Origin of the sequence: Paenibacillus lentimorbus NRRL B-30488, from assembly GCF_000411595.1 — a bacterium.
GTDB classification, from domain to species: domain Bacteria; phylum Bacillota; class Bacilli; order Bacillales; family Bacillaceae; genus Bacillus; species Bacillus velezensis.
The window spans coordinates 1-230686 of the sequence record NZ_ANAT01000006.1 but is presented as its reverse complement, the minus strand read 5'-3'; the positions used below and the strand labels follow the sequence as shown (position 1 = coordinate 230686).

The window sequence follows — 230686 nt, the reverse complement described above, 5'->3', positions numbered from 1 at the left end:
CATCATTTTAGAAGAATACATTCAGCCTGAACAAAAAGCGCCTGCACCTGAGAACGATGCAGCAAAACTCATCCCGCTGTCAGCAAGAAATAAAGACAGGCTTCTGGCCTATGCGGAAAAACTAGCCCGATCGCTTTCAGAAAAGACGGTGCTGTCTGAACTGGCTTATACACTTCAGACAGGACGTGAAGCAATGGAGGAGAGAGCTGTCTTCCTTGTAAATGACACCCGCGACTTGAAAGAAAAGCTGAATGATTTCGTAAAAGGAAACGAAAACATCCCCGGTCTTTGGCGCGGACAAGCCGAGCTGCCGGAACTGAGCGAAACCGCTCCTGAGACGGATGATCCAATACGGCTTGCCGAGTTATGGGCAGAAGGGAAAATAATAGATTGGAATAGGCTGTACGCTTCGGGTAAACCGCGTAAAACAAGCGTTCCGACGTATCCGTTTGCAAAAGAACGCTATTGGATTCCGCAGCAGAAAAAACAGGAGAAAAGCCCGTCAGGCACAGTGCTGCATCCGCTTTTACAAGAAAATACGTCAGATTTTTCGCAGCAGCGCTTCACGTCTCTTTTTACTGGAGATGAATTTTTCCTATCTGACCATGTCGTCAACGGGCAAAAAATACTGCCGGGTGTCGCCTATTTGGAAATGGCCAGAGAGGCGGTCAAAAAGGCTGCTGCCGTGACGGAAAAAGGCTATAGCGTCACACTCAGGCAGGTTGTTTGGGTCCGGCCGGTCATGATTGAAGACAAACCGAAGGAAATACATATTGCCCTTTACCCAGAAGATAATGGTGAGATTACCTATGAAATATACAGTGAGGCAGAAAACGGCGAAGATCCGGTTATTCACAGCCAGGGTGAAGCGGTCATTACCGAACTGGGAAGCGCCCAGATTGATATCGAGTCTGTCAAAGCTTCCTGCAATTCAGGGACCGTGACCGCGGAAGAATGTTACGGTGCTTTTGAGAAGATCGGTCTGGATTACGGAGAGGCATACAGAGGCGTACAGCAATTGCTGATCGGAGAAGACCGATTATTGGCCCGTATTTCACTCCCGGCTGCCGTACATGACAATAAAGAACAGTATACGCTTCACCCGAGTATGATGGACGCCGCTTTTCACGCCTCAGTCGGTCTGCTTGTCCGCTCAATACATGACGATGCAGACAGCCACGAGCTTTCTCTGCCGTTTGCAATGCAGGAAGTGGAAGTGTTCGGGCCGTGTCCTGAACATATCTGGTCATATATCCGGTACACAGAAGGCAGCAAAGCAGATGACAACGTAAGAAAATTTGACATTGATATGTGCGATGATGCCGGTACGGTTTATGTCCGGATGAAAGGCGCGTCCGTCCGGGCGCTTGACACAGGCCAAACAGCAGGTGGTGAAACCCCGGAGGCGCCTGTCGGCCATACGATGCTGATTCCGGCTTGGGAGCCCGTTGCACTTAAAAAAACGAAGAAAGCAAAAACGGCGGAAAAGCAGACTGCGGTTTTCGGTGAAACTGACAGAATGCATACGCGCATAAAAGAACATCTGCCGAACGCTTCCTATTATCCGATCAGAGGTACGGATGATAGCACATCTCTTACGCACATGCTTGAAGGACAAAAAGAACTGGAGCAAATCATTTGGCTTGCTCCGCAGGCTGAGAGTGCTTGCAGCCTCAAGGAACAGGAAAGAAACGTTCTTCATGTGTTCAAGCTGATGAAAGCATTACTTGCCTTGGGGTACGGAGAAAAACATTTGGACTGGTGCATCGTCACAGCAAATGCCCAGCCGTTTTCCGATCAAGACAGCGCCGACCCGTCACAGGCCGCAGTCAGCGGACTTGCCGGAACAATGGCGAAAGAATATCCGCATTGGAATATCCGCATGATTGACACGGAAACGGACGGCAGCTGGCCGATCAAAGAGGCGCTCAGTCTTTCTGCCGGAAAAAACGGTCAAATTTGGGCGTACCGCAATCAGCAGCTGTTTGAGCGGCAGCTGATACCGCTTGTCAATATGCCGAAAAACGGCACGCTGTACCAAACAGGCGGGGTTTATGCCGTGATCGGAGGCGCCGGATATCTTGGCGAGGCATGGAGTGAATACATGATCCGCCGCTACAAAGCACGCATCATTTGGATCGGAAGAAGCACACTGAATGATTCCATACAGGCGAAACTCGACCGGCTCAGCGCATTCGGCCCGGCGCCTGAATATGTTTCCGCCGATGCCGCTGACAGTGCTTCCTTAGAGCGGGCTTATCAGTTTATAAAAGAGCGTCACACAAAAATGAACGGAATCATCCACTCGGCAATGGATCTGTCTGAGCAAAGCTTAAATAATATGAAGACAGAAGAGTTCAAATCGGTGCTGCGGGCAAAAGCCGATGTCAGTGTGTCCATGGCGGAGGTATTTGGACGGGAGCCGCTTGACTTTGCGCTCTTCTTCTCCTCGCTTGTGGCATTTATCCATAACGTGAAACAAAGCCACTATGCCGCAGGATGCGCTTTCAGTGACGCATTTGCGAAAGAACTTGATCAGACGTGGAATTGTCCGGTCAAAGTCATGAATTGGGGCTATTGGGGCAACAGCGAAGCGGCTGAAGACGGAGATTTTATTCAGCTGATGGATCAGATCGGATTGGGATTGATCGAACCGGACGCTGCGATGGAGGCGCTTGAAACCCTTATGACGCTGCCGGTTGATCAAGCGGCTTTCATTCATACGACAAAACCGGTCGCAGTCGAAGGGATGAGTGAAACAGAAAAAATTTCCGTTTATCCGTCTCAGCCGCTTGTCTCTTCACAACAGCTGAAGGCCGCTCCGCCCGGCGCACGTCTTGTAAAAGAGGCTGAACATCAAAAGCTCGATGATTTTCTGTATCAGCTTTTGATCGCCCAGCTTAAAGAAGCAGACTTGCTGACGCCGCAAAGCCTTAAAGCGTATGAGCCCGAACACGAATATTTTAAAAAATGGCTCAATCAAACGATCGCTTTCCTTCTGGAACATGGTTATCTGGAAGGGAATGCGGATTCATATAATTTGTCGGCGCGAGCCGAAGACACAACCGCCTCGCTATGGCAAAAATGGGAGCAGGAAAAAGAGGAATGGCTCAATAACGCCGATACAAAAGCGATGACTGTTTTAGCCGAGACGATGCTTAAAGCACTGCCGGACATTCTGCGCGAAGACGTGCCGGCGACTGACATCATGTTCCCGCACTCTTCAATGGAACTTGTTGAAGGAATTTATAAGCACAATCAAGTCGCGGATTACTTTAACAGCGCTCTGTCAGATACATTAACGGCTTATGTGAAAGAAAACATCAGCAAACATTCAAAAGCCGAGATCCGCATACTGGAAATCGGAGCGGGCACAGGCGGCACAAGCGCAGGCATATTTGAAAAGCTTAGGCCGTATCAAAACCATATAAAAGAATACTGTTACACCGATGTATCGAAAGCTTTTCTCGTGCATGCGGAGACGGAATACGGCAAACGGAATCCTTATCTGACGTATAAGCTTTTTAACGCAGAAGCGCCGCTTGCCGGCCAGGACATAGAGCCGGGCGCATACGATATCGTCGTTGCCGCCAATGTGCTCCACGCGACGAAAGACATCCGCCAGACGCTGAGAAACGCCAAAGCCGTTTTAAAAGACAACGGTTTGCTGCTCTTAAATGAAATGGCGGGAAACAGCCTGTTCCCGCATATTACTTTCGGACTGCTTGAAGGCTGGTGGCTGCATGAAGATTCAGCCCTTCGTATTCCGGGGTGCCCGGGCTTGTATCCGGAAAGCTGGAAGCGCGTGTTAGAAAGTGAAGGCTGGCATTCTGTCTTCTTCCCGGCAGAAGCGGCACATGAATTAAGCCATCAGATTATAGCGGCAAAAAGCAACGGCGTTGTTCGCCAAAAAACGCTTACATCAGGGGCCGGAAAACGGACCGCTCCGCCAAAAGCAGCATATACGCCGGAACTTCAGGCGCAAACAACGGTGCAAAAAGGCGACACGTCTTTAACAGAAAAAAGCACCGAGTACTTGAAAACGTTAATCGGAGAAACATTAAAAATTCCGCCGGCTCAAATTGATCCGAAAGCGCCGCTTGAAAAATACGGAATTGATTCTATCGTCGTCGTACAGCTGACAAACGCGTTACGAAATGTATTGGACCAAGTCAGCAGCACTTTATTTTTTGAATATCAGACGATCGAGGCGCTCGTCGCTCACTTAATCAAAACGAAAAAAGACGCGATGATCAAACTGACGGGACAAACGCCTGTTCAGGAAGAACGGAAGGCATCACCAGAACCGCAGGCTGTACAGCCGGCTAAGCCGCTTCGCACTGACTGGCGGCGGAGGGAAAAGCGGGCAGCCAAAGAGCCCGTCCGGCAAAGTTCGGTTCGCGACGTGGCCATCATCGGTGTTTCAGGACGCTACCCGCAGGCAAAAACAGCGGCTGAGCTTTGGGATAATATTAAAAAGGAAAAAACTGCATAGAAGAAATTCCCCGGGAACGCTGGAACTGGCAGGATTACTACGATGAAGAGAAAGGTAAAGAAGGCTCTATTTATACGAAATGGGGCGGCTTCATTGAGGATATGGACAAGTTTGATCCGCTGTTCTTTCAGATTTCTCCTTTGGAAGCGGAGCGAATGGACCCGCAGGAGCGATTATTTTTAGAAACGGCGTATGCGAGTATCGAGGATGCTGGCTATACGCCTGACAATCTGTGCCAAAGCAGAAAAATCGGTGTTTTTGCCGGCGCGATGAACAAAAACTACCCGACAGGCTACGGCTACTGGTCCATTGCCAACAGGGTATCTTACCTTTTTGATTTCCAAGGGCCGAGCATTGCCGTTGATACAGCCTGCTCCTCTTCTTTGACGGCCATTCATCTGGCGCTTGAGAGCATATACAGCGGTTCAAGCGAATGCGCGATTGCCGGGGGCGTAAACATAGTGACCGACCCGATCCATTATATGAATCTGTCAGTCATGAACATGCTTTCCGCAAGCGACACGTGCAAATCATTCGGAGACCGCGCGGACGGTTTTGTAGACGGAGAAGGGGTGGGCGCGGTCGTATTAAAGCCGTTGGAGCAAGCGATTGCCGACAACGATCACATTTACGGTGTGATTAAAGGTAGCGCCATTAACAGCGGAGGCAAAACGAACGGATACACCGTTCCGAATCCGAATGCGCAGGCCGCCTTAATAAAAGAAGCTTTCGAAAGGGCAAATGTCCCGGCGCGCACCGTCAGTTATATTGAAGCCCACGGCACGGGGACCGCATTAGGGGATCCGATTGAAATCGCCGGATTAACGAAAGCATTTGAAGAGGATACAACAGACAAACAGTTTTGCGCCATCGGCTCAGCAAAATCAAATATCGGCCATTGTGAAAGCGCCGCGGGCATTGCGGGTCTGACAAAAATATTATTCCAGCTCAAAGACCGCCAAATTGCGCCGTCCCTGCACGCGGAACAGCTGAATCCAAATATTGATTTCGCGTATACGCCGTTTGCCGTTCAGCAGGAGCTCGGTGAGTGGAAACGTCCCGTCATCGGCGGCAAAGAGCTTCCGAGAAGGGCGGGGTTAAGCAGCTTCGGCGCGGGAGGAGCAAACGCCCACCTCATCATAGAAGAATATACGGCAGACAAAGTGCCTGATGAGACGCCGGCAGATCAGCCCGCCATCATCGTCCTGTCCGCAAAAAACAGCGAACGGCTCACTGAAAAAGCAAAACAGCTCAGAGACGCCATCCGTGAAAAAAGATACAGCGGCCGCGATCTTATGAGCATAGCCTTTACTCTCCAGACTGGCCGGGTGCCGATGGAAGAGCGTCTCGGTTTTATCGTCCATTCACTTCATGAACTTGAAGAAAAACTGAATGGATTTATCGCCGGACAAAACAGCGCCGGACAAAACAGCGCCGGACTGCACCGTGACGGCACGGAAGAAAACAAACGGATGCTTGCCGTATTTTCGGCGGATGATGATATGGAAACCATCATAGACGCTTGGATCAGCAAAAGAAAATATTCTAAGCTGCTTGAGCTTTGGGTAAAAGGATTGGACATCAATTGGGCGAAATTATACGGAGACCGTCCTCCGGCCCGCATCAGCCTGCCTGCTTATCCGTTTGCGAAAGAACGCTTCTGGCATCAGCAGCCTGTACAAAGCAAGGCTGCGCCCGTTAAGGCGCCGGCTGATGAAACTGATCCGGCGGAGCAGTTTGAAGTAATGGCTTTTAGAGAAGTTCTTAAAGAACAGGCTCTGCCGGCTGCCGGAGAAAAGCAAGTCAAAACGGTGATTTCTTTCTTAACTGATCAGAAGAAGCAGCAGGAAGCCGTCTCTGTGATCAAATCGTATGACAGTGACATTGACGTTATTTTTATCGCTCAGGGAGACCGGTATGAGGCCTTGTCCGCCGGCCGCTGCCAAGTGGTGCGGGAAGATCCGCAATCATATGTGAACGCTTTTGCGGATATTCAAAAAGAGTACGGTGAAGCTTCTGCCATTTTGTATTTATGGGCGCTTGAAGATAAAAGCTGCATCGAAGATTATTCATGTATTGTCCATATTCTCAAAGCAATGGCTGAGACCGGTCTGCAGCCGGAAAGGCTGTTATTGGCGGGGGAATATGCATCCGGTCTGGAAAGGTGCTACTTGGAATCATGGATCGGCTTTGAGCGTTCGCTCGGCATTGTTCTTCCGAAAACAAGTGTTACCGGCCACTTCAGAAAAGCCGGTGCGGCCATAACGGACTGGATGAGAACCATTTGGGATGAGCTGAAAGCTGAAACAGACCATACCGTTTTCTTGGAAGAGGGAAAACGATATGTCTATCACACCGAACCAACCGGACTAACGAAAGAAAACGGCAGGATCAGAACCGGCGGAACATATCTCATTACAGGCGGATTAGGAGGGCTCGGCTACTTATTTGCCCGCCATCTCGCCCGGAACTACCAGGCAAATGTCATTCTCACGGGGCGGTCGCCGATCAATGAAGAAAAGAAAGAAAAAATGAAAGGCCTGGAAAATCTCGGCGCGGGTGTTCTTTACGCCGAAGCCGATGTTTGTGATCCGATCGGAATGGGCGACTGCATCAAGCGCGCGAAAGAACGATTCGGAGCCATTCACGGCGTCATTCATGCGGCGGGCATCGAAAGCAGAACATCCGTCTTTGAAAATGAAATCGGGAATTTCCGCAGTACGCTTGAACCGAAAATAAACGGAAGCCTGCTTCTTGACGAGTGGCTGAAAAACGAAACGCCTGATTTCATCTGCTACTTTTCATCCACATCGGCTGTTTTAGGAGATTTCGGCTGCTGTGATTACGCGGTCGCGAACAGGTTCCAAATGGCGTATGCCCGCTATAAAAACGAACAATCCGAAAGCGGAAACGCTTTTGTCATAAACTGGCCGGTCTGGAAAAACGGCGGAATGGCCGTCGGCGGTGAAGAGACGACGGGCATGTACCTGAAATCAAGCGGCCAGCGCCTGTTAGAAACAGATGAAGGCATTGAGCTGTTTGAGCGCATCATTTCTCAAGACAACACCCAGTGCCTTGTCATTGCCGGCAAAAGAAGCCGTGCCGAACGATTTTTAGGCATACGGCGGGACGATTCATCAAAACCGGATGCGCTTTTGGAAACCGTGAGCCGCCGCATCCCGGAAGAAAGCACGGAAAAACGGCTCGAAGCGGATTTGAAAGAGCTGATACACAGTCTGCTGAAAATATCTAAAGATAAACTCGTCCTGCATAAAAACTGGGCGGAATTCGGATTTGATTCCATCTATTTAGCCAAATTTGCCGCTCTTTTGTCGAGTCATTACGGCATTGAAGTTACTCCGGCGTTATTTTACAGCTATGCCACGCTCGGAGACGTCATCAGCTATTACCTGACAGAACACAAAGAAACGATCGAAACGTTTTACCGAACGGAAGAAACCGAAACAGAAGCCGCCGCTCCGGATAACAAGGAGTATACGGATCAGGAGATCATCGCCATGATGAAACAGGTCTCTGAGGGGACATTAGATTTTAAAAGAGTGCAAGACATCATAGAAGGGAGTAAGACCTATGAATCATAAAGAACTTCTCGATGCCTACAGATCAGGAACGCTCACCATCGCTGAAGTAGAACAAAAGCTTCAGGCTTTCAAGCGGACAACTGCAAAACGTCCGCTTTCTGAAGGCCAGAAAGGTTTGTGGATGCTTCAGAAAATGTTTCCGGAGATGAGCGCATATAACATTCCGTTATGCTTTCGTTTTCAAAAGCTGGATATCGAGACATTCAAAAACGCCCTTTTGTCCGTGCAGCGCCAGCACCCTATTTTGACCAGTGTGATAAAAGAGGAAAACGGCCTTCCGTATCAGATAGAAGATACGGATCGGCATTTTCCGATTGAAGAAATGGATCTTTCTGAATTAAGCGGGCGTGACGTTCTTTCGTTTATTAAAGAAAAAGCAAAAGAACCGTTCGCGCTTGAAACCGGGCCGCTCCTGCGTGTTCATGTATTCCGGCGGGCGAAGCGGGAGCCGATTGTGTTAATCACCATTCACCATATCATTTTTGACGGCGTCTCTCTTATGACGTTTATGTCGGCGCTGCTGGACGCTTATGTGAAAGCAAGTGAAGGCAAAGAACCTGCCATGGTTCAGCAGGCCGCAGATTATCATGATTTTGTGAAATGGGAAAAAGAGCTGCTGGAAAGCGAAGCGGGAAAAACGCATCTCTCTTATTGGAAAAAGCAGCTGGAAGGACCGCTGCCGGTGCTTGAGCTTCCGTCGGATTATCCGAGATCATCGGTTCAAACTTGCAAAGGGCAGGCGTATCAGCGCTTGCTTCCTGATGAACTGAACCGGCAGATTAAAGTGTGCGCCCAAAAACATAATGTCAATGAATCCGTTGTGTATCTCGCTATTTTCAAAGGGCTGCTCTATCAATATACGAATCAGGAAGATGTCATCGTCGGCATGCCGACGATGGGGCGCTCTGAGGCTCAATTTGAGTCTGTCATCGGATACTTTATTAATATGATCGTGGTCAGAAGCAGGGAGACGGGCGCCAAATCCTTTACGGCGTTTTTGAAGGAGCTGCAGCTGACACTGGCAGAAGGGCTGGACCATGCCGCGTATCCGTTTCCCGCGCTTGTCAAAGAATTGAAGACGGAACGCTCGCCTGCGGTTTCGCCTGTTTTTCAAACCGCGTTTTTCTATCAAAACTTCTTCCGGACAGAAGGAGCGGAAAAGCTGGCGGAACTATATCAATCACTCGGCATCGAAATGATAGAAGACATTCATCAGGAAGGCGAATTTGAGCTTGCGCTTGAAGTCTATAAAAAGAAACAGGAACCGTCCTGCAATTTCTGTACAACCCGGATGTCTACAGCCCTTCTTTCATCGAACGGATGGCGGAGCATTATATGAAACTGGCAGAAAAGGTGCTTTCTGATCCGGAGATCACTTTTGAAGCCTGTTCCGGCCTGCTCAATCAAAAACGTGAAGCAAGCCGTTCATCCCATCAGCCGAATGAGCGCTGCATTCATGAAGTGTTTGCAGAAAAAGCCGGACGCCACCCTGACAGAGAAGCCGTCACATTCGGTAAAAACAGTCTTACATATCGCGAATTAGATGAACGAAGCACGGCGCTCGCTGTGCACCTGCAAGAAAAGGGCGTCACACCGGAATGCCCGGTCGGCATTTGTACGGAGCGTTCTTTTGAGATGGTCATCGGCATCCTCGCCATTTTAAAAGCGGGAGGCGCGTATGTGCCGCTGGACCCGGCTTTTCCAAACGAACGGATGGCGCACGTGTTGACTGACAGCGGCGTTTCAATCGTATTAACGCAAGCAAAGACGCGCGGCATGATTGAACAGTTGGCCGTCGGCGGTGTGAGCACGGTGGAAATTGAAAACAGCGGACGTTCTGTCAGCGGGGCAAAACTGACGCCGCGTTCAAAACCGCATCATCTCGCTTATATTCTATATACGTCCGGAAGCACGGGAAAACCGAAAGGCGTCATGGTTGAGCACAGGGCCATCATGAATACGCTGCATTTTTTGGAAGCTGAGTATCCGGTCGCACAAGAGGATGCCTATTTGTTAAAAACGAATTACGTATTTGACGTTTCGATTTCTGAATTATTCGGCTGGTTTATCGGAAACGGACGGGTTGTCATTTTGCCGCCTGGTGCAGAAAAAAATCCGCAGCTTTGCATGGAATACATCCAAACCCACCAGGTCACGCATCTGAATTTTGCTCCCGCCGTGTTTAATGTATTTCTGGAAACGGTAAAGCGGCATACGGCATTTACAGAAGACGGCCCTGTGAAATATGTGATGGTGGCCGGTGAGGCGTTTCCGAAAGATTTAGTCAAAAAGTCAGTTTCCATCTTCAAACATGCCAGAATTGAAAACATATACGGCCCGACGGAAACATCTATTTATGCCGCTTACTACAGCTGCGGCCAAAAGGAAATCACAAGCAGGAATACGCCGATCGGGAAACCGATTCACAATACACGGCTTTATATCGTCGATGAAAAGCTCAGCCCCGTCCCTGACGGTGTGGCCGGGGAGCTTTGCGTGGCCGGCGCCGGTCTGGCCAGAGGCTATTACAATCAGCCTGAGCTGACGGCGGCATCATTTATTGATAATCCGTTTAGTGAAGGAGAAAAACTTTACAAGACAGGTGATTTGGCCAGATGGCTGCCTGACGGAAATATAGAATATGCCGGCCGGATTGACAGTCAGGTGAAAATTCGCGGCTTCCGCATCGAATTGGGAGCGATTGAAACGAAATTGAACGAACATCCGGACATTCTTGATCAGGCGGTTGTTGTTCAGGAAAAGAACGGACATAAAAAGCTGATTGCTTATTATACGGCCCGCTCCGGTCATACGGCTGATGAAAAAGCGCTCCGCAACCATCTTTTATCGAGTCTGCCGGATTATATGGCGCCTGCTCATTTTATCCGTCTGGATGCGCTGCCGTTAACACCGAGCGGAAAAGTGAACCGCAAAGACCTAAAACAGCGCAAGGTAATCGTTCACAGGTCTGAAAAGACGGGCAGACTGCCGTTATCAGAAGCGGAAGCGAAAGTGACCGCAATATGGGAAGACCTGCTGAATACGGCGGGCATCAAAACCGAAGACGGCTTTTTCGATGTGGGAGGCGACTCGCTTTTGGCTGTTGCGGCGGCAGAACGCATTAAACAGGAGCTGGAATGCGATTTTACCGTCACGGATTTATTCGAACACTCTACCATTCAGGCGATCAGCCGATTTATTGTTGAAACAAAACAGGCGGCTGAATCAGAGGCGCCCGGCCAAGATGAGAGAGAAAGAGAACAAACCCCGCAAAACGGGGTGCCGTCTTACTTTGATGACAGTGTGGCGATTGTGGGGATTTCCTGCCAGTTCCCCGGCGCGAAAAATCATCATGAGTTTTGGAAGCAGTTAAGAGAAGGAAAGGAAAGCGTCCGGTTCTACTCGGAAGAAGAACTTCGGGAAGCCGGCGTGCCTGAAGATTTGATCGAAAATCCCGACTATGTGCCGGCATTATCGACGATAGAAGGAAAAGATCTCTTTGACCCTGAGTTCTTTCACATTTCTCCGAAAGACGCAGAATTTATGGATCCTCAGCTTCGGCTTCTGCTGCTTCATTCTTGGAAAGCCGTCGAGGACGCCGGATATGTATCCAAAGAGATTCCGAAGACAAGCGTATATATGTCGGCAAGCAATAATTCGTATCGGTCGCTTTTACCGGAAAAACGACAGAAGGCCATGAATCTCCCGATGGCTATGTCTCATGGGTGTTAGCGCAAAGCGGCACGATTCCGACGATGGTTTCCCATAAGCTCGGATTAAAAGGGCCAAGCTATTTCGTTCATTCCAATTGCTCATCATCATTAGTCGGTCTTTATTCAGCCTATAAAAGTATAACGAGCGGAGAATCGGAATACGCGCTCGTCGGCGGAGCAACTCTGCATGCAGCGACAAGCATCGGCTATGTGCATCAAAACGGATTGAATTTTTCAAGCGACGGGCATGTCAAGGCATTTGACGCTTCAGCCGACGGTATGGCGGGCGGAGAAGGAGCGGCCGTCATTCTGCTGAAAAAGGCGTCGCAAGCCGTTCAGGACGGAGATCACATATACGCCATGCTCAGAGGCATCGGTCTGAACAATGACGGAGCGGATAAAGTCGGTTTTTACGCACCGAGTGTAAAAGGTCAGACTGACGTCATCCAGCATGTTTTAGACAGCACGAATATTCACCCGGAGACGATTTCCTATATCGAAGCGCACGGCACTGGAACGACATTGGGTGATCCGATTGAAATGTCCGCGCTGCAGCAAGTGTATAAACGTTACACGGACCGGGAGCAGTATTGCGGGATCGGCTCCGTAAAAACGAATATCGGACATTTGGATACAGCAGCAGGTCTGGCCGGGTGCATCAAAGTCGCCATGAGTTTATATCATCGGGAGCTGGCGCCTACCATTAATTACACGTCACCGAATCCGAATATCAAATTCAGCGGTTCGCCGTTTTATGTGGCGGATAAGAGAAAATCGCTTCCGGAGAGAGAGACGCCGCACCGGGCAGCGTTAAGCTCATTCGGACTCGGAGGAACAAACGCACACGCCATTTTTGAACAGTATGAAAACAAAACGATCAGCGGATTAAATGACGGACAGCCGCCTTATATCGTTCCGCTGTCAGCGAGAAATAAGCAGCGTCTTACTGCCTATGCATCTTGTTTATCCGGCTTTCTGGATGAAGCCGAAAACGATGTTTCCTTGCATGATCTGGCATTTACGTATCAGACCGGACGTGAAGCGATGGAAGAGAGAGCCGTTTTTATCAGTCATGATCATCACGATTTGAAGCGTCAGCTGCAGGATTTTATCAACGGCAATGACCAAAACATCTTACGGGGCGAAAAAGTGAGAAGCAGAGAAGTGTCGGCTCAGGAGATGGAAGAGCTTGCGGCATGTCAGACACGTGATGAAAAGCTGAAAGCATTTGCGGCGCTCTGGATTGAAGGAGCGCGTGTTGATTGGGGCTTATTGTATCAGGATTCCGCGCCGCGAAGAATCAGTGCGCCGACCTACCCGTTCGCAGAGGAGCGCTTCTGGCCGGAAGAAACTGTGAAGCAAACAGATGCGAAGTTTTTGCATCCGCTGGTACATCAAAATACATCCGTCTTGCAGGAGCAGCGGTTCAGTTCGGAATTCACGGGAAAAGAGTATTTTATTGCCGAGCATATCATTAAAGGAATGGCGATCGTGCCGGCTGCCGTCACCCTTGAGATGGCACGGGCCGCGGCGGAGAAAAGCATCGGCGGGGCAACAGAGGATTCTCTCGGCCTGCGCTTAAAGAATATCGTATGGGTACGCCCGGTGATAGCCGATCAGGACGCTGTCCGTGTCCATATCGGACTTTATGAAGAAGAGGACGGACAGATTCAATACAGAATGTACGGCGGTAACGATTCTATCGGTGAAGAAGCTCCTCTTTATAATCAGGGCATCGCTGAAATCATCCGGAAGGAACCGGAGGAAGCGGCGGATATTGAGCAGCTGAAGCGCCGGTGCACGCAGGGAACAATCGAATCTCAAGCGTTTTACAAAGGAATGATCGGAGCTGATTACGGGCCGGGCTACAAAGGTGTACAGCTTGTATACAAAGGCGAAGACCGTCTGCTTGCTAAATTGAAGCTTCCTGAATCCGTCTCCCATACGAAAGCTGATTATATCCTTCATCCGAGTATGATGGACGGTGCGCTTCAGGCCGCCGAATATTTACAAAACGTGACGAGAGCGCTGCTGGCAGAAAGCGGGGAACCATTCAAAGCCGCATTGCCGTTTGCTTTAGAGGAGCTGGACGTTCTGAATCCGTGCGCTGATGATATGTGGGTGCACGTCACATTCAGCGCGAACAATAAAGCCGGCGATCCTATCCAAAAAGCAGATATTGATTTATATGACAATAACGGCGGGCTTTGTGTGCGGATGAGAGGTTTCTCAACGCGGATCATGGAAGAAAATGCGGGTGCCGGCGTTCCCATCAGCCGTACGGACACATTGCTCGCTGAACCGGTCTGGAAAGAGCAGCCGGAACCGGCCGATCATGCGCCTTCGTATGAACAGCATATCATTTCCTTTGTGAGTTCGATGAAGCCGTTAAACAAGCTGTCGAAGCAAAGCTTGAACATGCAAGCGTCATTATCTTGGACGATCGTCCTGCATCTATTGCAGAGCGGTATCATTCTTATGCGGGTCAGCTGTTTGGCCATATCAAAACCATAATGAAAAGCAAGTCGAAGGGCCGCGTGCTTTTTCAGGCTGTTACGCGGTCAGCAGGCTTACAGCAGGTGTTCTCAGGCATTACCGGCCTCTTCAAAACCGCATGCCTTGAACATTCCAAGCTGATCTGTCAAATGATCGAAGCCGAGGAGAAAGAAAGTGCTGAAGGCATCGCGGAAAAAGCGTCCGAAAACCGTATGCATGCCGAAAGCGTCCATGTGAAATATGAAGACGGCAAGCGCTTTGCCGCTGATTGGGAAGAGATGGATATTCCCCAGGCGGAGTCGGACATTCCGTGGAAAGACGAAGGTGTTTATCTCATTACAGGAGGTGCCGGAGGTTTAGGTCTGATTTTTGCAAAAGAGATCGCAAACCGTACAAAAGCCGCCGTCATCATACTAACCGGCCGGTCCGCTCTCAGAGAAAAGCAGAAAGACATGCTGGAAACTGTACGTGCTGCCGGCGCCTCTGTTTTCTACGAGCAGACCGATGTCACGGACGAAGCAGAAGTATACCGATTGATCCGCAATATCCGCAAACGGCACGGCAAGCTGGACGGGATTGTTCACAGTGCCGGCATTATAAAAGACAACTACATGGTGAAGAAGACGGCAGAGGAATTCCAACACGTTCTCGCTCCGAAAGTGAAGGGCCTTGTGTATCTTGATGAAGCGTCACAACATGAGAAATTAGATGTCTTTATTGTCTTCTCATCCTTATCAGGTGTGCTTGGAAGCGTCGGCCAGGCTGATTATGCGTCTGCAAATGTCTTTATGGAGATGTATGCCGAGTACCGCCGTTCTTTACAAGCCGCAGGACAAAGATACGGAAAGACGCTTTCTGTCAGCTGGCCGTTATGGAAAGAAGGCGGAATGCAGGCAGGAAAGCAGACGGAAGATATGCTGATGCAGCAGGCGGGAATCGCACCGCTCGGCACAGATGCCGGCATCAAGGCTTTATATCAAGGCTTGATGAGCGGGTCAGCCCGGATGACAGTTCTTGAAGGAGATGTGAAAAACATGAAAGCAAAACTGTTCCGCAAAGAGAATGATCATCCGGAAGCAGAGACCGGCGTACGTCATGACATTGATGCTGACAGCCTGCTTGAAAAAGTGAAGCATCTGTTAAAACAGCAGACGGCCTCACTGTTAAAAGTAAACATTGACAAAATTGATCCTCACGAAGAAATGACAAAATACGGGCTGGATTCTATCTCGATGACTGAGTTTACGAACCAGTTAAACAAAACGTACCGGCTTACGTTAACGCCGACGATTTTCTTTGATCATCCGACAATCCATGAATTTGCCGTTCATTTAATCAGTGAATACGAAGAGGAATTTGCCGGACGGTTTGCGGTAAATACAAAAACGGTTCAATCGGCAAGACCGGTAAAAGAGACTCAAATCACGCGCCCGGCCGTTAAGCGGCGCCGCACTCTGCCTGAGACACTTCCCCAGACAGTGCAGCGGGACCAAGGGCCGGAACCGATCGCAATCGTAGGCATCAGCGGGATTTTCCCGATGGCAGAAGACATTGAAGCTTTCTGGCAGAACCTGAAAGAAGGCAAAGACTGCATGACCGAGATTCCGAAAGACCGCTGGGACTGGCGGGACTATTACGGGGATCCCGCAAAAGAAGCCAATAAAACAAACGTCAACCAAGGCGGGTTTATTGACGGAATTGCTGAATTTGATCCGTTGTTTTTCGGGATTTCACCGCGGGAAGCGGAGCAAATGGACCCTCAGCAGCGCCTCTTGCTGACGTATGCGTGGAAAGCGATTGAAGATGCCGGATATGCGTCAAAGAGTCTCTCAGGCACAAAGACAGGTGTGTTTATCGGGACCGGAAATACCGGCTACGGTTCTCTTTTAGCCAATGCCGATGCGGCGATTGAAGGGTCATCCGTGGCGAATACAAGTCCGTCTGTCGGACCGAACCGTGTCAGCTATACGCTCAATCTGCACGGGCCGAGCGAACCGATTGATACCGCCTGCTCAAGCTCGCTCGTTGCCATACACCATGCCGTTTCTTCAATTGAAGAAGGGACGTGCGACATGGCTTTGGCGGGAGGAATCAATACGATTGTTCTTCCGGATGTGTATATCAGCTTTGACAAAGCGGGCGCGCTGAGTAAAGAAGGAAGATGCAAGACGTTCTCCGATCAGGCTGACGGTTTTGCCCATGGTGAAGGAGCCGGGCTCTTTTTCCTCAAAAAGCTGAAAGCCGCTGAGGCGGATGGGGACCATATTTACGGCGTCATTAAAGGAAGCGCGGTGAATCACGGCGGCCGTGCGGCATCTTTAACAACGCCTAACCCGAAACAACAGGCGGAAGTCATTAAAACCGCATACAAAAAAGCGGGCATTGATCCGAAAACAGTCTCTTATATCGAAGCGCACGGCACCGGAACAGAATTGGGGGATCCCGTTGAAATTAACGGCCTGAAACAAGCGTTCAGCTCGTTTGCAGACGGAAAAGAGAAAGCGGCCGGCTATTGCGGCTTAGGGTCGGTCAAAACGAATATCGGCCATTTGTCCCTTGCCGCGGGAGCAGCGGGCATTATTAAAATTTTGCTGCAGATGAAGCATCGGACATTAGTCAAAAGTCTCCACTGTGAGACGGTAAATCCGTACATTCAGCTTGAAGACAGCCCGTTTTATCTGGTGCGGGAGACGATGGAATGGAAGACACAGACGGACGAACGCGGAAACGAACAGCCGCGCCGCGCGGGCATCAGCTCATTCGGCATCGGAGGCGTAAATGCCCACGTCGTCATCGAAGAATACATTCCAGAAGACAGAGAGGAAGCAGATGATTCTCATATCGACCCATGTCTTTTCGTTCTGTCCGCCAAAAATGAAAAACGCCTGAAAGAGCAGGCAAAACAGCTGAAACGTGCGCTTACTGAAAAACGATACGATCATTCCAGCCTCGTTTCTATGGCATATACTCTCCAAATCGGAAGGGACGCCATGGAAGAACGCCTGGCGGTTATTGCCGGATCCGCAGAAGAACTGCAGGAAAAACTGTCACAGTTTATCACTGGAGATAAGCATGCGGATTTGTACAGAGGAAGAATAGACAAAGGCACGCTGCAAATGCTGACGGAAGATGAAGAAATTCAAGAAGCCGTTGAAAAATGGATGGCACGCGGCAAATACGCGAAGCTGCTTGAATTATGGGTCAAAGGGCTGAACGTCGATTGGGCGAAGCTGTATGGAGACCGGCCGCCTAAACGCATGAGCCTGCCGTCGTATCCTTTTGCAAAAGACCGCTATTGGGCGGCGAAACACACCGGAAAACACGAAAAAACAAGCACAGTATCTGCCGGAAAACAAGACGCGCTTCATCCGCTTCTGCACAGAAATACTTCAAACCTTGCAGAACAGCGGTTCAGCTCAATCTATACAGGAGAAGAATTTTACCTTGCGGATCATGTTGTAAAAGGCGTGCCGGTTTTACCGGGTGTGGCACATCTTGAAATGGCGCGCGCAGCAATGGAACAGGCATCTGAAGTACCGGCCGGACAAGGAAGCGTTAAGCTTAAGAATACGGTTTGGGTGCGGCCGATCACCATTGAAGACGAGCCGGTCCATGTCAACATCCGTCTCATTCCTGAAACGGCAAATGACGTTCAATTCGACATTTACAGCGGCCGGGAAACAGATCAGCCGTCCGTTTACAGCCAAGGGGCAGTATCAGTCCGCCCTGACGCAAAGGCTCCGGTCATTGATCTGCAAAAACTGAGATCACAATCCGCCGAGACACCGTTTTCTGCAGATGAAGTGTACGATATGTACCGCAAAATCGGTTTTGATTACGGCCCGGCTTTCCGGGGTGTCAAAGCGATTTATACAGGTGATGATTTCGTATTGGGCAGACTGTCTCTTGATGCGGCTTGTGCGGACACGGTACAGGAGTATGTCATGCATCCGGGCTTAATGGACTCTGCATTGCAGGCATCAAGCATATTAACCGGAACAAATGATGAAAAACTGATGCTTCCGTTTGCGGTTCAGGAGCTTGAAGTATTCAGCGCATGCGCTGCCGAGATGTGGGTATACGCCAGACTTTCTGAAGACCACAAAGCCGGCCAGGTTGAAAAACGCGATCTTGATATTTGTGATGAAAACGGCAAGGTGTGCGTAAGGCTGAAAGGTTTGTCATTCAGAACGGCTGAAAAAGAACCTGAGAAAAAAGAAAAAGCTCCGGAAACGCTCATGCTTGAGCCGGTATGGACCCAAAGCGATGAAACTGCTGCTCAAACGGAACCGGTTTTTGCCCGGCATATCGTAATGCTTTGTGACACAGACGCCGGATTAAAACAAGCCGTTGAAGCCGCGGGAGCTGAATGTATTGAAATGACCTCCCCGCACGGGAAAGCGGCGGCGCGCTTCCGTGATTATACAGGACGGATATTGGAGACGCTGCAAAAACTGCTGAAGGAAGAGACGGAAGGAGACGTCCTTATCCAGACGGTTCTCGCTAAAACAGATAAGCATCAGCTGCTCTCAGGGATTTCAGCTCTGCTAAAAACAGCCGGCCTGGAAAATAAAAAACTGAAAACCCAGCTGATTGAAATAGAACCGGCGGAAAACGGCAGAATCACAGACATCATCAGAGAAAATAAAACAAGGGCTGATGACAGCCATATCAAATATGAAAACGGCATCCGATATAGCGCAGATGTCAAAGAAACGGCCGTGTCCGGCGGAAAAATACGCATTCCGTGGAACGACGGAGGCATTTATCTCATTACCGGAGGAGCCGGGGGCTTAGGATTTATTTTCGCGAAAGAAATTGCCCGGAAAGTCAAAGAGCCGACACTGGTTTTGACAGGCCGTTCCGCATTAAGCGAGAATCAGCGGATGCAGCTGCAATCGCTTGAATCACTCGGAGCAAAAGCGGAATACAAACAGGCTGACGTAACAAACGCTCTAACTGCGGCAGACCTGGTCAAAACAATTGAAACGGAATATGGCGGCCTTCACGGCATCATTCATAGCGCGGGTGTGATGAAAGATCAATATATCGCAAAGAAAACAACCGAAGAGTTTTACAGTGTATTGGCTCCTAAAACGGACGGATTTGTCAACCTTGATGAAGCAACCGAGCATTTAGCGCTGGACTTTTTCATCGTTTTCTCATCCATTTCCGGTGTCACCGGGAATGCGGGACAGGCGGATTATGCGGCGGCAAACGCATTTATGGACAGCTATGCGGCATACCGCAACGCGCTGGTTACGGCAATGTACCGCCACGGTCACACATTGTCAATCAATTGGCCGCTTTGGAAAGACGGCGGAATGCAAGTCAATGAAGAAATGGCGAAGCTCACCGAAAAAAGAACCGGCGTAACACCGATGCGCACTGAAACCGGAATAGAAGCTCTTTACAAAGCATGGAGCACGGGGAAAACAAGCGTGCTCGTCATGGAAGGAAACCGCGCCGTAATGCGGGAAAAACTGCTTCAAAAGACTCCCGCAGCCGCTTTTGCACCGGTTAAGAAAACGGAGGAAACGCCTGCGCCGAAAGACCTGACGGCCAAACTTCAGGAACTGCTGGCAAAAGAAGTTTCCGGGCTTCTGAAAATAAACATTGAAGAAATCGATATCGAATTGGAGTTCAATCAATACGGATTTGATTCCATTACGCTGACGGAATTCGCCAACAAGCTGAATGACACTTATCAGCTTGATCTGACACCGACCGTATTTTTTGAATATGCGACGATTCAAGCCTTGGCGCATCATTTAGCAGAAGACTATCAAACGCAATTTGCCGGCAGCACACAGCCGAAAGAAGAAAAGCAAAGCGGTGTAACAGATGATGGCGGCATCAGACTGGCAGGGAACAAACGATTTGCAAAAACAGCCGTACAGCCTGTTCAGACTGCGGCTGAAGATAAACCGGAACCGATCGCCATTGTCGGCATGAGCGGAGTGTTTCCGAAGGCCGCAAATATTGATGAGTATTGGCGCAATTTAGAAGAGGGAAAAGATTGTATAACAGAGGTGCCGGCGGATCGCTGGGACTGGCGGGAGTATTACGGTGACCCGCTTAATGAAGCCAACAAAACAAATGTAAAGTGGGGCGGATTTATTGACGGAGTTGCGGAATTTGATCCGCTGTTCTTCGGAATTTCACCGCTGGAAGCCGAACAGATGGATCCCCAGCAGCGCTTGTTAATGATGTATGCGTGGAAGGCGATAGAAGATGCGGGATATTCCGCTAAAAGCCTTTCCGGCACGAAAACAGGCCTGTATATCGGCACGGGGAATACCGGATACGGCTCACTGTTTTCCGACCTGGATATCGGCGGTGCGTCAGCCGCAAATATGAGTCCGTCAGCAGGGCCGAACCGCGTCAGCTATATGCTCAATCTGCACGGGCCGAGTGAACCGATCGACACGGCTTGTTCCAGCTCGCTGGTCGCGATTCATCACGCCGTATGCGCCATTGAAAACGGGAACTGCGAGATGGCGATCGCCGGCGGCGTGAATACCGTCGTCACACCGCAAGGCCACATCGCTTATGACAAAGCGGGTGCGCTGAGCAAAGAAGGGAAATGCAAAACGTTCTCCGACAGGGCGGACGGATTTGCCGTCAGTGAAGGTGCCGGAATTCTGTTTTTGAAAAAGCTGTCAGAAGCGGAAAAAGCGGGCGATCATATTTACGGCATCATTAAAGGCAGCGCGGTCAACCACGGCGGACGCGCGAACTCCTTGACGACACCGAACCCGAAAGCCCAGGCGGAAGTCGTCAGAACGGCTTATGACAAAGCAGGCATTGATCCGAGAACCGTCACTTATATAGAAGCGCACGGAACCGGAACGGAGCTTGGCGATCCGGTCGAAATCAACGGCCTGAAATCCGCCTTTCAAAAGCTGTACGAAAAAACAGGCGATCCCGCCGTTTACGCGAGTCACTGCGGTTTGGGATCGGCCAAAACCAATATCGGCCACCTGTCACTGGCAGCCGGTGTCGCGGGTGTGATCAAAGTGCTGATGCAGATGAAGCATAAAACACTTGCAAAAAGCCTCCACAGCGAGGTCATCAACCCGTATATCAAGCTGAAAGACAGTCCGTTTTACATCGTACAGGAAAAAAGAGAATGGACGGCATTGAAAGACGAAAACGGCAATCATCTGCCGCGCCGTGCGGGAATCAGTTCTTTCGGCATCGGCGGCGTAAATGCCCATGTCGTCATTGAAGAATATATCCCGAGGGAAGAAAGAAAAACAGCTGTTTTCACACACCCTCAAATCTTTGTGCTGTCGGCCAAAGAAGAAGAACGTCTGCAGGAACAAGCGCAGCAGCTGGCGCAAGCTTCTTTTACGGATGCTGATCTTGCCGATGTTGCTTACACGCTTCAGCAGGGACGTGATGCGATGGAAGAAAGAGCGGCCATCATCGCTTCCACGGCCGAAGAACTGCGGGACAAGCTAAAAAGCTGTGCGAAAGGACGTTATGATATAGCGGGCATTTATAAAGGAAAAGCGGGTAAAATCCCGCTGAAATCCATTCTGGCAGGCGCAAACGGCGAAGCGGATATCGAAGAGCTGATAAGCCGCCGGGAGAATGACAAGCTTGCGGAATTATGGGTGCAGGGCGCGGATATCAAATGGGACGGCTTATATTCTGATATCAAGCCCCAACGGATGAGTCTTCCTGCTTACCCGTTTGCGAAAGAGCGGTACTGGATCACGGACAACCGGCCGAAAGCAGAAAAACCGCAAGCTGTGCCGACGGCGCGGGTGCTGCACCCGCTGCTTCACGAAAATGTATCGGATTTAACAGAGCAGCGGTACCGATCCGAATTTACGGGACAAGAGACGATTTTCACCGATCATCTTATTAAAGGCAAGCCGGTCATGCCGGGCGTTGCCTACTTGGAAATGGCTAGGGCGGCGGTTGCTCAGGCAGTCAAAGGGCAAAAGGAACGTCCTTCTGTCACCCGCCTGAAAAACATCGTTTGGGTTCGGCCGATCGAAGCGGGAAACCGCCCGATTGAAGCGCAAATCAGCCTGAACCCGAGGGAAAACGGTGAAATCGTGTATGACATTTACACCGATTCACAAACAGAAGCAAGCGGCAGGCAGATACACTGTCAGGGGGCTGCCGGCATTCTCAGCGCCGGTGAGGCTCCGCACCGTGATATAGGCGCACTGAAAGCTCAATGCGGCCGCAGCATGCTGACTTCTGAGCAGTGTTACGGTTTATTCAGCAAAATCGGCATTGACTACGGTCCCGGACAACAAGGAATTCAGCACATTCATATCGGAAGCAATCAAGCATTAGCTGAGCTCCGTCTGCCTTCCTTCCTCGAAGAAACGGCAGATCAATACGTTCTTCACCCGTGTATGCTTGATTCAGCTTTGCAAGCGACAATCGGACTGAAGCTGCATGCAGATGATAACCAGCTGTCACTGCCGTTCGCCCTTGAGGAACTGGACATTTTCAGCCCATGCACGACAAGCATGTGGGCGTATGTCAGCTCCCGGGGAACGGATGAAAAAATACAGCGGCTGGACATTGACTTATGCGATGAGACAGGCCGCGTCTGTGTCAGGATTAAAGGGATTTCTTCCAGAATGATGGAAGGCCCGGCGCCGGAAACATCATTAAATGGAGCAAACCTTCTGGCTCCGGTATGGGATCTTGCGGAATTCCGTGACCAAAGCCCGGCATATAAGACGGAAGAGGTTGTCTTTATCGCAGGGGATGAGGAAAGCGCGGCTTTTCAATTGCATCATCCTTCTGCGAAACGGCTTCATATCAACCCGGAGGATGAAATAGAGGCTGTTGCGGCTGAACTGAAAGCAAGAGGGTCTTTCGGGCATATCGTATGGATCGCTCCTTTTCACAGCGATGATGACATGGTGAAAGCTCAAGATGCGGGCGTCATCCAGATGTACAGAGTGATTAAGGCGATGCTTGCTTTAGGATACGGAGGCAAGCGAATCAGCTTGACTGCAGTCACAATAAAAACACAGTCCGTACAGCCGGCGGACATCATTGATCCGGCTCATGCAGGCATTCACGGTTTGATCGGTTCGCTCGCAAAAGAGTATCCGAACTGGCAAACACGGCTGATTGATGCCGGATGTCCGGAAGATGTTTCAAAGGCGGAGCTGTTCTCAGCGCCGTTTGATGAACAAGGAAATACATGGGCGTACCGCAACAATCACTGGTACAAACAGCGCCTTATTCCTGTACAGCAGCCGGTGTCAAGCCGGACCTCTTACCAAAAAGGCGGCGTTTATGTCGTCATCGGCGGCGCGGGGGGCATCGGCGAGGCATGGAGCGAATATGCCGTGAAAACGTATCAGGCGCGAGTCGTTTGGATCGGCAGACGAAAACATAACAGCGCCATCCAGGAAAAAATCGACAGACTCAGCCAATTCGGGCCGGCGCCGATTTATATTGAAGCTGACGCGGCAAACCCGGATGAGCTCACACGGGCGTATGAAACGATTAAACGCACGCACCCGCAAATTAACGGAATCATCCATTCCGCAATTGTTTTAGAGGATCAGAGCCTGGCGAATATGCCGGAAAGCCGTTTGAAAAGCGTGCTCGCTGCAAAAGTCAATGTCAGCGTGAATATGGCCCGCGTGTTCCAAAATGAGCCGCTGGACTTTGCTTTGTTCTTCTCATCCGTTCAATCATTTGCACGAGCGGCCGGACAAAGCAATTATGCTGCCGGGTGCAGTTTCAAAGATGCCTTTGCCGCTCATTTAGCTCAAGTCCGGCCGTATTCGGCGGCAGTGATGAATTGGAGCTATTGGGGCAGTGTCGGAATCGTATCATCTGCCGAATATCAAGAACGGATGAAACAGGCGGGAGTCGGATCAATTGAAGCGCCCGAAGCAATGGCGGCGCTTGAACGATTGCTCGGCGGCCCATTGAATCAGTTCGTCATGATGAAACAGGCGGAAGAGTCGGAGGAAAAACCGGAAGAAATGATAGAAGTATACCCTGAACATCACGGCTCGGCGATGCAAAAACTGCGAAGCTATCAGCCTAAAGTAACAAGACATGTACAACAATTGAGTTAAGGAGGGGACGGCTTTGCAAAACACTGAAGATCTTCTTTACAAACTATTGGCAGGCCAGCTGAAATCTGTCGGATTTTTTACGGAAAACGAAACGCAGCCTGTCATGCAGGGGTTTTACGGCAGGTGGCTGGAAGAAAGCATCTCCATCTTGGTGCAAAAAGGCTTTTTGAAACAGTCTGGCAGTACGTATGTGTTAACGGGTCCGATAGAGGGTGCGGACGTTCTGTGGCAAGAATGGGATGAAAAGAAAGCTCCTTTACTCAAGGACAGCAGCAAACAGGCGATGATCACCTTAGTGGAGACCGCTCTCAGAGCTTTGCCGGATATTTTATCCGGCAGAGTTTCTGCCACTGATGTTCTGTTTCCTGATTCATCAATGGAATTGGTTGAAGGAATCTATAAAAACAATGAAACGGCAGACTACTTTAATGAGGTGCTCGCTGACACATTGACGGCTTTCATTGAAGAACGACTGAAAGAAGACCCGAACGCGGAAATCCGGATATTAGAGATCGGAGCGGGGACGGGCGGGACGAGCGCGGCAGTTTTCAAAAGATTAAAAGAGGTCAAACATCATGTGAAAGAATATTGCTACACCGATCTGTCAAAGGCCTTTTTCATGCATGCTGAAAAAGAATACGGTCCCGACAATCCGTATTTGACTTATAAGCGGTTTAATGTGGAAGAGCCCCCGGCTTTGCAGGGTATAGAGGCGGGTGCATATGACGCGGTCATTGCGGCAAATGTGCTTCACGCGACAAAAAATATTCGGCGGACACTTCGCAATGCCAAAGCGGTGCTTAAAAAGAATGGGATTTTGCTATTAAATGAGATCAGCAGCCATTCGGTTTATTCTCATCTGACATTCGGTCTTTTGGAAGGCTGGTGGCTGTATGAAGACGCCAAACTGCGCATTCCCGGATGCCCTGGGCTGTATCCTGAAGCGTGGCAGTCTGCGCTGGAAAGCGAGGGATATCGGTACGTTACATTTATGGCGGAATCGTCACATCACCTCGGCCAGCAGATCGTGGCGGCAGAAAGCGACGGCGTCATCAGGCAAAAGCAGCCGGACGCGCAGGCGGTTGAAGAAATTGCGGCTTCCAAAGAGCCGGCTGATTTCACAGAACCGTCTTTCTCAGTCACAGACCGGACGGTGCAATTCATAAAAGAAACGTTAGCCAAGTCCATAAAGCTTGCTCCCGAGCGCATTCAGCCGGAAACCAGCTTTGAAAAATACGGCATCGACTCCATTTTGCAGGTGAATTTTATCCGTGAACTGGAAACATTGACGGGCGAGCTGCCGAAAACGGTCTTATTTGAACACACGAATACGAAAGAACTTGCCGAGTATTTGCTGGAAACTTACCCGGATAAGCTGCAACAGGCATTCGGAGCCGATCAAGCGCCTCCTGAAACGGAGCATCCGGAACCTGCAATGAATGAACCGGTGCCGCTTGTCACGGAAACGCGGCGATTTATCACTGAACAAAAAGAGCCAAAAGCGCTAAAGCCGGAAACAGAAACCGTCACCGATCATCGCTCAGATCGTGACGACATTGCCATTATCGGCATCAGCGGCCGCTATCCCGAGTCTGAAACCCTCGATGAGCTGTGGGAGCATTTAAAAGCCGGAGACAGCTGTATTACGGAAGCTCCGGAAAACAGATGGAAGTCCGGTCTTCTGAAAACGATGGCAAAAGAAACACGAAAAGAAGAACACAAAACACGGTGCGGCGGATTTCTGCAGCATATTGACGCTTTTGACCATCACTTGTTTGACATCCGGGAAGACCATGTGATGGAGATGACGCCTGAGCTCCGTCTAAGCCTTGAAACCGTATGGGAAACATTTGAAAACGGCGGCTACTCGTTAGAAAGAGTAAACGAATGGCAGGAATCAGACAGCGGGATCGGTGTATTTATGGGCAGTATGTACAATCAATATTTCTGGAATATCCCTTCATTGGAAAAAGCTGCGCTCAGCTCTAACGGAGGGGATTGGCATATCGCCAACCGCATTTCCCACTTTTTCAATTTAACGGGTCCGAGCATGGGCGTTACGACCGCATGCTCCAGCTCACTGAGCGCCATTCATCTCGCCTGTGAAAGCCTGAAGCTTAACAGCTGTTCCATGGCGATTGCCGGAGGGGTCAATCTCACGCTTGAACCGTCTAAATATGATGCGCTCGAACGGGCGAATTTGCTTGAACAGGGAAGTGAAAGCAAAAGCTTCGGAACCGGCACGGGCCTGATGCCGGGAGAGGGAGTCGGGGCAGTGCTCTTGAAGCCGCTCTCCAAAGCGGTTGCCGACAAAGACCATATTTACGGGATCATTAAAAGCAGCGCGTTGTGCCATAGCGGCGGAAGGCAGATGTACACAGCTCCGGATCCGAAACAGCAGGCGAAGCTCATGGCGGCTTCCATTGACAAGGCCGGGATCAATCCGGAAACAATCAGTTATGTTGAATCAGCGGCAAACGGCTCTGTATTGGGAGATCCGATTGAGGTCATTGCCCTGACAAACGCGTTCTCGCAATATACCGATAAAAAACGATTTTGCGCGCTTGGATCCGTCAAGTCAAATCTCGGCCATTTAGAGGCGGCCTCCGGGATGTCCCAGCTCGCGAAAGTGCTGCTGCAAATGGAGCGGGAAACATTAGTTCCAACCATTAATGCAAAACCGCAAAATCCGAATATCGCGCTTGAACAAACGGCCTTCTACCTGCAGGAGAAAACCGAGTATTGGGAGCGTCTGAAGGATGCCGAGACGGGAGACATCATACCGCGGAGAAGCATGATCAATTCCTTCGGGGCAGGCGGGGCATATGCAAATCTCATCGTAGAAGAATATATCAATCCGAATTCTAATCATGCCCGTCACGGCAATGAGGAATATATTTTCCCTGTGTCAGCGAAAACAAAATGGAGTTTTGAAGCCTATCTTGAGAGACTGGCGGCCTTTTTAGAAAAGACGCCATCTCTTCATCCGGCCGCCATCGCATCCGCGCTGCAAAAAAGAACGCATCATCCGGAGTATCGGGCGGCATTTACGGCTGCTTCCGTTCAGGAACTGTCGGAAAAACTGGCCGCTTACCGCATGGATCAGCGGAATCTCAATTTCTCCGATTCTGAAATCGGCCGGCGTGCGCGGCAATGGGAAAAAGGAGAGAATATCACGTTTGATCAGTTGCAGCAAGAGCACGCCGTTCATCTGCCGGCCTACGCTTTTGACCACGGGACTTCTTTTCATTTCGGTGAATCAGAAAACGCTGCCGGCGTTCAGGCGGTATACAGTGATGACGACCCATACGTGAAAGGGCATCAATTCAGCGGAGAACCGGTACTCGTCGGCGCTACATATAACAGTCTGGCAGTCGATCATTTTTGTGATCTTTTTCCTGAAGCAGAGGGAGGACATATTAAAAAACTGAATTACGTCAGCCCCATTACCGTAAAAAAGGCGATCGCATCGAGCTGAAAACAGAATCGAAACAAAACGGGGATGGATTTGAACTGAGCATAATGCACCGCAGCCGCACGTCTCCTGATTGGAGCATAGCGGCGTATGCCGAGTGCAGCCCGTATCCGTTTCAAAAGCAGCACGCGGATCTGGCGGCCATTCAGCGCTCATACCGGGAAGTGGGCCGGATAGATGAGTTATACGGAGACGGAACGGGAACCGTCGTGTGGGGAGAAGAATTTAAAACGATCACCCGCCTGTACAAAGGCACTGATGCCGTTTTAGCGAAAGTGAACCTGAACAATAGCGACTCACAACAAGCGCATCATTATGCCATAAATCCATTAATCGCCAACAGTGCTTACTTGGCCTCGCTTTCTTTATTGGACCAAACAGAGGCGAAAAGCTATCTGCCGTTCGGCATTAATTCCGTCACCTTCAGCAGCCCGGAAAATCTTACCGATTGCTGGCTGCACATCAAGCTGGCCAAACAAACGGGGGAAATGATTCTGATTAACGCAGATGTCATCAGCAGCCGATCGGAAGTGGTGATGCGTTTTGAAGGCTATGCCCTGAAACGGTTCCGCCCGAAAACCGAACAGATGAATCAGCCGGCCCGAACGGCTGTTAAGAATGCGGGAGCACCGATTTCTGCCGACAGTCTGACAGATGATATCCGCAGCTACGTCCTTGGCAAGCTCGCCAAGATGATGGATGAACCCGCGTCCTCTCTTCGTTCTGACGCGAATATCATGGAATTGGGACTTGATTCAGCGAGTCTGATCGGGCTGACAAAAGAGATCGGCCAAGAGGCGGACATCGATGTGAATCCAACATTGTTTTTCGAGTATCCGACGGCGGAGGAGCTGACCCGCCACTTCGCGTCAGCATATGAGAGCAAGTTTTCTCAATTGTTTGCCGATCATAAGCATTCAGAAGAGGCCGGGGTCACGGAAACAGAAGAGCGCACTTTACCGAAGAAACAGCATACGCCTTGTGATAACGCCGATGTCAAGCAAGGAATCGCGATTATCGGTATGTCAGCTCAGTTTCCGCAATCCCCGGATATCCAGTCTTTTTGGGGGCACATCGTAAACGGGGATCACTGTATTACCGAAATTCCGGCGGACCGCTGGGACTGGCGCCGTTACGCCGGCGATGAGAATGACACGAGTCTCAGATGGGGCGGTTTTATTGACGGTGTCGGCGAATTTGACCCGCTCTTTTTCGGAATTTCTCCTAAAGAGGCATCACAAATGGGGCCGGAGCAGTTTCTGCTTTTGATGCATACATGGAAGGCAATGGAGGATGCGGGCCTGACAAATAAGGCATTATCAAGCAGGACGACAGGCGTTTTCGTTGCCGCGGGCAACAGCGATCCGAACAATGGAACAGCCATTCCGTCCATCATTCCGAACAGGATATCATATGCCTTGAATTTACAAGGACCGAGTGAATATTACGAGGCTGCCTGCACGTCAACGCTGGTGGCATTGCACAGGGCGGTTCAATCAATCCGTCATAACGAATGTGAGCAGGCTGTCGTGGGCGCCGCCAATATTCTGCAATCGCCGAAAGGTTTTATCGGTTTTGACTCAATGGGATATTTAAGCAAAAACGGCCGGGCGAAATCGTTCCAAAAAGATGCCGATGGCTTTGTCAGAAGCGAAGGGGCGGGCGTGATCATCATCAAACCGCTTGAGGCGGCAATTGAAGACGGCGATCATATTCACATGGTCATTAAAGGAACAGGAGTGTCTCACGGCGGTAAAGGCATGTCGCTTCACGCACCGAATCCGGCGGGAATGAAGGCCGCGATGAAAAAAGCGTACGAAGACACCGATGTTGATCCGCAAACCGTCACTTATATTGAAGCGCACGGCATTGCCTCCGAAATGGCAGATGCGCTGGAGTTTAATGCAATCAAAGCGGGTTACGGCGAGTCTGCAAATCAAGAGGAAAGCGCGCCTTGTTATATCAGCACCGTGAAACCTTGCATCGGGCACGGCGAACTCGCTTCCGGACTGGCCGCCCTTATAAAAGTAGCGATGGCCATGAAGCATCATACCATCCCGGGCATTCCCGGATTTACAGCTGCAAATGAGCAAATGGTTATTCAAAAAAGCCGCTTCCGTTTCACCGAAGACAATCAGGAATGGACACAGCTCACCGACCATACGGGCAGACCGATCCCGCGCCGGGCCGCAATTAACAGCTATGGCTTCGGCGGCATGAATGCGCATGTCGTCTTGGAACAGTACAGCCCGAGCCATAAAGACAAAGAATCTGAGCATGACCCGCAGCTTATCGTGATTTCTGCTAAGAGCGAAGGGCGTCTTAAGGCGGCCGCAGGTCAGCTGGCTGATTTTGTGCAAACTGGAGATACTCCGTCATTGCGGGATATTGCTTATACGCTTCAGACCGGCCGTGAGGCGATGAACTGCCGCTTGGCACTCGTTGCCCGCAATCAAGATGAATTGCTGGAAAAACTGAAAGAGTACAGAGCATTTTCCGAAGAAAGCAATGGAATGAAAAGCTTCTTTACAGGCAGTCAGCAGACTGGATCAGGAGATATCGGCGTTTTACTGGAAGGGACTCTCGGTACAGTCGTCACGGAGACGCTGTTGGCTGAAAACAATCTGGAAAAGCTTGCATTTTGCTGGGTGAAAGGAGCGGATATACCGTGGGACAGACTCCACCAAGGCAAATCTGTTCAAAGAGTGCCGCTTCCGACATATCCTTTTGAACACCACAAGTATTGGAACGGCGGTCAGCCAGAAGAGATCAGCCTTGCACCGGTTTCCCAGGACCCTCAGTTCCGCCGCGAGAGCGCAGCTGACATTGTGGCTGACATTTTGGGGATGAAGACAGCGGAAATTGATCAAAATAAGCCGCTGACTGAATACGGATTCGATTCAATCTCCTGTATTCAGCTGCTGAAAAAACTTGAGGACGGAGACAGCCGCATCAGTCTGGAAGCTCTTCAGAAATGCAGCACTCTTCAGGAGATCGGCATGCTGTTAAAAACGAACCAACCGCATGAGGCGGGCCGGAATTTTCCCGAACTCGTCAAGTTGAATGAAAGAGAAAAAGGCCGTCCTGTTTTTTGGTTTCACGGCGGAACAGGAGGCGTTGAAGCATACCAGCCATTCGCCAAAAAGAGTCAGCGTCCTTTTTACGGCATCCAGGCAAGAGGTTTGACAGGGAAAGAGCCGCTGCAAGGAATCGAAGAGACGGCCGCTTCTTATATGAGAATCATCCAAGCGGTACAGCCGAAAGGCCCTTATGACCTCGGCGGATATTCCTTGGGCGGAATGCTTGCATATGAAACCGCGCGCCTCTTGCAGGAGGAAGGTCATACAGTAAAAAGCGCCGTCATGATCGACACCCCGTACAGTGAAAAATGGAAAGAAAGAAAACCATCTGTTAAGTCAGTCATGCTGCAAACGATCAATACGATGCTTACGGCATATCTTAAGCCTGAAAACCTTGAAGAGGCATTAATCAGCAGAGAAGACATTACCGTCCAGGCTGAGGAAGAAGAAGTATTGAAAGAATTGATCGGCCTTGCCAAAAAGCGCGGTCTGCCAAAATCCGAAGAAGCGATCCGGATGCAGCTGGAGCAAATGATGAAGACGCAGCTCGCTTACGGAATGGAAGAGTATGACATGAAGCCGCTGCCTCATCCGGAAGCGCTGCAATGCTACTACTTCCGTAATAAAAGCGGTTTGTTTCTCGGGGATCTTGAACGTTATCTGACAGCAGAGGAAGAACAAATTCCGTTAGACCATGATGCGTATTGGAAAGAATGGGAACACCAGATGAAACACTTTCACCTGCTGGACGTCCACTCTTCCAATCATGTCACAATGCTGTCGGAACCAAAGCCGCAAAATGCCATTAAGGCATTCTGCGAAAAACTGTACGCAAACAAAGGAACGATAAGCGCAAATTTCCTTAAATCTTTCAAAAAAAAGCTGGACGAAACAAATGAGTTGGTAAAACGGTAATAGAGAACGGCCGGAGCAATCCGGCCGTTTTTTTATTAATATAGAACTAAATTCATTATGTACTAAATATTCACTATTATATTGATTTCCTGTTTATAAGACATTAAAAAAACCCCCGATAAACAGGGGGCGATATTAAAATCTGACAGGCAATGTTTCAAGCCCTCTCAAAAACACATTTTTTCTCCATGTTACATCCTCGGGCGCGCCTTTCAGCTCTATATTCGGGAACCGTTTTAAAAGCGAAGTAAAGGCAATGGATGCTTCCATCCGGGCGAGCGGAGCCCCGAGACAAAAATGAATGCCGAATCCAAAAGAGATATGACGGTTCGGTGTTCTCGCTATATTTAATGTATCAGGATCATCGAAATATTCCGGATCCCGATTGGCTGAACCGATGCCGATGAATATCATATCGCCTTTTTTAATAGAAACATCTTTATAGGTGAAATCTTCAATCGCCCATCGATTCGCCATCATGATGACGGGAGAGGTGTAACGCAAAAGCTCTTCGACCGCCGTCTGGATATTTTCGGGCTGCCGCTTTATCTTCTCCATCTGGTCTTTGTGCAGAAGAAGCGTCAGGGTGCCGGAGCCGAGAAGGTTAACCGTTGTTTCAAGCCCGGCAACGACTAACAAAAACAGCATGGAATACAGCTCTGATTCACTCAGCTTTTGGCCGTCCTCTTCAGCGTAAATAAGCTTGGTTGTCAGATCTTCAGCCGGATGTTTCTTTTTCTTCGATCAGTGTTTTCATATATTGTTTAAATTCTTTGAGAGCCTGATTGGTCGCATCTTGTCCGCTTTCTGACGTGTCAACCATTGCGTTTGTCCACACTTGAAATTTGGCGCGGTCCTCTTTCGGAATTCCGAGCAGCTCGGAAATGACGATAAACGGAAGCGGTGCCGCGAAATCTCTCATGATATCAGGGTCTGCTTTTTTTTCCATTTCATCCAGCAGCTCTTCTGTGATCTGCTCTATCCCGGTGCGAAGCTGCTCAATCATCCGGGGAGTGAACCCCTGATGCACCAAAGATCGAAGACGTGAATGATCCGGAGGGTCTTTTGCCAGCATATGCTCTGAGACAAAATCGATATCTTCGCTGACATTCAGCTTCGCGATCAGCTCCTTCGGCATGACCCGTTTTACATCTCGCGTAATTCTGCCGTCTTTTAAAAACGCCATACAATCATCATAACGCGTGATGAGCCATGCCGGAAAGGTGCCTCCGAAACGCTGCAGTTCGAATTTATGTATGGGGTCCTGCTCTCTGAATCTGCTTAAAACCGCAAAAGGGTCTTCGTGAAACTCGGGTGAGTGTGGGTGAAACATTGTTTTTTCCATCTGGATTTCCCCGCCTTCATGTTTTTGAAAAGACATAACCAACAGCCGGTGCCTGCCGACCGGACGGCATTCCTCCTTTTATCTGCCGAAGACACTGATCACAACGGCTCATAAGTATGTCTAAAATATATAAGGAAACAGAAGCCGGTTCAATAGATAAATCGTAAAGCCGCCATTTTCGTTAATTATCAACAAAACAGCAAACTTTTTTTGCCAATTCATCATGTGTGTTAAATCCGGCTAATATACATATTTACGCTTCATATCAACTTCTTAAGGAGGATGTGAATGAATGCGTTTATGAAATGGGCGGCAAGTCTGCTTTTGGTGATCTCTCTTCAGTTCGGCCTTACGGGCGCCGGCATCCATTCGGACAGTGCTGCTCGTGCCGCATCCCGATACGATCAGGTGCTGTATTTCCCGCTGTCAAAATATCCAGAGACGGGAAATCATATAAAAGACGCCATTTCGGCAGGTCATTCTGAGATTTGTACAATTGATCGGGGCGGAGCGGAGAATAGAAGGAAAGAATCATTGAAAGGAATTCCGACAAAGCCCGGGTTTGACCGTGATGAATGGCCCATGGCAGTCTGCACAGAAGGCGGGGCGGGGGCTGATATCAGATATGTAACCCCGTCGGATAACCGCGGGGCCGGTTCATGGGTTGGAAATCAAATGAGCGGCTATTCCGACGGCACGAGAGTATTATTTATCGTTCAGTAACTTCTCCGGTTCGCCGGAGTTTTTTTTATGCTTTGTAAAAGCGGCGCGCCGGCTGGACATATGAAATGGTGAAGAGTAAACTTATATGTTGGAATCAGCATGAGAAAGGATTGGATCACATTGACAGTGACTACATACCGAAATATTGCACTTTTACTTCTTTGTTTAACAGCGGGAATTGTGGATGTGATCGGTTATTTAAGCCTGGGACATATCTTTACCGCCAATATGACGGGGAATATCGTTCTGTTCGGCCTGGCGATCGGCAACTCATGGCACCTTGCCGTACTCAAATCGTTAACCTCGTTAATCGGATTTATTGCCGGCGTTATTGCCGCGGCCTTGCTTGTGGGCAATAAAAGAAATCATTCTGGCCCCCTGCGGTAACTGCCGCTTTAGCTATTGAAGGAGCTGTTTTGCTGCTGTTTGCTTTGTTCTCTTGCTTTTTTGCAGATGCCATTTCTGTTTATGTGCTGATTATGCTGCTCAGCTTCGCAATGGGAATGCAGACGACAGCCGCGAGAAAACTTGGTGTAGCGGGGATTTCCACGACCGTATTAACGGGAACGCTCGCTAATTTTTTTGAAGATCTCACCGCAAGGTTTTACAAAGCGGACAAGCGGAAGCAGTTTACGAGAGATGCTGTATTGCGCGCGCTTGCCTTGGTTCTGTATTGCTTTGGGGCGGTCATAGGCGCTTTTGCCGAACCGGATTATAAGTTTGCCGTGATCTGGCTCCCGATTATCATTATTTTAGGCATTATGCTTTGCGCATTCACGATGTTCCACGGATATTCTGAAGAAAAAAACCAATAAAAAAACGCCGCTGATTCAGGGCGTTTTTTCTTTTTATTGCTCTTTCCGGGTCCCGATTGTATACACGGCCCGATCTGTATGTACCTTTAATCCGTCTTGCTCCTTTTGGATGGTAATGTCGCCGAGCAGAGGAATTTCATACGCATCTTGGGGAAGCGGGACATTTCCTTCCTCCGTATAGGTTGTGCCGTGCCCTTTTAAGACGAGTTCTTCATCCGCTACATAGTCATCGGGATGGTTTGTCCGGCGGACGAGAACATCATCAAGGTGAAGCATGATCTGATCCATATCAGAAATCTCGTTTCGGCTGTCTGTCAGCTCTCCTTTTCTGATATCAAGCGTTTGTCCGATCTGTTTTTGCAGCCATTCAGACAATTCGGTGTTTGTAAGTGCCATTGTGATTCCTCCTTTTATCTACACCATACTTATTCCCTATTTTTTTAGAAATACACTGCCTTGCATTGATCTTTTTTTCTGACAGCCGGTTCTGAACTGTTCCGAGTTCCTTCATTATAAATGTTTCATCTATTCACCTGAAAAACGGAGTCATCTGCCGGTGCAGACGACCCCGTTCTCATGATAAAAAGGTTACTCTTTCGGCACGGCATTTTCAGCGTTCACTGCGCCCGCTCCGTAAATGTTCGGATCTTCATTTGTCCACTGATCCGGACTTTGTTTGATCAGTGTTTTCACTTCGTCAGGCGAAAGCTGCGGGTTTTGCTGAAGGATTAAGGCGGCGATGCCCGCACAGATCGGAGTGGCCATGGACGTACCCGACAGACTGAAATACAAGGAGCCTACTCGGTTTGATTTCTGTAATTTGTCAAGATATGAACGCGGAGAACGGAGAGATACGATATCGACCCCGGGCGCAAGAATGTCAGGCTTCTCTTTTCCGTACACCGTCGGGCCGCGGCTTGAGAAAGAAGCGACCGTATCGTCCTCATTGCTGGCTGTATCATTGTCATCATAGGCGCCTACCGTGATGACCTTCTCGCTGACACCGGGGCTTGAAATCGTTTGAGCTTCCGGACCGGAGTTGCCCGCGGCGACGCAGACGACGATTCCTTCATTCCATGCCTCTTCAACGGCCTTGACGAGCGGGTCGTCCGTTTCTTTATCATATCTGAGCGCATCTCCGCCCAGTGACATGCTGATGATTCTGATCGGATTCTTTGTGTGTTCTTTATTATATTGTATGCACCATTCCACACCTTCAATGATATCAGCCAAGGTTCCTGATCCTGATTTGTTTAAAACCTTGACTCCGATCAGATCGGCTTCCGGCGCCGGCCCCTGATATTTACCCGAAGATGAAGCGCCGCTGCTTGCGATATCACCGGCGCAATGGGTGCCGTGCCCGTTGTCATCATACGGTTCTGTCTTTTGGTTGACAAAGTCCGCAAATCCGATAATCCTGCCTTCTAAATCGGGATGCTGGTAGATTCCGGTATCAATAACGGCGACGGTTATGCCTTTTCCTGTTAATACGGTGCCGTTACGGGTCACTTCTTTTGCATGAGACGATTCAGCTGCCGTATCAAGGAGAGCTTTTACTTCACGGTTTAAATAGATTTTACGGATATCCCGGCATTGCGAAAGAAGCATGTGAAGGGCGGACGGAGTGACTTCGGCGCTGCAGCAGTTGATTGTTTGAAACTGCTTTTTTATGGTGCAGCGTTTTTCTTTTGATAAGACCTGTCCTGTGCTGTGAAAACCGGATTCATGGCAGCCCTCTTCAAATTCAATGATGACTGACATTTTCTTTCTGTTTTTCACCTTTTTTTCGAAAAAATTGTGCAAAAAGCAAGGTGTCCATTTGAAAGGTTTATATAACTGTAATACGTTTTCTCTGAGCGGCCAGTCCAGCTTATGAGCATTTGACCGCACCATTTGTACCATTGAGTAACCAAACATATATACTTTTCCTCCCATTCTGGCGATTCTCTCTATACCATATGAACAGGCCGTATGTTCGGTCAGTTTGTTTGTCCTTCAGGAGAGCTGGTTACTTGCGGCTTTTTCAGGAGAAGAAATCGAGTTGGATCGGAACGTTTGTTCGTTTATGATGAATCCGGCGGAAGGAGGTATACACATGAACATCATATTGAGACATTCCTTGGAAAAACAGCTTCCGATTGATATTATATATATGAAAAAAGACGGCTCTATTTCAAAACGGACCATTATGATAAAAAAAGGGGATGAGCGGGCTGTAACGGCATTTTGCTGTACAAAAAGGCAGATGAGAACTTTTTTGACGGGCTCCATTCTGTCCTGCGCATTTGCTTCGGGAGGCGGATATTCATTTTTAAAAGCGTATTATTGATGCCTTCCGTTTCCGGCCGTGAATCTCCCGCCCCTGAAAATTCGGGCGTTCCTCCCTTTTTTTTTGCCCTCTCTCAACCTTTTTTCACTGATGCCCGGCATTTGAGCGCTTGAACCGTGACAATCCATTGATTTTTCGAAACCGGGAAGTTTTTCACTGATGATAATGTTAATAGAATGTTAAGATAAGACCTATTGACAAAAATCCATATAATGAATATTTCATTTTTCAGAAAGGAGCAAAGAAGGAGAGCTGATGAAAAGAATTTTACTTAATGTCATCATTATCGTAGCAATGGTCTTACTAATAAGATGTGCTCATTATGCGTCAGACCCTGATCCCTCGAATTCTTCTGATACATACACAGATTTTAAAGATCTGGCTGAACATGAAGACCCCGATGATTATCATATATCGTACAATAAGCGAAAGGGGAGCCCCGTATTGATCATGTCGCCGCACGGAGGGAGAATTGAGGGCGGGGTGAGCGAGATCGTCCGCTCTTTCAGGGATGATTATTCAACCTACCTGTTTGAGGGATTAAAAGCGCATGATAACCAGACTCTTCATATTACGAGCACCAAGTTCGATGAGCCTTCAGCAGTCGAAAGCATTAAGCAGCACCATTATGTTATCGCAGTTCACGGTTATAAAGGCGACGAGAAAAATACTCTTGTCGGAGGAAGCGACCGGAAGCGGGCGAAAAAATTGGTGAGAGCTCTCAAACGAAACGGATTTCCTGCAGAATTGGCAACCTCAAAAACCGGTCTGGCCGGGGTTGACACCGAAAATATCAATAACCAGGCGCAAACCGGGCTTAGTATACAGCTTGAGATCAGCAGAGAACAGCGGGAAGCGTTTTTTGATAATTTTGATTACCGCGAAAGGGAATTCACAAAAACGGAGGAATTTTACCGGTTTGTCCGTACGATAAAAAGAGTGATCAATCAAGAGTATTCGTGAGCTTAAAAAAAGACAAACCAGTGAAAGGTGAGTAAACTGAAAAAAAGGAGGTTTGTCCCTTGGCAAAACATCACTTTTATTTAAAAGCAAATTGGCCCGGAAATCGCAATGACGTCGGCGATATTAAAAGCGGCCGGCTGGAAACGGCTGTGTCCATTCCTAAGGAAATGGACGGACCCGGAGAAGGCACAAATCCTGATGAAATGCTGCTTGGAGCGGCCGCGACCTGTTATATTATAACGCTTGCGGCGATGATGGAAAGAAGCGGTCTGGATAAAGAAGATCTACATATGGAATCTGAAGGAATTGTAGACGTCACGAACGGTGTGTTCACGTACCAGAAAATCATTCACCGCCCGTTTATATTATTAAAGCCGGATGCAGCCGAAACGGACTTTACGCTCGCCAGGAAGTTAGCGCAAAAAGCGGAGTCCTCCTGTATGATTTCACGAGCGATCCAAGGAAACGTGGAGATGGAGCTTGAGGTTGAAGTAAAAGCTGCCCGCGCTTGACGAGTTCAAACGGTCAGCTCCGGGCCGTTTGATTTTTTTAGCTTTTTGAGACTTGGAACGGTTCAGCAGGATGACGCCTGTGATGACAAAAATAAGCCCGATCATCATTTTGGCTGTCATGGCTTCCTTAAAAACAAAAAAGCCGACAATTGCCGTTAAAGCCGTGCCGACACCTGACCATGTCGCGTATGCGGCGGATAAATCAAGGCTTTTCAAAGAGAAGCTCAAAAACATAAAAGAGGCTCCGATTCCGGCAATGACGCCGAGAGCGGGCCATAAGTGCGTAAAACCGTCCGACAGCTTCAGCATCGTGCTTCCGAACACTTCTGATACAATGGCTAATGCCAGGCAGAGTAATCCTTTCATATCATGCTTCTCCTTTCTACCAATTCATCAGAATGACACCGGCTAATAAGAATACAAGTCCGATGACGGCCTGCTTGTCCAGTTTTTCATGAAACCATTTCGCTCCGATAATGGATGCGAGCACCGTTCCGGCTCCGCTCCATGTTGCATAGGATAAGCTGAGCGGAATGAGATTCAGTGTCAGTGAAAGCATATAAAAGGCCAATGAATAGCCTGCCACTACAAGCGCGCTCGGCAAAAACCGCGTAAATCCGCGGGAGACCTTCAGCATGGCCGCGCCGATTGACTCTGATAAAATAGCAATTGTGAGGAAGATATAACCCAGAATCATATCAAATCCCCCTCTCATCATAATCCTTATGCCTTTTGTTTAAGGCAGTAAAATAAAATAATATCCGAACTTTGCCCGCCAAGTCAAGACATTAGGCCTATATAAAAAGGCCCCTGAAAGGAGCCCTTTTTGATTGTCTTAGTAGTAATACGGATAGTAAGGGTAGCCGTAACCTCCGTACAAATACGGATTGAACAAAGCGCTTCCGACAAGCCCCCCGACAAGCCCTCCGACAAACGGTCCGCCGTAAAAACCAAACGGCCGTCCGAACCCGCCAAACCAAGGGCGGCCAAACCAAGGCCGGCCAAAACCAAAACCCGGCCGCCCGAAGCCGAATCCGAATCCGGGACGCCCGAACCCGAAGCCCGGCCGTCCAAACCCAAATCCGGGCCGTCCAAACTGTCTCATATCACTATCTGCTTCGTATGTGTATTCTTCATTCATAATTTAGGTACCTCCAAGAATAAATTTGAGATGATAACAGAGTATTCAGCCCACCAATTTTTGATTGGGCGTTTATCAAAAATAAAGGAGTGAGCTTTTGTGGGCCTGTATCAGTCCGATTGGTCAAAAAAACCTCCGCACACACACGCATACCGGGCTGTTACGGATGTAGTGCAGGGGCATTACCATGTGATCGAAGGCTTTTCACAGCCGGAGAACGGCAGCAATACAGATGAGCATACACATTTCTATACGGGCATCACCTCGTTTGAAAACGGCCATTTTCATAGGTATTACGGCATTTCCGGCCCTGCCATCCCGAGGGTTGACGGAACACATTACCATGAGCTTTCAGAGACCACCTTTGCCGCCTACAATGAGCCGATTCAGATCCAGCACGGCGGCGTCGTTTACGATCCGCGGGAGAAAGGACGGAAAACGCACCGCCATACGCTCAAAGGAAAAACGAGAGAGGTTGTCGGAAACGAGCCGATCGGGTGGTAGCGGATGTTTAGCGCTCAGGAAAAAGGGCAAAATGGATAGGTGCCTGAAGAAATGAATGCTATAATTAGGGGGAGATTTATAAAAGAGAGTGATACATATTGAAAAATAAAAACAGCCTGTCGTCATACTCGTCGGACCGACGGCAGTCGGAAAAACAAAACTAAGCATCGGACTCGCGAAAATGCTGAATGCGGAAATCATCAGCGGAGATTCCATGCAGGTATATAAAGGGATGGACATCGGAACGGCCAAAGTCACCGAAGAAGAGACAGAAGGCGTGCCGCATCACCTGATTGATATTTTGGAGCCGTCCGACACTTTTTCAACGGCGGATTATCAGAAAATGGTAAGGGGGAAAATCACCGAGATTGCCGGTAGAGGAAAGCTGCCGATGATTGTCGGGGGGACGGGTCTGTACATTCAGTCCGTGCTGTATGACTATACGTTCACGGAAAACTCCGGCGACCCTGTATTCCGGGAGCGCATGGAGAAACTGGCGGCTGAAGAAGGGGCGGAAGCGCTTCATGCCAAGCTTGCGGCAGCCGACCCGGAAGCGGCGGCAGCCATTCATCAAAACAATACGCGAAGAGTCATCCGCGCGCTCGAAATCCTGCATGTATCGGGAAAAACAATGTCAGAGCATCTTAAAACCCAAAAACGGGAGCTGCTTTACAATGCGGTTCTTATCGGTCTTACAATGGACAGAGAAGTGCTGTACGGCCGGATTAACGAGCGCGTTGACCTGATGCTGGAAACCGGCCTTCTTGACGAAGTAAAGCGGCTGTATGATATGAATATCCGGGATAGCCAATCGATTCAGGCGATCGGCTATAAAGAGCTGTATGAATATCTTGATGGAAAAGTGCCGCTCCCTCAGGCTGTGGAGCAATTAAAACAAAATTCAAGGCGATATGCGAAACGCCAGCTGACCTGGTTTCGCAATAAAATGCCCGTTTCATGGACAGATATGACGCCGCCTGTTGATATTGAGCAGAAAAAAGGAAATTTTCGAGTGCATAGCAGGAAAACTGGAAATTTAATCGAAACAGTATTGTATTGAGAACCAAGGAGGACGAAACATGAAACCGATTAATATTCAAGATCAGTTTTTGAATCAAATCCGAAAAGACAATACGTTCGTCACGGTGTTTTTACTCAACGGCTTTCAGCTTCGCGGCCAGGTAAAAGGCTTTGACAACTTTACCGTTTTGCTCGAAACGGAGGGGAAGCAGCAGCTTATTTATAAACATGCCATCTCCACGTTCGCCCCGCAAAAAAACGTCCAGCTTGAGCTTGAATAGACTTTTTGACAAAGACCATGAACAATGGTCTTTTTCTATGCGCGTCTGTATATTGCAGGCCGTATATCGGAAAGATAAAAGGGGGTTCGGAAAATCGTGTTCGAAAGTGAAAATGAACTGAGAAGAATCAGGATTACGCTCGTTTGGATCGCTGTTTTTTTGCTGTTTGGAGCTTGCAGCAATCACGAGACGGTGGTGACGGATGATGACGGCGGCTTGGCGGATGCCGAACCGCAGACAGAAGGCGTGGTGCAGCTGGAACATAATCGTTTCGGCATTGTCGAGGACGGTTACTTAAAAATATACCGCTATGATGAAAAAACGGATAAAATCGAACTGAAAAAAGAAACGGCGCTGGATGAGCTTGAATAAATTTCACAAGCGTTCGAATTTACAAAGCGGGCCGCACAAGCTACACTAAGTACTGACATTGATCATGCAGAGGGTGAGACGATTGAAACACAAGGTGATAATCAACCATTGGGAAGAAACTTGTGAAGATGATTCCTGCTATGAATATGGAACCAGCATCATCGTTGACGGCAAAGAACTGATCAGAGAGGCTTCCATCACAAGCGCTCTGAAAGCCGTACTGAAAGAAATCGGTGCTGATGTGGAGATTGAAGAAACCGTTGAAAGCGAAAAAAAATGTGATTCTTACAAAAAATAAGAATAAAAGTCTAGACTACTAAGCAGTTTTTTTTCATGTTATGATAGACATCGGCTTACACATGACACCTTGAGTAGGATGAGAGATGATTCTCGTTCTGCTCTCTTTTTTGGGCGTTAATCGGGCCGGAGCCAAAGTCCGCTCTTTCAAAAATATGAATTTTTTATAAATCGACCTCAATATGTTGTGTTTTTCTGAGAGGTTAGTATACTATATATAGTGTTAAGAGATTCATTATTTTTGATAGGTCGTGATAAGGATGGTTCAAATCATATTTGATTCAAAGACAGGGAATGTTCAGCGTTTTGTGAATAAAACAGACTTTCAGCTGATCCGCAAGGTGGACGAAACGGACCACGTGGACACTCCGTTTGTTTTGGTCACCTACACGACAAACTTCGGTCAGGTACCGGCATCAACACAATCATTTCTCGAAAAATACGCCCATCTCTTATTAGGAGTCGCTGCGAGCGGCAACAAAGTATGGGGCGATAACTTTGCAAAAAGCGCCGATACCATCTCTAGACAATATCAGGTGCCGATCTTGCACAAATTTGAACTCAGCGGCACATCTAAAGACGTTGAATTGTTTACTCAGGAGGTAGAAAGAGTTGTCACAAAATCAAGTGCCAAAATGGATCCAGTTAAATAACGAAATCATGATCCAACAAGATGGAAAATTCCAGTTTGATAAAGATAAAGAGGCTGTACATAGCTATTTTGTAGACTATATCAATCAAAACACAGTTTTCTTTCACGATTTAAAAGAGAAGCTGGATTATTTGATTGAAAACCAATACTACGAAGAGGAATTCTTAAGCCTTTATTCTTTTGAAGACATTAAAGAAGTGTTTAAGACAGCTTACGCTAAGAAGTTTCGTTTTCCTTCCTTCATGAGTGCGTTTAAATTCTATAATGACTATGCTTTGAAAACGAATGACAAGAAAAAAATCCTCGAGCGTTATGAGGACCGGATCTCAATTGTTGCGCTGTTCTTCGCAAACGGCGACACTGAGAAAGCAAAAGAATATGTAAATCTGATGATCAATCAGGAATATCAGCCGAGCACACCGACATTTTTGAATGCCGGCAGAAAACGCCGCGGAGAACTTGTGAGCTGTTTCTTGCTCGAAGTCAATGATTCCTTAAACGACATTTCAAGAGCGATCGATATTTCCATGCAGCTGTCTAAACTGGGCGGCGGGGTTTCTCTTAATCTGTCCAAGCTTCGCGCGAAAGGTGAAGCGATTAAAGATGTTGAAAACGCCACAAAAGGTGTTGTAGGCGTCATGAAGCTTCTTGATAACGCGTTCCGTTATGCTGACCAAATGGGGCAAAGACAAGGCTCTGGCGCGGCGTACTTAAACATTTTCCACCGCGATATCAATGACTTTCTTGATACGAAAAAGATTTCTGCGGATGAAGATGTGCGTGTCAAAACGCTTTCTATCGGTGTCGTCATTCCGGATAAGTTCGTTGAGCTTGCACGTGAGGACAAAGCGGCTTATGTATTCTATCCGCACACGATTTATAAAGAATACGGCCAGCATATGGATGAGATGGACATGACGGCGATGTATGAGGAGCTTGTCGACAACCCGCGTGTCAAAAAAGAAAAAGTGAATGCGCGCAAATTGCTTGAAAAGCTTGCCGTTCTCCGTTCTGAGTCAGGTTATCCGTACATTATGTTCCAGGATAACGTAAACAAAGAGCATGCGAATAACCACGTATCAAAAGTGAAATTCTCGAACCTTTGCTCTGAAGTGCTTCAGGCGTCACAGGTTTCGGCTTACACAGATTATGACGAGGAAGACGAAATCGGCCTGGACATTTCCTGCAACCTTGGTTCATTAAATATTTTGAATGTCATGAAACATAAATCGATTGAGCGCACGGTGAAACTCGCGACGGATTCCCTGACTCATGTATCTGAGACGACGGATATCCGCAACGCGCCGGCAGTCAGACGCGCGAACAAAGCGATGAAGTCGATCGGTTTAGGCGCCATGAACCTTCACGGCTACCTGGCCCAAAACGGCATCGCTTATGAAAGCCCGGAAGCAAGAGATTTCGCCAATACGTTCTTTATGATGGTGAACTTTTATTCCATCCAGCGTTCAGCTGAGCTTGCGAAAGAAAAAGGCGAAACGTTTGAGCATTATGAAGGCTCCACTTATGCAACGGGAGAATATTTCAATAAATACATCGAAAAAGAGTTCTCACCGGCATACGAAAAAATCGCTGCGCTCTTTGAAGGCATGCACATCCCGACAATCGAAGACTGGAAAGAGCTGAAGGCGTTTGTCGCCGAAAACGGCATGTACCACAGCTACAGACTGTGCATCGCGCCGACAGGCTCCATTTCCTATGTCCAATCCAGCACGGCGTCCGTTATGCCGATCATGGAACGGATCGAAGAAAGAACATACGGAAATTCAAAAACGTATTACCCGATGCCGGGGTTAGCGTCTAATAACTGGTTCTTCTACAAAGAAGCTTATGATATGGACATGTTCAAAGTGGTGGATATGATCGCGACAATCCAGCAGCATATCGATCAGGGAATCAGCTTTACCCTGTTTTTGAAAGATACGATGACAACTCGTGATCTGAACCGTATTGATCTGTATGCCCACCATAGAGGCATCAAAACCATTTACTATGCAAGAACGAAAGATACCGGGCAGGACAGCTGTCTTTCTTGTGTCGTTTGATTAAAGGAGAGTTAACAGTGACAAAAATTTATGACGCAGCAAACTGGTCAAAGCATGAAGATGATTTCACCCAAATGTTTTACAACCAAAACGTAAAGCAGTTTTGGCTTCCGGAAGAGATCGCATTAAACGGCGATCTTCTTACTTGGAAGTATTTGGGTAAAAATGAGCAGGATACGTACATGAAGGTGCTCGCCGGCCTGACACTGCTTGATACAGAGCAGGGGAACACAGGCATGCCGATTGTGGCCGAGCACGTCGAGGGCCATCAGCGAAAAGCGGTTCTTAATTTCATGGCGATGATGGAAAACGCGGTGCACGCAAAATCATATTCAAATATTTTTATGACGCTTGCTCCGACTGAAACGATCAACGAAGTATTTGAATGGGTTAAACAAAATAAATATTTGCAGAAAAAAGCGCAAATGATTGTCGGGCTTTACAAAGCCATTCAAAAAGATGATGAAATTTCACTGTTCAAAGCGATGGTTGCTTCCGTCTATCTGGAAAGCTTCCTTTTCTACAGCGGTTTCTATTATCCGTTATATTTCTACGGACAAGGAAAACTGATGCAAAGCGGTGAGATCATCAACCTGATCCTTCGTGACGAAGCGATCCACGGTGTATACGTCGGACTGCTGGCACAGGAAATATACAATAAACAAACAGAAGCGAAAAAAGCGGAACTTCGCGAATTTGCGGTTGAGCTTTTAGAAGAGCTTTATCACAATGAGCTTGAATATACAGAGGATCTCTACGACCAAGTCGGGCTGTCTCATGACGTAAAGAAATTCATCCGCTATAACGCCAATAAAGCTTTGATGAACTTAGGGTTCGATCCTTACTTTGAAGAAGAGGATATTAATCCGATCGTATTAAACGGATTAAACACCAAAACAAAATCACATGATTTCTTCTCCATGAAAGGGAACGGCTACAAAAAGGCGACGGTAGAACCGATTAAGGACGAAGATTTTTATTTTGGCCAAGATGAAGAGCAGATATAATATCTGCTCTTTTGGCTTGAGTGGAGAGGTAAGACAGGAGGAACGGGCATGAACAAAATGGATGAAATCATCTTGGCTGCACCGCGGAGTGACGTCTTTCAAAACGAAATGCTGACATTTCAGGGAGTCAACAGCGAGGATGAACGTATCATAAAAATTATGGCTCAAATTGAGGCGCATTTTTTTGAAATCAGAAGAGGCGACGCGGAAGAGGACCCGCGATTTAAACAGCCGATTCCGTATGTCGTCATCCGCCGTGATGATGAGGTGTTTGTGTATGAGCGGCTCGCGGGCGGAGGGGAATCGCGCCTCCATAATAAGCTTTCTCTCGGCTTCGGCGGACACATGAACCCTATGGAAGGGGCGGCTTCATTTTCGGAAGTGCTGAAACAGAACACCGACCGGGAGCTGGCGGAAGAACTGTACATTCGCGAGGAGGACAAACAAAACATTGTCACACTCGGCCTGATCAATGATGATGAAAACGATGTAGGGAAGGTGCATATCGGCATCCTTTCTGCGCTCCAGTTAGCGTCTGCAACACAAGTCGAAGTGAAAGAAAAAGATCAAATCGCCGGGTGCTGGATGAAACTGAGCGAACTGAAAGAGGAAAATGTGTATCAGCGTCTTGAAGCTTGGTCTCAGTTTGTCGCCGATATACTTCAATAACAAAAACCCCCGTTCGTCCCAAAAAGGGAGAGCAGGGGTTTTTTTCATTTAGTCTTGCACAATGAAGGCATCAAATCCGGCTTTTTCGGCCCGCGCTGCCAACGCTTCAGCATAATCTCTGGAAGAGAATGCGCCGATCTGCACTTTGAATAAGCCGCCTTTTGGAAGCACAATCGCGTCAAAACCTTTAGACACCGCATCGGCGGCAAGCGCATCAGCATTTGCTTTCACTTTGAATGCGCCGATTTGCACTTTATATAAGTCAGCCTTTTTTTTAGACCGAAAGCTTGCTCCAAGCCCTTGGCATGTCCTCTTGCAAGGCTTTCAATAAAACTGGCTGTTTTTAGTTTGTTTGCATCAGCTGACGTATCAACAAAACCATTCTCCGTCAAAATCGCCGGCATCCTTGTCTCCCGCAGCACATGGAAGTTGGCTGTTTTTTTCCGCGGTCATTAAAACCCGATGCTTGAATTACTTGCGTGTGGACGGCTGATTGGTAAGTCGAGGTCGGCGCTCCGACACCGGGGTAAATATAGCTTTCGAATCCGGTTCCGCCTCCTGAGTTAATATGAATGGATAAAAAATAATCTGCGCCCCAGCTGTTGGCGGCATCCGTTCTTTCCGTCAGGCTGACCGTCTTATCGCTTGTCCTGCTCATCGTGATAGAAACTCCTTCATACTCATTCGTCAGAATCGTGCGCAAAGCCAGCGCGATCTCCAGCGTGACCGCTTTTTCCTGAAGTCCGCTTCCGGTTGCACCTGAATCAGTTCCGCCATGACCGGGGTCTATAAAAATTTTAACCATTCTCCATCACCTCATTACAGCATATGATGATATTCAAATGGTGCTTGTACGGCTGTCATTCATGAAAAAAATGAGAAATATACCCAACATTTCCCGGAAAATAAAAATAAATGGTTTGTCCTCCCGTTTCTGCTGAATACAATAAGAAATGAAAAATATTTCTCGGGAAAGCGCAGGATTCAACATCATTCCCGAAGAGAACGGAAAAAGTGACAGATAAAGAGGAAAACGGGCCTCATGATGATAGGCGGATGTCACGGAACCGCTTCATCATGAGTAAGATAAAGAGAGAACAGAGAGGTGAGCATGTTGGAGCGCGCTGTAACCTATAAAAATAACGGACAAATTAACATCATTCTTAATGGCCAAAAGCAAGTGCTGACAAACTCGGAAGCTGAGGCGGAATATCAGGCCGCCCTGCAAAAAAATGAAGCCAAGCACAGCATTCTGAAAGAAATTGAAAAAGAAATGAACACATTAGTGGGTATGGAAGAAATGAAACGCAACATTAAAGAAATTTACGCGTGGATATTCGTCAACCAAAAACGGGCCGAACAAGGGCTGAAAGTCGGAAAACAAGCTCTTCATATGATGTTCAAAGGGAACCCCGGCACCGGGAAAACCACCGTCGCGAGACTGATCGGCAAGCTTTTCTTCGAAATGAACGTGCTTTCCAAAGGACATCTGATCGAAGCGGAACGTGCCGATCTGGTCGGTGAATACATCGGACACACGGCGCAAAAAACGAGAGATCTGATTAAAAAATCGCTCGGGGGCATTTTATTCATTGATGAAGCATACTCACTTGCAAGGGGCGGAGAAAAGGATTTCGGTAAAGAGGCGATTGATACGCTTGTCAAGCATATGGAAGACAAACAGCATGAATTTATTCTGATCCTGGCAGGGTACTCGAGAGAAATGACGCATTTCCTGTCATTAAATCCCGGCCTGCAATCGCGTTTCCCTATCAGCATTGATTTTCCGGATTACTCTGTCACTCAGCTGATGGACATCGCAAAGCGCATGATAGCAGAGCGGGAGTATCAATTAAGCCAGGAAGCCGAGTGGAAGTTAAAAGATTACTTAATGACAGTGAAAAGCACGACAAGCCCCATTAAATTCAGCAACGGGCGCTTTGTCAGAAACGTGATTGAAAAATCAATCCGCGCTCAGGCCATGAGACTTTTAATGGGAGACCAATACTTAAAAAACGATTTAATGACGATCAAGAGCCAGGATTTACTTATAAAAGATGAGGCGGCAGCTCACGAATAGACCTCTCAGCCGGTTTGAGGGGTCTCTTTTTTATTTCTCTCTTTAAAACCCGCCGGATGTGTGGTATACGCCCTGCGGGTTTGGTATGATAGTACTACTGCCCAATACGACACAGAAAGGAACATCCATTTGAACGAACAGGAAGGAAAAAAAGAAACGGTCATTTTGGTCGGCTGCCAGCTTCCGCACATGACAGATGAGCACTTTGAACATTCCATGGAAGAGCTTGCTTCATTGACAAAAACGGCTGACGGAACGGTGCTGACCCGGATTACGCAAAAACGGAACAGAGCGGATGCCGCTACATATATAGGCAAGGGGAAAGTAGACGAGCTGAAGGCGCTGTGTGAAGAGCTTGAAGCGGATCTGATCATTTTTAATGATGAACTGTCACCGAGCCAGCTTAAATCACTCGCCACTGCAATTGAAGCGAAGATCATCGACCGCACGCAGCTTATTTTGGATATTTTCGCAAAAAGAGCGAAGACGAGAGAAGGAAAGCTTCAGATCGAATTGGCCCAGCTTCAATACGCGCTGCCCCGTCTAAGCGGACAAGGAATCAATCTCTCAAGACAAGGCGGCGGAATCGGGACGAGAGGGCCCGGTGAGACAAAGCTTGAAACAGACCGGCGCCACATTAGAAACCGCATACACGAAATTAACGTGCAGCTTTCAACGGTTATCCGCCACAGAAGCCGTTATCGGGAGAGACGTAAAAAGAACGGCGTGCTTCAGGCTGCACTCGTCGGTTATACCAACGCCGGAAAATCAACATGGTTCAATCAATTAACAAGCTCAGACAGCTATGAAGAAGATCTGCTGTTTGCAACACTTGATCCGATGACGAGAAAGATGGCGCTCCCAAGCGGCTACAGCGTCCTTTTGTCTGATACGGTCGGCTTCATTCAGGACCTGCCGACGACGCTGATTGCGGCTTTCCGCTCAACGCTTGAGGAAGTGAAGGAAGCAGACTTGATCATTCATGTCATTGATTCATCCAATGAAGATTATGCCGGGCATGAACAGACGGTCCTCGGTCTGTTAAAAGAGCTTGAGGCAGATGATATTCCGGTGCTGACCGCCTATAACAAACGTGATGAGACACTTCCTGACTTCATCCCGACAGCGGGAGAAGGCCACATCATGATCAGCGCCAGAATCGCCGGGGATGAAGCAAAACTAAAAGCGGAAATCGAAGCTTATTTGCGCCGGGAGCTGCTGACGCCGTATGAAGTTCATGTGCCTGCCGCCGAAGGCAAATTGATGTCACGCATCAAATCAGAGACCATGATCGACAGCCTTTATTTTAATGAAGAAAATGAACGCTACGAAGTCTCAGGTTATGTACAGGAAGAACAAAGCATACTCGGAGAATTGAAGAAATTCATGTAAGGAAGGTATACACAACATGTTTGACACACTGACCCATGGCGCTCTTTTACAAAAAACCGCCGAAGAAACAGAAGCGGAAATCTCCGCCGTTCATAAAAGAATAGAAGAAATCAGTGAACGGAATGAATGGAGAGTCCTGCAAAGCTACAGAAAACATAAAGTAAGCGATACGCATTTTACGCCTTCAACCGGATACGGTTATGATGATATCGGACGAGATACACTGGAGAAGATCTATGCTGATGTGTTCGGAGGAGAGGCGGGACTCGTGCGGCCGCAAATCATTTCCGGAACGCATGCGATTTCAATCGCGCTCTTCGGTGTGCTGAGACCCGGGGACGAATTGCTTTATATAACAGGCAAGCCTTACGATACACTCGAGGAAATCGTCGGAGTAAGAGGCGGGGAGTATTCAGGCTCGCTAAAGGAATTTCAAATCGGATATAATGCAGTCGATTTAACATCAGAAGGCAGAGTGGACTTTGAAGCGGTCCGGGCTGCAATCCGGCCGAATACAAAAGTGATCGGCATCCAGCGTTCAAAAGGATATGCGAATCGTCCGTCTTTCAGAATAAATGAAATTGAAGAGATGATTCGTTTCGTAAAGGAAATCAAAGAAGATGTCATTGTTTTTGTGGACAATTGCTACGGAGAATTTGCAGAAGAGCGGGAACCCTGCCACGTCGGAGCGGATCTTATGGCCGGCTCCCTGATTAAAAACCCGGGCGGCGGCCTTGCTAAAACGGGCGGCTATCTTGTAGGGAAAGCCAAGTGGATTGAGGCCTGCTCTTACCGGATGACCTCCCCGGGAATCGGAAGTGAAGCCGGGGCTTCGCTTTATTCACTGCAGGAAATGTATCAAGGTTTCTTTCTCGCTCCGCATGTAGTGGCGCAAAGCTTGAAGGGCGCGGTATTTACCGCCCGTTTTCTTGAAAAGCTCGGCTTTACGTCAAACCCTGCATGGAATGCGCCGAGAACGGATCTGATTCAATCAGTTGAGTTTCAGGACCCTGATAAGATGATCGCTTTTTGCCAGGCGATACAATATGCTTCACCGATTAATGCGCATGTGACGCCTTATCCGAGCTATATGCCGGGATATGAAGACGATGTCATTATGGCAGCGGGCACTTTCGTACAGGGAGCAAGCATTGAATTATCAGCAGATGGACCTATCAGACCGCCTTATGTCGCGTATGTCCAAGGAGGATTAACCTACGCGCACGTGAAAAATGCGATTTGCAGCGCCGTAAATGCTTTAATGGAAAAAGAGCTGATTTAGGCCGGTTGCAATTTTCAAAGAAATTGATGTTAAGATTCCTCACATTGTGTTGACACAAAATATAACATCACCTATAATGAGACTAAGATAAGAAAAGGAGGAAATTGAGATGAGTGATAACATTCGCCGCTCAATGCCTTTATTTCCAATTGGGATTGTCATGCAGTTAACAGAACTTTCTGCCCGGCAAATTCGATATTATGAGGAAAATGGATTGATATTTCCAGCGAGAAGCGAAGGAAATAGACGATTATTTTCATTCCATGATGTAGATAAACTGTTAGAAATCAAAAATCTGATTGAACAAGGCGTCAATATGGCGGGGATCAAACAAATTCTGGATAAGGCATCTGCCGAACCGGAAGAAAAATCCGAAAAAACAGCCAAACCGATGAAGCACAATCTGTCTGATGACGAACTCAGAAAGCTTCTGAAAAACGAACTGATGCAGGCAGGCCGTTTCCAGCGGGGAAATACTTTCCGCCAAGGTGACATGTCCCGATTCTTTCATTAATCCGTTAGCAACTGTTTTGCTATATACATTTACCTTTTAGAGGAGGAGTTTTACGAAATGGCAAAGTACACAAGAGAAGACATCGTAAAATTAGTAAATGAGGAAAACGTAAAGTATATCCGCCTTCAATTCACAGACATTCTCGGAACGATTAAAAACGTGGAAATTCCTGTGAGCCAGCTTGAAAAAGCACTTGATAATAAATGCATGTTCGACGGTTCTTCCATCGAAGGTTTCGTCCGTATCGAAGAGTCTGATATGTACTTATATCCTGATCTGAACACATTTGTAATCTTCCCATGGACGGCTGAAAAAGGTAAAGTAGCACGCTTCATCTGTGACATTTACAATCCGGACGGCACGCCGTTCGAAGGTGACCCGCGTAACAACCTCAAACGGATTCTGAAAGAAATGAAAGAACTCGGTTTCAGCGATTTCAATCTTGGACCTGAGCCTGAATTCTTCCTGTTTAAATTAGATGAAAAAGGCGAACCGACGCTTGAATTGAACGATAAAGGCGGATACTTCGATCTGGCTCCGACTGACTTGGGAGAAAACTGCCGCCGCGATATCGTGCTTGAGCTTGAAGAAATGGGCTTTGAAATCGAAGCATCTCACCATGAAGTTGCTCCGGGTCAGCACGAAATCGATTTTAAATATGCCGGTGCCATCCGTTCTTGTGACGACATCCAAACTTTCAAACTGGTTGTCAAAACGATCGCCCGCAAACACGGTCTGCATGCGACATTCATGCCAAAACCGCTGTTCGGCGTAAACGGTTCCGGTATGCACTGCAACCTATCACTCTTTAAAGATAACGTTAACGCATTCTTTGATAAAGACGCTGATCTTCAGCTGAGTGAAACAGCAAAACATTTCATTGCCGGTATCGTAAAACACGCGACAAGCTTTACGGCTGTCACAAACCCGACAGTGAACTCTTACAAACGCCTTGTTCCGGGCTATGAAGCACCTTGCTACGTGGCATGGAGCGCGCAAAACAGAAGCCCGCTGATCCGTATCCCGGCTTCCCGCGGCATCAGCACGCGTGTTGAAGTCCGCAGCGTAGACCCGGCGGCAAACCCGTACTTGGCGTTAAGCGTATTGCTTGCAGCAGGCCTTGACGGAATCAAAAACAAACTTGAAGCACCGGCTCCGATTGACCGCAACATCTACGTCATGAGCAAAGAAGAGCGCATGGAAAACGGCATCGTAGATCTTCCGGCGACACTGGCGGAAGCTCTCGACGAATTCAAATCAAACGAAGTCATGGTTGCAGCGCTCGGCGAGCACCTGTTCGAACACTTCATCGAAGCAAAAGAAATCGAATGGGATATGTTCCGCACGCAAGTTCACCCTTGGGAGCGCGAACAATACATGTCTCAGTATTAATCTCTCAATCCCTTGGCACTATTGGTGTCAGGGGATTTTTTGATTTTGTCATAAGATTAAGAGGTCGATATTTTGGTCCTTGACCAAAATATGACCAAAAAAATTGAAGTTATGAATCTAACTCCATAATTGAGGCCACGTATTAATTGTAATCCCTTATTCGGTTTAGGATGAAGGCTACATGAAGCCAATTATGCTCTAAAATGAACCGGCCATTTTTATTTTCAAAAAGCAGGAGCAGGAAATTCATCAATTTTGATACGGAGTAAACTATAAGGTTTCTGTCGTAAGTCCTTTCCATAATGAAATCTAGCCTGCCGATGTAATTGGTTCACGATGACATATAAGTATTCATCCGGACCAATCGAAAAAGTATCCGGCCATAAAATTCTCGGATCATGTGCGATGGTTTCCATTGTGCCATTCGGCAGCATCTTTCGAATACTATTGTTCTCATAATCTCCGGCATAAACGGCTCCTTTTGCATCTGTAATCATTCCATCAGACGCGCCTTTTTCTCCCCAATACGCCACATGATAAAGTAAATCCATGTCCGATATATTTCTATCTCTCAGGGCTTCTGTTGAGATCGAGAACAGATGACGACTGGTCAGTGGACAAAAAAATAATACCTTTCCGTCAGGAGAAATCGCAATACCGTCGGATGCCAGCCTAAATGGGGAAGTTGAACCATCCCTGTTACGATTCATCAAAATTTTACCTTCTACTTTCGGTATAAAAGAGGAATCCGGTGAAGTTGGATTTGCTCCATTTAACCGTCTAAATGCGTTTCCGGTTTCTAAATTAACGACGATAATAGCTCCTGGTCCTTTGGAAGAAGAATCCGTTATATAGGCATAACCTGCAGTTCCGACACGAAAATCAAATCGGACATCATTCAGGTAAGTTGTTGGAAGGACAACATCTTCTGTAAAGGTATAAACTCTTCTGATTGTATTGGTTTTTAAATCAACAGCGACTAATTTTGCCCCGCCTTTAATTGGTTCAGAAAAATTGGGCGCCGCTGTATCTAGTATCCAAAGCGTTCCTCTTCCATCAGTAACTACACTTTGGACACTGATGAAAGTCATTTTGATATTCTCAGGGTTAACCGAATTGGTTTGTAAATCAGGATAAGGCTGCAATTTATCCCCAATTATTTCTGCCACCGTAAATTTAACATCGTCTCCCCATTTCGGAAAACAAATGAATATACGACCGGTTTCTGAGACAGTAACACCGGTAGGCATAGCTCCATAAAATGCATAAACCAGTTCTAAATCACCAAAATATTTTTCAAAAGGCAGCATAGGTTTCATAATATCCTCCTCAACCAATTAAACGGGATATCACTTATATATGATTCGCATTTTTTCAAGTGCATGTTTCTTAATAAGTTTTTCTAAACAAAAGATGATGGAAGTGCTTATCATTTAATAAATCAGTCAGGTGACACATGGGGTTTTTACGTAACGTCTGTCGAAGCAGCCGGCAATTACAACATGGTATGTTCTTTGGTCGGTTTTAAATTCTCTGAAAAAAGAGTTGAAAAAGCAGAAAAGATTTTATAATATGAAATCAAGTTAGTTTGTCCGATCAACAAACTAATAAAACCACTTTAATTGCCCATCATGTAAAGGTCTTAAATGGGAGGGGGATAAGAGGCTCGATTTAATTGGAGGTATATAAATTTTATTCTGTTCACTACGATGAAAATGCTCTGTGAAAGTAAACTGCTATCATTTTTTGAAAGCGCTTTTATAAAGACCTCACCGGCCGATAAAATTGAAGAAATGTTATACCATTTCATAATGTTCCTTATGTAAAGGATCGAAAAGGGGAGGAAATCATGCTCAGTGAAAATGTAAAGAAGATCAGCATGGTTGAAAAAGTTGGATATGCGTCTGGAGATTTTGCATGTAATTTAATTTATGCAACAGTGTCTACTTATCTTTTGTTCTTCTATACAGATATATTTGGTTTACCGGCAGCAACAGCCGGTACGATGTTTTTAGTGGTTAGAATCATCGACGCTCTCGCTGATCCTTTTATCGGAACGATAGTAGACAGAACAAATAGCAGGTTTGGGCGCTTCAGACCGTATCTTTTATTCGGAGCTTTTCCATTTGTCATACTGGCAATACTCTGTTTTACAACCCCGGATTTTTCGGATATGGGGAAATTAATATATGCCTATATCACCTATGTCGGCTTGTCGCTTACATACACAATGATAAACGTGCCATATGGCGCGTTAACATCTGCAATGACCAGAAATAATCAAGAAGTTGTTAGTATAACGTCTGTCCGTATGTTATTTGCGAATCTTGGGGGACTTGTCGTTGCATTTTTTGTTCCCTTGCTGGCTGCTTATTTAAGCGATACTTCCGGCAGCGAATCTCTTGGCTGGCAGCTAACCATGGGTATTATGGGAGTTATAGGCGGGTGCCTTTTAATCTTTTGTTTTAAAAGCACAAAAGAGCGTGTCACGCTTCAAAAATCTGAAGAAAAATTAAATTATCGGATATATTTGAGCAATTTCGTGTTAATCGGCCTCTAGTTGTATTAAGTATTTTCTTTATTATTATTTTTGGAGTGAATTCAATCAGTAATTCGGTTGGCATCTATTACGTAACGTATCATTTAGAAAGAGCGGATTTAGTGAAGTGGTACGGTTTGTTGGGAAGTTTGCCTGCTTTGGTCATTTTACCGTTTATACCAAAGCTTCATCAATTATTAGGGAAGAAGAAATTACTAAATTATGCATTATTACTGAATATGATCGGCCTCTTAGCTTTACTGTTCGTTCCGTCAAGTAATATATTCCTGATCCTTTCCTTTCGATTGCTGGCTGCTGCCGGAAGTCTCACTGCCGGGGGCTATATGTGGGCGCTTATACCTGAAACAATCGAATATGGAGAGTATAAGACCGGGAAAAGAATGGGCGGTCTCATATACGCTATTATCGGATTTTTCTTTAAATTCGGCATGGCCTTGGGAGGGGTTGTACCGGGTTTGGTTTTAGATCAGTTTGGATATGTGGCAAATCAGGTGCAAACGCCGGAGGCATTGACGGGAATTTTAATTACAGCAACCATTATTCCCGTGTTCTTACTGGTTCTGGCGATGATTGATATTAATTTCTATAACTTAGATGAGAAAAAATATAAAAACATGGTGCGAGAATTAGAGAATAGAGACAAAGTTTATTTGGATCATATTGACGATTTCAAAGCTTAAAACATGATGAGTCAACAGAAAATAGCTGAGGAGGCGTTCTGCATGAAGATTATCAATCCAGTACTTAAAGGATTCAACCCCGATCCGAGTATTTGCAGGGTTGGAGAGGATTATTATATCGCTGTATCTACATTTGAGTGGTTTCCGGGAGTCCAGATACACCACTCAAAAGATTTAGTCAATTGGCACTTAGTTGCACATCCATTACAGAGAGTTTCGCAATTAGACATGAAAGGAAATCCTAATTCAGGCGGGGTCTGGGCGCCATGTTTAAGTTACAGCGACGGAAAGTTTTGGCTGATCTATACGGATGTTAAGGTCGTAGATGGCGCCTGGAAAGATTGCCACAATTATTTAGTGACTTGTGACACGATTGATGGTGATTGGGGGGAGCCGATCACATTAAACAGCTCGGGTTTTGATGCTTCTTTATTCCATGATACGGATGGGAAAAAATATTTATTAAATATGTTATGGGATCAGCGTATTGATCGGCACTCCTTTGGAGGCATTGTCATGCAGGAATATTCTGATAAGGAGCAAAAACTGATCGGTAAACCGAAAGTGATATTTAAAGGAACTGAAAGAAAGCTGACGGAAGCGCCGCATCTTTATCATATCGGGAACTATTATTATTTATTAACCGCAGAAGGAGGAACGCGGTTCGAACATGCTGCTACAATTGCCCGTTCTGCAAATATTGAGGGGCCATATGAAGTTCATCCTGATAACCCAATCTTAACGTCATGGCATGATCCAGGAAACCCATTGCAAAAATGCGGGCATGCATCTATTGTTCACACACATACAGATGAGTGGTATTTAGCTCATTTAACGGGACGTCCCATTCATCCGGACGATGATTCAATTTTTCAGCAGAGAGGATATTGTCCTTTGGGCAGAGAAACAGCTATTCAAAAGCTCTATTGGAAAGATGGCTGGCCTTATGTAGAAGGCGGAAAAGAAGGGAGCTTGGAAGTGGTTGCGCCTTCTATACCTGAAACAATGTTTGAAGACACGTATCCGGAAGTTGATGAATTTGAGGATGCAACATTAAATATTAATTTTCAAACGTTAAGAATCCCGTTTACGGAGAAATTAGGTTCATTAACTCAAGCGCCAAATCATTTACGATTATACGGCCATGAATCCTTAACTTCGACATTTACTCAGGCATTTGTAGCCAGACGCTGGCAAAGTCTCCATTTTGAAGCGGAAACGGCTGTTGCGTTTTATCCGGAAAATTTTCAGCAAGCCGCTGGTTTGGTGAACTATTACAATACAGAGAACTGGACGGCTCTTCAAGTCACGCATGATGAAGAACTTGGCCGTATTCTTGATTTAACGATATGTGATAACTTTTCTTTTTCACAACCGTTAAAAAATAAAATTGTAATTCCCCGTGAAGTCAAGTACGTCTATTTAAAAGTGAATATTGAAAACGAAAAATATTATTATTTCTATTCATTTAACAAAGAAGATTGGCACAAAATCGATATTGCATTGGAATCGAAAAAATTATCAGATGATTATATCCGAGGCGGGGGATTCTTTACAGGAGCTTTTGTAGGGATGCAATGCCAAGATACAAGCGGTCAACATATTCCGGCCGACTTCAGGTATTTTCGTTATAAAGAAAAATGAATGTCCGCATGAAAAAGGAGCTTTCTATTTTGGAACTCCTTTTTCATATTAGAAAGTGCCTGTGTGGAAAAACACGTCAGAAATGCTCCCATTCAGGATGAAAATAACAAAACAAAAAACCCATCTTTAAAGATGAGCGTAAAACATAGAAGTTTATACATTTCAGTTATGAACCATGTCGAGAAAATGATCAATAACAATAGAGGACATTCCTAAAGCGGGTGCATTTTTTCCTAAGAAAGATGGTAATAATTCATAACTATTGTCCAATTGGGAATAAACCCTGGACGACACTTCACTTTTAATTGAATGTAAAACCATAGGATGCGATTCGATTATGCTGTTTCTTAAAATGATGGCTTGCGGATTGAATGTATTTAAAATATTGGTCAGGCCTATTCCTAAATAGAAACCAAAATTCTGTAATGCATGTAAAGTTCCAATATCTTTCAGATGGGCGAGGTCTATGATATCTTGAGTGGACACTTTTTTCTCCTTAGTTTGAAGAGATTTTATTAAAGCCTTTTCTGAAGCATACAATTCCCAGCAGCCTCGGTTTCCGCAGCTGCATTTCGGGCCATTAAAGTCTATTGTCATATGTCCCATTTCTCCAGAGAATCCGCCAACCCCTCTGTATAAATCATTGTTTATAATAACGCCGATTCCTATCCCTGTACCGATACTTGCATAAATCATGTTATCGTGATTTCTGGCAGCACCAAATACTTTTTCTCCATATGCGCCGGCATTTGCTTCATTTTCAATAAAAACGGGCACATTGAACTTCTTTTGGATGAAAGATTTTAAGTCAATATCTCTCCAGTTGGAGTTCGGAGCGAAAACAATTTTTTGATTTTTATCAATTAACCCGGGAACGCATATGCCTATACCAATAAGCCCGTACGGAGATTGCGGCATATTTGCAATAAAGTAATGAATCATCTCAATTAAAATATCTTTAGTGATTTCTGGAGAATTGCATTCCAAATGGTGGTGTTGGTCAAGGACGATCGTCCCTTCAAGATCTGTTAAAATGCCATTAATATAATCCACGCCAACATCTATTCCTACGGAGTATCCTGCTTTTTTATTAAAAACAAGCATGACTGGTCTTCTGCCGCCGCTTGATTGTCCCTGACCTATTTCAAATACGAGGTTTTCTTTCATTAATGTGTTTACCTGTGACGAAACAGTTGATTTATTTAATCCGGTCATTTCAGATAATTTTGCTCTTGAAATAGGAGAATTCTTAAGTATTTCGTTTAGTAATAACTTTTGGTTAACTTTTTTGACAAAGGCTTGATCAGCGATATCCACTTCATCCACTCCATTTGTATAATCTTTAAATTAAGTTGAACGTTCTGTGTTATCGTGCGAAACGCAGTACATAGCGAATGCAACCTTTATTATATCTAATGTGTTCGTAAAAACTAAAAAAATATTGAAAATACTGATGAGGTTATATAAGATGAAAATAAGTTAGTTTGTTTAGGCAACAAACTAATATATAACATGACATAAAAGCATCTGTATTTGAATGATCATGTTTAGAATTTATTTTTAAGGGGGAAATCACACATGGCTCACTCTCATTCTGGTTCAGTCGGCTATTTTGAAAGCGTAAACAAAGTGATTTACGAAGGGAAAGATTCCACTAATCCTTTAGCATTTAAATATTATAATCCTCAAGAAGTAATCGGCGAAAAGACAATGAAAGAGCATCTGCGATTTTCTATTGCCTATTGGCATACATTTACCGCTGACGGCACAGACATGTTTGGCGCAGCTACGATGCAGAGACCGTGGGATCACTATAAAGGCATGGATCTGGCGAGAGCGAGGGTAGATGCAGCGTTTGAGATGTTTGAAAAACTGGATGCGCCATTTTTTGCTTTTCATGACCGGGATATCGCACCGGAAGGAAGTACGTTAAAAGAGACGAATCAAAATCTGGATATAATCGTGGACATGATAAAAGAGTACATGAGAACAAGCAGCGTTAAGCTATTATGGAATACTGCAAATATGTTCACGAATCCCCGTTTCGTCCATGGTGCCGCGACTTCTTGTAATGCAGATGTATTTGCGTATGCCGCAGCCCAAGTAAAAAAGGATTAGAAACAGCAAAAGAGCTTGGCGCTGAGAACTATGTATTTTGGGGCGGACGTGAAGGGTACGAAACTTTGTTAAATACCGATTTAAAATTTGAGCTTGATAATATGGCCAGATTTATGCATATGGCAGTGGATTATGCGAAGGAAATCGGGTATACAGGGCAGTTTTTGATTGAACCAAAACCAAAAGAGCCGACCACCCATCAATATGATACGGACGCAGCAACAACCATTGCCTTTTAAAGCAATACGGCTTAGACAATCATTTTAAATTAAATCTCGAAGCCAACCATGCCACATTAGCCGGGCATACATTCGAACATGAATTACGCATGGCGAGAGTGCATGGCCTTCTTGGCTCTGTTGACGCGAATCAGGGTGATCCGCTTTTAGGCTGGGACACAGATGAATTTCCGACAGATTTATATTCTGCGACATTAGCAATGTACGAAATCCTGCAAAATGGCGGTCTTGGAAGCGGAGGATTAAACTTTGACGCAAAGGTCAGGAGATCTTCTTTTGAGCCTGATGATTTACTATATGCCCATGTTGCAGGGATGGATACATTTGCAAGAGGATTGAAAGTCGCACACAAGTTAATCGAAGATCGTGTGTTTGAAGATGTGATTCAACACCGTTACCGCAGCTTTACTGAAGGGATTGGTCTTGAAATTGCAGAAGGAAGAGCTGATTTTAAGACGCTTGAGCAATATGCGCTGAACAATCAGCCAATTAAAAACGAATCAGGGAGACAGGAACGGTTAAAAGCGATATTAAACCAATACATTTTACAGGTATAACAAATGAAAAAAGAAGTTCCAGATCCCGCTGTAAAAAGATGCAGGCAGCCAAGTTCCCAATTGCCCGTCATGAAGTTACTGTTATGGCGGGTCATTTCAATGGGGATCTATTTAGAGAGGAAGGAGTGAAAAAATGAAGTATGTCATTGGAATAGACCTTGGAACGAGTGCCGTTAAAACCATTTTAATCAATCAAAACGGCAAGGTTTGTGCAGAAGCGTCCAAAAGTTATCCGCTCATCCAAGAGAAGGCGGGATATAGTGAGCAAAATCCTGAAGACTGGGTGCAGCAAACAATTGAAGCATTGGCTGAATTGATTTCGATATCCAACGTTCAAGCCGGAGATATTGACGGGATTAGCTATTCAGGACAAATGCATGGGTTAGTACTGCTTGATCAAGATCGGCAGGTGCTGCGTCATGCGATTCTTTGGAATGATACTAGAACGACGCCTCAATGCAGCAGGATAACCGAGACATTTGGCGATCATCTGCTTGATATCACAAAAAATCGTGTCCTTGAAGGGTTTACATTACCTAAAATGTTATGGGTGAAGGAACATGAGCCTGAACTTTTTAACAAAACCGCTGTTTTTCTGCTTCCGAAAGACTATGTGAGATTCCGCATGACCGGCGCCGTTCACACCGAATACTCCGATGCGGCAGGAACGTTACTTTTACATATGACCCGCAAAGAGTGGAGCGATGAGATTTGCAATCAATTTGGTATTTCAGCAGAAATTTGTCCTCCGCTGGTTGAATCCCATGACTGTGTAGGATCGCTGCTTCCGAGCGTTGCGGCGAAGACAGGGCTGCTCGAAAAAACAAAAGTATACGCTGGGGGAGCAGATAATGCTTGCGGTGCTGTCGGAGCCGGTATTCTTTCTTCGGGAAAAACATTATGCAGTATCGGGACGTCAGGAGTCATACTTTCCTGTGAAGAAGACAAAGAAAGGGACTTTAAAGGGAAAGTGCACTTTTTTAATCATGGAAAGAAGGATTCTTTTTATACGATGGGTGTCACGCTTGCTGCAGGGTACAGCTTGGACTGGTTTAAAAGAACGTTTGCGCCGAACGAATCGTTTGAACAATTATTGCAGGGCGTGGAATCTGTTCCGATAGGAGCAAACGGACTGCTGTACACTCCTTACTTGGTCGGTGAAAGAACGCCGCATGCTGATTCATCTATTCGGGGAAGCTTGATCGGAATGGACGGAGCCCATAAAAGAGAGCACTTTTTGAGGGCGATAATGGAAGGCATCACATTCTCTTTATATGAATCAATTGAGCTATTCCGCGAAGCGGGAAAATCAGTTGATACGGTTGTCTCTATTGGCGGGGGAGCTAAAAATGAAACGTGGCTTCAAATGCAGGCTGATATTTTCAATACGAGGGTGGTTAAGTTAGAAAATGAACAAGGTCCGGCCATGGGGGCTGCGATGTTAGCTGCCTTCGGAAGCGGGTGGTTTGACTCTCTTGAAGAATGTGCAGAGCAGTTCATTCATGAAGCAGCTGCATTTTATCCAAAAGAACAAAATGTTCAAAAATATAAAACACTATTCGAGTTGTATAAGAACATTTACGTTCACACAAAAGATCTCAATACAGCTTTAAAGAGCTTTCGACAAACCTAATTTTCAGGAGGTCAGTTGAGGGATATCAAAGCAACGGCAGCGCTAATGTAATTTCAAATGTGTTAGCTATTGAAGGAAACTGATAAGCATTCTTGTAAGTTGTGACTGCATCAGTCTAAACTCATATGACGATGAATTGAGAAGTATACACACAAAACATCCCCTCACATTGCGTGAGTGGGATGTTTTTTATTATTGAGATTTTCCTGTTTCTTGAATCCGTGGAGATAGCCTTTCTGCAATGGATTCGCAGGTATCACTCAACTTCAGGAGTTCCTTAGAAAATGAAGAAAGAACCTCGCCAAATTGGCCAGGTTCTTTTTATATTGCACAAAAACAGACACGGTGATATAATCAGAACACGCGCGCTTTTTGTGTGAAAGTTCATAGTTATCCATCTTATATTATGATTATATCATGCTGAAAAGCTCTTGTCAAATTTTTTTGAAGGGGAGATATAGAATGAGTTCTTTGGTTCTCGGCATTCACGAAATTGAAAAAACACAGCCTTTGCTCGTTGGAGGAAAAGGGTTACATATAGGGGAATTATCAAAAATTCAAGGAATACAAGTACCGGAAGGATTTTGTGTCACAACCGCAGGATATCAAAAAGCCATTGAACAAAACGAAACGTTACAAGCGCTGTTGGATCAACTGACCATGCTGAAAGCGGAGAATCGCGATCAAATTGGTGAAGTCAGCAAAAAAATCCGGCAAACCATTATGGAAGCAGAAATTCCTTCAGATGTAGTCAAAGCAGTCGCTTGCCATCTCTCCCGGTTCGGTGAAGAACATGCCTATGCCGTACGTTCCAGTGCGACAGCTGAGGATTTACCGCATGCCTCTTTCGCCGGTCAACAAGACACCTATTTAAATATTACCGGCGTCGATGCGATCTTGCAGCATATCAGTAAATGTTGGGCGTCCCTATTTACGGATCGCGCGGTCATTTACCGTATGCAAAATGGATTTGATCACAGCCAAGTTTATTTATCCGTTATCATCCAAAGGATGGTGTTCCCTCAGGCTTCGGGGATTTTATTTACCGCTGATCCGATGACCGAAAACCGAAAGCTGCTATCCATTGATGCCGGTTTTGGACTTGGTGAAGCACTTGTCTCCGGCTTAGTCTCTGCCGATTGTTATAAAGTACAGGACGGGCAAATCGTCGATAAGAGAATAGAAACTAAAAAATTGGCTATCTATGGACGAAAAGAAGGCGGAACAGAAACACAGGAGATCGCTCTTGATCAGCAAAAGATTCAAACACTGACTGATGAACAAATTTTACAGCTGGCACGTATCGGGAGACAGATCGAAGCTCATTTCGGCCAGCCGCAAGATATCGAATGGTGTTTGGACCGCGATACTTTTTATATTGTCCAAAGTCGTCCGATCACAACGTTATACCCCGTTCCTGAAGCGCACGATCAAGAAAATCACGTCTATATCTCTGTCGGTCATCAGCAAATGATGACGGATCCCATAAAACCCCTTGGATTGTCTTTTTTTCTGTTAACGACTGCTGCACCTATGCGTAAAGCCGGCGGAAGGCTATTCGTTGATGTCACACATCAACTGGCATCCCCTAATGTCAGAGAAGTTTTCTTAAAAGGCATGGGGCAGCACGATCCGCTCTTAAAAGATGCACTTATGACCATAATAGAGCGGCATGATTTCATTAAGCCGATACATGATAAAACGGCGCCGATTCCCGGCAAAGGCAATGCAGATATGCCGGATCAAGCTGAAAACGATCCGGCAATTGTTTCTGATTTGATTAAGAGCAGTCAGGCATCGATAGAAGAGCTAAAACAAAACATCCAGACGAAATCAGGATCTGATTTATTTCGTTTTATTTTGGAAGATATCCAGGAATTAAAGAATATTTTATTTAATCCAAAAAGTTCGGTATTGATTCGAACTGCAATGGATGCTTCATCATGGATTAACGAAAAAATGAACGAGTGGTTAGGTGAAAAAAACGCAGCAGATACGCTTTCTCAATCTGTACCTCATAATATTACTTCAGAAATGGGGCTTGCGCTATTGGACGTCGCCGATGTGATCCGTCCTTATCCAGAAGTAATTGCCTATTTAGAGAATGTAAAAGATGATCACTTTTTGGATGGGCTGGTGAAGTTTGAAGGCGGGCAGGAAACCCATGACGCTATCTATGCTTATCTCAACAAGTACGGAATGCGATGTGCCGGAGAAATTGATATCACAAGAACTCGATGGAGCGAAAAACCAATTGCACTTGTCCCTATGATTCTTAATAATCTCAAAAACTTTGAGTCAAATGCCAGCCAGCGGAAATTTGAGCAAGGGCGGCAGGAGGCGTTGAAGAAAGAACAAGAGTTATTAGACCGATTGAAGCAATTACCGGATGGTGAACAAAAGCCAAAGAAACTAAACGAATGATCCAAATCATCCGGAACTTCAGCGGGTTCAGAGAATATCCAAAATACGGCATGGTCAGCCGCTACTTCGTTTATAAGCAGGCTTTACTGAAAGAAGCCGAACAACTCGCAAAAGCGGGGGTTATTCATGAAAAAGAAGACATATACTATCTCACTTTTGAAGAACTTCAGGAAGTCGTACGCACAAATAAATTGGATTACCAAATCATCAGCACACGAAAAGGCGAGTACAAAGTATATGAAAAACTATCTCCGCCGCGTGTTATCACGTCTGACGGTGAAATCGTTACAGGCGAGTACAAACGAGAAAATCTCCCGGCCGGAGCGATTGCCGGGCTGCCCGTTTCCTCGGGAGTCATAGAGGGCCGGGCACGGGTTATTTTAAACATGGAAGATGCCGATTTGGAAGATGGAGATATATTAGTTACCTCCTACACTGATCCCAGCTGGACACCATTGTTTGTATCCATAAAAGGCCTGGTCACTGAAGTTGGCGGACTGATGACCCATGGAGCGGTTATCGCGCGTGAATACGGCTTACCTGCAGTTGTTGGAGTTGAAAATGCAACCCAATTGATAAAAGATGGTCAGCGAATCCGCGTTCATGGAACAGAAGGCTCTATTGAAATATTATAATAGCGGGTGTGTGCAGAACGTCACCGTATATTTTCCTGCATTTTAACTGACAAAGACCGAACAATAAGAAAAGCCGGAACCTCTTAGAAGAGGAATCCGGTTTTTTTATGTGAAAATGATTTAATGTGTGAACACCGTATTTTGTGGGCGGACCCTTACAAAAAAGATTCAGTGACTAAATCTAACGAATGACAACTTTATAAAGGTGAGTAATATCCTTTTTAAGTCCACAACATCTGTAATTCTGATGAATTAAAAACGCCTTAGTTTTTTAACAACTATTTAGGGATTGTTCGCTTTATTCTTCATAGTGGCAATATTGGCGCAGGCAGGGGAGGAAACTCTCCCGCTTACCAGAGTAAAAATAAAAAATGTTTATCTTAGATGATTTTTTTAAAAAGTAAAAACGCCATAAAACTTCTTATGGCGTCTGTCCGAACTAAGGGATGCAATGTTTGGGAGACGAATATAAATCGTCAATGTGCTAGAAAAGGAATGCAGCACCTACAATGATTAACAAAATGAACAGCACAACGATCAATACGAAAGAACTTCCACCGTAATTTCCACCGTAGTTCCCCATATTATTGCCACCTCCTGTTGTTAGGATAGTACATAATATGCCGGATGATAAATTTCGACATAGATTTAAGTCTAAATAAGAAAAAATGGATATTAAGTCTAAAATGAAGAGCTTCTAAGAATATGAAATAATGGGAAGTTAACTGAAAGAGAGAAATGGATGGGACGGTTGCTGTTTAAAGAGGGGATATGGCTCAACATGCAATAAAACTGTGTATGAAAGTGGTGAGCCATGACGTTACTTCATCATGCAGAGCCACATACGAAGAGGTACAGGGAAATCATAGTTAACGAAAATATTCATCATTTCCCGGGCAAGCGCAGTATACGACAAATCAAAACAAATCACAAAGGGACGCAAGGTACGATACAAGGAGGCTGCTTGAGGGTTTGTGATGCCGATAAAGTTCCGTTTCAAAACGGTCATATGTTTATTCGACACTTTACCTTTATTCCTGCAGAATGATTGTAAAAGAAAGTCCGGCAAAACTGCCGACTTTCCTAACGGAATTTAGATCTCAACAGATCTAAAGAAACCATCGACACTATCACCGGTGCCGCTATCATATTTCAGGATGTATTCTCCTTTTTGGTTAACGCTGAATTCTTGAATGAACGTTTTCCCCGCATTTAATGTCGTAGAGGATATAAGGAAGAAGCTGCCTGATTGAGTGAGGTATAACGATGACCAGGGCGGCTGCGGATCAACTGAAACGAAGTATATTCCCAGGCAAGGAGTATTTCTTTAACGTGAAACTTTTATAAAGCATTAACGTATTACTTTATAAAGGTAAATAAGGAGGCTTCTGAATGGGATTAAAAAATTTCTTTAATACTGAGTTAAAATGCTCTATCTGCGGAAAAACATTAAAATCAGGGGATGAGATAACAGCTTATCTTACACTTCCGAGTGAGAAGAAGATGCCTGTGGGTAGAATGGACAAAGTGTTAAGCAAACACTCTGATAAGGTCTGCTGTAAAAAGTGCAGTGAGTAGGTTTTTAGTGTTATGAGGAACCTCTGGTGGGTTTCCTCATAACAGCTACGCTTCGGCAATGAATGACCTGGAATTATATTGGTATCAGGGTTAGTCCAGGCAGTACTTGCAAAATGTATGTCCGCCGAATGGTCTGTAAAGTTTCTTTTCTGAACTAAATGACAAAGTCTTATTCAGTCTGGGTGGGGCGCTGAGCAAGAATAGAGATTAAAGGCTGCCGTATCATTCCCGGCAGCCTTAATGATTAGGAAGTAAAATCGATAACCATGCGGCCGGTCACTTTACCTTGCTCCATTTCTTCAAAAATATCATTCACATCTTCGATCGGGCGTTTTGTCACTTTAGGTACAACTTTACCGTCCGCAGCAAATTGAAAAGCTTCCTTCAGGTCTTCTCTGGTACCTACTAATGAACCTACTACCTGAATTCCATCTAACACAAGACGTGGAATATCTAAATCCATTTTGTCCACCGGTAAACCGACTGCGACTACACGGGCTCCTGCTTTTACAACATCAATCGCTTGATTGAAAGGGGTTTTAGAGACAGCCGTGATGACCACAGCATCAAGCCCTAAATCGTTAGTCACTTCTTTTGCCTTAGCGACGGGGTCTTCGTTTAAACTGTTTACAACCGCATCAGCGCCTAAGCTCTTAGCAAAATTCAATTTTTCATCGCTAATGTCGAAAGCAATCACTTTAGCGTTAAAGACGTTTTTTGCATATTGAACAGCCAAGTTGCCTAAACCGCCGACTCCAAATACACCGATCCATTGACCTGGTTTAATTTCACTGACTTTAACCGCTTTATAAGTTGTTACACCTGCACAAGTAATGCTGCTTGCTGCTGCAGGATCTAAATTTTCCGGCACCTTTATTGCATAATCAACCGCTACGATTGCTTCTTCAGCCATTGCGCCGTCAACTGTATATCCGGCATTTTTTACATCCCGGCACAAAGTTTCCCGGCCAGTTAAGCAATATTCACAGCAGCCGCAGCTTTCAAACATCCAGGCAATAGAGACGCGGTCACCTTTTTTCAGGCTTGTTACGCCTTCACCAATCTCAGTCACAATGCCTATTCCCTCATGACCTAAAGTGACGCCGGTAACATCCCCGAAATCAGCATTTTTAACATGCAAGTCAGTATGACATACACCGCAGTATTCCATCTTAACTTTGGCTTCACCATGTCGCAAAGGACGTAATTCTTTTTGTACGATCGCTATACTTTTGTCTTTTGTTGCTACTACAGCTTTCAAATCATACACCCCTTTCAAATATTAGCAGAAAATTTTTACTTATCTTACAATTTAGCATACTGCTCTTATTTTGAAAACCCTTACATTTTTGCAGGCAAGTGTCTCTACAAAAATTGAGGGAGCTATGAAGGGAGGATTCTACGGATGATTTGTCATCCGAATGGTGTTTAAATGGGGGTTTGTCTCCAAATGCACAGAATGCTTTGCTTTTGTGGTCATAATCTTTCTATAGATATTTGACTTGCACTGCAGAGAATTACACTGGCAGGATATGATTTTACCTTTAGTGAAAAGAATTTCACGGGTAATCATTTGAACTTGAGATCGGCTGATAAGGTGATGCAATCAGAAATCATTACTTATTGATCACAAAAGAAGCAGGCTGCGGAGATGTGTGGATTAAAGGCTTTTACGGATTCGAACACGATGAGCCGGATGCAGATTGGTGAGCGATACACAGTCAAGGTATTTCCTTGACCTTTTTTATGGGTATACTGATAATTAAAAGTAATCATAGTATACTAAAGTTACAATAAAAGTAACGAAATACAAACTTTAAGGAGTTGCATAAAATCATTCTTTTAAAGAGAAGGGGATCAGGTTGGATCAGTTAATAAATCCTACGAAACATTCTTTTTATTTTAGGCTAAGTAAACATGACTGTTATAAAGTTAGAACAGGAAAGTGCTCCTTAGATTTAACTGATAAGGAATTTAATGCTTTAGAAGGCGAAGAGCATGAATATGCATTAAAATGCAGAAGATTGGCTGCGCACTACATAAAACCGGACATGCATAAAAACATTCAGGAATATATGCAAGCGTAAATGCTTGCGGTCATATTTCGTTTAGTGATGGTCAGCACAGGATGTGTATCTGCAAAAGGTCAGGTGTCGATAAATTACTTATTCATTTATCAAACAACGGAGATTATATATGTCATATATGCCAGGACAAAAACAAAAATTAACAGTTAAAGAAAATTGAAGCAAAGGTTTTTTAAAAAGGATTCGAATAAACTTGCAAGAGAAAATGATTTTATTGATGATGAGTTTTTTGATTAAACCAATCTTTTATTTCAAATGGAGGGGTACATTTGGGTATACTCAACTTTTTCAAGAACAAAGTTAAAAATGAACAAAATGAGAATAAAAATAATAATATGAACACTGTTGGCGTTAATAACGAAACAGAGTTGGTATCGAAAAAAGAAAATTTCCCAATCTTGATTCAAGAGACAGGCTTCTCAAGGAAATATGAAGAAAAGTCTGCATTTTTCGAGTATATAGACTTTAAGGTTGCAGGAACATCACACTATCAAAAAGATATTAAGAAAGCCATCAAGACTGAGGATGAAGACAGCTTTTTCTTCGATGAAAAATATGATGGTATGACAAATAAAGAGATTCTAGAATCAACTTTTGATGAGCCGATATTTATTTATCATAATTCCCTTTTCTCAAATTGTGAATTGCGGTTAGAAGAGAACAACAAGTACGATCCGGAAGCTATAGCTGTCTATGTAAATGATTGCAAAGTAGGACATGTTCCTCGAAAGAATTTTCAAGAAGGCAAGAAATACATTTACGATCAGTTAAAGAGTGGTATAAGGCACCCGATATCAGCAAGTTTGTATGGAGGGAAATATAAAGTTAACCGCGATGATACAAAGATTGAAACAGGAGAAACAGATTATAAAATTGAATGTCAAATAGTGATTAAAACAGACAAATAGACAATAAAACTACGATAATTGTAAGTGCGAAGTAAATGAACGGGGCGGTGACTTGAAGCTGAATTCAACAAGATTAAAGAGCTATACCTACACGTTGGCTTTTTCAAGTTTGTCGTATGGTTTGATTTTCGGGCTATATATGTTTGTATACTCGAGTTTTGTGCCAATTGCATTGGTTACTGTAGTTATCATTGCTTTTTACGCATTCATTACTTACTTTTTGTTTGCTGTTCCTGTGCAACTATGGTTAAGAAAGCAGCCTAAAAAGTTTAGTTTGGTGCATCTTTTCATTTATACAGCAGTCGCTTTTTTAGCTGTGTTCTTGTTCTGGCACATAGATAATCCGTCAATTGATTTCACAGTTTTGGGAATTTTCATTTATTACATAATGAGCGTTGCTGCTGCGTTCATATATTGATTCTGGGACTCTATATTTCTGAGAAATTACAATGTTCACCGGAAGTAAAGCTGATGTTCCCAAAAGAAAGCGGGTGAGGAAAAATGGAATACATTGAGTTGACTAGGGACAATATTGATGACAATCATATTTGCTGTGCATTAGGTACGAAGCAATATGAGGATGCGGTAAATGAAAAGAAGAGCTGGCTCAAAGATCGGATGAGTGATGGCTTGGTGTTCTACCGTCTAAACGAACGGGCCAAAGTTTTTATTGAATATTTACCTGCAGAAGAAGCGTGGGTCCCGGTAAGCGCACCTAATTTTATGTTTATTAATTGTCTTTGGGTCTCAGGTAAATATAAGAATAACGGACATGCGAAACACTTGTTAGAAAAATGTGTGTCAGATGCAAAATCCCGCGGTATGGATGGGATAGTTCATATAGTAGGGAAGAAAAACTCCCTTATTTAAGTGATAAGCATTTCTTCGAGCATATGGGATTTGCTGTGCAAGATGAAGCAGAACCCTATTTTCAGTTGATGTCACTGACGTGGAATGAACATGCACATCCTCCTGTATTTAAAAAACAGGTGAAAAGTAATTCCGTTAATGATGAGGGAGAGGGAATCACAATATTTTATACAGCTCAATGCCCATTTGCAGTCGGAGTGTTAAAGGATTTAAAGGAACAGACTGAAAAGAAAGGACTTCATTTTCAGGCCCTGAGAATAACGTCAAAAGATATGGCGCAAAAATCCCCGGCAGTTTGGACGACTTTCAGCATGTTTTATAAGGGGACATTTCTCACTCATGAGATGATGAGCGTAAATAAGTTTGAAAAAATACTCAATAAGCTTTTAATGGCTTAACTTTGTTTTATTACTATTGCTCGTTTCTATATTGATACTGAGGGTTTTTCACGAAAATTATTCAGTACTTTACATTGCGGGCGGCAAATGAATGATTATTGTTTTTGACAAAGATGATAACACCCATCATTATAGTAAAAATAGATTGTGATAAGTTCTTCAACAAACGAAGAAGTTCTTTTCAAAGGTCGATAACAATGAAACAGGAGACTGCGAATGCAAAAAATTGAAACCCATCGCTTAATTTTAAGAAATTTTACCGAGAAAGATGCGCAAGGTCTGTTGGAATATTCGGCACATCCGAGAGTGAATTGCTTTCTTGATGACAGAATATCTACGTTAGAAGAAGCTGCCGTAAACGTTCAAAAAAGAAGCCGAGATGACTCTTATATTGCAGTTTGTTTAAAAGACAGTAATGATCTAGTCGGAGAACTATTTTATTTAAAAGAAGAGCCAGATACCTATTCCGTTTGTTGGAATTTTAATGCCCGTTTTGAAGGGATGGGATACGCAAGTGAAAGTGCGAAGGCTTTCTTTGAGTATCTCTTTATGCAAAAAGAAGCAAGAAGGCTTTATGCATATGTTGAAGATGATAACTGCAGGTCACAAAAACTATGTGAGAGATTAGGAATGCGTAAAGAAGGTTATTTTCTTGAATTTATTTCATTTACTGCACACGAGGATGGAACACCTAAATATGAAAACACATACCAATACGCATTGCTAAAGAAAGAATGGTTAAAACAAAAACATAGTTAATAGAATTTGTGGGGAAATAACCTCTCCTTTACTGAAAAAACCCTGCTGAAAGCAGGTTTTTTTGTATTTAGGTTACCTAGTAACGATCAAAAAGATTCAGCTTGAAGGTTGGGAAAAACATGAAAATCATTATAGCAATGTTGTAAAATTATAGAGAGGATGATTGTGATGGACATTTTGCAGTTTAGCGACAGAAGGTGCAGGAAGTAATTCGAATCAGCAATGTTCAATTCATTTTGATGCATTTAAAGAAGCGCTTGAGAATGGAAAAGTGGTTGATACTCAAAATGTGAAAAGCAGGTCAGAGTCAAGACCTATTTTACGGTGAGACCGGAAATATTCTCTTCATCTTCTGATGTTGTTCAAAGCTGACACCTCTTGATGCTTATGTATAAGAAAATAATACCATTTAAATATATGTAACATCAATGAATAAGGTTGGAAACGGAGCGGTTCAAAGTTGGTGCGATCTTGTGTAAAAGAAAGGATCAGGATGAATGTGACCAGCATCCACCCTGATCAATGGGGTTCACAGTGTTCTATTTCATTGTATTCCAATCGGAATAATATTACAAGGGTGAAAAAGAAATAAGCGGAATGTTTTCGGCTTCTTCTGTCTCTGGAGCGGGAAACGGAAAGTGAGATGTTTGAATGAAAATAAATGATTATCTGAAGGAAAGGTTTCCGACTTTAAAATTAGTGTCCGGCATTTATCATCAATGGGACGTGGGAATTCATTTTTCTCTCGGCGGCAATATGTATCAATTTAATGAAAGCGGTGCTTTGAATATTGAGTATTTTCAGCTTGTTCATCATCAAACCGCCGCACTTTTCAATGAGCTGTTTGAACATAGTGATGACATGTTCCTTGTTGCCAACGTATATAAGCATAAAACTCAAGGTAATCACGCGAGAAAATTAAAGGTTTATCAGCCGTTTCTGAAGTGTAAGGATGATTTATATCGGATTAAGGTGAAGACCTGCCCCTGTCCGTTTGAAGAAGATGATGCAGAAGAATATGAAATGCAGCAGTTTTCTTTATTATGTAAACGGAAAGATCTGCGTATTCCTCAATTACTTAAGGCAGCCGTCCACGAAGATTTTCCGCTGAAGCCAAGGTTCGGGGGCTGTTCCGTTGGGTATCCCGATGTTTTCTTTGTGAATATGACAAAAGATATTATTTTCTTTCTATATGATGACAGAGGGTGTGAAGTCATTGCTCTTGATGCCGGAAGAATAGGAAAGCTTTATGATCAATATCACGATTGGATTGAATTGGACTGAAAACGAACACATGAATTCGAAGCCGCTTGTGCCGGCTTTGTTCTTGCCTAGTCCGGCTGCATGAGTATAATGGGCAGAATGAAGGGCGCCGGAAACTTTTTTTCCTCTTATACCGGCCTTCTGCATGTTAAGCTTCTGTATTTATTTTGAATGAATTCCTATTTATAAAACGGCTGAATAGAATAACATAAAAGCTTTTTTACACAGTGCAGGAGGAGAGAAATGTGAGGGCTGAACACCGTGATTGTATGGAAATTGGAATTTATTCATTTGCAGAATTATACCCCGATCCTCTGACAGGGAAAACAGTCAGCGCAAAGCAGCGGATAGATGAATTGATGAAGCTGGCGAAACTGGCTGACGACGCTGAGCTTGATGTATTCGGTGTAGGCGAGCATCATCGTCTTGATTATGCGGTATCTTCACCGCCGGCCATTTTATCAGCGATTTCACAGATCACTGAAAATATTAAGCTGACCAGTGCCACGACTGTATTATCCACCGCAGATCCCGTCCGTTTATTTGAGGATTTTGCAACGCTTGATTTGATTTCAGACGGCCGGGCGGAAATCATTGCGGGACGGGGCGCATTTTTTAGACTCGTTTCCTCTTTTCGGTTATGACGTAGGCCATTATAAAGAACTGTTTGAAGAACACATTAACCTTTTTTAAAACTAAATTCCGGGGAAAAATCGGTTACCTGGAAAGGACGTTACCGGCCGCCGCTGCGCGAGGCAGAAATTTCTCCTCGGCCTTTTCGCGGAAGCATTCCGCTATGGTTAGGTGTTTCGGGGACTCCGGAAAGCGCAGAACGAGCCGGGCGTGCAGGTGCGGGTTTGGCATTAGCTGTACTGAGCGGTGATCCGATGTCATCTAAGCCGCTTGTTGACAAATACCGAGAAGCGGCTTTTAAAGCCGGTCATCCTCCGGAAAATGTGAAGGTTGCCGTAACCGGACATATGTTCATTTCAAAAACGAATGAACAGGCAATACAAGAATTTTACCCGTATCATTCAAATTACTGGTCTCACGTTCATTCATATCACGGGATCGATGAGCCTTTAACGAAGGAAGATTTTGAGCGGGCGTCCGGAAAAGAAACAGCTTTATTTGTGGGAAGTTCACAGCAGATCATTGAAAAAATCATGCATCAATATGAGTTGTTCGGGCATCAGCGATTTCTCGCGCAAATCGATATAGGAGGTATGCCGTTTAAAAAAGCCGCGGAAAACATCGAACGATTAGCAGCGGAAGTAGCACCGGTTATCCGAAAAGAAACCGGCAAATCCAGCGAATGAAGTTCTGAGCAAAAGGGGCGGGCCGGTTTTTGGCAATCGCGGATTCGACAACAGAATCGGCCCGGCTTTTTCTTTATGATTATAAAAAACAAAGGGGAAAGCGCGAACCTCATTGCTTTTTCCTATCAAGAAAAGGAAGGTCATTTCATCCTCTATCGTGAAGTGTATATACCGAAAGGTTTTTATTAACAAAAGAGGGAGGATGATGCAGTAATGAAGGGTTTAGTCAAAGCTGCAGTTTTAACTGTTACTCTTGGGATTGGAGGCGCTTTCTATTCAAGTGATGCATCTGCGCACGGGTATATAAAAGAGCCCGTCAGCAGAGCGTACATGGGAGCTTTAGAGAAACAAACATTGGGCTGGACGGCCGCTGCGCAGAAATATGGCTCCGTCATTGATAATCCTCAGTCTGTAGAAGGGCCGAAAGGATTTCCGGCTGCAGGTCCGCCGGATGGAAGAATTGCGTCTGCAAATGGGGGATCGGGACAAATTGACTTCGGTTTAGACAAGCAGACTGCAGATTATTGGGTAAAACAAAACATCCGCGGCGGTTTTAACACCTTTACTTGGTACTACACGGCTCCTCATGCGACATCAAAGTGGCACTATTATATCACCAAGAAAAACTGGAATCCGAATAAACCTTTGTCAAGAGATGAATTTGAATTAATCGGAACGGTAAACCACGACGGTTCCAAGGCAGATACGAATCTGACTCATAAGATTTTTGTGCCGACTGATCGAAGCGGGTATCATGTCATTTTGGGGGTATGGGACGTTGCGGATACTTCCAATGCCTTCTATAACGTCATCGATGTAAATCTTACACAATAATCTATGAATTACTGATCGGCTGCATGTTGATTCATCGGCCGATCTTTTTAGTTTTAATGTGTGAATGAAAAGGGGAAAATAGCAGAGCGCCATAAACATTTCATTTATGGCGCCGTACGACCATGGAGGTGCTGCTGACATGGATGCGGAGGTAAGAGGATTCTTAATAACCGCCGAGGAAAGAAGCCCCAACGATGATTAATAAAATGAATAGCACCACGATTAACGCAAAGGAGCTACCATAACCACCTGAGAATCCCATATAATCTCACCTCCTAAAGAGGATTAATACATACTATGCCGAAATGAAAAGTTTGATAGGGATGCTAGTTTACTTTTTGAAAAAAGGTTTTTTAGTCTATATTTCCTTTACATGGCCATCCGTTAAAATGAGTAAAAGGAGGAATTGTACTGCTTCCTGTAATAGAAACGGATAGGCTCATACATTGAGAATTTGCGAAGAGGATGCGCAGTTGGCTTGTTTTTAAAAAATGAAAATGTAACACGCTATTAGGATTGGACCCTTTTGATTCAACGGAACAGGCTGAAGAAATGATTGGTTGGTTTCAAGAGCAGTAGCATGAAAAGAGGGAATGTGATGAGGAATAGAGAAAAAAGATGCGAAGGGCGGAACCATGTATCAAAACGGACTGCCTGATGATATACGCGTATACTCCATTCAGAATGGGAACGTTAACGATCTAAATAGAAGAACTTCAAGTGTTCTGCGGTAAATAAAAAAGCCGATGAAGGCTTAAAATTGATTAGACGCTGTAAAGCATTCTTTTTGCTGTGCTTTCTGCAGACGGAGTTTGATTGTAAGAAACGATTCCGATCATCACTAACAAGATGATGAACACCAATATGCTCCACAACATTATTTTTAAAGACTTTGACATGGCATACCCTCACTTTGAAAGACTTACCGGGGCTGCGATCGGAGCCCGCACTTCAAGTATAGTCGTTATAACGGTGAAAAATGTGCAGTATCCCGTTATTAAAATAAAAACTTGCGGGCGCTGCCGCAAGTTTTCTCTGTATTAAGGTCTGTGGAATTCAATATGCTGATTATCACGATCGAACCATCCTCTGAATGCCCAATTGATCCAGCCCCCGTCTCCTTTGTTATCAAAGGAACCGTCTTCGAAGACCCAGATTCCGTAAGTAATGCCGTCATAAACGGCTGATCCGTAAAATTGAACGCCGTTAAAGCGGTCTTCATATTCTTGATTTAAATTGAACACCATGACGTTGTACTTCTGTCCTGATGCGTAAAATGTTGTTTCCATGACATTTTTTACCCAGCCGGTTCGGTTTTGATCTGACTTAACCGCTTCAGCAATGCGATCTGAAATTCCGAGAACATCTACGTTTACGTTCAGCCCGGCATCAACACCTGCTGCTTTTACGTTTTGGCCTGCTGTTTGGGGTAATTTACTTTCTAACGGATTTGCAACGGGTGAAACGTGAGGCGCGTTTGCGTGTTCAGACTGACTGGCTGCTGAGGCACTGGCTGTGAAAGGAATTGTTAGAGATAAAGCTAAGCATGATCCGACTATTGTTCTGGCGATTTTCATGTCTATGACCTCCTGAGGAAATTTTTAAAAATTGTTGCAAATTCATGGTATCGCAGAGAAATTGACCAAGCAAAGAGTAGATTTTCTCAAAAGTCATGTCATTCTATTTGTGTTGTTTTCTGTAAATGAAATACTTTTAATTAGGCGAAAAGGGAAGAAAATAATAGAGTCTTTTTATGTATTGTGATAGGATGACCGGATTTTGGGTGAAAAAGCCCGGAGAAACGCCATAATAAGAAAAACACCCGGGGTTTACCGGGTGTAAAAAGTGTTGATATGTCAAGTCAGCAGCATTTTTTACATTTTTTGCATTTTCTTTTATAAACAACGATGTAATCATAATCAAGATGCTTTTTATCTTGTTTCTTCTTTTGTTTAGGCTGCTTTGGCTGGTGATCATAATGTCCGTTCATACCCATATCCATACTCATATTCCTCCTTTTTTCATCTGACGGTAGTATTCTATGACAGAAAGCATGGATGGCTTGGACAAATGAAACGGTATGCTGAAAAAGAGGCATCTCATTCGGTATAAAAAACAGGATCATACCCGCCGGATAGAAAAGAGAGGAGATGATCCTGATATTGAGACCCTATTTGATAACCGTAATTGCAATGCCGTACCCTTTTTCAGCACTGTATAAGGCCGTCAGTTTCAATACCTTCCAGCCTTCCGCGGCTTTAGTCCCGATTCCGTTATGAGCCGTGATATAATCTCCCGGGCTGACCGTACTGTCGACCCGTACGTAATGCCGGCCGTTGAGTCCGACAATATGCCATTCGTCTCTGGCCGCGCGTGCTTCATAGTCAGCTTCAAGAGCCGGACTGCAGTCCGGGTTTTGTTTCGGGACGCGTACCGTTTCTCCTGTTTCTTCGTCAGTCACATTTTCGTATATGAAACCGCCGAACTCATTTTTCAAAAAGCGGCTTTGCCATCCGAAGCTTGCGGCTCCTGAGATAAAAGCGGCTGTTTCTGAAATGACGCCGAGCATATAATCTCCGACGTGAGCCGGTTCAATTTTTCGCCTTTCACTGTGACGATCGTCCCGGTGGGAATCGTCTGGCCGGTTACACTTTCAAAATATTCTCCGTACCCTGACAGGGAAGAGGTGACAGCTCCGGCGAACGTACCGTGGCCGCCCGCTGAATCCAGTTTCCATTTGATGGACTGATGCCCTCCGGCAACCGTGTATGGTTCTTCCAATGTAATGCTTTCTGATGACAGAATCGTTCTGGAGACTTTGCCGCCCGTAATATGGACATTGTTTGAAGCGGCGATAAATGCCCTTGAACCTTCAGAACTTGAACCTCCGGAAGAGCTGATGATCGCATTTCTGTCACCTCTGGCCGTAATATCGCCTGTTCCCGCAATAACGGCGCTTGTCGGGTTGAATGCAAAACCGGAGCTGGTCGCGAGCTGTGCGCCTCCCTTTAAATTGACGGGGATCTGCTCATAAGTCTGTCCTTTTATAGATGCGGCCGCGCTGTAACCTTCCGCTTGCACCCCGAGAATGACAGCCTGACTGTTAGGGGACGTAATTCCGACGGAACCGCCGTCTCCGATCATCGTGCCGTTCATAATATTTACGTTATATTGTCCTCCGCCGATTGAGATGCCTTTAGGAGAAGACTTGTATATATCAAAATTTAAAATTTTAACATAATCGGTTTTATTAGATCCGCCGGATATATTGATGTCAACCCCGGCTTGTGTAAAGCCGCGTATTTTAATGCCGTTGATCGTAATATTTTGACTGCGGTATTGAAGAGCCACGACTGGATTCCCGCCATAGTCGTATGAGGGATCACCAATAGCTGTGAATCCGTTTACATTAACGTTTTTATAGGCAGAGATGACCAGCGCCCTCGGGGTCACACCGTCATAGAGAGCATTGAATACCGGTTCAATCGCGGTGCAATCGGTTAAAGTAACATCATAAGCCGTCGTGCTTTCGGGGTCTGAGGCCTGATGATGGCCGATATGACGAATATCAAATGAACGTACATCACGATACGAAACATGACCGATAATATGAACATTTTGAGAAGCCGGCCACAGGCTGTGCGCCTTTACCTCAATCCCGCGGATATTTCCGCTCGTATAGTTATTTAAAAGCCACACATGTTTAGAGCCGTCGTCAATTTCAATGCCGTTCGAGTTTGCGCTGCCCTCAGCATGCTCTGTGCCGCGGGGGTTTCCGGAATGGCAGTTGGAAATGAAAATATATTCGCTGTAATGGGTGGTTATGCCGTCGTCTCCGGCGCCGTATGCCACACAGTTATCAATCCATATATAACGGCAGCCATCTTTCGTCCATTCTGTTTCAGGCAAATGATCGTAAGTCGGAGATGTAATATCTATACCATGAAGACCCGCGTTAACCGTTTCAACATTCTTAATCCAGCCGTATTGCACATTAGCAAACGTTAAACAGCTGGAAAACTGTCCTCCGGGGTTCCTGACTCCGCATTGACGATCAGGATTCCAGTCTAAAGTCATGTTCTGGACAAAAATATTACGGTTTCCATTTTCGTAATCATCGTTAGTAATGACCCATTCGTATGCGGGAGTGTCCTCATGAAGCTTAAGCACGGTAATCCCTTGTCCCTCACCGGAAATGGTAGTCCAGGAGGGGAGTTTTATCCCTTGAACCAAAAATTCTCCTGCGGGAACATTTACTTTGACCCGGCCGTTCCCGATCGCTCTCCGAAAGGCTTCCGTATTGTCCCGGCCGTCAGGGACCGCTCCGTAATCCTCCACATTCACTTCCCGGGTGATTTTATTCATAAGCATTTCGTATTCTGTATCAAGCCGTTCTTTTAAAAGTGAGGTGACCATTCCTTCCGCCGTCACCCGGGCATCTGCGACCTCAAGATTATCATCCGTTGCGGAATGCTTAATAAAATTCTGCATCCTTGCTTTGAGATGCTCCAATTCAGAGGGATGTGCAGGGCGAGACTGCAATGGGGCGTTTAAAGACGGATCAGGAAAGTTTTTAAATTGAACCATTCTAAAGACACCTCTTTCTTTTGATATAAGCGCCTGAGGCAGGGGACAGAAAAATCGCGCGCCCTTTAAGCGCTTATTCTTCAAATTCTTTATTCAGAACGAAATTCCTTTTGAAACCGAGGCGAAATTTAAAAAAGCTCTGTTGAAAGAACGGATATAAAGCTTTACATTATTGTAATTGAAACTGTCATGTGAAAATGGAGGAAAAAACTGATAGGAGGGGTCCTCATTTTAGGTTTATTCTCATTGTCTTCGCCGTGCTACCTCTTCGGCTGCATATACACCAAAATCAACATTCTTATCAGTTAAATGGTATAATGGGGCACGGATTGGTCATCAATACGACTGAAATAGGGAAGCAAAAGGAGCAGCGAACATGACTTTACAAATCAAAATTAAATATTCAGATGATACGCAAACGAGAATCAGTAAAATTGAACAGGGCGATTGGATTGACCTGCGGGCAGCTGAAGATATAACAATCAAAAAAGGTGAATTCAAACTTATCCCGCTTGGAGTTGCGATGGAACTGCCGGAAGGATACGAGGCGCATGTCGTTCCGCGTTCAAGTACATATAAGCATTTCGGTATCATTCAGACAAATTCAATGGGAGTCATTGATGAATCATATAAAGGCGACAATGACTTCTGGTTTTTTCCTGCATTCGCTCTTCGGGATACCGACATTTCCAAGGGGGAGCGGATCTGTCAATTCAGAATCATGAAGAAAATGCCTGAAGTGGAGCTGATCGAAGTAGACAAGCTCGGGAACAATGACCGGGGCGGACTGGGATCAACAGGCACGAAATAAAACGGAAAAAAGACTGCTTAACAGCAGTCTTTTTTTATGGAAACAACAGTTACATTCAATTTGTTTCGAGGATTCTTAAATTGGGAAATCAAACAAAACTAAGGAGAAGGGTTTCATTTTTATCATTTAAGCTTTCCGTCTCTTTGAACAGAAAGACTTTCTTAGGTTAAAGGATAGAGGTTGTTTTGATGTTTTTATTCTTCAAGATGAACGGAGGTTTTGTCCAACGTATATAATATTGTGACAAAAGTGTAAACAAAAGAAAGGATGATGTTATGGAAAAAGGGTTAGAAGAGTAGACCGTAAAGCAGCTGGCAAAGAGGCAGAGCAGAAGAAACCGTCCAAAGTCACCCTGTTCTGCCGTTCGCTTCAAAGGCTGAAGCATTTGTATTGTAACATAAACATACAAATGCCATCAATAACCAAAAAAGGAATTTTAGTTTTAATTTTACCGTTTTTGCTTCTGCCGTTCTTTCGGGCTGATGCCGCTTCAGATATTTACGGCAGTTTCGAGGAATTAAAGCTGAATGAAGATCCTTCCGATTTTTCCATTTCAACGCGGGAGCATGACCCTTCTGTCCTCATATTAGCTATACACGGCGGAGGCATAGAGCCGGGGACCAGTGAGTTAGCCAGAGAAATTGCCGAAAACCGGAGTTTATATTTATTTGAAGGGTTAAAATCAGCCGGTAATGCGGCTCTGCATTTGACAAGTTCGCATTTCGATGAACCTAAGGCCGTGCAAATGGTGAAAGAGCACTCTAATGTCATTTCATTGCACGGTTACGGCAGTGATGATAAAAAGATAAAAATCGGCGGTACAGACAGAGAACGGGCCGAACTTTTGACCGATGTGCTGAAACGGCACGGGTATCCAGCCGTTCTTCTTGGCACAAATGATAAATATGCAGGCGTCAGTCCGAACAACCTTGCCAATCAATCTTCATCCGGATTGAGTATCCAAATCGAAATGAGCACCGGCTTCAGAACATCACTATTTGACACTTTTACGCTGAAAAGCAGAGCATCCACACAAAATAAGACCTTTTATCAATTCACAAAAACGATTTCTGATTTTATCAGTGACAATTATTAATAAGCACGCCTATTTTGTCGGCGGGGCTTTTTCTTTTGAAATTTATGAAACTTTAAGTTCTTAAGATCGTATACATAATTGACAGGATGAAAGAAAAGAGGTGGGCAAATGAAAGTGATGATCGGGTCTATCATTCTTCTTGTCATCATCGGATTCGGTTTATGGCTGATGCTTAGTCCAATCTTTAAACAAGTGGGAAGCGGAGTCAAAAAATTAAAAAAGTCATGGGAGGAAGAAGATCAGCATGAGCGAAAATAAGCGCGGAAACACAAAAAAAATTCTCGGCGGTGTGATTATAGGTGCAGCCCTTTTAATTGCGGGCGTCACAGCGTCACTATTCATTGAAAAAATACCGAACGGTTATGTCGGGGTTGTATACTCACCGAATGGCGGGGTAAAATCCGACACATTGGACCAAGGCTGGCACTTAGTCGGATTATTTAATAAAGTAACGGAATACCCGGTGCGTATGCAGACAGTGAATAATGAAAATATAAAAGTGGCAACCTCTGACGGTAAAAATATTGAAATGGATATCGCTTACAACTATGTCGTGCAGCCTGATAAAGTAGTCGATCTGTTTAACAAATTCGGGGCGGTAGATGTGGAAACGATCGAAAATACATATTTAAAAACAAGGCTGTGGGATGCGGCGCGAAAATCAATCAGCAAATACTCGGTTATTGACACATACGGGCAAAAATCTGCAGAAGCCGCTGCCGATGTTCAAAAGAGATTTGCTGATGATATGAAGAGTCTTGGATTTTTAATTGATGATCTGACGCTTGGCGTACCAAAGCCGGATAAAGCCACACAGGAAGCCATCGATGCAAGGGTGAAGTCTTCACAGGAACTTGAACGGACACAAACTGAAATTAAAATAGCCGAAGCCGAAGCGAAAAAGAAAAAATTGAAGCGGAAGGGATCGCTGACTATAACGAAATCATTAAGAAATCAATGTCCGATGAAATGATCAAATATAAATGGATTGAAAAATGGGACGGAAAAACGCCGAAAGCGACAGGCACAGACTCACTGCTGCAGCTGCCGCTGGACGATCAGAAGCAAAATAAAAGAGAAGGAGGCGATTGCCTCCTTTTTATGTTTTTCCTGAGGGTCTTTTTCCGGCACTAATTCTTCAGACGCCTCGGTTTGATAGCTCCATAGCGTGTTATCCGTCTCTGTTGTGTCCTGGTAATCTTCGGGAAGTACATATTGCTGCAAATACCGGTGAAAAAATGCCTCAAAAACAGAAATGCAAAGTGCAGAGATAACCGATGCCGCGGCAGGAGAGACATTAAACCCGCCAATGTTCATCAGGAATATCCATAATATAATGAATGAAATTCCGAAATCAGCTGCAACGGCTGTGAAATTGCTTGTTCTCGGCAGAATCATGCAATCACCCGCAAAATAAGTGATTAAACTTAAGATCACTGTAATAAACAGAACGTTTAAAAAGGTTACTTGGTACATAAGATCCAGAACAATGTACAGTAAAGCAAGTGTGAGCGCCGTTTTAGAAGCGAAAGCAATTACGTGTTTCATTTGAACCACCTTCGTTATTTCGTTTAGTCTTCATTGTAAGCAATCCGCAAATTTTTAAACTGGTATATAGTGGTTATAAAGTAAAATGTGAATAGACATCACAGGATTCACAAGTTAAAATATGTAAAAAGGGGGATGCAAATGAAAAAATATTGGATATGTATTGCTGTTTTTTATTATGTTTTAGCGGAATACACTCAGCTAAAGCGGCTACCACTGAATTCGGATCAAAAACAAGCTTCACTTTGGAGGGAAACGCAAAAGAGTTTCATATTGAAAATCCGGGGGCTGTAGCTGCCGACGATTATTTTTAGGCTATAAGTTCACCATAATGAACAACTCTTCGTGCGGTTTAAGCATGAAACTCCAGCGGATGGCGCTGAACGGAGATTTTTATACATTAAGTTCTAAAAACTACAGCGGCAGCTGGCTAAACCTCAGTGCCCAGGATAAAAAATCAATTGATCCGTATCACAAATACAGGATTCTGGTTGAAAGTTCTTCAAACGTCTGTGGTCCCGTCTATATTAAAGGGTTTTACGGTGTAGAATATTATCATTTTGATTGAAAATAGATACTCGCTAAAGGCAGCGGGTTTTTTTATATTTATATTTAACTTATTGCACTATGTACTAAATATTCATAGTTGAATTTTTGACGTACCCGCCCAAAGAAAAGATAAAAAAGCAAATTCATCACGCACAAATATATAAAAAGTTGAAAAATGGATGAAAAGTTTCTTGAGGGAAACATTATTAGTTGACTTCAAAAGTGTGATGCCGGATAATAAGAATGTAAGTTTTTCCTCCTTAGCAGGTTCGTTTCTTAAGCCAGGGCGAATCTGCTTTTTTTATGCAAAAAAACCCCTCTGTAAGGGGTTTTTTACGATAAATGAAGTTTAATAGAATTAATGGACGGCTCTGAATACGCCGATCACTTTCCCCAAAATGCTTACATTTTGCAGGATAATCGGCTCCATCGTCGGATTTTCCGGCTGCAGCCGCACATAATTGTCTTCTTTATAGAAGCGCTTAACCGTCGCTTCATCATCTTCGGTCATTGCTACGACGATTTCTCCGTTATTGGCCGTGTTCTGCTGTTTGACAATGACGTAATCTTTGTCAAAAATGCCGGCGTCAATCATACTTTCTCCCATGATTTCTAACATAAAGACATGTTCGCCCGGAGGAACCATCCGGTCAGGAAGCGGAAAATACTCGTCGATATTTTCAACAGCCGTAATCGGAATACCCGCCGTCACTTTCCCGATGACCGGAACGTTTACGACCTGGCTTTTCGGAATATGGACTTCTTCTTCATCCAATACCTCAATCGCCCTCGGTTTAGTAGGGTCCCGTCTGATCAGGCCTTTTGTCTCCAGCCGCGCCAAATGGCCGTGCACGGTTGAACTGGAAGCCAGTCCTACTGCTTCTCCTATCTCTCTTACAGAAGGCGGATATCCTTTCGTTTTTACCTCTTCTTTAATAAAACGCAGGATATCAAGCTGCCTTTTTGATAGCTTCGTCATATTTCGCACCTCAAAACGTCGATTTTAAGTAGATTATAGCATGATTTTCCTGACAGTACAAACATAGGTTCGAAAAAAACGATTGACAGAAACATTTGTTCGTATATACTGAAAGATATAAAAAGCGAACAAACATTCTTATCGGAGGTTATTTACATGGCGAAAGAATCTATCACATTTGTCGGGCTGTTTACTGCGATTTTAAGTGCCGCTATTTTACTTGTCTCATGTGCGGGAAATGATCAGTCCCTCAGCCAATATGTTAAAATAAAGGTTCAGGACGGCGATACACTCTGGTCACTTGCGGATCATGTAGCAGAAAAGAAACACATTAATAAAGAAGATTTCATTGAGTGGGTGACGGAGAATAATCATCTCCAAACTGCTGATATAAAGCCCGGAGACGAACTTATTCTTCCGGTTAAGAAGAAGCATCCGGCCGTATATCAGCTGGCCATTGTCAATTAGAGAGGAAAGAGAGAAATGAAGGCGCTCATTTATGCCCGCGTAAGCACAAACAAAGAACAGCAGCAAACGTCATTAAAAAGACAGGAAGAAGAGCTCAGTGAGATCGCTGCTGCAAACGGCATGGAAGTCGTGAAAGTCATTTCTGAGAAAGCCAGCGGTTATGAAATGGACCGCGACGGAGTATTTGAAATGCTTGATGAAATTAAAAAATCACATATTGACGCGATATTGGTGCAGGACGAAACGAGATTGGGAAGAGGAAACGCCAAGATTGCGCTTTTGCATTGTATTTACAGGGAGAACGTAAAGATATATACGACGGCTCATAAAGGTGAACTGGAGCTTTCCGAAGCTGATTCGATGGTACTTGAAATCGTCAGTATTGTTGAGGAATATCAAAGGAAAATTCACAATATGAAAATCCGGCGGGGAATGAAAAGAGCCGTGAAAAACGGCTACAAACCTGAACGGAATCTGAAAAACAGACATGAAAACAGCGGAAAAGAAAAAAAGAGGTTCCGGTTTCGGAAATTATCAGGCTGAGAGCCAACAAGCTTACCTTTGCAGAAATCGCAGCGACCCTAAGAGGATTCGGCTATGACGTGTCCAAAGCCACGGTTCACCGGCGGTTTCAGGAATATACCGCAGACACAGAAGGCAGCTGACGCGCATCAGTTGTAAAAAAGACTGCGTTTTAGTAGTATATAATCAACACGCACCAAAGGAGCTTATTATGATTTCTAAAGAAAAAATCGCAAGAATTAACGAATTGGCTCAAAAAGCTAAATCAAACACGATAACGGATGAGGAAAAAGCTGAACAGCAAAAGCTTCGCCAGGAGTATTTGAAAGGATTCCGCTCCTCAATGAAAAATACGTTAAAGAGCGTAAAAGTAATTGATCCGGAAGGCAACGATGTCACCCCTGAAAAATTAAAAAGAGAACAACAGAAAAATAATCTTCATTAAACAGAAAGAATACGGCAATACGTATTCTTTTTTCGTATATACTAATATCAGGATGTGCTTTACGACAATTTTCAACAAGTTTATCTCAAATTTAAGCTGAAAGAGTTGAGAAAAAGTCAGCATCGCTTTATGATGAAAAGGTACAACAATAAGGAAGGGGATTATAATGGATACAATTGAAAAGAAATCAGTTGCCACCATTCGTACACTATCTATAGACGCAATTGAAAAAGCGAATTCCGGACATCCGGGCATGCCGATGGGAGCCGCTCCGATGGCATACACGCTGTGGACGAAATTTATGAATGTAAATCCGCAGAATCCGGGCTGGTTTAACCGCGACCGCTTTGTTTTATCAGCAGGCCACGGTTCAATGCTTTTATACAGCATGCTGCATTTAAGCGGATATGACCTCAGCATTGAAGACTTGAAACAGTTCCGTCAATGGGGAAGCAAAACACCGGGACATCCGGAGTTCGGGCATACAGCCGGAGTAGACGCAACGACCGGGCCGCTTGGACAGGGGATTGCAATGGCAGTGGGAATGGCAATTGCAGAACGCCATCTGGCTGAGACATATAACCGTGATTCATTCAACGTAGTTGATCATTATACATACAGTATTTGCGGAGACGGCGATTTAATGGAAGGCATTTCTTCCGAAGCCGCTTCTCTTGCAGGCCATCTTGAATTAGGCCGCCTGATCGTATTATACGATTCTAATGACATTTCCTTAGACGGCGATTTAGACCGCTCTTTCTCTGAAAATGTAAAGCAGCGTTTTGAAGCAATGAACTGGGAAGTTCTTTATGTTGAGGACGGAAACAACATCGCTGAATTGACGGCTGCCATTGAAAAAGCGCGCCAGAATGATAAAAAACCGACTTTGATTGAAGTGAAAACCACGATCGGTTTCGGTTCTCCAAACCGCGCGGGCACATCCGGCGTTCACGGCGCTCCGTTAGGACTAGAAGAGAGCAAGCTGACAAAAGAAGCGTATGCTTGGACGTTTGAAGAAGATTTTTATGTTCCGGAAGAAGTATACGGGCATTTCAATCAAGCTGTAAAAGAAGCCGGCTCGAAAAAAGAACAGGAATGGAATGAACTGTTCGCGGCTTATAAAGAAAAATATCCTGAGCTTGCTGAACAGCTGTCACTCGGCATGAAAGGCGAGCTTCCTAAAGACTGGGATCAGGAAGTTCCCGTTTATGAAAAAGGCAGCAGCCTTGCTTCCCGCGCATCTTCAGGTGAGGTGCTGAACGGGATCGCCAAGAAAATTCCTTTCTTTGTCGGGGGATCTGCTGACCTTGCGGGTTCAAATAAAACGACAATCAAAAATGGAGGAGACTTCACGGCCAAAGACTATGCCGGGAAAAACTTCTGGTTCGGTGTCCGTGAATTTGCGATGGGCGCTGCATTAAACGGAATGGCGCTTCACGGCGGCCTCCGCGTATTCGGCGGCACATTCTTTGTATTCTCTGATTATTTAAGACCTGCCATTCGTCTGGCATCATTGATGGGACTCCCTGTCACTTATGTATTCACGCATGACAGTATTGCCGTAGGGGAAGACGGGCCGACTCACGAACCGATTGAGCAGCTTGCTTCTTTACGCGCACTTCCTAACCTTTCTGTGATCAGACCTGCTGACGGAAATGAAACCGCAGCTGCATGGAAGGTTGCCGTTCAAAGCCAAGATCATCCGACAGCTCTTGTATTGACACGCCAAAACCTGCCGACGATTGATCAGCAGGCTGAAGAAGCGTATGCAGGCGTGGAAAAAGGGGCTTATATCGTTTCCAAAGCCCAAACGGAATCACCGGCCGCTCTTCTTTTAGCGACAGGTTCTGAAGTCGGACTTGCGATCGAAGCTCAAGCGAAACTGGCTGAAGAAAACATTCACGTATCTGTAGTCAGCATGCCGAGCTGGGACCGCTTTGAAAAACAATCGGCCGAGTACAAAAACAGCGTGCTTCCTCCGAATGTGACGAAACGTCTTGCGATCGAAATGGGTTCAAGCTTCGGATGGGGCAAATTTACCGGTCTTGAAGGAGACGTTCTTGCAATTGACCGTTTCGGTGCTTCAGCTCCGGGAGAAACAATTATGAAAGAATACGGGTTTACTGCAGAAAACGTGGTTGACCGCGTGAAAAAACTTCTAAACAAATAACGAGACAAAAGAGGATGAGTCAAATCATCCTCTTTTTCCTGTTTATGCGACAAAAATAGAAGGGGCGGCGTAACAGTAATAGACAATTCTTTCTTTTCTCCTTTTGTATAATAGAAAGCAATAACGAAGCGCTGTAAAAGGGGATGAGGAAATGGAACGTCATTACTATACGCACCTGATAAAGGATGAGTTTGCGAACCACTACTTCGGGCGGGAAACGGCTATGTTTGAGTTGTTTCGAGACTATCATTGGACCGATCTGACACCCCAGGAATATCAAATGACAGAAAAGCAAGTTCAATATATAACGGAACCGATTCCGGTGATACATATGCATCAGCATCTCCAGCTGCATTTAAACCGAATGAGTTACAGCCGTTTGGATTCCATTTACCGGCTTACACTGCCCGGAGAAAAGGGCCGCGCCACCTTCATAATGAAAGACAGTTTAATTGAGATTGCGGCTTCGGGAGATTATGAGGCGGAAACGATTTTCTTTGAGATTCTGCGTAAAATCAGCCCCTGTTTTCTTGCAATGGATTTCAAGACACGGCGCTACGGGTGGTTAAATCCGGTCAGAGAAAGAAATTTTGTCTAAAAACGAGGAAAAAGAGATGTAAATGTTGTATAATAGCCTTTGGTTTAGTACACTTTAAACTAGACAACATGAAGGAGGAAATAAAATGACTTTATGGGTTGGCATCCTAGTGGGCGTTGTCGCATTGCTCATAGGTGTTGCACTCGGGTTTTTTATTGCTCGTAAATATATGATGAGCTATTTGAAAAAGAATCCGCCTATTAATGAACAAATGTTACGCATGATGATGATGCAAATGGGAATGAAACCTTCTCAAAAGAAAATTAATCAAATGATGAAAGCCATGAATAATCAAGCGAAATAATACGTACAGATTATGATATAGAGATACATGGTTATAAAAATAAAAACCCGGAGAGGGTTTTTTATTTTGGCGTCATGTTTCACCCCAACTGCCGGTGTGCAGTTCTTTTTGGTATTGTATGAGAAGGTGGTCAAGCTCCTGGCTGAGTTCTATCGTAATGTTTGATGTCATTCCGTTTGTCATGACGATTTTAAGCAGCTCTGCCCGTTTTTTTTCAATTTCATTTAATAGATGCTCTCTAATCACAGGGATATATCCTTTCATACATAAATCTTTCACCTGAGTCGCTATTATTATATCCACATTTATACTGTTTTTCAAATAAGAAGGAGTATAATATCTCGATGTCAAATTAAATTATATAAGCTTTTTCTATAAAAAGTAATCCTTCTCGGGAAAGTGTTAAAAAAATGAAATGATTTTGTCATAACTCGAAGGGAGTGTGTCATCGTGAGTTTTAATTACTTTCTGACGTTTGGGGCCGGATTTCTGTCTTTCATTTCTCCATGCTGTCTGCCGTTGTACCCCGCCTTTTTATCTTACATAACTGGTGTCAGTATGGACGAGGTGAAAACAGAAAAGGTGATGCTGCAAAAGCGTGGCCTCGTGCATACACTTTGTTTTTGCTTGGTTTCTCCGTGATTTTTATCGCATTGGGATATGGAACTTCGTTTATCGGCAGTTTTTTACCCAATATCATGAAGCGATCCGCCAGTTTGGCGCTATCATGCTGATCCTTTTCGGGCTGATTACTGCTGGCGTGTTTCAGCCGAAATTCATGATGAAAGAGCGGCGCATTCACTTTAAGCGCCGTCCGGAGGGGTTTATCGGTTCGGTTCTGATCGGTCTTGCGTTTGCAGCCGGATGGTCGCCGTGCAGCGGGCCTATTTTAGGAGCCGTGTTTTCGCTGGCAAATACAAATCCTTCTTCAGCAGTGCCGTATATGTTTTTATATGTTCTCGGTTTTGCGATTCCTTTTCTTGTTCTTTCATTTTTTATTACCAGAATGAATTGGATTCGCAAGCATCAGCTGCTTATCATGAAAATCGGCGGCATTCTTATGATTCTGATCGGAGTTATGCTGTTTTTTAACTGGATGAGCTACATTCTGATCGTTCTGTCAAATCTTTTCGGAGGATTTACGGGTCTGTAACGGATTAATAACTTTTGAACTATTATATACCCTTTCGTTTTTGGTACAATAAGACTAGTTAATGTTAAATATGTGGAGGGGAATATGACACGAGTTTTAGTTGTAGATGACGCCAAGTTCATGAGGGTGAAAATCAGAGAGATTCTGGAATCGGCAAATTACACAGTGGCCGGGGAAGCGGCTGACGGCGAGGAAGCCCTGGCAGTATATCAAAAAATCCGTCCCGACCTGGTGACAATGGATATTACCATGCCGGTCAAAAACGGTATACAGGCGCTGCAGGATATTTTAGCTTTTGACCCGAAAGCCCGGATCATCATGTGCACCGCCATGCGGCAGCAGCGGATCGTTCTGGAAGCGATTGAATTAGGCGCTAAAGACTTTATCGTTAAACCGTTTGAAGCATCTAAAGTGCTGGAGGCCGTAGGCCGGGTAGCGGGAACGTAAACGTGTTCTCTTTTCAAATTGGTTTTTTTATGTTTTTGGAGTATAGTATATAGTATCAAACTCCGTGCAAGCAAAGGAATGATAAAGATGATGATTATAATTTCATCCGTTATTGCAGCGGCCATGGCAATTTCCGTGATGATCGTCAGGATTAAAGCCTCCGACAAGCCCGCTTCACCTAAAAAATAATTCTCCCGCCGATTTTCATGAGTACGGGAGCGCTTATGTTCCTTTTTCCGATTTTCAGAGTGACGGGCGAAGAATTTTTGGAGGCCATTACGCTGGGCGTGATCTTCTCTATTTTTCTGATTAAAACATCTAAATTTGAGATTAAAAATAATGAAATCTATTTAAAACGGTCAAAAGCGTTTGTGTTTATCCTGATTGGTTTGCTGGTTATCAGAATCGCTATGAAATCTATTTTGAGCACGACGATTGATTACGGAGCTTTAAGCGGAATGTTTTGGATTCTGGCTTTCGGAATGATTGTCCCGTGGCGCATCGCGATGTTTATGTCTTACCGCAAACTTTCTAATGAACTGAAGACCGCTGATATTCAGATGAATTAAAACCTTTCCGTCCGCCGGAAAGGTTTTTTATTTGAGCAGGGCTTGATAAGGAGTAAGATCAATCTGTTTTTCGCGGAGATGCTTTTTTAAAAATTGATGATCACGCTTAGGAGTGGCGAGTATGTAACCCCTGATGATTAAATCACGGTTTATTTGTTCAGCTTCCTCCGCTAAGGAAAGTTCACCGATTTTTCCGGCGATTTTCGCTTTGGCTACATCCCGAAAGAGCTCCGGCACGGGAGCGACCAATTCATCCAAAAACGCCTTGTCACCCGCATTCCATAAGTGCCTGCTTTTTTCAATATAATAGTCCTGCCAATCCAGTTCTGACCAGCCGTCTTCTTTCGGTAAGCGTTTTAAAAATTTTCGAAACATAAAAAACCCGCCGATAGACAGCAATCCGATCATCACGATGACCCAAAATAAAATAAACCACATAAACCAGCCTTCTAGCATTGTTCTATCTCCTCCTTACTTTAACCATATTGTAAACGAAGACAGAATAGAAGAACACATGAAAAAAAGAATAGAAAAAATGATAGATGTCCAGTCATTCCGGTTGCTAGAACATATTCTATCGTATAGTGATTCTGCTATTTGGCCATGGGAGATTCACTTTTAGGGTATATGACTGATATGACCGGACAAAAAAGCCGCTTCCATTGAGGGATGAAAGCGGCTTTTTTATGTTATAGAGGAAATTGAAAGGAAAAAGAGGCAGGAGTCTCATTTGGCTCCTTGTTCATGGAGACGGTCAGAATATGGTTGGTGAAATCAGTGAAAATATGTTTGTCATTCAGATAAAAAGGAAGCACCATTTGTTTGTTTAACGTCCGTTCAAGCGTTTTAACAGAGAGCATAAACTCATTTCCCGAAAGAGTGACGGTGATCGCCTGCACCTGCTTCAGCGCCGTCAGGTCGGCTTCAATGATATATTGACGGCTTGTTTCATATAGATCGATCGGCAGCGTCTCGTCATACCAAGCATACGGGTCCTCGTAAAACTGCCGCAGCCATTCTTCCGTATCATCAAATTCTTCAGCGTTTTTTGAGTGATTCATGGAAGCATTCCTCCATATTAAAAAGCCTTGCTATAACGTATGCAGAAGCTTTAAATGGGTGAATGGCACAAAAAAACAGACACCGGGGTCTGTTTTACATATCGTGGCTTGTATTATGTTTTTGTCTTGTATGGTTGCGGTTTTTTACTTTTTTGCTTCCGCTCAGCGGTTCAGGCTGGCCGGGGTTATGGCCCTTCGGAGCATTTTTATGCATATCTTTACTTGTATTTTTATTTGTCATGTTAAAGCCTCCTTTTTAAGGTGTTCCGGCTATTGGTTTGTTTTCTTTTTTATTGTTCTGCCGTTCTTCTTCCGTCAGGACGAGCTGGTCATTTTCTATATAACCCGCGCCTTTGCCTTGGCTTTTCGCATCATTCATGCCGTTAATTACATGATTGGCTTTCCGTTTTACCATGATCATCACCTCACCATTAATATGGCTCTTTACAGCCCGTTGTATGAGGCGGAAAATCGGACAAAATTTACCGAAAATCATACTGATAAGACGATCTTATTGTATTTAATAAAAACATTGATATTTACTTATGTATGATTTTATACTAAGATGAAATTGTGAGAAAATTGTGATGGAATGTGAACATTCATCTAAAGAACGATCTTGATCATTGAAGGGGGATTTTGGAGAATGACAAATCAGCAAAAAGTCGCAACACAAGACGTTTTCCAAGCAAGAAAAACATTTTCTTCAAATGGGAAAACATACAACTACTATTCATTAAAAGCATTGGAAGACGCAGGGGTCGGCAATGTTTCAAAACTTCCTTATTCTATTAAGGTTCTTTTGGAATCCGTTTTGCGTCAGGTAGACGGACGCGTCATTACAAAAGAACATGTTGAAAATTTAGCAAGATGGGGTACTGCTGAATTAAAAGATATCGATGTGCCGTTTAAACCGTCACGGGTTATTCTACAGGACTTTACCGGCGTTCCGGCCGTAGTTGACCTGGCATCTTTAAGAAAAGCCATGGCCTCTGTCGGCGGAGACCCTGATAAAATCAATCCTGAAATTCCGGTTGACCTGGTCATTGACCACTCCGTACAAGTTGACAAAGCCGGTACGGAAGATGCGTTAGCCATTAATATGGACTTAGAATTCGAAAGAAATGCAGAACGTTATAAATTTTTAAGCTGGGCAAAGAAAGCGTTTAACAATTATCAGGCCGTTCCGCCTGCAACAGGTATCGTTCACCAGGTAAACCTTGAGTTTTTGGCAAGTGTTGTCCATACGAAAGAGGAAGACGGAGAACTTGTGACCTATCCTGATACTTTGGTGGGAACTGATTCCCATACAACAATGATTAACGGAATCGGCGTTCTCGGCTGGGGTGTCGGCGGTATTGAGGCGGAAGCGGGAATGCTCGGCCAGCCTTCATATTTCCCTGTTCCTGAGGTCATCGGCGCGAAACTTGTCGGGAAATTGCCTAACGGAACGACGGCGACTGACTTGGCGCTGAAAGTCACTCAAGTGCTGCGTGAAAAAGGCGTAGTCAATAAATTTGTTGAATTCTTCGGTCCTGGTGTTGCTGAGCTTCCGCTTGCGGATCGGGCGACTATTGCCAATATGGCGCCGGAATACGGAGCGACTTGCGGATTCTTCCCGGTTGACGAGGAAGCACTTTCTTACTTGCGTCTGACCGGCCGTGAAGAAGAGCAGATCGATATTGTGGAAGCATACTGCCGCAACAACGGTTTATTCTATACGCCTGACGCGGAAGAGCCGATTTTTACAGACGTTGTGGAAATTGATCTGTCTAAAATCGAAGCGAACCTTTCAGGCCCGAAACGTCCGCAGGATTTAATCCCGCTTTCCGTTATGCAGGAAACATTTAAAAAACATCTTGTCAGCCCGGCCGGCAACCAAGGATTCGGAGCGGATGCTGCTGAAGAGAACAAAGAAATTTCATTTAAACTTAACAGCGGTGAAGATGCGGTTATGAAAACAGGGGCGATTGCAATCGCCGCTATTACAAGCTGTACGAATACATCAAACCCTTATGTATTAATCGGTGCCGGATTGGTAGCCAAAAAAGCGGTAGAATTAGGCTTGAAAGTGCCGAATTATGTGAAAACTTCACTTGCACCGGGGTCTAAGGTTGTTACTGGATACTTAGTCAACTCAGGTCTGCTTCCTTACATGAAGGAGCTCGGCTTTAACCTCGTAGGGTATGGCTGTACGACATGTATCGGGAACTCCGGCCCGCTTTCTCCAGAGATTGAAGAAGCGGTTGCTAAAAATGATCTCCTGATCACTTCTGTCTTGTCGGGTAACAGAAACTTTGAAGGCCGGATCCATCCGCTTGTCAAAGGAAACTACCTTGCGTCACCGCCGCTTGTTGTCGCATACGCATTAGCAGGAACTGTAAACATCAACCTGAAAACGGATCCGATCGGTGTCGGAAATGACGGACAAAATGTTTATTTCGATGACATCTGGCCGTCCATGGATGAAATCAATTCTCTCGTCAAACAGACTGTTACGCCGGAATTATTCCGCAAAGAGTATGAAACGGTATTTGACGACAACCAGCGTTGGAACGAAATCGAAACGACGGATGAAGCGCTGTATAAGTGGGACCAGGATTCCACTTACATTCAAAACCCGCCGTTCTTTGAGGAAATGTCTGTAGAGCCGGGAAAAGTTGAGCCTTTAAGAGGACTTCGCGTTGTCGGCAAATTCGGCGATTCCGTGACGACTGACCACATTTCTCCGGCCGGAGCGATCGGAAAAGACACACCGGCGGGCAAATACCTGCAGGAAAAAGGCGTTTCTCCTCGTGACTTTAACTCTTACGGCTCACGCCGCGGAAACCATGAAGTCATGATGAGAGGAACATTCGCCAATATCCGCATTAAAAACCAAATCGCACCGGGTACAGAAGGCGGATACACAACACATTGGCCTACCGGGGAAGTGACATCTATTTATGATGCCTGCATGCGGTATAAAGAAGATAAAACGGGTCTTGTCGTCCTGGCCGGAAAAGATTACGGAATGGGCTCTTCACGTGACTGGGCTGCAAAAGGAACAAATCTGCTCGGCATCAGAACAGTTATTGCCGAAAGCTTTGAAAGAATTCACAGAAGCAACCTCGTCTTCATGGGTGTGCTGCCGCTCCAGTTCAAACAGGGTGAAAACGCGGATACACTCGGCTTAACCGGTAAGGAAGTCATTGAGGTGGATGTTGATGAATCTGTACGTCCGCGCGACTTGCTGACTGTCAGAGCAATCAGTGAAGACGGTACGGTAAAAACGTTTGAAGTCGTTGTCCGTTTCGACAGTGAAGTGGAAATTGATTACTATCGCCACGGCGGCATTTTACAAATGGTGCTTCGCGATAAAATGAAACAGTAGCAGAATGAACAAAGGAGAGAAAGCAGTCTGCTTTCTCTCTTTTTATGCGGGAGGCCTTAAGATGCTTGCGAAATGGCTGGGCGGAATGTTACTTATCGGGTTGTTAGTATATGCGGGCTGGAACATTTATTCTGTGCAAAAAAAGTCCGAAAGAAGGGACAGAAGAAGGGATGAAAGCCCCTGACTTTACACTTGATACATTGTCAGGAAAAAGTATCTCCCTTTCTGATTATAAAGGAAAAAAAGTGCTCCTCAATTTCTGGGCGACGTGGTGCAAGCCGTGCCGAATGGAAATGCCCGATATGCAGGAGCTGCAGAAAGAATATCCTGATATTGCGGTAGCAGCCGTTAATTTTACGTCCTCTGAAAAAATATACAGGCTGTGAAATCATTTGCTGATCATTATCAGCTGACCTTTCCTATTCTGATTGACAAAAGCGGAATTAACGGGGATTTCAACGTGCTTTCTTATCCGACAACATACATATTAGACGAAAAAGGAACCATTCAGCATATTCGCGTAGGCACGATGACAAAAAAAGAAATGAAAGAAAAACTGGATCTCAAATAGGGGTTCAGTTTTTTTATTGTAAAGGGCTTAGGTTTTGAAAAATTGGAAAAAATGAATGAAAACACGGAGGTGAGAAGATTGAAAAAAATGCGAAAACGTTCTTTTCATGAATTGGTTATGGAAAATAAACGTGAGCTGATGACCAATACGGAATATTTGAATCAGCTTGAAGAAAAGCTGGAGCAGCGGTTCAAACAAAAATAACCTTTAATTTGCAGTCATGTTTGCACCTCCTTTTGCAAAATATACTCTTAAGGAGGGATGAACATGGGCATAAACAAGAAAGACGGCCAGCCGCAATACGCTCCGAGCCACTTAGGGACAAAACCCGTTAAATATAAACGCAATAAAGGGGAAAAGTTTCATGACAAGTCAAACGGACATCCGATTGTCATGCAGACGAAAGGCGAATAACATCATCAAAGGAGAGCAGACATTATGACAAACAATGATCAAAAACCGAATCCGGATGACCGTTCCGATAACGTTGAAAAGCTGCAGGATATGGTGCAGAATACAATTGAAAATATAGAAGAAGCGAAAGAATCAATGGAATTTGCGACAGATGAGGAAAAACAGCGCATTCAAGAGAAGAATGCCAGACGCAATGAAAGCATTGAATCGTTCCGCAGTGAAATTCAGGATGAATCGGCTGCAAGAGAAAACGGCTATCAATCATAATAAAAACCAGGGAAACCTGGTTTTTTTCTCTTTCCGGCTCGTTGTGATAAAATGGGGCTAATCTGATAAAAAGGGAGCAGAGAACGTTGCATGTGTCAAAAAAAGAAATAGAAGTGCGTTATGCGGAAACAGATCAAATGGGCATCGTCTATCATGCCAATTACTTAGTCTGGATGGAGGTCGGCAGAACGGCGCTGATTAAGGAACTCGGATTCCTTTACAAAGATATGGAAGATAGAGGAGTGCTGTCCCCTGTATTGGATATCAGCATTTCTTATAAAAAGCCGCTCCGCTACGGAGAAACGGCTGTCGTACATACTTGGATTGAAGAATATAACGGATTTAAAACCGTTTACGGCTACCACATCTATAATCCGGATCAAGAACTTGCCATCAAAGCGACATCCTCTCATATATGCGTTGATAAAGAGAGCTTCAAACCGATTCAGTTTCGCAAGGCTTTTCCTGATTGGCATGCCGCTTACGAAAAGGCAAAAAAATAAGGAGCGGCTGCAGTTATGGCATTTGGAATTACGCGTAAGGAACTGGAAAGATGGAAGCGGGATGTATCGGAAGGTAAAATCGCTTTTTTAACGCATTACTGGCTGGACGACCGCTTTCCGGAGGCTAAGACCGTGACGAAGGCCGGTTCAAGCGATCTCAATAAACTGATCAGATGGGGAGCGGAGTACGGGCTGAAGCCGGAGTGGATTCACCATAAAAATGAATTTCCCCACTTTGACCTGCTCGGAGAAACGCAAAGAAGCATATTAGAAAAAGAACGTCTGACTGATCACCTAAAAAGGTTCAGGCTGTAAAAAAAAGAACGCATCCGCTGCGTTCTTTTTTTACACGTAATCAAATACCGGCTCTTCTGCCTGATCTGAATATGTGACTGACAAATCGTGATTATCAAAGTACCATAAGTCGCTTTCTTCAATAAAAAAGGTAATGCCTTCAACTTCCGTGCTGGTGCCGATGTTCATCGGCCGGTCTTTTAAAATGCCGAGAGAAAAGCCTTTCTGAACGTTGCTGCATCCCCCGTAACGGACAAAGAAACGGACATGGTCGCCTGTTTCCAGATCGAGCTCTTCTTTGTACCAATCCAGCGCGCCTTTCGTTACTTTCATGTTCATCCGGAACACTCCCTTTTTGTTTCTCATATAAAGAAATTATCTCTATTATAAACGCATATGGCATTTTGATGTCAAAATTGAAGTTTCATCAAAACCATTTGATCTTCGGTTCTGTTTTGTTTATAATCCGTTTGATGTTTGCCCTGTGTCTGTAGATAACAAACGCGGTCAAGAGCGTCACTACGATTAATAAATAAGGGTCTTTTACAAACAGACAGTAAATAATCGTATAAATCCCTGTTAACATTGAAGACAGAGAAACAAATTTCGTAAGGAATAAAAATACGAAAAATACTGCAACCATCGTAACGAATAACAGCGGAGCATAAAACAGCAGGACGCCCCCTGATGTGGCTACGGCTTTGCCTCCTTTAAACTTTGCGAACACCGGGAATACATGGCCGATCACTGCTGCCACCCCTGCGAGAAGAGGATGAATGGGGACGTGCAGTAAATATGGGAGCGCCGCGGCCAGGGTGCCTTTTAAAATATCGGCTGCGACGACGACAGATCCCGCTTTAACGCCAAGCGTGCGAAAAGCATTTGTAGCGCCCAAATTGCCGCTTCCGTGTTCTCTAATATCGATCCCTTTCGCAAGTTTGCCTACGACTAAACCTGACGGGATGCTGCCTATTACATAGGCCAAAATAATCAATAAAACAATCAACATCTACATTTCTCCTTTTCAATGTCCCTTCACTCTATTTTAACACGAGTTGTTACCGTCTGATGACAAGTTTTTTGAGAATTAAGCTGACAAAGCGCTTTTTTTGATTCCGGCGAAGCGGTCATGTACAATATATCAAAAGGAGATGGTAAAGATGCAAAATCCTTCAAAATCAGAGATTAAAGAAATTCTGGACCGGAGCAAACGGATCGCAGTCGTCGGGCTGTCAGACCGTCCCGACCGGACTTCTTATATGGTTTCCAAAGCGATGCAGGATGAAGGATATGAAATTATTCCCGTCAACCCAACGATTGATGAGGCGCTTGGCGTTAAAGCCGTTGCTTCGTTAAAAGACGTGGAGGGGCCGATTGATATCGTGAATGTGTTCAGACGCTCTGAGCAGCTTCCCGGCGTTGCTGAAGAATTTTTACAGACGGACGCTCCCGTTTTTTGGGCGCAGCAGGGCCTTGCAAATGAAGAAGCGTATCGCATGATTACAGACAAAGGACGGACGGCTGTTATGGATTTATGTATAAAAGTCGCCCGCGCTGTTATAAAATAGGAACAAAAAAGGCAAAAATCCTTGGCAAATCAGGGGTTTTTGCTTTTTTATTGAAAGAATACTCTTTGCGTATGATGATGAAACAGATACAATAAAGCATGAACAGCTTTTTTAGAAACCCCTTTATACAGGGGTTTGCAGTCTGTTTGCGATGGCCGGCATAAAGCTATATAATAGAAAGCGAACTCATGTTCTTATCTGCCGAAAAGGGCACCAAAAAGATGAAAAGCCGTTCGAATGTATGTCTTGCGGCCTAAAAAACGAGCCATTCGCTTAAATATGTTGCGAAATCAAGCATATTGGTTATAATTGTGAGTCCGAGGAGAATTGGACCGAAGCTTGCGCATACTGAAAAACAAAGACATGAAAACATTTAAAAAAGAGAATGATTAAGAGCAGGTTTTTGAAAGGGGTTTGTACGTTTGGCTAGAAAACAGCAATTTGATTACAACGAAGATGCCATACAGGTGCTTGAAGGCCTGGAAGCCGTCAGAAAACGACCGGGAATGTACATCGGTTCGACGGACGCACGCGGCCTGCACCATCTGGTATATGAGATCGTCGACAATTCCGTCGATGAAGTTCTTGCCGGCTACGGAGATCATATTATCGTAACGATACATAAGGACAACAGCATCTCCGTTCAGGATAGAGGACGCGGAATGCCGACCGGGATGCATAAGCTCGGAAAGCCGACGCCGGAAGTTATTTTCACCGTGCTGCATGCCGGGGGGAAATTCGGACAGGGCGGCTATAAAACAAGCGGCGGTCTGCATGGTGTCGGCGCATCTGTCGTAAACGCATTATCGGAGTGGCTGACAGTTACTATTGAGCGTGACGGATATGTTTATAAACAGCGGTTTGAAAACGGCGGCAAGCCCGTGACTTCACTTGAAAAAATCGGAACGACCAAAAAAACGGGAACGCTTACCCATTTTAAACCTGATCCGTCAATGTTCAGCGCAACGGTTTATAATTTTGACACGCTGTCAGAACGTCTGCGCGAATCGGCTTTCTTGTTAAAAGGTTTGAAAATAGAATTAATTGATGAACGGAACGGCGTAAAAGAAGTATTTTATTATGAGAACGGAATTGAAGCATTTGTCGCTTATTTAAACGAGGAAAAAGACGCTTTATGCGAAGTCGTTTCCTTTGAAGGCGAGCATCATGATATTGAAGTCGATTTCGCGTTTCAGTTTAATGACGGGTATTCAGAAAATATGCTGTCATTCGTTAATAACGTCAGAACAAAGGACGGCGGCACCCACGAATCAGGAGCCAAAACGGCAATGACAAGAGCGTTTAACGAGTATGCGCGAAAGGTCGCCCTTTTAAAAGAGAAAGACAAGAACCTTGAAGGCGCCGATATCAGGGAAGGTTTGTCCGCAATCATTTCCGTGCGTATCCCGGAGGAACTGCTGCAATTTGAAGGCCAGACGAAAGGGAAGCTCGGCACAAGTGAGGCGAGATCCGCCGCGGATGCCGTCATTTCTGAGAATCTTGCTTATTTCTTGGAAGAAAACCGCGATACGGCAACCCTGCTTGTCAAAAAAGCGATTAAAGCAAGTCAGGCCCGTGAAGCGGCCCGTAAAGCGAGAGAAGAAGCGAGAAGCGGCAAAAAGCGCAAAAAATCAGAAGCGACGCTGAGCGGAAAACTCACACCGGCCGGTTCCAGAAATCCGGCGAAGAATGAATTGTATCTTGTGGAGGGAGACTCTGCGGGAGGCTCTGCAAAACAGGGAAGAGACCGGAAATTCCAAGCCGTGCTGCCCCTTCGCGGAAAGGTCATCAACACAGAGAAAGCAAAGCTTGCAGACATCTTCAAAAATGAAGAAATCAATACGATTATTCATGCGATCGGCGGAGGAGTCGGCGCAGATTTTGATATAGACGACATCAACTATGACAAGATCATCATCATGACGGACGCAGATACCGACGGCGCGCACATTCAAGTCTTGCTGTTAACGTTTTTCTACCGCTATATGAAACCTTTAATCGAGCATGGAAAAGTCTTCATCGCCCTTCCGCCTCTTTACAAAGTGAGCAAAGGAAGCGGCAAGAAAGAGATTATTGAATATGCTTGGTCCGACGAAGAAATGGACGGCGTTTTAAAGAAAGTCGGCAAAGGGTATACCATCCAGCGCTATAAAGGTCTGGGAGAAATGAACGCAGACCAGCTCTGGGAAACGACAATGAATCCCGAGTCGCGAACGCTCGTCAGAGTCAAAATCGATGATGCGGCACGGGTAGAGCGCCGTGTAACGACATTAATGGGAGACAAAGTAGAACCGAGAAGAAAATGGATTGAAAAGAATGTTGCCTTCGGATTAGATGAGGAAAGCAATATTTTGGAAAATGAAAACTTGTCGGTCGCTGAGGAGGTTTAATAGTGGCACAGCCAGAATTATTTCATGATTTACCGTTAGAAGAAGTAATCGGCGACCGTTTCGGACGCTACAGTAAATACATTATTCAAGACAGGGCGCTGCCCGACGCTCGTGACGGTTTAAAGCCGGTGCAGCGGAGAATTTTATACGCCATGCACGCAGACGGAAATACATTCGATAAAAATTTCCGTAAAGCGGCAAAAACGGTCGGAAACGTTATCGGTAATTATCATCCGCACGGTGACAGCTCCGTTTATGAAGCGATGGTGCGGATGAGCCAGGATTGGAAAGTGCGGAATGTGCTGATTGAGATGCACGGCAACAATGGAAGCATTGACGGTGATCCGCCGGCTGCCATGCGTTATACGGAAGCGAGATTATCTTCTATCGCGTCAGAGCTTTTGCGTGATATTGATAAAAATACGGTTGAATTCGTTCCGAACTTTGATGACACCAGTAAAGAGCCGGTTGTTTTGCCCGCCATGTTCCCTAACTTGCTTGTCAACGGATCAACCGGGATTTCAGCGGGCTATGCGACTGATATTCCCCCTCATCATCTGGGTGAGGTCATTGATGCCGTCATTAAACGGATTGAATCTCCGGATTGCACCGTCGATGACTTGATGCAGGTGATTAAAGGGCCTGACTTTCCGACAGGAGGCATTATTCAAGGAGTCGACGGCATTCGGAAGGCTTATGAAACCGGTAAAGGCAAAATTATTATCCGCGGCAAGGCTGAAGTGGAATCCGTAAGAGGCGGACGGGAGCAGATCGTCATTACAGAAATTCCGTTTGAAGTAAACAAAGCCAATCTCGTTAAGAAAATGGACGAATACCGCATAGACAAAAAAGTCGAAGGCATTTCTGAAGTCAGGGATGAAACTGACCGCACGGGGCTCCGGGTGGTCGTTGAGTTAAAGAAAGAAGCCGATGCAAAAGGCATCCTGAATTTCTTATATAAAAACACTGATCTGCAGACAACATATAACTTTAATATGGTCGCCATACATAACCGCCGGCCGATGCTGATGAGTCTTACGGCCATCCTGGATGCGTATATTTCCCATCAGAAGGAAGTGGTGACAAACCGCTCCGTCTTTGAATTGCAAAAAGCAAAAGAGCGGCATCACATCGTTGAAGGACTGATGAAGGCGCTGTCTGTGTTAGATGAGGTCATAGCGGTCATCCGGGCAAGCAGCGACAAGAAAGATGCGAAACAAAACTTAATTTCTAAATTCGCATTTACGGAGCCTCAGGCCGAAGCAATCGTATCCTTGCAGCTGTATCGTCTGACAAACACGGATATTACGGCGCTAAAAGAGGAAGCGGAAGAGCTCAGCAAGAAAATTCAGGAGCTCGAAGCCATTTTAAGTCATGATAAAAAGCTGTTAAAAGTCATTACAAGCAGCCTGAAAAAATTGAAAAAGACCTATGCTGACAGCAGACGGTCTGTCATTGAAGAAAAGATTGAGGAAATTAAAATCAATCTTGAAGTCATGGTTGCCTCTGAGGACGTATATGTGACAGTCACAAAAGACGGCTATGTAAAACGAACAAGCCAGCGGTCATTTGCCGCTTCTAACGGCCAGGATTTCGGTATGAAGGATACTGACAGACTGATTCACCAATTTGAAATGAATACAACAGATGTTCTCCTGCTCTTTACCAATAAGGGAAGCTATGTTTATTGTCCGGTTCACCAGCTTCCCGATATCAGGTGGAAAGACATGGGGCAGCACGTAACGAACATCATCACGATTGACCGTGATGAAACCATCGTGAAAGCTATACCGGTAAAAGAATTTGATCCATCTTCATATTTATTGTTCATGACGAAAAACGGCATGGTGAAAAGAACTGAAATGACGCATTACAAAGCGCAGCGTTACTCGAAAGCGCTTGTTGCCCTTAACCTTAAAGGGGATGATGAGCTGATTGATGTTCATGTCACAGACGGCGGCAGCCAGCTGTTTATCGCCACCCGCCTAGGGTACGGTTTATGGTTCGGTGAAGATGAAGTAAATGTAGTCGGTGCCCGTGCGGCCGGCGTAAAGGGCATAAATTTAAAAGACGGTGATACCGTCGTATCAGGGCAAATCCTGCATGAGACAGATTCGCTTGTCCTCGTCACACAGCGGGGAGCGATCAAACGGATGAACCTATCTGAATTCGAAAAAACATCCAGGGCGAAACGCGGTGTCATCATGCTGCGAGAGCTTAAAAAGAACCCGCATCGGGCAGTCGGCGTATTCGCGTGCGCTTTGGCCGATATGATCGCTGCGGAAACAGAAAAAGGCGAGAGAATCGAAATCGCCGTGAAGTCCTTGCGGGCGAATGACCGATACAGCAATGGCTCCTTCTTTACCGATGAAGATGAGACAGGGCCGGTAACAGATGTATGGCGTATCCCTGCATACGATGTTTAAGAGTAAAATTAAAATAAAAAACCTCCGCTCATTGAGCGGAGGTTTTACTATTTAGCTTTCATGGCTGCCGAATAAGTCAGTGATAGCGTGAATGACTTCGATTCCCTGCCATACAAATAAATTCAACGCAGTGAATGAAAACAACCCTAAAATCACCATTCGTAAGATAAACAACATGTTTAACAACCTCCTCATTTTATGTTACATAGATAGGCGATGTTGAACATGAAGCTCATCGAAATACGAGGACTGATAAAATTTAGCGATTAAAAAGCTTTTCTTTCGCTGTCTTCTCCGGGAAGCGGGGCGTCTCCTGTCTGATATCACGATCAGTGAGACAGAAGCGGCAAAAAGCGCCGTCAAGATATATGAGCCCGTCAGCGATTTTTTCTCATCATCAGCATTTTGGCCGGCCTTCATTTCGTGCATTTCCTGCTGGTCGGCTACCGCTTTAAAATGATGAGCGGTATCAAACGCATGGGGAATGGAGAGCACATGAAAGCTTGCAATCGCTAAAAATAAAATAGAAGCTTTTAAAAACAAGATTTTTTTCAAATGTTCTCCCCCTTCATAAGTCTGAATATTTTTATTATAATACCCTAATTTAAATGTAAAGTAAACACATTTATTAAATTTAAAAATTATTATCCTGGTTAAGTATATACCATTCCATCCATCTTTTCATCTCTTTTTCTTAAAGACCTATTTGTTATGATATGCACGCATTCCTTATGACGTGACAACATTTTTCGGGCTGTAAGATAAAACGGGGCATGACAGCAAAAGATGTGATGAAGAAACCGAAACATTTTCTTAAAAACTTCTCAACCACTGTTGTTGTGATATAATAATACCCGTTGTGTTAAAAGATCTAACATATGCAGCAAAAATGACAGTAAAAGATATGTAAAAGGGAGGTTAAACATGGAGGCTTTCATCAGTGAAATCATAAATGTTCCAAATGATTTTATTTGGAAGTATCTTGTTTATATTTTAGTCGGGATCGGATTGTACTTTACGTTCCGTTTTCGCTTTATTCAATTCCAGTACTTTTTTGAAATGTTCAGAATCGTCGGGGAGAAGCCGCAAGGAAATAAAGGAGTGTCTTCAATGCAGGCATTCTTTATCTCAGCCGCTTCTCGTGTCGGAACCGGAAACTTGACCGGCGTCGCGCTGGCGATTGCAACAGGCGGTCCCGGCGCAGTATTTTGGATGTGGATCGTAGCGATTGTCGGTATGGCTTCCAGCTTTGTGGAAAGCACCTTGGCGCAGTTGTATAAAGTGCGTTCCGGTGACGAATTCCGCGGCGGTCCGGCATATTACATGGCAAAGGGACTGGGCGCCCGCTGGCTCGGTATTTTATTTGCCGTATTGATTACCGTTTCTTTCGGACTTATCTTTAACGCGGTGCAGTCAAATACGATTTCTGTGGCGTTTGACGAAGCATTCCATGTGAATAAAACAGTTATCGCAATCATTTTAGCTGTATTAACGGCTTTCATTATATTCGGCGGTCTGAAGCGTGTTGTATCTGTCTCGCAATTAATCGTTCCGGTTATGGCGGGAATGTATATTCTGATCGCGCTGTATGTCGTGATTGTAAATATCTCGGCGGTACCTGAGCTGCTTGTTACCATTGTGAAAAATGCGTTCGGTTTTGAGCAGATCGTCGGCGGAAGCTTAGGAAGCATCATTATTATCGGAGCGCAGCGCGGCCTGTTTTCAAACGAAGCGGGTATGGGAAGCGCGCCGAATGCCGCAGCAGCTGCACATGTGTCGCATCCGGCTAAGCAGGGATTAATTCAGACCCTCGGCGTGTTCTTTGATACGTTTATCGTTTGTACATCGACTGCTTTTATCATTTTATTGTACAGCTTTACGCCTAAAGGCGACGGCATCCAAGTGACGCAAGCCGCACTGCAGCACCATCTCGGCGGATGGGCGCCGACATTTATTGCGATTGCGATGTTTTTATTCGCATTCAGCTCAGTCGTCGGCAACTATTACTATGGTGAAACGAATATCGAATTTATTAAAACAAGCAAAACATGGCTTAATATTTACCGCGTATTCGTCGTAGTGATGGTGGTATACGGATGTTTGGCTGACTTCCAGATCGTCTGGGACATGGCAAACTTGTTTATGGGACTCTTGGCTCTCATTAACTTAGTGGCAATCTTACTGCTGAGTAATGTAGCCTACAAGATCTATAAGGATTATGCCGCTCAGCGCAAAAAAGGTCTTGATCCTGTATTCAAAGCCGAGAATACCCCGGAGCTCCAGCATATTGAAACATGGGCGGAAGAAGAAGGTACAAGCCCTGAACGTAAGACTGCTAACTGAGGAAACATGCATACAATTTTCAAAAAAACCCCTTACATTTTGTTGTGAGGGGTTTTTTATGTGAAAAACCGGGTTATTTTTACTGAAAACAGATTTTTTGAATTTATTGTATTTTTCTCTTGTGTATGTAAGGGCTTTCATATAAAGTTTAACTAAACCGGTTTACCAAACCGATTTAGTCTTAAAGGAAAGGAGTATTGATGTGGCTTCTGATTATGGCATTTTTACGATCGGTGATGCGATGATCACCTTAAATCCCGCAAGCACAGGACCTTTGCGTTTTGTTACCCATTTTGAACGAAAAGCAGGAGGAGCTGAACTGAATTTTGCGATTGCATGCGCCAGATTGAACCTGCACTCAAAGTGGGTCAGCAGACTGGGGAAGGATGAGTTCGGCAGAGTGATTTATCAGTTTGCCAAAGGAGAAGGAATTGATGTGACTGACGTCTCCTATGTTGAAGGCTTTCCTACATCTTTAAATGTCAAAGAGATCAGAAATGACGGTTCAGGCAAGACGTTTTACTATCGTTTCAATTCACCAATTCTGACTCTTGCACCGGAAGATATAACAGAGAATATGTTTGCCGGCATTCACATCGTTCATCTTACCGGTGTGTTCCTCGCGCTTGATAAGAAAAATCTTGAAATTGCTGAAAGGGTGCTTTCCATCGCCAAAGCAAGAAAGATTCCCGTATCTTTTGATCCGAATATCAGGCTGAAGCTGTGGACGATTGAGGAGGCGCGTGCGGCATTTCATCAAATCTTTCCGCATACTGATATTCTTCTGGCGGGCCGGGACGAAATGAAACAGCTGACAGGTATAGGAGAAAATGAAGCATTAGCCCGGTTTGCAGAGAGCTATTCAATCAGTCAGCTTGTCATAAAAGACGGTGAAGCAGGTTCTGCGCTGTATCATGATCATAAGTGGGTTCACAAAGAGGCTTTCCCGGTTGCGCCTGTTGACACGGTAGGAGCGGGTGACGGCTTTAATGCCGGCTACCTGTACAGTTATTTGCATGGTTTTGAACCGGAAAAACGTCTGGAGTTTGCAAATGCAGTCGGTGCGCTCGTCACCACAGTTTCCGGTGACAATGAAGGGCTTCCCTACCTAGAAGAGGTTTTGTCATTTGTAAACAAAGAGACTGTGATTGAACGGTAGCAAGCACAACTTAAAAAGCGGGTGAAAAAATGAAAGCGGTTCAAGTACGGAAAGCATTTGATCTGATGGTGACGGAATGTGAGAAACCGTCTGTTGTCCACGCGGATGATGTTCTTGTCAAGGTGAAGCGGGTCGGAATTTGCGGATCAGATTTGCATATTTATCATGGGACAAATCCGTTAGCTTCCCTGCCGAGAGTAATCGGACATGAAGTCACAGGGGAAGTCGCAAAGACCGGTTCTCATGTCCGGCGTTTCAAGCCGGGTGACCGGGTAGTGATTGAACCGATATCTTATTGCGGAACATGCTATGCCTGCCGGAAAGGACGTCCGAACGTCTGCAAAGAGCTTTCAGTGTTCGGCGTTCATGAAGATGGCGGGATGCGGGAATATATCGTGGTTCCGGAAAAGCAGCTGTATGCTGTTTCGCCCGATCTGCCCTGGGAGGAGGCGGTCATGGCAGAACCATATACGATCGGCGCCCAGGCCGTTTGGAGAGGCCGTGTCGAGAAGGAAGATACCGTTTTGATTCAAGGAGCGGGGCCAATCGGAATCTGCATATTAAAAATGGCAAAGTTCAAAGGCGCTTCCGTCATGATAACCGACTTGAATGATGAACGCTTGGCATTCGCTGAAAAAAACGGTGCGGACGTTACTGTCAACGCGCAAAAAGAAGATCCCGTTTTGCGGGTGAACGAATGGACAAAAAATGAAGGCGCCAATGTCGTCATTGATGCTGTCTGTCTCCCTTCAACGTTTGAAACGTCAATTGACGCGGTGTCTCCGGCCGGTCATGTGGTTGTGCTAGGTTTTGATGAGAGGACTGCCGGCATTTCTCAGCTTCCGATCACAAAAAAGGAAGTCACGATCACCGGTTCAAGATTGCAGACGAATCAGTTCCCGTACATTACAGACTTACTGAATAAAGGCCTGTTAACGCACGGCGGTCTTATTACACATACATTTTCAGCAGATGACGTCCATCAAGCATTTCAGTTGATCGAACAGCACCCGGGCAAGGTGGGAAAAGCAATCATTACGTTTGATTAAAGGAGGAGCGAGAATGCTGCCTAAGTACGCCATTTACGAAAAACTTCTGCATGCACAAGTGGTGGCTGTCATAAGGGGACAAAACAGCCAAGAGGCGCTTGAAGTTTCAAAAGCGGCCATTTCAGGAGGTATCAGCGCCATTGAGCTTACATACACAACTCCTGAAGTGGAAGATGTCTTTAAGGAACTCCGGCATCAAGATATTCTTCTTGGAGCCGGTTCTGTAATGGATACAGAAACGGCGAGACACGCCATTTTATCAGGCGCCTCATTTATCGTCAGCTCTCATTTTGTAAAAGAGATAGCATCTCTATGCAACCAGTACAGCGTACCGTATCTTCCGGGATGCATGAGCGTGTCTGATATGGCTTTGGCGCTCGAAGCCGGATGTGATGTGGTAAAGCTGTTCCCCGCTAATTCGTTTGACCCTTCATTTATCAAGTCGGTCAACGGCCCTCTGCCGAATGTCCGCATTATGCCGACCGGGGGTATCTCATTAAACAGCATGAATGACTGGCTTTCTGCCGGAGCGGTCGCGGTCGGAGTGGGAAGCGACTTGACAAAAGCATATCAAAAGGGCGGCTATGAAGCTGCCGTATCCCTCAGCAAAGAATACGTCTGCCGAAAAAACGAATATACGGGGGTGTAACATGAATATCACGTTTCGCTGGTATGGCCAAGGTAATGATACGGTGACTCTTGAACATGTCAGACAAATTCCCGGGGTCAAAGGCATCGTCTGGGCTCTTCACCAGAAGCCCGCGGGCGAAGTATGGGAAAAGGAGGACATTGAAGCGGAAGTCAGATTCATTCAATCCTATGGGTTTCATGCAGAGGTCGTGGAAAGCGTGAATGTTCATGAAGCCATTAAACTCGGCCATGAAGAACGCGGACAATATATCGAACACTATAAACAGACCATTCGCAATCTGTCCGAATTCGGCGTGAAAGTCATCTGTTACAATTTCATGCCGATATTTGACTGGACGCGTACCGATATGTTCCGCGCGCTGGAGGATGGGTCAACCGCTTTGTTTTTTGAAAAAGCGAAAGTGGAAAGTCTGCCTCCGGAGGAACTGATCCGCACGGTTGAGAAATCTTCTGATTTGACGCTTCCCGGGTGGGAGCCGGAGAAAATGGCCCGGATCAAGGAACTGTTTGAGGCCTATCAAACGGTCGGTGAAAAACAGCTTTGGGCCAATCTAGAATTCTTTTTACATGAAATCCTTCCTGTAGCGGAGGAACACGGCATTCAAATGGCCATTCATCCGGATGATCCGCCCTGGTCAATTTTTGGCCTGCCCCGTATTATCACCGGTGAGAAAAGTTATGAAAAGCTGCGAGAGATTTCAGATTCACCCGCCAACTGTATTACGTTGTGCACGGGTTCGATGGGAGCGGATCCCGCCAATGATATGGTAAAGATCGCCAAACGCTATGCGGGAGCTGCGCCGTTTGCCCATATACGAAATGTGAAAATCTGCGATAACGGTGATTTTACGGAAACTTCGCATCTTACCAGTGATGGGTCCATTGATGTTACCAGTGTGGTAAAAGAATTGCACGGCCAAGGCTACAAAGGATATGTACGGCCTGATCACGGCCGTCATATCTGGGGCGAACAATGCCGGCCGGGTTATGGTTTATATGATCGTGCCTTAGGAATTATGTACTTGAACGGACTGTGGGATGCGTTCTCGTCTCATGAGAAAGGGGTGAAGAGATGAGACCGATTCATGAACGTTTATCAGGAAGAACCGCTGTCATAACAGGCGGGAGCGGTGTTCTCTGTTCAGCAATGGCAAAGGAGCTTTCACGGCAGGGGATGAAAATTGCGATCGTCAGCCGGAATGCTGATAAAGCAGAGCGTGCGGCGGGCGAGATTGCTGACGCTGGAGGAACCGCGGTTTCTGTACCGGCTGATGTTTCAGCCCGTGATTCGCTTGAAAAGGCAAAAGACGAGATTATCAGCCGGTTCGGTTCTGTCAATCTTTTAATAAACGGAGCTGGGGGAAACCACCCGGATGCGATCACTGCCAGTGAGACGTATGAAGAGGATGAGCAGGGCACATCATTTTTTGATATGGACGAAACGGGGTTTTCCAGCGTATTTTCAAGCAACTTTACCGGTGCATTTCTGGCATCGCAAGTGTTTGGAAAAGACCTTTTGAAGGCGGAATGTCCCGCGATTATTAATATTTCTTCTATGAGCGCGTATACACCGATGACAAAGGTGCCCGCCTACAGCGCGGCTAAGGCGGCGGTTCAGAATTTTACGATGTGGATGGCTGTTCATTTCGCAAAAAAAGGGCTGCGGGTGAATGCCATCGCTCCGGGTTTCTTTTTGACTGCGCAAAACCGTGAGTTGTTATTACAGGAAGATGGAAGTCTGACAGACCGATCCAATAAGATTATGGCACATACACCGATGAAACGTTTCGGGAAACCGGAAGACCTTCTGGGAACGCTCCTGTGGCTTTCGGATGATTCATGCTCAGGCTTTATCACCGGGGTCACCGTTCCCGTCGACGGAGGTTTTATGGCTTATTCGGGAGTGTGACAGAATCCCTGTCCCTGTCAGATTGTAAACGATTTACTTCTGACTTATACTAGTGAAAAATGAAGACAGACGGGGATGAGTCTATGAAAACCATTACAATTTCTGATGTGGCGAAATATGCAAACGTATCTAAAAGCACCGTATCTCAATTTTTAAATCAGCGCTATGACTATATGAGCGAGAAAACGAAACAAAAAATAGAAGCGGCCATTCAAGAGCTGAACTATCAGCCGAATTTCGTCGCCCGCAGCTTAAAACAGAAATCAACATTTACGGTAGGTGTGGTGGTGGCTAATATTCTTCACACCTTTTCCACTCAGGTCATCAGGGCGGTTGAAGACTATTTTCATGAACAAGGATTTCATATTATTGTCTGCAATGCGGATGATGAACCGGAAAAAGAAAAGAAATATATTGAAATGCTCAGGGCCAAGCAGGTGGACGGAATTATTATTTTTCCGACGGGCGAAAATCTCTCTTTATATGAAAAGATGAAACGCGATACGTTTCCGGTTGTGTTTATGGACAGAACCATTGAAAAACTCGGGATTCCGACAGTGATGCTTGATAACCATCATGCAGCCGGTCTTGCCGTTGACCGGTTTATCGAGAGCGGCATTAAGAGAATCGCGATTATTACGACGTCCATTATTCGGGAAATCAGTCCGAGGGTAGAGCGGATTGAAGGGTATAAAAAGGCGCTTGACCGCCACGGAATGATGGTGCGGAACGAATATATCAAAACAGCCGATGCGGCTGATATTTCCAATGTTTTGTCAGAGCTGTTCTCCCTTCAGGAGCCTCCGAAAGCGATATTGGCGGCAAACGATATCGTTCTTGTTGAGGTGCTGAAGTATATGAAGGAGCATGATATGACAATTCCTGATAAGGCAGCCGTCATCGGAATTGATGAAGTTCCTTTTGCGGGGTTTTTTACTCCTCCGATTACGACGATCGTCCAGCCTGCGGCAGAAATGGCGCGAAAAGCGGGAAGCCTTCTTCTTCGCCAGATACAAGAAAAAGATAGCGGTGAAAAACGGATTCACCGCTATAAACCGGCGCTTCTCGCAAGGCAATCCGGATAACCGGTTTCATTGCATAAACCGGTTTACTCCGGCAATTTAAATATCTGAATATTATGAAATAAGAGGGAGGGATTTTATGTTCTCAAAGGATAGATTCCCTATTATTCTTCTTTTATTTTCAGCCGGGGTGATTAACTATTTAGACCGCTCAGCGCTGTCTATTGCAGCGCCGTTCATACAGCAGGATCTCACATTGTCTGCAACCCAAATGGGGCTGATTTTCAGCAGTTTTTCTGTCGGATACGCTGTGTTTAACTTTCTCGGCGGTGTTGCATCTGACCGGTACGGGGCTAAATTGACATTGTGTACGGCGATGATCGTTTGGTCTCTTTTCAGCGGGGCGGTTGCGCTTGCTTTCGGATTTGTAAGTCTTTTGATTATCCGTGTTTTATTCGGTATGGGCGAGGGGCCGCTGTCGGCTGCCATAAGCAAAATGGTCAACAATTGGTTTCCTCCGTCTCAGCGCGCCACGGTCATCGGCCTGACAAACAGCGGCACGCCGCTCGGCGGAGCGATTTCCGGCCCGATTGTCGGGATGATTGCTGTGGCATTCAGCTGGAAGGTTTCCTTTGTCCTGATCATGATCGTCGGTTTAGTCTGGGCGTTTATCTGGTTTAAATTTGTCAAAGAACGGCCGGCACAGACGGAAGACGCCCCGGCAATGAAAGCGGCGATTCAATCGCATGAGCAGCATATCCCGATGACCTTTTATTTGAAACAAAAAACGGTTCTCTTCACGGCTTTTGCCTTTTTCGCCTACAATTACATCTTATTTTTCTTCTTAACATGGTTTCCGAGCTATCTGGTGAAAGAACGCGGTTTAAGTGTTGAATTTATGAGCGTGGTGACTGTTATTCCCTGGATTCTTGGATTTATCGGTTTGGCGGCAGGCGGAATGATTTCTGATTATGTATTCAAAAAAACTGCCGGAAAAGGGGTTTTGTTCTCACGGAAAGTCATTCTTGTCACTTGCCTGTTCGCTTCCGCTGTACTGATCGGATTTGCCGGACTTGTTACCACTACCGTAAGTGCCGTTATTCTCGTTGCTTTATCAGTCTTCTTTTTATATATAACGGGCTCTATCTATTGGGCGGTGATTCACGATGTGGTTGATCAAAGGAATGTCGGGTCAGTCGGCGGCTTTATGCATTTTCTTGCAAACACGGCCGGTATTATCGGGCCTGCTTTAACCGGCTTTATCGCGGATAAAAGCGGATCATTCTCGGGGGCGTTTTTGCTTGCAGGCGGATTAGCTGTTTTGGCCTCGGCTGCGGTAATCCGTTTCGTGCGTCCGATAATCATTCAAACAGTTTCTGAAGATAAAAAAGACACGGTACCTTATTCATAAGTCATCAAAGTCACTGAGCTGTCCTGCCGATAACGGGATGGCCTTTTCGTTCTGCCGCTTGACCTGTTCCTATGATAATATAGGAATTGTTTACATAAGAAGGGAAGAGGAGGGAGCATGAAACAGAAGCCGATATATGTCGAAATCAATATTGCATCTGATATAGAAACGCTTTGGGAATATACGCAAAACCCGCATCTTCATAAGGAATGGGATCTGCGTTTTTCTGACATTACATATCTTCATAGGCTGCCAGATGAACCGCAGAGATTTCTATATGAAACACGAATCGGTTTTGGGCTGAAGGTATCCGGCACAGGCGAATCAATAGGTGACATAAGGCCTCGCTCGTCAGAAAGAGCGTCTTCGCTCGCTTTTGCCTCTGATCATCCGCTGTCACTTATAAAAGAAGGCAGGGGCTACTGGAAGTATATAGAGCGGGATGACGGACAAACCGCATTTTTGACTCAATATCAATATGAAACGGCCCGCGGTCTGCCGGGAAGTTGGATAGACCGTTTTTTATTTCGTCCTCTGCTAAGCTGGGCTACCGCATGGAGCTTTGATGCGTTGCGGCTTTGGATAGAACAAAACAGACATCCGAAGATATCAGTCCGTTTCGGATTTGTCTATGTCTGTATGTGTCTCGTATTCAGTCTGTATTGGTTTTTTCAAGGCTTTCATGATGGCTGTGCCGATGCAGAGATCGTGAGGGGAGCGCTTGAGACAGGGTTAGGGGTATTATGGCTGCTTCCCATGCGGAGAAAGTGGCTGATTCACACCGGGCAGTCAGTCTTCTTTTGTGTAACGGCACTGCTATATTCCGGCGGCGGATTCTTGATCTCTTTAGGAGTCCTTACGATAGCCGGCATGATTCTTAAGCTCAAGCTGCCGAGCGCCTGGCATACAAAACGAAAGAGAGAAGTGAAATGACGGATTCAATGTATGAAAAAGCGATTACTCATTATCAATCACTGCACCCGATGCTGCAGAAACGGTACAGATTTGACGGATCACGCACGTTTTGCGGAGAAGGCGTTATGTCAGAAATAAAGGGAGGTTCTTTTCTTGTCAGAATGCTTTTAAAGACCGGTGTTTTTTTCAGATGTTTTTTCTCAGAGAGGGGAAACGATATCCCTTTCACTATCGAAAACAAAAACAGGCAAAATGGCGTGGAATGGAATCGTACCTTTTTCTTTAAAGGCAAAACGCGTTTTTTTGATGCGGTCATGGAATATGATGAGCGGGAAAACAGAATTCTTGATTACTTCGGCAAACCTCACATCCTACTGTCTGAACTGCATTTAGAAGCGTCTTCAGACGGAGGGCTTGTTATTACATCCGGAAGGCAGTGGCTCCTGATAGGCGGAAAGAAAATCCCGCTTCCGGCATGGCTGTGCGGGAATTCAACCGTTTATGAGGCTTATGATGAGGAAATGAATTGCTTCAGCATAAAGGTTCATGTAAAAAACCGGATACTCGGCACGCTTTTCTCTTACCGGGGGACTTTCCGGGAAACAGAGGGAGAAACATGCTGAAGCGTCATCTCATGGTAAGTGTGATTTGCTTTTTGGGATTTGCGGCGGCTGAAGCTCCGTATATATCAGGTGCTGAGACGTTTGTTTTATTATCCATACTTTTTTTCGTTCCCGCTGTATTCTGCTTTGCTTTTCGGCCGTCAAAGACCTTAGAGAATGTGTTGTTACGGAGTTATCCTGTTGCCGCTATATGTGCGGCGCTTGCGTTTGTCACAGGCTTCAGTTTTTTGCCTTTGTATGGCTCATTTATACGCTTGGACTGGCACTGTATGCTGTCCGGCGGCTGATGAAAACAAATATTCACAGAACAGAAGAGATGTCTGTTATGGCGGGTTTCATTTATTTGGCCGTGGGCGGATCCTGGTTCTTCGCATATGTCCTGGAGATTCCCGTCCTGAATTTCGGCCCGCTTATCGTTCTGCTGACGGCGGTGCACTTTCACTATTCCGCTTTTCTCATTCCGATCTTTAACGGATTGCTCGGCAGGATCATACGGGAGAAACGCGTACTTTACCGATGGAGCACGGTCATTATTTTGATTTCGCCGGTCCTTATTGCCTTGGGGATTACATTTTCAAAGACACTTGATGTGATTGCTGTCGCTCTGTATCTTGCGGGTCTGTATGTAAATGCATATCTCGTCTTTAAGGCGCCGTTTGTTACGAAAACAGGCAGGATCTTGATCAGGAGTTCTTCGGCTGTGTTAATGATCACAATTGCTTTTTCTTTGATATATTCGTACGGTGTCTACCGCGAGGAGGCAACGCTCACGATCAGCCAGATGATTTGGATTCACGGGGCCGTCAATGCATTCGGTGTTATCCTGCCGGCTTTGGCGGGGTGGAAGTTGGAAAATCCTAGACCGTTCGATGAGAACAGTGAAAGAACGTTCAGCAGAATTTACGGGAAGGGACCGATAGGCAAAGATTTTTTGACTGACATTCATGCAGCAAATGACATCCATTATACCGGCCTTCAGGATCAGCTGAGAGAACTGCATTCTGAAGACTTTTCAACTGAAAAGCTGGCGCCGGCCGTTATTTCCTTTTATGAAAAGACAATTGATTATGACATCATGGCGAAAGTGACGTGGAGCGGATGGTTTCGTCCGTTCGCGCGCGTGTACGAGCCGTTCAGCAGAAGAGCGGGGCAGATTCATCTGTCCATGAATCCGGATTGGTATATCATGCACAGTGATATTATAGGAGTTGACTCTGACAAAGACGGCAGAAAAAATGTCCGTGCGTGGATCAGAACAAATGAAAAGCAGGAAACCGTTTTTACTGCGCTGTATTCAGCGTACAGGGCAAAAGGGGAAGGATACATGAATATCTCTCTTCCGCTGCCGTACGGCCAAATGACGGGCATTTTAAAGCCTTATGCGCGTAAGCAGAATCTTGTTTTGACAAGCAGACGGCGAAAAAGCGGAGCGGGTGATGAAGGGATTTATCTCCAGACGAAATGGGGAACGTGTCATCTTCCGCTGGCAGAGACATTTCTTATTTCAGCCCAGAGCGAAACAAGCCTGAAGGCCGTTCATCATATGTGGCTGTTCGGACTGAAATTTTTAACTGTGCATTATCGGATCACTCACGCTTCCGCAGGTAACCGAAGCAAATATTAAGCTGCAGAGCCGTCTGTTTATCAGGCGGCTTTTTCTCATGCAAAGATCCATTGAGCGGCATGATGAAGGCAGCCGGGCAGATGCCCCTGCTGAAAATCTTGTTTTTGTCCATTTTAGCCCATGGCATGATTTTTACGGCAATGTTTGGCTTCACGACGGCATATTGGAATGTCGATTGAGTCTGTTCCGGCGGGCATGAGAGCAACATCGATGGGGCATACCAGGCGCTTTATGCACTCGGTATTTTCGGGGGACCTTTGTTGCGGGATTTTTTAATGATTGGCTGGGCTCAGAGCCGGATTTTATTTCGCGGCAGTGCTCTGGCTGGCGGCTGTTCAAGCTTGCTTTTGCGTTAGGTTTTTCAGCTGAATCAAAACTAACGCTGTAAACATTTTTATACGTGTAACGCAATAACTGCAATAACACAATGTGCGGTTATTGCAGTTATAAATTTCTCTTTTTTGTCTCAATAACTAAAGTATACTTAGTTTATGAGACTTGTAATTCATTTCTCTGTATAACTTCCTAGAATATATATTATGTAAACTAGAAATTGTGAAGAGAATATAAAAGCGGATCCATATTCTAACATATTGTAAAACGACAGAATTATGTTACGTATAGTGACAGAATTCTATTACGTTCCTCCACTAAAGTAACATAATTCTGTCACTTGGATTTCGTTCGGTTATTTCAAGATAATATAATTTGATGGAATTTTTTAATCTCACTCATGAAATTATTGCTTTTATAATAAACTATGCTTGAATTTTTATGTTCAATTATGATTGTATATTGTGGTTTTTCAGCTGCTAATTTTTCAAACAACTCATTTGTTTCAATTGTATCTGCTAGTGTGCATTCCTTTTTTTTATTGATTTTGCTGTTTTTTAAGCAAAAAGTAAACAATTGAAGTAAAAAGTGGCAGTTCATTTTATGCAAAATTGATTTTAATTGTTTAAGGCTTAAGTATGTTATAGATGCTGAAGAAAGCAAAAAGTTATAAACCTCAAGAAAGTCTATCCTCCAAGAATAGATATGATTAAAATAACTAAACTCCCCCCTCTTTGTTTTTTCAAAACCAAGAGTATTAACGTTTCTAATGTAAAGGGGCTCTGAAAAAAAACGCCAAAGTCCATAAGCTCTAATTATAGGGGGTAGATTTTTTTCTTTAAGCACGTTTTCAAAAAAGTCTTTGTTTTTTATTTTTCTGTGTTGTTTTAGGAAAGTTCTGCGCAAGTAACGATGTATTGCTTTATAAATCAGAATACTTTCAAAATAGATTTCCGAATAACCGAATTCTAAAAGAAGTCGGTTTAACTCATGTCTTCTTATTGCTTTTTTAACATCAATTTCTTTTGTTGAATAAGGTTTTCTTTGAATTATGCGGTTGCAGAGATCGTTGTACAATTCTTTAGGAAGTTGACGGATTTCAAAGGCAGAATTATGTTTGGATTTGGAATGGAGTTTGAGGTTATTTATGTATAGAATTGATTCAACTGTTAACTTAAGATCCTTTTTAGGGATTGACTGACTTTTTGTAAAATGAGACATGTAGATATCAAAATCTCTTCGATTAATGTTTAACCAACTTTGTATTGTTCCATTACGGATTTTATAGAAAGGCTCAGTTAAGCCCCATTTCAGTATGTTGTATTTCTGTATCATGTATTTCAAGAAGCTGTAACCACATTGACAAGTAAATGCTGCGGTATCTTTGGAGAGGAGGTATTCGATGTCTTGATTGCAATTTGGACACCTGTTATGAAGAGCTGTTCCATGATAAGGGCATTTATCAAAGAGTCTTAATTGGTGAAATATCGAATGGAATCCTTGGTGGATGCATTTTGGGCAAAAAGTTAGCTGCTCATAGAAAAAATTTGATAATTGATTTAGATTTGAAGGATTTTTAAATAGCGGCCAAATTATTCGAGTGCAGTTTTCCAAATAAATTGTTTTGATATCTTGTCCAAGCAGTTTCAGTAATTCATCATCACTGAAATATCTTAATGCAATGATGTCACGCTTTGATCGTCCGGCAATCGATGGATTTTTAATTTTTTATTTCCTCCCCACCTAATGTTTCTAACAATTCATTTGGAGTTAAAAAGTTACTGGACATGATCTTCTGTAGAATTGACCAAGAGGACTCATATGGGTAAACCCAGTTAGCTGACCATATTAGACGTTTTTGTTCTATCACCTATCGCTCACCTTCTGCTAATAAGAATTCACTGTATTTTTCAGCTGCGAGGTATCCAGATTCTTCAATACAACTTCGCCAATCATTTATTGAAATAAGATTTACGTCTGCACCATCAGTTCCCAAAAATCTGAGTGCATTTTCTACAGTGCCAGTAAAATAAAACATTGGGATTTCAATTTTAGTCCGACTATTGTGATCTCTAATGATCTCTACAAAAGCGCTATATAATTCTTTAGAAAAAGTACTTAATCTAAACCCATTTTCATACTGTTCGGGGAAGAAATATTTAGTGAAGGTCCATTCTGTTCCGAGTGGATAAACTGAAATTTCATCGAAGGATTTCAGACAGAGTTCTATATCTGCTTGAGAAACAAGCCCTTTGGAATGATATTCGTGCAACATAAAGCGGCCAATAATCTGCTTTTTATTAGTATGGACAAAAGCAGATCGTTGACTTAATAATTCTCTCTGTCCAACTAAAAAACAGTTAATAATACACCGGCACTATCTAATTCATTATAAATATCCATTAGCCATTCATAGTGTAATTCTGTGAGTCTTTGAGCGTCATCCAAAAAGAGTATCACTCTATTTTTGGATGACGAGAACCCTTTTTCAATCAAGAAGTTGTATAAACGCTGTCTTTTTGCCACTGCCTTCCCGACTGAAGGAGTGGCATGATTAACTTCTCTTAAAAATAATTCGAAAAAATCATTTTCGTTAACATTCTTAAACTTACTGCATTTAATGTTAAATATAGCAGTATCATACCCGACTATATCAATTGAAGGTAAAGTACTTATTATATAGCGAATGGCTCTTGTCTTCCCGAGTCTTGGATTTCCAACAATAATTGCTCCAGGAGTTCTGCTTTGTATCCACATAACAACTCTTTTGAACATTCTATTTATTTCATTAGTTGCAATCAAATAAGAACCGGTATCAATCGGATGAGTTCCAGGAGAAATATAAGGTCGAACAGATAAATTGTTTACCATTACCCCCACTCCTAATAGAGAATAGTCTCAGTTAACGATGGTATTTTCTTTTGAAGTTTACGTTTACATTTCAAATTATTCGAATAACCATCTCTGTTGATTGACGATTCGGGCTTACTTTTATTTTCTTCTTGAATAGTTGATTCCTTCTCTGTCTTTTTCATGACTTTATTTAATTTATTTCGCGAACTTTTATGTGTCATTGCTTTTTCTCTTAAGTATTCCTGATAAATTTCAATCGGATTTTGATGTTCAGTGAAATAAATTTTTCTGTCTCTCCTCAATTTGAAAATAGCTCTTCGCATTTTTAAATCATGAGGAAGAATACCCCACTTTCCTTTCGCAGTTAATATTCCAAGTTCGCTGCCATCTTCAAAAAAAGCTTTAATAGATCTTAAATCATCGGAATTAGCCAATATAAAAAGTGATTGGCCAGCTAAAGATGAAGAATTGGCCAGAACTTCATTAGTGTAAACAACCCCTTCAAAGTAAATGTAAGGCCTTCTTCCCTTTTTATAACCACCTTGAATTTTCCTCTTTGCTTTAATATTTAACAAAGTAAAGTGCTCTCTCATTTGTTCATTAAGAACTCTTGGCGGACCTTCCCTGAAAATACGTTGTTTCATTGCTTCTACGGGGGGTTAAATTATTAACCCCATAATTTGGGGTGTTATTGTAATGGGCTAGACAAACTTCAATTACTTGATGTAATTCGTCTATTGTAATTTCATATTTAATGGCCTTTGCAGAAGAATTACGCCGTTTTGGATCGTTTGGATTGCTGCCGGTTGTACTTGGCAAACGATGAAAGTAATCTTCTTCAATGGTTCTAAAGAATCTTTCAACGATACTTCGATATTCTGGGAATTTAACTGGACCATAATTAACATGGCAGCCTAAATCATTAGTTAAGCTATCCCTTACTCTATTTGCTAGATGTGATTTGGCATTATCGAATAAAATTTGAGTCCATATGCCCCACTGTGTTTCGGGAATAGCCAGAGATGGAAAACCACCATTGTCTGGATAACGCAAATTAGGGATATTTAAATTCATTTTTTTATGCGGTCTAATTGCGTTCATTATGCATTTCAAAACATCGTTTTGATCATATTCTCTTTCTAGGCATAAATGATAGCCGATCACTGCTCTTGTTGCTGTATCAATAATTGTTAGTAAGTAGATACGATTTAACGTATTAACAATTTCATCACCTTCTAACGTCTTAAAACGGAGTGCTAATTCAACATCAATCTTATGCCCATCTAACTGAACTTGTTCAAAAGGAGACGTTATTAAAGATGTTTTTTGATGATGAGAGCCAGTATGTTTAAATGTGTGAGACTTACTTTCTCCTATTCTAACAACTGCTTCTTCAGTATGTTCAACTGTTAATTCCTGAGCGAATCGTAATAACGACCTATAACCTACGTCTGTTGTGTTAAATGGGTATGAATCATTATCTATGTTTAATTTTCTGCATTCTTGAATGAATTTTTGATGAAGATGTTTGATTGAGATCACATTATCCGAGACAGAAGTTTTCATCTTTTTTAAAAATGTTTTTGTTAAAAATTCCTCAAGCTCAGGATACTGTTTCATTAGTTGTGAAAATGAATTTGAAAATCCTTTTTATTTGAATTCATGCTTGGCTTATTTTTAAAGATCCTTTTTCCAGGTATTAATGCTCTGTAACCATAAATTTGTCCATACTTATCAAAGCTAAGGCATCTTCTTATTAACCGTCTTATTTCATGAGGACAAAGTGAAGTTTTTTTGGATATCTCTTGCATTGTGTGAGCTTGTTTAAAATAAAGATCAATTGCTAATTTCCTTTGTTTGAATTTCCTTTGTTTTTCAGGTGATAATTCGCTTTCAAGGACGGTTGGCCATTGATGTGTATTTAACAAATCCGGGTTTAAATCAATAAACTTTTCAATCATAGTTTTTGGCATTTTAACACCACACCTTTGAATGGATAGTAAACCGTTGAGTTTCAATGTCAATTTTTAGTTTGCCTTGAAACACTAGATTAAGCACACATTCAAAGACACTATTCATATTTTCTTGCAGCATTTCTGTGATATTCTTCAATGAGACACCTTTGGGATTATTTGAATTGTTGACATATCTATAAATTTTATGATTTAGAGGATGGTTTTCTTGACTGTTGGAAAGAAAGGGAATGATCTTTTTTGCGTTATCCAGCAATACCGGATTTTTTCGAATAATTTCATCAGTCTGAACACTGTATTTGTATCCGTTCTCAAGACACCATTTACGTTGAGTGTTTATTTGTTCTTGAGTTCTAGTTTTGGAGAGGTCAGAAAAGTATTTAATTTCTCGGAACTCTTCAGATAAATTAGTATAAAGAACCCAAGCGTCAAAGATGCTTGAATAAATTTTATGTTCGCGTCTGCAATTTATTTTTAGAGGTTGTTCACAAAATGTTTTAATTGACGGGGTGATTTCCAATAAAAGCCAATGATCATATTCTAAGCTGCTATACAATCGTACGACTCTCTTCAACTTTGGACTGTATACTTCCCAATAATTATTTCCATATTTCATGCTTCTGTTTATTTGTATGGGGGTATACATTGAGTAGCACTCCCCTTCTCTTTGAAATTTTGTATATTTTTATATTCGCTATGTCAATCAGGAATCCTTCTTTAAAAGGGATTTTAGAACGAAAAATGACGATATATTAAAGAAAATTTAAAGGGGAGACTTAACTGAAATTTTCAAATAAGGTGAGCGACCAGAAAGCTGTTAAAGTTAATAGTCAAACGGTGGTATCTGTGGAGGGCATATTTTTCATTTCACTTCAAAAAATACCCCTTCTCTTTTTTCAGAAGGGATTTGTCATATTAATCTTCATCGTTCCATTCTTCGCCTTCTTCCCAGTTTTCTTTTTTCTCTTCAAGACGATTGGAAAGATACAAAACTAATCCCTCGGTTAAATTATAAAGTCTCTATACTCTCTTCGACTACGGAGGCTCTAACCAAGTTATATCCAAACAGGTTAAAAAATAATTGAATTTTGTTCTAAAATCAGGGTTGAATCGGAGTGTAAATAACGGACAAAGAATTAGTGGATTCTAAAGATAAAAAGGGACCTTTTGCTGAAATCTGAGTGTGGTGCAAGGCTTACTAAATGAAACTAATAAAGTTCTATGTACTTCTCCTGGTGGATTATAGACAAAAGACACGACTAAAATTAAGGTTTGGTTATGTTTTTTATTCATTACATGTTTGTCTTGAGGCAAAATAATAAAGTCATTTAATTCTTCTTTCAAAAACACAAAGGAGATACTAATTTTTAAGTCAGCACCTCCTTTTAGAGTTCTGTCTTCCTCATATAAGCACCGTTTATCATGATGTTTTAATATTCCTCTATATACTGTTAGGCAGTGACACTTGTTACCATGATCCTACAATAATTAAGAGCAAAACACAAATTTATTAAATCTCCTGTTCACTAACTGGTTGTTCTGACTCCAAGAAAAATTCTACAAAATCACGTCCAAACTTGGAAATCTCAAAATTGTCTTTTGACTTAAATGTTGGCTCTTTTAATTTTGGTAATGAACGTTTAAACTTCGGATTTGTCAACTTGTCTAAAAAGGAGTATAGTTCTTTAAATGCCTTTGAAATTTCTTCAAGATCGTCCGTGATTTTCAAGTCGGTTCTTGTTGTTAACACTCCAATCCTAAGTAGATTTCTACGCACTGCTTCATATTGCTCATAGCTTATACCATGTCTGTCCATAATTTCCTGAAACGTTTCTTTTGATTCTTGATCAAATGCATAACGAGAAACATACATAAGTCTAAGGACAGATATATCCACCATTCTAAGTTCTTTTAAGACGTCGTAATAGGTTAGGATAAAGTCATTCGACACATGGTGATGTTCAGTAATATTCACGAATCCATTTACCATATATCGGATTTTTTCTTCCTGTTGTTCGTCTATAACGTAATCCAGCACATATTGAAATAACTGATCAATCTGTTCTTTTTGTTCAAATGTTTTTAATTCTAGATTTAAACGGATTTCCTCTATTTTAGATTGCAATTCCTCTGTGAATGTTTTGATGTTTCTTTCAAAACGGGCACGTTTATAACTTTGAACTGCGCCTGAGATCCCAGGAATGAGTGAACTTGCTGCATCAACAAGAATATCACCTGTTATGCTTGTTATAGATTCCTTTGCAATATCAGCAGCTGTGTCACTACTAACATTTAAAAAAGTATCAAGAGCTAGCTCACGCCCTGTTTGTTGGATATCTTTCCTTCTACCGTCATTCAAAAATAACCTCTCCTTTTGACTTAGATAGAACAATGTGCTTTCCCAGACATTCTATTTTTTCAGCCATGAAGGTAATTCTAGTCAGACCTCTTTAATTCCTTCTAAAATTATTGTACTTGGTGAAAAACTAAGCGGATTATACCTGCGGGATAGGAGTCGGTTTAGCATACCCCTCTTTATATTCTTCATCAATCAACTTCCGAACTTCATTCGATGATTTTCCTTCTTTAAATTTTGAAATCGATTTAGCTGCGATTTCTAAACAAACATTGCAATTGGTTCCATGGTCATCCCAGACAATGGAGTTATCTTTTTTATATTTGTAAACAAAACAATCATAGTTACTTTTATGACCGACAGACTCACCACATCCACAGTAACAAGGGATGTTTTCAAGCAATTCTTTATTCATCGCTGCAGCCTTATACAGATTTTGCATATCTTCCGGTTTGTCATTTAAGAATTTAGGTAACACACCGACTGACCTTGTTTCTTCTCTGATGTCACCCGAGCTTGCTGAAGTATGATTAGCATGATCTACTTCTTTCTGAGAACCTGAGTCATTCTTCAATCCGTTAGTATTATTGGAACAAGCACCTAAGATAATGAAACATACCGAGATTACAAAAAGAACAGTTTTCTTCATAAGTTTTTAACACTCCTTTTTTGATGAACTCCTACGATACAGTCTATATTTCAAGAAGAAATAAAAATTGTCTATGAAATCGCCATCATTTTGCTGAAATATATGCTAACCATGAATAAAAGGCCGAACATAACAGCTACAAAGGATATGGTTTGTTGATAAAAGCTAAGTTTCGAATAAGAACACCATTAATAAAAGCAAAAGCAAGCAATGGCAGAATTCCAATATGTTTTAAAAGAAGCATTTGTCCATAAGGTAAAACCCAACACTTCGCATAATCTTTTATATCTACAACGTATGAACAGGTACATCACCATCATCATGTAAGTATAGAATTAAAAGATGAATCAAAGAATAGCCATTTTACTATCCTTAATTCATCTTTCTTTTAATTTAGTCTCAATATAGGTGTTGCCTTAATAGAATAATTCTCCTATCAACTCCACAATAGTCTGTGGACGATTACTGCTGAAGCTAACGATGCCAAGCTTCAGGTAAGGCTAGTGCTAAGGGTATTAGCGGTAATTGATAAACAATACAAACCCTACTTAATGTTTTTCATGCAGTTTTTTCTCCTTCCCTTCTTGTTAGTCACATCGCCCTTGAACTATTAACTTTCCATATAACTATAAAGTGGGTTATAAGTTTAAGTTTTAATTATATGTAAAAAAGATGGCCTTCTCCAAGAAACGAAGATGGCCATTCAAATTAAAGAGGGGTCCCTTCGTATTCATTTAAATATATAAATATGTAGAAGATGTGTAGTTTTTTTATAATAACGTATATGAATGGTGAACCATCTTTCAAATGTGTATTCAAGGCTTATTTTTTGTCTTCCCTATACTGTCATTATTTGTTGAGATCTGCAAATGAATCAAGTTCACTTTCTCTCTTGCTTGTGACCCTAATTATTTAGATAGATTTAAAATTCTATTATGTTCATAGATAAATCGATTGATTACGACATAGTTTGATTTTGAAATAAAAATGTAACATCCTCAAGTCGATTCATGACGTATAATGAAAAAAAATGTTGAGAGTGGGTCCCTTTCAACATTTTTTTCAAGGAGGAAGTACATTTGAAACGCAATTATGTATCAATTAGTTTAGCATCCCTTTTAATTTCTTCGGGGCTAATCATTCCATTTTCCGAAAGTCATGCATTAGCTTATGATGATTTGGATAAAAAGCAAAAAGATATTAGTAACAAACTATCCGAAAATCAATCTAAGTTGTCAGAAAATAAATCGTTCCCAACTTGATTCAGATCAAGAAAAATTAACTGCTGAGTTAGAGAAAATCGACAATCAGATTATAACAACCAATACTTCAATTACAAATAGACAGAATGAAGTTAAACAAACGAAAACAAAATTAAAAACTAAAAAGGAAATTAAAGAAATCAATAATCGAATCGAAATAAGAAAGAAACTGCTACAGGATCGGATTCGTTCATTACAGGAAAGTGGAGGAAATGTAAATTACATAGACGTTCTCCTAGGTGCTAAAAGTTTTTCTGACTTTATAAGTCGTGCTGTTGCGATCAATACTATTGTAGATGCTGATAAAGAAATTCTTAAAGCCTATAAGAAAGATTTAGAACTTGTTGAACAAAAAGAAAAAGAAATAAATAATAGTCTAGATAACTTAAATGCTGACCTTGCAGCGCTTGAATCATTAAACGCTAAATTAAAGAATCAGCAAGGAGAAAAAAGTAAATTATTGAAGCAAGTTAAAAAAGATCAAAAAGAAGCTGCTGATGAACTCGGTTCTCTTGAAAACGAAGCAGAAATTTTAAAAAGTCAGAATGAAGCCATTAAAGCAGAAGAAGCTTATAGAAAGCAAAAAGAGGAAGAAGCAAATAGAGTAGCAGAAGAAAAGAAAACCGAGAAAAAACCACAACCAAAAGAAAATAAGCAAGTTGTGGAAGAAAAGAAAACTGAGGATAAATCACAACAAAATACAACCCAAACTAATACCGCAACACCTTCTTCTAATGGGTCTGTTTCCCGGAAGACTGTGGAAAAAATTCAGAAATCTACTGATTCAAATACTTCAGGATTTATCAAGCCAGCGCCAGGAGTACTAACATCTAACTTTGGGGCTAGATGGGGAACAACACATTTTGGGGTAGATATTGCTCAGGCTGGGTCAGATGTTCCTATTTATGCTGCTGCTTCAGGTACTGTTTACAGTTCTCGATATTCATCCTCCTATGGGAATGTCATTTTTATCACCCATAATATTAATGGACAGACCTATCAAACTGTATATGCTCATATGTCTTCTAGAAAAGTTCAGACAGGTGATCGTGTAGAGCAAGGTCAGAGAATCGGAACAATGGGAAATACAGGGGAATCACAAGGCCAACATCTGCACTTTGAAATTCATAAAGGTCTTTGGAACGCAGCAAAGACTAACGCAGTTGACCCAACACCTTACATTCAATAGTTTTTCGAAGAAAGAGGCAGACACAATGGTAAATAACCTTTTGTATCAGCCTCTTTTTTAATCTGATGTTTTTTACTAACTTAATATTCTAATGTGATGATTGGAGCCCCCATCGTCACTTGTATAAGTCCATTTCCACGTGCTTCTCTAAGCCCTAATTGAAAATTCATCGTCTTTCCATGTGCTGCCTTAATACCTGTTCCCCATTTATTAGTATACCCAGATATAGAACGAAAGTTACTCTCTTTTAAACCTTCCACTACTCCAGCATCTGCATCGCGGAAAATCTTTTTTCTAAGTTTTCAAGTTTAATTGCTTTTTAATTTTCCCCTTTACTGTTACGTATTGATTGCTTTGATTATATTTAAATGGAACAATTATTACATTGGATTTATCTGAGAGTAATTGTCCTTTCCCCTCTACGCGATGAGAAAATGTCATTGTATAAGTTTCTTTACTTGGAATAATCGATATCGAAACCTTTTCATTTCGTTTATTGTTTTTGAAGGTCCCTGTAATTGTAGTATGATGTTCATCTTTTTCTGTTTCCCACGAAAAGATGTCTCCTTTTAACTTAACTTCTTGAATGTGTTTTTTAACAATATCCTTACTTACATTTCTCAATGTTTTTTTGGTATAGACACTCCAGTCGTTTATATCAATCTCGTTTTTCTTTCCTATTTCATTTAAATCGGTTAATATTTTGATTTCGGATGCTTCAACAGTATAAATGATTTGTTTAAAAATAATAATTGAAAAGAATATGATAGTGATCATTAATAAATTCTTCATTTTTCTCACTCCTCAATATTATGAAAGATTAGAAATTAAAAAATAGAGTGTTAACTTTATAAAATTGTTTATCAGTAATTCCTTCTTCTTCATGATTTCTACAAAAAATATCGCTAAGATAGGATTGTAAAAAATTTGGAGGTGGGAAAATGAAGAAGGTACTCATACAATTTTTTTTCATTTCTTTATTTGTATTCATCTTAGGTGCATGCTCCAACTTAAAGAGTGAAAGCGAAATGGATCATAGTAATATGAATACGGAAAATAAAGAGGAAAAACCGGCAGAAGACAAAGAAGTAAATATAAGACCGACATCAAACACAGAGAAAATAAATAAAAATGAATTTACGTTAACTGCCCAAGAAAGAAAGCATACGTTAACCAACAAGAAAAAAGTGACTGCTTGGACATTTAACGGTTCTGTTCCTGGCCCTGAAATACGGGTAAAAGAGGGAGAAAATGTGAAAATTAAACTGAAAAATGAATTGCCTGAACCTGTAACTATACATTGGCATGGTTTACCGGTACCTAATAATATGGATGGTATACCTGGAGTAACTATGAATGCTGTTCAACCAGGTAAAAGCTTCACTTATGAATTTAAAGCCACTGTACCGGGCACCTATTGGTACCACAGTCATCAAAATAGTGCAGATCAGGTAGACAAAGGGCTTTATGGATCACTTATCGTTGAGAAAAAAATGATGAGAAATATAATAAAGACCTCACTCTCGTATTAGATGAATGGATGAGTTCCGATGGTTCTATGGACATGAAAGGTATGGATATGGGTTCTCAATCTAATCAGATGAGTGGTATGGACCATGGCGAAATGAACATGGATTCTGATGAGAGTGAAGGCTCAGATAATTCTACAGGTATGGAACATGATATGAGTATGTACGATATTTTCACCATTAATGGGAAAAGCGGTAAAGATATTTCATCTTTGACAGTGAAAAAAGGAGATAAAGTAAGACTTCGATTGATTAATGCGGGATTTATGTCGCACAAAATGCACTTGCATGGCCATGATTTTAAAGTGATCAGTACAGATGGCCAAGAAATTAATAATCCAGAAGTTATTAAAGATAAATTGTTATCTATTGCTCCTGGTGAACGCTATGATATTGTGTTTACAGCAAATAACCCTGGTAAATGGTACATTGAATGTCATGGAGAAATGAAAGGTACAAAAGGAATGAAGGCACTCATTCAATATAAAGGCTTCTCTGGGAAAGTCGTCGATCAACCAAATGAAAAAGAAACTTTACCAGTCATCGATTTCACTTCTTACGGCAAAAAGAAAAAGAAGAGTTTACACTGGGTCAATCATATGATCTAGAATATACGATGGACCTGAACACGGTTTCTAAAGGAAATGAATTAAAGTATACGATTAATGGGAAAACATTCCCTGATACAGAAAATCTTAACGTGAAAAAAGGAGATTTAGTCAAAGTCAAAATGGTCAATAACTCAAAAAGTGATGATCATCCCATGCATTTACATGGCCACTTCTTTCAAGTGTTAAGTAAAAACGGTAAACCAGTTCAAGGTTCACCAATTATTAAAGATTCTATTAATTTAAAACCTGGTGAAGAATATGTAGTTGCATTTAAAGCAGGCAATCCTGGAAATTGGATGTTCCATTGTCATGATTTGCATCATGCATCGGCAGGTATGGTATCTGAAGTGAAATATGAAGGTTTTTAAACCAAGCTTCACACCTAGCTCTGAAGCAAATAATAAACCAGAGTAACGTAGTATAATGAATTTAAGTTACCGCCCGTTTTACGGGCGGTTTTGTTTTTGCTCGAATGAAAAGACCGCCCCCAACTGAGACCATCAACGGAGCTGTACTTTCTTCATTTTTGGGGATGCTGCTATCTTTTTTTAATTAAAATCAAATATATGATGGCGAAGATCATTGGTACAAACATAAATATGCATATCCCAAAAAACGATTTCATCATGTCTTGATGGAAACCATTTGTGTTAAATACTGTACTTGATAGTGTAAGGCATCCAATACCGACTAGAATAAAAACAAGGGTATGATGATGCTGGTCAGTTTTTTCATTCCTTTTCTTCACTCACTTTTTGGCCGATTGGAAAGCATAACTTGAAAGTTGTACCAATATTCTCAACACTATTTATTTCGATTCGGCCTCCTAATAATTCGACCAAATTTTTCACGATCGCCAGTCCTAAACCTGTGCCTCCTGTAGATCTCGATCTTGATTTTTCAACCCGATAAAAACGTTCAAAAATAAAAGGCAAATCATCTTTCGGAATCCCTATGCCCGAGTCTATTATAAAAATTTGAATGTCACGTTTTTGAGGTGCAATATATATATCAATTTTTGTATCTTGATTACTGTATCGGATAGCGTTTTCGATTAAATTTATGAATATTTGTTCCAACCTCCTTCCGTCTGAAAATAAAAATGGATTTCCAGTTTTGGTACTCAAATGAATATTAATTCCTTTTTCTTTTGCTTTTAGGTCAACCTTTTTAACAGAGCTTATTAAAACCTCTGAAATGTCTACCCATTCAAAATCTAAATCTAACTTGCCTTCTTCCATTTTTGCCAGTTCGAATAAATCGTTAATAAGCTCTGCTAAACGTGTGGATTCATCATAGATAATCATCAAATATTGTTTTTTTCTTCCTCACTGTCATAAAGCTCATCTTTTACAACCTTTGAATACCCCTTAATGTATGATATTGGTGTGCGCAATTCATGAGAAATGTTTGCAAAAAACTCTCTTCGATTGTTCCTATAATCCTCAAGCTCTCTTTCTAAATCCATGATAGCTGCAGCCAAACTTCCTACTTCATCTTTTGTAGGTACTACGAGCTTTGTTTTGAGTTTCCCTTTGGCTATTTCACGTGTAGCACGCTCCATCTTCAACAGAGGGGAGGAAAGTTTTTTGGAAATGAAAAATGTAAATCCAATTGCTATAAATAAAGATCCAATTACAGAAACCAAAAGCCAAATACGAACTTTAGCTATAGAGGTGTTCACATTGTCCATATTTGATACAACCACAAGTCCACCTTTGACTTCATTTCCAATTATGATTGGCTTACCTGACAGGAGAAATTTTTGATCTCCTCCTTTTTCGGAATATTCGATTCCAACTGTCTGTTTTTTAGAAATTGGCTGAAAGATATTATCTGATACTTGAGTACCTTCTTGAAATCCTAAGATGCCAGTGCTCTTTATTATTTTTCCCTTCATATTAAAAACGAAAAGATCTGCGTTAATTAATTCTGATGACATCTTAAACATGTGATAAGCAGCTTTATCATCCACATCTGAAATAGATGCCGAATATTTAGTCGCAAAATGATTGAGCTCTTCTTGCTTTTGATTTTTATAAAAAGATGTAAAGAGTTGATCAATCGTAAAAACTAATGGAAAAAAACTGCCAAAAATAAAACAATGATTATTCCACCGAGTTTAAAGGTAATGCTATTAATATTCATATTGATTGGTCCACATCTTTAAATTTATAACCTATTCCCCACACCGTTTGGATTGGATTATAGTCCGAACCAATGTCTCTAATCTTCAATCGAATGTTTTTTATATGTGTATCAATCGTTCTTGTGTCCCTGAAATCATCATATCCCCATAATATATCCAGAAGTACTTCTCGAGTAAATACTCTTTTAGGATTGAGCACCAATGTATGGAGTAATTTGTATTCCTTTGGAGTCAAGTCCAAAACCTTCCCTTCTATGGAGACTGAATGAGCTCCTTGATCAATCTGAAGATAACCATCTCCATATTTTATGATATTTCCATCATCACTCTCTTCTTTATTTAATACAGCTCTTCTTATTAAAGCATTTACTCGAGCGACAAGCTCCTCCGATTCAAAGGGTTTGATTAAATAATCGTCTGCGCCAATTTCCAGTCCATGAACTTTATCCTTTAATTCACTTCTAGCCGTCAGCATCAAGATTGGTGTAGAACTAACTTGTCGGATTTCTTTACATGCTTTCCATCCATCAATTCCAGGCATCATAATATCGAGAATAATTAAATCAAAAGAAGATGTTTTGACTTTCTTAATTGCTTCTTCTCCTTCACTTGCTTCTATAATATCGTAGTCTTCCAAATAAATTTTGAGCAGGTTCCTCATTTTCCATTCGTCGTCAACAATTAAAACTTTCTTCCTCATGTACTCCCTCCTAAACACAAAAATCAGCTAAATTTGGATTTCGCATATAATATTTCTGTATTTGATCATGTAAATAATAAAATATAAATGCTTCCACTTGTAAGCTGATCTATTGAAAAGAGCTTATCCTTTAAAGGAATAAGCTCTTTTCAAAATGAAAATCCTGTGATCTGTCCAAACCTTACTCAGCAGCTGAAAGTTCACTTTCTGTTACCCACTTATGATTTTTTACTTCTTTTCCGCCAGTTGTCGGCTTATAGTCAACCATATATACCGTTGTTTTTTCAGCAGTATCAATCTTAGCGGTTGCTCCTTTCATACCCTCCATATGATTTGCCTCCAAGGTCACTTCTGATCCCGGTTTGAAAGATTTATCACCAGCATCCTTTATGTCTTCTTGAACAACCCATTTATGGTTTTCGACTCTATTACCACCAGTTGTTGGTGTGTACGAAACAGCATACACAGTGGTATCATAAGCCCCTACGATTGTAGCTTTGGCCCCATTCATTCCTTTCATATGATTTGCATTTATAATTGCTTTGCTTCCTACTTTATAGGTTGGATTAGTTGCTTCTTTCATGCCTTTAGGAACTTCTCCACTCATGTCCATTTCACTATGATCCATACCTTGCATTTCTTCATTGTTTTCTTTTTTCTGATTAGCATTATCATTATTTGCGTTTGCACAAGCTCCTAGTATTAAGGAAAGAGATGCGAATAATGATACAATCACTAGACTTTTCTTGCGTTTTTTCATGTAAATATAATCCTCCTTAGGCGTTTGTAATTAACAACATCATATTACGAAAATGTGCAGAAATTGTGGAGATGATCATCAATTTTATAAAAGATCTCTTGTCTTGCTGTATTTATAAAATATTTTGCGCATTTACTATTTAAAATACTCCTATCCTAATGAAAAAAACATTGATCGGCAACTTAATTAATCTTGGTACTTGTTACTTTTATTATACCCCATGATGAATTCTCAACTGAAACGTTTAAACATCTTACTTACGGGAACTATAATTAATAATTATTAAAATGAAAGGGGCTTATTAAAATGCACGAAAAATATCAAGAATGTATTCAAGAATGTTTACATTGTATGCAGATCTGTAACCATTGTTATGATGCCTGTTTAAAAGAAGAGAACGTAAAAATGATGGCCGACTGTATTCGATTGGACCGTGAATGTGCGGACATCTGTGGTTTTGCCGCAAAAGCGATGGCTAGTAATAGCCCATTTGCTCCAGAAATTTGTCAGTTATGTGCGTCTATTTGTGAAGCATGCGGAAATGAATGTAAAAAACATAACGCAGCACACTGTCAAGAATGCGCCGAAGTTTGCTTTAAATGTGCAGAATTATGCAGAAAAATGGCTAGTTAAAAAATCATCAAAAAGGCAGTGGTCTATCGTATAGATCGGCTGCCTTCATTTTTTGTCTTACTTGGTTCACATTAACTTAGCTTAAGGAACCCAATGCCTATGGTGATTTAATCCGTAAAATATTTCATAATCTTTAAGAAAAGAATGGGCATTCATTACAACCGATACCAAACCTAAATGCCATTGTTCCACTGGCGAGTATCGGATTCAAGAGTCCAAATGCAGCACTAGGAATTAAGACAAGGTTATAGGTAAATGCCCAGGAATAAATTTTGATGTATCTTGCGCATTGTTGGTTTGGAAAGTTGGTTAGTATTACATCCTTTTGTCTTCATTACTTAAGCACAACAACGAATTAGCTTATTAATTGACCTTTGCCTATTCGTTTGAAAAATTTATAGAATGTCTCTCGTTTTTACCCTTTTGTGAATATACGGTGATTATTTTTCTACTTTTTCGTACACTTCTTCTGGTGTAAGATTCTCAAACAGCAAGGAACCAACCTCAGCGTCTTTCCCTTTTGCTTTTCCACCAACATATAAATTGTAATGATCTCTTATTTTCATAATGCCTATGTCACTTACCCTTGGTTCACCACAGCCGATCGGGCAACCTGTATAAGATACCTTTAAGGTAAATGGTACTGGTTTTCCGGCTATTCGGCGATTTAACTCTTTTGCCACCGGCATTCCTTCCTCTTCTTCTCCTTTGCAAAAATTACAGGTACGCAGACTTTTCACAACATTTCCAACCGGATAACAATACAATCCTACTTCCTTAAATTTTTCTTTTACTAATTCCACTTTACTTTCAGGCACCTCAATATAAAGTTGTTGGAATGTAGTCAACTCCAGTTCATCACTATCATTCATGTACTCTACAATTGCAGATAATTGTTTGGCATTTAGTTTAGCACCGAAGGATATCCCACCGTTGACAGCGAGTTTCACAATTTTTTCTGTTTGATCCAAACATCCCCACTCCCTACTATTCATTTTAATTACTTTACCCCGGTAAGGTATTATTGATAGTTGAAAACTTACTCCAACTGATATTTCAATGTTAATTATCTATATATAATATTTTTTTATTTCATCTATATTCTGTTCAAACCCAATCAAAGCTTTTGTTTTTCTGACCAATCCCAAAAAGGATTTGTTTTTAAACACAAATGTTGGAACAATTCTTGTGCCAGTAATTCTGAATAAATCTTCTTCTTTAGAAGGCTGTCTCGTTAAATCATACTCAATATAAGGTACATTATTTTTGGATAGAAATTCTTTTGCTGCCTGACAATCTGAACAGGTAGGTCTTGTATAAAGCTCAAGTTGAACATTTGTCATAACAATCACCTTTCACATTTATGTTAAGATTTTTATGTGAAATGACACAATTATTCTTTAACTTCTATAACAAATGGATAGACATTGACTCGCTCTCCAAACTTAAATTCAGCCCAAATCTTATATACACTTGGCTTATTAAATTGAGTTTTAAATACGGTCTTATCATCTGCTACGGGGTGAACATGGATGTATTTCTCCCCATCTTCATCTAAGATTACAACATGACCTAAAGCTCCTAAATATGGATCGGGTTTAGCATCTTTCACATTAAAATTTAAGGTAATCTCTTTATTTGCTTCAAATGATTGACTGATTAATTCAACAGTTTGACCATTAATTGTCTTCGTTAATTCCAAATCCATATCAAGATCGTTTCTATTGTGTTTCTGATGAATTTTTCCGACGTTTAGCTTAATAGGGTTTACTGTATAATTTAATCCCTTTGGTTTAATATCAACGAATATTTTATAAGCATTATCTGGTAAATTGTGCTTCAGTGAATATAGCCCATTGTTCTTTTTCTCCGGGTGAAGATGATAATATTTTTTTAAGTCTGAGCTAACAACAATTAAATGCATTTGTTTTTCATGTGAGACTTCCAGTTCCGGCACATGTTTATTTTTATCTTTTAACTCAATTGTAATTTCTCCATTCGCATAAGATACCTTTGGCGTAACATCGCTGGCTTTGTTTGTGCTATGGTCCTCATGCGCTTGATGCCCCTCTTGATTATCCATTTTCTCCTGATCATGATCAGCATGCTTTGTTTGTTCATTGGTTTTTGGATTTACCGTAGCATATAGACTGTAACCTGCGATGACTAACCCTAGATATACTATAGCTGAGACTGCCCAAATCAATATACCTCGTTTCATAAGTCCCCATCCTTTCTAAGCCTTTAACTTAATTCTCTGTAGTCGTAAAGCGTTGAGAACTACCGACACGGAGCTAAAAGCCATCGCTGCCCCGGCTAACCAAGGAGCTAAGAAACCTGCAGCTGCAATAGGAATTCCTATACAGTTGTAGGCAAGTGCCCAGAAAAGGTTTTGCTTAATGTTTGTTATCGTTTTCTTACTCATAAAAATTGCGTCTGCTATACTAGTTAAATCACCTCTGATAAGGGTAAGATCAGCAGCTTCCATTGCCACGTCGGTTCCTGTGCCAATTGCCATCCCAATATCAGCTGTCGCAAGCGCCGGAGCGTCATTAATGCCGTCCCCTACCATCGCCACTTTTTTACCGGACTGCTGAAGCTTTTTCACTTCTTCAGCCTTGCCTTCCGGTAAGACCTCTGCAATAACTTTCTTAATTCCAACCTGATCCGCAATCGCTTGTGCCGTTTGGGTATTATCGCCTGTAATCATCACTACGTCTAAGCCCATGCTGTACAAACGGGAAATGGCTTCTTTGGATGTTTCCTTGATTGTATCTGCTACAGCAACAATTCCTGCATAACGACCCTCGATAGCGACTAACATGGCTGTTTTACCTTGCTTTTCTAAGCTCTCCATTTTGGCTAACTCGTCTTGTATGATGATATTATGTTTAGCCATTAGTCTGCGTGTACCAATGAATAATTGTTTTCCATTCACCGTTGATTGGATTCCGAATCCCGGAACGGCTTCAAATGTTTCAGATGATCCTAGCTCAATTCCCATTTCCCTTATACCTTCAACAATCGCTTCGGCAAGTGGATGTTCTGAGTTTTTCTCCGCCGTACCAACAAGGGTAAGAAATTCACTTTCTTCAATACCTTCTGCTAAAATAATGTCGGTTAAAGATGGTTTCCCATTTGTAACCGTACCTGTTTTATCAAGAATAATCGTATCTAAGCGATGAGTGGTCTCCAGATGCTCTCCACCTTTAAATAAAATCCCAAATTCGGCTGCACGGCCTGAACCAGCCATAATCGAAGTTGGGGTAGCAAGACCAAGTGCACAAGGGCAAGCAATAACCAATACAGCAATAAATTTCTCAAGAGCTTCTGCAAATTCGCCGGGACTTACAACAAAATACCATATAAGGAAAGTAACCACTGCAATTCCGACAACGATCGGAACAAATATTCCTGAAATTACATCGGCTAAACGTTGGATTGGTGCTTTTGAACCTTGAGCTTCTTCCACTACCTTAATAATTTGAGCCAAGGCTGTATCTTTACCGACTTTTGTTGCTTTAATTTTCAGGAAACCATTCTTATTAATGGTCGAGCCAATAACAGTATCTCCCACATTTTTATCAATTGGAATACTTTCACCTGTTAACATCGATTCGTCAACAGCTGACTGACCTTCAACAATCTCACCATCAACCGGTATTTTCTCACCTGGTTTTACATAAACAATATCTCCTTCTAAAACTTCTTCAATTGGGATCATTATCTCTTTACCATCACGAACGACTGTTGCATTTTTAGCCTGTAATCCCATTAGCTTCTTAATTGCTTCAGAAGAGCGTCCTTTCGCTTTTGCTTCAAATAGTTTGCCTAATAGAATTAGTGTAATAAGAACTGCGCTTGTTTCATAATAGAGTTCAATCATATGTGCGCCGGATCCAATTGACATTAGACTTAAATATAGACTATAGAAATAGGCAGCTGATGTACCAAGTGACACAAGCACATCCATATTTGCACTCTTATTTCTTAATGCTTTAAAAGCCCCTACATAAAACTGTTTACCGACAATAAATTGCACTGGAGTTGCAAGAGCAAATTGAACCCAAGGATTCATAAGCATATCTGGCAGCCAAATAGCGCGTGTAAATTCAAAGTGACTCACCATCGCCCACAATAATGGAAATGACAAGATAAGAGAGAAAATAAACTTTCCTTGTTGCTTTTCTATTTCTTTTTGTCGATGGTCAATTTGTTGCTCAGTATTTTCTTTTTATGTTCGAGAGTATATCCTAGCTTTTTTATAGCCTCTTTTATTTCAGGAACGGAGGCCTGTTCTGGATTATATTCTACAAGAACTGTTTCTAATGCAAAGTTAACAGTTGCTTTATCAACTCCATCTAATTTGTTTAATTTTTTTCAATTTTACTTGCACAAGCTGCACAGGTCATTCCCGTAATATCAAATTCCACTTTTTCCTTTACAACATCATAGCCTAAATCTTGAATTTTCTTTTGAAACTCCTGTTCTGTTACCACTTCAGGATCATATTTTATACTGGACTTTTCCAGCGCCAAATTAACATTAGCTTCTTTTACCCCATTTATTTTTTTGATGCCTTTTTCAATTCTTGTGGCGCAAGCCGCACATGTCATTCCTGTAATTTGAAAATTTGTTTCTTTTATTTCTTTGTTCATATTGAAGCACCTCGCTTATACCGGATGGGGGTATATTTCATTGATAAAGATAACGTGCATTTTAAAGCACGTTATCCATTTTTACTATTCAACCTCATATCCTTGATCATCAATAGTTTTTTTGATCTCACTTAAGGATACTTCAGAAGGGTTAAATTCTACGTCTACATTTCCTGCTTCTAAATGGACTTTTACTGATTTAATACCTTGTAATTCACCTACGCTTCTTTCAATAGAATTAACACAATGACCACAAGACATTCCTTTAACATTCAAAGTGATTTTATCCATCAAATAAACACTCCCATTTATTTTTCATTAATTTTTCTATTGTTAAAAGAAATTCATCTAATACTTCTGTATCTCCCTCGTTAATCCGTTCCATTACACAAGATTTTAAATGCCCTTCCAGAAGAATTTTGGCTACACTATTTAAAGCCGACTGTGAAGCTGCAATTTGGGTAATAACATCATCACAATAAGTATCTTTCTCGATTAACCCTTTTATTCCTCGTATTTGACCTTCGATTCGATTCAAACGACTAACCAAATTTTTTTCACTATATCGGAATGATGGCTTTTTCTTTCTTCAGTAAAGTGACAATTTTCATTGGCGATTTCAGACATTTTATCACCTCCACAATCAATATACTATACCCCCCTATGGTATGTAAAGGTTTTTTGGAAATTTTTCCGCCCATTTTTTTCACCCATTTTATAAAACCCCCGATCCAGTGTATAATCCTCAACATGATCGAGTGTCTGCTGGTGATTTACCTTAAACTTTCTTTGAGCAATCCCAGCCCATTCTTTATCACTTTTAATGCTATAGTTTTCCAAAATAGACCAAGAGGGTTCTGCGTCACTTGGTCTATTCTGCGTACAAACTCTTTATTTATTTGTTTGACTACATGATTTTCTGTAGAGCACCCCCATTAATATAATGGAGAGAGGAATGACAACGAGGCTCGTCCATTGACCTGCAGTAAAATCAAATAAATATCGAGCCGAGTCTCCCCGTAAGAATTCCAACATAAAACGACCTAGTGCATAAAGAATGTTATAAACTAAGAAAAGAAATCCTTTCGGCCATGTTCTATTTTTAAAAATTAATATGAGACCAAACACAATGAAATCCCATTGACTTTCCCATACTTCTGCTGGCCAGAGTGGTAGTGAACCGTATGTGTCATAAGCCACTGTTCCTTTAGGATAAACTAAACCAAAATTCGATCCTGTAGGAGAGCCAAATGCGTCTCCATTTAACAGACAGGCGATTCTGCCTATCGCCTGTCCAAAGATAATTCCCGGGGCAAAAACATCGGCTAATTCCCAAAAGTTTAACTTCTTACGCCAAGAATAAATGGCTACTGTAAAAAAACCACCTACAAGGGCCCCTTGTATTGAAATGCCTCCGTTCCATATAGAGAAAATCTGGTCTAAGTGCTGACTGTAATATCCCCATTGGAAAAAGAATACATGCCATATTCGAGCACCAATGATAGCACCAATGATGGAATAAAGCGTTATATCAATCACATGTTTTTGATATTTCGTTTCTTTTGATAAGTAATAGGTAACACCCATTCCAAGTAAAATGGCAAGCACTATAACAAGCCCATAAGACCGTATGGGAAAGTTTCCTATTTCAAACAAAACAACTCTCATGATGTACCTCCTTTCACTTCGCTCTTGTAATATGTTAACAAGAAAATTTGTAGGATTTTTGAAGGGAAAAATAAAATTTAGTTATACCGTGATTAAGGTACACTTTACGAAAAACAGTAGCATTCGAATAATTCGAATGCTACTGTTAACGAATTGCTATGGGAAATGCCTTGAATAAGAGAGTATTTATTTACTTTTTGGTTAATACTTTCCGTCTTTGTTCATACTGTCCTTCACTTATTTCACCCTTGGCATAACTCTCTTTTAATAACATTAGCGGACGGTCTGTTACTCTGCTATTTCTCATTAAGAAACGAACAACCACATAAACGGCTACAGCAGTGATCAGGATTAAAAGCAAGAAACTAAGGAACATCATCATACACATTCCCATCATAGAAGCACCATTCATCATTCCGTTCATCATTATCACCAACTCCTTTCAAATTCTTTTAGAAATAGGCACCAAACTTATTGGAAATAATCACTACAATTATTGCAAGAAGATCGCCCATCATTTAGGATGTATGGTCTTCTTTACATGGATTCTCTTTAGTTCTTTGACATTTCTTCTGATTGCTTCAGGGCTCTTATCTTTTAAAGATTCTTTTTCCTTCGTAAGCTTGTGATTTTGTTCGATCAATTCAGCCATTTTCTTTTGAAGAGTTTGTAATTCCTTAGGCGAAGTTAGCTGTTGATCCGTTTTTGTATTCTTATCTTTATGGCCACTAAACATACCCTTCATACAAAACAGCATCATCAAAGGACATGCAAGAAAAAGTAAAATCTGTAACCAAGTCATTTTGCTCACTCCTTTTTTTGATATCAGAAGTATAGACAATAAATTTGTTGAAAATTTGTATAAAAAGAGAAAAATCATTAGTAGTAGATTTAATCACTGAAAAAATGAGTAAAAAACTTGGGTTCTTAAATGTGGGGTTAGGGGTGAGAGTACTAAGAATTTATGGATTATAAACATAACAAATGTTTTGACCAAAAGTTCCACCTGCAGGAATATTAATCGCCAGAAGATTAAGAGGCAACTTTGCTGAAAATCTAAGTATGGTATAAGGCTTACTAAATAAAACTAATAAAATTCTAAGCCTACTCCCAATTGTGATACTAATAGAACACGACTAAATTAAGATTTGGTTTTGTTTTTTAACGCTTAATCGTTTAAAAACAAGTTATTTATCTCTAGGAGTTACCTTATATATACTGTTTTTCTTTAGTTATTAAATATCTCTCCTTGACATGTTATATTGCAATAAAATCGATCGTGCAAGTCAAATTTTAAGTAATGTGACATTATCGTTTATCATGGACATATAATTCTGTCAATCGCACATCATGGTAATATAATTATGTCATTTTTAGTGACAGAATTCTGTTACCAAAAATTAAAAAACCCTATAATTTAGGGTTTTTTGACCATATAATTGTGTCGTTACACACATATTCTAACAGCATCCCCTTATTGTAAGGTAATATTAAAAAACCTCTACGTCCTTAATAAATTAAATTGGTCATAAAGGTTTTTCAGTTTGAGTATTTTCATCGGTTATGTCACTTGTTGCTGGTCTTCTTGATCAAGTCCACGCCATCGTATGCCAGACTTTCCACACTTGCAGCTTTCTGCAGGATGTAATGATCAAAAAAGTTCTTCGTATAGTCTGTAACTTCGTATAGTCTGTAACAAGATTTCGCATCTCCGTGGCATCCCGTTCGCCTCTAAGTTCCTCATTCACACTGGTAAACACGATGTCGCAGTAATCTAAATGCGCAGCACGATCAACAGAGAAATAATAGGTATCCATGCTATTGTTAGCCCCAATGATCGCATTCATGTTATAGTTCGGTTCAGAAAACAGCAGCAAAAAGGGTTTCTTAAGGTCGCTGCCCTGAAGGCCGAACGCTCCGCTATCCAAGCCAATCCCGCAGGCGAACTGGTCGTCGTCCCGGCAAACAATCGCCGTCGTAGCCCCGCCATAAGAATGTCCGACTATGCCCATGCCGATGTCAAGCCACAATCTGTCCTTAAAGATGGAATTCAGCTCTCCAGAGTCCAGTTTGACAAGATAATCGGCTGCATACCTTACATCTTCCGCCTGTAATTCACAATACTTTGTTAACTTGCCAAGAATCGGCAGTGTAAACACGTTATGGCACATCTTAATGGCAGTTTCATCGTCAGGACGCATCTCCATCTTACCAGACAACGCCAGCATCTCCGGATCTTCAGAAAACGCCAAAATGGCATCAGAAAAATCCTTTGATACATTAAACAGGCGCCCATCTTTACGCTTATACATCGTGCTATTCTGATGGCCGATGCTTACCGCCACATATCCCATGCTTGCCAAGTCTGTACAGATCACTGTGCCCCATTCTGGAGAACCGCCTCCGCCGCAAACATAGAATAACACCGGATAACGCTTTTCTTTCCCGGAGAGAGCAAGGTCGTCGTAACATTGGGTCTTGATATCTATAGAGTAAGCATCCTTCAACGCAGTGAGAAGCGGCTGCTCATCAAGCATTTCGCAGACTTCAGGAAACATGTACGTTGATGTAGTCTTCCCTTCGCTGCTGTCGGACGGATAGTACACAAACGCCGTCAGTTCTCTTTTTGTATGATCTGATGCCGTGTGCTCAAAATCCATTTGGGTGCGGCCGACAGTATAGCCGCCAATTGGCTCTGGAAATGCGTCATACCTTTTCATTCTCTTGTTCCCCCTTAAGTAATAAAAGTGGCGGATGTGAAATACATACATTGCGCGATAAACGCTTTTCAAAACTGTGAAACGATTACATTATATGTTCAGTGAATCATTATCTACTCCTTCACGTAAACCTCCATGTATTGCTGTTTAAGATGATAAAAGCGGACATCGTTGCTGATGTCCGCCTAAAGCTTAACTAATGGGGTTCTGTTCCCCAAATCAGTTTTCCTTGATGATATAATGTAATTTTTTCGTTGTTTTAAACGTATTTGATTGAAAAAAGGAATAATCGCCGCTTTGTGCATAATTACTCCAGTCATCATGGTGAAGACGAAGCTGAATATTCCCTGTGCTTGCTCCCGGTGACAGCGTTCCTGTTTTAAACCCCAGTTCCAGATAGGTATCTGCACCTTGCTTAGGTTTATGCAGCGCCGCAAATTTGTGGATCAGATTGCCGCATCCAATTTGCGCGTAGTCACAGTCATAGTTTTGGCCTTTGTTTTTCGCGTTATACCAGTAACGGGCAGTGACATGTTTTAAATCAACCGTCGCATTGCCGTTATTTTTTATGTGAAGCTGCGGGCGGATTTGGTTGCTGTTCACACTCCCATCCCCTGCTTTGTATTGTACGGAAATGCCTTTTTCCTGTGCGGGGTTATCTTGTGCTGGCGTTTCAGGGGCGTCCTTCGTTGAATCTTTGCTGTCGTGAATGTTTTCTCTTACGAATGTTCCTGAAGCAGTTAAATCTGACAGCGGCCAGCCGCCTGTTTTAGATGCTCCCGGCTTTAAAGCCGAAGATGATTCCTGCTTATCAGAAAGATTCCAGTTCACCCAGCTGATGTTTTTGCTGTCGAGATAATTCAGCCATTCCCGCGACTGGTCAAGGAATACACCGCCATTTCCAGACGCGTCGCTTGTTCCCCATTCCGTCACGAAAATAGGCGCTCCTTTGCTGAGTGCATAGTTTGCTTTATCCCGTAAAGATTGGCCGTGTGTGCCGGCATAAAAATGAAGCGCGTACATGACGTTTGCATCTTTTAGCTGGTCATCGGCTGCATCATTCACATCTTGGCTCCATGTACTTGTTCCGACAATGATGATGTTGTCTGGATCATTTTTGCGGATAACGGAAATCACTTCTTCCGCATACGGTTTAATATCACGCTTCCAGTTCACATCACCGTTTGGTTCGTTTGCAATTTCATAAATGACGTTTGGCGTGTTTCCGTAAAGACTTGACATTTCCTTAAAAAATTCTTTTGCCTTCTCTTTATGTTGGTTTGGGTTGCCGTCATTTAAGATATGCCAGTCAATGATGACATATATCCCAAGTTCTTTTGCCGCTTCAACCGCTTCTTTTACTTTATTTTTCACGGACGGATTATCAATATAACCGCCGTCTGCCGTATACATCGCCGCGCGGAAAACGGTTATGCCCCAATCGTCTCTCAGCCATTTTAAGCTGTCTTTATTGACAAAATCGCCATACCATTGCAGTCCATGTGAACTGATCCCTTTCAATTGTACCGCTTTGCCGTCTCGGTTTACGAGCTGTGTTCCTTTTATGCTAAGCTGACCATTCTTGGCTGCTGGCGTTTTTGTCCCTGCTGCAGATGCCGGCGAAGCCGGCAAGCCGCCCATTGTCAATACCGTAATCAATAAACACGTAATAAAAATAGAAATTGACCGTTTCATATCTGATCTTTTCCTCCTTCGCATCATTTTGGCTCTTCACTTCTTATGAGCTCGAACTCATTGTAAAAATCTTTCTCATGATTGTCTATCAACCTAATTTCTTGTTTTTGGGAGGTGTAAAAGCCTGTCAATTTGCTCTATCTCTATTGAATAAGACACACCTGACACATATAGAACAAAGAAAACTGGACTGAATCGGGACTTTACACGTTATTTTTCAATCGAATCGAAAAATTAAATGTATTTCCAACGTAGACGCGCTAAATGTGATGAGTCTCAATATGGCATTGAATCTTATGATTGCTGTAAAAAGCGAGCCCTTGCCCGTCCTTGTTAATTTAAGGTTGATGTAAGGTTCGGATTAATACGGGTTAAGGTTGGAGTTGTACAATAAGATTGTACTTCAGTGTGGGATTCAGCCAGAAGAATTCTCCCTTTAATAAATCATAGAGGTGAAAAGGTTTGAGAGAAAATAAAATTTTGTCTTCATTATGTTACTTCAGTATATTTTTTGCACCGTTTCTGTTTCCGATTATCGTCTATTTCTTAAGCCAGGACGATGTGAAAGATCATGCGAAAAAATCTTTATGGACGCATCTGATTCCTTATTTGATTTTTGGAATTGGCATCATCGCTTCAGGTCTACTCGGTATGAATGATATCAGACATGCCGGGCCTTTCCTGCTTGCGACTTATGCTGTTACATTCCTTGTGGCGATCTATTTTTTCATTTGGAACATTGTCAAAGGAATCAAAGTGTTTTCGGAATAATAGGAAAAAACGGTTCTGTTATTAATCAGCAGAACCGTTTTTTGTATAGCTATTATGATAATTGTATATCTATCGTTGTCCCTTCTCCCGCGGTGCTGTGAATGGTGATGTCCCCTCCGTGCTTTTGGATAATATCCTTTGCTATGGCCATTCCAAGACCAGAGCCTGCATGCGTCGTTCCTGTATTTGTCCCCCTGTAATAGCGATCAAACACTTTTTCCAGCTCCTCTTCTTCTATCCCTTTGCCGTTGTCCTTAATTGTCACATGAGTTCGTTCTTTTTGTTCAAGCTGTACAACGATCTTCACATCGGGATCATTGTGAACGAGGGCATTTAAAATGAGATTCGTGACCGCTCTCCGAATCAATATCGCATCAAGGTCCAGCATCAGCTTTTCCAGGTTCGTTTGAAGCTCAATGGACTTATCCGCATATCTGGAATCGTTTAAAATATCAATTAACGTTTCCCGCAGAAGCGATACAAGGTTTACCCGTTCTTTATTTAACATCACATCGTTGTTTTTCAGCCTTGTCGTTAAATTTAAATCTTCCATCACATCTTTCATATAGAGCGATTTACTCTCAATGATCCGGGCGTACTCTCTGATCTGCTCGACTGTGAGATGATAATTCGGATCTTTGATGATTTCTGCATAGCCTTGAATAGATGCTAATGGTGTTTTAATGTCATGAGAAATATGACTGATCCACTCTTCACGCATTTGCTCTAATTTATCTTTTTCTTTTTTGCTTAAAGATAGTTGTTCCGATAAGTGATTGACATTATAGAACACATCTTTATAAATGCCTTTGGATTTCATTTTGATCGTATAATCTCCATTAGCTAACCGCTGGATTCCTTGAATGACACGGCCGAGCGGTTTTGTGAGCTGCCGGCTGAATAGATAGCCAATGAGTAACGCGATTAATGCATCTATTGATAATAATATGATGGTTCCTGCATTGAACTTCGTCACAAATTCCTTGGTATCATATGAGAGGACAAATTTTCCGAGAGAGGGATTTTTAAGCCCTATAAAGTAACTGTACTCCTTGCCGTTTACTTTTTTTCCGCCGGCGTAAATGGTTGACAATAATTGTTCATCCTTATATTTATGTAAATTTACAATTTCAATAGGTGTATATTTTTTCTTTAGTCCTTTAGGTTCTCTATCATGATAAACATCCTGTCCGTTTTCATCTAATATTTGAATCCATGCATTCTGCTCTTTTAAAGCTTTTTGGCCCTCTTTGTTTACTGTAATACCATTGTTCGATAACGTGACATATTGTCCGAATGATCTTGTGAAAGTTTCCGGTGTACTTTCTTCGTCATGTTGGGTGTTCGCCTGGAACACGAGCCAAAACATAAAAATAAATAAATTAATGAAGACTGTAATGATGGTCACTATGATGACAGATACCATGTATCTGCCTGTTAATCGCCAATTCATCCTTACGCATCCTTTACAACAAATTTGTAGCCTAACCCTTTCACAGTGACGAGAAAGTCTGGTTTTGATGGGACAGTTTCTATTTTCTCACGGAGCCTGCGTATATGAACCATCACCGTATTGTCAGAACCGAAAAAGTCTTCTCCCCATACAGCTTGATAGAGTGTTTCTTTACTGATCACCCGATTGGGATGCTGCAGAAAATAGGTCATAAGCATAAGCTCTTTAGGTGTTAGCTCAATAGCCGCTTCATTTTTGGTGAGCTCGGCTTGTTGTTGGTTTAATTCAAATGGCCCCTTTTTTATCACGGTTCCGGTTTGAGAAGGCTGTAAGTAAGAGACCCGTCTCAGCTGCGCTTTGACCCGGTATGCGACTTCTTTAGGGCTGAAAGGTTTTGTAATGTAGTCGTCCCCGCCGATGGCAAGTCCTACAATTTTATCCGTTTCCTCCCCCTTTGCAGACAAAAAGATAATAGGAATGTGTGAAATGTCCCTTATTTGCTTGCAGATATCATAGCCTTCACCGTCTGGCAGCATGATATCCAATATCACAAGATCGGGATTTTCTTGATGAAATTGAGCCAATCCGTCACGGGCAGTTGAAGCGGTCACTACGCGATCAATGCCTTCTCTTATTAATACGGTTTTGATCAGTTCCAAAATTTCTTTTTCATCGTCTATGATTAATACTTTGCTGTGAAGCCGTGACATATATTGATCACTCCTTGAAGTCATTGTCATTATTATACCCAATGTCCGTGTATCGTTAAAAAACCAACACTTCTCTCCCACAGAAAATAAGCCAATTTTCTTTTTCGAGTAAGAAAATTGGCTTATTGCGATGCTGATGTCTCTAACGCTTTACAACAAATGTTGTCACGCTTTGAGCCGGCAGATGGGCCCAAAAATGATTATCCGTTACTTTGAGATCCGTTCCAGGTTGAAGATTGCTGCTGCTGCTCGTGATCCATCTGGATACTTGCGAAGCAGACCCATTCTGCAACACGAAGTTTTGGTTGACCCCTGTGTTATTCTTATTAATGGCAACAATCACGACTTTATTGTCTCCTTTATAGGCTGACACGTAAACATTCGGTTCAGGATTTTTCGTTGCATCAATCCTTACATAGCCAGGGCGCACAAATTTTGAGAAATGAGCCATATTGTATCCGCGTTTGCTGATCATCCCATCTTCTTTCATCGGGCCGTATGATCTGCGGATGTACCACCACACATAAGCTTGAAAATCTCCCTCTACCATTGAATGATGAATATGCTCTGAAACACCTAAAGCCTCAGGCCATCGATCCGCCGAGTTGTTATCACTGTTCGGATAGTATACTTCCGTCATCCAAAGGTCCTTCCCCGCTCCTTTTTGTTTGAAAAGAGGATAAGGAAACTGACTGACCTGAGTGCCGTACAGGTGGGTTCCGAGGATATCCATATTCCTAAGCGCCTGCGGATCGTTCAAAATGGGGTCCGATATATTTTTCAGGTATTGAAATGATTCCGGCGCAATCACACGGGCATTAATGGAACCGGCATTCTCTCTCATGAAACGCAGGATTTCTTGGGGCGTCCACCATGTCCATTCGTGAGCGTAATCAGGCTCGTTCTGCATAGAAATCGCATACAGATTCACACCATTACTCTTCATGAAATTAACGAAATCGTTAAGATGCTGCGCGTATGCGGCGTACTTATCGTATCTCAGCCGCTTAGCTGATGTGTCACCATTATGATTGAAAGTCTCAACCATATCGTTTGGCGGATTCCAAGGGGAAGCAAAAACGATTGCTCCATGTTTGATCGCACTCTTTGCAGTCTCCACTTCCTTGTACCAATTGTTTCTATTTTCATCTACATGAATTCTTAAGACCGAAAAACCTAACTGATTCTGTCCATTGCCAAAAGCGGTCTCCCGTTGAGGCGCAGTCAAATCTCCAATCCAAGCCGGGTGGTTCATTCCTCCAAAACCGCGAATCACTTGTCTATCTGCAGATATATTAACTGTTGCATCACTCGCTGCTGAAACTTCAGTAACTCCCGGTCCTATGAATATGACGGACAGCATTGTGAAACATACCAATAACACACAAATTGGTTTTTTTACGCTCGACATCATTTTTTTCCTCTCCTTCATTTGTCTTTTATGGACTTAGAAAACGTACCTTTGCTTATCTTTGTGTAAACTGCCAGTAATCAACATTAAACAAGTTTCCTGTACCAGTTCCGGTAAATACAAAGAATACGTTGTGAACACCGGATGCGCCGCTTACCGCAGTTTCTATTTCTCTCCAGGATTGCGTTCCGCCTGTGGAAGGGACATTCAAGGTTCCGACAAGCTTACCGTTTGCGCTGTCTAGTCGCACTTCTATTCTTCCGCCAAGAGCGGACGCTACATTTGCTTTAAACGTCCTGGCACCGCCTGACCCGAAGTCTGCATTTCCAACAGCAATCCAGTCTCCGTTATGAATGTTTGTGACATGTTGATTATTGACCGGCCCGCCGGGTGCAGAGGAATTCTCGGTCAAAATCCGTCCGTTCCAGGCAAACGTTTCCGCTTCTACCCGGTGATATGGATTCAAGTTGGATAGCTGTTTGACACCTGCAAAATTTGCCGCTACCTCTTGCAGGGAGCCATCAGGATTATGCACAAGCTTATTTATATGGGGAGAACGGTATCCTTTGCCGGCCCCGTAAAGAGCGGAGCTGACAGTTTGAGTATGATACACCACATACCACTCGTTTTTAAAATTGAAAACAGCATGGTGATTGTTTCCGCCGCCTCCGAAAAATGCTCCCGGATTTTTCAGAAAGTGCCCTCTATACGAAAAAGAATTCATAGGACTTGAGCTGGTCATGTAGCCGATCTCACCTGGAGGTTTATCGGCCGGGTGCGCGCCCCCGAAATTGATACAATAGGAATAGTAATATTTTCCGTTATACTTATGCATTCCCGAATCTTCAAACATAAAAGGCGCATCAATCGCAGATGCACTTCCGGCAACACTGGTCATATCAGGCCCTAATTTCATGACTCTTGCTGTTTTAGGATTGGCCCATTGTCCCTGCGTTGGATTTGAACCGCCCGGAACGCCTCCGCCGGCATATAGGTAACCGGTACCGTCATCATCTACGAATACTGCAGGATCAAAAAGCCATACAACACCGGACATTCCTGGTGTACTTGGCGTCACCAGCGGTTTTCCGATCGGATCTGTCCACGGGCCGGTCGGGCTGTCTGCGGTGAGAACCCCGATACCCCCGCCGCCGTTTGCGAAATAAAGGAAAAATTTATCCTTACCGTTGATCTTTTTCACCGCGGCTGACGGGGCCCATGATGCTCCTGCCCATTTGGCAATCCCCCGGCCGCCATTCACCCCATTGGCACCCGCTGCGGGAATCGCTCCGTGATCTGTCCAGTTCACCATATCCGCTGAAGATATGACGGATATTTTATTCAAATTGGCAAATGAATTATCCTTAATCGTTCCGTCGCTATTATATTCATAGTCATCGCTTGACATATAGATGTAGACTCTTCCGTTATAGGTCAGCGCAAACGGATCCGCGCCCAGATGATGGTCGATAAGCGGATTTGAATTCCCAACATGTTTTGCAATTGGAGTGCTTACCGCATTCGCATATTCCCCAGGTAAACAGCTCAATAATAAAGCAAGAACAAATAAACATACGCTGCACTTTTTCATCAGCTTAACATCCTCCTGTTTCCGCATATTAGGTTTTTAAAAAATATGATAACAACAGGTCATGAAGAATGCGTAAAATGAATGATTTTTAGAGTGAAAACGTTGCAAATATCTGACCCTCTTTTATGAAAAATGCCGCCGATTGCAGTCAGCGGCATTTTGCCCTGAATCACTTACATTTTGTCAAACTTCGTGTCGCCAGCAAACGATCCTATTGACAGTTGTTCTTCAAGAACAAGTCCGTGATGATGCCGTTCTTCAATCCTTTTGATAAGAGATCGAATTGTATCCGTATTTTCTTCGATATTGTGAGGGTCAAAGATCGTCACATGGTCTCCTTTTAATTTGTACTCAAGGTAATGCTGTGCGGTTGATTGCTTCCATCCTCTATCGGTCAACTCGCCGCATAGAAAATGATGAATGTTGGCGTTCACCGCGCCGGAATTGATCAGTTTATTGTGATATGTGAGATAGCTTCTGATTTTATCCTTAATGGAAGGAATGGTTAATAATTCTCTGTAATAATCCGGAATGATATCGAGATTCCGATGAATGATCTCTTCGGTTTCCTCTTCCGAAAAATAATTCACCGAAACGGCTCTTTTAGAATCAAGCATCATAATGTCCGATACGATGCGTCCGCGCTTCTCCAAGGCTTTGGCAACCTCAAAAGCCAAATTCGACCCCGAGGAGTAACCGAGTAAAACAAAAGGCCCTTGTTCCTGAATGCCTATCATGCTTTCTGCATACCGGTCGACTATCTCTTGCTCGTAAGACGGCTCTTCTAAGAAATCAGCGGCATAGACGGTGCAGCGGCCGTCTAGTCTTTTCGCCATTTCATTATAGACCAGCCCGTACCCGATTAAAGGCGGGAAACAGAACAAAGGGATTGAACCGTTCTGATTCATCTTGACGAATACGTTATCCGTCTTGGACTCGAAAACTGCCGCTTGAATGGCGCGTGCCATTGTTTCGATGGTAGGAAAATCGTATACGGCTTGATAATGCATTTTGATTCCCATACGGTCGTTGATTTGATGAATAACTTGCAATACTTTGAGCGAATGGCCGCCAACGTCAAAGAAGTTATCTTTAATTCCCGGGTCATTGAGAGCTAAAATGTTCTTCCATATCTCGGCCAGCTGCTTTTCAATTAACGTTCCGGGCGCTTCGTATTCGGTTCCGGTGAGCCTATTTCCCTCAGGAGCCGGCAAAGCTTTTCGATCGATTTTTCCATTTGCGGTTATCGGCATTTTCTCCATTTGAACAAAGTAAGCCGGTATCATATAAGCGGGCAGTTTGTTCAGTAAATGACGCTTCAGCTGCGCCGTATTTAATGAATCGTCTCCTGACAAGTAGGCGCACAGCTGCTTTGAGCCCTCTTCTTCAATCGCGATGACGACCGCTTCTTTGACAGATTCCGATTGCAATAAAGCCGCTTCGACCTCGCCAATTTCAATCCGGTAGCCCCGGATTTTCACCTGATGATCAATTCTTCCTAAATACTCGATATTGCCGTCAGGCAGCCACCGGGCGACATCTCCCGTTTTGTACATTTTTTCGCCTGCGGCAAACGGGTGTTCAACAAATTTCTCAGCCGTTAATTCCGGGCGGTTCAAATATCCTCTGGCCAGTCCCTCTCCTGCCACATAGAGCTCGCCCGGTATGCCCATGACCTGAATGCGTTGATATTCGTCCAAAATATACGCTTGCAGAGTAGGAATAGGTTGTCCGATGTTGCTTCTGCCCTCGTTGATTTCCCGTTCCGTGATTTCTTTATATGTGACATGAACAGTGGTTTCGGTGATGCCGTACATATTGATTAATTGTGTTAAAGGATATTTAAGCTTCCAGTCTTTCAAGAAGGATGGATTTAACGCCTCTCCGCCAAATATGATTTTTCGGATGTTTAAATTGGATTCGGGATCTGCTCTCTCCTCCTGCATCAGTTGATAAAAATAACTTGGCGTTTGATTTAAAATGGTCACAGCTTCCGATTTTAACAATTGCAAATACCTTTCCGGGTTTTTTGCTATTTGTTTCGGAACAATCACTAATTTGCCCCCATACAGCAGCGCTCCGTACATTTCCCATACTGAAAAATCAAAGCAGAAGGAATGAAACAAAGTCCAAGTGTCCGATGCGTTAAAATCAAAAACATTTTTGTTGTTAAATAACAGACGAACCACGTTTTTATGTTCAATGAGCGTGCCTTTCGGATTCCCCGTAGTTCCTGATGTATAAATCACGTAGGCTAATTGATTTGGCATCACGCTCAGATTGAGATTAGATGGTTCGGCGTCGTATGATGACGGATCGTCAAGGAAGACAGTATGACTTTGATAATCGGTACCTTCCAGAAGATGATGTTGCAATAATAAGATAGAGACGTTAGAATCCTCAAGCATATAATGGATGCGTTCTTTCGGATAATCCGGATCGATCGGTACGTAAACGCCCCCGGCTTTCAAAATAGCAAGGATGCCTATCACCATCTCCGGTGAACGTTCCGCCATAATGCCGACAAGCTCCTCGGCCTGAAGACCTTTGGCAACCAAGGTTCGGGCCAGCTGATTGGCGCGTTCATTTACTACCCGATACGTCAGCTTCTTATCTTCAAAAACAATCGCTGCTTGCTCCGGCGTTCGCTCCGCTTGTTCTTCAAACAATTGATGTATCGTCTTTGCCTTTGGATACTCAGCCGCCGTATCGTTGAACTTATCTATCAGAAGCGATCGCTCATCTGCTGTTACGATATCAAGGTCTTGTACGCGAATGTCCTGATCGTCCGCCATTTGCTTCATGATTTGCATGAAATGCGTCTGCATCCGTTCGACACTTGCTTGATCATAAACATCGCGGTTGTATACAAAACGAATGTCAATTTCTCCATCCGGCATCACGATAAAAGTAAAGTCGTAATGTGTATGTTCTTCCATATGAAAATCGAGAATGTCTAATGCGTTGTCATCCTGCTTCATATGTTCTATTTGTTTCTCAACCGGGTAATTCTCAAATACCATAATATGATTGATCAACTGCTGCTTTTGCTCAGTTTGAGCCTGAATGTCATACAACGGAAATGTATCATATTTTTGAGAAGCCAGTGCCCGCTCCTGGTTCACTTTCAATACTTGTGCAGCTGTCATTTCAGGCTGCGTATGAATACGTACGGGAATGGTATTGATAAATAAACCGACCATGGTTTCAATTCCCGGAATTTCTGCCGGCCTGCCGGATACGACCGTGCCGAAGACGACATCCTGACTTCCGTTATATCTTTGCAGCAGTAAGCCCCATGCTGTTTGTATCCATGTATTGACGGTGACTTGCTGGCGGCTTGCGGCCCGTTTGATTTCGTCTGAGAGCTGCTTTCCTAAATGAAACGTATGCTCTCCTTTTTCGTATCCTTTCGTCTGGCCGGAAGATTGTTCTTGTAACAAAACAGTTTGCCCTTCATAACCTTCCAAGTAATTGCGCCAATAGGCTGACGCCTGCTTGTGATCTTGTTGATCGAGCCATTCGATATATCGGCTGTATGGAGTGACGGCTCCCCGCTTCGGCTGCGGCTGCCTTTGTTCGAGTATCGCATAATAGGTTTCAAACACTTCTTTCGTAACAAGAGGCAAACACCAGCCATCCATTAAAATATGATGAAAGCTCCATATCAATCGCGCTTGGTCTTCCTCTGTCCGCAGGATCGATACGCGCATTAAAGCATCCTGGGTGAGATTGAATCCCCGCGCCTTATCTCTTCTGGCAAAATCGGCAATAAACTCGCTGCGCTGATGACTGTTCATGCTGCGAATATCTTCAACGGCCGTTTCAATCGGTTTTTGCCGGAATACAATCTGCAAAGGCTGATCTTTCCATTCTGTATAAAAAAGAGTCCGAAGAATGTCATATTTTTCGGCCAGATGCGCTAAACTCATCCTGAATGCATCGATATCCAAGAAACCTTTCAGATCAAAAGCGGCTTGTTCAAAGTAAGCTTCGGAATCCGAATCAATCAAGCTGTGGAACAACATTCCTTTCTGCATCGGGGTTAATGGGTATATATTTTCAATGTCACCGAGATGACTCGTTTGCTGCACAAATTGATCCAGTTCACCGATCGTTATACCTTTTAACGAAATGTCGCTTGGCGTCAGGTGAATTTGATCTTGAGCATCACAATGTGCGATGACTTGCTGCAGGCTGCTTTTTAAGAGATCGGCACAGGCTTCCATTGTTTCTCTTTGATATTGTTTACCGCTATAGCTGATGGCCAGCGACAATCGGCCTTCTGAAATCATGCCGTTGATATCAAGTGTATAGGTCAAGGGACGATTGTCACTGGCTGTTTTCCCGCTTGAGTAAGGGGATACCTCCATCTTGCCGTTCCGGACATCTTGATCAAATTGACCCAAATAATTGAAACGTATTTCCGGATGTCTGGTCCATTCATGTGCCTTCGGGTGATCGGACAAATATTTGATCAGGCCGTAACCTATTCCTTTTTGGGGGATCTGACGCAAATTTTCTTTCACTGTTTTAATCCGCTCCGGGATATCCTGATCAGCTTTGATTTGAAGCGAAACCGGATATAGGCTTGTGAACCATCCCACTGTACGCGAAATATCGAGATCCGGAATGATAGACTCTCTGCCGTGTCCTTCAAGGTGAATGAGAATGTCTTCATATCCGGTCCAACGATGAACAGCAATTCCCAGACCGGTCAGTAATAAATCGTTCATATCGGTCGAATAAGCCCTGTGAGCGTTTTTTAATAAACGTTCGGTTTCCTCGACGGTCCATTGAACAATGACCGTTTCCTTGTCTTTGGCCAGACCGGTCTCCTGTCCATTGTCCTTTGGCAATGTATGTTGCGGATTATGTTTCTGTCTGAACCAGTATTGATTTTCCGCTTCGAATTCCTGACTTTCTGCATAACGATTCAACTGTTCAGCCCATAACAGGTAAGAGTCCGTTTTCTTCGGAAGCCGGATCGCTTCTCCGTTTTGTAGCTGCTCATAAGCTGCCGCTATATCCTCAAGTAAAATCCTCCACGATACGCCGTCGATGACCAGATGATGAACCGCAATCAGCAAATGATCTCCCTCTTGACACCGGAACAATCCCAGTTTCATGAGCGGTCCTTCGGCTAAATGAATGGATTGCTGAATCTCATTGGAAATGGTTTCTATCGTCTGGGACACATTTTTTTCTTCGCGTAATGAGATCACTTCAAGGCTGAACAGATCACCTTCATCGATCCCCCGATTTCGGGCTTCATATCCATCTTCTGTCGGAACATAGACCATGCGCAACGCATCGTGTTGCTCTGTGATCTTCTTCATGACTTCCCGAAGCTTGGATTCATCCAGTCCCTCTTTCCAATAAAGCATAATCGCTTGATTGTAATGGTGTAATTCCGGGTATTTCTGGTCGAAAAACCAATGCTGAATCGGTGTCAGCAGCGCACGGCCTTTGATTTCTCCTTGTTCTGCGATTCGGGTTACCGGCTCTACGTATGGAACAAGCTCGGAGATGGTTGGGTATTTAAACAAGTGTTTGATTTCAAACTTATACCCGGCTTGGTATAATCTTGAGGACACTTGAATCGACTTAATGGAATCGCCCCCCAATTCGAAGAAATGATCTGAGATTCCGACCCGTTCTAAGCCTAAGACCGACTCCCACACCGCGGCCAGTATTTTTTCCAGTTCTGTTCGAGGAGCTTCATAGTTCATGCCTGTAAGATTCTCTCTTGGAGAAGGAAGGGATTTACGGTCTATTTTCCCGTTGAAAGTAAGCGGCATCTCTTCCAGCTGAACGAAATAAGCAGGTATCATATAGGATGGAAGCTGCCGGGACAGCTCTTCACGGAGCTCGCCTGCAGTTAAAGCATGTTGTGCGGTATAATAGGCGCACAAGGATGTTTCCCCATCGATTTCCCGGGCGATGACGATGGCTTCTTTGATCGCCGGCAGCTGAAAAAAAGCGCCTTCGACTTCGCCGATTTCAATGCGGTAACCGCGGATTTTCACCTGGTGATCAATCCGGCCCAAATACTCGATATTGCCGTCCGGCAGCCATCTTGCCAAGTCTCCCGTCCGGTATATCCGTTCTCCTGATGCAATCGGATGGTTTACAAACTTCTCGGCCGTCAGTTCGGGACGATTCAAGTAGCCCCTTGCAAGCCCATCGCCCGCTATGCACAGTTCTCCCGCCACACCGATCGGCTGCATATGTTCCAAATCAGCATGTAATATATACAATTGAATGTTGGAAATCGGTTTGCCTATCGGAATCGTTGCATATGTTTCTTCCGTCTGGCAATCAAAGTATGATACATCAATTGTTGCCTCAGTCGGTCCGTACAAATTGATGATTTGAGCCTGGCTCACCGACGTGATGATGCGTTTGAAGCCTGCGACATGTACAGGCTTCAAAGCCTCACCGCTTGCAAACACATGTCTTAATGACGCTAATTTTTGTTTCAACATCCCGCTTGGCTTCTGATCCATGGATTCCAGGAAGGCATGCAGCATCGCCGGTACAAAATGCATTGTGCTGACGCCTTTTTGTGCAATTGTATCTAAAATCAGCTCGGGATTCTTTTCTCCTCCGCTTGGCAGCAGCACCAGTTTAGAACCTGCCATCGTCCACCAGAACAGTTCCCACACTGATACATCAAAGGTGATCGCAGTTTTTTGCAGAATCGCATCCCGCTCATCCAGAGGGTATTTTTCCTGCATCCACACCAGCCGATTGATGACCGACCGGTGCTCAACCATAACCCCTTTCGGCTTGCCCGTTGAACCCGATGTATAAATAACATAGGCCAGATGATCCGGACCAGCAGCCGGCTCTACATTCGACCCGTCTTCACAAAAGTTTTGGGGATCTTTCATATCCAGCACTTTTCCCGTAAAAGGTACTCTCTCTTGCGAGTGATTCTGCACCAGTAACAACTTCGTATCCGAATCCTCCAATATGTATCGAACCCGTTCCTCGGGATAGCCCGGGTCAATCGGTACATACGCCCCGCCGGCTTTCAAGATCCCGAAGATCCCTACAATCATATCCAGGGAGCGTTCGGCCATAATCCCGACCGGCTGATCCGGCTGCACGCCTTCAGATTGCAGTGTCCGAGCGAGTTGATTCGCCTTTTCATTCAATTCCCGGTACGTCAGACGGCTATCCTCGTAGACAACAGCCGTTTGATCAGGGGTGCGTTCCGCTTGTTCCTCCAAAAATTGATGAATCGTTTTTTCTCTTGGATACTCTGCAGCCGTTTGATTATAGGCGATGAGTTGATTTGTCTCTGAGTCTGACAGAATATTAAGCTGTCGGATCATAAGGTCGGGTTGGAATAACAAACTTGAAAAAACCCGGTTTACATGTTCGATCACTTGCATCATATACTGGCGATCATAAGCTTGTTCATTATAAGTTAACTTTAAATGAATCGAATCATTTTCGATGGAAAACTGAAATAACGTATCAGCAGCAGCCGTTTCTATAAAACGAATGGGATGAAGCTGATCTAGTGATACGATCGTATGGATCATTGGCAAATGATTTGAATCGTAGTTCAGATTTAATGGACCGGCCATTTTATCGAAAGGAACGTGCTGATTTAAGATGGCTCCGTTCAGCGTATGCTTGAATTCATTAAATATGGATTTAAATGTGCTGTCCGCATTTATGTTTTGTTTGATTAACATGACTTGATCTAAACGAAGGTCTTCATCGGTTTCGTCTTCAAAGGTCGGTACACCTACAATAACGCCCTCTTCCCCCGTATATTTGTACAAAAGACACTCGATTCCGACCAGGAGAACCATATAAACGGCCATTGGCGATTTATTCGTCATCTTCATGATGCGCAGGGATACATCGGAGCTCAATGAACTGTGAATACGGTTGGGTGCACTCGGCGCATCGTGCTCTATTGTTGAGTCCGACATTTGAAACGAAGGGATTGCACTGGGACGATCTTCCGCATCGAACATGCTGCTCCAGAACAACTCCTGTTGCTTGAATTCTGACATTAATATCCCTCCAGTGAGTTTTAGCCGGCTGACCGCTGTCCCCGTAAAAACATCATGCCGGGGACAGCCGGTACCGGCCGTTTTTAGAAATTCAATTCGATTTCGTTTGCAAAGTGTTCACTTTTATTTACTTTCTCACTTAATTGAATTTCTTTTAAAGGAATCGATGGGTCTTTTATGATCGCCGACAGAATCATGGCGTAATCTTTGCTCAGCGTAGCGATGGTTTTCTGTTTAAACAGCTTCGTGCAGTACTCAAAGCTTCCTTGAATCTCGTGCGGATTCATCACGAAAGTCAGCTGTAAATCAAATTTGGCCGCCGTATTTGTTTGTTCATATGGTCTCACCGCGAGAGAGTCCAATTCGATATCCGTTTGTTCCGTATTTTGCAGAACAAACATCGTATCGAATAACGGATTACGGCTTAAGTCCCGTTTCACTCCCAGTTTCTCAACTAATTCTTCAAAAGGATATTCTTGATTTTCATAAGCTTTCAGCATCGTTTCTTTTGTTTCCGTTACATAGTCCATAAAGGTCTTTTCTCCAGCCGGGGCCGTACGGATGGCCAGCGTATTCACAAACATCCCGATAATATGCTGTAAATCTTCATGCATTCTTCCCGCAATAGGCGTACCGACGACGATATCTTCCTGACCGCTGTATTTCGCCAGCAATATGTTATAGGCTGACAGCAAGATCATGTAAGCGGTCGATCCGGTCAATTCTTCCATCTGTTTAATCCCCTGGACCACAGTCTCATCGAGAGCGAAATTGTATCGCTTGCCTTCAAAGCTTCGAATTCGCGGTCTGGCAAAATCTTTCGGCAGCTCAAATGGCGGGAGTTCCACATGAAATACATTCAGCCAATAGTTCTCCTGCCTTTTGATGCGTTCCCTCTGCTCCGCCTGCTGCTGCCATACAGTGTAATCTTTGTATTGAATCCGGAGCGGGGTTAATTCTTTGCCGTCATACAATTGAATCAGTTCTTCAACGAAAATATTCATAGAAGCGCCGTCTGAAACGATATGATGCATGTCAAACATGAACACATGTCTGTCCTGTTCTAATTCGATGAGCCCGGCCCGAAGCAATGGAGCCTGACTGAGATCGAAAGGCCGCACGAAATTGCGGAACAGCTCCTCGACCTGCTCATCAGCTGCTTTGTACCTTTCTATAGAGAAATCCGCCTGCGGCTTGATCACTTGCACCAGCTCTCCCCGAACCATTTCAAATCCGGTTCGTAGCGATTCATGGCGCTGGATCAGACTTTGGAACGCAGATTGTAAACGATTCATATCGATCCTGCCTTCCAATGTCAAAATTCCCGGCATGTTGTAACTTAGTTCTCCGCCTTCAATTTGTGTAGACAGGTAAACCATCTTTTGTACGGAAGATACAGGATAAACATCTTTGGCTTCTGCAACAGGAATTTCATCCGGTCCGCTGGTTTCCGCGCCCGCAATGACCCTCGCCATTTCTTCAACCGTCGGGTATTGAAACACTTCTCTCAATGAAATGCTTTTGCCGAATTGCTTATGGATCTTGGTAACGAGCGTCATCCCCCGTAACGAATGCCCGCCGAGATCGAAAAAGTTATCTTTGACGCCGACTTGTTCTAACTTCAATACTTCTTTCCAGATGTGAACCAGCTGCTCTTCCGGTTTTGTCCTTGGAGCAACATAGTCAATCCCGGTCTGCAAGCCTGCTTCAGGCAGCGGTAACGCGCTGCGATTCACTTTTCCATTGGAGGTTAACGGCATTTGTTCCAGTTGCATCAGGTATGAAGGAACCATGTATCCTGGTATTTGATCGGAGAGTTTTTCTTTAAGCTGATTGATCGGCAGTGACTTCTCCCCTGTAAAATAGGCATACAAATCGCTTTGTCCCTCTGCATTTTCTCTGGCCAGGATCACCGCTTCTTGTACATGCTCGATGTTGAGAAGAGCGGCTTCCACCTCGCCAAGTTCGATCCGGTAACCGCGAATTTTGACCTGATGATCCTTTCTTCCGGCATATTCAATGTTCCCATCCGGCAGGTAACGGGCAAGATCGCCTGTTTTATACATCCGCTCTCCGATTACAAACGGATCGGCCACAAACTTTTCACCCGTTAATTCAGGCAAGTTCAGATACCCTCGTCCTACTCCGTCTCCGGCGATGCACAGCTCGCCCTTTACACCTATAGGCAGCATCCGATCATGGGAATCAACAATATACACACGGTTGTTGCCCAGCGGCTTGCCGATCGGCACGTAACCGCCGTCGTCAGCGGATGCCAATGTCTCCGGTACGATATGGAAGACCGATGCATCCACGCAGGTTTCCGTCGGACCGTATACATTGGTTATGAGCGGCATTGATGACCCGTTCGAAGCGAACAATTCAAGCAATTGCGCCACTGTCGCCTGCGGGAGCGCTTCTCCTCCAATAAGCATGTGCCGGATCGTTACCCCATGAAGGCTGTCTGCAGCGATAAGCAATTGCAAATGTGACGGTGTTCCGTCTGTTACGTCAATGCGGTGGGTGCGATAATAGTTTGACAAGGCATAGCCGTCTGATACTGATGCTTTAGGGACGATATACAGTGCATGTCCCCCTAACAGTGCCGCGAAAATTTGCTTGACCGATGCGTCGAAATAGTACGGTGCCAACAGAGACACACGCAATCCCGAATCATAAGCACCGTACACTTGTCCGCGGAGCCCCTCCATCAAATGAAGTACCTGGCGATGCTCAATCAGCGTGCCTTTTGGTTTGCCGGTTGTGCCTGATGTGTATATCACATACGCCAAGTGATCCGGTCCGGCTGCCGTCACCAGATTCGAGCCATCCCCGCTGTTCATTCGTTCGTCATTCAGCAGTAAAATTTCTCCGGCAAAGGATACACGATCTTGTAAATGGGGCTGTGCCAGCAGAACCTTTGCTCCTGAATCCTCCAGAATATAGCGGATGCGTTCCTGCGGGCTGTCCGGATCCATCGGCACATACGCGCCCCCGGCTTTCAGGATCGCCATAATCCCCACGATCATTTCCAGAGAACGTTCTGCCAGAATACCCACAGGCTGGTCAGGCTGCACGTCTTCGCTTCTTAAAATCCGCGCCAGGCGGTTGGCCCGCTCATTCAGCTCACGGTATGTGAATCGGCTTTTCTCGTAAACTGCGGCCGTAAGTTCCGGCGTACGCTCCGCCTGCTCCTCGAACAATTGGTGAATTGTTTTGTCCCTTGGGCAGTCTATTGCCGGTTGGCCCCATCTCTCCACAATCTGCTCTTTCTCCTTCGCGGTGATCATCTCCAGCGATGAAAGCGGCGCCTGCGGATCATTCGCAATCGCCTCGATCAATTGGATAAAGTGCTTTGCCATGCGTTCCGCAGTTTCCTGCTTGTACAGCGCTGCCGCGTAACTGATCATACCTGTAATTCCGTCTTCATTTTCTGCCGCTTGGAACGTCAGGTCGAACTTCGCCATCGCATGGTTGTCCGGATAAGGGGTAAAACGCACATCATCGAGGCTCAATTCTCCCCGTTCTGTGTTTTGCCATATGAACATCGTGTCAAACAGCGGATGGCGGCTGAAATCCCGGGACACATTCAGCTTGTCCACCAGTTCGTCGAATGGATACTCCTGGTTTTCGTACGCTTTTAATGTATGCTCTTTGATTTCCTGCACGTACTCCCGGAATGTTTTTTCCCCGACCGGATTCGTTCGTATCGCCAGCGTGCCCACGAACATGCCGATTAAGCTTTCCAAATCCGAATGGGTTCTTCCGGCAATCGGGCTCCCTACTACGATGTCTTCTTGCCCGCTGTATTTGGCAAGCATGGTCGTATAAGCAGCCAGCAGCACCATGTACAGCGTGCTTTCGCTCTTCACCGCCAAGCCTTTCAGCTGTTCCGTCAGCTCCGGTCCGATAACAAACTCGATTTGTCCTCCTTCAAAGCTCCGCGCAGCCGGTCTTCCGTAGTCGGTTGGCATATCCAGCACCGGAACCTCTCCGCTGAACACATCCAGCCAGTACGCTTCCTGTTTCTTCATCCGTTCGCTTTGCATATCCGCCAGCTGCCACGCCGCATAATCTTTATACTGAACCCGCAATGGCGGCAATTCTTTTCCTTCATATAATGAAACGAACTCTTCAATCAAATTCTTGATAGATACGCCGTCTGAAATGATATGATGCATGTCAAACAGCAGCAAATGGCGGTCTTTTGCAAGCTCAATCAGTCCTACCCGCAGCAGCGGCGCTTTCTCCAAGTCAAATGCCCGCACAAACCCATGAACGAGGGCTTCCGCCTGTTCTTCTTTCGCCTGAGTGAATTCCACTGCAAATCGGACGTCGTCATAGATCCGCTGCACCGGTTCTCCGTCTATCAGTTCAAAGCCGGTACGCAGCGTTTCATGGCGCCGAATCAGCTTACGGATCGCCTTCTCGACAAGTTCCCGATCCAGAGCCCCATCGGCCCTCATGACACTCGGCATGTTGTAGCTCAGCTCTCCGCCTTTCAGCTGATTCAAAATGTACAGCCGTTTTTGCGCCGAGGAGACGGCATAGTATTCTTTTGCGTCAACGGCCGGGATAGATGTATATGCTGTGTGTTTCATTCCGGTAATCGTTTCTGCCATTTCTTCAATTGTTGGCGACCGGAACACTTCCCGCAGCGGCAGGCTGACCCCCATCTCTTTGTGCAGCTTCGCCGTCAGAGTCGTTGCCCGCAGCGAGTGACCGCCCATGTCGAAGAAGTTATCTTTCACGCCGATACGCGGAAGTCCAAGCACCTCTTTCCAGATATGCGCCACCTGCGCTTCCGCCGCTGTACGGGGAGCAACGTATTCGCCCCCCCGTTTGCACGCCTCCTTCTAGTGCTGGCAATGCTTTGCGGTCGACTTTTCCGTTTGCCGTGAGCGGAATCGATTCAACAAAAGCCCATTTCACGGGAATCATATAGTCAGGAAGGTTTTTGGCCAGATCTTTCCGTAATGCTGAAGGATCAGTCGCTTTTGAGACGCTGCAGTACGCGCACAATTCATTTTCACCCAAAGCGTTTTTTTGAATAAGGACGGCTGCTTCTCTCACCGCCGGGTGATTGGCCAATATGACCTCAACTTCTTTCGGTTCGATCCGGTAGCCCCTTATTTTCGCCTGATCATCAATGCGGCCGATGTATTCGATTTGCCCGTCCTCACGCAGCCTTGCCAAATCTCCGGTGCGGTACATAACGGCTCCCTCTCTGAACGGATCAGGCAAAAATTTCTCTCCCGTTAAAGCCGGGTTATTCGCATAGCCTCTCCCGGTATTTGCTCCGGAAATATACAGTTCTCCCGCAATGCCCAAGGGCTGAAGCTGTTTGTTCTTGCTGATGACATACATATTGTTATGGCATATCGGTTTTCCGATCGGCGGAAATTCAGGAATATCATCTCCCGGTTGAATGGTATACGTCGACACCACATGAGTTTCTGACGGACCGTAATGATTGTGCAAATGCAAGCCGTGGGTGCGGAGCACTTGCTGAAATAAACGGGATACTGTCAATTGTTCTCCTGCTGTAATCAAATGCTTCACACAGCGCGGAAATGAATATGCATAGCTCTCTTCGCTAAAAAGCATTTTGGCAAAAGCAGTCGGGAAAAAGACGATGTCCGTCTGATGTTTATTAATAAACGAAAACAGCTGAGCCGCGTCCCGCTTTATTGATTCAGGCACGATGTGGAGTGTGCCGCCGCTGAGCAGGGCTGAAAACAGCTCTTGATAGCAGACATCAAATGCCGGAGATGCGTATTGAAGCACATTGGTTTTGAAATCGATGCCTGAGTTTGTAAATTGGTCATACAGCAAATTGGCCATATTTCTATGTTCAAGCAGCACACCCTTCGGTTTCCCTGTCGTTCCTGATGTATAAATAACGTAAAGCAGATCCTCCGCCGTGTTTATCGTCTGCACATTGCTCCCGTCCGGTTCTGTCACCGCTTCTTCTATGAATGTGACAATCTGCGTTGCTGCCTCGGGGACTGACCGGTCTTTCTCTGTTACAACATGAGTGCAGCTGCTGTTTTCAATGATATAGCGGATTCGTTCGGCAGGGTGGCTCGGATCAATCGGAACAATGGCACCGCCCGCTTTTAAAATGCCTAAAACAGCAACCGCTAATGATGGTGAACGCCCGGCGATCACAGCCACCGGCTCCTGATGCTCCACACCTCGCTTTCGGAGAATCCGCGCGAGTTTATTGGCCGTTTCGTTCAGCTCTTTGTAAGAAATCTCCGCCCCTTCGTATTGAATTGCGATTTCTTGCGGCGTTTGTGCCGCCTGGCGTTCAAACATAGTATGAATCGTTTCGTATTCAGGCTTCTCTGTTCCCCCGGAAAGCGGAGTGAGCAGCTGTTCTTTTTCTTGCTGCGTCAGAAGTTCCATTTCTTCTATTTTGACAGACGGCTGCTGCAAAATTTGGTGAATGAGCTGTTCAAAATGTCCGCGAATCCGCTCTGCCTCTGATTGTCCATATTCATTTTGGTTGAAATCAAAATGAACGGTGAGTTGTTCGCCAGGGATGACAACTACATTAAAATCGTAATGGGTATGTTCTTCTATATGGAAATTCACGATATTTAAATCCGCAGCATCATGGCCCTTTTCGACTTGCTGCTCTATCGGATAATTTTCAAAGATCAGTATATGATCAATTAAGTTTTGCTTTTGTTCCGTTTGGGCCTGAATTTCGTATAAAGGATAGGTATCGTATGATTGGGAAGCCAGAGCGTTTTGTTGAACCATTTGCATCGTATCAGCAAAAGTGCTGTCCTCATCGCAGCGGATGCGAACCGGAATGGTATTGATGAACAGGCCGATCATCTGTTCTACATCAGGAATTTCCGCCGGCCTTCCCGACACGACACTGCCGAAGACAACGTCTTCTGACCCGCTGTATTTCTGTAATAAAACTCCCCATAACGTTTGGATCAACGTGTTTAATGTAACCTGATGCTGATTTGCGATCTGCTGTAATTGTTTTGTCTGTTCGTGATCAAATCGGCAGATCACATTGGCATAGGCGTATTCTTTTTGTTCATGCTGCTCTATTTTATGAAGAAGCGTGGTTTCACCTGTATATCCTTCAAGATACCCGCTCCAGTACCGCTTTGCCGCTCCCTGATCTTGGCGGTCAAGCCACTTGATATAGTCGCTGTAAGGAGCTGCCGATGACGGTTCTGGTTCCCTGCCTTCCTGTAAGGCGCGATAATGATCAAACACTTCCTTCGTGATAAGAGACAGGCACCAGCCATCCATCACAATATGATGGAAGCTCCAAATCAAATGATATTTGCGGTCTTCCATACGGAAAATCGCTATGCGCATCAGCGGATCCCGAGCCAAGTCAAATCCTTTTGCCTTATCTTCTCTTTGATAGGCTGCGATTGCATCCTCTCGCAGGTGCTCCTCTATGTCACGCAAATCTGCAAAATGAATTTGCGGTTTTTGCGTTTTATAGACAATTTGTAAAGGAGTATCGTTCCAGCCGCTGTAAAAACGGGTTCTGAGCACGGCGTATGTTTCAAATAATCGTTCAAGGCTTGCTTTAAACCAATCAATCTTTAATTCTCCCTGCAAATCGAACGATGCTTGTTCAAAATAAGAACTTGAGGCCTCGTCCAGCAGGCTGTGGAAGAGCATTCCTTTCTGCATCGGAGTGAGCGGATACACGTTTTCAACCTCACCTGCATGCGGCAGTTGAATGAGGAGCTGATCCAATTCGTCAATGGACATGCCTTTTAACAAAATATCGCTTGGCGTCAGTTCCGATTGTTCTTTATGAACGCAATGCGTAATGATTGTCCGCAGGCGGCTTTGAATCGTTTCCGATAACCGCATGATCGTTTCTTTTACGTACTGTTTGCTGCTGTAGCTGATCGTAAGCTTCAGCCGGCCGTCGGTGATCAATCCGTTTATATTCAATACATACGGTCTTTCTTGATCTCCGCTAGAGTCTGAACCGCAAGAATAAGAAGATAATTGAACCCCATGCTGCTGTAAATCTTGGTCAAACTGTCCCAGGTAGTTAAAGCTGATCTCAGGATTGAGTTTCAATGGCATTCCGCCGCTTAAGTACCTTGCTATTCCATATCCGATCCCTTTATGCGGAATTTGGCGCAATCCTTCTTTGGTCGTCTTGATATAATCAGAGATCTTTTTGCCCGGATGCGCGTGCAGCACAACCGGATACAGACTTGTAAACCACCCGACTGTGCGGGAGATATCTATATCTTGTATAATCTGTTCTCGGCCGTGTCCCTCTAAATGAATCGGAATTTGTTTCAGTCCTGACCAATGCGATATGGAAAGACCCAGAGAAGTTAAGAGCAAATCGTTTATTTCCGTGTTATAAGCGCGATTCGCTTGTTTTAATAGCAGCTCCGTTTCCTCTTTCGTCCATTCCACAGTTGCTGTTTCACTGTCTTTTGAAGTTGTATGGGTTTCATGAAAATCTTTAGGTAGCGGTTTGACTTCGGTTTGTTCGATCTTTGTCCAATATTCCTGTTCCTGTTTTATGGTTTCACTTTGCGCATATTCTGAAAGTCTCTTAGCCCATAATTGGAAGGAATCTGTTTTTTGCGGCAGTTGAATCACTCGCCCGTTCTCGGCTTGCTTGTAGCCGCTAACGATATCTTCCAGTAAAATGCGCCATGAAATTCCGTCTATAATCAAATGATGGATGGCAAAGAGCAGATGATCTCCATTTGCGCATTGAAACAACCCGGCTTTCATTAACGGCCCATCACTTAAACGCATACTGCTTTGTATCTCATCAGCTTTGGCTTCAATTGTCCGTCCCGGATCGGAATCTTCTTTCAGATTCAGGACTTCTAAGCGGTACAGTCCGCTTTGGGCGATTTCTTCATTCTGTGCCTCACAGCCATTTTCCGTAGTCCGGAACGTCATGCGGAGCGCATCGTGATGTTCAGCAAGCTTTTGCAGGGTTTGACGAAGCTGCGTTTCCTGAAAACCTTCCGGCGCATGCAGCATGACGGCTTGATTATAATAATGCTGATCTGTCGTTATTTGTTCGAAAAACCAATGCTGAATAGGAGTCAGGCTGACTTTTCCTTTGACCTCACCTTGATCGGCTATACGCAGATTCTGCTTGATATGCGGACTCAATTCTGCAATTGTTGCATATTGAAACAAGTCTTTGATTTCCATTTTGTATCCTTGCTGATTTAATCTGGAGGATACTTGAATGGATTTAATGGAATCTCCGCCAAGGTCAAAGAAATTATCAAGAATACTGACGTTTTCAGCGCCTAATACCGATTCCCAGGCAGAAACTAATATTTCTTCCGCTTTTGTTCGGGGAGCTTTATACTCTGCTCTGTCCTGCAGCTCGAAATCCGGAGCCGGCAGCCCTTTTTTGTTTATTTTTCCGTTAGAAGTTAAAGGCATTTCATCAAGCTCGATAAAATAAGCCGGAACCATATAACTTGCAAGGGTATGAGACAATTGTTTCCGGAGCCGGGCAGCCGTTGTTTGCCCGCCGCTTACGTAATATGCACACAATTGTTTAAACCCGTGGACATCTTCTCTGGCTGTAACGACAGCTTCCTTGATCGCTTCTTCTTGAAGCAGTGCCGCCTCGATCTCGCCTAATTCGATACGATAGCCTCTGATTTTCACTTGTTCATCTATTCTGCCCGCATATTCAATGTTTCCGTCCGCCAGCCACTTCGCCAAATCTCCGGTCTTATACATCTTCGCTCCGGGTTCAAATGGGTCATCGACAAATTTCTCTGCCGTTAATTCGGGACGGTTCAAATATCCTCTTGCCACACCGGCGCCGCTGATATAGATTTCTCCCGGCACTCCGATCGGTGCGGGTTTCATATTCTCATCAAGAACGTAAATGCTCGTGTTTGCCGCAGCGGTTCCGATCGGTACCGATTCCCGTCTGTCCTTTGCGGCATCATAACGGTAAATCATGCAGCCGACAACGGTTTCCGTCGGTCCGTACTCATTGCATATTTCAATCCGGCCTTCGAACTGTTCATGAATGCTGCGGGCTAACCGGGTGCTTAAGTTTTCCCCGCCCACAATCATTCTTCGGACAGCCGTTTGATCGGCAATGTTCATTTCTTTCAAAACCTGCAAATGGGCCGGGGTCAATTTAATGATATCCACCCTCGGGTCCCGCACAATCGATTCAAGCAGAGCTGTTTTATCCTCTCCGTCATAGACGATGATTGCATTGCCTGTGACAAGCGGCGTGAAAATAGAAGTCACCGTCAGATCAAAAGAAATTGACGAATACAATGGGAAGTTGGCTTTCTCGCCTTTTACATAAACCTCTTTCGCCCACCAAATATAATTGGTCAAGCCTCGGTGCTCGATTAGTACGCCTTTTGGCCGGCCTGTGGAACCTGACGTATAAATGACATATGCCAAATGGCTCACATCATTTATCGGAGCAAGGTCAGAGCCATCTTGGTGATAAGAACTTTCATCATCAAGTAAAACCGTGACGCCTTCGTAGGCGAGCTGTTTCCTGACGTCCCGCTGCATTAAAACGATTCCGGCTTGGGAGTCATCCAGCATATACCGGATGCGGTCTTGCGGATATTCCGGATCTATAGGGACATAGGCTCCGCCTGATTTTAAAACGGCAAGGATTCCGACCACCGATTCGATGCTGTTTCTTGTGATGATGGCTACAGGCTGATCCGTCTGCACTCCTTTCGCTCTTAACGTTCGCGCCAGTCGGTTGGCCCGCTTATTGAGCTCTCCGTACGTGAGCTGCCTGTCCTTATCAATGACGGCTGCTTGATCGGGCGTACGCTGCGATTGCTCTTCAAATAATTGATGAACCGGCGTCTGCGGAAACGGCGCGGCCGTGTCGTTAAGCGTCTGCAGAAGGGTTCTTCTTTCGCCTTCCGTTAACAATTCCGCTTGATCCACCCGGATATCCGCATTTGTCACGACTTGTTGCAGGATTTGCATGAAATGTTCCCGAACCCGCTCTATGCTTGCCCGATCATACACATTTGCATTGTATTCAAAAGAGATGTTCATCTCGTCGCCCGGTATAACGGTCAAATTAAAATCGTAGTTGGTCTGTTCTTCCATTTGTACGTTGGAGATCGTGATGGATGTTCCGTTTTGGCGGCCTATGCTTTCCATATACTGATCAACCGGATAATTTTCGAATATCATTAAATGTGTAATTAAATCTTGCTTTTGCGTTGTACGCGCTTGAATATCGTACAGCGGGTGCGTCTCAAATTGTTGAGACGCTACAGCCCTTTCCTGCGCCTCTTTCATAAGTTCGGCAAACGTTGTCCCGGCTTCACACCGGAACCGGACGGGAATGGTGTTAATGAATAAGCCGATCATGGTTTCCACGTTTGGAATTCCAGCAGGTCTTCCGGATACAACACTTCCAAACACAACGTCCCGGCTGCGGTTATATTTCTGCAGCAAAACCGCCCATGCCGTCTGCAGCAGCGTGTTCAGCGTGACATGATGCTGGCCTGCCGTCCGCTTCATTTTTGAAGTGAGATCGGAGCTTATGTCACACGTCACTTTTTCAGGAACGTATCGTCCGTCTTCCGCTGCATGGTGATCCTTAGGAAGGCCGGTTTGCTCCTCATATCCCTCTAAGTATTGATCCCAATAAGCCGTGGCCTTTTTCGCATCTTGCCGGCCGAGCCATTCAATATATTGACTGTACGGAGTAATTGATGATTGTTCAGGCTGCTTTTGCTGAAGCAAGGCAAAGTAATTCTCGAATATTTCTTTTGTAATCAGCGGCAGGCACCAGCCGTCCATCAAAATATGGTGGAAGCTCCAGATAAAACGGTATGTCTTTTCATCCGTACGAAGGATGAATAGCCGCATTAACGCGCCTTTTTCTAAGTCGAACCCCCGCATCTTATCTTCTCTGGCATACTGCTGAATCATCGCTTCTTTTTGTGATTCCTTCATCTCTCGTAAGTCATTGAATTGAAAACCGATTTTTTTCGTTTTGAATATGATTTGGAGCGGCTGATCCTTCCAGCCTCTGTAAAAATTCGTGCGGAAAATATCATATTTTTGCGATAAGCCGTCCAAGCTTTTTGAAAATGAATCAATCTCCAGATCTCCATGCAGATCAAACATCGTTTGCTGAAAATAAGCACCTGAATTCGGATCAAATAAGCTGTGAAACAGCATGCCCTTCTGCATCGGCGTTAATGGATAAATATTTTCCGCTTCGCCTAATTCACGCGTCTGCTCCAAAAGCTGTTCCAGTTCGTCGATTGAGATATCTTTTAACAGGATGTCACTTGGTGTGAGAGAAGTCTGCTGCCGGCTTACGCAATGCGCAATGACTTCTTGCAGACTTTCTTTCAACCCCCGGGCAAATTGCGCCATAGTAGATCTTTCGTATTGTTTGCTGCTGTAGCTCAGTGTCAGTGATAATGTCCCTTCGGCAATCATGCCGTTCAAATCAAGCACAGCCGTTCTCTCTTGATTTTCGTTCATCGATAACCCTGTGGAATATGGCGATATGCGCAAAGCCTGATGCTTCAGGTCTTGGTCAAATTGCCCCAAATAGTTAAACGATATCTCCGGATTCAGCTGCAGGCTGTCGGCTTCCGGATGCCCGGATATATATTTGATGATGCTGTAATTCATTCCTTTATCAGGGATGCGGCGCAGCCCTTCTTTTACGATCTTGATCCGCTGCGACAGGTCTTTTCCGGCTTCCATCCTCAGGACGACAGGGTACTGGCTTGTGAACCATCCTACCGTGCGGGAAATGTCAGCATCCGGAATAATCGGTTCTCTCCCGTGGCCTTCCAAATTCACGACAATGTCTTCCGTGCCTGTCCACTTGTGAACGGCCAGCCCTAGCGAAGTCAGCAGCAGATCGTTGATATCCGTGTTGTAGGCGCGGTTCGCTTGTTTTAATAATTGCTCCGTTTCCTCTTTTGTCCATTGAATCGTCACTTCTTCGCTGTCACTTAATAACGATCCTTCGCTGATAATGTCCTTAGGCAATGGCTGAGGCTTTATGCTTGAAAGCTCAGTCCAATAAGCAATCTCCTCTTCCATGTCGGTTTCCGCTGCATGCTTGGACAATTGATCGGCCCAGAATGGAAACGAATCTGTTTTTTGCGGGAGCTGGATCGTTTGTCCGCGTTCTGCCTGCTCATAACCGCTTGCAAAATCTTCGAGCAAAATACGCCAGGATACTCCGTCAATCAGCAAATGATGAATTGCAATCAGCAAATGATCTCCGTCCGGACATTGGAACAAACCGAGCTTCATCAATGGCCCTTTGTCTAATACCATGCTGCTTTGAATCTCATTCGCTTTATCGGCAATCGCTTGAGCCGGATCGGTTTTCCCTTTATAATTCATCACTTCCAGATGGTATAGTTCACTTTCATCTGTTCCTGTAATTCGCGGAGCGTATCCATCCGGCGTTTTTTCAAAAATCATCCTCAAGGCATCGTGATGCGACGCGATCTGTTCCATCGTCCGGCGAAGAGGAGCCTCTTTAAAGCATTCCGCCGAATATAACATGACGGCCTGATTGTAATGGTGTGCATGCGGCATGTTTTGTTCAAAAAACCAATGCTGAATCGGGGTCAGCTTGGTTTCGCCATTCACTTCTCCTTGATCAGCCACCCTGCTGACCGGCGCTACAAACTGACTAAGTTCAGCAATCGAGGGGTGTTTAAACAAATGCTTCATATCAACCTTGTATCCGGCTTGATACAATCTGGATGACACCTGAATTGACTTAATCGAATCTCCGCCAAAATCAAAGAAATTATCCAGAATTCCTATACGTTCTGCCCCTAATACTTCTTGCCAGATGGACGCCAGCAGTTCTTCTATTGTGTTCCGCGGGGCTATGTATTCGTATTCAGCCCGCGTATTTTCGTCAGCAGCAGGCAAAGCTTTCAGATCAATCTTCCCATTGGAAGTGAGCGGAATGCGTTCCAATGGGATAAAGCGGGAGGGAATCATATAATTCGGCAGTTCCCGGGATAATTCTTTTCTGAACTGCGCAGCGGTCAAAGAAGGCTCGCCGACATAATAGGCATACAATTGTTTGGCCCCGTCTGCGTCTTCACGCGCGACGACTGCGGCTTCATGAACGTTTTCCAGATTGAACATGGCTGCCTCTACCTCGCCGATCTCAATCCGGTAGCCGCGAATTTTCACTTGATGATCAATCCGCCCTAAATATTCGATTCTTCCATCCGGCAGCCATCTGGCGAGATCACCCGTTTTATACATCTTTTGACCAGGGACATGCAGATGCTCCACAAATTTTTCCTCCGTCAATTCAGGACGATTGAGGTAGCCGCGGGCCACTCCCGCTCCTCCGACATACAGCTCTCCCGGTACGCCGATCGGCTGGATTTGATGGTGCGCTCCTAAAATATAAGCTTGATGGTTGGCCACCGGGCTGCCGATTGTGATCTGTTCATCAGCGGACTGAACAGGGTGAAATGTAGATACCACGCTGTTTTCTGTCGGTCCGTATTCATTATTGATCCGAATGCGAGGCTGCAGAGAATGGAGCTTCTCAACTGTATCTGTTTCCAGCTGCTCACCGCCTACAACAACATGCTGAACATGGATGAAGTCCTCTGTGTTCATCTGTTCGATCATCGTTTTCAGAAGACGGGGAGAAGTTGAGAAATGAGTAATTCTCTCTTGTTTTATGGCATTTTGAATGGCGAAAGTTTCTTTATTCTCTTCATTAGGCAATAGGTGCAAAGTTGCCCCCGAGATGAGCGGGCCGAAGAAATTTAAAATGAACGCATCAAAAACATACGGGTACAAGACAAGCACGCGATCCGCCGGAGAATGCTTAAAAAACGCCTTCTTCCATTGGAGCGAATTCACAATGCCGCCGTGTTCAACCATGACTCCTTTCGGCTTTCCTGTTGTACCCGACGTATAAATGACATAGGCTAAATGGCTGTGTCCCGCTACTGGTGATAACAATGAGCTATCGGCATGGTATGATGTTTCATCATTCAAATCAATCACCGGGCCGTCAAAGGTGAGACTGTTTTTTAAATGACGCTGAACAAGGAGAACGTCTGCATCTGCATCATGAAGCAAATATTGAAGCCGCTCTTTTGGATATTCAGGATCCAGGGGCACATAAGCGCCCCCTGCCTTCCAAACGGCTATAATGGATACGATCATCTCTAATGAACGATCAGCGAGTATGGCGACTAACGTATCGGGTTGAACCCCGCAATTACGCAATGTTCTTGCCAAACGGTTCGCCTTCTCATTCAGTTCCCTGTACGTCAAATGGTCGTTTTAAACTTGACGGCCGCATGCTCAGGAGTTTTTCTGCTTGCTCTTCAAATAATTGATAGACTGTTCTGCTCCCGGAGAAATCTCTGGCGGTATCATTAAAATCAAACAATAGCTTCTGTTTTTCCGCTTCCGGTAAGATCTCTGCCGTATGGATCGCGGCTTGAGGCTGAAACAGGATCACAGACAGCAGCTGATCCAAATGGGATACAATTTGATTGATATAGCGCTCATCGTACAGATTGCCGTTATAAAAAAGTTTCAAATGAATCCCGTTGTTCTCCAAATCAAAGTGAAACAGCGTATCGGCTGCAGTATCTTCTTTAAATTGCAAGGAATGAATTTCGTTAAGCGAAACGACGGTATGAATCAACGGCAGATGCTCGTCATTGTATTGCACGCTCAGATGCTGAACCATTTTTCTAAACGGCAGGTTTTGATTTTTCAGAGAATCATTAACGGCTTCTTTCAGCTGTCCGAATACGGTTTTAAATGTACTCTCGTTTGAAAGCGTATTTTTTAAGAGGACAATGTTGTTAACGGCTGACTGGCCGGCTTTTTGCTTCGATACCGTCGGAATGCCAAGAATCAGGCTCGTTTGATCCGTATATTTATATAACAAGCATTCAATACCCGCCAATAAAATCAGATAGGCCGCCATATCGGAATGATTCGCCATTGTCATGATTCTTTGAGATACTTCCGGAGATAAGGAACGGCAGATGCATTTTTCCTGGTAGCCGGTACGGGCCAACGACGCTTTATCCGCTGCTTTAAAGTAAGGGAATGCGCTTAGTCCGTCTTCTTCATCAAACAGGTTTTCCCAGTACGTTTCTTGGTTTTTAAATACCGACATTGGAGCACCTCATTTTATATAATTTAAAGAAATGATGCTTTTCCCTAAAAGTTCAATTGAATAGAATCAAGCGCGTTCTCTTCTTCCTCATTGCTGCCGCTCAATCCGATATGTTCGATTAGAATGCTTGGCTGTTCCAAAATCGCCGATAGGATGTGTAAGTAGTCGTTTGATAAAACCTCGATTCTGCTTTTCTTAAACAGTTTTTTCGAATATTCAAACAGTCCGTGATAGTTGTCTTGGTCCGCCTGAATCGACAAGGTCAAATCGAATTTCGCAACCGGATGATGAAATGGATACGGCTTGAGTTGAAGAGAATCGAAAGTCAATTCAGCATGATCGAGATTTTGCAGCACAAACATCGTATCGAATAAAGGATTGCGGCTTGAATCTTTTGGAAGATGCAGATGCTGAATTAATTCTTCCAACGGATAGTCTTGATTTTTATAGGCGTTCAGCATGTTTTCTTTTACTTCGTTTAAGTAGGCATCAAATGTTTTACGGCCCGCCGGGTGATTGCGAATGACTAACGTATTGACGAACATTCCCACGACCGGCTCTACATCCAAATGAGTCCGCCCGGCAGATGGCGTTCCTACGATAATATCTTCTTGTCCGCTGTACTTGGATAAAAGAATCGTATAGGCTGCCAATAAAATCATATACAGTGTTGCACCTGTGTCTTCTTCCATTTGGTTTAAACGCTGTTTCAAGTGTTCTGGTATAAGAAATTCAAATGATTCGCCTTCGTAATCGCGTATGGCAGGTCTCTCATAATCCGCAGGCATATCCAGTACAGGAATATCACCGTGAAACTGATCCAGCCAATACGCTTCCTGGCTCTTGATGTTCCGTTTCTGAATGTCCGATTGCTGCCAAACTGCAAAGTCTTTATATTGAATAGAGAGCGGGTCCGGTTCGTTCCCCTCGTAGATTCGGCTTAAATCTTTCATCAGAATATTGACGGACACGCCGTCAGAAATGATATGATGCATATCAACCACAAGCACGTGCCGCGCAGGTTCAATTTCAATCAGTCCGGCCCGCATCAGCGGCGGTTTGGCTAAGTCAAACGCTTTGATGAAATCAAGCACACGGTCTTCCGCTTCTTCTTCGCTTGCTTGAATCCGTTCTATCGTAAAGTCGACGTTCTGATGAATACGCTGTGCCGGCTCGCCTTCATATAAATCAAAGCTGGTCCGCAACGCTTCATGACGCGCGATTAATTTTCGGAAAGCGGCGTTTAACCGTTCGAGATCGATCGTCCCTTCCACATTCATGGCACCCGTCATATTGTAAGTCAGCTCGCCGCCTTCTGTGTGACTTAACAAATACATCCGCCTCTGAGCTGAAGAAACCGGATAATATGGCATTTCCTTTGCAACCGGAAGCGGTACATATCGATTTTTGTCCATGTGTAACGCCTTGTCAGCCAATTGTTCAATGGTAGGAAACTTGAATATGTCTTTGAGAGACAGATTCACATCCAGCTCTTTGTGAATTCTGGCGGCTAAGGCAGCCGCTCGAATGGAGTTGCCTCCGAGATCAAAGAAATTATGTTTGATCCCCGCATGGCTTATTCCGAGCACTTCCTTCCATAAATCTGTCAGTTTGGATTCCGTCTCATTACCCGGCGGAACATATTCGGCTGTCAGCTGCAGACTCGCTTCTGGTGCAGGCAGTGCCTTACGGTTTATTTTCCCGTTGGACGTTAACGGCATATGCTCCAGATGGACAAAATAGGACGGAACCATGTAGTCCGGAAGCTCCGATGACAATTGTTCCCTAAGCTGCGCAGCCGCTATAGGCTTGTCGCTTACGTAATACGCGCATAATTGTTTTAAGCCGTCTTCTTCTTCTTTCACTGTAACCGCGGCTTTTTGCACCGCTTCCGCGTTATGCATTGCTGCTTCAATTTCACCAAGCTCGATTCGGTATCCCCTGATTTTGACTTGTTCATCAACGCGCCCGATATATACAAGATTTCCGTCCTTCAACCGCTTAGCCAAATCCCCTGATTTGTACATCTTCGCTCCCGGGACATACGGGTTTTCAACAAATTTCTCTGCCGTTAAATCCGGACGGTTCCAATACCCTCTGGCAACACCCGGTCCGCTGATATATATTTCGCCGATTACCCCGATCGGAACCAGGTTTCTGCTTGCATCGGCCACATAAATATCCGTGTTGGCAGCCGGAGTGCCGATCGGTACAAATTCCCGCTTGTCCCGTTCTGCGTCGAAGTGATAAATCATACATCCGACGACAGCTTCCGTCGGTCCGTATTCATTGAAAATGTCCATCCGGCCTTTAAACTGCTCGCTGACACTTTTGGCCAGACGGGTGCTTAAATTTTCTCCGCCGACAATCATTTTCCGTATTGCGGTGCCGCCAGCGATATTCATCTCCTTGATGACGTGCAGATGTGCCGGGGTCAATTTGATCAAGTCTATTCTTGAGTCCCGCATAATCTCAGAAAGCACAGCGCTTTTATCTTCGCCGTCAAAGACAATGATGGTATTTCCCGTAACCAGCGGTGTAAATATCGAGGTCACAGTCAGATCGAAAGAGATGGAAGAGTATAATGGGAAGTTGGTTTTCTCACCTCTTACATAAACCTCTTTCGCCCACCAAATATAATCAGCCAGTCCCTGATGCTCAATGAGGACACCTTTTGGATTTCCCGTGGAACCTGACGTATAGATCATGTAGGCCAAATCATGCGCATCGCTGTCCGATTCAAGATTCGAGTGATCCTCATGGTATGAGTTTTCCTCATCCAAAAGCACAACGTCACCATCATACGGTAATTGATCCAGCAGGCTGCGCTGTGTCAACACAACCTCCGCCCTTGAATCTCTCAGCATATATTGGATCCGATCTTCCGGATATTCAGGATCAATGGGCACGTATGCGCCGCCGGCTTTCAGAACAGCCAAAATTCCGACAATCAGTTCGATCCGATGCGGGCAGATGATGGCAACGAATTGATCCGCTTGTACGCCTTTTGTCCGTAACGTCCGCGCCAATCGGTTCGCCCGTTCATTGAGCTGTCTGTACGTATACCGCTCATTGCCAAAAATAACGGCTTCATGATCGGGACTCTGTTCCGCTTGCATTTCAAACCATCGGGTTACTGTTTCGTTATGCGGATACGGCGTCTTTGTGCCATTACACTCCGTCAGCAGTTGATGCCGTTCGGTTTCAGACAGCATAGGAACGGAAGACAATGTCATCTCCGGCTGCTCAACAAGACTGTTTAAAATGGCGGTATAGTGTTTGGTGATCTGTTCAATGGTGTCTTTTGTGAATCGTCCCGGTTTATAATCAAAATGCATCTCTATCTGTTGACCGGCATCTTCGATTGTGAGCATCAAATCATACAAAGAGACCCCTGGATTTCGTTCTTTCACTTTAAATGTACATTCATTGTGCCGGATTTCATGAAATTCAATGTTTTGAAACACAAACATCGTGTTAAACAGAGACTTTCCGGTTGTTTCCCGCTGCACATTTAATTTCTCCACAAGCCGGTCGAATGGATAGTCTTGGTTTTCGAAAGCGTCAAGCGTCTGCCGCTTTACTTCTTCCAGATAATCCGTAAACGTTCTATTGGCGTGCGGCTTCGTCCGGATTCCAATGGTTTGTATGAAAATACCGATGATCTTTTCGATATCCGGATGATTTCTTCCTGAAGCAGGCGTGCCAACGACAATGTCTTCTTGTCCCGTATATTTATGAAGCAGCACATTATAGGCGGCCAGAAGCACCGTATAGAGAGTGGTTTCCGCCTTTTTCGCCAAATCTTGAAGCGAACGGATGACATCCGGCTGTAAGGAGCATGTCACACGCTGTCCCTCAGAAGACCGTTCTGCCGCTTTTGAACCGTCTGTCGGCAGGTCAAGGGTGGGAATTTCGTCTTGAAATTGTTCCAGCCAATATGTCTCCTGCCGCTTCATGGCATCCTCATTCAGCCGTTGGTTTTGCCATTCTGCGAAATCTTTATATTCAAATTCAATGTCCGGTAATGGTTTCTGATGATATAAAGCCAGCAATTCATTTGTAAGGATGTTGACGGAATAACCGTCCGAAATGATATGATGCATATCGATGAGCAGTTCGGCCTGCTCGTTTTCAATCTTGATCAGCTCCGCACGAACTAACGGAGCTTGGTCCAGGCGGAACGGTTTTACAAACCGGTCTGAATAGGCATCAAATTCGTCCCGGCTCATTGTCCGGACATGAACGTTAAAATCAACTTCGTTTTCAAGTTTCTGAACGATATCGCCATCTATAATGTCGAAATACGTGCGAAACGCTTCGTGCCGCTGCATCACTTGTTGAAGAGATGAGATCAGGGCTTGCTCATCGTACTTCCCTGTTATTGATATTTGGCCGAACATATTTTGCGCCAGCTGATCCGGTTCCAGTTGGTGCAGGAAATATACTCTTTGCTGCGCCGGCGATGTCGGGTAATACGCTTTTTTCTCGGCAGCCTTCATCGGGAGGTGCACGACTTTTGTTTCGTTCTGAATGAAATGTGCTAATTCCTTAACAGTCTGGTGATTGAAAAATTGTCCGATGGAAACCTTTTGATGAAATGTCTTCTGAACTTTGGAAAGCATAAGCGTCGCCTGGAGCGAGTTTCCTCCCAGAGCCAGGAAGCGATCTGATCTGCCGACCCGTTCAAGGCCGAAAAGTTCCTCCCAAATCCGCGCCAGCTGCCGCTCCGTTTCATTTATCGGCGCCTCGTAGGCTTCAGTGAAATTTGCTGTATTGCTTCCTATTGAAGAGACCCGCTTCTGGTGTTCGGCATACAGTTTTTGTAAGTCATGCTGTTCTTCATCGGAAAACAGCATCATGGCGTCAAGAGGGATTGAATCTCCCTCAACCATTTTTTGCAGCAATTTTGTAAAACCCGCTCCCCACTTTTTCATGATTTCCGGACTGATGACGTTCGTATTAAAGTCGAAATCAAGAACATATTCTTGATGCGCGTCTGTTATGTTAAGAAATAAATCGTACAGGGTGCATTTTACCGGGTATGCAACGGGCTCCGCTTCCGCCTTTCCGAAATGCAGCTTTCGAAAAGGCCTGTCTAAATTAAAGATAATACGCATATCCGGCACTTGATCGTGCGGAAGCTCTCTGGCCACCAGTGTCATCGGGACGGCTTGGTGCTGCATTGCAAGATTCACGCTTTCTTTCATACTGCCAAGATAACCGGATAAAGTGCTTTCTGAAGAAGACGTGTTCTTCACCGGAATCATATTGACGCAATTTCCAATCAGATCATGCTGTTTCATATGCGATTGACCTGCAGCGGGGATCCCGATCACAAGGCCTGACTGTTTGGTAAGCCGGTGCAGAAAAAGATGAAATGCACCCAGCATCGTCACAAATACGCTATTTTTCATCTGAATGCTTAATGACCTTAAAGCCTCGCTCAATGGCCGTCCAAGCCTGACGGTACACCGGTCTCCCTCATACCCGTTCGGATAACGGACAGAACCTGCGCTCGGCAGAATTGGCTGCTGTATCGGTTCAGAGAAATGACGCCGCCAATACCGGACCCCTTCTTCATAATGGCCGCTGTCAATCTGTGCCTGCTGCCAGTCTAAGTATTGGTGAAACGAAACATCTGCCTCTTTCGGTGAAATCGGCTTTCCTTGTACAATTGCCGCGTAGTTGCTCTCCAGTTCTTGAACAAATACGGCGATTGACCATCCATCGGCAATGATATGATGGAACGTGAGCACAATCAGATGTTCATTGTGAGCCGCAGTAAGCACATGGATTCTAAACAAAGGCTTTTGTTCATGGAAATGAAACGGCCGCTTGGCATCTTCTGTCAGCCATTTTTGAATTTCCGACTCCCGATGTTCATGCCGGTGACCGGTAAAATCAATGACTGGTATTTCTATATTCATCCGTTCCTGCACTTGCTGTACCTCGTCATCGGGATGAATCACTGTACGTAAAGCTTCATGACGGTCAACGATATGCCGGACGGCTTGTTTTAATGGCGTATGCTGCAGTTCGCCCTCCACTTTCAGCATAATGGACTGGTTTAAAGCGGCGGAAGCTTCATTCCCGTAATGGGATGCCATAACCAACTGCTTTTGTTCAGGTGAAAGCTCGCGCGTCCCGGACTTTTTACGGCCTCCTCCATCAGGTGAGTCCGGGCCTTCCGGAATAAATCCGCCTCGGCGAAGATCCTCTACCGTGTCTTTCACCGCTTGAATAATATTTTCGATATCATCTGCGGTATGCGCGACGGACAAGAAGCAGTTGCGTCCTTCCCACACATAGACACCTTTATAGTTGAGATGGTAAAAGAACAAGTCATTATCAAGCGATGAGACAAACCGGAATAAAGAACCGAATCGAACCATGCGGATAGGCACTTGCGCTTGTTCGAAGCAGCGATTCAGCGCATCGACCAAGTAGGCTGTTTTTGATTAAGCTGCTCATACAGATGTTCTCCCTCGGTTTGTAAATGGCGAAGGACGGCTAATGACATCCTCATGGTAAGCGGGTGAGTATTGAAGGTGCCGGCCACAAACGTGCGTTTCGCCTCGTCTTGCGGGTAGGAATCGTCCCCATACTGCCAGGTACCCCCGTCGATCGCATTCATGAACTCAGCTTTTCCGGCAACTACCCCTAACGGCTGTCCGCCGCCGATGATTTTTCCGTAGGTCACTAAATCAGCCTGAATGCCGAACCATTCCTGTGCGCCGCCGAGACCGATCCGAAATCCGGTAATAATTTCATCCATAATCAGAGCTGTTCCGGATTGCTGCGTGATCGCCCGCAATTCTTTCAAAAATGCCCGCGGCTGCAAATCCGGTCTGCGGCTTTGTACCGGTTCCACCAGTACGGCTGCCAATTCATCCCCGAGGCTGCGAATCACTTCGAGCGAATCGGGATTGTTGTAATGTAAAATAATCAAATCATCCATAAAGCTCTGCAGTATGCCCGGAGCCAGCGGATTCGCAGACGCGGCTCCGCCTTTTGTGCCGGCGACCCCTAAGACGCCGTCAAACGTGCCGTGATAAGATCCCGAGAACGCCACGACTTTCTTTCTTCCTGTTGCCGCCCGCGCCAAACGCAGGGCAACCATGACGGCCTCTGTCCCGGAATTATAGAAAGCGACCCTTTCCACCCCGGTACATGTGCGGATCCGATCGGCAACTTCACCGGCGACATCTGACATCGGGCCGAGCGGAGGCAATGATGAACGGGCTGAATCATCGATAACCTGTGTAATAAAGGAAGGATGATGCCCGAAAAGGTTAACCCCGAATCCCATGGTGACATCGATATATTCATTTCCGTCAATATCCCACATTTTAGAACCGTCAGAACGTTCGGCGATAATCGGGTATACGATTTCCTTCCAATACGAACGGAAGCTGGACAAGTTGCGGTTGTTTGCATGAGCAAATCGGGTGTTGTCCGTATATTGTTTGGAACCTTTCGTTTTATCTGCGTATTTCTTGATGAAATCTTCTAAGTATTGTTTTTGCCGTGCGGTATAGTGTCCCTGTTCATGCAGGTTCTGAGGCTGGAAAGGAACATAGGGTTTCGCTTCTTGAGCCGCTTTCTTTTCTGCAGTGACGGCCGGAGGCCCCTGCTTGACAGAAGGAATTGATTTCTCTTGCGCTTTAGCGTATTCTTTCTCATCGGAATGATGTCCGCTGTTTCTCAACAAATTAAAGCTATTTAATTGAGCTTGCAAGGTATCCTGAATTAATTGATTCTGAGAAGCGATTATTTTTTCGAGCATATGCTCTTGATGACCTTCTCTGCGATCCGATTCAGACTGTGCTTCTGAAATGACCTGTATTTCCTGCGCCGGAACATTCTCTTGAGGCGGAGCGGATGCAAAGGACGGTGGAACGGTCTCAGCCAAGTAATCTATGACACTTTGAAGGTTGTTCATCGTATCAAAAAAACGATCCATCGGGATGTCTGCCCCAAATTCGTCCGCGATGGCTTTTTTGACCTGTGACAGCATGATAGAATCCATTCCGAGCCCGATAAAATGAGCATTCAGATCGAGTTCCTCCGCTCTGATCCCCGAAGCATTGCTGATTACAGTTTTCAGGAAGGATTCAATGTGCGCCTTCGATTGATTGATATTCAATGCCGCTTCTCCTCTCTTTTCGTCCTCGTTTAAGCGCAATTGGTCAGCTTCAGCCCAGCATCGGCTCCGTTCAAACGGATACAGGGGCAATGGCGTCTTTTGTACAGTTTCACCGGAATAAAGCGCGCGCCAATCGATAACGGCTCCTTGCACAAATAATTCGGCTGCGCGATGCAGCCATGTGATCCGTTCATCTTGCGTACGTAAACGCTGCTTAATCAGAGCGGCTGCTTGTTGATTCAGCTCTTCTTTATGAACAGGCAGCATTTCCTTCATATTCTTGTAGCCGATGTATACACCGGGAAGGTTTCTGTCTCCCTGAATCAGGCGGGTCAGCTTATCCGATAATTCTTGCTTACCGGATACAATCATGGCAACTCCATGATCCAAATGAGCCCTGCCCGTACTGGCTGTATAGCAAATGGACTTTAATGAAGCTTGGCTGTCATCCGATATATATTGCCGGTACTGCTGTGCGAGTTCATAGAGTGATTTTTCAGTATGAGCGGATAAAACAAATAGGTGCGGCCCATGTTCATCCTCGGGCGCATACTCACTTTGAGAAATATATTCTTCCAATACCACATGAGCATTCGTTCCGCTAAAGCCAAATGAGCTGACTCCGCCTCGCAGCGGCTCATCACCGGATGTGAACACTGCAGCTTCCTGGTTTACGTAAAATGGTGAAGAGTGAAAATGAATGAGCGGATTAGGTTCATTAAAGTGCACTAACGGCGGATTTTTCTTGTGATTCAGCATGAGGACAGATTTGATCAGCCCGACGATGCCTGCCGCTTCAAACAAATGACCGATGTTCGATTTAACAGAACCAATCGCGCAAAATTGTTTTTTTGCCGTATACTTTTCAAACGCTTTACAAAGCCCGTTAAATTCAACCGGATCGCCGAGCTTCGTTCCGGTGCCATGCGCTTCGATGAAAGACAGTGTTTCAGGAGCAATGCCCGCGTCTTTCCAAGCCGTCTCAATGACCTCAGTCTGAGCTGCCGGATTCGGTGCTGTAATCCCGGCGGTTGTTCCGTCTTGATTCAGCGCGCTTCCCTTGATTACGCCGTAAATATGGTCTCCGTCGCGAACAGCATCCTGCAGAGGTTTCAGCAGGACTGCGGCCGCGCCTTCACCTGTGCCAGTACCGTCCGAATCTTTGCTGAACGTTTTCGTGTACCCGTCCGAAGATTCCATATCAAGTCCGATACAGATCGGCAAGAGCGATGTCCGGATACCGCCGGCAAGAGCCATTTCACAATCGCCGGATATTAAAGATTTACATGCCATATGAACGGCGGCAAGCGATGAGGAGCATGCCGTATCCACTGTGACCGCCGGCCCTTTTAAATTTAAGAAATAAGCGATTCGGCTGGCTAACACGGAAGGAAGATTGCCCACGATATATTGATGAAGCTCCTCCGGATAATTCGCAGAAAGGAGACGTTCATAATCGTAGCCCACCTTCGAGTACCCTGCATATACCCCGACACGGCTCCCGTTCATGCTGCCGCCGGCATAGCCCGCATCTTCAATCGCATGCCATGCAGACTGCAAAAACAGTCTTTGGTTAGGATCCATAAACTGAGCCGTTTTAGGAGCTAAACCGAAGAACGAGTAATCAAAGCGGTCGATTTCATCTAAATAGCCGCCCTTCACAAACTGATTCTCATTGATTTCGCTTTGGATGGACTTTAAATAATCCGCCGCATCTTTCAGCCGGGATTCAGGGTATTCTCGAATGCTGTGCTCACCTTTTTCAAGCAGATTCCAAAAATCACTTTTCGTTGATGCTCCAGGGACATTGAGCGACATCCCGATAATGGCGATATCTTTCGGTGTCACATGGCTTGGCTTCGCTGCCACGTCCTGCTTGATTTCAGCCCGGCTTTCAGACAGATATGCCGCTAAATCAGTGATAGAAGGATACGTAAAGAGATCTGAAACAGCAAGCTCGCGTCCGAATTTCTGTTCTATGCGCTCGGCAATCTGCGATAACTGTAATGAATTTGCTCCCATATCAAAATAACTGTCAGCGAGGTGAACCTTTTTCCCATTGAGCACATCGGAAAAGATAGACAGTAATTCCGTTTCAATTTCATGAATGGGAGTCTGTCCGGATGTTTCCGGGCTGCTCTCCAAACATTCATTGATAGCGGCAGACTCTGTTGAAAAATTCCCTGCCTCATACTGTCTGGCAAGTTCGTAGCGTTTAACCTTTCCGCTGGTTGTTTTAGGGAGTTTTCGGATCGGAAGGACTTCTTTTATGCTCCAGCCGCCCCGCTTGAGCAAATGCTTTTTTATCTCTTTGACGAGCGGTGCGAATTTTTCAGGTGATTTTTTGTAAACAACAAAGAGCACGATTTCTCCGCTTTGTGTCTTTTGATCATATACACCGCAGGCGGCAACTCTTCCTAAGTCAACCTCTTCCATTTCAATCGCGACCCGTTCAATATCGTGCGGGTAGATATTTTTTCCGTTCACGAAAATAATGTCCTTTTCTCTTCCGGTTACGACTAAGTTACCACTTTCACTAATGAATCCGAGGTCTCCCGTTTTTACCCAGCCGTCAGAAGTCAGCGCTTTTTCCGTACTCTCGGGGTTGTTATAATACCCTTGAGTCACATTGTCTCCTTTGATCTGGATATGGCCGATGATTCCGTCTTCTACTCTTTCATTTGCTCCATCGGAGATCCGAAGCTGACAATAGTCAATAGGTTGTCCCACTTCGACGAATGAAGCGCAATTTTGATCCTCTTTGCTGACTTTTACAGCTCTTTCACCAAGATTTAAATAGTCACGATGCAAATAAACGGGAACGAATTCTTTACCTAATTTAGAGAATGCTGCGCCGACCGACGCTTCCGCTAAACCGTAAACATTCAAAATGGCGGATCTTTTCAGATTGAATACTGCGCATCTTTTCAAAAATTCGTCACATAGCTCCGGCAATATCGGTTCTGCACCGTTTGCGATGACCTTGATGTGGGATAAATCCCAGTCTGGTTCGTTTTTCAGAAATTTAAGGAAGTAGTTGTACCCGAAATTAGGAGAGGATAGAATACTGGCTTTATGTTCATGAGCTTTTTTCATCCAAAGAATAGGTCTGCGAATAAATAATTCTGTAGGCATCAGATTTTGATTGATTCCGGTTATGAAGGGAACAAGGTGGCAGGCGATGAGCCCCATATCATGCGTTAAAGGCATCCACGATAAGAAAGAGTCTTTCGAATGAACGGCTAGGGCATTCCCAATGGCGCACGTGTTATGTATTAAGTTGTGATGCGTTAACATGACTCCTTTTGGATCTCCTGTCGATCCTGAAGAAAATTGGATAAAGGCGAGTTCATCCGCATCAGGTTCATAAAACGAAGCGGGGTAATCGTAGGTTTGATCTTGAATGATGTCAGATTTTTCGTTTAATTGATGATGGAAATCCTGTAAATCGTGTTCTGCAGCATATTTCTTTATTTTGTCCAATACTTTTTCAGAGGCAATCAGAAACGGATGATTTAATATATTCCAAATGCGCCAGACCTTCAGCTTATGGTCATCATCTTCTCCGATACTGACCGGCACCGGGATCATTCCTCCTAATATACAAGCCCAAAAAGCAACGACAAATGATTTGTTTTCTTGGATTTGAAATACGATTTCCTGCTTCGGCTGAATGCCGATATGCTGTAAATAGCCAAGATACCTTTGCGCCTCTTCAAACAATTGGCGATAAGAGACAACCGTCTCGTTTTTATCGGATTCGATAAAACGGATCCCGCGATCAGAGATATTGCTTCTTTCCCGAATGACTTCTACTAAGGTTTGGAATTGACTGGTATACATAGGTCCCCTCCTGGGCGCTTTATTTTAAAATCCGCAATTCTTCCCAAGCCGGAAGCTGTTTAGCTTCACAAATTAATTTGCATAAATGGATCGAATGTTCGAGTTCTTGTTCTGAAAGCACGTCTTCATGCTTTTTCATTCTCTCTTTCAGCTCTTGGATTTGCGTAAATAATGGCGTCGTCATATTGGAATAAGCCGCTGAATCCTTGTTGTAATTGCGCGCAATGACGGATTGAATCATCAATTTATTCAGTTGTTTTTTGCGTAAACGGACAATATGTTTCTTTCTTTCCGCTGAATTGGAAAGCAAGTGAACATCAGATGTCTGTCCTAAGGGATAAGGTACAATGTGATTCGTTGTTTTTCTCAGCAGACCGGCTAAGACATTGTTCGGACCCATTTCGATGACTTCTGTGACTCCGTGTAAAAGCAAGTAATGCATCGATTCCGTCCATCTTACCGGCATCGTCATGTGCTGCTTGAGATGTTCGCTGATCGAATTTCCGCTGCTGTAAGGGCGTGCGGTGACATTTGAAATGATCGGCCATGCGGCATCCCGGAAGGAATACCGGTGTAATACAGTCTGGAATTGTTCAGATGCTGATCGTATCAGCGAACTGTGAAAAGGCGCACTGACATTCAAATAAGTGTATGCCGCTCCCTTTTCCTCCGCCATCTTGATGACACGTTCCACAGCTTGCCGGTGTCCGGAAATCACATGCTGCTGTTCTGAATTCATGCAGGCTACTCCTGCCGGAAAGTCTTCCGTCGACACTTTCGAACATATTTCCTGCAACGTTTGAAGAGAGAGGTGAGTCACGGCGGCCATCGTCCCCTGCTGCTGAGGATCCGCATTTTGCATAAGAATTCCCCGCTGCCTTACAAGTGTAACGGCATCCTGAAAAGAAAGGGCGCCGGCACAGACAAGCGCTGAATATTCGCCTAAGCTATGGCCTGCCAGGAAGCGGGGCTTCACCCCTATTTCCTGCATATACACTTGAAAAGCAATAACACTGACCGTTAAAATAGCGGGCTGCGCGTTCATTGTCTTTGTCAATTCATTCATATCTCCGTTAAAACACAGTTTTTTTACATCCAAGGAGATCGCATCGCTCGCTTCTTCAAACAATCTCTTTGCGAGCACAAAATCATTCCAAAATTGTTTGCCCATTCCTACAAATTGAGACCCTTGTCCAGGAAATAAAAAGGCAAGATTGTTCATGAGATTCCTCCGATCATATTGAACAGAAATACAATATCCTACAAATTATCCCTTTATATAACATCCTAGCATGATTATAACAAATGTGTATAGAATACTTTCGGAGGAGTTATTGTTCGATTTTACAAACGAATTAGATATATTTATTCATAAAATAAAACATGGGGGTTTCACCGAAAATCAGTCTTAAAGAGAGATGATGAAAAGCCGGAGTGGAGCCTGTTACCGGCTCTTCTTCACTTAGGACGAGCTCTTCATGTTTCATATGTTTTAGGGCTATTGGCATTATTGTGTCAGAAATTACATATTTTCTGTTTATTGTAAAAATTCATTTGTATATCTGTGAAGGATTGTAAACTGATGGCGTTTGATTATAAATTCGGTGCAAGAGATGGATCTGGTGAGGAAAATCTGCAAGGACAAAATACGCCGCAGAACATGTGAATGACCCAGCCCGGATACCGATTGACGCAGTAAATCGGCCTATTGAGTGAACAAGGTTTTCAGGCATAAAAAAACAGCCGTTCAGAGCGGCTGTTTTTTAAATAGTACAAGAACTATTGAGCGGTATACCCGCCGTCCATGACTACGGCCTGACCTGTGACCCCTTTTGCTTTGTCGCTGGCCAAAAATACGGCGTAATCAGCGATTTCCTTCACTGACAGCAGCCGTTTTTGGGGAACGAGCGGAAAGATGACGTCCTCAAGCACCCGCTCGTACGGTACATTCCTTGTTGCGGAAATGTCCTTTAACTGATTGCGGACAAGCTGAGTGTCCACATATCCCGGACAAAGCGCATTGACAGTAATGCCGTCAGCCGCGCCTTCAAGTGCGCCGACTTTCGTTAAACCGATGACGCCGTGCTTGGCGCTGTTATATGCCGCTTTCCCGTGAAAACCGATCAGCCCGTTGACAGACGCCATATTAATGATTCGTCCGAATTGCTGTTTTTTCATAATGGGGAATGCATGCTTCATTGCGATAAATGGCGCAGTCAGCATGACACGAATGAGCCGTTCAAACTGTTCGGTGGGAAATTCCTCGATGGGCGCGACATGCTGAATGCCCGCATTATTCACAAGGATATCGAGACGTCCGAATTGTTTCTCGACCGTCTGCAGCATGTCGGCCACTTGCTTTTCATTTGTTACATCGCATGTGATGCTGACTGCTTCACAGCCTTCATCTTTAAGTCCTGCCGCCGCTTCTTTCCCCGCTTGTTCGTTTACATCAGAGATGATGACGGCTGCTCCTTCACGGGCGAATTCTCTTGCAATTTCAAGCCCGATTCCTCCGGCTGCTCCTGTTACAACGGCTGTTTTTTCAATAAGCAATGAATCCATGGCGGCACCTCCTCATTTTGGTCTGACCCCGTTTTTTAACGACTGGCTGACAGTAAAATGACCTTCTGTTTTCTCAAAGACCTCCTCCATTGTTACACCTTCCTGCAGTTCGGTGAGCGTCATACGGCCATCATGAAAATCGAATACAGCCAAATCTGTGATCAGCCGATCGACCACCTGCCTGCCGGTTAAAGGCAGCGTACATTCCGTTCTCACTTTAGATTCCCCATATTTATTAACATGCTCCATAATGACAATAATCCGTTTTGCTCCGTGCACCAGGTCCATGGCGCCGCCCATTCCTTTGATCATTTTTCCGGGGATCATCCAGTTCGCCAAATCTCCCCGTTCGGACACTTCCATCCCGCCGAGAATCGCTACATCAATGTGGCCGCCGCGAATCATGGCAAAGGATTCGGCACTGTCAAAATACGAGGCTCCCTTTACCTCGGTAATGGTTTCTTTTCCCGCATTGATCAGATCGGGGTCCTCCGTTCCTTCCGCCGGATAAGGCCCGATCCCGAGCAAGCCGTTTTCAGACTGAAGCAGGACGTTATAATCATTCGGTATCTCATTGGCTACAAGCGTCGGCATCCCTATCCCCAAGTTCACATTCATTCCGTCCTTTATTTCCTTTACAGCCCGTTTGATCATTCGTTTTCTGCTATCTCTCATTCTGTCAGCCTCCTTTATCATGCTTGCCGGACGGTGCGGCGTTCAATCCGTTTTTCATGAATCCCGCCAAGCAGCACATGCTGCACAAAAATACCCGGCGTATGAATTTGATCCGGATCAAGCTCTCCGGCATCGACGATTTCTTCAGCCTCTGCAATCGTCACTTTGCCTGCCATTGCAGCGAGCGGATTGAAATTTCTCGCCGTCTTTCTGAACATCAGGTTGCCCAGAGGATCGGCTTTCCAGGCCTTTATGATGGCGGCGTTCCCTGTAATCCCTTTCTCCAGAAGATAGGTGCGCCCGTCAAATGTCTTATGTTCTTTTCCCTCGGCTACTGATGTTCCGACGCCCGCAGGTGTATAAAACGCCGGAATGCCCGCCCCTCCCGCGCGAATTCTTTCTGCGAGCGTTCCTTGGGGCACCAATTCGACTTCCAGCTCCCCGCTTAAAAACTGCCGTTCAAAGGTTTTGTTTTCTCCGACATAGGATGCGACCATTTTTTTGATCTGCCGGTTTGCAAGCAAGAGGCCTAACCCCCAATCATCAACACCGCAGTTATTACTGACAACGGTCAAGTTTTTCACGCCGCTGTCCCTGATCGCGAGAATTAATTGTTCCGGAATGCCGCACAGGCCGAAGCCTCCTGCGATGAGGGTGTCTCCGTCCTTGATCAGTGCAGCAGCATCTTTATAAGAGTCCATCACTTTTCCTTTTCCCATATTCGTTTCCCCTTTCTGTTTTGGCTACACAAGGCCCGTCAGACTGTAAATGGCGATGATGACAAACACAGCGGCTGTTTTAATGACGGTAATGGCAAAGATATCCCTGTAGGATTGGCGGTGGGTCAACCCGGTGACCGCGAGCAGCGTAATGACGGCGCCATTATGCGGAAGAGTGTCCATTCCGCCGGAGGCCATCGAAATCACCCGGTGCATGACCTCCGGCGGAATGTGGAATGTATTGATTGCTTCTGTATACGCTGCTGACATCGTGCTTAAAGCGATGCCCATTCCTCCTGATGCCGATCCTGTAATCCCGGCAAGCGCAGTGGTCGTCACCGATCCGTTGACGAGCGGATCAGTAAACGTCTGCGATATGCCGCTGCTGACCATTTTAAAGCCGGGAAGCGCCGCAATGATGCCGCCAAATCCGTATTCGGCTCCTGTATTCATCGACGCCAGCAAGGCACCCCCGATGCCCTCATTCAGTCCTTCTTTCAAATTGAAGAGCACTTTTTTCCAATCGAACAAAATCGTTGTCATGATTCCGATGAATAGTGCGAGTTCTACTGACCAGATCGCAGTGACGGAGGAAAGGTCAATCTTCCCGAACGCTTCTAAACCGAGCTGCGCAAAATCAAATCCGTCAGGGTACCAATGCGGGAGCCACATCGTGAAGCATTTGTTCATGACTCCCACAAGGATAAGCGGAACAAAGGCGAGCACTTGCCGCGCGGGGCTGGGTTCTGCCTCCTGCGGTAAAACAGGCGTATGTTTTTCATTAGCCAGACCTGAGGATTCCTCTGCAGCGGAAACCTCAGATTGAAATCCAGCATAGCCTTCTCCGGCATTGGCCGCTTTTTTGCGCCGGGATTCTAAATAAATCATTCCGGCCGTAAGCACAAATGCTGCACCAATCAGTCCGAGCCAGGGAGCGGCATAAATGTTTGTTTTAAAAAAAGCTGTCGGAATGACATTTTGAATTTGCGGTGTGCCGGGAAGCGCATCCATTGTAAAAGTAAAGGCGCCCAATGCAATCGTACCGGGTATCAGACGCTTGGGAATATCAGCTTTAATAAATAGGTTTTTAGCAAACGGATAAATGGCAAACACCGCTACGAAGAGACTGACGCCGCTGTACGTTAAAATCGCACCCATTAAGACGATGGCGAGAATGGCTCTTTTTGCTCCCACAAGCCTGACGATTGTTTTTGCAATCGACTCGGCGAGCCCGGATATTTCAACAACCTTGCCAAAAACGGCCCCTAAAAGAAATACGGGAAAATACAGCTTAATAAATCCTACCATCTTCTCCATAAATATATTCGAGAAGAAAGGAAGTACGAAGCTTGGATCTGTAAGAAGCACGGCAAACAGCGCACAAATCGGGGCGAATAAAATGACTGAAAAGCCCCGGTAAGCCGCAAACATCAGCATGCCTAATGCCAATAAAATAATAACAATGTCCACAAATCCCCCTCTTTTCTGCTCAATATTAGTAAGCGCTTACAAAAATCGAGAAAATAAAGCAAAAAACATGCCGGTTTTGCACAGTTTCTGAGGCTGGAAAAATGTGCATCACGGTGAATTTTCCGTTTTGGCGAGAGAAAAGGAGACCCTTTCTGCATGATATTGATTGGCTGAGCAGTGAGTTTTTTAGGGATAGTGAGATGGATCAGAGAGGATTTTTGCTTTATAAATATGTATTCTTTTTCTTTCATTTATTTCCTGCAAGAGGAACCGATAAAATCCGGCCCTCCTGCATGCTCATTCAGCCAAGGACAACCGGAAGCTCTTTGAGCGATCTAAAACCAATGAGCTTGCGGTATTCAAGGCGGTGTGCGGCCAGCCGAAGCTTAGGCATCCGCTCAAACAGTGTGAGAATTGCAATTTGTGCTTCGATGCGCGCTAATGAGGAGCCTATGCAAAAATGGGCGTTTTTTCCGAATGCAAGATGCGGATTCGGTTTTCTTCGGATGTCCATTTTATGAGGCTGATCGAATATGCTTGGATCGCGATTGGCCGCTCCTAAAAAGATGTATACCTGCTCTCCTTTTTTTATGGTTTTTCCATTTATTTCACAGTCTTCTGAAGCGGTGCGTGCCGTCAGCTGCGCGGGGCTGTCGTAGCGCAGACATTCCTCGACAGCAGTTTCAATAAGCGAGGGGTTTTCTCTCAGTGCGCTAAGCTGTTCAGTGTGTTTCAATAAAGTAAACACACCGTTGCTCATGAGGTTTACCGTCGTCTCGTGTCCGGCTATGACAAGTAAGATACATGTCGCGAGCACTTCGTCTTTTGAAAGCTGTTTCCCCATGATAAACCTGCTGATTAAGTCTTCCTGAGGATGTGCTTTCCGCTCGTGAATCAAATCTCTGAAATATGCAGTCAGCCTGCCTGCGGTGTCGCTTGCTCTGACTAACGTCTTTCTTGACCGGGTAAGATCAATGGCCTGAATGACGTCTGCCGTCCATTGTCTGAATTGATATCTCTCCTCTTTCGGCACTCCGAGTATCTCCGCAATGATGAGGCTTGCCAATGGAAAGGCAAACTCTGAAACAAGGTCTGCGGTTTTTTTGTTTTGGATTTGATCCAACAAGTCATGAACCGTTTCTTTTATACAGGGGCGAAGTGATTCCGCCGTCTTTGCGGTAAATTCTTTACCTATAAGCATCCGCATCCGCTTATGGTCTGATTGATTTTTAAATAACAGCATATCGTGCTGGATATGCGTTAAATTTTGATATTTCGTTGAAGCTTCCGGAAGAGGAATGCGGTTTTTAAATCGGGTGTCTTTCAGAATCGATACCGCTTCTTTGTACCCGGTGACATACCAGCCCGGATATTTTAATACGGTTCCTTTATAAACAGGATCAATGGATCGCAGTTTTTCATAAAACGGGTAAGGGTCATTCCAAAAATCCGAATCCGCATGGAGAGACGGATGTGCACTTGATAGGTCCGCCGTCATCTTATACCTCCGTATTGCAGGCGGATTGCAGGCCGGCTTTCATTTCTTCAACGGATTCGACTTCAAACCCTAAATCATGGAGCATTTGATGATCCTCTGTTTCATGCTGCCCTGCTGTCGTTAAGTAATCTCCGACGAAAATCGAATTTGCGGCGTAAAGTCCCAGCGGCTGCAGCGAACGAAGGTTGACTTCCCGGCCTCCTGAGATACGGATTTCTTTTGACGGATTGATAAAACGGAACAAGGCCAGCACTTTCAGGCAATACACCGGATGTAATTCGCTTACCCCTTCTAACGGAGTTCCGTCAATCGCATGCAGAAAATTAACCGGGATGCTGTCGGCGTCAAGCGCTTTTAAGCTGTTCGCCATATCAATGACGTCCTGTTTCGTTTCTTTCATGCCGACGATGACACCCGAACAAGGCGACATCCCCGATTGTTTCGCCGTTTCCACCGTATTGACCCTGTCGTCATACGTGTGGGAAGTCGTAATGTTTGAGTGATTCCTTTGTGATGTATTGATGTTATGATTGTACCGGTCTACTCCTGCCTGTTTCAGGCGCTCTGCCTGTTCCGGCTTCAGCAGACCGAGGCATGCGCAGATTTTTAAACCGTACGTTTCTTTAATTTCTTTGACAGCATCAACAACTTGATCTACTTCTCTGTTCGACGGTCCCCGCCCGCTGGCGACGATGCAGTATGTCCCTATATTCAGGTCATGGGCGCGTTTTGCCCCCTTAAGCAATATATGCTTATCCACCATCCGATAAGACTTGATCGGCGCTTTTGATATTGAAGATTGTGAACAGTACCCGCAATTTTCCGGACACAGGCCTGATTTTGCATTCATAATCATATTCAGCTTTACTTTTTTCCGTAAAATCGTTTTCTGATATGAAAAGCGGCATGCATCAGCAATAAAAGATCCTCATCAGGACAATTTAAAATGGCCAGCGCTTCTTGATTCGTTACTTCCGTCCCGTCCAGCACTCTCTCTGCAAGATCCATCCATTGATTCATGTTTATCTCCCCATTTGTGTCAGATTCATGAAAGAGGAAACATCTATATGTTTCTCAATCATGTGTTGAACGTTTTCCGGTGAAACGAGATCCAGCTTCGGTGTGATTCCCAAAATCGGAACTTTGCATAATGTTTCAATCATGCTCGGGTTTGTCTTCTCGTCCAGCCCCGGCCGGCTCTTTACGCCGTTGATCATAATGCCGAGAACCTCTATCCCCATGTTTTTCGCATATTCAACGGTTAAATATGTGTGGTTGATGGTTCCGAGATCAGGCCTGGCGACAATCACTGCCGGCAATTCCAAGGCTTTTATCAGATCACTGACTAAGTAATTTTCACCAAGCGGAACGGAAATGCCGCCTGCCCCCTCGACGATGAAACACTCATGACGATTTTTGATCTTACTCCAGTGGGCCATGACTTCCTCCATGCTCACGCATTTCCCCTCAAGCATGGCGGCCGTGTACGGCGCAAGCGGCTCTTTCCATTCAAATGGCGTAATTTCTTCATGAGACAGTGCGGTTTGTGACATGTTTTTCAACAGCGAGGTGTCACTTTCCGGATGAGTCCGCGGCACGCCGCTTAAAAACGGCTTAAACACTCCGATATCCGCCTGTTTCTGCCTGAATGCCGCGGCAAGTCCGCAAGAAACGATGGTTTTTCCGACGCCGGTATCTGTTCCTGTGACAAAAAAACTTCTCATTTGTTTATATTCAGCTCTTTTCTAATGGAATCAAATGCTTCTGTCAGCTCGTCTATGTCCTGTAAGCTGCGATCCGCCGTAACGGTCAGCCTGATTCTGCTTTCGCCTTCCGGAACGGCGGGCGGGCGGATGGCCGGGGCGCAGATTCCCTTTTTCTCAAGCAGCGCAGCGGCTGAAACCGTTGTTTTTGCATCACCGATGATAACGGGGATAATCGGTGTATCCCCGCCTCTTACGATAAAGCCCATATCGGCCAGACGCGTTTTTATCTTTTTGACAGACGACTGCAGCTCACGGCGCGTATCGTGCATATCTGATATGAGGTCAAGTGCCGTATGCGAAGCCGCACAAATTGACGGCGGGAGGGCCGTCTGAAAAATAAACGTCCTCGCCTGATTCAGCAAAAAATCAATGAAAATGTTTGATCCCGCGGCAAAACCGCCTTCCGTTCCTACTGCTTTGCTTAATGTGCCGATGACAACATCAGGACAAACACCGAAATAGTCACTGGTTCCCCCGCCGTTTTCCCCGAGTACACCGGTTGCATGCGCGTCATCTGCTATCACAAATGCCTGGTACTGATTTGCAAGCGCCATTATTCGGTCAAGAGGCGCAATTGTGCCGTCCATGCTGAAAACGCCGTCTGTGACGATAAAGCGGCGGTTCCGAGTCTGGACGGAGGCAAGTTTTTTCTCAAGATCAGCCATATCAATATGGCGGTACACGATGGTTTCCGCTTTTGATAAACGGCAGCCGTCAACAATGCTCGCATGGTTCAGTTGATCGCTTAAAATGACATCGCCTTTTTGAGGCAGTGAGGCAAGCACGCCGATATTCGCCAAGTAACCGCTGGAAAATAATAAAGCCGCTTCCGTCTGTTTAAAGTCCGCGATTGTTTGTTCAAGTTTTTCGTGCCACACAGTATTTCCTGTCGTTAACCGTGAGCCGCCGCTTCCCGCTCCGAACCGGCTCAGCGCTGTTTGCGCGGCTGTGATCAGCCGTTCATCTTTTGACAGGCCTAAATAGTCATTGGACGCCCAGGTCTGCCGCTTTTGCCCCTTGGTTTTAAGAGCGGTTTCCTGTGTTCGCAGCGTCCGATACAGCCCGTCTCTTTTCACCGCATCGAGCCTTCCGAGGAGCCATCCGTCAAAATCCACGGCCGGTCACCTCGGCTATCGCTTCTTTCATAATGGATATCATGGCTTGTAACTGATCGGTTGTGCTGGCAAGCGGCGGCAGAAAGGCGATGACGTCTCCGAGCGGCCGTGTCAGCATACCCAGCTCTCTCATTTTCAAGGACACCTTGTATCCCATCCGCTTTTCAGGCGGATAAGGCTGTTTCGTCTCTTTATCCCGCACAAGCTCTATGCCGCACATCAAACCGAGCTGGCGGACATCGCCGACATGAGGAAACTGCTTCAGATCATGAAGAAATTTCGCTGCCGTTTTTGATTTTTCGGCGACTCGTTCAACGATGCGCTCTGATTCGAATAAACGCAGATTTTCAATTGCCGCGGCACAGCCAAGCTGATTTCCTGTATAGGAATGGCCGTGGAAAAATGTTTTCATTTTGTCGTAGTCATCGTAGAAGGCTTCATAAATGGCTTCTGTGGCAAACGTCACAGCGATCGGCAAATAGCCTCCCGTAATGCCTTTCCCTGCCGCCATCAAGTCCGGCTGGACATTTTCATGCTCGCAGGCAAACATTTTTCCGGTGCGGCCGAACCCCGTCGCCACTTCGTCAACGATCATTAACACATCATATGCCGTACACAGCTTTCGTACGCCTGCCAGAAAGCCTTCAGGCATGACGATCATCCCGGATGCGCCTTGCACCATCGATTCAATCGTAAGTGCGGCAATCTCTTCGTGGTGCTTTGCAAGCAGCTGTTCGAGCGCGTGAAGGCATTCATCCCGGCACTGTACGGGGTCGCCGCTTTCAGATCTGTATACATAAGGAATCGGGGCTTTGTAGCTTTCAAACATCAGCGGGCCGTACACATGGTGGAAGAGTTCAATGGAGCCGACGCTGACGGCTCCGATCGTATCGCCGTGATAGCCGTTCTGCATCGAAATAAACGTCTGCTTCTTAGGTCTCCCTACGTTTTTCCAGTATTGAAAGGCCATTTTCAGAGCGATTTCCATTGCTTCCGCTCCGCTGTCGGAGTAAAAAACGCGCGTCAGCTTTTCCGGTGTGATGCCCGTCAGCATCTCGGCAAGTTCTGTTGCGGGAACGTTTGTCATACCCAGCAAAGTCGAATGAGCGATTTTTTCAAGCTGTTTTTGAATCGCTTCATCCATTTCTTTTTTGCGGTGGCCGTGTACATTGAGCCATACTGAAGAAAAGCCGTCATAATATTCTTTGCCGCTGATGTCTTTCAGCATGATCCCGTTTCCGCTTTCAATGATTAACGGATCTTCATCGTAATCTTTCATTTGTGTGAAAGGCAGCCAAAGATGCTGTTTGCTTTTTTCAATCATTGATTGTTTCATATGTTCTCCTCCCGCTGAATGAATACAGGCTGCTTCTCTAAAAAATGGATACAGCTCTCCGCATCTATGGAGCCATCAGTAAAGAAAACCCGGCATCCGCTTTCATCTCCGGCATTCTTCATCTTGGCAATCCGCTGATATCCCAGCTTCTTTGCGGCAACGTAGCCTGTTATGTAATCAGGGTCATCTGACCAGCACAATTCGGCAATAATTCCCGGATGTGCGCAAACTTTTGCCGCGATGGCATGTGCTTCCTTTATTCGTGAATTTTCCGGCATGTTGTGAGTAAAAGCCCATTTTTGAAAATCGTGTGACGGCCAATCCACTCGGGATACCCGCACACCTCTATTCCCTCTGCAGTCAATGCGTTTTCCTGCCCGGATATCAAACAGGACCGCTCCTCTTGCTTCTGCATATTCCGAAATGTTTTCGTACGCTTTCTCGATCATGTGCGGAGGAATCCCCGCCTTTTGCAGAAGCTTGCGGGCGATTGCTTGTCCTTTTTCCGGCGTGTCTGTTTGATGGAGGGCAACCGGCAAAGGGCGGATCGTTTCGATCGGTTCATGAACGCTTTCAAGCTGAATCTGCATAAAATCAGGTATCCCTCTTGAGTGTGAGAAGCCTTTATGTAATAAGCCATCTACCGCTTCCTGTAAACCGCTGTAAGTGATGAGCCGTTCTCCGCCGGAAATGTGTTTTCCGCCCTGCTCATGGGGGGCGTTTCGGGAAGCTCTCATTCTGACGCTGTAATAGGTCTCTTCCCGCATGAAATCTCCCTCCTTTCTTTTACTTTGAAATTTAATGTTAACCAAAATAAAAAAATGTTAACACTTATACATAATATTAGTGTTTCACGCTTAATATGTCAACCTAAACTATCGAACTGTTAACTTAGTGGGTTTTACAAAGCCTCATTACGTTTTCATGTTTTGTTCATATTTTAGTAATTGTTTATTCAACACTGTCCGCTAAAGTAATCCATATCAACAAATAGGACAGCGATCCGCATCTTACTTATGAAGGGAGGTCAAAACCGGATGCCGTTATGCTGAAAGAAAAAGTAAAGACAGCAGGCCGTTTTTGCACCGTGGGCGCCGGCAATACGCTGATCGATTTTGGTGTCTTCTTTCTTCTCGCCGCTTGCCATGTCCCCTATCTGCCGGCGCAGATCTGCTCCTATTCGGCAGGGATCATCAACAGCTATGTGTGGAACCGGAAGTGGACGTTTCGTGTAAAGCGCAAGGCTGACGGGAAAGAGATCGTGCGCTTTCTCATCATTAATCTTGCCGCGTCGGGAATCACCTTTTTGCTGCTGTACGCGTTTCAAAAAGGCGGCTGTTCGCTTTTGGTGAGTAAGCTCGCCGCCACTATCGGCGGAATGATGATGAATTTTATCGGAAACCGAATCTGGGTATTTGGAGATTCGCTGAAAAACATACAGGATCAGGAGTGAAGATGAATGAGAAAAAAAGTGAGAAAAGCGGTCATCCCCGCAGCGGGTTTAGGAACGAGATTTCTGCCGGCGACAAAGGCGCAGCCGAAAGAAATGCTGCCGATCGTCGACAAACCGGCCATCCAGTACATTGTCGAAGAAGCAAGAGAGTCAGGAATTGAAGATATACTGATTATTACAGGGAGAAACAAACGCTCGATTGAAGATCATTTTGACCGGTCGGCGGAGTTGGAAATCAATCTTGAGGAAAAAGGCAAGTCAGAGACGCTGAAGGAAATGCAGCGGATTGCCGATTTGGCCAATATTCATTACATCCGTCAGAAAGAACCGCTCGGACTAGGCCATGCGGTGCTGTGTGCGGAGCATTTTATCGGAGATGAGCCTTTTGCCGTTCTCTTAGGTGATGATATTATGGTATCTGACACTCCCGCTCTTTCACAGCTCATAGACGTCTATAACCAACACGGCACAGAAACGATCGGCGTACAGCCCGTCGATCCTGCTGATGTCAGCAAATATGGTATTATACAGACGGGGCGGCAGAGCGGTCATGTGTACCGGGTTGAGGATCTGATTGAGAAACCGGCCGTTGAAAAGGCGCCCTCTCATATTGCGGTGATGGGCCGCTACATATTAACCCCTGCCATTTTTAAAACGCTGAAGACGATCGGAAGAGGCGCGGGCAACGAAATCCAATTGACAGACGCGCTGCGCGAAGTATGCCGCACCCGAAGCATTTACGCGCGGGAGCTTGAAGGAAGCCGGTTTGATATAGGAGATAAGTTCGGCTGTTTTAAGGCCGGCACGGAGATCGGGCTTCTGCGGGAAGAAATGAGACCGAAACTTTTAGCTTATTTAGAAGAGGTGTTAAAAAGAGAATCTGAAGAAATCGTGCGTTAAAAAATAATTTGTAACCATTTTGCTTGTCAATCAGTCATATAATTGGGTAAAAAGATAAAGAGGTTGTGAAACAGTGTGGGCAATTTTATTAGTGAAATATTATCCTGGCTGACAAGTATGGGCTATTTAGGGATTGCGCTCGGATTAATGATCGAAATCATTCCGAGTGAAATCGTTCTGGCTTACGGAGGCTATATGGTGTCAGAAGGCACGATCAGCTTTATCGGCGCCATTGTCGCCGGTGTGATTGGGGGAACGATCGCGCAGTGCTTTATTTACTGGATCGCCCGTTATGGGGGACGGCCGTTTTTGGACAAGTACGGCAAGTACTTACTTCTGAAAAAGCATCATGTTGATGTTGCGGAAAACTGGTTTCGCCGTTACGGCGCCGGCGTTGTGTTCTCGGCGCGGTTTATCCCGGTCGTCAGACATGCGATTTCCATCCCGGCCGGCCTTGCGAAAATGCCTCTTTCCAAGTTTGTCATATTGACGACGCTTGCCATTATTCCGTGGTCTGTCATTTTCGTTTATCTCGGGTATCAGCTCGGGGGACAGTGGAAAGACGTAGACAGCTATGCCGGAATGTATACAACTCCGATCATTATATTGGCTCTCGTATTTATTGTTGTTTATTTTGTTGTGAAGAAAATGAGATCAAGACTGTGAAAAAAGACTGCATAAGAACGGCTGCCGAGCCGGATCTATGCAGTCTTTTTTTATTTATACCGGATATACGGGGTGTTTCCGGTGTGTGAATGTCAGTTGTTTGGACATGTAAGCAGTGAGGCGTTTATTGAGTTCTTCCCGCAAGGAATCAGCAGGAACAATGCCGTCAATCACCATTTCAGAGGCAAGCCGGTAAAGGTTAATATCTTCCTTATATTCATCACGCTTTTCTTGAATAAAAGCCGGCCTTTCTTCAGGGGCCAGCTCGCTGATTTTGTTTGCGTAGACCGCATTCACCGCTGCTTCAGGACCCATTACGGCAATTTGCGCAGTCGGAAGCGCTAAACAGCAGTCCGGTTCAAAAGCAGGCCCCGCCATCGCGTATAATCCGGCACCGTAGGCTTTTCTGACGATAACGGAAAGCTTAGGAACAGTCGCTTCCGCCATTGCGGAGATCATTTTTGCGCCATGCCTGATGATGCCCGCCTGCTCAACCTTCGTTCCGATCATGAATCCGGGAATGTCTGCTAAAAACAGAAGCGGAATATGGAATGCGTCGCACAAAGCGATAAATTTTGCGGCTTTATCCGCCGAATCGAGAAATAAAACTCCGCCTTTGACACGCGGCTGATTGGCGATAATGCCGACCGGCTGTCCGTGAATTCTCGCAAGCCCCGTTATTAATTCCTGCGCAAATAACGGTTTAATCTCAAAAAACGAGTCTTCATCAATGACACGTTCAATTAAATCCATCATGTTGAACGGTGCGTTTTGATGTGCCGGGATGACATCTGAGAGCGGTTTTTCAAACGCTTTCGGGTTCTTAGATTTGTTGACGGGCGCTTTTTCAGTATAATTTGCCGGAAAGTAGCTGAGATATGTCTGCGCCATCATGATTGCTTCCTGTTCCGTCGGGGCGAGGAGATCACCGCAGCCTGATACGGAACAATGCATACGGGCGCCGCCCATTTCTTCAAGCGATACTTTCTCGCCGATCACCATTTCTGCCATGCGCGGGGAACCTAAGTACATGGATGCATTGCCTTCGACCATAATGACAATGTCGCAAAAGGCCGGAATGTAAGCGCCGCCCGCAGCGGAAGGACCGAACAATAAACAGATTTGCGGAATGCGGCCCGACAGCTTTACTTGATTATAAAAGATGCGGCCGGCTCCCCTTCTGCCCGGGAACATGTCGACCTGATCCGTAATTCTCGCACCTGCGGAATCGACTAAGTACAAGAGCGGACACTGAAGCTTTTCCGCCGTCTCCTGAATGCGGATGATTTTTTCCACCGTTTTCGCGCCCCACGAGCCCGCCTTTACGGTTGAGTCGTTTGCCATCACACAAACGGTTCTGCCGCCGATGGTTCCGATCCCGGTAACGACCCCGTCAGCCGGCAGTCCGTCTGACATGCACTCGGCGAAAAAAGCGTCTTCAACGGATATGCCGTCATCGAATAAAAGCTTCAGCCTGTCTCTTACAAAAAGTTTCCCCTTCTTTTCATTGCTTGCGTGATATTTCGCGGCTCCTCCCTTTTCAATCGTTTTGCTGCGTGTCTGCCGTTCTTTTTCGTAATCCATCCGAGTCCCTCCATGTTTTATTTTCCTTTGTATTCAGGGGGTCTTTTTCTTTAAAAGCGCGCAGGCCCTCTTCTCTGTCAAGTGTGGGGATGACTTGTTCATATGCTTTTCGTTCGATTTCGAGCCCTGTATTGAGATCTGTCTCCAGACCCTTGTTTATCGCGGATTTTGCTTGTCTGACGGCGATCGGTCCATTAGCGGCGATGCGGCCGGCCAGTGCTTTTGCTTTTTCCATAAGTTCATCGGCTTCACAAACATGCTCGATCAGCTTCATGTCTTTTCCCTCTTCGGCAGAAAGCCTTCGGCCGGTATAGATCAATTCTTTTGCCGCGCCGGGACCGATAAGCCGGGGCAGTCTCTGCGTTCCGCCCGCCCCGGGAATGATTGCAAGCCCTGTTTCAGGAAGGCCGAGGCCCGCCCGGCTGACGGCTGTTCTGATATCGCAGGCGAGAGCGAGTTCAAGGCCTCCTCCGACAGCGGTTCCGTTCAGCGCTGCAATGACCGGCTGCGGGAGAGCTTCAATGGATGCAGCCGTTTCACCGATACGCCTGACGCTTTGCTTAACTTGTTCATGATTCATCCCCGCTCTCTCTTTTAAATCAGCGCCGGCGCAAAATGTGTTTCCGGAGCCGGTGAGAATGACACAGCGAATGGATGGCGAGTTTTTGATGTCTTCAATCACACGCTGTAAATGATCAATCATTTCTGATGACAGTGAGTTGGCCGCATGCGGGCGGTTCAGCGTGATCAGACCGATCGTTTCTTGACAGACGGAATACAAGACGCAATCTCCCATGGCTTCTCCTTTCTCATTTCGTTCTGAATGCCTGCAGGTTTCTGCTTGGCAGATCTTTGCCTATTTTATCCGCGATCCAGCCGGCGGCATAAAGAAGTTTATTCATGTCCGTCCCGGTATCAATCCCCATTTGTTCGAGCATATAAATGACGTCTTCTGTGGCGGCGTTTCCTGCTGATCCCGGAGCATACGGACAGCCGCCAAGCCCGCCTGAGGAAGTATCGAAGGATGTAATCCCCATATCAAGAGCGGGAATGATATTCGCTAGAGCCGTTCCTCTTGTATCATGGAAATGGAGTGCGATTTTTGAGGCGGGAATTCTCCGCAAAAGGGCTTCAAGCACGGCTATGACCTGCAAGGGGTTTGCCGCGCCGATTGTGTCGCCGAGCGATATTTCATCAACATCCATTTCGAGCAGGGTGTCTGACAGGCGGATGACTTGTTCGACCGGCACGTTCTGTTCGTACGGACAGCCGAACACAGTGGACAGATAAGCTCTCGTCGCCATTTTTTCAGCTTTTGCTTCAGTAATAACCCGCCTGAGCTCTTGAACGGTCCGGTCAATCGGTTTGTTTACGTTTTTTTGGTTATGGGTTTCGCTTGCAGATAAAAATACACAGGCCTGATCGATTCCGCCTTCTGCAGCATGCTCCAGTCCGATGAGGTTCGGAACGAGCGCCGCGTAGACCGTATGTTCAGATCTGGAAATGCCTTTTGCGACGTCCAGGCTGTCACGAAGAGCCGGAATCCATCTCGGATGCACGAATGATGTCACTTCGATATAGGGGAGGCCTGTTTTTGACAGCATATTGATCCACTCAATCTTATCTTCTGTATCCACCCACGCCGATTCATTCTGCAAGCCGTCACGCGGTCCTACTTCATTGATGCGGACATGTTTCGGACAGTTCATGCTGCACCTCCCGTTTTATTGAAGTTCAATCAGGACCTCTCCTTCATCAGTGAAATCACCTTCTGATTTTTTCACTTCTTTCACCGTACCCGCTGCATCAGCGATAATCGGAATTTCCATTTTCATAGATTCCAAGATGGCCACTTCCTGTCCTTCTTCAATGACATCACCGGGCTTCACATGAATTTTCCACAGGTTTCCTGCCATCTGAATTTTTATGACGCTCATTTTGACGCCCCCTCGTTCATTGTTTGTAAAAAACCGGTTGTTGCCTCACCCTTCTCAAACACTTCTGAATGGGCAATTTTTGTCAGCAGCGGAATGTTGGTTTTAATCCCTTCTACATGATATTCGCCAAGGGCGGTTTTCAGTTGTTCAATGGCCTGTTTTCTCGTATTCGCCGTGACGATCATTTTGGCAATCATCGGATCGTAAAACGGAGAAATGACGCTTCCCTTTTCGACGGCGCATTCGTGTCGCACTGATGGGTGTCTTAAAACGGAAAAAGACGAGATGGCACCGGGTGACGGGTAAAAGGTGACCGGATCTTCCGCATAGATCCGCACTTCTATCGCATGACCGCGGTGGTTGATATCTTTCTGCGAGAAAGTCAGCGCCTGCCCGGCGGCGATTTTCAGCTGTTCTTCCACAAGATCCAGTCCTGTAATTTCTTCTGTCACCGGATGCTCCACCTGCAGTCTTGTGTTCATCTCTAAAAAATAGATTTGTTTCTTTTGGTCGACGAGAAATTCTATTGTGCCTGCATTTTGGTAGCCGATCGATTTAGCGGCTTTAACGGCGGTTTCACCGAGTCTTTGTCTTAATTCATCGTCAACAAACGGCGACGGCGCTTCTTCTATCACTTTTTGGTGGCGCCTTTGTACTGAACAGTCACGTTCAAACAGATGAACGGTGTTTCCGAAAGAATCTGCGAGAATCTGAATTTCAATATGACGGGCATTTTCAATGACTTTTTCCATATACATTGCGCCGTCTCCGAAAAAGGATGCGGCCCGCTTTTGATTGCCTTCAAACGCTTTGGCCAGCTCTTCTTCTGAATGTACGATCTGCATGCCGATTCCGCCTCCCCCTGCAGACGCTTTCAGCATGACCGGAAAGCCGATGGCACGGGCTTCGGCTAAGGCGGAGTGAACATCGGGCAATGGCTCTGAAACACCGGGAACGATCGGGACCTTTGCTTTTTGCATCGTTTTTCGGGCCTCTATCTTGCTGCCCATCTTGGCGATGATATCACCGGGCGGGCCGATAAATGTGATTTGTTCCTTCCGGCAGCGTTCGGCGAACAGGCTGTTTTCTGACAGCAGCCCGTAGCCCGGATGAATGGCGTCCGCTCCGGCGGATTTGGCGGCTTCTATGATTCTGTCGATATGTAAATAGCTTTCATTTACTCTCGATTTACCGATCGGATAGGCCTCATCAGCCGCTTTTACATGCAGCGCGTCCCGGTCGGCTTCTGAATACACAGCTGCCGAGGGGATGCCGAGACGTTTGCAGGTGCGGATAATTCTTAAGGCGATTTCTCCTCTGTTGGCAATCAGGACTTTTTTAAACAAATGTGAAGCACTCCTTTTTCATTAAGTTCATTTGAGCTCTTCAATCGTTTTTTCCCGCAGCTTGAATTTCTGAATTTTTCCTGAGGCTGTCATTGGATATTCATCTGTAAACAAAACATACCTGGGGACTTTATAGCGGGCGATATGTTCTTTGCAAAAGGTTCTGATGTCTTCTGCGGAAGCGGTTTGTCCGTCTTTGAGCCTGACCCACGCCGCGGCCTCTTCTCCGTATTTCGGATCAGGCACGCCGACGACCTGAACGTCTGCCACTGCGGGATGCCGATATAACATTTCCTCAATTTCGCGCGGATAGATATTTTCGCCGCCCCTGATCAGCATGTCTTTCAGACGGCCCGTGATTTTGCAGTACCCGTCCTCGTCCATGACCGCCAAATCACCGGTATGCAGCCAGCCGTCTTTGTCTATCGCTTCTTCGGTCGCTTCTTGATTTTTATAATAGCCTTTCATGACATGGTATCCGCGGGTGCAGAGCTCTCCTTGTTCACCCCGGTCGGCTTCTCCGGATGTTCCGGGCCGAACGATTCTGACTTCGATATGGGGAAGCGCGCGCCCCGCTGTTTCCACTCTTCTTTCAAACGAATCATCCGTTCTTGTCTGCGTAATGACAGGTGATGCTTCGGTCTGTCCGTAGGCAATGGTAATGTCGGTCATTCCCATTTTGCCGATCACTTCCCTCATGACTTCCGCCGGGCATGGCGAGCCTGCCATAATCCCGGTTCGGACGTGGGAAAGATCATATTCAGAAAAACGGCTGTCATTTAGGAGGGCGATAAACATCGTCGGTACACCGTGCAGAGCCGTGCAGGCTTCTTGCTCCACCGTTTTCAGAACAGCCGGCGGAGAAAACTGTTCGATCGGAATCATCGCCGCACCCGCGGAAACACACGCCAGCACGCCGAGCACACACCCAAAGCAGTGGAAAAACGGCACAGGAATACATAAACGGTCACTTGAAGTAAGCTTCATGCATTCTGCGATATTGGCCGCGTTATTTACGATATTAAAATGTGAGAGCATGACGCCTTTCGGAAATCCGGTCGTACCTGATGTATATTGCATATGAATGCAATCATCCTTTTTCAGGCTGTCCATCTTTCCGTCAAGCGCTGCATCCGTTACAGCTTCGCCATCCTTCAGCAAAGAATCCCAGCGGTGCATCCCGGGCGGACTTTTATCACCGATATATAACACCGTCCGTAAAAAGGGGTAACGTTTCGAACGCAGCCTGCCGTGCTCACAAGTTTTCAGCTCCGGAATCAGCTTATTCACCATCTCAACATAAGATGTCTGCCGGTAGGAATCCATGATTATCAGGGCCGAGACGTCTGAATGCGCCAGCAGGTAATCGAGTTCTGCGATTTGAAAATTTGTATTGATGGTGACCAGAACGGCGCCGATTTTCGCCGTTGCAAATTGCGCCGCGAGCCATTCCGGTATGTTGGATGCCCATATGGCCACATGATCTCCTTTTTCAATTCCCAGTTTCATCAGCCCTTTTGCGGTTTGCCGGCATAACCGGTCAAACTCGGCATACGTATAACGAAGGCCGCGCTCAGGGTAAACAACCGCTTCATGATCCGGAAAAAGCTCCGCGGTCCGCTCAAGCAGCTTTCCCGCTGTTAAATGGATAAGTTCAGCCATATGACCTGCCCCCTTCCATCCCTGTCTTAGTAAACGTTTTCATTTCACTTCAAAAGCTGTCTTGCGATGACCATTCTTTGAATTTCTGATGTTCCTTCTCCAATCTCCATCAGCTTTGCGTCACGAAGCATACGTTCGACACCGCATTCCTTCATATAACCGGAACCGCCATGAATTTGGATGGCCTGAAGGCAGGTTCTGACGGCCATTTCTGAAGCATAAAGCTTGGCGAATGCCGCTTCTTTCGTAAATGGCAGGTTTTGATCCTTCAGCCATGCCGCTTTAAGCACCATTTGTCTGGCAAGGTCAATTTCCATCGCCATATCGGCCAGCTTAAATTGAATGGCTTGAAATGACGATATCGGACTGCCGAACTGCTTGCGTTCCTTCGCATATGACAGCGACGCCTCCAGTGCGCCTTGAGCGATACCGACAGCCAGTGCCGCAATCGAGATCCGTCCGCCGTCTAATGTATATAAAAATTGTTTAAAACCTTTTTCAGGATCACCGAGCAGGTTATCGGCAGGCACCCTGACATCCTCCAGCACAAGCTCGGCCGTATCCGATCCTCTCACACCCATCTTGTCGTACGGATTTGTGATCGTAAATCCCGGTGTGTCTGTCGGGACGATGAGAGCTGAAATGATCGGTTTTCCGGCGGAGTTCTTTCCCGTAACGGCGGTGACAATGACCGTGCGGGCGTAATTTGCGTTTGTGATCCAGCATTTTTCTCCGTTTATCACATAGTCATCGCCCTTTTTCTCGGCTTTTGTCTGGGTACCGCCGGCATCTGAACCGGCATTCGGCTCTGTCAGCCCGAATGATCCGAGTGCTTTTCCCGAAGCAAGCGGAATAAGATGTTCTTGCTTTTGCTGTTCAGTACCGAAATAGTATAATGGGCTTGCGCCGAGTGACACGGCTGCCGCGTAGCTCAGCCCCGTGCTGCCGCAGGCTTTTCCGATTTCTTCAACCGCTGCTGCATATGAAATGGTGTCACCGCCCGCCCCGCCGTATTCTTCCGGAAACGGAATTCCGAGCAGCCCAAGTTCGCCTATTTTTTTAAATGTGTCTATCGGGAAAACGGCTGATTGATCAACCTCATGGGCTTTCGGGGCAATTTCATTTTTGGCGAAATCTCTGACCATTTCGCGCACCATCTGTTGTTCTTTTGTCAGTTGAAAATTCATTAACCTTCCTCCTTCTGCTGCTTTCTACATTTTATTAATGGGGGTCTTTATTCATTCCATCCAAATAAAGTCTGAACATTCGGACTCATCCATTGCAAAAAAACTGACAGCGCGGCAACTGTCAGTTTTATTAATAATGGCTATTTAATCGTCCGTTTTGCGGAGGGACGGCTCTCATGGTGAAGCCTGTCAACGGAAGTAACGATATAGGTGCAGGCTTCTTTCGCCCGAATATCAGTATCTGAAAATGTCTGAGTCCGTGACGATGTTTTTCTGACTGTATCCACTAAATAAGGCTGCTTTCCCTTTTCTGCGCGGTAAATGGCGTAATAAGCCGTTTTTTTACCGTTGGATTTCGCATCTTCGATATAGAGTGTATGGCCTGAAGCGTTCTTCTCCGCCCGTTTGACAGACGGTTTTTTTAAAGCCGACTGTCCGAGCCAAGGCATCTCGGGAATTAATGCGGGCCGGCTGTACATGTCTTTGATCAAACGGTTTTTTACATCGAGCGGATTACGGTTTAAATCCTTTAAACTGAAATGCATGCTTCCTTTAATCCAAGCTGATCCCCTGTTTAGCGTAATCTGTCTTCCGTATTCCCCCGGGTCGGCCCATGCCGGATCAGCATTGTTGTTGATTTTATAAGCTGCCTGCCCGATATATAAATGCACCGGCCGATTATTCACTTCTTTTCCCCACCAATCCGCTAAGACGTCATATGCCGCCGCTTTAAATCCGATACTCCAGTAAATTTGCGGTGCGATGTAATCAATGTATCCTTTTTGGATCCATTCTCTTGTATCAGCATATAAGTCATCGTAGTTCCGCACCCCGGCGGCCGTTTCGGAGCCTGTCGGGTCATCTGCGGCATTTCTCCATACGCCGAACGGGCTGATTCCGAATTTGACATAAGGTTTTTCTCGTTTGATGGTTAGGTTGATTTCTTTTACAAGCCGGTTGACGTTATCCCTGCGCCAGTCATCAATTGATGCAAAGTGAGCTTTTCCGTACTGTTCGTATTCCGCCTGATCGGGGAATTCCTGTCCGGCAATTTTATAAGGATAAAAATAATCATCCATATGAACCGCATCAATGTCATAACGGCTGACCACTTCTTTGATTCCATCCGTTATAAATTGTCTTACTTCCGGAATTCCAGGATTATAGTACAGCTGTTTTCCGTATGCAGCGACCCAGTCCGGATGGGAACGCGCGGGATGATCATCTGAAAGCGCATTCAAATTTGTGTGATTCATCGTGATCCGGTAAGGATTGAACCAAGCGTGAAATTCAAGATTCCGTTTATGTGTCTCTTCAACTAAAAAAGCAAGCGGGTCGTAGCCGGGATTTTTGCCTTGTGTTCCTGTCAGATACTCTGACCAAGGCCCGTAATCTGATGGATAAAAAGCATCAGCCGCAGGCTTAATTTGGACGATAACGGCGTTCATCCCCATCTCCTGAACGTCATCCAGCAGCTTGCTGTATTCTCTTTTTTGCTCTTCCGGTGACAGCCCTTTTTTAGAGGGCCAGTCGATATTAGTGACAGACGCGATCCAGACGGCTCTCATTTCTCTCTCCGGCTGAGTGCCGCTTGCTTGTGCGGATGCTGAGAACGTAAAGATGCCGGCTGTCAGTACAACGGCCAAAAACCATATCATGCTAAAACGGCAGCTTTTCATGTTTTTCCCCCTCTCTGCTTTACGGTATTCCGAAGCATTCCGGGCGGTGAATCAGGAAGCCTGCTTTGCTCCTCTCAGCCTAAAAGGGAAAGAAAAAAGTCCTAAAGCGAATCAAAACGCTTCAGGACTTTTTATGTTTTATGGCGGCGAGCACGTCAATGACCTTCGTTCCGACGCCGACGCATGTTTCAAGAATGGCCTGCGCTCCGGCAATGGACAAAATGAAAATAACCGGATGCGCATAGCGGGGCCAGACCAAATAGCAGATGCCGATCAATATGGCGCACCAGACGCCCGCACACCAATAACATTGCAGCATATAACCGAATGCGGAGGAAGGGACTTTTTTTTGGACGGCGCGCCCGTTTTGATCGACGGTTTTTTCTTGCTTTATAAAGGGTTTTCTTATGAATTCCGTAATCTTATCAAATACGATCAAATGGGTCAGCCGGTAGCTGGCAAGAATAATCATTACATACGTAAGCCAAGATAGGTTCGTCATCTCAAAGCCTCCAAAAAAAACTGAGTTTGATTCCCCTATCTTGCCCTTTGTCTTCTTCAGTCATTCTGCCGGATGTTACAGATTCCGCGCCAAGCGTCTTCCGCTGTTTGCGATGATGTCCAGTATGACCTCGGCATTTTTGTGTGCAAAGGCGGGTTCAAACATATCTTTATGGGCTCCCTCGCCCTGATATTCCTGGTAGAGTCCCGTTGTGGCGCCTTCCCATTTCTTCGGCTCAGACTCAGCATTGTGCTCTTCCTTTAAGCCGGCCTCGATAAAATGGAGGTTTGCCGCAATTTGGCCGTCATTTATCAGTTCCGCCCAGTACGTTTGATAGCGCTCTGTTTTTCTGATGACCGCTTCCCTGACGGCTTCCGGGACATTTTCGGCTGTTGCGTTTGTTGGCTGCTTCGGCAGTGCGTCAAGCTTTCTGTACGCGTCTGCGATAATGACGTCGCTGATTTCTAAGCCTCGCTTTTCCATCGCTTTTGCAGCCTCGAATGCCGTATTGCCGCCCGCTGAATATCCGAAGAGGATGTAAGGGCCTTCCGGCTGGATTTCCAGCATCTTATCAATGTATTGTTCCATTCTGCTGTCTTCTTCAATAAAGTTAAAACCGTACACAGCAGCCCGTCCATTTAATGCCGCCGCCAGATCTTTAAAGAAAATGCCGAAACCTGAGATTGGCGGAAAACAGAAAAGATTGCGGCCTTTCGGCTGATTCAGTCTGCTGATATGCTGTTCGGCAGCTTCTGACAGTGTGTTTGAATACAGCTTTTCAGCCAATTGTTCAATTGTCGGATATTCAAATATCATTTCAATCGGCACATCCATCTGCTGCCTGGTCTTCAGCTGATGAATCACTTGCAATGCTTTCAAAGAATGGCCGCCCAGCTCAAAGAAGTCATCCTGTATGCCCAGCTCCCCGCAGCCGAGGATCGACGTCCAAATGTCGATCAGCTCACGCTCTACCCAGTTTCGTGGCGGAACGGCTTTTGATGAAGCTTTTTTCCGTTCCGGCGCAGGCAGCCCGCGGCGGTCAACTTTGCCGTTTGCGGTAAGCGGCATACGGTCAAGCTTCATCACATACTGCGGAATCATATAGTCGGGAAGCGACCTGGCCAATAGGGATCGAATGGCTCTTTCTTCAGCATGTGCGCCTGTATAATACGCACAAAGGGTTGCTTCTTGTCCTTCGTCTGACACGATGACTGCAGCTTCCCTGATTCCATCAATTTCAGTCAGCCGCGCTTCGATTTCGGCCGGCTCGATACGCTTCCCGCGAATCTTGAATTGACGGTCGATACGGCTGATGTATCCGATGCTTCCATCCGGCAGCCAGTGTGCCAAATCCCCTGTTCTGTAGATCTTTTCTTCAGGATGAACCGGATGGCTGACAAACGCTTCACTTGTTAAATCAGGCCTGTTTAAATAGCCTTTGGCAACCCCGTCCCCGCCGACACAAAGCTCACCGGGCACGCCGATCGGCGCAAGTCCGCCATTTTTATCAATGATATACGCGGTTGAATTGCTGATCGGTTTTCCGATTGGGATCGGCTGAGAAAAATCGTGCCTGATTTCGTAAAAGGTAGAAAATGTCGTATTTTCCGTCGGCCCGTATATGTTATAAAGGCTGAGATTCGGACAGCGGTGTCTGACCTTATTGATGAGCGCCGGGGACAATGCTTCTCCGCCGACATATAAGGTGTGCAAACCGGAAAACATCTCCGGATCCGCCTGGGCAAACTGGTTAAAGAGCGCCGTCGTCAAAAACAGAATCGTAATACGATTGGAACAAAGATAATTGCCGAACCTCTCAGGGGCAAGCATTGTCGTGCGGTCAACCACATGAAGGCACGCTCCGTTCAATAGCGCTCCGAAGATTTCAAACGTCACTGCGTCAAAACCGATGGACCCTGTCAGAATGAGACGGTCCGTCGTGCCGGCTGACGTATAATTGCTGTTTGACACGAGCGATACGACGTTGCGGTTGGAAATCATCACACCCTTCGGTTTTCCTGTTGAACCGGATGTATACATAATATAGGCAAGATCATCAGGTGACGTAACGGTATTCAGTTTTCCCGCCTCAGCGGTTTGTTTTTCAGCTGCAGCCGGGATAGAGATGATGTGAGAAAAGTCAACGTCAGTCTCAATCCCTTTTTGTACCGTTAACAGCTGTGCTCCGCTCTCAGTGAGCATATCGGCGATCCTGTCGGATGGCAGTTCTGCATCGAGCGGAAGGTACGTCCCTCCCGCTTTCAATACAGCGAGAACAGCGATGATAAATTCCGGTGAGCGTTCGGCAAGAATCCCGGCAATTCCTTTTGGCGCCAAACCGTTTTCCAGCAGGATGCGGGCGAACGCAGTTGACCGTTCATCGAGCTCCCGGTAAGTCATCGTCAGCCCGCCGGCGTGAAGCGCCTGATGATCCGGGGTTTTCTTCACCTGTCGGCTTATCAGGCTGATGATGCTTTCGTCTCTTTCATAAATTGTTTTCGTGTCATTAAATTCGCCGATTATTCTTGATTTTTCCTTTTGTCCGAGCATCGGAAGTCGATCAGCGGGAACATCGGGATTGAAGGCGGCGCCGCGCAGCGCTTCTTCCAAGTGTCCTTTTACGCTCTCTATCCATACTTCGTCATAAACGTTCGCATTGTAGCTGAATTTGATGATCAGCTCATCGCCGGGCGCTATGATGAGGTTAAAATCGTAGCCCGATTGTTCCGAAACATTAACATTCCCGATCTGGAACGGTGCATCCGATTCCTTTTCCGCGTCTCTCATCTGCTGCTGAATCGGATAATTTTCAAACACGATGATATGGTCGATTAAATCCTGTTTCAGCTCAGTCTGAGATTGGATGTCAGCAAGCGGATGATAACTGAACGCCTCTGAATCAAGCATTTCTTTCTGGCAACGGCCCAGCAGTTCTCTAAAGCTTTCGTCACCCGTTTTAATGCGTACCGGCACAGTATTGATAAACAGCCCGATCATGCTTTCCACGCCGTCAATGACGGAAGGCCGCCCTGATACGACAGCGCCGAATACGGCATCGTCCGTCCGGTTGTAGCGCTGCAGCATCAGGCCCCATACAGTCTGCATAAGAACCGCGAGCGTAGCGCCCTCTTCTTTGGCGATGGTTTTCAGCCTGTCTGTCAGATTTTGATCTAAAGAAAACAGGAGCTCTTTCTTACGGTAGCCTTTTTCCTGGGGACGGGCCGATATTTTCGGGAGTCCTGAGGGTGTCTCGCAGCCTGCTAAATATCCTTTCCAATACTCAGAAGCCGCGTCTTTGTCCTGATCAGTCAGCCATGTAATATACGTGCTGTAAGGCTTTGCGGGCGCCAATGTGACGGGTGAGTCTGATTCAATCGCCCGGTACATATGCATGAATTCCTGAAGGACGATACCGAGGCACCAGCCGTCCATAAGGATGTGATGGTGGCTCCAGACGCATACATATTTTTCGTCAGCCGTTTTAAACAAAGACACACGCATCAGCATATCCTTTTGCAAGTCAAAGCCTTTTAAGCGGTCACGTTCCTTAAATCGCTGTAAGTAGGCGCTCTGTTCCGCTTCATCCAAATGTGTAAGATCTTCGCGGTGCAGCCGGAATTCCCGCTCACGCAGCACGACTTGGCGGGGGCCGTTCAGCTGAGCGACATGAGGTAAAAAAACCGTTCTGAAAATATCGTGGCGGCTGATGACAGACTGTACGCTTTGCTCAAACAATTCCGGACGAAGCCGGCCTTTTATGGTGAAGACGGATTGCTCGATATATGCAGCCCCCTCCTTTTGCAGAAAGGAATGAAAAAGCATTCCTTCCTGCATTCGGCTGAGGGGATAAATATTTTGGATATTTTTTGTTTTGTCCATGTGTTCCTCCCGCTCGGTTTAGTGGAAGCTGAGTAAGTCGGCAATATCCTGCAATGCTTCCTCAGTCAGCTCCCGATCATCAAAGTCACTGACGGTCTTCTCCGTATCGGTTTTGCTGAGGCAGTGTTCCGACAGTTTCAGGAGATAATACCGGCAGCTTTCGGACAGCCATTCGATCGTATCTTGCCGGAAGCGCTCCGTTTCATAGGAAATGCTGACGGTCATCCGGCCTTTTGCCGCAATCGCGCTGATTTCAAGTGACTGCTCCCGTTTCCATGTATCTGTCACATCATCTCCGCCTCCCAAAGGAGAAAACTGAAACGCGTCAGGCTGTTCCGTTTCTGCCGAACTCCCGCCGGGCGCATCGAATTGTCCGAGATAATTAAAGCTGATCTCCGGTGCTTTCCCGAAAGTCATCCCGGCAAGCTTCGGCGGTGTTAAATATTTGAGGACGCCGTATCCGTTCCCTTTATCCGGAATGCGCCGCAATGTGTCTTTAACGGTTTTCAATGTGCGAATTTCATATTCTTCAAGAGGTTCATAAACTCCGCTCCGGACAAGCACCGGGTAAATGGAAGTGAACCACCCCACTGTCCTGCTGATGTCCGCACCTTCCTGTTCCGATTGGCGTCCGTGTCCTTCAAGGGCGATTTTCAAAGCGTGCCGCGGCGACCACTTTTGAAGGGCAAGCACGGCGGAAGCCAACAGCACATCTTGCGTATCCGTATTGTAGGCGCTGTGCACATCTTTCAACAGGGCGTCCGTTTCACTTTCTGTCAGAGTGAAGGATACCGTGTTCCGTTTTTTTGCAGGAGTTTGAGATAGATCTGCCTGCTCGTAAGGAAGACTTTCTGTTTCATAGTGTTCAATCTCCCGCCAATACTCCGCCTGCTGAAGAAGCTGTCTGCTTTCGGCATAATCGGCCAGCTGCTCCGTATATGTTTTGAATGACATGGTTTTCGGAGGGAGTTTGATTTCCTGACCAGAGGCGGCCTGCTCATAAGCAGAAGCCAAGTCCTCCAATAAAATCCGCCATGATATCCCGTCGACAGCGAGATGATGGACGGTCAGAAACAAGTAATCTTCTGCTTCAGAGCGGAACAGCCCCGCCTGTACCAGCGGCCCGTTCTCCAAATCCATGTTTCTCTGAAGCTCTGCGACGCGGCGTTTTATAAAACGTTCCTTCTCATGCTCATCGCCTTCTGTTTCTAATATGGTCAGGTTGTAAAGCTGCTCATCTGCGAGGTCAGCCGGTCTGTTGAAGAGGAGAAGACCTTTCTCTTCGTCTTTTTTGCAGACAAGGCGCAAGGCATCATGATGAACGGTAATGGCTTTTAACGTTTTCTTCAGAGCCTCTTCATCTATTGAATTTGTTCTCGTCAGCATGACGGACTGGTTAAAATGATTTGCTTCCTTCATGTCTTGTGTGAAGAACCATTTGTGAACCGGCGACCACTTCACTTCTCCTTCTGCGGGAGCTTGGCTGACCGGCTGCCGCTCTGTACGGACATAAGGAGCCAGCTCTCTAATTGTCGGCCGGCTGAAAATATCTTTTACGGCGATCTGTTTTCCTGCCTGATGTAATCGGGCTGATACTTGCAGGGCTTTGATGGAATCGCCGCCCAGTTCAAAAATGATTGATCCGCGGCAATGTTTTCAGTTCCGAGCACTTCGCTCCAAATCGCGGAAAGCTCTTTTTCCAAGTCGCTTTCAGGCTCCGTAAATGCCCGTCCGGTGTGCGCTTTTTTCCGCGGCTCAGGAAGCGCGCGGCGGTCAAGCTTCCCGTTCGGTGTGACAGGCAGGGCTTCAAGTGTTTCAAAGAACGCCGGCACCATATAAGCGGGCATTTCATTTCTGAGTGCCTGCTGCACGGTTTCACTTTCTGTTCCTTCTTCTGTCACGATATAAGCGCATAGTTCCGCTTGGCCTGCTGATGCGGACAGAGCGGTAACGGCTGCTTCCTTGACACCTTTTATGCCTGTTAAGGCCGATTCAATTTCTTTCAGTTCCACCCGGTAGCCTCTGATTTTGACTTGCTCGTCCATTCGGCCGATATATTGCAGCGTGCCGTCCGGCAGCCATTTTGCCAGATCGCCCGTGCGGTACATGCGCCGGTTCTTGTGGAACGGGTCTTGGACAAAGGCTTGAGCCGTTTGCTTAGGAAGATTGCGGTACCCTCTTGCAAGGCCGGAACCCGAAATGCAAAGTTCTCCCGTTACACCGATCGGCTGCGGGTGATCCCCGTTTAAAATATAAACGTGTGAATGCTCAATCGGACGGCCGATCGTAATGTTCTCACTTTGTTCTATATGTCTTGCCGCTGTAGTGGCGACGCTGTTTTCCGTCGGGCCGTACTCATTGGCAAGCTCCGTTTGAGGGCAAACTGATAAACTGCGGCTGATAATGTTTTGGTCGACAGCTTCTCCAGCTAATGTGACAATTCTGAGAGACTCTGCATCCCCCGGCTCCAGTACGTCAAGCAGTGTACGGTACAGTACGGGAACAATGATCATGTGAGTGATGCGGTAAGATGCAAGATAGTGTTTAATGGCAAGAATATCTCTTGCTTCATCTTCAGCTGGAACGGCCGCCTTCGCACCTGAAATCAGCGGTGTGAACATACTTGTTACAAAACCGTCAAAGGAAAATGAAAAGAGCTGAAGAACCGTATCTTTCTCATTCAGATCATAAAATCCGCTGCGCCATTGAAGGGTTTTGCTGACGGAACGATGTTCGACCATAACCCCTTTCGGCCTGCCTGTCGTCCCGGACGTGTAAATGATGTAAGCCAAATCTTCCGGTGCTGATAATGGCTGAACCGGTGATGCGTCTTGTTCTTGGATATCCTCCAGTGCGAGCACTTCACCTTTAAAATGATCGGGCACTTGATCTATTGCGCCGTGTACGGTAAGGAGAAGCGCTGTGCCGCTGTCTGAGATGATATATTGCTTGCGTTCCTCCGGATATTCAGGATCTATCGGGACGTAGGCGCCCCCGGCTTTCCAAACCCCGAAGACTGCGGCGACTTGTTCCGGTGATCTTGGTATTACAATGCCGACGGCGGCATCCGGTCCGATCTGCCGTTTTTGCAGAGCTCTGGCGATTTTATTCGACCATTCATCTAATTCTTTATATGTGACCAACGTTTCCCCGCTGATAAGGGCTGCCGCATCCGGTGTTTTTCGCGCCTGGGTGATGAACAGTTCATGAACTGTTTTTTCAGGCAGCTGTTTATCCGCCATGCCGTTAAAGTCCGAAAGAATTCGGTCCCGTTCCGGAGCAGTCAGCATGCTGATCGCTTGTATAGAAGTTTCCGGTTCACGGACAATGTGTTCAAGCATCGTCATAAAGTGGGAAGCCCAGCGCTGCATCGTTTCTTTCCGGAATAAAGACGCCGCATATTCAAACAGAAAATGAATCTGTCCCCCGCCTTCAGAAGCCTGCAAAGTGACATCAAATTTGGAAACCGGACGGGACACGTCCGCAGGCTGAATATGCAAACCGTCCAACAGCAGTTCCTCATGCTCCATATTCTGGACAACAAGCATGGCATCAAACAGAGGATTACGGCTTGTGTCCCGCTGCACGCCGAGACATTCCACCAGCTCTTCAAACGGGTAGTCCTGATGTTCATACGCCTCAAGCGCGGCCTGGCGGACTTCCGCCAAGTAATCGGTGAACCGTTTGTCCCCTTTCGGCTCCGTTCTGATGGCCAGCGTGTTGACGAACATGCCGAGAATCGGTTCAAGGTCTTTGTGCGGACGCCCGGCAATCGGCGAGCCGACGATGATGTCTTCCTGCCCGCTCAATCTCGCGAGCAGCGTATTGTACGCGGCGAGAAGCACCATATACAAAGTGGAGCCGTGATCCCGGGCGATGCGGTGAAGGCCGGATGCCGTTTCAGCGTCAAGCGTGCACGATACGCTGCCGCCTGCAAAGCTTCTGACAGCCGGACGGGGCTTGTCAGCCGGAAGCTCCAGCACCGGAAGCTCTCCTTCTAGCCGTTTCAGCCAATAGGCTTCCTGTTTCTGGTACCCTTCTTTCTGCTGAAACGACCGCTGCCAGACGGCATAGTCTTTATATTGAAGGCGCATCGGCGCAAGCGAACGGCCTGCGTACAGCTCGCCGAATTCTTTAATCAAGGTGTTGACGGACACACCGTCAGAAATAATATGATGCATATCCGTTAATAAAAGATGGCGTTCGTCCGATTCTTTCACGAGGGCCGCACGGAAGAGCGGCGCTTCCTCCAGACAAAACGGCCGGACGAATGCGTCAGCTGACTCGGCCTCATCGAGCTGAAACGGTACGCTGTCATGGATGCGCTGCACCGGTTCGCCGTCAGGCCCTGTTTCAAAGGACGTTCTAAGCGATTCATGCCGCTCCACAAGCTGCCGGAACGTCTCCTCCAGCCGGCTGCGGTCAAGCGGGCCCGTCAGTTCCAGCACAGCCGGCATATTGTAGCCGACACCGCCGTCTTCAAGCTGTTGGAGCACATACATCCGTTTCTGCGCCGAAGACACCGGGTAGGTATCTTGTGTTTGCGCAGGCTGAATCGCTTCATACGGGCTCTCTTCCAAGTCCTGAATAACCGAAGCGAGCTCTTCCACCGTCGGCCGGGCGAAGATGTCCTGTAACGGAACCTGAACACCGAACTCTTTGGCGATGCGGGAGACGAGAGCCGTCGCTTTTAACGAATGGCCGCCCCGCTCAAAAAAGTGATCCCGGATGCCGACGGGTCCGTTTTTCAGCACCTCTTCCCAAAGGGCGCAAAGCTTCATTTCCGTGACGTTCCGCGGGGCGGTGTACACCTGTCTGTCTGCCGCTCCGCCGGGAGCCGGCAGCGCGCGGCGGTCAAGCTTTCCGCTCGGCGTGACCGGCCATTCGCTCATCTCTATAAACTGAGCCGGCATCATGTAGGCCGGAAGGCGTGTTGCAAGCTCCGCCCGCACGTCATCGCTTTTTCGTCCTTCAATATAGGCGTAAAGCGCGGTTTCGCCGTGTTCGGTCCGGGCGGTGACCGCCGCCTCACGAATGCCGTCGATGCGCCGGATCGCCGCTTCGATCTCCCCCGGTTCAATCCGGTAGCCGCGGACTTTCACTTGTCCGTCTGAACGCCCGAGCCATTCGACAAGGCCGTCTTCTGTCCAGCGTGCGATATCACCCGTCTGATACATGCGTTCTCCCGGATAAAACGGATCATCGAGAAAACGCTCCGCCGTCAGTTCAGGACGGTTCAAATAGCCCCGGGCCACCCCTGTCCCCGCGATATACAGCTCTCCGATACAGCCCGGCGGCAGAAGCTGTCTCTTTTGATTTAAAATATACAGCCGCATGTTATGTCCGGAAATGCCGATCGGAACATTGTGAAATTCCTTTCCTTGCGGCAAATCAAAGTACGCCGCTTCTACCGTCGCTTCCGTCGGACCGTAGGAATTTGTCAATTCCGTTCCCGGCAGAAGGTCATAAAAACGGGAAACCAAGTGAGGGCCCAATTGTTCGCCGCCGGCAAAAACCCTTTTTAAGCAGGTCTTTTTGATCGGCTGTTTTCTGGAATTTATATATTCCAAGAAAGCATGAAGCATGGATGGCACAAAATGAGCTGCCGTTATGCGGTTTTTCTCCAATGCGTTCAGTATCATTTCAGGGTCTTTCTCGCCGCCTTGCGGAAGGAGAAAAACAGAAGCTCCCGCGATCGGCCACCAAAACAGCTCCCAAATCGAAGCATCGAAAGAGTATGATGTTTTATGCAGAATGGTGTCGGAATCCTTTAATCCATAACGCGTTTGCAGCGAGTATAAAAAGTTTACGGCTGACTGATGTTCAACCTGCACGCCTTTTGGGCGTCCCGTAGAACCGGATGTATAGATGATATAAGCCAATGAATCAGGTTTCACCGGAACATTGGGGTTGGCCGCAGCTTCCGGGTTTCCTGTTTGCCCGCTTTTCAGAGAGATCGTTTCTCCCTCAAAAAGATCTGGTGCGAAAAGTTCTGGTTCTGCCAGTAAGAATTTCACGCCGCTGTCTTTCAGTAAAAAGCGAATCCGCTCTTCCGGATAATCCGGATCAATCGGCAGATATGCACCGCCTGCTTTTAAGACAGCGTAAATGCCGATCAGCATGTCAGGAGAACGACGGCCCATAATGGCAGTTTTATCCTCCAGCCTTATTCCCCGCTTGATCAGCCGGTGCGCAAGCTCATTCGCTCTTTCGTTCAGCTCCTGATACGTAATCGAAATGTCATCAGTTAAAATCGCCGGACGGTCCGGCGTTTTTTTCCGCCTGTTGTTCCAGCAGATCATGAAGAGGCTGATGAAGCGGAAACGCCGTTTTCTGCAAGGGGCTGAAAGCGTGAAGCAGAGATACTTCTTCTTTTTCCGACAAAACAGAAATATCGTCTAATTCCAAACCCGGATCAGCTGCGGCGTTTTCGGCAAGTGTCGTGAAAAATTCCGCCCATTTTTGAATCGTTTTTCTCTCAAACAAATCGGTGCTGTATTCAAACTGGCAGTACAATTCACCGGCGTTTTCGGAGATGTACAGCGATAAGTCAAATTTAGAAATCGGCAGGCTGACGTCTGCCGGCTGCAGTTCAAGTCCGGCTGCCCTTAGCTTCTGCTGTTCCATATTTTGCAGCGCAAATGTTGTGTCAAACAGCGGATTTCGGGACATGTCCCGCGGCACACCGAGCTTATCGACGAGCTCTTCTAACGGGTAATCCTGATGTTCGTAAGCCTCAAGCGCTGTTTGGCGAATTTCCTTTAAATATTCTTTGAACGTCATGCTTCCGTCGGGACGCGTCCTGAAAGCGAGCGTATTGACAAACATGCCCAGAACGGCGTCAAGGTCGGCATGAGGCCTTCCTGCAATCGGAGACCCGACAATCATATCTTCCTGTCCGCTTAAACGGGCTAACAGAACCGTGTACACACCGAGCAGCGTCATATAAAGTGTGCATTTGTTTTCTTTCGCCAGCTTTTTCAACTGTGCTGTATGTTTTTCGCTGATGACAAATGACACCCGGTCACCGGAAAAGCTCCGCACCGGGGGACGCGGCTTATCAGCCGGCAATTCAAGCACGGGAATCTCCCCGGCAAGCCGGTTCAGCCAGTACTCCTCTTGTTTCCGATATGCGGCGCCCGCCATAAATGATTGCTGCCAGACGGCATAATCTTTGTATTGAATCCGTAACGGCGGCAGACTTCTCTCAGCATACAGCTCACTGAATTCACATATCAAAAGATTGACGGATACGCCGTCTGAAATAATATGATGCATGTCAGCTAAAAGCAGGTGCCGGTCTTTTTCAATTTGGACAAATCCCGCCCGAAAAAGAGGCGCTTTGCCGAGATCGAACGGCCGGATAAACGCTTCGGCTGATTGTTCTTTTGTAAATGCAAACGGCACTTCGTCATGAATCCTCTGCACAGGCCGGCCGTTTTTTCTTCAAAGGACGTTCTGAGCGGTTCATGCCGCCGGATCAGCTCCTTGAACACGGCTTCCATCCTGTCTCGGTCAAACGGCCCCTTCACCTCTAAAACGGCTGGAATGTTATAGCTGACACCGCCATTTTCAAGCTGGTGAAGGACATACATCCGTTTTTGAGCGGATGAGACAGGATAAGTTTCTTTTGTTTCTGTCTTTTCTATGGATGCGAACGGATTCTCTTCTGCTTCACCGATGATTTTGGCGAGTTCTTCTACAGTCGGATAGCTGAAGACATCACTCAGCGGGATTTGCACGCTGCACTCTTTAGCTATTTTTGCAACGAGTGCCGTCGCCTTTAATGAATGGCCGCCAAGCTCGAAAAAGTGATCGTGAACGCCGATCGGGCCGGTTTGAAGCACTTCTTCCCATATGCGGGTAAGCTTCAGTTCGGTCACATTCCGGGGAGCTGTATATCGACGGCCCGCTGCGTACGCTGAAGCTTCCGGAAGGGCCCGCTGATCGACTTTGCCGTTTCCAGTGAGCGGAATCGCGTCAACGAAAGCCCATTTGACCGGAATCATATAATCAGGCAGCTCCTTGGCCAAATCACTTCGCAGCTGAGAAGGATCAGTCGCTTGTGAGACGCTGCAGTAGGCGCATAATTCATTTTCGCCCGACTCATTCGTTTGAATCAGCACGGCAGCTTCTTTCACGGCATGATGATTTGCCAGGACGGTTTCAATTTCCTTCGGTTCAATCCGGTACCCTCTGATCTTCACTTGATCATCTGTCCGGCCGATGTATTCAATTTGGCCGTCCGCACGCAGTCTTGCCAAATCTCCGGTCCGGTACATGACGGCGCCCTTTCTGAACGGATCCGGCAAAAATTTCTCTTCGGTCAGCGCCGGATTGTTCACATAGCCTCTTCCTGTATTCGCTCCGGAAATATACAATTCTCCCGCAATTCCGAGAGGCTGAAGCTGTCTGTTTTTGCTGAGAATATACATTTTGTTATGATGGATCGGTTTCCCGATCGGCGGATGTTCAGGTATGTCATCTCCCGCAGAAATCGTATACGTTGAAACCACATGGGTTTCTGACGGGCCGTAATGATTATGCAAATGCATACCGTGTAAACGGAGCGTCTGCCTGAACAAACGTGAGATAGTCAGCTGCTCCCCGGCCGTAATGACATGCTTCACACAGCGGGGAAAAGACTGTGCATAACCTTCTTCATTGAAAAGCATCTTGACAAACGCAGTCGGGAAAAACACCACCTCTGTTTTGTGCTGATCGATAAACGAATACAGCTGAGAAACATCCCGTTTGATTGATTCGGGCACGATACAAAGGGTGCCGCCGCTCAAGAGTACTGAAAATAACTCCTGATAGCAGACGTCAAACGCCAAAGATGCGTACTGCAGTACATTTGTGCAAAAATCAATATCTGTGTTCGTCAATTGGTCAGAAAGAAGGTTGGCCATATTTTTATGTTCGAGCAGCACGCCCTTCGGTTTCCCTGTCGTACCGGATGTATAAATCATATAAAGGAGGTCGTCCGCCGTATTAATGGATTGCACATTGCTTCCGTCCGCTTCCGTCCCGGCCTCTTCTATATATGTAACCTGCAGCGTTTGTTCCGCGGGGAGTGACTGATGCCGCTCTGTTACAACATGGATGCAGCCGCTGTTTTCAATAACATATCGGATACGCTCCTTTGGACTGCCGGGATCTATCGGGACAAAGGCGCCGCCTGCTTTTAAAATACCGAGAACGGCCGCCGCTAAAGAAGGGGAACGGCCGAGCATGACGCCTACCGGCTCCTCCCGCTTTAATCCGCGTTTTTGCAGCAGACGGGCCAGCTTATTAGCCGATTCATTCAGCTCTTTGTACGTCACTGACCCGCCTTCATACCGGATCGCGATTTGATCCGGCGTTTGTGCGGCCTGCCGTTCAAACATCGCATGAATCGTGTCATACTCAGGCTTTTCAGTTTCTTCAGAAATCGGAGCAAGCAGCTGCTCTTTTTCCTCAGGAGTGATGATTACAAGCTTATCCGGCGTGATATCAGGTTTGTCGAGAATCTGGGAAACGATATGTGTCAAATGACCTTTGATATTTTCGATAAATTGGCGGTCATACACGCTTGAATCGTATCTCATTTTCAAATGAATCTCGTCACCCGGCGCCACCATAAGATAAAAACTGTAATTGGTTTCGTCTTCCATGCTGAAATCATGGATGTGAAAAAGGTCTTTCGTTTCCCCGTTGCTGTTCAGCACATCGAGCTCCTGTTCAACCGGATAATTCTCAAAGACGAGAATATGGTCAATTAAGCCTTGTTTTACCTGTGAATTCGCCTGTATATCATAAAGCGGATGATAGCTGTATGCCTGTCCTTTCAAAGCGTCCTTTTGCACGTTTTTGATCAGCTTTTGAAACGGGATGTCCGCCCCGCTGATCCGGACAGGCACGGTATTAATGAACAGGCCGATCATTCGCTCGATGCCTTCGATTTCAGACGGCCTTCCGGAAATAACAGAACCAAAAACCGCATCTTCTGTCTGGTTATACGCCTGAAGCAAAATGCCCCAGAGCGTGTGGAAAATGGTGCTCAGCGTGACCTCTTCTTTCACGGCCAGATCTTTCAGCTTAGCCGTGTCCTCTTTTGAAAAGGAAAACGTCACTTCCTCTTGTCTGCTTTCGCCGGCTTTTTTCTGCTTCGGCAGAACAGTCTGCTGCTCAAAGCCTTCAAGGTATCGCTCCCAGTACGAAGCGGCTTTTTCTTTATCTTGCTCCATCAGCCACTTGATGTAGGTCCCGTACGGCACAGCAGGCTCAAGCGTTAACGGTGTCCGGCGGAGGCGCGAGGCGTATATCTGGAAGAACTCTTTCAGCACGATCCCGAGACACCAGCCATCCATAATAATGTGATGAAAACTCCATATGCACGTATATTCACATTCTCCGGTTTGAAGCAGCGTCACCCGCATCAGCATGTCTTTTTGCAGGTGAAATCCTTTCTTACGGTCTCTTCGTTTGGCTTCTTCAATATGCTTGATTTGATCAGCCTTGTTTAAATTGGTGAGATTTTCCTCAATGATGCTGACGTTCCGCTCTTTTAATACGACCTGCTGCGGCACTGACACGTTCTGGCTGATAAAGATCGTTCTGAAAATATCATGTCTTTCGAAAAGGGCATGAACGCTCTCTTCAAACACGCGGGTGTCAACCTTCCCTGTTATTGAAAAAGAGGCCTGCTCGGCGTAAGCTTGTGATTCCTTTTGCAGGAGGGAATGAAAAAGCATTCCTTCCTGCATATAAGACAGCGGATAAATATCCTGAATTGCATTCTTTTTTGTCATGTTATAATCTCCCCGTCGCCTTTTTCTACAGTTCCTCGACAAAACTCGCTATGCTGTCCAAATCATCAGATGTTAACGTTTTGCTGCTAAAATCACTAACGGTTTTTTCTGCTTCCTCTTTGCCTGTGCAGTGCGCCATAATATCACGCAAATATTGCTGTAAGGTTTGCAGCAGCTGTTCCATCGTTTCTTTGCGGAAGCGGCTCGGCGGATAGCTCAAACTGAAGTGCAGTTTATGTTGTGCGGCCATCGCGCTCATTTCCACCGCTTGTTCCCGCTGCCATGTCGGCGTGATGTCGTGCCCGCTCGCAAGACCGGATAAACTGAATGTGTGCTGATCTTCTGTATCATTGAATTGCCCTAAATAGTTAAAGCTGATTTCAGGCGCTTGTCTGAAGCGGATTGTTTTTTGTTCAGACGGTGTCATGTATTTTAAAATGCCGTAGCCTATTCCTTTATCCGGTATTCTTCCGAGTGTGTCTTTGACCGTTTTTACAGCCGTTCCAAGCTCAGCGCCTGCTGTGTTCAAGTCAATGAGCACCGGGTACATGGAGGTAAACCAGCCTACGGTGCGGCTGATATCGAGCTCCGGCATGATGTGCTCTCTCCCGTGCCCTTCCATCGCGATGCGCAGTCTGCCGCCCCCTGTCCAGTCCCGTAAAGCCAAAGCTGCGGCAGTCAGAAGAATATCTTGCGTATCGGTATGGTAGGCCCGGTTGACCCGCTGAAGCAAAACGGACGTTTCTTCTTCTGTAAGCGTAAAGCTTACCGTTTGCCGAACGCTGTCGGCTCCCGTCTGATACTGCGGTTTTTCATAAGGAAGTTCGGCGGCTGTTTCTTCTTCAATAAAACGCCAATATTCTTCTTCACGCATCAGCTTGCTGCTTTTTGCGTATTCTGAAAGCCTTACGGCGTATTGCTTAAACGAATCGGTCTTTGGCGGAAGCTGGACCGGCTGACCTTTTACGGCTTGAGTGTAAGCGGCAGATAAATCCTCCAGCAGAATACGCCATGACACTCCGTCAACCGCCAGGTGATGTACGGTGATGAATAAATAATCCCCTGACCGGGTTTTGAACCAGCCGGCTTTTAATAACGGTCCTTTTTCAATATCCATCCGCTGTTGGAGCGCAGCCACTTCATCTTCTATTTCTCTTTCCCAAGTATCTGTCTCAGACAGATCCCAAATGTCCAAGCTGTACAGTTCATCTTTTTGAATACCGTGATTGATTTGTCTGATACTTTCGTTTTCTGAACTGACGGTGATACGGAGTGCATCATGATGAATGACAAGATGCTCCAAGGCTTGTTTGAGCGGCTGTTTATGCAATGCGTCAGAGCTGAACATCATGACGGACTGATTGAAATGATTTCTGTTTTCCATCCGCTGTGATAAAAACCAGTGCTGAACGGGTGTCCAAGGTATGTCTCCTTCCACCGGCCGCTGATCGATGACTCTTTCCGCTTTCCGGATAAGAGGCGCGAGTTCCTTAATGGACGGATGCCGGAATAAGTCACTTGCCGTCATTTTCCACCCATAGCGTCCGAGCCGTGCGGCAACTTGCAGCGCTTTGATTGAATCGCCGCCCAACTCAAAAAATGAATCCTCAATCCCGACTTGTTTTGTGCCGAGCACTTCCTGCCAGATCACGGAAAGCTGTTCTTCAAGCTCATTGCGGGGAGCTGTGTACGCGGTTTGAAGCGCAAGCTCCGGTTCGGGCAGATTTTTCCGATCCAATTTACCGTTCGGCGTAAGCGGCAGCTTCTCAAGTTCCATCATATAGGCCGGAACCATGTAATTCGGCAGTTGCTTAGAAAGTGAAGAACGCACTTTTTCTGTATCCATGTCCGCCTGCAGACTCATATATGCGATCAGTTCTTTATTGCCGGACTGCCCGGTTCTGACTGACACGGCAGCTTCTTTCACGCCGTCCAGGCTCCTCAGTGCGGCTTCAATCTCTCCCAGCTCGACCCGATAACCGCGGATTTTCACTTGATCATCCATCCGTCCGGCATATTCAATCGTTCCGTCCGGCAGCCAGCGGGCTAAATCTCCGGTGCGGTACATCCGTTCTCCGGGAACAAAAGGATTAGGGACAAATTTTTCTTCCGTCAGCTCAGGGCGGCCGAAATATCCTCTTGCCACACCGTCTCCGCCTGTGCATAATTCGCCGATGACGCCTATCGGCTGCGGTGTTCCCCTGCTGTTTATGATATATGCGGTTGAATTTCCGACAGGGCGGCCGATCGGGATTGAATGATCGTATGATTGTTCAATCAAAAAGCAAGTCGAGAACGTCGTGTTTTCAGTCGGCCCGTATCCATTCCATACTGAGAGATGCGGCAGCGCATTCCGAACCCGGTTTACATGACTTGGGGACAGTGCTTCCCCGCCGATAATCAATCGGGATAATCCGGAAAACACGTGTTCATTTTGTTCTGATAGATGATTGAACAAAGACGATGTCAGCCACAGTGTCGTAATGCCGTTTTGCTGTATAAATGTTTCCAGAACATCAGAGTCGAGATAGGTTTCCTGGTCACTTACATATAAAGAAGCGCCGTTTAAAAGCGGACCGAATATTTCAAATGTCGTTACATCAAATCCTAATGATGAAGTAAACAACAGTCTGTCTTCCGGCGTAAAATCAATATAATTGCTGTTTTTCACAAGGCGGATCACGCTTCGCTGTTCAATCATGACGCCTTTTGGCGCACCTGTTGACCCGGATGTATAAATCATGTAGGCCAATGATTCAGGTCCGCCGAGCGGTTCGGGATTTTCCGAACTCAAGCCGGCCTTTGTTTGAATATCCTCTATGAATAAACGTTTTCCTGAAAGCGGCAGACCGTCAAGTTTATCAGATTGGAGAAGAATATCAGCTTTACAGTCTTTAAGCATCCATTCAGCCCGTTCCCGAGGCACATCGTCACCGATAGGCAAGTAGGCGCCTCCTGCTTTTAATATTCCGAGGATTCCGGAAGCAAGCTCTGTTGTGCGGCCGGTTAATAAGGCGACAACACTTTCCGGACCGACGCCATTTGATCGAAGAGCCGCCGCTATTCTGTTAGCCCGTTCGTTCAGCTCACGGTATGTCAAGATTTGTCCATCGTATACAACTGCCCGGGCATCGGGGGTTTCTTCAGCCTGACGCTCAAATAAACGGCTGATGGTTTCGTGTCTTGGGTAATCGCTTTTCGTCTGATTAAACTGATAAATGACGCGATTTGTTTCAGCATTATCCAGTACGTGAATGTCACCAAGCGATATTGTTTGGTCTTCAATTACTTTTGTAAGAATTCGGGTAAAGTAAGAAAGCCATTTTTCGATTGTCTGTTTTTGATAGATATCTGTATTGAATTCAAAATCAAAGCTGATGGAACCGTCAGACCCTTCCGCCGCGTAAAGCGTGGCATCAAACTTTGCGGTTTTATGACTTGTACCCGCAGCTTGAGTCAAATGCAGCTCATTTAAATTCAGGGATTCACGCTCCATATTTTGGAGCACAAACATCACGTCAAACAGCGGATTACGGCTTGTGTCCCGCTGCACGCCGAGCCGCTCCACCAGCTCTTCAAACGGATAGTCCTGATGTTCATACGCCTCAAGCGCCGCCTGGCGGACTTCCGCCAAGTAATCGGTGAACCGTTTGTCCCCTTTCGGCTCCGTTCTGATGGCCAGCGTGTTGACGAACATGCCGAGAATCGGTTCAAGGTCTTTATGCGGACGCCCGGCAATCGGCGAGCCGACGATGATGTCTTCCTGTCCGCTCAACCGCGCGAGCAGCGTATTGTACGCGGCGAGAAGCACCATGTACAAAGTGGAGCCGTGATCGCGTGCGATGCGGTGAAGGCCGGATGCCGTGTCAGCGTCAAGCGTGCACGATACGCTGCCGCCCGCAAAGCTTCTGACAGCCGGACGGGGCTTGTCAGCCGGAAGCTCAAGCACCGGAAGCTCTCCTTCGAGCCGTTTCAGCCAATACGCTTTCTGCCTTTGATACCCTTCTTTCTGCTGAAACGACCGCTGCCAGACGGCATAGTCTTTATATTGAAGGCGCATCGGCGCAAGCGAACGGCCTGCGTACAGCTCGCCGAATTCTTTTATCAAGGTGTTGACGGACACACCGTCAGAAATAATATGATGCATATCCGTTAATAAAAGATGGTGTTCTTCCGATTCTTTCACGAGGGCCGCACGGAAGAGCGGCGCTTCCTTCAGACAAAACGGCCGGACGAATGCGTCAGCTGACTCGGCCTCATCGAGCTGAAACGGTACGCTGTCATGGATGCGCTGCACCGGTTCGCCGTCAGGCCCTGTTTCAAAGGACGTTCTGAGCGACTCGTGCCGCTCCACAAGCTGCCGGAACGTCTCCTCCAGCCGGCTGCGGTCAAGCGGGCCCGTCAGTTCCAGCACAGCCGGCATATTGTAGCCGACACCGCCGTCTTCAAGCTGTTGGAGCACATACATCCGTTTCTGCGCCGAAGACACCGGGTAGGTATCTTGTGTTTGCGCAGGCTGAATCGCTTCATACGGGCTCTCTT

The 230686-nt window shown here is 45.0% G+C and carries 131 protein-coding genes and 33 pseudogenes (1 of these 164 cut by a window edge); 82 read left to right on the top strand and 82 right to left on the bottom strand.

Features of this window, described 5'->3' with window-relative positions; genetic code table 11:
• From D368_RS03925 to D368_RS03915, 6 genes and pseudogenes are all read left to right on the top strand, one after another.
• A pseudogene (locus tag D368_RS03925) lies at window positions 1-8097 on the top strand (type I polyketide synthase); it begins 2459 nt to the left of the window's first position.
• Complete coding sequence (locus D368_RS19905) at window positions 8087-9436, top strand: condensation domain-containing protein (RefSeq protein WP_486129212.1); 1350 nt, start codon at window positions 8087-8089, stop codon at window positions 9434-9436. Before D368_RS03925 ends, D368_RS19905 begins: the two are co-directional and overlap by 11 nt.
• Window positions 9418-12897: pseudogene (locus tag D368_RS19900) on the top strand (hybrid non-ribosomal peptide synthetase/type I polyketide synthase); the annotation flags it as partial. The gene D368_RS19905 and the pseudogene D368_RS19900, both read left to right, overlap by 19 nt.
• 92 nt (window positions 12898-12989) lie before the next feature.
• Window positions 12990-14324, top strand: a complete 1335-nt coding sequence (locus D368_RS19895) for a polyketide synthase dehydratase domain-containing protein (RefSeq protein WP_486129226.1) — start codon at window positions 12990-12992, stop codon at window positions 14322-14324.
• Window positions 14246-24385, top strand: coding sequence for an SDR family NAD(P)-dependent oxidoreductase (locus D368_RS19890; protein WP_486129211.1), 10140 nt, complete (start codon window positions 14246-14248; stop codon window positions 24383-24385). Before D368_RS19895 ends, D368_RS19890 begins: the two co-directional genes overlap by 79 nt.
• Before the next feature lie 13 nt (window positions 24386-24398).
• A pseudogene (locus tag D368_RS03915) lies at window positions 24399-31855 on the top strand (beta-ketoacyl synthase N-terminal-like domain-containing protein).
• Between the two features lie 135 nt (window positions 31856-31990).
• Here the strand turns inward: D368_RS03915 and D368_RS03910 are convergent.
• A pseudogene (locus tag D368_RS03910) lies at window positions 31991-33200 on the bottom strand (cytochrome P450 family protein).
• A 288-nt stretch (window positions 33201-33488) separates the two neighbouring features.
• On the opposite strand from D368_RS03910, the gene D368_RS03905 reads away from it, so the two are divergent.
• Window positions 33489-33923: a NucA/NucB deoxyribonuclease domain-containing protein gene (locus D368_RS03905; protein ID WP_007611576.1), complete on the top strand. Its 435-nt coding sequence runs from the start codon at window positions 33489-33491 to the stop codon at window positions 33921-33923.
• A gap of 99 nt (window positions 33924-34022) precedes the next feature.
• Window positions 34023-34738 (top strand): annotated as a pseudogene (locus tag D368_RS03900) (YoaK family protein).
• Between the two features lie 33 nt (window positions 34739-34771).
• On the opposite strand, the gene ymzB reads toward D368_RS03900, so the two are convergent.
• Both ymzB and aprX read right to left on the bottom strand, forming a co-directional pair.
• Window positions 34772-35134: a protein YmzB gene (gene ymzB, locus D368_RS03895; RefSeq protein ID WP_007410383.1), complete on the bottom strand. Its 363-nt coding sequence runs from the start codon at window positions 35132-35134 to the stop codon at window positions 34772-34774.
• A 192-nt stretch (window positions 35135-35326) separates the two neighbouring features.
• Window positions 35327-36655: a serine protease AprX gene (gene aprX / locus D368_RS03890; protein WP_071391804.1), complete on the bottom strand. Its 1329-nt coding sequence runs from the start codon at window positions 36653-36655 to the stop codon at window positions 35327-35329.
• Window positions 36656-36833: 178 nt separating this feature from the next.
• Between aprX and D368_RS03885 the strand changes: the two genes are divergently transcribed.
• The 3 genes from D368_RS03885 to D368_RS03875 all read left to right on the top strand — a co-directional run bounded on the left by D368_RS03885 (window position 36834) and on the right by D368_RS03875 (window position 38542).
• Complete coding sequence (locus D368_RS03885; RefSeq protein ID WP_071391803.1) at window positions 36834-37067, top strand: hypothetical protein; 234 nt, start codon at window positions 36834-36836, stop codon at window positions 37065-37067.
• A 255-nt stretch (window positions 37068-37322) separates the two neighbouring features.
• Complete coding sequence (locus tag D368_RS03880; RefSeq protein WP_003154076.1) at window positions 37323-38030, top strand: poly-gamma-glutamate hydrolase family protein; 708 nt, start codon at window positions 37323-37325, stop codon at window positions 38028-38030.
• Between the two features lie 59 nt (window positions 38031-38089).
• Entirely contained in the window at window positions 38090-38542 is a 453-nt protein-coding gene (locus tag D368_RS03875) for an OsmC family protein (protein ID WP_070081858.1), read from the top strand.
• Between the two features lie 33 nt (window positions 38543-38575).
• Here D368_RS03875 and erbB read toward each other — a convergent pair.
• The 3 genes and pseudogenes from erbB to D368_RS03860 all read right to left on the bottom strand — a co-directional run.
• Window positions 38576-38908 (bottom strand): annotated as a pseudogene (gene erbB, locus D368_RS03870) (SMR family multidrug efflux transporter EbrB); the annotation flags it as partial.
• 16 nt (window positions 38909-38924) lie between these two features.
• Complete coding sequence (gene erbA, locus D368_RS03865; protein ID WP_003154071.1) at window positions 38925-39239, bottom strand: SMR family multidrug efflux transporter EbrA; 315 nt, start codon at window positions 39237-39239, stop codon at window positions 38925-38927.
• A gap of 138 nt (window positions 39240-39377) precedes the next feature.
• Window positions 39378-39683 carry a hypothetical protein gene (locus tag D368_RS03860; protein WP_015239898.1) on the bottom strand — a complete coding sequence of 102 codons (306 nt, stop codon included), beginning with the start codon at window positions 39681-39683 and terminating at the stop codon, window positions 39378-39380.
• A 99-nt stretch (window positions 39684-39782) separates the two neighbouring features.
• Between D368_RS03860 and D368_RS03855 the strand changes: the two genes are divergently transcribed.
• From D368_RS03855 to D368_RS03815, 9 genes and pseudogenes are all read left to right on the top strand, one after another.
• On the top strand, window positions 39783-40187 hold the full coding sequence (locus tag D368_RS03855) for a YmaF family protein (RefSeq protein WP_070081859.1): 405 nt from the start codon (window positions 39783-39785) through the stop codon (window positions 40185-40187).
• A 124-nt stretch (window positions 40188-40311) separates the two neighbouring features.
• Window positions 40312-41227 (top strand): annotated as a pseudogene (gene miaA, locus D368_RS03850) (tRNA (adenosine(37)-N6)-dimethylallyltransferase MiaA).
• 39 nt (window positions 41228-41266) lie between these two features.
• Complete coding sequence (hfq, locus tag D368_RS03845) at window positions 41267-41488, top strand: RNA chaperone Hfq (RefSeq protein WP_003154064.1); 222 nt, start codon at window positions 41267-41269, stop codon at window positions 41486-41488.
• A 96-nt stretch (window positions 41489-41584) separates the two neighbouring features.
• Window positions 41585-41860 (top strand): YmzC family protein, encoded by a 276-nt coding sequence (locus tag D368_RS03840; RefSeq protein WP_071391798.1) that lies wholly within the window; start codon window positions 41585-41587, stop codon window positions 41858-41860.
• 82 nt (window positions 41861-41942) lie between these two features.
• Window positions 41943-42158, top strand: coding sequence for a hypothetical protein (locus D368_RS03835; RefSeq protein ID WP_003154062.1), 216 nt, complete (start codon window positions 41943-41945; stop codon window positions 42156-42158).
• A 259-nt stretch (window positions 42159-42417) separates the two neighbouring features.
• On the top strand, window positions 42418-42810 hold the full coding sequence (gene nrdI, locus D368_RS03830) for a class Ib ribonucleoside-diphosphate reductase assembly flavoprotein NrdI (protein ID WP_003154061.1): 393 nt from the start codon (window positions 42418-42420) through the stop codon (window positions 42808-42810).
• Window positions 42770-44872, top strand: coding sequence for a class 1b ribonucleoside-diphosphate reductase subunit alpha (gene nrdE, locus D368_RS03825; protein WP_003154060.1), 2103 nt, complete (start codon window positions 42770-42772; stop codon window positions 44870-44872). The genes nrdI and nrdE overlap by 41 nt, the downstream gene beginning before the upstream one ends.
• 17 nt (window positions 44873-44889) lie before the next feature.
• Window positions 44890-45879 (top strand): class 1b ribonucleoside-diphosphate reductase subunit beta, encoded by a 990-nt coding sequence (nrdF, locus tag D368_RS03820; RefSeq protein WP_024085331.1) that lies wholly within the window; start codon window positions 44890-44892, stop codon window positions 45877-45879.
• Window positions 45880-45927: 48 nt separating this feature from the next.
• Complete coding sequence (locus tag D368_RS03815; protein WP_101563039.1) at window positions 45928-46548, top strand: hypothetical protein; 621 nt, start codon at window positions 45928-45930, stop codon at window positions 46546-46548.
• 48 nt (window positions 46549-46596) lie between these two features.
• Here the strand turns inward: D368_RS03815 and D368_RS03810 are convergent.
• Window positions 46597-47353 (bottom strand): annotated as a pseudogene (locus D368_RS03810) (N-acetylmuramoyl-L-alanine amidase).
• Window positions 47354-47659: 306 nt separating this feature from the next.
• Between D368_RS03810 and spoVK the strand changes: the two are divergent.
• From spoVK to glnA, 5 genes are all read left to right on the top strand, one after another.
• A complete protein-coding gene (spoVK, locus tag D368_RS03800) occupies window positions 47660-48628 on the top strand; it encodes a stage V sporulation protein K (protein WP_061890621.1) in 969 nt (322 codons plus the stop codon).
• A gap of 129 nt (window positions 48629-48757) precedes the next feature.
• The gene (hflX, locus tag D368_RS03795) at window positions 48758-50020 is read left to right on the top strand and encodes a GTPase HflX (protein WP_039251436.1); all 1263 of its coding nucleotides are present in this window, start codon (window positions 48758-48760) and stop codon (window positions 50018-50020) included.
• 16 nt (window positions 50021-50036) lie between these two features.
• A complete protein-coding gene (locus D368_RS03790; protein ID WP_007410367.1) occupies window positions 50037-51302 on the top strand; it encodes a methionine gamma-lyase family protein in 1266 nt (421 codons plus the stop codon).
• A gap of 109 nt (window positions 51303-51411) precedes the next feature.
• Complete coding sequence (locus tag D368_RS03785) at window positions 51412-51816, top strand: MerR family transcriptional regulator (RefSeq protein ID WP_007410366.1); 405 nt, start codon at window positions 51412-51414, stop codon at window positions 51814-51816.
• 57 nt (window positions 51817-51873) lie between these two features.
• Complete coding sequence (gene glnA, locus D368_RS03780) at window positions 51874-53208, top strand: type I glutamate--ammonia ligase (protein ID WP_003154048.1); 1335 nt, start codon at window positions 51874-51876, stop codon at window positions 53206-53208.
• A 224-nt stretch (window positions 53209-53432) separates the two neighbouring features.
• On the opposite strand, the gene D368_RS03775 is transcribed toward glnA, so the two are convergent.
• Entirely contained in the window at window positions 53433-54527 is a 1095-nt protein-coding gene (locus tag D368_RS03775; RefSeq protein WP_101563040.1) for an L-dopachrome tautomerase-related protein, read from the bottom strand.
• 530 nt (window positions 54528-55057) lie between these two features.
• Here D368_RS03775 and D368_RS03770 point away from each other — a divergent pair.
• Window positions 55058-56448, top strand: a pseudogene (locus D368_RS03770) (MFS transporter).
• Window positions 56449-56490: 42 nt separating this feature from the next.
• Entirely contained in the window at window positions 56491-58092 is a 1602-nt protein-coding gene (gene xynB, locus D368_RS03765) for a xylan 1,4-beta-xylosidase (protein ID WP_128574578.1), read from the top strand.
• 162 nt (window positions 58093-58254) lie between these two features.
• Here the strand turns inward: xynB and xylR are convergent, their stop codons facing one another.
• Window positions 58255-59409, bottom strand: coding sequence for a transcriptional repressor XylR (xylR, locus tag D368_RS03760; protein ID WP_128574577.1), 1155 nt, complete (start codon window positions 59407-59409; stop codon window positions 58255-58257).
• A 261-nt stretch (window positions 59410-59670) separates the two neighbouring features.
• On the opposite strand from xylR, the pseudogene xylA reads away from it, so the two are divergent.
• The 3 genes and pseudogenes from xylA to ppsA all read left to right on the top strand — a co-directional run bounded on the left by xylA (window position 59671) and on the right by ppsA (window position 65698).
• Window positions 59671-61006: pseudogene (gene xylA / locus D368_RS03755) on the top strand (xylose isomerase).
• Between the two features lie 133 nt (window positions 61007-61139).
• A complete protein-coding gene (gene xylB / locus D368_RS03750; protein WP_071391790.1) occupies window positions 61140-62639 on the top strand; it encodes a xylulokinase in 1500 nt (499 codons plus the stop codon).
• Window positions 62640-63101: 462 nt separating this feature from the next.
• A pseudogene (ppsA, locus tag D368_RS03745) lies at window positions 63102-65698 on the top strand (phosphoenolpyruvate synthase).
• A gap of 484 nt (window positions 65699-66182) precedes the next feature.
• On the opposite strand, the gene D368_RS03735 reads toward ppsA, so the two are convergent.
• Entirely contained in the window at window positions 66183-66281 is a 99-nt protein-coding gene (locus D368_RS03735) for a YjcZ family sporulation protein (RefSeq protein ID WP_003154037.1), read from the bottom strand.
• A gap of 809 nt (window positions 66282-67090) precedes the next feature.
• Between D368_RS03735 and D368_RS03730 the strand changes: the two genes are divergently transcribed.
• Entirely contained in the window at window positions 67091-67276 is a 186-nt protein-coding gene (locus D368_RS03730) for a hypothetical protein (RefSeq protein ID WP_003154035.1), read from the top strand.
• Window positions 67277-67520: 244 nt separating this feature from the next.
• Here D368_RS03730 and adhP read toward each other — a convergent pair whose 3' ends face one another.
• Window positions 67521-68537, bottom strand: coding sequence for an alcohol dehydrogenase AdhP (adhP, locus tag D368_RS03725; RefSeq protein ID WP_020955863.1), 1017 nt, complete (start codon window positions 68535-68537; stop codon window positions 67521-67523).
• Window positions 68538-69138: 601 nt separating this feature from the next.
• Here adhP and D368_RS03720 point away from each other — a divergent pair.
• From D368_RS03720 to D368_RS03685, 8 genes and pseudogenes are all read left to right on the top strand, one after another.
• Entirely contained in the window at window positions 69139-69363 is a 225-nt protein-coding gene (locus D368_RS03720) for a hypothetical protein (RefSeq protein ID WP_128574576.1), read from the top strand.
• Window positions 69364-69632: 269 nt separating this feature from the next.
• On the top strand, window positions 69633-70271 hold the full coding sequence (locus tag D368_RS03715) for an HIRAN domain-containing protein (protein ID WP_071391788.1): 639 nt from the start codon (window positions 69633-69635) through the stop codon (window positions 70269-70271).
• Window positions 70272-70323: 52 nt separating this feature from the next.
• Window positions 70324-70689 (top strand): UPF0715 family protein, encoded by a 366-nt coding sequence (locus D368_RS03710; RefSeq protein ID WP_128574575.1) that lies wholly within the window; start codon window positions 70324-70326, stop codon window positions 70687-70689.
• Between the two features lie 83 nt (window positions 70690-70772).
• Window positions 70773-71539 (top strand): annotated as a pseudogene (locus D368_RS03705) (GNAT family N-acetyltransferase).
• A 216-nt stretch (window positions 71540-71755) separates the two neighbouring features.
• On the top strand, window positions 71756-72298 hold the full coding sequence (locus tag D368_RS03700; protein WP_077722376.1) for a GNAT family N-acetyltransferase: 543 nt from the start codon (window positions 71756-71758) through the stop codon (window positions 72296-72298).
• Between the two features lie 651 nt (window positions 72299-72949).
• Window positions 72950-73582, top strand: a complete 633-nt coding sequence (locus D368_RS03695) for a DUF3885 domain-containing protein (protein ID WP_128574574.1) — start codon at window positions 72950-72952, stop codon at window positions 73580-73582.
• Window positions 73583-73830: 248 nt separating this feature from the next.
• Window positions 73831-74880 (top strand): annotated as a pseudogene (locus D368_RS03690) (LLM class flavin-dependent oxidoreductase).
• 213 nt (window positions 74881-75093) lie between these two features.
• Window positions 75094-75714 carry a lytic polysaccharide monooxygenase auxiliary activity family 9 protein gene (locus D368_RS03685; RefSeq protein ID WP_003154023.1) on the top strand — a complete coding sequence of 207 codons (621 nt, stop codon included), beginning with the start codon at window positions 75094-75096 and terminating at the stop codon, window positions 75712-75714.
• Between the two features lie 163 nt (window positions 75715-75877).
• On the opposite strand, the gene D368_RS03680 is transcribed toward D368_RS03685, so the two are convergent.
• The 4 genes and pseudogenes from D368_RS03680 to D368_RS03665 form a co-directional block, all read right to left on the bottom strand.
• Window positions 75878-75976, bottom strand: coding sequence for a YjcZ family sporulation protein (locus D368_RS03680; protein WP_003154022.1), 99 nt, complete (start codon window positions 75974-75976; stop codon window positions 75878-75880).
• A gap of 778 nt (window positions 75977-76754) precedes the next feature.
• Window positions 76755-77291, bottom strand: a complete 537-nt coding sequence (locus D368_RS03670) for a hypothetical protein (protein WP_017417867.1) — start codon at window positions 77289-77291, stop codon at window positions 76755-76757.
• 284 nt (window positions 77292-77575) lie between these two features.
• Window positions 77576-77716, bottom strand: coding sequence for a hypothetical protein (locus D368_RS19885; RefSeq protein WP_166706227.1), 141 nt, complete (start codon window positions 77714-77716; stop codon window positions 77576-77578).
• A 168-nt stretch (window positions 77717-77884) separates the two neighbouring features.
• Window positions 77885-80301, bottom strand: a pseudogene (locus D368_RS03665) (peptidase G2 autoproteolytic cleavage domain-containing protein).
• A 376-nt stretch (window positions 80302-80677) separates the two neighbouring features.
• Between D368_RS03665 and D368_RS03660 the strand changes: the two are divergent.
• The 4 genes and pseudogenes from D368_RS03660 (at window position 80678) to D368_RS03650 (ending at window position 83342) form a co-directional block, all read left to right on the top strand.
• Window positions 80678-81112, top strand: a complete 435-nt coding sequence (locus tag D368_RS03660) for a dUTP diphosphatase (RefSeq protein ID WP_003154017.1) — start codon at window positions 80678-80680, stop codon at window positions 81110-81112.
• 352 nt (window positions 81113-81464) lie between these two features.
• On the top strand, window positions 81465-82208 hold the full coding sequence (locus D368_RS03655; protein ID WP_128574573.1) for a poly-gamma-glutamate hydrolase family protein: 744 nt from the start codon (window positions 81465-81467) through the stop codon (window positions 82206-82208).
• A gap of 108 nt (window positions 82209-82316) precedes the next feature.
• Complete coding sequence (locus D368_RS19880) at window positions 82317-82466, top strand: hypothetical protein (RefSeq protein WP_166706258.1); 150 nt, start codon at window positions 82317-82319, stop codon at window positions 82464-82466.
• Window positions 82453-83342: pseudogene (locus D368_RS03650) on the top strand (prohibitin family protein). The gene D368_RS19880 and the pseudogene D368_RS03650 overlap by 14 nt, the downstream one beginning before the upstream one ends.
• On the opposite strand, the pseudogene D368_RS03645 reads toward D368_RS03650, so the two are convergent.
• Window positions 83313-83756: pseudogene (locus D368_RS03645) on the bottom strand (YndM family protein); the annotation flags it as partial. The pseudogenes D368_RS03650 and D368_RS03645 sit on opposite strands and share 30 nt — an antisense overlap.
• Window positions 83757-83897: 141 nt before the next feature.
• Here D368_RS03645 and D368_RS03640 point away from each other — a divergent pair.
• A pseudogene (locus D368_RS03640) lies at window positions 83898-84324 on the top strand (hypothetical protein).
• Window positions 84325-84663: 339 nt separating this feature from the next.
• Here D368_RS03640 and lexA read toward each other — a convergent pair.
• Window positions 84664-85284, bottom strand: a complete 621-nt coding sequence (lexA, locus tag D368_RS03635) for a transcriptional repressor LexA (RefSeq protein ID WP_003154004.1) — start codon at window positions 85282-85284, stop codon at window positions 84664-84666.
• A gap of 156 nt (window positions 85285-85440) precedes the next feature.
• Between lexA and yneA the strand changes: the two genes are divergently transcribed.
• The 6 genes and pseudogenes from yneA to D368_RS03605 all read left to right on the top strand — a co-directional run bounded on the left by yneA (window position 85441) and on the right by D368_RS03605 (window position 89791).
• Window positions 85441-85752: a cell division suppressor protein YneA gene (gene yneA / locus D368_RS03630; protein WP_071391779.1), complete on the top strand. Its 312-nt coding sequence runs from the start codon at window positions 85441-85443 to the stop codon at window positions 85750-85752.
• 15 nt (window positions 85753-85767) lie between these two features.
• A pseudogene (locus D368_RS03625) lies at window positions 85768-86417 on the top strand (YneB family resolvase-like protein).
• A gap of 68 nt (window positions 86418-86485) precedes the next feature.
• The gene (locus D368_RS03620) at window positions 86486-86719 is read left to right on the top strand and encodes a DUF896 domain-containing protein (protein ID WP_003153997.1); all 234 of its coding nucleotides are present in this window, start codon (window positions 86486-86488) and stop codon (window positions 86717-86719) included.
• Window positions 86720-86885: 166 nt separating this feature from the next.
• Window positions 86886-88889 carry a transketolase gene (gene tkt / locus D368_RS03615; protein ID WP_007611727.1) on the top strand — a complete coding sequence of 668 codons (2004 nt, stop codon included), beginning with the start codon at window positions 86886-86888 and terminating at the stop codon, window positions 88887-88889.
• A gap of 151 nt (window positions 88890-89040) precedes the next feature.
• A complete protein-coding gene (gene sirA / locus D368_RS03610; protein ID WP_101563056.1) occupies window positions 89041-89487 on the top strand; it encodes a sporulation inhibitor of replication protein SirA in 447 nt (148 codons plus the stop codon).
• Window positions 89488-89572: 85 nt separating this feature from the next.
• The gene (locus tag D368_RS03605) at window positions 89573-89791 is read left to right on the top strand and encodes a YneF family protein (protein WP_003153994.1); all 219 of its coding nucleotides are present in this window, start codon (window positions 89573-89575) and stop codon (window positions 89789-89791) included.
• A gap of 72 nt (window positions 89792-89863) precedes the next feature.
• Here the strand turns inward: D368_RS03605 and D368_RS03600 are convergent, their stop codons facing one another.
• Window positions 89864-90037, bottom strand: a complete 174-nt coding sequence (locus D368_RS03600; RefSeq protein WP_012117647.1) for an aspartyl-phosphate phosphatase Spo0E family protein — start codon at window positions 90035-90037, stop codon at window positions 89864-89866.
• 201 nt (window positions 90038-90238) lie between these two features.
• On the opposite strand from D368_RS03600, the pseudogene D368_RS03595 reads away from it, so the two are divergent.
• From D368_RS03595 to D368_RS03585, 3 genes and pseudogenes are all read left to right on the top strand, one after another.
• Window positions 90239-90944 (top strand): annotated as a pseudogene (locus tag D368_RS03595) (cytochrome c biogenesis protein CcdA).
• Between the two features lie 84 nt (window positions 90945-91028).
• Complete coding sequence (locus tag D368_RS03590) at window positions 91029-91391, top strand: response regulator (protein WP_071391776.1); 363 nt, start codon at window positions 91029-91031, stop codon at window positions 91389-91391.
• A gap of 78 nt (window positions 91392-91469) precedes the next feature.
• Window positions 91470-91960: pseudogene (locus tag D368_RS03585) on the top strand (CcdC family protein).
• Between the two features lie 27 nt (window positions 91961-91987).
• Here the strand turns inward: D368_RS03585 and D368_RS03580 are convergent.
• From D368_RS03580 to sspO, 4 genes and pseudogenes are all read right to left on the bottom strand, one after another.
• Window positions 91988-92416 carry a DUF2621 domain-containing protein gene (locus D368_RS03580; protein ID WP_070081881.1) on the bottom strand — a complete coding sequence of 143 codons (429 nt, stop codon included), beginning with the start codon at window positions 92414-92416 and terminating at the stop codon, window positions 91988-91990.
• 233 nt (window positions 92417-92649) lie between these two features.
• The gene (locus D368_RS03575) at window positions 92650-93021 is read right to left on the bottom strand and encodes an Hsp20/alpha crystallin family protein (RefSeq protein WP_003153985.1); all 372 of its coding nucleotides are present in this window, start codon (window positions 93019-93021) and stop codon (window positions 92650-92652) included.
• A gap of 94 nt (window positions 93022-93115) precedes the next feature.
• The gene (locus D368_RS03570; protein WP_003153984.1) at window positions 93116-93262 is read right to left on the bottom strand and encodes a small acid-soluble spore protein P; all 147 of its coding nucleotides are present in this window, start codon (window positions 93260-93262) and stop codon (window positions 93116-93118) included.
• A 29-nt stretch (window positions 93263-93291) separates the two neighbouring features.
• Window positions 93292-93436: pseudogene (gene sspO, locus D368_RS03565) on the bottom strand (acid-soluble spore protein SspO).
• A 231-nt stretch (window positions 93437-93667) separates the two neighbouring features.
• Here sspO and acnA point away from each other — a divergent pair.
• The 7 genes and pseudogenes from acnA to D368_RS03530 all read left to right on the top strand — a co-directional run bounded on the left by acnA (window position 93668) and on the right by D368_RS03530 (window position 98464).
• Window positions 93668-96394: an aconitate hydratase AcnA gene (gene acnA / locus D368_RS03560; protein ID WP_044053239.1), complete on the top strand. Its 2727-nt coding sequence runs from the start codon at window positions 93668-93670 to the stop codon at window positions 96392-96394.
• A 61-nt stretch (window positions 96395-96455) separates the two neighbouring features.
• Window positions 96456-96965, top strand: a pseudogene (locus tag D368_RS03555) (TlpA family protein disulfide reductase).
• 78 nt (window positions 96966-97043) lie between these two features.
• A complete protein-coding gene (locus D368_RS03550) occupies window positions 97044-97169 on the top strand; it encodes an FbpB family small basic protein (protein WP_012117651.1) in 126 nt (41 codons plus the stop codon).
• 63 nt (window positions 97170-97232) lie between these two features.
• A complete protein-coding gene (locus D368_RS03545; RefSeq protein ID WP_003153977.1) occupies window positions 97233-97379 on the top strand; it encodes an acid-soluble spore protein N in 147 nt (48 codons plus the stop codon).
• Between the two features lie 24 nt (window positions 97380-97403).
• Window positions 97404-97646 (top strand): small acid-soluble spore protein Tlp, encoded by a 243-nt coding sequence (tlp, locus tag D368_RS03540; RefSeq protein ID WP_003153975.1) that lies wholly within the window; start codon window positions 97404-97406, stop codon window positions 97644-97646.
• A gap of 86 nt (window positions 97647-97732) precedes the next feature.
• Entirely contained in the window at window positions 97733-98149 is a 417-nt protein-coding gene (locus D368_RS03535) for a YbgC/FadM family acyl-CoA thioesterase (protein ID WP_003153973.1), read from the top strand.
• Window positions 98150-98164: 15 nt separating this feature from the next.
• Window positions 98165-98464, top strand: a complete 300-nt coding sequence (locus tag D368_RS03530; protein WP_003153968.1) for a hypothetical protein — start codon at window positions 98165-98167, stop codon at window positions 98462-98464.
• 30 nt (window positions 98465-98494) lie between these two features.
• Here D368_RS03530 and D368_RS03525 read toward each other — a convergent pair whose 3' ends face one another.
• Both D368_RS03525 and plsY read right to left on the bottom strand, forming a co-directional pair.
• Entirely contained in the window at window positions 98495-98782 is a 288-nt protein-coding gene (locus tag D368_RS03525; protein WP_007410318.1) for a HesB/YadR/YfhF family protein, read from the bottom strand.
• 88 nt (window positions 98783-98870) lie between these two features.
• A complete protein-coding gene (gene plsY, locus D368_RS03520) occupies window positions 98871-99452 on the bottom strand; it encodes a glycerol-3-phosphate 1-O-acyltransferase PlsY (RefSeq protein ID WP_077722386.1) in 582 nt (193 codons plus the stop codon).
• A gap of 151 nt (window positions 99453-99603) precedes the next feature.
• On the opposite strand from plsY, the gene D368_RS03515 reads away from it, so the two are divergent.
• From D368_RS03515 to parC, 3 genes are all read left to right on the top strand, one after another.
• On the top strand, window positions 99604-100011 hold the full coding sequence (locus D368_RS03515; protein ID WP_007410316.1) for a CoA-binding protein: 408 nt from the start codon (window positions 99604-99606) through the stop codon (window positions 100009-100011).
• A 422-nt stretch (window positions 100012-100433) separates the two neighbouring features.
• The gene (gene parE, locus D368_RS03510) at window positions 100434-102401 is read left to right on the top strand and encodes a DNA topoisomerase IV subunit B (RefSeq protein ID WP_014305073.1); all 1968 of its coding nucleotides are present in this window, start codon (window positions 100434-100436) and stop codon (window positions 102399-102401) included.
• A gap of 2 nt (window positions 102402-102403) precedes the next feature.
• Window positions 102404-104827 (top strand): DNA topoisomerase IV subunit A, encoded by a 2424-nt coding sequence (gene parC, locus D368_RS03505; protein ID WP_032858581.1) that lies wholly within the window; start codon window positions 102404-102406, stop codon window positions 104825-104827.
• A 51-nt stretch (window positions 104828-104878) separates the two neighbouring features.
• Here parC and D368_RS19875 read toward each other — a convergent pair whose 3' ends face one another.
• Together D368_RS19875 and D368_RS03500 are read right to left on the bottom strand one after the other, a co-directional pair.
• Window positions 104879-105004, bottom strand: coding sequence for a hypothetical protein (locus D368_RS19875; protein WP_003153957.1), 126 nt, complete (start codon window positions 105002-105004; stop codon window positions 104879-104881).
• A 24-nt stretch (window positions 105005-105028) separates the two neighbouring features.
• On the bottom strand, window positions 105029-105382 hold the full coding sequence (locus D368_RS03500) for a hypothetical protein (RefSeq protein ID WP_128574572.1): 354 nt from the start codon (window positions 105380-105382) through the stop codon (window positions 105029-105031).
• 369 nt (window positions 105383-105751) lie between these two features.
• On the opposite strand from D368_RS03500, the gene D368_RS03495 reads away from it, so the two are divergent.
• The 12 genes and pseudogenes from D368_RS03495 to D368_RS19870 all read left to right on the top strand — a co-directional run bounded on the left by D368_RS03495 (window position 105752) and on the right by D368_RS19870 (window position 117732).
• Window positions 105752-107170: an alanine/glycine:cation symporter family protein gene (locus tag D368_RS03495; RefSeq protein WP_071391774.1), complete on the top strand. Its 1419-nt coding sequence runs from the start codon at window positions 105752-105754 to the stop codon at window positions 107168-107170.
• A 202-nt stretch (window positions 107171-107372) separates the two neighbouring features.
• A complete protein-coding gene (locus D368_RS03490; protein ID WP_076851240.1) occupies window positions 107373-108329 on the top strand; it encodes a sugar kinase in 957 nt (318 codons plus the stop codon).
• Window positions 108330-108358: 29 nt separating this feature from the next.
• Window positions 108359-109378: a zinc-binding alcohol dehydrogenase family protein gene (locus D368_RS03485; protein WP_128574571.1), complete on the top strand. Its 1020-nt coding sequence runs from the start codon at window positions 108359-108361 to the stop codon at window positions 109376-109378.
• 13 nt (window positions 109379-109391) lie between these two features.
• The gene (locus tag D368_RS03480; protein WP_012117658.1) at window positions 109392-110027 is read left to right on the top strand and encodes a bifunctional 2-keto-4-hydroxyglutarate aldolase/2-keto-3-deoxy-6-phosphogluconate aldolase; all 636 of its coding nucleotides are present in this window, start codon (window positions 109392-109394) and stop codon (window positions 110025-110027) included.
• A 1-nt stretch (window position 110028) separates the two neighbouring features.
• Window positions 110029-111105: a mannonate dehydratase gene (uxuA, locus tag D368_RS03475; RefSeq protein ID WP_071391771.1), complete on the top strand. Its 1077-nt coding sequence runs from the start codon at window positions 110029-110031 to the stop codon at window positions 111103-111105.
• A complete protein-coding gene (locus tag D368_RS03470) occupies window positions 111102-111938 on the top strand; it encodes an SDR family oxidoreductase (RefSeq protein WP_076851244.1) in 837 nt (278 codons plus the stop codon). Before uxuA ends, D368_RS03470 begins: the two co-directional genes overlap by 4 nt.
• A gap of 83 nt (window positions 111939-112021) precedes the next feature.
• Complete coding sequence (locus tag D368_RS03465; RefSeq protein ID WP_077722392.1) at window positions 112022-113023, top strand: substrate-binding domain-containing protein; 1002 nt, start codon at window positions 112022-112024, stop codon at window positions 113021-113023.
• Between the two features lie 76 nt (window positions 113024-113099).
• Window positions 113100-114371: an MFS transporter gene (locus D368_RS03460; protein WP_071391768.1), complete on the top strand. Its 1272-nt coding sequence runs from the start codon at window positions 113100-113102 to the stop codon at window positions 114369-114371.
• 117 nt (window positions 114372-114488) lie between these two features.
• Window positions 114489-115304 (top strand): hypothetical protein, encoded by an 816-nt coding sequence (locus D368_RS03455; RefSeq protein ID WP_101563059.1) that lies wholly within the window; start codon window positions 114489-114491, stop codon window positions 115302-115304.
• Complete coding sequence (locus D368_RS03450) at window positions 115301-115909, top strand: DUF4166 domain-containing protein (protein ID WP_128574570.1); 609 nt, start codon at window positions 115301-115303, stop codon at window positions 115907-115909. Before D368_RS03455 ends, D368_RS03450 begins: the two co-directional genes overlap by 4 nt.
• A pseudogene (locus D368_RS03445) lies at window positions 115903-117533 on the top strand (YndJ family protein). The gene D368_RS03450 and the pseudogene D368_RS03445 overlap by 7 nt, the downstream one beginning before the upstream one ends.
• A 37-nt stretch (window positions 117534-117570) precedes the next feature.
• Window positions 117571-117732, top strand: coding sequence for a hypothetical protein (locus D368_RS19870; RefSeq protein WP_486129210.1), 162 nt, complete (start codon window positions 117571-117573; stop codon window positions 117730-117732).
• Between the two features lie 494 nt (window positions 117733-118226).
• Here the strand turns inward: D368_RS19870 and D368_RS03440 are convergent, their stop codons facing one another.
• The 9 genes from D368_RS03440 to D368_RS03400 all read right to left on the bottom strand — a co-directional run bounded on the left by D368_RS03440 (window position 118227) and on the right by D368_RS03400 (window position 125697).
• Window positions 118227-119210, bottom strand: coding sequence for a hypothetical protein (locus D368_RS03440; RefSeq protein WP_486129209.1), 984 nt, complete (start codon window positions 119208-119210; stop codon window positions 118227-118229).
• Between the two features lie 526 nt (window positions 119211-119736).
• The gene (locus D368_RS03435) at window positions 119737-120141 is read right to left on the bottom strand and encodes a hypothetical protein (RefSeq protein ID WP_486129208.1); all 405 of its coding nucleotides are present in this window, start codon (window positions 120139-120141) and stop codon (window positions 119737-119739) included.
• Between the two features lie 74 nt (window positions 120142-120215).
• Complete coding sequence (locus D368_RS03430; RefSeq protein ID WP_128574567.1) at window positions 120216-120737, bottom strand: ATP-binding protein; 522 nt, start codon at window positions 120735-120737, stop codon at window positions 120216-120218.
• A gap of 11 nt (window positions 120738-120748) precedes the next feature.
• The gene (locus D368_RS03425; protein WP_128574566.1) at window positions 120749-121363 is read right to left on the bottom strand and encodes a hypothetical protein; all 615 of its coding nucleotides are present in this window, start codon (window positions 121361-121363) and stop codon (window positions 120749-120751) included.
• Window positions 121320-122339 carry a DDE-type integrase/transposase/recombinase gene (locus D368_RS03420; RefSeq protein WP_128574565.1) on the bottom strand — a complete coding sequence of 340 codons (1020 nt, stop codon included), beginning with the start codon at window positions 122337-122339 and terminating at the stop codon, window positions 121320-121322. The genes D368_RS03425 and D368_RS03420 overlap by 44 nt, the downstream gene beginning before the upstream one ends.
• A complete protein-coding gene (locus D368_RS03415; protein ID WP_128574564.1) occupies window positions 122339-122692 on the bottom strand; it encodes a hypothetical protein in 354 nt (117 codons plus the stop codon). Before D368_RS03415 ends, D368_RS03420 begins: the two co-directional genes overlap by 1 nt.
• 1 nt (window position 122693) lies before the next feature.
• Window positions 122694-123248, bottom strand: coding sequence for a TnsA endonuclease N-terminal domain-containing protein (locus D368_RS03410; RefSeq protein WP_181288108.1), 555 nt, complete (start codon window positions 123246-123248; stop codon window positions 122694-122696).
• Window positions 123249-124202: 954 nt separating this feature from the next.
• Window positions 124203-125051: a hypothetical protein gene (locus D368_RS03405; RefSeq protein WP_061576699.1), complete on the bottom strand. Its 849-nt coding sequence runs from the start codon at window positions 125049-125051 to the stop codon at window positions 124203-124205.
• Between the two features lie 136 nt (window positions 125052-125187).
• Window positions 125188-125697, bottom strand: a complete 510-nt coding sequence (locus D368_RS03400; protein ID WP_128574563.1) for a PCYCGC motif-containing (lipo)protein — start codon at window positions 125695-125697, stop codon at window positions 125188-125190.
• 1173 nt (window positions 125698-126870) lie between these two features.
• On the opposite strand from D368_RS03400, the gene D368_RS03395 reads away from it, so the two are divergent.
• Window positions 126871-128148 (top strand): murein hydrolase activator EnvC family protein, encoded by a 1278-nt coding sequence (locus D368_RS03395; protein WP_486129207.1) that lies wholly within the window; start codon window positions 126871-126873, stop codon window positions 128146-128148.
• A gap of 80 nt (window positions 128149-128228) precedes the next feature.
• Here D368_RS03395 and D368_RS03390 read toward each other — a convergent pair whose 3' ends face one another.
• Together D368_RS03390 and D368_RS03385 are read right to left on the bottom strand one after the other, a co-directional pair.
• Window positions 128229-128435 (bottom strand): YwmB family TATA-box binding protein, encoded by a 207-nt coding sequence (locus tag D368_RS03390; RefSeq protein WP_128574611.1) that lies wholly within the window; start codon window positions 128433-128435, stop codon window positions 128229-128231.
• Window positions 128436-128442: 7 nt separating this feature from the next.
• A complete protein-coding gene (locus D368_RS03385) occupies window positions 128443-128940 on the bottom strand; it encodes a hypothetical protein (RefSeq protein ID WP_128574562.1) in 498 nt (165 codons plus the stop codon).
• Window positions 128941-129089: 149 nt separating this feature from the next.
• Here D368_RS03385 and D368_RS03380 point away from each other — a divergent pair.
• Window positions 129090-130702 (top strand): annotated as a pseudogene (locus D368_RS03380) (multicopper oxidase family protein).
• 317 nt (window positions 130703-131019) lie between these two features.
• On the opposite strand, the gene D368_RS03375 reads toward D368_RS03380, so the two are convergent.
• The 4 genes from D368_RS03375 to D368_RS03360 form a co-directional block, all read right to left on the bottom strand.
• Window positions 131020-131595 carry a sensor histidine kinase gene (locus D368_RS03375; RefSeq protein WP_486129225.1) on the bottom strand — a complete coding sequence of 192 codons (576 nt, stop codon included), beginning with the start codon at window positions 131593-131595 and terminating at the stop codon, window positions 131020-131022.
• On the bottom strand, window positions 131595-132263 hold the full coding sequence (locus D368_RS03370; RefSeq protein ID WP_128574560.1) for a histidine kinase dimerization/phospho-acceptor domain-containing protein: 669 nt from the start codon (window positions 132261-132263) through the stop codon (window positions 131595-131597). The genes D368_RS03375 and D368_RS03370 overlap by 1 nt, the downstream gene beginning before the upstream one ends.
• Before the next feature lie 169 nt (window positions 132264-132432).
• Window positions 132433-133137: a response regulator transcription factor gene (locus D368_RS03365; protein ID WP_061576706.1), complete on the bottom strand. Its 705-nt coding sequence runs from the start codon at window positions 133135-133137 to the stop codon at window positions 132433-132435.
• 181 nt (window positions 133138-133318) lie between these two features.
• Entirely contained in the window at window positions 133319-133897 is a 579-nt protein-coding gene (locus D368_RS03360) for a YdhK family protein (RefSeq protein WP_061576707.1), read from the bottom strand.
• 306 nt (window positions 133898-134203) lie between these two features.
• Between D368_RS03360 and D368_RS03355 the strand changes: the two genes are divergently transcribed.
• Window positions 134204-134530: a four-helix bundle copper-binding protein gene (locus D368_RS03355; RefSeq protein ID WP_071579109.1), complete on the top strand. Its 327-nt coding sequence runs from the start codon at window positions 134204-134206 to the stop codon at window positions 134528-134530.
• A 355-nt stretch (window positions 134531-134885) separates the two neighbouring features.
• Here D368_RS03355 and D368_RS03345 read toward each other — a convergent pair.
• From D368_RS03345 to D368_RS03295, 11 genes and pseudogenes are all read right to left on the bottom strand, one after another.
• Window positions 134886-135525 (bottom strand): annotated as a pseudogene (locus D368_RS03345) (nitrite reductase).
• 75 nt (window positions 135526-135600) lie between these two features.
• Window positions 135601-135873, bottom strand: a complete 273-nt coding sequence (locus tag D368_RS03340) for a glutaredoxin family protein (RefSeq protein WP_061576709.1) — start codon at window positions 135871-135873, stop codon at window positions 135601-135603.
• Between the two features lie 50 nt (window positions 135874-135923).
• The gene (locus D368_RS03335; RefSeq protein ID WP_108029218.1) at window positions 135924-136751 is read right to left on the bottom strand and encodes a hypothetical protein; all 828 of its coding nucleotides are present in this window, start codon (window positions 136749-136751) and stop codon (window positions 135924-135926) included.
• A 15-nt stretch (window positions 136752-136766) separates the two neighbouring features.
• Window positions 136767-139188, bottom strand: a pseudogene (locus D368_RS03330) (heavy metal translocating P-type ATPase).
• Between the two features lie 84 nt (window positions 139189-139272).
• On the bottom strand, window positions 139273-139479 hold the full coding sequence (gene copZ, locus D368_RS03325; protein ID WP_108029216.1) for a copper chaperone CopZ: 207 nt from the start codon (window positions 139477-139479) through the stop codon (window positions 139273-139275).
• Window positions 139472-139815, bottom strand: a pseudogene (locus D368_RS03320) (metal-sensitive transcriptional regulator). Before D368_RS03320 ends, copZ begins: the two are co-directional and overlap by 8 nt.
• Before the next feature lie 264 nt (window positions 139816-140079).
• On the bottom strand, window positions 140080-140856 hold the full coding sequence (gene lgt / locus D368_RS03315) for a prolipoprotein diacylglyceryl transferase (protein ID WP_128574559.1): 777 nt from the start codon (window positions 140854-140856) through the stop codon (window positions 140080-140082).
• A gap of 190 nt (window positions 140857-141046) precedes the next feature.
• A complete protein-coding gene (locus D368_RS03310; RefSeq protein WP_061576724.1) occupies window positions 141047-141283 on the bottom strand; it encodes an SHOCT domain-containing protein in 237 nt (78 codons plus the stop codon).
• Between the two features lie 87 nt (window positions 141284-141370).
• Window positions 141371-141658: a DUF2933 domain-containing protein gene (locus D368_RS03305; RefSeq protein WP_061576725.1), complete on the bottom strand. Its 288-nt coding sequence runs from the start codon at window positions 141656-141658 to the stop codon at window positions 141371-141373.
• Window positions 141659-142422: 764 nt separating this feature from the next.
• Window positions 142423-143576 (bottom strand): annotated as a pseudogene (locus D368_RS03300) (alpha/beta hydrolase).
• Window positions 143577-143772: 196 nt separating this feature from the next.
• Window positions 143773-145271, bottom strand: a pseudogene (locus D368_RS03295) (cellulase family glycosylhydrolase).
• 462 nt (window positions 145272-145733) lie between these two features.
• Here D368_RS03295 and D368_RS03290 point away from each other — a divergent pair.
• On the top strand, window positions 145734-146042 hold the full coding sequence (locus D368_RS03290; protein ID WP_031379072.1) for a magnetosome magnetite crystal formation protein family: 309 nt from the start codon (window positions 145734-145736) through the stop codon (window positions 146040-146042).
• 52 nt (window positions 146043-146094) lie between these two features.
• On the opposite strand, the gene D368_RS03285 is transcribed toward D368_RS03290, so the two are convergent.
• The 18 genes and pseudogenes from D368_RS03285 to D368_RS03195 all read right to left on the bottom strand — a co-directional run bounded on the left by D368_RS03285 (window position 146095) and on the right by D368_RS03195 (window position 199323).
• A complete protein-coding gene (locus tag D368_RS03285; RefSeq protein ID WP_101563062.1) occupies window positions 146095-147495 on the bottom strand; it encodes a sensor histidine kinase in 1401 nt (466 codons plus the stop codon).
• A 2-nt stretch (window positions 147496-147497) separates the two neighbouring features.
• Window positions 147498-148205 (bottom strand): response regulator transcription factor, encoded by a 708-nt coding sequence (locus tag D368_RS03280; protein ID WP_101563063.1) that lies wholly within the window; start codon window positions 148203-148205, stop codon window positions 147498-147500.
• Between the two features lie 142 nt (window positions 148206-148347).
• Window positions 148348-149619 (bottom strand): glucuronoarabinoxylan endo-1,4-beta-xylanase XynC, encoded by a 1272-nt coding sequence (gene xynC, locus D368_RS03275; RefSeq protein ID WP_101563064.1) that lies wholly within the window; start codon window positions 149617-149619, stop codon window positions 148348-148350.
• Window positions 149620-149671: 52 nt separating this feature from the next.
• Window positions 149672-151210, bottom strand: a complete 1539-nt coding sequence (locus tag D368_RS03270) for a glycoside hydrolase family 43 protein (RefSeq protein ID WP_101563152.1) — start codon at window positions 151208-151210, stop codon at window positions 149672-149674.
• Between the two features lie 170 nt (window positions 151211-151380).
• Window positions 151381-159246, bottom strand: a complete 7866-nt coding sequence (gene bamC, locus D368_RS03265; protein WP_128574557.1) for a bacillomycin D non-ribosomal peptide synthetase BamC — start codon at window positions 159244-159246, stop codon at window positions 151381-151383.
• Between the two features lie 83 nt (window positions 159247-159329).
• A pseudogene (bamB, locus tag D368_RS03260) lies at window positions 159330-175420 on the bottom strand (bacillomycin D non-ribosomal peptide synthetase BamB).
• 44 nt (window positions 175421-175464) lie between these two features.
• Window positions 175465-187412 (bottom strand): annotated as a pseudogene (bamA, locus tag D368_RS03255) (bacillomycin D hybrid PKS/NRPS BamA).
• Between the two features lie 19 nt (window positions 187413-187431).
• Window positions 187432-188634: a bacillomycin D biosynthesis malonyl-CoA transacylase BamD gene (bamD, locus tag D368_RS03250; protein ID WP_101563068.1), complete on the bottom strand. Its 1203-nt coding sequence runs from the start codon at window positions 188632-188634 to the stop codon at window positions 187432-187434.
• A gap of 557 nt (window positions 188635-189191) precedes the next feature.
• Window positions 189192-189977 carry a 3-hydroxybutyrate dehydrogenase gene (locus tag D368_RS03240; RefSeq protein ID WP_070081905.1) on the bottom strand — a complete coding sequence of 262 codons (786 nt, stop codon included), beginning with the start codon at window positions 189975-189977 and terminating at the stop codon, window positions 189192-189194.
• A gap of 12 nt (window positions 189978-189989) precedes the next feature.
• On the bottom strand, window positions 189990-190652 hold the full coding sequence (locus tag D368_RS03235) for a CoA transferase subunit B (protein WP_007410136.1): 663 nt from the start codon (window positions 190650-190652) through the stop codon (window positions 189990-189992).
• Between the two features lie 17 nt (window positions 190653-190669).
• Window positions 190670-191371 (bottom strand): CoA transferase subunit A, encoded by a 702-nt coding sequence (locus D368_RS03230; RefSeq protein ID WP_079004867.1) that lies wholly within the window; start codon window positions 191369-191371, stop codon window positions 190670-190672.
• 24 nt (window positions 191372-191395) lie between these two features.
• Entirely contained in the window at window positions 191396-192841 is a 1446-nt protein-coding gene (locus D368_RS03225; RefSeq protein WP_128574556.1) for a GntP family permease, read from the bottom strand.
• A gap of 301 nt (window positions 192842-193142) precedes the next feature.
• Window positions 193143-194339: a cytochrome P450 gene (locus D368_RS03220; protein ID WP_071391759.1), complete on the bottom strand. Its 1197-nt coding sequence runs from the start codon at window positions 194337-194339 to the stop codon at window positions 193143-193145.
• A gap of 1 nt (window position 194340) precedes the next feature.
• Window positions 194341-195359, bottom strand: a pseudogene (gene bioB / locus D368_RS03215) (biotin synthase BioB).
• Window positions 195360-195361: 2 nt separating this feature from the next.
• Entirely contained in the window at window positions 195362-196063 is a 702-nt protein-coding gene (gene bioD, locus D368_RS03210) for a dethiobiotin synthase (RefSeq protein WP_071391757.1), read from the bottom strand.
• Window positions 196060-197220 (bottom strand): 8-amino-7-oxononanoate synthase, encoded by a 1161-nt coding sequence (bioF, locus tag D368_RS03205; RefSeq protein WP_071391756.1) that lies wholly within the window; start codon window positions 197218-197220, stop codon window positions 196060-196062. The genes bioD and bioF overlap by 4 nt, the downstream gene beginning before the upstream one ends.
• Complete coding sequence (bioA, locus tag D368_RS03200; protein ID WP_071391755.1) at window positions 197210-198556, bottom strand: adenosylmethionine--8-amino-7-oxononanoate transaminase; 1347 nt, start codon at window positions 198554-198556, stop codon at window positions 197210-197212. The genes bioF and bioA overlap by 11 nt, the downstream gene beginning before the upstream one ends.
• Entirely contained in the window at window positions 198553-199323 is a 771-nt protein-coding gene (locus tag D368_RS03195) for a 6-carboxyhexanoate--CoA ligase (protein ID WP_071391754.1), read from the bottom strand. The genes bioA and D368_RS03195 overlap by 4 nt, the downstream gene beginning before the upstream one ends.
• Before the next feature lie 278 nt (window positions 199324-199601).
• On the opposite strand from D368_RS03195, the gene D368_RS03190 reads away from it, so the two are divergent.
• The 3 genes from D368_RS03190 to uptA all read left to right on the top strand — a co-directional run bounded on the left by D368_RS03190 (window position 199602) and on the right by uptA (window position 201575).
• Window positions 199602-200009 carry a GtrA family protein gene (locus D368_RS03190; RefSeq protein WP_101563070.1) on the top strand — a complete coding sequence of 136 codons (408 nt, stop codon included), beginning with the start codon at window positions 199602-199604 and terminating at the stop codon, window positions 200007-200009.
• 6 nt (window positions 200010-200015) lie between these two features.
• A complete protein-coding gene (gene galU / locus D368_RS03185) occupies window positions 200016-200909 on the top strand; it encodes a UTP--glucose-1-phosphate uridylyltransferase GalU (RefSeq protein ID WP_101563071.1) in 894 nt (297 codons plus the stop codon).
• A 75-nt stretch (window positions 200910-200984) separates the two neighbouring features.
• A complete protein-coding gene (uptA, locus tag D368_RS03180; RefSeq protein ID WP_007410125.1) occupies window positions 200985-201575 on the top strand; it encodes an undecaprenyl phosphate transporter UptA in 591 nt (196 codons plus the stop codon).
• Window positions 201576-201629: 54 nt separating this feature from the next.
• Here the strand turns inward: uptA and D368_RS03175 are convergent, their stop codons facing one another.
• From D368_RS03175 to D368_RS03120, 12 genes and pseudogenes are all read right to left on the bottom strand, one after another.
• Window positions 201630-203159, bottom strand: a complete 1530-nt coding sequence (locus D368_RS03175) for an acyl-CoA carboxylase subunit beta (protein WP_007410124.1) — start codon at window positions 203157-203159, stop codon at window positions 201630-201632.
• Complete coding sequence (locus D368_RS03170) at window positions 203116-203955, bottom strand: enoyl-CoA hydratase (protein WP_128574555.1); 840 nt, start codon at window positions 203953-203955, stop codon at window positions 203116-203118. Before D368_RS03170 ends, D368_RS03175 begins: the two co-directional genes overlap by 44 nt.
• 13 nt (window positions 203956-203968) lie before the next feature.
• A complete protein-coding gene (locus D368_RS03165; RefSeq protein ID WP_128574554.1) occupies window positions 203969-204868 on the bottom strand; it encodes a hydroxymethylglutaryl-CoA lyase in 900 nt (299 codons plus the stop codon).
• 15 nt (window positions 204869-204883) lie between these two features.
• Window positions 204884-205096, bottom strand: coding sequence for an acetyl-CoA carboxylase biotin carboxyl carrier protein subunit (locus D368_RS03160; protein ID WP_007410121.1), 213 nt, complete (start codon window positions 205094-205096; stop codon window positions 204884-204886).
• The gene (locus tag D368_RS03155) at window positions 205093-206442 is read right to left on the bottom strand and encodes an acetyl-CoA carboxylase biotin carboxylase subunit (protein ID WP_128574553.1); all 1350 of its coding nucleotides are present in this window, start codon (window positions 206440-206442) and stop codon (window positions 205093-205095) included. The genes D368_RS03160 and D368_RS03155 overlap by 4 nt, the downstream gene beginning before the upstream one ends.
• 27 nt (window positions 206443-206469) lie before the next feature.
• A complete protein-coding gene (locus D368_RS03150) occupies window positions 206470-208104 on the bottom strand; it encodes an AMP-binding protein (RefSeq protein WP_101563073.1) in 1635 nt (544 codons plus the stop codon).
• Window positions 208105-208148: 44 nt separating this feature from the next.
• Window positions 208149-209291 carry an acyl-CoA dehydrogenase family protein gene (locus D368_RS03145; protein ID WP_003153894.1) on the bottom strand — a complete coding sequence of 381 codons (1143 nt, stop codon included), beginning with the start codon at window positions 209289-209291 and terminating at the stop codon, window positions 208149-208151.
• Window positions 209292-209431: 140 nt separating this feature from the next.
• A complete protein-coding gene (locus tag D368_RS03140; protein ID WP_128574552.1) occupies window positions 209432-210970 on the bottom strand; it encodes a glycoside hydrolase family 10-like protein in 1539 nt (512 codons plus the stop codon).
• 121 nt (window positions 210971-211091) lie between these two features.
• Window positions 211092-211472, bottom strand: coding sequence for a DUF1360 domain-containing protein (locus D368_RS03135; protein ID WP_003153891.1), 381 nt, complete (start codon window positions 211470-211472; stop codon window positions 211092-211094).
• 75 nt (window positions 211473-211547) lie between these two features.
• Entirely contained in the window at window positions 211548-215351 is a 3804-nt protein-coding gene (locus tag D368_RS03130) for a non-ribosomal peptide synthetase (RefSeq protein ID WP_128574551.1), read from the bottom strand.
• 18 nt (window positions 215352-215369) lie between these two features.
• Window positions 215370-226144, bottom strand: a pseudogene (locus D368_RS03125) (non-ribosomal peptide synthetase).
• 25 nt (window positions 226145-226169) lie between these two features.
• Window positions 226170-230686, bottom strand: a 4517-nt coding sequence (locus D368_RS03120; RefSeq protein WP_486129206.1) for an amino acid adenylation domain-containing protein, incomplete at its 5' end; no start/stop codon positions are given.

Coding starts and splice junctions, on each gene's coding strand:
- D368_RS03365 (WP_061576706.1), bottom strand. CDS start 133,137: ATGAGGAAGAAAGTTTTAATTGTTGACGACGAATGGAAAATGAGGAAC.
- copZ (WP_108029216.1), bottom strand. CDS start 139,479: ATGGATAAAATCACTTTGAATGTTAAAGGAATGTCTTGTGGTCATTGT.
- D368_RS03385 (WP_128574562.1), bottom strand. CDS start 128,940: ATGAAGAATTTATTAATGATCACTATCATATTCTTTTCAATTATTATT.
- D368_RS19895 (WP_486129226.1), top strand. CDS start 12,990: ATGGAAGAGCTTGCGGCATGTCAGACACGTGATGAAAAGCTGAAAGCA.
- D368_RS03880 (WP_003154076.1), top strand. CDS start 37,323: ATGAAAAGAATTTTACTTAATGTCATCATTATCGTAGCAATGGTCTTA.
- nrdI (WP_003154061.1), top strand. CDS start 42,418: ATGGTTCAAATCATATTTGATTCAAAGACAGGGAATGTTCAGCGTTTT.
- D368_RS03860 (WP_015239898.1), bottom strand. CDS start 39,683: ATGAATGAAGAATACACATACGAAGCAGATAGTGATATGAGACAGTTT.
- D368_RS03360 (WP_061576707.1), bottom strand. CDS start 133,897: ATGAAAAAACGCAAGAAAAGTCTAGTGATTGTATCATTATTCGCATCT.
- D368_RS19885 (WP_166706227.1), bottom strand. CDS start 77,716: ATGGATATGGGTATGAACGGACATTATGATCACCAGCCAAAGCAGCCT.
- spoVK (WP_061890621.1), top strand. CDS start 47,660: ATGTTGGAGCGCGCTGTAACCTATAAAAATAACGGACAAATTAACATC.
- D368_RS03905 (WP_007611576.1), top strand. CDS start 33,489: ATGAATGCGTTTATGAAATGGGCGGCAAGTCTGCTTTTGGTGATCTCT.
- D368_RS03130 (WP_128574551.1), bottom strand. CDS start 215,351: ATGGACAAAACAAAAAATATCCAAAATATTTATCCCCTCAGCCGAATG.
- D368_RS03580 (WP_070081881.1), bottom strand. CDS start 92,416: ATGCTAGAAGGCTGGTTTATGTGGTTTATTTTATTTTGGGTCATCGTG.
- D368_RS03280 (WP_101563063.1), bottom strand. CDS start 148,205: ATGTCACGGCTTCACAGCAAAGTATTAATCATAGACGATGAAAAAGAA.
- D368_RS03815 (WP_101563039.1), top strand. CDS start 45,928: ATGAACAAAATGGATGAAATCATCTTGGCTGCACCGCGGAGTGACGTC.
- D368_RS03885 (WP_071391803.1), top strand. CDS start 36,834: ATGAACATCATATTGAGACATTCCTTGGAAAAACAGCTTCCGATTGAT.
- bamD (WP_101563068.1), bottom strand. CDS start 188,634: ATGAACAATCTTGCCTTTTTATTTCCTGGACAAGGGTCTCAATTTGTA.
- D368_RS03775 (WP_101563040.1), bottom strand. CDS start 54,527: ATGAAACCTATGCTGCCTTTTGAAAAATATTTTGGTGATTTAGAACTG.
- D368_RS03660 (WP_003154017.1), top strand. CDS start 80,678: ATGACTTTACAAATCAAAATTAAATATTCAGATGATACGCAAACGAGA.
- D368_RS03420 (WP_128574565.1), bottom strand. CDS start 122,339: ATGAAACAGTATCCTGAGCTTGAGGAATTTTTAACAAAAACATTTTTA.
- D368_RS03430 (WP_128574567.1), bottom strand. CDS start 120,737: ATGGTAAACAATTTATCTGTTCGACCTTATATTTCTCCTGGAACTCAT.
- uxuA (WP_071391771.1), top strand. CDS start 110,029: ATGAATATCACGTTTCGCTGGTATGGCCAAGGTAATGATACGGTGACT.
- D368_RS03515 (WP_007410316.1), top strand. CDS start 99,604: ATGCAAAATCCTTCAAAATCAGAGATTAAAGAAATTCTGGACCGGAGC.
- lexA (WP_003154004.1), bottom strand. CDS start 85,284: ATGACGAAGCTATCAAAAAGGCAGCTTGATATCCTGCGTTTTATTAAA.
- plsY (WP_077722386.1), bottom strand. CDS start 99,452: ATGTTGATTGTTTTATTGATTATTTTGGCCTATGTAATAGGCAGCATC.
- D368_RS03435 (WP_486129208.1), bottom strand. CDS start 120,141: ATGTTGCACGAATATCATTCCAAAGGGCTTGTTTCTCAAGCAGATATA.
- D368_RS03700 (WP_077722376.1), top strand. CDS start 71,756: ATGCAAAAAATTGAAACCCATCGCTTAATTTTAAGAAATTTTACCGAG.
- D368_RS03415 (WP_128574564.1), bottom strand. CDS start 122,692: ATGCCAAAAACTATGATTGAAAAGTTTATTGATTTAAACCCGGATTTG.
- glnA (WP_003154048.1), top strand. CDS start 51,874: ATGGCAAAGTACACAAGAGAAGACATCGTAAAATTAGTAAATGAGGAA.
- D368_RS03285 (WP_101563062.1), bottom strand. CDS start 147,495: ATGAATTGGCGATTAACAGGCAGATACATGGTATCTGTCATCATAGTG.
- xynB (WP_128574578.1), top strand. CDS start 56,491: ATGAAGATTATCAATCCAGTACTTAAAGGATTCAACCCCGATCCGAGT.
- D368_RS19880 (WP_166706258.1), top strand. CDS start 82,317: ATGAAAGTGATGATCGGGTCTATCATTCTTCTTGTCATCATCGGATTC.
- D368_RS03485 (WP_128574571.1), top strand. CDS start 108,359: ATGAAAGCGGTTCAAGTACGGAAAGCATTTGATCTGATGGTGACGGAA.
- D368_RS03575 (WP_003153985.1), bottom strand. CDS start 93,021: ATGAATCACTCAAAAAACGCTGAAGAATTTGATGATACGGAAGAATGG.
- tkt (WP_007611727.1), top strand. CDS start 86,886: ATGGATACAATTGAAAAGAAATCAGTTGCCACCATTCGTACACTATCT.
- yneA (WP_071391779.1), top strand. CDS start 85,441: ATGGCGAAAGAATCTATCACATTTGTCGGGCTGTTTACTGCGATTTTA.
- D368_RS03480 (WP_012117658.1), top strand. CDS start 109,392: ATGCTGCCTAAGTACGCCATTTACGAAAAACTTCTGCATGCACAAGTG.
- D368_RS03790 (WP_007410367.1), top strand. CDS start 50,037: ATGTTTGACACACTGACCCATGGCGCTCTTTTACAAAAAACCGCCGAA.
- D368_RS19870 (WP_486129210.1), top strand. CDS start 117,571: ATGCAAAGATCCATTGAGCGGCATGATGAAGGCAGCCGGGCAGATGCC.
- xylB (WP_071391790.1), top strand. CDS start 61,140: ATGAAGTATGTCATTGGAATAGACCTTGGAACGAGTGCCGTTAAAACC.
- D368_RS03145 (WP_003153894.1), bottom strand. CDS start 209,291: ATGAATTTTCAACTGACAAAAGAACAACAGATGGTGCGCGAAATGGTC.
- D368_RS03305 (WP_061576725.1), bottom strand. CDS start 141,658: ATGACTTGGTTACAGATTTTACTTTTTCTTGCATGTCCTTTGATGATG.
- ymzB (WP_007410383.1), bottom strand. CDS start 35,134: ATGGCACTTACAAACACCGAATTGTCTGAATGGCTGCAAAAACAGATC.
- D368_RS19875 (WP_003153957.1), bottom strand. CDS start 105,004: ATGTTGTTTATCTTACGAATGGTGATTTTAGGGTTGTTTTCATTCACT.
- D368_RS03165 (WP_128574554.1), bottom strand. CDS start 204,868: ATGAACTGTCCGAAACATGTCCGCATCAATGAAGTAGGACCGCGTGAC.
- D368_RS03470 (WP_076851244.1), top strand. CDS start 111,102: ATGAGACCGATTCATGAACGTTTATCAGGAAGAACCGCTGTCATAACA.
- lgt (WP_128574559.1), bottom strand. CDS start 140,856: ATGAGAGTTGTTTTGTTTGAAATAGGAAACTTTCCCATACGGTCTTAT.
- D368_RS03395 (WP_486129207.1), top strand. CDS start 126,871: ATGATTTGGATAAAAAGCAAAAAGATATTAGTAACAAACTATCCGAAA.
- D368_RS03235 (WP_007410136.1), bottom strand. CDS start 190,652: ATGAGAGATAGCAGAAAACGAATGATCAAACGGGCTGTAAAGGAAATA.
- D368_RS03400 (WP_128574563.1), bottom strand. CDS start 125,697: ATGAAGAAAACTGTTCTTTTTGTAATCTCGGTATGTTTCATTATCTTA.
- erbA (WP_003154071.1), bottom strand. CDS start 39,239: ATGATTCTGGGTTATATCTTCCTCACAATTGCTATTTTATCAGAGTCA.
- D368_RS03450 (WP_128574570.1), top strand. CDS start 115,301: ATGACGGATTCAATGTATGAAAAAGCGATTACTCATTATCAATCACTG.
- D368_RS03190 (WP_101563070.1), top strand. CDS start 199,602: ATGCTGAAAGAAAAAGTAAAGACAGCAGGCCGTTTTTGCACCGTGGGC.
- D368_RS03735 (WP_003154037.1), bottom strand. CDS start 66,281: ATGGGGAACTACGGTGGAAATTACGGTGGAAGTTCTTTCGTATTGATC.
- D368_RS03310 (WP_061576724.1), bottom strand. CDS start 141,283: ATGATGAACGGAATGATGAATGGTGCTTCTATGATGGGAATGTGTATG.
- D368_RS03465 (WP_077722392.1), top strand. CDS start 112,022: ATGAAAACCATTACAATTTCTGATGTGGCGAAATATGCAAACGTATCT.
- D368_RS03230 (WP_079004867.1), bottom strand. CDS start 191,371: ATGGGAAAAGGAAAAGTGATGGACTCTTATAAAGATGCTGCTGCACTG.
- bioA (WP_071391755.1), bottom strand. CDS start 198,556: ATGAAACAATCAATGATTGAAAAAAGCAAACAGCATCTTTGGCTGCCT.
- D368_RS03620 (WP_003153997.1), top strand. CDS start 86,486: ATGATTTCTAAAGAAAAAATCGCAAGAATTAACGAATTGGCTCAAAAA.
- D368_RS03590 (WP_071391776.1), top strand. CDS start 91,029: ATGACACGAGTTTTAGTTGTAGATGACGCCAAGTTCATGAGGGTGAAA.
- D368_RS03785 (WP_007410366.1), top strand. CDS start 51,412: ATGAGTGATAACATTCGCCGCTCAATGCCTTTATTTCCAATTGGGATT.
- D368_RS03455 (WP_101563059.1), top strand. CDS start 114,489: ATGAAACAGAAGCCGATATATGTCGAAATCAATATTGCATCTGATATA.
- bioD (WP_071391757.1), bottom strand. CDS start 196,063: ATGAGAAGTTTTTTTGTCACAGGAACAGATACCGGCGTCGGAAAAACC.
- D368_RS03150 (WP_101563073.1), bottom strand. CDS start 208,104: ATGGCTGAACTTATCCATTTAACAGCGGGAAAGCTGCTTGAGCGGACC.
- hfq (WP_003154064.1), top strand. CDS start 41,267: ATGAAACCGATTAATATTCAAGATCAGTTTTTGAATCAAATCCGAAAA.
- D368_RS03375 (WP_486129225.1), bottom strand. CDS start 131,595: ATGATTATCTATGATGAATCCACACGTTTAGCAGAGCTTATTAACGAT.
- D368_RS03545 (WP_003153977.1), top strand. CDS start 97,233: ATGGGCATAAACAAGAAAGACGGCCAGCCGCAATACGCTCCGAGCCAC.
- galU (WP_101563071.1), top strand. CDS start 200,016: ATGAGAAAAAAAGTGAGAAAAGCGGTCATCCCCGCAGCGGGTTTAGGA.
- D368_RS03730 (WP_003154035.1), top strand. CDS start 67,091: ATGGGATTAAAAAATTTCTTTAATACTGAGTTAAAATGCTCTATCTGC.
- D368_RS03340 (WP_061576709.1), bottom strand. CDS start 135,873: ATGACAAATGTTCAACTTGAGCTTTATACAAGACCTACCTGTTCAGAT.
- D368_RS03355 (WP_071579109.1), top strand. CDS start 134,204: ATGCACGAAAAATATCAAGAATGTATTCAAGAATGTTTACATTGTATG.
- D368_RS03685 (WP_003154023.1), top strand. CDS start 75,094: ATGAAGGGTTTAGTCAAAGCTGCAGTTTTAACTGTTACTCTTGGGATT.
- D368_RS03570 (WP_003153984.1), bottom strand. CDS start 93,262: ATGACAAATAAAAATACAAGTAAAGATATGCATAAAAATGCTCCGAAG.
- D368_RS03135 (WP_003153891.1), bottom strand. CDS start 211,472: ATGACGAACCTATCTTGGCTTACGTATGTAATGATTATTCTTGCCAGC.
- D368_RS03605 (WP_003153994.1), top strand. CDS start 89,573: ATGACTTTATGGGTTGGCATCCTAGTGGGCGTTGTCGCATTGCTCATA.
- D368_RS03460 (WP_071391768.1), top strand. CDS start 113,100: ATGTTCTCAAAGGATAGATTCCCTATTATTCTTCTTTTATTTTCAGCC.
- bamC (WP_128574557.1), bottom strand. CDS start 159,246: ATGTCAGAATTCAAGCAACAGGAGTTGTTCTGGAGCAGCATGTTCGAT.
- D368_RS03680 (WP_003154022.1), bottom strand. CDS start 75,976: ATGGGATTCTCAGGTGGTTATGGTAGCTCCTTTGCGTTAATCGTGGTG.
- D368_RS03425 (WP_128574566.1), bottom strand. CDS start 121,363: ATGAAACAACGTATTTTCAGGGAAGGTCCGCCAAGAGTTCTTAATGAA.
- aprX (WP_071391804.1), bottom strand. CDS start 36,655: ATGTTTGGTTACTCAATGGTACAAATGGTGCGGTCAAATGCTCATAAG.
- tlp (WP_003153975.1), top strand. CDS start 97,404: ATGACAAACAATGATCAAAAACCGAATCCGGATGACCGTTCCGATAAC.
- D368_RS03670 (WP_017417867.1), bottom strand. CDS start 77,291: ATGAAAATCGCCAGAACAATAGTCGGATCATGCTTAGCTTTATCTCTA.
- D368_RS03170 (WP_128574555.1), bottom strand. CDS start 203,955: ATGGGAGATTGCGTCTTGTATTCCGTCTGTCAAGAAACGATCGGTCTG.
- D368_RS03335 (WP_108029218.1), bottom strand. CDS start 136,751: ATGAAACGAGGTATATTGATTTGGGCAGTCTCAGCTATAGTATATCTA.
- D368_RS19905 (WP_486129212.1), top strand. CDS start 8,087: ATGAATCATAAAGAACTTCTCGATGCCTACAGATCAGGAACGCTCACC.
- sirA (WP_101563056.1), top strand. CDS start 89,041: ATGGAACGTCATTACTATACGCACCTGATAAAGGATGAGTTTGCGAAC.
- D368_RS03495 (WP_071391774.1), top strand. CDS start 105,752: ATGGAGGCTTTCATCAGTGAAATCATAAATGTTCCAAATGATTTTATT.
- D368_RS03160 (WP_007410121.1), bottom strand. CDS start 205,096: ATGAGCGTCATAAAAATTCAGATGGCAGGAAACCTGTGGAAAATTCAT.
- xynC (WP_101563064.1), bottom strand. CDS start 149,619: ATGATGTCGAGCGTAAAAAAACCAATTTGTGTGTTATTGGTATGTTTC.
- D368_RS03695 (WP_128574574.1), top strand. CDS start 72,950: ATGAAAATAAATGATTATCTGAAGGAAAGGTTTCCGACTTTAAAATTA.
- D368_RS03240 (WP_070081905.1), bottom strand. CDS start 189,977: ATGGATTCATTGCTTATTGAAAAAACAGCCGTTGTAACAGGAGCAGCC.
- acnA (WP_044053239.1), top strand. CDS start 93,668: ATGACAAATCAGCAAAAAGTCGCAACACAAGACGTTTTCCAAGCAAGA.
- D368_RS03140 (WP_128574552.1), bottom strand. CDS start 210,970: ATGAAAAGCTGCCGTTTTAGCATGATATGGTTTTTGGCCGTTGTACTG.
- D368_RS03530 (WP_003153968.1), top strand. CDS start 98,165: ATGGCATTTGGAATTACGCGTAAGGAACTGGAAAGATGGAAGCGGGAT.
- D368_RS03175 (WP_007410124.1), bottom strand. CDS start 203,159: ATGGATTACGAAAAAGAACGGCAGACACGCAGCAAAACGATTGAAAAG.
- D368_RS03525 (WP_007410318.1), bottom strand. CDS start 98,782: ATGAACATGAAAGTAACGAAAGGCGCGCTGGATTGGTACAAAGAAGAG.
- D368_RS03195 (WP_071391754.1), bottom strand. CDS start 199,323: ATGCGGGAAGAGACCTATTACAGCGTCAGAATGAGAGCTTCCCGAAAC.
- D368_RS03220 (WP_071391759.1), bottom strand. CDS start 194,339: ATGACGGCGGACCTATCAAGTGCACATCCGTCTCTCCATGCGGATTCG.